This is a genomic window from Pacificispira spongiicola (assembly GCF_012926505.1).
In the GTDB taxonomy this organism is placed as follows: domain Bacteria; phylum Pseudomonadota; class Alphaproteobacteria; order UBA8366; family Aestuariispiraceae; genus Pacificispira; species Pacificispira spongiicola.
Genome location: NZ_JABBNT010000003.1, coordinates 172,301 through 401,129 on the forward strand (window position 1 = coordinate 172,301; position 228,829 = coordinate 401,129).

Consider the following 228,829-nt stretch of genomic DNA (forward strand, 5'->3'; position numbering starts at 1 on the left):
AGCGGCTACACGGCCCGCGTCGCCGGAACGGAACGCGGCGTCACCGAACCACAGGCGACCTTCTCCACCTGCTTCGGCGCGCCCTTCATGCCGCGTCACCCGACCGTTTACGCCAAGATGCTGGGCGAAAAGATGGCCAAGACCGGCGCGCGCTGCTGGCTGGTCAATACCGGCTGGTCCGGCGGTCAATACGGCGTCGGCAAGCGCATGTCGATCCAGTATACCCGCGCCATGCTGCGCGCCGCGATCGAAGGCAAGCTGGCCTCCATCGGCCGGGTCCAGGACCCGAATTTCGGCCTGCTGATCCCGGAAAACTGCCCGGATGTCCCGAGCGACGTGCTGCAGCCGAAAACCACCTGGAGCGACGGCAGCGCCTACGACGCCACCGCGCACAATCTGCGCGGCCTGTTCCAGAGCAACTTCAAACAGTTCGAATCCGAGGTGTCGGACGACATCAAACAGGCCGGCATCTACGCCGCCTGATCCGTCGTCATCGGAATCAGATCAGCCCCGTCGGTCGCAGGATCGGCGGGGTTTTTCTTTGGCTATATTGTGCCTCCCATACCCATTAGTATGATTGTGTGCTAGTTTAAGTAGTTAAAAAATGTTCGTTTTTTATACGTTGAGGTTCGTGCTCAAAATCGGACGAGGGTGATATGCATTTTAGACTGACCTATGCGGGCCAATTGTTGGCCAGCAGAAACGACAAAACACAATCAAAACGGTCATTGCATAAGCACGACATTAGGAAGTCATTTCATAAGCAACTAAAGTGTTTATGGAGCGAACATCCGGTTCTTTCGCGCGGACATACTTCCGCTCCTGTTATCGGTTCCACCTCTATGAAGAGCGAAATTGATTCTCTGGGGTTTAGGTGGAAGCCGATCGTGACAGAGAAAAACGGTTTGATATGTGCGCTCGATATACTGCTGCTTCGGCACGGAGCACCCGGTCGAACAATTCAAGACATTGATAATCGCGTGAAAACGATTTTTGACGCGCTTTGCATGCCACGTTCTCCAGAAGCACTTGGAGCGGCGTTGCCGGAAGGCCCCCGCACTCCAGACGCCGACGAATCTCCATTCTACGTGTTGTTGGAAGACGACAGTTTAATTACGCATCTATCCGTTACTTCAGATATTCTTCTAGAACCTGTTGAAGGAGTTCCAGCGGATCAATCCGCTCGGTTGGTAATTAGCGTAACCGTTCGCCCGTACAATGTAACACAGGATAACCTCGACTTTTCGTAGGCGAAACGCGCTTCCCCCTATTCCTTGACGTCCAGCTTTTCCAGATTGCGACGGGCGAGTTCGGCGGCGGGGCGGCCGTCATGCATTTCGATCAGGTGCAGCCAATCCTTGCGGGCCCCGGCGAGATCGCCCTTCAAGCGCAGCAAAATGCCGCGTTCCAACAGGGCCTCCGGTTGGTCCGGGTCGATGGACAAGGCCCTATTCGCGTCTTCCAGCGCCAGGCCTTCCGCCTCCACGAAGCGATAGGCGCTGGCCCGCAGGGCGAAGGCCGCCGGGTCCGTTGGGTCCAGCTCGATCGACCGGTTCAGATCGTCGATGGCTTCCCAGAAATGCGATTGCTGCGACAGGACCATGGCCCTGTCGACCAGGATCGCCGGAGAATCCGGATAGATGTCCAGGGCCGCCGTCTGCGCCGCCCGCGCCCGGTCCAAATCGCCCGCATCCATCCAGGCTATCCCGGCATGGGCCATGACGTCGGCGACAATTTCAGCGGGGGTCGTATCGGGCATGGCCTTGGCCAATTCCTCGAATCGCGCAGCAGCCTCCGCCGGTTGGCCCAGCATCATGAGCGCCACGGCCTCGCAATGCCGCGCGGGAACACCGCCGCCCAAATCCTGCCAGCTCAACGCCCGTTCGAAGGCCGCGCCGGGATCGATGCGGGCCAGACGCATGCAATCGTGATATTCCGTTTCCTGCGCCGACTCCACGGTTTGCGCCCGGACGGAAGTCCCGGTCGCCATCAGCAGCGGCAGACACAACAGGAAGGCTAACGGTTGAAGACGGCTGTTCATGGCCCTAAGGTCTTCCGCGCACGCCCCCGGCGCAAGTTTAATTTTCAAGGCTTTTTCATGGCGTTCACGGCCCCGCATGTACCGCATATCTTCGTGTTCGGACTGGGTTACAGCGCGCATGCGCTGGCGCGCCATTTGCGCCAATCGGGAACCCTGATTTCCGCCACCTGCCGTACGCGGGAAAAGCAGCGCCGGTTGCGCGATGCGGGGATCGACGCGCATATCTTCGACCGCAGTAATGCGCTGGACACGGACGGGCGCCGCGCGCTGGAACAGGCAACGCATTTACTGAGTTCCGTCCCGCCGGACGAAGACGGCGACCCTGTGATCGACCTCCATGGCGGCGATATTCGGAACGCCGCGCCGTTCGACTGGATCGGCTATCTGTCGACCACGGGCGTCTATGGCAATCGCGACGGGGCGACGGTGGACGAAACCGCCGACCTGACACCCAGCGGATCGCGTGGACGCCGCCGGTTGCTGGCGGAACAGGCCTGGTTCTCGCTGGGGGAGGCCGGGCCGGTCCAAACCTTCCGCCTTGCCGGAATTTACGGGCCCGGCCGCAACGCGCTGGAAACCGTCCGGTCGGGCCGCGCCAAGCGCGTGGTGAAGCCGGGACAGGTCTTCAGTCGCATTCATGTCGACGATATTCGACAGATCCTGCTGGCCTCCATGGCGAAACCGGAGAATGGGGCGGCCTATAATTGTTGCGACGACGACCCGGCCCCGCCGCAGGAGGTCATCGCCTATGCCTGTGAATTGATGGGCGTGGAACCACCGCCGGAAATCCCCTTCGAAGAGGCGGAATTGTCGCCGATGGCGCGCAGTTTCTACGCCGACAACAAACGTGTCAGCAACGACCGAATCAAGCGGGAGCTTGGCGTGGATTTGCTGTGGCCCAGCTATCGTTCGGCGCTAAAGACCCTGCACGATCTCAGCGATCGCGCGTCCTAACCGCGCCAGATCGGCATCCGTCGACAGGCGATGGTCGCCGCCGTCTACAATCTCCAAATCGACCGACGACGCATCGATATGGGCCGCAACGCGTTCCGCATGGGCCATCGGCACGACCTCGTCCGCCGTGCCGTGCAGAATACGCACGGGCCCGGCGACGGAAAGTTTCGGCCCGTCCAGTATCGCATGTGTGGCGCTTTCCTCTATCAGGCGGCGAGTGATCGGATAGGCATCGTCGTCGAATTCCGACGGGCGGTACCAGACCCCGTCGCGGTCCAGCGCCGCCCGTGCCTCTGGCGGCAGGGCGGGCAGCATCAGCGTCTGCGTGAAATCCGGGGCCGGTGCGATCAGGACCAGCCCCTTGACCCGTGCGGCGCGGTCGCGGGCCAGCATCATCGCCATCCACGCGCCCATGGACGACCCGACGACAATTTGCGACCCCTCGCAGACACGGTCGAAGACAAGTTTCGCATCCTCGTACCAATCGCCGATCGTGCCGTTTGCGAAATCACCGTCGCTCAACCCATGTCCGCGATAGTCGAATCGGGTAAAGGCCATACCGTGGTCGGGGCAGAAGCGAGACAGGAATTCCGCCTTGCCGCCGTCCATATTGGAATGGAACCCGCCGCAGAACAGGATGCCCGGCGGCTCGGCCCTTGCCGAAACGCCGGACATGCTTGTATTCGCGGAACAATGCCGGTATGCGACCCTTCCGGGACCGGAATCGCCCGGCAAGGTCTGTTCCAAGTAGCGGATCGGCTGTGACATGGCGTATCGTCCGGATATCGGTAAACAGGGTTGGTGACTAGCATGAGCGCGACGGAGGATCAAAGCACGGGCGGAGGGCCGGAAGGCCTGGGCACCGTGCTACAGGTTCTGCCCGCCCTTGAAACCGGTGGCGTCGAGCGGACCGCAGTCGATATCGCCATCGCGCTCAAGGATGCCGGATATCATCCGCTGGTCGCATCGTCCGGCGGCCGCATGGTGCGCGAACTGGCGCGCGCCGATATCGAACATATCGACCTGCCCCTGGCCAGCAAGAACTGGCTGACCATGCGTCGCAATGCCGACCGGTTGGAAGCGATCATCCGTGATCGAAACGTCGATATCGTCCATGCCCGCAGCCGTGCCCCGGCCTGGAGCGCCTATTGGGCGGCGCAGCGCACGGGCACACGGTTCGTCACCACGTTCCACGGCACCTACAACTTCACCAACCCGCTGAAGAAGTTTTACAATTCGGTCATGGTCCGGGCCGACCGCGTGATCGCGAACAGCGAATTCATCCGCCGTCACATTCAGGCCAACTATCGCGTGGACGGCACGAAGCTGCGCGTGATCCATCGCGGCATCGATATCGACCTTTATTCGGGGGAGGCCGTGTCGGCGGAACGCCTGATCCGCCTGTCCGAACGCTGGCGTCTGCCGGACGGCGTGCCCGTTGTCATGCTGCCGGGCCGACTGACCCGTTGGAAGGGTCAATTGCTGTTGGTGAAGGCGCTTGCCGAAATGCAGACGCGGCCCGTCCGATGCCTGTTGGTCGGCGATGCGCAGGGCCGTACGGCGTTCGAACAGGAAGTCCTGGCGCTTGCCCGGAAACTGAAGGTCGATCACGCGGTGCATGTCGTGGGTGCCTGCGACGACATGCCGGCGGCGCTGAAATTGTCCGACGTCGTGGTGTCCGCGTCGACCGATCCGGAAGCCTTCGGACGGGTCGCGGTGGAAGGCCAGGCCATGGGGCGGCTGGTCGTCGCCCCGGCCCATGGCGGGGCACCGGAACAGATCATGGACCGGGAAACCGGCTTCCTGTTCCGGCCCGGCGACGCTTACGACCTCGCCAACAAGCTGGACATCGCGCTGAACCTGAGCCCCGAGCAGCGCCAGCGTATCGGCGCCGCGGCGGTCGCCAACGCGCAGGCGCATTTCACCAAGACCGGCATGGCCAAGGCGACGCTGGACGTTTACGAGGAACTGCTGCGCGCGCCTGCCCGCGCCCCGGCGGCCAGCGCGGCCTGATCCGGTATGACCACGGCGGAAGAACAGGACCGGCTACTGGTCATCAAGCTGGGTGCGCTGGGCGATTTCGTTCAGGCGATGGGCCCGTTTCAGGCCATCCGCAAGGCCCATCCGACCGCCGATATCACCCTGCTGACGACCAAGCCCTTGGCGGAACTGGCGGAGCGATCCGGCTGGTTCGACCATGTCTGGATCGACGAGCGTCCGCGCAGCCTGTCCGGCTATTGGGCCTTGCGGCGGCGGTTGCTGTCCGGCCGGTTCCGCATGATCTTCGACCTTCAGACATCCGACCGATCCAGCAATTACTGGCGCATGTTGTGGCCCCACCGACCGCTTCTGTCCGGCATCGCGGCGGGCGCGTCCCATCCGCACGACAATCCGGACCGCGACACGATGCACACGCGGGACCGGCAGCGAGACCAGTTGTTCCGTGCAGGCATTCCGTCAGTTCCGCCGCCGGACGTCTCCTGGATGACGGCCGACCTGTCGCATCTGTCCCTGCCGGACCGATTCGGCCTGATCGTACCCGGCGGTGCGCCGCATCGGCCGGAAAAAAGATGGCCGGCCGACCGCTTTGGCGCGCTTGCGCGTCACTGGGTGGCGAACGGCCTGACGCCGGTGCTGATCGGAACGACGGCGGATGTGGATTGGACCGCCGCCATCGCCGAATCCTGCCCCCAGGCCCTGAACCTGACCGGACGGACAAGCCTGTTTGAACTGGCCGGTCTTGCCCGGCAGGCGGAAATCGCGGTCGGCAACGATACCGGCCCGATGCATCTGGCCGCCGTCACCGGATGCCGATGTCTGGTCCTGTATTCCCACGCGTCCGACCCGGCGCTGTGCGCGCAGAAGGGGCCGCGGGTCGATATCCTGCGCGTCCCGGTCCTGTCGGACCTGTCCGTCGATACTGTGACCGAACGGCTAGAAACCGGCGCGTAATTCCTTTGCCCCCCTTGTCAGTGCGGAAAAGCAGGCGTAGAACGCCCGCACGAGCGAAACGAGCGGTATCGACTGGCCGCCCTTGGTAAGGGCGAGGCGATATCGGACCCTCGCAGACAGGTTGTGGAGGCGGTCTTTCAAAACGACCGAGATATCCGCGATCCGGAAGCGGTGCCCCGTTTGGTAGACGGGACCTGGAAGGAGAAACGAGCCATGGTGGCAATTACACTTCCCGACGGAACGGTTAAATCTTACGACGGCCCGGTCACGGCGCTGCAGGTCGCCGAGGAAATCGGCCCCGGCCTTGCGAAAGCGGCTGTCCTGGCGCGCGTCGACGGCGCGGAATGGGATCTGACCCGTCCGATCGAGCAGGACGCGCAACTGGCGCTGATCCGTCGTCAGGACGAAGAGGCCCTGGAACTGATCCGCCATGACGCGGCGCATGTTCTGGCGATGGCCGTGCAGGAACTGTTCCCCGGTACGCAGATTACCTTCGGCCCGGCGACGGAAGACGGCTTCTATTACGATTTCCATCGCGAGATTCCGTTTTCGACGGAAGATTTCGAAGCGATCGAACAGCGCATGCGCGACATTGTCGACCGCGACATTCCCATCGTTCGCGAGGTCTGGGAACGCGCCGACGTGGCCGAGCTGTTCGCGGAGAAGGGCGAGAATTTCAAGGCCGAATGGGTCTGGGAACTGCCCGAAGGCGACGAGATCACGATGTACCGTCAGGGTGACTGGATCGACCTGTGCCGTGGCCCGCATCTGCCGTCCACGGGCCGTCTGGGCAAGGCGTTCAAGCTGATGCGGCTGGCGGGCGCCTATTGGCGCGGCGATGCCAACAACCCGCAGCTTCAGCGCATTTACGGCACGGCATGGCGTGACGAAAAGGAGCTGAAGGCGCATCTGACGCGGATTGAGGAAGCGGAAAAGCGCGACCACCGCAAGCTGGGCCGGGAACTGGACCTGTTCCATCTGCAAGAGGAAGCGCGCGGCTCCATCTTCTGGCACCCGAAAGGCTGGGCCGTTTATCGGGCCTGCGAACGCTATATGCGCGACCGGCTGGAAAAGGCCGGTTATGTCGAGGTGAAAACGCCGCAACTGGTCGACCGCACCCTGTGGGAAAAGTCCGGTCACTGGGACAAGTTCCGGGAGCACATGTTCATCGCCGAGGTCGACGAAGTCGATACGGGCGCGGACGGGCAGTCCCAGAACCGGCGCATGCTGGCGCTGAAGCCGATGAACTGTCCGGGGCATGTGCAAATCTTCAAGCAGGGCATCAAATCCTATCGCGACCTGCCGATCCGCATGGGCGAGTTCGGGTCCTGCCATCGCTATGAACCGTCGGGCGCCCTGCACGGGATCATGCGCGTGCGCGCCTTCACCCAGGACGATGCGCATATCTTCTGCACCGAAGACCAGATCGAATCCGAGACGAAGGAATTCATCGACCTCTTGTCGTCGATCTATCGTGATTTCGGGTTCGAGGAATTCACCATCAAATTCTCCGACCGGCCGGACCTGCGCGCCGGGACGGACGAAACCTGGGATAAAGCGGAAGACGCCCTGAAGCGCGCGACGGAAGCGGCGGGCGCAACCTTCACCCTGAATCCCGGCGAGGGCGCTTTCTATGGCCCGAAGCTGGAATTCGTGCTGCGCGACGCCATCGGCCGCGATTGGCAATGCGGGACGTTGCAGGTTGATTTCGTCCTGCCGGAACGCCTGGACGCGACCTATATGGCGGAAGACGGCAACCGCTACCGTCCGGTCATGCTGCATCGGGCGATCCTGGGGTCTTTCGAACGCTTCATCGGGATTCTGATCGAACAATATTCGGGCAAGTTCCCGATGTGGCTGGCCCCGGTTCAGGCGACGGTCGCGACGATCACGAACGATGCCGACGGGTATGCCGGCGAGGTTCTGGCGAAGCTGAAGGCGGCTGGACTTCGGGCGGAATCCGACACGCGGAACGAAAAGATCAACCTGAAGGTTCGCGAATTGTCGTTGCAGAAGGTTCCGACGGTCTTGGTCGTCGGCAAGCGCGAACAGGAAGAAGGAACGGTGGCCCTGCGTCGTTTGGGCGGTAAGGATCAGGAAATTCTTGCGCTTGACGATGCTATTGCTATCCTAAAGGAAGAGGCGCGCATGCCAGCCGGTACGCCCTGACGCTTCGATCCCCGGTCTTTCCGATGGGATTGGAGCCGAGGTCGTGTTCAGGGCTTGCGTGCCTTGTTGTGGATGCGCGACCCGTCTGAATATTTTGGGCTGAATTTTTCAGACCGAATATCGGGTCGGATCGCACATCGTCTTCCAGCGGATTTATATGCGTGATGCCTGGACGGGCATCGCGATTTGTCGAAACGATTACGACCGAAAGAGGTCGAGGAGGCTCCTATACGCAGACCCCATTACGCTCCCCCCCCGTCGAAGGAGGGACCCCGCGTCAACGAAGAGATCACCGCGCGGGAAGTGCGCTGCATCGGTGCAGAAGGCGAAAACATCGGCGTCATCACGACCGCCGAGGGACTGAGACTCGCGGCGGAAGTCGGCCTGGATCTCGTCGAGATTTCGCCGAACGCCGAACCGCCCGTCTGCAAGATTCTGGATTTCGGCAAGTTCAAGTACGAGGCTCAAAAACGCAAAAACGAGGCTCGGAAAAAGCAGAAGACCATTGAGGTCAAGGAAATCAAATTCCGCCCGAATATCGAGCAGCACGATTATGAAGTCAAAATGCGCTCGCTGAACAAGTTCATCGACGAAGGCGACAAGGTGAAAGTCACCCTGCGCTTCCGGGGCCGCGAAATGGCGCACCAGGAACTCGGCCTTGAAGTGTTGAAACGGGTTCAGGAAGAAATGGACGAGAAAGCGAAGGTCGAACAGCGCCCGAACATGGAAGGCCGACAAATGGTCATGGTTCTGGCGCCACGCTGATCCGTCTGTTGCGGTTATCGAACAAGCGGTCGCGAAGAAATTCGCGGCCGTTTTTCTTATCAACTTAGCGCTCTACAATCCGTCGGGGTGCAGTGTATTCTCGCCGCATCGGTTTCAAATGCAGGACTGCCCGTGCTTCTCAATTCTCCGCAAATCCCTTCCAATCAGGCCTATGCGTTCGCGGAGGACAGCCGCCTGCGGCTTTTGTTCGACCAATGGCAGGCGGTTCGCGGCAATCGGCAAATTCCGGATCGTCGGGATTTCGATCCTCTGGACATGGTGCCGATCCTTCCGATGCTCTGGCTGTGCGACTATCACGCAAAGGAGGATGTGTTCCGTTTCAGACTGGCAGGCGACCGTGTTCGGGAAATGCATGGGCGACCCGTCAATGGGGTGCCGATTACCGATCTTGTGGATGATGAAGCGCATAAGCGAACCTTGCACGCTATCCTAATGCGGGTGATTGACGGCCCCCTGATTCTGTTCACCGACGGGTACCTGTATCATTGTCAGAACCGCTACGTTCGCGGGCGCCGGTTGATCCTGCCGATGACGAGCGGCGACGGTATGGGACTGATCGGGGTGACATCGGTCGACGACAGCCCGGCGGAGATCGACCCGCACCTGATGAACGCCCCTATAATCAGGGAATTGCCGTTGCCATGAAGGATGCTAGGCCACCATTTGTCGGCGCGGGGTTCGACGATCCCCGGTTTATCCTGTTGTATTCCCATTGGAACAACATACGACCGCCGGGGAGCGTCCCGTCCCGGCGTGCCATTGATCCCATTGAGATTTTTCGACTGTTACCGATAATCTGGCTTTGTGATTATTGTGAGTCAAAAGACACATTTCGATTTCGTCTCGCCGGAGAGGAAATCTGTGCGCCATATCAAAGAAACATTAAAGGAATGACGCTGGACCAAATGTTCGACGGTGATCGTTTCGTCTACGCCAATACACAATTGAAAAAAACCGCCTTGGATCCGTGCATCAACCTGGTTTCCGGGTTCAAGGTGTGGAATGTCGATCGGTATAATGACGGCATGCGTTTGATTCTACCGCTTCTTACCGACGGAATCCCGGGTATCGTGGCTATTACGATCGCGATTCCATCGGTAACGCCGGAGGAGACGGATTTCGACGAAACCATGCTGACCGCCCACGCTTTTCCGATCCCGGCTTGATTTGTCTCCGTCAGGCCGACCGGCACTTGGTTCCGCCGTACCCGGTCAGCTCCATTTCGGGTTGAACGACACCGGACGGGGATAGCGCGACGCGATGTCGTGCTTCGTCAGGTCCATATGGCTGCGTGAATATTCTTCCGTCGCGTCGCGTTTGATCTGCCAGTCCCAGCCGGTATGCGCCCCGATCTTCAAGGCACCGGACAGGATTCGACGGCGGTTCTGACTGTCCAGCACCTTCGCGTAGATGTCGTCCGTGTTCCAATGAGCCTGCGCGGTGGCGCGGAAATCCGCCATCCGGTCGGCCTGTACCGCGTCGCCCGCCAGATTGTGCAATTCGTCCGGGTCGGCGGCCAGGTCGAACAATTGTTCCGGGTCGTTCGGGCAGCAGGTGTATTTCCAGCTTCCCTTGCGCAGCATCAGCATCGGCTGACCGGTACCTTCGGCGGTGTATTCGACGCGGGTTTCGTTCCGATCGCCCAGTGACAACAGGCTGGTTCCGTCCAACGGATCGACCGGTTCCGGCACCGGACGGCCGGTCGCCGCCGCAGCGATTTCCAGCAGGGTCGGGGTCACGTCGACCTGACTGACCGGGCGCGATTCGACCGTTCCGGCGTTTTCCATACCCGGCACGGAGACGATCAGCGGCACCCGGCAGGACCATTCGAAAAAGCTCATTTTGTACCAAAGGCCGCGTTCGCCCAGCATGTCGCCGTGATCGGACACGAAGACGATCGCGGTTTCGTCGGCGATACCGCATTCCTCCAGCGTCTGCTGCAACCGACCCAGCCAATCGTCGACATAGGTCACATTGGCCATATAGGCCCGGCGGGCCCGCGCGATGTCTTCGTCGTCGATATCGACCGCATCCAGCGCAATGACCTTTTCCAGGCGCAGGCTGTGCGGGTCGTTGTCCTCCCGGGCCGGGCGCGGCACGCGCGGCATTGGGATATCCACGCCGTCATACATGTCCCAATAGGATTTCCGCGCGGCGTAGGGGTCGTGCGGGTGAATGAAGCTGGACACGATGCAGAAGGGACGGTCGTCTTCCGCCCGGACCGCGTCATAGATTGCGCGGATCGACGCGGCGCCGACTTCGTCGTCATAGGCCAATTGGTTCGTGATCGCGGCCGGGCCAGCCTGCACCACGGACGACATGTTATGGTACCACAGGTCGATGCGGTCGTCCGGCGCCCGCCATTCCGGAACCCAGCCGAAATCCGCCGGATAGACGTCGGTCGTGTAACGCTCTTCGAAACCGTGCAATTGGTCCGGTCCGACGAAATGCATCTTCCCGGCCAGACCGGTGCGATACCCCATCAGGCGCAGATAATGGGCGAAAGTCGGCACTGTCGACGGCAGGTAGGCCGCGTTGTCCCATCCACCGATCCGCGAAATGTACTGGCCGGTCATAAAAGCATAGCGGCCGGGCGTGCAGAGAGGTGAGTTACAATAGGCGGCGTCGAACCGAATGCCGTTCCGCGCCAGCCTGTCCAGGTTCGGCGTCTTGACCGCGTGGTTTCCGTAACAGCCGACCATGAACGGTGTCAGTTGGTCCGCCATAACGATCAGAATGTTTTTTACGGCCATGGTGCGTCCCCTCCCAGTGAATTGCGCCCTATACTGTGCATCAGTCGTAAGGTCCCTCGCGTCGGCACGATATCGAAATCGCGACTGCGAATTGCGAAAAGTCGCATGTCAATTTCCCTTGCATCTGTATTGCGAATGATTATCATTATCGTATGTCGATGCAAACTTACGGACGCCCTTCATGGTAAATCGTTTCGCCGGGCCCTGTCCGATGGACGGCCTTCCCCACATTGTCGATGTTGATGCCCTGCGTTTTTCGGAACGGATGGTTCTTTGGACGCTCAGACTGTGGCAGCAGAGCCTATTTACCGGCGGGGAAGCCAGAACGATCCTGGTAGAGGCCTATGCCCGGCTGGGTGTGGACGGGGCTGTCGCGGCCATCGACGGGAGCCTGTGGCCGCACCGGGTCGGCGCCGTGCGCGATATCCGTTTCGAAGCACCGAACCGCGGACGTCTGAATGCGGACGAAATCCGCATGCTCCATCTTCTGGCCCTGTATCAGAAGGGCATGCTGGCCGCCGCGCGACCGATCCATGATGCAACCCTGACGCCGACGGCGGCGCGATCGGTGCAGTCGCCGCTGACCGCTTGGAGCACCTTGCTGGAAGAGGCAGGCCTTATCTTGCCGTTGCGCGATTGGGTCCTGCCGGAACTGACCCCGGCGCCGACGCGCGATGCCGCGCCTCTTAGGGCCGCGACCCTGCACTGACCCGATCCTCGTCCCGACCGGGCGCGTATCTGGCTGGCAGGCGCAGCGTGAATGTGGCTCCCGTTCCAGGCGCGCCCGCCACCGTAATCGTGCCGCCCATCGCTTCCGTCAGGCGCTTCACGATGGTCAGGCCCAAACCGGCGCCCCCGAAAGCCCGCCTCGCGGATTGGTCTGCCTGACGGAACGGCTCGAACAAGGTATCGATCTGATTCGGGTCGAGCCCCAACCCGGTATCGGCGACGGTACAGACAAGCCAATCCGGCCCATCGGAAACGATTCTGAGGTCCGCGGTCCCGTTTTCCGTGAATTTGACGGCATTCCCGACCAGATGGGACAGGATTTGCTCCAACCGTTTTGGATCGAACAGAACGGGACGGGCGCATTCGGGATCGACGGACATGCTCAACCTGACATTCCGGTTTTCGGCCGCCGCCGCATGGCGCTTCAGGACGGCATCCGCCAATTCCGTCAACGATACCGGCACCGGGGTCAGTCGCATCCGGCCCGTATCCAGGGCGCTGAAATCCAAAATATCGTCAACGATGCCTTTCAACTGATCGCAGGACGTCTTGATCACGTCGACGAAGCCGCGACGCCGATCGTCCAACTCGCTGCGGGACAGAAGCTCCGCCATCCCTGCAATGCCATGAATGGGCGTGCGGAGTTCGTGACTCATGGTGGACAGGAATTGGGATTTCGCCACATTTGCCGCCTCGGCTTCCGTCCGGCTTTCCTCCAAGCGGGATAGTGCGTCTCGCACCATTGTCACGACAGGAAATAGAATTCTTAGCGCGATGGCGATCACCGCGACGACGGTCCCGGACCATATGATCAACTGCATATGCTGAAGCGAGGCAACGGCGGTTTCCGCCTTTTTCTGATAAAGCCGAACCGCGACATCCAGGTCATAAAGCAGCGGCTGCCGGGCGGCGGCGATGACCCGATCGATATCCGGGCTGTTTGTGTTCTCGCCTTCCTGCAGGATCGACAGGCGCGCGGCATTTCGTTCCGCCGCCGCCAGAAAGGTCCAGACACGGTGATCCAGATCGACCGTGCCGAAATAGTGTTCGCGCAGCGGTCCGGTCGGCGGATCAATCCCCAGATCCGGATTGCCTATCGTCAGGTCCGTATGCGATTGCCGCATCAGATCGATGGCCGACCGCAGAACCGCAAGGACGGGTTCCGCCTTCCGACCGCCGCTTTCCGACACGATCTTGACGGCTTCCTGCGTCAGCCCCGCGATGCGCTGGCTCAACATTCGCTGTCGGCCGCTCATATTGATTTCCAGGGCCGCGCCGTTCTGGGCATGCGTCACGATATGGCCGACGGCGTAGTCGATACTGATCAGGGCGACAATAATGATCAGGGCGAGAATGATCCGACGTTTCAGACCGGATGCTACGGTGTCCGGAGCAGGCGCGGACTCAATGGAGGCCGCGGCGGGATCGTCCGTCGTGACTTCCCCACCCTCTCGGGCGGTCCGCGGCTTTAGATCGTCTTCCCCCGTCATGGATCCTTACAGCGAGCTGCCCCCTGCTCGTTTCGGACCGGTTCTTCAGGATCCTCCCCGCTCGCACCGACAGCCGTTCGGATACGCGCCGCCCCACCTGCCCGGCGACCCGTCGTGGATCGCAGCAATCTTGCAAAGCGTCATTTCGGCGACTAGAACCGCCCCATAGAACCTTGGGGCGTATCATGCCGCCCAATTCCAGCGAGCGCGAGGGAATCATGTCGAAGTCCGTCAAAAAAGTCGTTCTGGCCTATTCCGGGGGCCTGGATACCTCCGTCATCCTGCGCTGGCTTCAGGATCAGTATGGCTGCGAAGTCGTAACCTTCACCGCCGATCTGGGTCAGGGCGAAGAGCTGGAGCCCGCCCGCAAGAAGGCGGAAATGATGGGCATCAAGCAGATCTATATCGACGATCTGCGGGAAGAATTCGTGCGCGACTACGTCTTCCCGATGTTCCGGGCCAATGCGCTGTACGAAGGAACCTATCTGCTCGGCACCTCGATCGCCCGGCCGCTGATCGCCAAGCGCCAGATCGAAATCGCACTGGAAACCGGCGCGGACGCCGTCGCCCACGGCGCGACCGGCAAGGGCAACGACCAGGTTCGTTTCGAACTCAGCTACTACGCGCTGAAGCCCGACATCAAGATCATCGCCCCATGGCGCGAGTGGGATCTGACGTCGCGCACGAAGCTGATCGAATACGCCGAAAAGCACCAGATTCCGGTGCCGAAGGACAAGCGCGGCGAAGCGCCCTTCTCTCAGGACGCCAATCTGCTGCATATCTCGTCGGAAGGGAAAATTCTGGAAGACCCGGCGGTTCCGGCCGATCTGGACCTGATCCTCAGCCGCATGGTCACGCCGGAAAGCGCGCCGGACAAGGCGGAGGAAATCGCCATTGATTTCGAACGCGGCAACCCGGTCGCCGTCAACGGCGAGAAATTGTCCCCGGCGGCGCTGCTGACCAAGCTGAACGAGTTGGGCGGCAAGCACGGCGTCGGCTGCATCGACATTGTGGAAAACCGCTTCATCGGCATGAAGTCGCGCGGCGTCTACGAAACGCCCGGCGGCACGATCCTGTTCGCCATGCGCCGCGCGGTGGAAAGCCTGACGCTCGACCGGGGCGCCATGCACCTGAAGGACGAGTTGATGCCACGCTATGCGGAGCTGATCTACAACGGCTTCTGGTTCTCGCCGGAACGCGAAATGCTGCAGGCCGCCATCGACCATGCCAGCGAAGCCGTTACCGGCCGCGTCACCGCGAAACTGTATAAGGGCAATGTCATCGTCACGGGCCGCAGCGCGCCGAAGAGCCTCTACGACGCCGATATCGTGACCTTCGAGGAAGACAGCGTCTACGACCAGCGCGACGCCGAAGGCTTCATCAAGCTGAACGCCCTGCGCCTGCGTCTGCGGGGCCGCCTGTTGGGTCGGTAAGCCCGCCGTTAGTTGATGTAGGGAAGAGCCTCGGATCGTATCGGTCCGGGGCTTTTTCTTAGATCATGAAGTCGAATTGATTTTGGTTGTGGCTTTCGATGCCGGCGCGCTGGGCGGCGACACAGAGGTCCTCGATGGTCGTCTGGTCGAGGCGCTGCATCGCGTATTCCTCGATTTCCTGCCAGATCGGGCGCAGCACGGTGTGACCCAATTCGGACCCGGCGGGGTCGGTCAATGGATCGCGCCCGCCTTCCATTTCCGCGACGACATTGGCGATTTCCGCAATGGTGATGCGGCGGCGTTCCTTTGCCAGCCGGTAACCGCCGCGCGGGCCGCGCACACCGCGCAGGATATTGGCATGGACCAGTTGCTGCAGCACCTGTTCCAGATAGCGGCGCGGAATCCCTTGGCGGTCGGCGATTTCCTTCGACTGAACCGGCAGGTCGGCCGCGTGATAGGCGATGTCCAGCACCGCCTCGATCGCGAACATCAGTTTCTTGGTAAGCCGCATAGGTCCCCCAGTTTCTATTTCGTGCCGGTCGATCCGAAGCCGCCTTCCCCCCGGGCGGTATCGTCCAGATCGGCCGTTTCGTGCCACGCGACATGCAGGACCGGCGCGACCACCATCTGTGCGATGCGCATGCCGCGTTCCACCGTGAAATCCCGGTCGCCGTGATTGATCAGAATAACGCCCACCTCGCCGCGATAGTCGCTGTCGACCGTGCCCGGGCTGTTCAGCACCGTCACCCCGTTCTTGGCCGCCAGACCGGATCGCGGGCGGACCTGCGCCTCATATCCCGGCGGCAGGGCGATCTTCAGGCCCGTCGGGACAATCGCCCGCCCGCCCGGCGCCAAGACCACATCTTCCGTCACCGCCGCCAGCAGATCGCACCCCGCCGCCTGCTCGCTCCCATATGTAGGCAGCGACAAGCCTTCCGCATGGGGTAGGCGGGTCACTCGTACGGGGATCGTATCGATCATCGGCGTTTTCTTCCCTTCGGGCAGGTCAATCGGATTCGGATTCGAAATACGTTGCGATGCGCTGCGCGAGCATGCGCGCGACATCCTGCTTGGTCGACCGGGGCCATGCGTCGGCCCCGGCATCGGTGATCAGATGAACCGCATTTTCGTCCCCGCCGAAGGTCCCGGTACCGTCCGAGACATCGTTGGCAACGATCCAGTCGCATCCCTTGCGCTTGCGTTTCGCGACAGCTTTTTCGACCGCGTCGCCTGTTTCGGCGGCGAAACCGACGACCAGCGCGGGTCGGTCTGTCGCCAGGCCGGAAACGGTTTTCAGGATGTCGGGATTTTCTGCCAGTTCCAGGGCCGGGGGCGGGGCGCCATCCTGCTTCTTGATCTTCGCCGCCGGTGTCGAAATCACCCGCCAATCGGCCACGGCGGCGGCAAAGACGGCCACATCCACCGGTAGCGAGTCGCGACAGGCCTGCATCATTTCTTCCGCCCGTTCGACATGGATCGTTTCGACACCGTCCGGGTCCGGCAGACGGGTTGGACCGGAGACCAGCGTCACCCGCGCCCCCAAGGCTGCCAAAGCCATTGCGATAGCGTGTCCTTGCTTCCCTGACGACCGGTTTGCGATGTATCGGACGGGGTCGATCGGTTCATGCGTCGGGCCGGAAGTCACCAGCGCGGACCGCCCGGCCAGCGGGCCTTGTTTCGGAACCGTACCGGAATTCAACTGGTCCAGAATGGCCGTTGCGATATCCATCGGTTCCGCCAAACGGCCTTCCCCGAATTCGCCGCAGGCCATGGGGCCTTCAGCCGGGCCAATCACGGCGACACCGCGTTGTTTCAGAAGCGTCAGATTGGCCTGGGTCGCCGGGTGATCCCACATCCGGACGTTCATGGCCGGTGCGACCATAACGGGTTTGTCGGTCGCCAGCAGAACGGTCGTTGCAAGGTCGTCGGCATGGCCGTTCGCCATCTTCGCCAGGATGTCCGCACTGGCCGGTGCGACGACGATCAGGTCGGCCTGACGAGACAATTGGATATGTCCCATTTCGGATTCGTCCGTCAGCGAAAAGATGTCCTGATAGACCTTGTCTTCGGTCAAGGCGGACAGCGACAGGGGCGTGACGAATTGCGATCCGCCCTTGGTCAGGACACAGCGCACCGCAACCCCTCGTTCGCGCAGGCGGCGGATCAGCTCCAGCGATTTATACGCGGCGATGCCCCCTGAAACGATCAGGACGATCCGGCGTTCCCCTGACATGGTCGATCCTTTGCCGACACAATAAAACAGAACGCCTATGTAGATTATATCTTCGATCAGGACAAGCGCGGACGGGATTTCCGTGCGGGATCGAAATGGTTAAGGGAAGGTTAATGCAAAACTGGCTGCAACCGTAGTTTTTCGCCGCCGGATTTACGAATTGCCCATGAAGACGACGATGGCGGCGAGCACACCCAGCACCGCCATGGGGGCCCAAAGCCCCAGATTTCCGCGCCATCCCGCCGGTTCGCGCAGGCTGCCGTCCGGGTTCATGCCATTTTTCGCCAGGCGTTCAAGGGTCTCTTCCGCCCGACGCAGGGTGCGAGGCAAGCGTTCGAGGGTTTCCATGGTCTCGCGCACGGTATCCACGATCCGCGCTTCCGGCCCGCGATTGGCGATCATCCATTCTTCGATCAAGGGACGGGCCAGCAGCCACATATTGACGCCGGGGTTCAGCTTCCGCCCGACGCCTTCGGCCACCAGCATGGTTTTTTGCAACAGCAGCAGGTCCGGCTGGGTCGGCATGTCGAAGCGTTCGGTCGTCCGGAACATCTGTTCCAGCAGGCGGCCGACGGAAATTTCGTTCAACGGCTTGTCCAGAACCGGTTCGCCGATCGCACGCAGCGCCTGGGTGAACAGATCGCGCGATTGGTTCGGCGGGACATAGCCGATTTCGAAATGCGCTTCGGCCACCCGCCGGTAATCGCGGCTGAGGAAACCGACCAGCGTATCGGCCATGAACAGACGCTGACGCCGCGTCACCCGGCCCATGATCCCGAAATCGACGGGGCAAAGCCGCCCATCCGCATCGATGAACATATTGCCCGGATGCATATCCGCGTGGAAGTAGCCGTCGCGGAAGACCTGCAGGAAGAAGATGCGGGCGGACCGTTCCAGGATTTTGTCGGGGTCGTGTCCCAATTCCCGCATGCCCTGGACATCGTCGATATTGATGCCGCGGATGCGTTCCGTGGTCAGGACGCGCTGACCGGTCCGCTCCCAATCGACGGAAACGACGTGGAAATCCTCGTCGCCTTCGCAGTTTTCCTTGAGCTCGGCCGCCGCCGCCCCTTCCAAGCGCAGATCCAGTTCGACCCGAATCCATTCTTCGAAGGTTTCCACCACCGCGACGGGGCGCAGGCGGCGGATTTTCGGCTGTATGCGTTCCGCCAGACGAGCCAGCGCCCGGAACAGGCCGATATCGCGTTCCAGGATTTCCTCGATTCCGGGCCGCAGAACCTTCACCGCGACATCGCGGCCGTCGGTCGTGGTCGCGAAATGCACCTGGGCGATGGAGGCGGCGGCGACCGGTTCCCGGTCGAACTGCGCGAACATCGCGTCCAGGGGCTGGGCCAGCGTTTCTTCGATCGTGCGGATCGCCGCGTCGGTCGGGAAGGGATCCAGCCCGTCTTGGAGTTTTTCAAGGTCGGTCGCGACCTCGTCCCCGACCAGATCGGCGCGCACGGACAGGGCCTGCCCCAATTTGACGAAGCTCGGCCCCATCGCGGCCAGGGCGGCGGCCAGCCGTTCGCCCGGACGGCCCGGACGGCGGCGGCGGAAAAGAAGGCGCAGGAAACCGACGGCAATCCGGAACGGCAGGATGCGGCGGCTGACCATTTCCAGCGGCCACAACGCGTCGTGGCGCGCCAGACTGCGCGCGATCCCGATCAACCGGGCGAGATGGAGAAGCCCGCGCAACACGGTCAGACGCGCCAGCCTTGATGGATGGCGGCAATGCCGCCCGACAGATTACGGTAGCTCACCCGCGAGAGACCGGCCTCGCGCATCTTGGCGCACAAAACCTCCTGCGCCGGGAAGCGGCGGATGGATTCGGCCAGATAGCGGTAACTTTCCTCATCCTTCGCGACCCAACGGCCCAATGCGGGCAACACACGGAAGGAATAGGTGTCGTAAAGGCGGTCCAGAACCGGCAGGGCCACAGTGCTGAACTCCAGGCACAGGAAGGTTCCGCCGGGACGCAGCACCCGCCGCGCCTCGCTAAGGGCGGAGGCGATGTCGGTTACATTGCGCAGCCCGAAGGCGATCGTATAGGCATCGACCGAGTTGTCCGGCATGGGCAGACGTTGCGCATCACCGACGGTCCAATCGATCCCGGACAGGATGCCTTGATCGATGGCCCGGTCGCGCCCGACGCGGACCATGCCTTCGGTCAAGTCGCAGACGGTGACATGACCGCCGCCCGCTTCCAAAAAGCGGAAGGCGATATCGCCGGTCCCGCCCGCGACGTCCAACAGGGTTCGGCCCGGACGGGGGCGTAACTGATCGATCAGCGTCGACTTCCACAGCCGGTGCACACCGCCCGACATCAGGTCGTTCATCAGGTCGTAGCGCGTGGCCACGGATTCGAACACGCCGCGCACTAGGCTGGGCTTGTCCGTAGCCTCCACGTCGCGGTAGCCGAAGCTGGCGTTGTCGCCGTACAGATTGTCGCTGGAACGTTGCGTCATAATGGGCGTGACAATAGCGTCGTCTGGCCGCTAATCAACGTCAATCGTACCACCGCTTCAGGATGCCGCGATGCCCGAATTGCCCGAAGTCGAAACCGTTTGCCGGGGCCTGCGCCCGGCGATGGAGGGCCGCACCGTCCGATGGGTGGACCAGCGGCGGCCCGATCTGCGCTATCCCTTTCCCGATGCCTTCGCCAAAAGGCTGGAAGGGCGGCGCATCCTGGCGGTCGACCGGCGCGCCAAATATATCCTGATCCGATTGGACGACGGCTGGACCTGGATGGTGCATCTGGGCATGTCGGGCCGGTTCACGGTGTCCCCCGGCGCAACGCCGGTGCAGGGAACCAGCGGGCAGGCATCCAGCGGGCAGGCGGGACACAATTCCGGTTGGGCCCTGGTGGAAAAGCACGATCATGTCCTGGTCGATCTGGACGATGGGGGCCGCGTCGTTTTCAACGATACGCGCCGTTTCGGCTTCATGGATTTGATCCCGCCGGACGGGGAGGCCGCCAACGCCCATCTGGCCCATCTCGGACCGGAACCTTTGTCCGACAGTTTTTCCGCCACCTATCTGACCGAAACGCTGGTCGGACGCCGGACACCGATCAAGGCCGCGCTGTTGGATCAACGCATCGTGGCTGGTCTCGGCAATATATATGTGTGCGAGGCCCTGTGGCGGTCGGGTATTTCACCCCGGCGGATGGCCGCCAGCGTCGGGCCGAAACGGGCCGCCGTCCTGGTGCCGGAAATCAAGCAGGTCCTGTCCGACGCCATCGCCGCCGGGGGATCGTCCTTGCGCGACTATGTGCAGGCGACGGGGGAATTGGGGTATTTTCAACATTCCTGGGATGTCTACGACCGGGAAGGGGCGCCGTGCCGGAAACCCGGTTGTTCGGGCACGATTCAACGGTTGGTCCAATCCGGACGGTCGACCTATTTCTGCCCCGCGCATCAGCGCTGATTCCACCCCGCGCCTCAGCGCTGACGATTTCGGCATGAGACAAATATTGTACCCGGACCGTTTTCGGGCTAGCAAATCGCCATGACGAAACGCGCGGCGACGGCAGGCTCGATTTTGCTTCTGGGGGCGATGCTGACGGGAACTATATTCCCGTCGGGGATCGCGATGCTGCCGTCCGGCACGGCGGCGGCCCAGACCTTTATCGAGGGAACGGAAGATCTGCCGCTCGCCCCGGACCTGATCCAGGCGGCGGAGGCGGGCATGGTTTTCGATTCCCCGTCCGGTCGAATTCTGGAGACCTTCGCGACCGGCGCGACGGATCGCGACAGCGTACTTTCCTTTTATGCGGAGACATTGCCGTCCTTGGGCTGGAAGCAACTGTCCCCGTCCCTGTTTCAGCGCGAGGGCGAACGCCTCGCCCTGGATTTCTTCGGTGCCGACGGGGCGCTGAGCGTGCGATTCACGCTGGCGCCGGAATAAGCGGCCCGAACCGACCACGGAACACGATGGAAGAGAGGGGTTTTCCCATGGGCTACGAGTATATTCTGGTGGAGAAGAAGGAATCGGTCGGCCTGATCACGTTGAACCGGCCGAAGGCGCTGAACGCGCTGTGCGCCGGATTGATCGACGATCTGGGCCGGGCCTTGGACGATATGGAAGCCGACGACGATATCGGCGCCGTCGTCCTGACCGGTTCTGAAAAGGCCTTCGCCGCCGGGGCGGATATCAAGGAAATGTCCGAAAAGGACTTCATGGATGTCTACCTGCAGGATTTCATCACCAAGGGCTGGGAACGCATCACCACCTGCCGCAAGCCGATCATCGCGGCGGTCGCAGGCTACGCGCTGGGCGGCGGGTGCGAGGTCGCGATGATGTGCGATTTCATCATCGCCGGCGAAAACGCGAAATTCGGACAGCCGGAAATCACCATCGGCACCATCCCCGGTTCCGGCGGCACCCAGCGCCTGACGCGCTTCGTCGGTAAATCGAAGGCCATGGAAATGTGCCTGACCGGCCGCCTGATGGATGCGGAAGAAGCCGAACGCTCCGGCCTTGTCAGCCGCATCGTGCCGAATGACGAACTTCTGTCCGACGCGCTGAAAACGGCGCAGCAGATCGCGGGCCTGTCCCGACCGATCGTGCTGATGGCGAAGGAATGCGTGAACCGGTCTTACGAAACGACGTTGAGCGAGGGCGTGCGCTACGAACGCCGGGTCTTTCATTCGACCTTCGCGACGGAAGATCAGAAGGAAGGCATGGCGGCCTTCGCCGAAAAGCGGCAGCCGAAATGGAAGAATCGCTGACTCGAACCAGGGGTTTAGGCAACACGGTTCAAAGGCGGGGCTTGACGGGCGCGGTTAGGGTCCGTATAAGCCGCGCCGATCTAGTGACACCAGTCCGGTCCGCCGGGCGTATCAGATAAGAGACAGAAAAATGGCGAACCATCAATCCGCGCTGAAGCGCATCCGCCAGACGAAGAAGCGCACCGACCGCAACATGGCGCGCCGCAATCGCATTCGCACCTTCATCCGCAAGGTCGAAGAAGCGATCGCGTCCGGCGACCAGACGGCGGCCGACGCGGCGATGAAGGCGGCCATGCCGGAACTGCAGCGTGGCGCGACGAAAGGCATCCTGCCCAAGAAGACGGCATCCCGTAAGATCAGCCGTCTGACGCAGCGCGTGAAGGCCGTCAGCGCCTAACAATCAGTCGCAGGCAAACAGCGTTTCGGATCGCCGTCCATTCGGGCGGCGATTCTTTTTGCTGTCGCAGATACGTCACATTCGGAATCCGCGTCGAACACGTCTCGGTTTTGTTTTTTCGCGCGTTTCTGTCGAGGCGCCGCCATCCGGCACATCGCTTCAACGCCTTACCGCAGTGCATTACACAATTTTGGATTTTTGGTTCCGGCGAGTGAAACACGCCATCTTGAGTCAACAACTTTATTTTCCGAATCGCATTGGATGACGCCTTGATCGGAAAAACTGTTTGAGTAGAATTGAGTCGGTCGGGTTGGTCAAACCCCTTCGAAATCAGAAGAACAGCGTTCCTTTAAATAATAAAAGGATAAGCGCTGAGAAGAGTTAATAATAATTCGGTCGTTTGGAGTATCCACACCCCGGTTTAACTCTTCAACAGCGCATCTATGCTGCCTCTTTCGGATTTTTCGAGGGGTTCCGACGGATTTCGCCAAGAATTCCGGTTGTGGAATACTGTTTTGACGAAATCATTGATCCTGAATGCGAGAACGCTTTCCTTTGGCGTCTCCTGAAAGGGTCAACAGCGCGGTCGGCATGTCCGAAACAATATCGGTCATGTCCTACGTAACAGGATGCGGCTTCGGTCGGTGGGTGGTGCAAGGTCTCGACGCGTTTGTTAGGGGGCGTGTTTGGGATACACCGCAACATCGGTCGGCGACAGGGTCAACGAACCCGGTCGGGTGCCGTGCCGGGATGACGGGTAGGGTCGAAAGAATTCGCCGGCAACGACCGGCGGGTCCGAAGTGGGGCTGACAACCCTTGTCATGATGGTGATGCCGCATTGGGCGGAACACCGGACGGGAACTGGATGGGACGCCGTTTCGGCGTCTGGGGCGCGTTTTGTTTCGGGTGGGCGGCGATCCGGATGGGTTCCGCTCTTGGATGTCGAGAGAGGATCGTTGTGAGCGTGGGACGGTACGGATCTGCCGAAGAGGAATTTGCCGGTATGGGCGCGAAGGCGCCGATCGGCGAGAAGACGGTGGAAACGGTCCCGGCCGCGAAACGATTCAATCCGGACGCGCGATATTCGGTTGGGGGTAGACATCGGTCTATGGACGGAAACGCAATGGAGCAGTGGGCGCGGGTACGCGCTGCACTGCGTGAAGAATTCGGTGAAAACGCCTATCGTAGCTGGTTGAAGCCGCTGACCCTGGAAGGGGTCGACGGCGACACGGTGCAATTGTCCGTGCCGACGCGATTTATGCGAAACTGGATCGAAAGCCAGTATGGCGACCGCCTCGCCTCCCTCTGGGCCGGTGAAAATCAATCGATCCGCAACGTCATGGTGCGCCAGGCGAAACAGCGCCCGGCCCAGCAGACGGAGTCCGCGGAATCCACGGGAGAGCGCGCGGGGCGGGGCGGAACCACGGACCGCGAAGCCTCACCGGAAGATCTGGCGCTCGCCAACCTGTCCGCGCCGATCGATCCGCGCTTCACTTTCGACAGCTTCATCGTCGGCAAGCCGAACGAACTGGCCTTCGCCGCCGCCCGCCGCGTGGCGGAAGCGCCGAATGTACCGTTCAATCCGCTGTTCCTGTTCGGCGGCGTGGGCCTGGGCAAGACCCACCTGATGCATGCCATCGCCGGGCATATCCGTACCAGCGCCCCGAACAAGCGCGTGCTGTACCTGTCCGCCGAAAAGTTCATGTATCAGTTTATTCGGGCGCTGCGCTACAAGGATACAATGGCGTTCAAGGAGCAGTTCCGGTCCGTCGATGTGCTGATGATCGACGACGTGCAGTTCATCGCCGGCAAGGAAAACACGCAGGAAGAATTCTTCCACACCTTCAATGCCTTGGTCGATCAGAACCGTCAGGTCGTAATTTCCGCCGACAAGTCGCCCGCCGAACTGGACGGGATCGAGGAACGGATGAAATCGCGCCTGGGCTGGGGACTGGTCGCGGAAATCCATTCGACGACCTACGAATTGCGCCTGGGCATCCTTCAGTCGAAGGCGGAGCGCATGCAGGTCGACGTGCCGATCAAGGTGATGGAATTCCTCGCCCACCGCATTACGTCGAATGTGCGTGAGCTGGAAGGCGCGCTGAACCGTCTTGTCGCCTATGCCAATCTGGTCGGCCGTCCGATCACGCTGGAAAGCGCCCAGGAAGTTCTGCACGATCTGCTGCGTGCCAACGACCGCAAGGCGACGATCGAGGAAATCCAGAAACGCGTCGCCGAACACTACAACATTAAGGTGTCCGAAATGCATTCGGCGCGCCGCAGCCGCGCCGTCGCGCGCCCGCGCCAGGTTGCCATGTATCTGGCCAAACAGCTGACCGCGCGGTCCCTGCCTGAGATCGGTCGCAAGTTCGGTGGCCGCGATCATACGACGGTTATGCATGCCGTCAAAAAGGTCGACGAGCTGCGCCAGACGGATCACGGATTCAACGAGGATGTCGAACTCCTCCGTCGCATGCTGGAGGGGTGATTCGCAAAAACGGGCGGCATCGATTCGATTAAGCCGCCCATCGGCAATCCGCCTCGCCATGCGAACCACCACAACATCTTGCGAAACGATCTGAATAGCCGTTTGTTTTCAATGTCTTGCAAAATGCCCTCCGAAACATCTTTTCGGATCGACGGGAAGCCGCGACTCGCCTAAAAAAAACACGGAATTCTCGGGCGCGCGTGCTATAGTCCGAGCGCGTTCGGACACCCTCGGCGACCGGCCTTCCGGCCCCGTCGAATCCCCGTCCGGCGGGCGGAATCCGGCCTCGCGACTCGGCCCGGATATTCCGGAATTCACCATGGCCGACCAAGTGTTCGGACCCCCGACGCGCCCGCCCGATCCGGTGGAGGCGCATTGCCAGGGAGACGGACCGGGACGAGAGAGCGAGGCGGGAGTTTGAGAGAGCGGTGTGCCGGACCCTATAGCCCAGCGGGGCGACGGGAGCGGACCCGCTCCGAGAGCGGACAACAACCACGGATACGATTTTCAAAGCCATGAAACTCACCATCGAACGGGCCGCGCTGCTTCGCGCACTGAACCACGTCCAAAGTGTCGTCGAACGCCGCAACACGATTCCGATCCTCGCCAATGTCCTGGTCGAGGCCCGTGACGGCATGTTGAGCCTCAACGCCACGGACATGGACATTTCCATTGTCGAGCGGACCCCGGCGGAGGTCGGCCAACCCGGCAGCATCACCGCGCCGGCGCACACGCTGTACGATATCGTCCGCAAGCTGCCGGACGGCGCGCAGGTCGACCTGGACGCGACGGGTGGCGGCGACCGCCTGATCCTGTCGTCCGGCCGGTCGCGCTTCACGCTGCAGACCCTGCCGACCGAGGATTTCCCGGTCATGGCCGGGGGCGATATGCCGCATACGTTCGATCTGGACGCGGGCGCGTTGCGCACGCTGATCGACCGCACGCGCTTCGCCATTTCGACGGAAGAAACCCGCTATTACCTGAACGGCATCTATGTGCATGCGGTGACCGAAGGCACCCCGGCGCTGCGCGCCGTCGCCACGGACGGGCACCGGCTGGCGCGGGTCGAAATCGAGCTGCCGGAAGGCGCCGCGGGCATTCCCGGCGTCATCGTGCCGCGCAAGACCGTCGCCGAACTGCGGAAGCTGATCGAGGAAACCGACGGCACGGTCACCGTGACCCTGTCCGAAACCAAGATTCGCTTCGCCTTCGACGAGGCCGTGCTGATTTCCAAGCTAATCGACGGCACTTTCCCGGATTACGAACGGGTCATCCCGACCGGCAACGACAAGGTCCTGTCCGTTGACCGCGTCAGCTTCGCCCAGGCCGTGGATCGCGTCGCGACCATCGCGACGGAAAAACTGCGTGCCGTGAAGCTCAGCATCGATGCCGGGCAGTTGACCCTGTCGGCGTCCAGCCAGGAAAACGGCACCGCCGTGGAAGAACTGCCCGTCAGCTATGACCGGGATTCGATCGAAATCGGGTTCAACGCCCGGTATCTGCTCGACATTGCCGATCAGATCGAAAGCAGCCAAGCCGAATTCATTCTGGCCGATTCCGCCTCGCCGACCATCGTGCGGGACGCGGAAGATCCGGGGGCGCTGTACGTTCTGATGCCGATGCGGGTGTAAGGCGGGGCCCGTGACCGCCCACCCGGCCGACCTGGAGACCCGTTTGGCCGCCGCTAGGATAACCAGCGCTCCTCCCGCATCCGCCACCGGCCTCACCGCCGAAACCGGCGGTCGGGTTCCGGCGCTCAGCGTCCGACGGCTGCGTCTCAACGCGTTTCGCAATTATTCGCAGGCATCCCTGGACCCGGATCGCCGCCCGGTCGTCCTGACCGGCGCGAACGGCGCCGGCAAGACGAACCTGCTGGAGGCGGTATCCCTGTTGACGCCGGGCCGCGGGCTGCGCCGGGCGAAAACGAGCGAGGTCGACCGGATCGTGCCGGGGGCAGCCCCGACGCCCTGGGCCGTGGCCGCCACGATCGATACGGATACCGGCCCGGTAGAAATCGGCACCGGCCGCGACCCGGAAGGGGAACGCCGGATGGTCCGCATCGACGGCAATCCGGAAAAAAGTCAGGCCGTGCTGGGCGAATATTTTTCGGTGGTTTGGCTGACCCCGCAAATGGACCGCCTGTTCCAGGATTCCGCCGGCGAACGTCGCCGCTTCCTGGACCGGTTGATCTACGGCTTCGACCCGGCCCATGCCGGGCGGCTGACCGGATACGACAAGGCGCTGCGGCAGCGGGCGCGCCTGTTGAAGGACGGCAGCCGCGACGCGGCCTGGCTGGGCGCGTTGGAAGCGCAGATGATCGAACGCGGCATCGCCATCGCGGCGGCGCGGCGGGTTATGGCCGACAGGCTGGCGCGGGCTTGCGCGCGCGAGGACGGGCCGTTTCCCGGTGCCGGGATCGCGGTCGAAGGCGATGTCGAAACCTGGCTGGGTGAAGGGGCGGCGCTGGACACGGAAGACCGGTTCGGCGCGGCGCTTCAGGCGAACCGGGCGCGCGACGCGGAAACAGGCGGGGCCGCCGTCGGACCGCATCGCGCGGATCTGGTGGTGACCCATCTGGCGAAGGAATTGCCGGCGGGCCAATGTTCGACGGGGGAGCAGAAAGCCCTCCTGATCGCCATCGTGCTGGCCCATGCCCGCCTGCAAGCGGCGGAGCGCGGGGCCGGGCCGGTCCTGCTGCTGGACGAGGTCGCGGCCCATCTGGACGAGGCGCGGCGCGACGCCCTGTTCGAAACGGTGCTGGGATTGGGGCTTCAGGCCTGGATCACCGGCACGGATCGCGTAACCTTCGGCGCCTTCGGCGACCGGGCGCAATATTTCGAGGTCGAGGCGGCACAGGTCCGCCCGGCCGCATAACGACAACAAGACCTGTTCATGTAAGGGTATCGGTATGAGCGACACGGATATGACGGTTCAGAGCGACAGCGACTACGGCGCGGGATCGATCAAGGTCCTCAAGGGCCTGGAAGCGGTACGCAAAAGGCCCGGCATGTATATCGGCGACACCGATGACGGGACCGGCCTGCACCACATGGTCTATGAGGTCGTGGACAACGCGATCGACGAGGCGCTGGCCGGGCATTGCGACATCGTGACGGTGAAGCTGAACGGCGACGGGTCCGTCACCGTTTCCGACAACGGACGCGGCATCCCGACCGACATGCATCCAACCGAAGGCATTTCGGCGGCGGAAGTCATCATGACCCAGCTGCATGCCGGCGGTAAGTTCGACCAGAATTCCTACAAGGTCTCCGGCGGTCTGCACGGCGTCGGCGTGTCGGTGGTGAATGCGTTGTCCACCTGGCTGGAACTGCGCATCCGCCGGAACGGCAAGCTGCACGGCATGCGCTTCGAGCATGGCGAGGCGGTCAAGCCGCTGGAAGTCATCGGCGACTGCGGCACCGAAAAAGGCACGGAAGTCACCTTCTTCCCGTCGCCGGACACGTTTACCATGACGGAATTCAGCTTCAATACGCTGGAACACCGTCTACGTGAACTCGCCTTCCTGAATTCCGGCGTGCATATCCAATTGGCCGATGAGCGATCCGCGGAAAAGCGGGTCGTCGATCTGGTCTATGAAGGTGGGGTTCAAGCCTTCGTCAAGTGGCTGGACCGGTCGAAGCAGAGCCTGCACGGCGATCCAATCATGATCACCGGGGAAAAGGACGGCCTGACCGTCGAATGCGCTCTGCAGTGGAACGAAACCTTCCACGAGAACATGCTGTGTTTCACCAACAACATCCCGCAGCGCGACGGCGGTACGCATCTGGCCGGGTTCCGGGGCGCCCTGACCCGTCAGATCAACGCCTATGCCAACGATTCCGGCGTGGCGAAGAAGGAAAAAGTCACCCTGACCGGCGACGACGCGCGCGAGGGCCTGACCTGCGTTCTGTCGGTGAAGGTGCCGGATCCGAAATTTTCCAGCCAGACCAAGGACAAGCTGGTTTCGTCCGAAGTCCGCCCGGTGGTCGAAGCCGTGGTGAACGAAAAACTGGCCGAATGGTTCGAGGAGCACCCGACCGAAGCCCGGCAGATTATCCAGAAGGCCGTGACCGCCGCCGCCGCCCGTGAGGCCGCGCGCAAGGCCCGCGAAATCACCCAGCGCAAGGGCGTGTTGGACATCGCCTCCCTGCCCGGCAAGCTGGCCGATTGTCAGGAACGCGATCCGGCGAAATCCGAACTGTTCATCGTCGAGGGCGACAGCGCGGGCGGCTCCGCCAAACAGGGCCGCAACCGGAAATTCCAGGCCATCCTGCCGTTGAAGGGCAAGATTCTGAACGTCGAACGCGCGCGCATGGACAAGATGCTGTCCAGCCAGGAAATCGGCACGCTGATCACCGCGCTGGGCACCGGCATCGGCAAGGACGGGTTCAACGCGCAAAAGGCCCGGTACCACAAGATCATCATCATGACCGACGCCGATGTCGACGGCAGCCATATCCGGACCCTGCTATTGACCTTCTTCTATCGGCAGATGCGCGAATTGGTGGATGCCGGATACCTTTATATCGCCCAGCCGCCGCTATTCCTGATCAAGCGCGGCGAAAAGAAGGTGCGGTATATCAAGAACGAACGCGACTTGGAGAAATTCCTGGTCGGCAACGGCATCACCGACGCTGTCCTGACCGACGGGAACGGCGCTCAGCGCGGCGGCGCGGATCTGACGAGCATCGTCGAACGTGCCCGGGACGCGAAACATCTGGTGGAACCGCTGGCCCGCAGCTGCGGCAATGCCCGCGTGATCGAACAATTGGCGATCTACGGCGCGTTGAGCGCGACCTTGCAGCAGGACCTGGAAAAGGCCCAGGCCGCGGCGGAATTCGTCGCCAAGATTCTGGACCGCCTGTCGGAAGAACACGCCCGCGGCTGGACCGGGACCGCGTCCGAAGACGACGGCTATGTCTTCACCCGGATCAATCGCGGCGTGACGGAACGAATCGCGGTCGACCCGGAACTTCTGCGCAGCGGCGAGTCCCGGAAGCTCGATTCCATGGCCGCCCATCTGCAGGAAATCTATGCCGGGAACGGCGCGATGCTGAAGATCAAGGACGAGACCTTCAAGATCACCGGCCCGATCGACCTGATCGACCGGATCGTGGCGACCGGCCGCAAGGGCCTGTCGGTCCAGCGCTATAAAGGGTTGGGGGAGATGAACCCGGATCAACTGTGGGAAACCACGCTGGACCCGGAAGTCCGCACTCTGTTGCAGGTGAAGGTCGCCCATGGCGACGACGCAGATACCGTGTTCTCCACCCTGATGGGCGACGTCGTCGAACCGCGCCGCGAATTCATCCAGGAAAACGCCCTGAAGGTCGCCAACCTCGACGTCTAGGATGTCGTTTCCGCGGTGTTCGGATGTTCACCGCGGACGCCTGCGTCGATATAATTTGCAGATACAGGCTTGAAGGAGAGCGGCCATGGCCTCGTTCACCGGCGGGTGCCAATGCGGCAAGGTCCGAATTGTAGCCAGGGGAGAGCCCTATCGCGTGGGGCTGTGCCATTGTCTGGATTGCCGCAAGCATCATGGCGCGCTGTTTCACGCCTCCGCCATATTCCCGAGGGAGACCGTGACCGTCGACGGCGAAACCCGCGATTATGAAGGGCGGCATTTCTGCCCCATTTGCGGTTCCTCCGTGTTTTCGTGCAGCGGGGACGAAATCGAAGTGCATCTGGGATCGCTGGATGCACCGGACCAGCTGACCCCGACTTACGAATTATGGACCGTCCGCCGCGAATCCTGGCTACCGCCCTTTCCGCTTACAAAGCGGTATGAGCGCGACCGGACATCGACGGATCGCGCGGAGGAATAGCGCGATCAATCGCGGTATTCGTCGATGATCGTCTTAGCGATGCGGTCGCGATGGATGACGCCGGTGATGCGGTCGGGCCGGATGACGCCGCGGCCCTTTCGGACCACCGCGATGGCCGCGTCGCGGCGCGCTAAACGGGTCATGAGGGCTTGCACGAAATCGCCTTCGCCGATCACCGTGAAGTTCCGGATCGGCATCGCGCCGGACAGGGGCTTCCCGTCCTTGTCCGCCGGAATGACGCCCACGAACCGTCCTGTTTCATCCGCCAGGGTCGCATAGAAGTCCCCGACCTGATGGAAATCCGCCGTCGCATCCGCCTGGATCGCATGGATGTGCAGATCGGGCAGGCGGATCGCGCCGGTAATCGGGGTCATGATGTCCCTCACCTTGCGGATGGAGAACATATGGGTGTGGCGTTCCTTGGGAATATGCTGGCCCCGGCGGGTCAGCTTCATCGTGTAGATATTGTCTTCCATGATCAGACGCCGGGTCCCGATCGCCCCCGCCACGGCAATCGTCACCGGGACGATCAACGAGTACTGGCCCGTCATTTCATAGATCATCAGGATCGCGGTCATCGCCGCGCCGGTCGCGCCGCCGACGATCGCGGCCATGCCCAGAATGGCGAATTCGATGGGACCGAAGCCCAGATTCGGCCAAAGGATGGACAGGATGGTCCCGAAACACCCGCCCAGCGTCGCGCCCAGGAACAGGGACGGCGAGAACACGCCGCCCGACGCGCCCGAGGCCAGGCTGACGCTGGTCGCAACCATTTTCGCGAAGAACAGGATCGCCATCAGATAGGCGAAGGTCATTTCGCCGTTCAGGATACCCTGGATCGTGTCATACCCGACGCCGTCGGTGAAATACCGCCCATAGATCAGGAAGAACACATACATCATGACGCCCAGACACGTCATGCCCGCCATGTTTTTCAGATAGGGGTTGATATCCCATTCGTCGAACAGGTCTTCCATCCAGTGCAGGAATTTGACGAAAAACGCCGCGGCGGCGCCGCAGACGATGCCGAACAGCAGATAGACCGGCAGGAATTGAACCGCGCTCGGGAACAGCAACTGCGGCAGGACCGAATTCGGCACGACGAAGGCCGGTTCGATGCCGAAAAAAATCTGGCCGACATAGGTCGCGGTACCGGTCGCCAGGACCACGGGCAGGAAGGTGCGCGCGCTGACTTCCGGCAGCATCAATTCGATGGCGAACATCACGGCGCCCAGCGGCGTGTTGAACGTCGCGGCGATACCGGCCCCCGCGCCCGCGGCGACCAATGTGATGGTCTGCCATTTGGGCAGGCGGAACACCTGTCCCAGGGTCGATCCGATGCCGCTGCCGATCTGGATGATCGGGCCTTCGCGCCCGACCGACGCGCCGCTGCCGATCGACAGGGCGGAGGCCAGCGATTTCACAAGCACGACGACCGGACGGATGCGGCCATTGTTGTAGAAGATCGCGGCCATGACCTCCGGCACGCCGTGGCCTTTCGCTTCCGGGGCGAAACGACGTACCAGGAACAGAACAACTAAACCGCCGATGACCGGCGCGAGGATGACGAAGGGCCCCCAATTACTGGGCGGCGTCGGGTCGTTCGCTTGATACGACCAGGCGAATTCCCCCAGAAACAGGGCGTTATGGACGACGGCGATCAGCACGCGAAGCGCAGCGGACCCCAATCCGGTAATCGCGCCGACGATCACGGCCATCACGCTGAGGAAGACCAATCCCGACGGGACGCGCAACCGTTTGTTACCTACCGCTGACATGCCGCAATCTCATTCATTCGAGCGTTCGCAGGGGCGATCACGTCCCGAATCTGTCGGAAGCGACCCGCACCTGTCGGAAATGGAGGGTCTACCGGGAACGGAGGCTGACCCCCCACCGGCAGGCGATCCGACAATCCTAGATTTGATTTCGCCCCGGACTTTTGACATAACGTCCATGGCTATTCAAATCCAATCCCGTGATTTGCCCTCATGGCACGTGTGACGGACGGTTAACGATCCGACCACGGCCTGCCGCCTCGTATTCGATGCAGGCGCCGTCGGACAAGTCACCCAATGAAGTGTCGCCGGTCGATTTGGGCCGAGGCGGCCGAAACGATCGTTAGACTGACATGCAAAACGTGCTTCCGCGACTGTTCCGAAACCCTCGCTCCAGTGGAGTATTCATCCTATTGGGTGTTGTTCTTCTGGTCGGCTATGTGTTCCTGCTGGAACATGAAGAACGCACCATGGACGCCTATTACAGCGACCTGCGGGACAGCAATCCCGCGCGCTACCTGACGGAAATACGCCAAGCGCACGGGTTTCAGGTCTATCTGGACGAATATCTGACCTTGAACGACTACAAGACACCGACCACGGATGTGCCGCCGTTCCTGATCGGCCGCTGGTCGCTGTTCGAGGAAGAAAAACGCGTCGGCGACGACTTCATTCCGAGTTCCTGCCTGTTGAGCCTGGAAATCGAAGACGAACGCCTGAAGCTGTTGGGTGAAGACAAGGCGGTGTTTCCGGTCGAATATACGATGAATGGCGACATCGCCACCGCGCATCGACCCGACGGCGCCCCGGTCCTGATCCAGGTCATCGCCTATGGCAGCCACGTCCATCATATCGAGGTCCAAAACCTGCCCGGCGTGCCCGCATCGTCGGACGGGCCGGTATACGGGTATCTGTGCCGGTAAAGGCTAGGCGTCAGCGCAACCCGTAGAACATCGCGACAAAGGCGACAACGCCGAAAACCAGAGCCACGATCAGGCCCATGGTCTTGCTGTAGCCTGCGCTCGGACTGCTTTTCTTTTCCAGACCCGCGATTTCCGCTTCGATTTGGCCGCGGCGTTTGACGATTTTTTGCGCGGCATCGTCCCGTTGATCGGGCATGGCGCGCAACATCATTCCCAAACGATCGTATTCCTGCCGCGCTTCCGCGATGGACCGTGCCATTTTTTCCCCTTCACCGCTGCTGACATGCCGTCAGAGTACTGTTCAACCGGCGGCACGATCCCCAATGGGCCGACGATCCTGTGTGTAAGTGACCGTAATGTATCCGGATTCTTGAAGATTACAAAACCGGCACGCCGGTAAACCAGACATGGCCGTGCATCAGCGCCACATAGAGCACGATCCCCGCGATCACGCGCCATATGCCGATCCCTCGCCAGTCGATCTTGCCGCGCCCCTGGATCGCCGCCAGGAACGGAATAACGGAGGTTGTCAGCGCGATCGGCCCCCAGTCGGACCCCAGCGTGACCCGGCGGCGATAGTCGATATGCAGGATGCCGCCGACCGCCAGGATCAGCATCCCGACGCAGAGCATCAGCGTCGCCGTATCACCGTTCGGCACCATATGCGAGACGGCCCACAGGATGACCGCGACCATCATCGGATGGCGCGTTACCGTGACGATGCCGACGGCGGGCACGGGATCGCCCGCCAATTTCTCACCGCCGACCGATGTCGGGCTGCGCGTCGACCAGGCGCAGACCAGCAGGATGCAGACGATGGGCATGACGGCGACCGGCACCATGGAATGGACCGGCATAGGGTCCCACAGATAGGTCGCGTCGGCCCGCGCCGCGCCATAGGCCCAGATGGTCCATACCAGACCAACAGCCGAGACGATGGAGAAAAAACCGCGAAAGGCGTTAGTGCCGAAACGGCCCGCAATCCCTTGCCGCACGGGCAATGAGGCCATCAGGAAGTGGCCGACGACAAAGAAGACGAGGGCGCATAAAAGCTGGAAGAGCGTTTCGGTCATGGCCCGTAATATGGACAAGCTTCATACCCGCGTCCATAGTCGCGTGCCGCAGTTGCGGAAGGGACTTTCGGGGATGAACCTATCCGACCTTATACGCAGGCTGTTCGTCGGCTCGTACCTGCCCAGTACGGAGGCGGTTCAACGCCAGATCCTGACCCTGATCGAAGGGAATGGACCTCTGGCGGCAACTATGCTCTATGCGCGCATCCAGCCCATTGGGGAAACCGGTTCCGGCCGCAGCCATATCGATCAGGCCGCCCAGATCCTGGTCAATATGCAGCGCGCAATAGCGACCGATGCGACGACGGGGCGGACGGTGGACCCGGTAAACGCGCCGGGTGCCTATCGACTGGCGGTCCTGCGTAAGGAGATAACGAAACGTGACTGACGATATGAAAAAAGAAACCGCCCCTAAAGATCCGACGCCTCTGGATCCGGTGGCGATTATGATCCTGGATCAACTGGCGGCCCTGCCGGACGACAAAAGCGCCGCGCCGGACGACATCGCCCGCGCCTATGCGGAAGCGCGACGGAAGCCCAGCGACGGCCGGGACCTTTACAAACGCTATCGCCGCGCGGTGAAGGAACAGGCGATCCATCTGGCCCGCGTCGGGCGGATCGAAATTCTACGGCGGGGCGAACCCGTCGATCCGGACGACTTCAAAGGCGTCTGGCGGATGCGACTGAAAAAATAAAAATTCGATGGAGTGGGATGGATGCGTTTCGGGTGGCAGGTTTTCGCGCTGGGTTTGGCGTTTTGCACGCTTTGGAGTTCCGCCTTCACGGTCGGTAAATTCGCGGTTCAAGTCGCGCCGCCCCTGACCTTTCTGGCGATCCGGTTCGGCATCGCCTTCCTGGTCATGTGGGCGGTCCTGACCGTTATGAAGCGCGGCTTGCCGAAGGACCGAAAGGATCTGTGGACCGCAATCTGGCTGGGCATTCTGAACAATGCCGCCTATCTGGGCCTGTGCTTCATCGCCTTCCGCACCACGTCGTCCAGCATGGTCGCGCTGATCGCCAGCTTGATGCCGTTGGTCACCGCCGCCCTGGCCTGGCCGGTGCTGGGCGAGGGTCTGACGCTACGCAAGATCGCTGGTTTGGTTCTGGGCACCGCAGGCGCGTGGTACATCCTGTGGAACCGTCTGGGCGGCGATCTTCAGGTCGATGATCCATTCGGTTTCGGTATCGCAACGATCGGTATGATCTGCCTTGCCTGCGGGACGGTCCTGTACAAGAAGCGCGGGGCCCATGCGGATCCGCTGGCCATGAACGCGGTCCAGGCATTGTCCGCCTCCGTCGTGCTGATTCCAACGGCCTTCCTGTTGGAGGATGTGACCGCCATCACCTTCGGCTGGACCTTCATCTGGACCCAGGCCTATACGGCGATCATCATGACCTTCGGCGCGCTGCTTCTGTGGTTCGCCCTGATCCGGCAGGCGGGCGCGGCGGCGGCCAGCACCTTCCATTTCCTCAATCCGGGGATCGCGATGTTGATCGCATGGCTGGCCTTGAACGAAACCATCACGGTGCCGGACGTCACGGGCCTGATCCCGGTGGCCGTCGGTATCCTGATGGTCAATTGGCCCAGCGGAAAGAAAAAGGCCCAGGCAATCGCCTGAGCCTTCTTCCGTTCCACCCTTGGGACGCTTTAGTTCCCGGCGATAACCGCAGCCTTGGCGACCAGGTTTTCCGCCTGCTTGATCGACGCAATGTCGATCAGTCGACCATCGAGGGACACCGCGCCCTTGCCTTCCTTCTGGGCCTGTTCCATGGCTTCCAGAATTCGTTTCGCCTTCGTAACGTCTGCATCCGACGGCGAGAACAGCTCATTCGCCAAAGCGACCTGGCTGGGATGAATCGCCCATTTCCCCTCGCAACCCAAGACACCGGCGCGGTTCGCCTGGGCGCGATAGCCGTCGGGATCGGAAAAATCGCCGAACGGACCGTCGACCGGGCGCAGCCCGTTGGCGCGGGCAGCGACGACCATGCGGCTGATCGCGTAATGCCACATATCGCCCCAGTGATAGTCGCGCGGCGCATCGCCGTCACGGTCGGTCAGGACGCCGTAATCCGGGTGCGGTCCGCCGATGACGGTCGTCCGGGCCTTGGTTGACGCGGCGTAATCCGCGACACCGAAATGCAGGCTTTCATTGCGTTTGGACGCACCGGCGATCTCGTCGACATTCGCCATGCCCAGCGCCGTTTCGATGATCAGCTCGAAGCCGATTGCCTTTTTCCGTTTCACGGCGGCTTCCACCTGCGTCACCAACATATCGACGGCATAGACATCGGCGGCGGTGCCGACCTTCGGGATCATGATCATGTCCAGACGCTCGCCGCCCTGTTCCAGGATATCGACGACGTCGCGATACATGTAATGCGTATCCAGCCCGTTGATGCGCACGGACATGGTCTTCTTGCCCCAATCGATATCGTTCAGGGCCTCGATGATGTTCTTGCGCGCCTGTTCCTTTTCATCCGGCGCGACGGCATCTTCGCAATCCAGGAAGATCACGTCGACATCCGACTGGGCGGCCTTTTCGAAAAGTTCGGTACGGCTGCCGGGGACGGCGAGTTCGCTGCGGTTCAGGCGCGGCGTGGCCTGTTCGACGAGGGTAAAGCTCATGACGGGTCTCCTGGATCGATTTGCGTTTGACGTTAAAAATGGAAATAATTCCATATAACGGAAAGCGCAAGTCTAATCGGACCGTTTGCCCATCCCTCGCGCCTGCCCCAACCGCCGTTTGGCGAGCGGGTGTTTTTCCGCCACCAGTTTCGCCATGCGTTCGTTCAGGACATGCGTATAGATTTGCGTCGTCGCGATGTCGGCATGGCCCAGCATCTGCTGCACCGTGCGCAAATCCGCGCCATGGGCCACCAGATGCGCGGCGAAGGCATGGCGCAGGACATGCGGGCTGACCTTCGCCGGGTCCAGACCGGATTCCAGCGCCAGGGCCTTCAATTGCTGGCCGAAACGCTGACGGGTCAGATGGCCTTCTTCCGATCGGCTGGGGAACAGGAAGGGGCTGTCATCCACTCCTGCGGACAGAAAGCTATGCCGTGCGGGGAAATAGTCGCGCATCGCCGTCTGGGAGGCCGGAGACAACGGGACCAGCCGTTCCTTGCCGCCCTTGCCGCGCACGGTCAGGAAGGGTTCTTCCCGCCGCGCGGCAGAGGCGGGCAAGGTAACGAGTTCGCTGACCCGCAGCCCGGTGGCGTAAAGCAATTCCAGAAGACAGGTCAGACGCAGACCTTCCGCGCCCTCGACATCGCGGGCGGCGGCGAGCAGGCGGTCGACCTCTTCCTCGCTGAGATATTTCGGCAGGGGACGCCCCGTCCGCGGAGAATCGACGCTGGCCGTCGCATCCGACCCCGTGATTCCTTCTGCAAACAGGAAGCGGTGAAACTGGCGCAAGGCGGACAGCCGCCGCGCCGCCGTCGTCGACTTCACGCCCTCCGCCTCCAGCCCCGCCAGATAGTCGGAAATGTCGGCACCGTCGGCACGGTCCACCGAAACGCCGCGATGCGTCAGAAAGGCTTCGTAGTGTTCCAAGTCGCGGCGATAGGCATCGATCGTGTTCTTCGACGCGCCGCGTTCCGCGACCATCATTTCCAGAAAGGCGTCGCGGAAGCGGGACATCGCCGTCGCCGTCCCGATCCGGGTCTAACGCTGCGCCGGGATCGGCGCCGGGGCGAGAAGGACCGCCATTTCCAGCGCCAGACGATGCGATTCCCGCATCAGCCCCACATCCGACAAGGCCCCGACGATGGTAACCAGACTGGCCGGATCCGGATTTTCCGTGCCCGCCGCGTCCAGCGCGGCCGCGGCCAGCAAGGCCGTTTCGCCGACGCGCTTTTGCCCGGCGGCGAGGGACAGCAACCGGGCTTGAAGCGGTCCCATCGCATGACGGTCGGCAATCGCCCCTTCCGCCATCCCCCCCTCTGCCATGGCCCCTTCCGCCATAGCCAGGGCACGCAGTCCACTGTCGCTTTCCAGCGGCGTGCGGCCGGTCGCGGCATCGACCACGGCGCGCAGGAAATCCGCATGGGCCGCGCCCGCATCCTTGTCTTCGGCGCCCGCGATCACGGCATCGCGCCAGCCCGACGCCGCCCGGGCCAGTGCCGGTCCGGCCTCCCCGGACAGGACCGCCAGATGCCATAGTCGGGAATCGGACTCGCTCGCTTCCGTCGAAATCGACAGGGCGTTGCGCAACAATCCATGCCAGCGCCGCGCCCGGTCCAGATCGCCGGTGACATAGAACATGCGCGCCGCCGTTTCCGCGAACCACAGCAGATCGGCGCTCGGCTCGATATCCGCCGCCGCCATGGCGAAGACCGGCGCGACCGCCAACAAAACGCCGTCGCCGCGCGCCCGGTCCAACGCAACCGCGACCGCTTCCGCCCGCAAGGCGGGAATATCCCAGCGGTCCAGAACCTGAAGCAGCAGGGCGCGGGCCGCCGGCGGGCTGATCTTGTCCAGAACCTCGAACGGCGCGTCCAGGGCAGACGCCTTGAACGCTTCCGCCCGATAGGCTTCCGCCAGACGGTCTGGTGAAACCTGACCCGATACCGCCGCCGCTTCCATCGCGTCCAGCCCAGCGCCTTGTTGCAGGGCCAATTGGCGGATCAACGGATCGTCGGTGCCGTCCGGGACCGGGGCGGCGGTCTGGCGCAGCAGGGCGTAATGCAGTGGGCCTTTGGCCGTCATGCCCGATGTCTGCGCGCTCAATCCCAGGGTCAACGTTTCCATCAACGAGAAATAGAGCGGGTCTTCGACGCCGGTATCGGCCAGGGTCTGCGCGGACAGTGACGCTTGATCCGTCTGCCCGGCAACCGCCTGACAGAAGGCCAGCAGTTTCGCCCAGAACGCGTCCGGCGAGGCCGACCCGCTGTTCCCCGCCGCCGTGCCGCAGGCCGCGGGCAGGTCGAAAGCCGCCAATTGGGCTTCCGCTTCGGCCTCCGCGCCATTGGCCCCGCCGGAGGCCGAGCCGTCCGCGCCGGACAGGGACGTCGCCCCGACCCGCGCCAAAGCGGCGGCATCCGTGGTGAAGCCAAGGCGAGTCAGCGCGGAAACCCGCGCATCCAAAATTTTGCCAGAGGCGTCGGAACCGCTTTTCGGCGGCAGGCTGGCGGCGGACAGCAACAGGCGTCGCACCAGATCGCGCGCCGCCGGATACCCTCCCGCACCCGTCACCCCATCGATCAGCGCCAGGATACTGTCGCGCGACAGGCCGGACCACAGGGTCACCGGCAAGGCCGTATCATCGGGATGCAGGGCGCCCACGGCCTCCACATCCACACCGCCCAGATCCTCGACCGCGATTCCGGCGGGGGCGGACAGGGACGGCATTTCCGGCATGGCCGGGACGGGAACCGCGCCCGCATCCGGGGAATTCGGCGCATCGACCGTTGGGGACTCCACCGACGGGGATTCGGACGGGAACAGCTGCACCTGCGCGACGGCCGCCCTCGGCCCGAACAGGGTGACAGGCCCCAGCAGAACCGCCGAAATCAGTACGGATTTAGTTGTTCGTGAAACGGGCATTGTCCAACTCGCGCTCGACCGATGTGGTCGGGGCCGGGATGTCATAGGCGATCAAATAGGCGCTGCCGCCGATCAGAGCGGCGAAAATAAGACCGATGACAAATAAAAGTACTTTTCCCAACTATCCTCTCCCGATCGGGTGATGTCGCGGACGGATGCCGCGCATGACTTTCGGCTGTGACTGTATGCTGCGTCGCCCGCTTAGGACAGCGCAGGCTTTACCCTATTCGCTGACTATGGCAATTCTGCGGCTCCTATTAAAGTTCGGTACGGCAAATTTTTCGGCAATCCAGGTGGATCCTTCCTTGAATCAGCGCGTGACCAGCCAGGATGCGGACCGCCGCAACGATAGCCGGAAAGCCGGGCCAGGTGACACCGCGCCCGATTCGATCCCGGCGCTGAATCGCTGCCTTGTGTTGGTCGGTATGATGGGGGCCGGGAAATCCGCGGTCGGACGGCAGTTGGCACAGCGGCTGGGTCTACCCTTCCTGGACGCCGATACGGAAATCGAAAAGGCCGCGGGCTGTTCCATCGCGGAAATCTTCGAACAATATGGAGAAGCGCATTTCCGCGACGGCGAACGGCGCGTGATCGCGCGGCTGGTCGATGACGGGCCGATCGTCCTGGCGACCGGCGGCGGCGCGTTCATGGATGCCGACACGCGGGCCCTATTGAAGGAAAAGGCCCTGACCGTCTGGCTGAACGCGGATTTCGACATACTTTGGGACCGGGTGTCGCGGCGTACTCACCGACCGCTGCTGCAAACGGCCGATCCCAAGGGAACCCTGAAACGGCTGATGACGGAACGCTATCCCGTCTATACCGAAGCCGACATCACGGTCGTCTCCGACGAGGCGCCGAAGGATGAGACGGTCAACCGGGTGCTGGCGGCCGTATCCGATTATATCGAAGGCGAAACGAAATGACGCGTGCAACGGTACCGGTCGCCCTGGGCGATCGCAGCTACGACATTCATATCGGCCCGACGGCGCTTGCCGAAAGCGGCGGGCTGATCAAACCGTTGCTGAAGCGAAACAAAATTGTGGTGATCAGCGACGAGACCGTGGCGGGCCTGCATCTGGAAACATTGCAAGGCTCTCTGGACCGCGCCGGAATCGCCCATGACGCGATCGTCCTGCCGCCGGGGGAAGGGACCAAGAGCTTCGACCAATTGTCGGCGCTGCTGGACCGGCTGTTCGAGATCGGCATCGAGCGGTCGACCACCCTGATCGCGCTGGGCGGCGGGGTGATCGGCGATCTGGTCGGCTTCACCGCCGCCATCGCGTTGCGCGGCATCGACTTCATCCAGATTCCGACGACGCTGCTGGCGCAGGTGGACAGTTCCGTCGGCGGTAAGACAGGGATCAATGTCCCGGCGGGCAAGAATCTGGTCGGCGCCTTTCATCAACCGCGCCTCGTTCTGGCCGATACAGGCGTGCTGGACACGCTGTCTCCCCGGGAATTGCGCGCCGGATATGCGGAAATCGTAAAATACGGCGCCATCGACGATTTCCCCTTCTTCCAATGGCTGGAAACCCATGGCGCGGATCTATTGGCGGGCGATCTTGCCGCCCGGATCGAGGCCGTGCAGGTCAGTTGCGCCGCCAAGGCCCGCATCGTCGCGGAAGACGAACGCGAGGCCGACCGCCGCGCCCTGTTGAATTTCGGCCATACCTTCGGCCATGCGCTGGAATCCGCCACCGGCTATTCCAGCCGCCTGCTGCATGGGGAATCGGTCGCCATCGGCATGGCCATGGCCTTCGATCTGTCGGCGCGGCTGGGCCTGTGCGACGGACAGGACGCGGCGCGCTTCGCCCGGCATCTGGCGGAACTGGGCCTGCCGACGGGTCCGACCTCCGTCCCCGGCATGACCTGGAACGCGCAGGATCTTGTGGCCCGCATGGCGACCGACAAGAAGGTGAAGGACGGCCGTCTGACCTTCATCCTCAGCCACGGCATCGGGAAGGCCTTCGTCACCCAGGATGTCCGGGTCGAGGACCTGACCGCCTGCATCGAAGAGGCCATCGCCGCATGACGATGACGGAAAACGACTTCTACCTGTTGGCGGCGATCCTGCTGCTGTTGGTTTTGTCCTTTTTCTTTTCCGGGTCGGAAACGGCCCTGACCGCGACCTCGCGGTCGCGCATGCATCAGCAGGCGAAAAACGGCGAGGAACGGGCGACCACGGTCCTGAAACTGCTGGAACGCAAGGACCGGCTGATCGGCGCGATCCTGCTGGGGAACAATCTGGTCAACATCCTGGCATCCGCCCTGGCGACGACGCTGCTGATCCGCCTGTTCGGGGAAGCGGGCGTGGTCTACGCCACCCTGGTGATGACGGCATTGGTGCTGATTTTCGCGGAAGTCCTGCCCAAGACCTATTCCTTGAGCCATGCCGATACCGTGGCGCTGCGCGTCGCGGGTCTGATGCGTTGGATCGTTTTCATTTTCGCGCCGATCACGGCGGCGGTGCAAAGCATCGTGCGCGCCACGCTGAAACCCTTCGGGGTCGAAATTTCGCACGCCATCAGCGTCGAACAGCATGAGGAAGAACTGCGCGGGGCTATCGACCTGCATTCGGGCGAAGACCCGGATATCGCGCATGAACGGGCCATGCTGCGGTCGATCCTGGACCTGGACGATGTGGAAGTGTCCGACATCATGACCCACCGCCGTCAGGTCGTGATGCTGGACCTGGACGAGCCGGTCGCGGACTGTGTCGAACAGGTGCTGGGCAGCCCCTATACCCGTATCCCGGTCTATCGCGGCAATTCCGACGACATTTCCGGGGTTATCCACGCCAAGGCGCTGCTGCGCGAAATCCATCAGCGCAAGGGCAGTATCGAAGACCTGGATCTTGGAGCCATTGCCTCCCAACCCTGGTTTATTCCGGATTCCACAACCCTGCTGGACCAGTTGCAGGCCTTCCGCGAGCGGCGGGAACATTTCGCCATCGTGGTCGACGAATACGGTGCCTTCATGGGAATCGTGACACTGGAGGATATTCTGGAACAGATCGTCGGCGAGATCGACGACGAAACCGACATCACCACCGTGCCCGGCGTTCGCCCGCAGCCGGACGGGACCTATATCGTGGAAGGCGGCGTCACCTTGCGCACCCTGGCCCGCGACCTGGATTGGAGCCTGCCGGATGACGATGCGGCGACCCTGGCCGGTTTGGTCCTGCATGAGGCGCGGCTGATCCCCGATCCGGGGCAGGTCTTCCTGTTCCACGGATTCCGGTTCGAGGTTCTGCGCCGCCAGCGCAACCAGATCACCCTTCTGCGGGTCACGCCGCCGCGCGACGACACCGTCGAAGATCAGGATTGAAGGTAGAAATTTATGCCGTTGAGCGACCCCGGCGTCCGCCGCCAGCATTACCACACCCGCGCTATCGAGGTTAAAGGCTTCTTCCGGGAAGACGGCCTGTGGGACATCGAAGGCCATATGCGCGACACAAAGACCTATACCTTCAACAATCACGACCGCGGCGACATCCATGCGGGCGAGCCGATCCACGACATGCTGCTGCGGATCACGATCGACGACACGATGCTGATCGTCGGCGCGGAGGCCTCGACGGAATCCAGCCCCTATTCCATCTGTGGGGAAATCGCGCCTGCCTATGAAAAGCTGATCGGCCTTCGCATCGGCGCCGGGTTCCACCGGGAGGTCAAAAAGCGCCTGGGCCGCGATGCCGGCTGTACGCATCTGACGGAACTGCTCTATCCCATGGCGACGGTCTGTTATCAGACCGCCTATGCCTCGCGTCGGAAAGCGCGGGAAGATTTCGGCCTGCCGCCGGACCCGCCGCAGGACAAGACGGACCGCAAGCCAGGCCATCTGGATTCCTGCCACGCCATGCGCCTGGACGGCCCGGTGGTACAAAAAGCCTGGCCGCAATTCTACACCGGCGAGTGATATCGGCGCGTTCGGGAAGGCCTTGACTTGGAGTGACTCCAGCCGATTACAAACGGGGTCACGACACGACGAGGGTAAACGCCGATGCGTATTTCCGAGGCCGCCGATGCCTGTGGGCTGAGCGCCGACACGATCCGCTATTACGAGAAATCCGGCATGATTCCGCCGATCCGACGGGATGCGTCCGGGCGGCGTCGCTTCAGCGCGGCCGATATCGATTGGCTGACCCTGATCTATTGGCTTCGCGAAACCGGCATGCCGCTGCGTCAGATGCGGCGATTTTTCACCCTGGCACAGGGCGGCCCGGAAACCATTCCCGAACGCCGACAGATTCTGACCGACCATGCCTCGGAATTGCAGCGGCGGCGCGAAAATCTGGATAAATGCGATGCCGTCCTCGCCATCAAGATCGCGAGCTACGACCAGCCGAAACCGAAAGTCACCCCATGAAATTCGCCTATCTGATCGAACCGCCCTTCAACGACCGAACCGAAAGCGGCGATATCGTCGGGTGCGACGTTGATTTGGCGCGGCATGTCTTCGCCGAATTGGGGATCGCGGCCGCGGAATTTGTCGAAACGTCTTTCGGCGAGTTGTTGCCCGGCCTGAACGACGGGCGATGGCGCATGACGACGGGGTTGTTCGCGACCGATTTGCGGCGCGAAGCCGCCGATTTCAGCCGCCCGATCTGGGCGCTGCCGGACGGGCTGTTGGTTCGGGACGGCAATCCCTTGGGCCTGACGGGGTATCGGTCGCTGGCAGCGTCGGAGACGGGCATCCTGGCCGTTATCCGCGATCAGTTCCAGCATCATTCCGCCCGAAAATTCGGTGTGCCGGATGATCGGATTGCCGTTTTCGAAACCTATAGCGATGCCGCGACCGCCGTTCGGGACGGACATGCCGATGCCTATGCCAGCGTGGCACGCGCCCATGCCGGATACCTTGATCGGCATTCCGGCTTGGTTCTGGACGTTATAGAGGTTCCCGCGGACGAGAAACCGCCCGCTTTCGGCTGTTTCGCCTTCGCAAAGGGAGACGACCGATTCCGCGAAGAGGTCGACCGGGTGCTGGCGGCTTATCTGGGCAGCCCCGACCATCGCCGCATGATGCATCGCTACGGTTTCAGCGACCGGGAAGTCGATCTGGTCGTTGCGGCCCGTTAGTTACTCGCCTGGCGCCTTGAGCCGCAGGGCGAGGGCGTGGACCGGGCCCGCCAATTCCTCCGCCAGAACGGCATAGACGCGGCGTTGGCGATCGACACGCGACAGGCCGTCAAAGGCGGCGGCGGTCATGGCCACATTGAAATGCGACGAGCCGGTGCCGGGCGACCCGGCGTGACCGGCATGGCGGTGGGAATCGTTTTCGACCACCAGGTCTTCCGGCGAAAACGCGGCGCGCAATTTGGTTTCGATGGCCTGTTCGACCGGGTTCATCGATATCTCCCTTCAAATCATGGTCCGATGTCTTGAACAGGACACCGTCGGGTTCCATAGTTTGGTCTCTCTTAAGCTTTCGGCAAGCGGACGGCAAAATCTTCATGCATGCGCGTTTTTCCAAAGGTCCCCGGAATAAAGACCCCAGGGACAGATCGCAGCGGGCACGTCTGTGCGATCATCCGGACTGCCTGGAAGACGGGCCGCATCCCGCGCCGAAATCGCGGGACCGGCTGCGCGACTATTTCTGGTTCTGCAAGACGCATGCGCGCGAATACAACGCCGCATGGGATTATTGCCGCGGCATGGGGCAGGCGGAAATCGACCGGATTATCCGTCAGGACGTGACCTGGGGCCGCCCGACATGGCCGCTGGGCCTGCAAAAGGCGGCGGCGGGCGGCGCGAGAAGCAGCTCCGGGCGCGGGGAGTTCTCCTTCGACGACGGCACGACGATCTTCGACGATCTGTCCGGCGGGCCGGGGCGTGCGGACGGGGCGGAACCGGATATGCCGGACGGCGCGATGGGCGGGGAGATTTGGGCCTTCCGCGTCCTAGGACTTTCTCCGCCGCTTACCTTGACCGGCCTAAAGGCGCGCTATAAGGATTTGGCGAAGCGTCTGCATCCCGATCTCAATGGAGGCGACAAGGAAGCGGAGGAAAGACTGAAGCGGATCAATTTGGCCTATGCCACATTGCGCGCCAATCTGACCGCATCGGTATCGAGATCGTGAGCCGCCGAACCCCGATTCAGGGGCGTTCGGCACGGGTGATGTTCTGATTTTTAGAAAGCGTGCTTGGATATGACGAAAGATTCCCTTCCCGGCGTGGATGTCCTGAACGAGCCGGATATCGAACTGTCCGTCCGTCAGACCTTCGGGATCGATACCGACATGGTCGTGCCGGCCTATTCCGTGCGCACGGAACATGTGCCGGATGTCGACGATACCTATGTTTTCGACCGGGAAACCACGATGGCGATCCTGGCGGGTTTCGCCTATAACCGCCGCGTCATGATCCAGGGCTATCACGGCACCGGGAAATCGACCCATATCGAACAGGTCGCCGCCCGCCTGAACTGGCCTTGCGTGCGCGTCAACCTGGACAGCCATATCAGCCGTATCGATCTGGTCGGCAAGGACGCAATCGTCCTGAAGGACGGCATGCAGGTCACCGAATTCCGCGAAGGCATCCTGCCCTGGGCGCTGCAGAACCCGGTCGCCATCTGCTTCGACGAATACGATGCGGGCCGCCCGGACGTGATGTTCGTGATCCAGCGCGTGCTGGAAATCGAAGGCAAGCTGACCCTGCTGGACCAGTCCAAGGTCATCCGCCCGCACAAATATTTCCGTCTCTTCGCCACGGCCAATACGGTCGGCCTCGGCGACACGTCGGGCCTGTATCACGGCACGCAGCAGATCAACCAGGGCCAGATGGACCGCTGGTCGATCGTCACCACGCTGAACTACCTGCCGCATGACGAGGAAGTGAAGATCGTCCTGGCGAAATCGCCGGAATTCGACACCGACGAGAAGCGCGACGTGATTTCCGCCATGGTGCATTGCGCCGACATGACGCGGTCCGGCTTCATCGGCGGCGACATTTCGACGGTGATGAGCCCCCGCACGGTGCTGACCTGGGCGGAAAACGCGCGCATCTTCAACGATGTCGCCTTCGCCTTCCGGGTCACGTTCCTGAACAAGTGCGACGAGACGGAACGCGCCACGATCGCGGAATATTATCAGCGTTGCTTCGGCGAGGAATTGCCAGAATCCAGCGCCGCGGTCCAGATTCACTAAGTCCCGACTAGGAGTCCTACGCATGGCCGCGGGCGATCGCGAAGCGCCGTTGGAAGCCTTCAAGCAGGCAAATGCCGCCTGCTTCCGGGCGGTCGCCGACCGTCCGGAGATTGAGGTCGCCTATGGCAGCGAACCCGCGCATATGACGGGGGAACGGGCGCGCCTGCCCGCGCCCGCCCGCCATCTGCCGGCGGAGGAAGTGGCCCAGGTGCGCGGCGAGGGCGATCAACTGGCCTGCCGCCTGCGCTATCACGACGCCAAGACGCATAATCAGCACCGCCCGGTCGGCGATGTCGCGCCGGTCGTCTACGACGCACTGGAAACCGCGCGGATCGAGGCCCTGGGCGGTCGTGATCGTGCCGGGCTGCGATCCAACCTGTCCGCCGCGCTGGAACAGAAATACCGGCGCATGGGCCTGCACCGGATCGAGGAAAAAACCGAAAGCGTTCTGCCGGAAGTCGTGCGCCTGCTGGCCCGCGAACGCCTGACCGGGGAGGCCCCGCCCCCCGCCGCGCGCCGCGCCGTCGATCTGTGGCGCAGCCAGATCGCGCCGAAGATCGAAAGCGCGCTGGACCGCCTGTCGCACCTGATCGACGATCAGGATGCCTATGCGGAGGAAGTCCGGCACCTGATCCGGTCCATGGATATCGACCTGGGCAACGAGGATGCGCCCGAAGGCGCGGATGACAGCGAGGGCGAACAGGACCAGGAGCAGTCCGACAATCAGGTCCAGGGCCAGAACGAGGAACAGGGCGGCGAGCAGGATTCCTCCCAGGCCGAAGGCACGTCGGAATCGGCGATGGGCGAGGCCGAGGAAGACGAGAACGGCGAGTATGCCGACGACGAAATGATGGGCGAGATGATGGAAGCGCCGGGGGCGGAACAGCCCGGCGATTCCGGCAAACGCTGGCGCCCGGAAAACGACCTGTCCAACGTCCCGAAGGAAAAATTCTACAAGGCCTTCACCGAGGCTTTCGATGAGGTCGTGGGCGCGGAAGACCTGTGCGATTCCGAGGAACTGACCCGCCTGCGCACCATGCTGGACCAGCAGTTGACGCATCTGCAGGGCATTATCGGCAAGCTGGCCAACCGGTTGCAGCGCCGCCTGATGGCGCAGCAACAGCGGTCCTGGGATTTCGACCTGGAGGAAGGCATCCTGGACACCGCGCGCATCGACCGCGTGGTGACGGCGCCGTCGCACCCGCTGTCCTTCAAGATGGAAAAGGACACGACCTTCCGCGATACCGTCGTCACCCTGTTGATCGACAATTCCGGGTCCATGCGCGGGCGGCCGATTTCCATCGCCGCCATGTCCGCCGACATTCTGGCGCGGACGCTGGAACGCTGCGGCGTACGGGTGGAAATCCTGGGCTTCACGACCCGCGCCTGGAAGGGCGGCCAATCCCGCGAACGCTGGCTCAGCGACGGCAAGCCCGCCAATCCGGGCCGCCTGAACGACCTGCGCCACATCGTCTATAAGCCGGCGGATCTGCCCTATCGCAGGGCGCGCCGGAATCTGGGCCTGATGCTGCGCGAGGGGCTGCTGAAGGAAAATATCGACGGCGAGGCCCTGATGTGGGCGCATCAGCGCCTGTTGGGCCGGCCGGAGGAACGCCGCATCCTGATGGTGATTTCCGACGGCGCGCCGGTCGACGATTCCACCCTGTCGGTCAATCCGGGCAACTATCTGGAACGCCATCTGCGCGACGTCATCGACTATATCGAAACCAAGTCGCCGGTCGAACTCGTCGCCATCGGCATCGGCCACGACGTCACCCGCTATTACCGGCGGGCCGTCACTATTGTCGATGTCGACCAGTTGGGCGGCACGATGATGGAACAATTGGCCGACCTGTTCGAAGACGAATCCGCGAAACCCAGAGGCCGCCGCAACGCCGCCAAGCTGGAACCGATCCGCGCCCGGCGCTGATTTCGCCACCCAAGAGAGTCCGCGCAACAGCCGGGGCCGCCCCGGACCGGATATCCGACCGAACACCCGACCGAACACCCGACCGCAGGGGGGACCTTGCCCCTATGCGGGCCACTCGCTTTCCCGCCATAAACACCATTTGTTCTCTTTAGGGGGCGAAAATTCTTGTAATAAGAACATATATCGCATATGTAGATTTTAGACATCAGGACCACACCCCCGTTCCTGATACGGACCCGCTTCCCGCCCGCCTCCATCCGGGCGGCTTTTTTTTGAAAGGATCGACATCCATGGGTAGCCTCAACAGCGATATCTCTAATGTCCGGCCCCCGGCATCGGATGCGGCATCGGCGTCTATACAAGGCCACGACGGCGCGCCCGGTCGCGGCGCGACATCCCGGACCCGGCCCTCCCTCCTTCCCGCCGCCCGTCCCGCCCCCTGGCGGTCGGCGCAAGACCCTGTCGACGGAAACGTCGCGACAGGGGGCCGGTTCGGCAGCAATGCATTCGCGGTAGAGCGGCGCGCGCCGAACGACACGCCGCCCATTGCCCCCGTTCCAGAGGAATCGGAAGTGGCAAAGGCGATACACGCCCGCCGCAAACCCGCCGTGATGCGGGACGCGATGGGGCGCGCAATAGGGAGCGCGAAACCTGACAACAAATCGCGGGGACCCGTCAGGCCGTCCCCCGCACAGACCCGCGCACCGGCCCCTGCGCCTGCACCCGTCCCGGACGAAACGGCGCAGGCCCATGACCGGCTGGCACGGGCGATGGCGCGGACCAGCGACCCATCCGGCCTGCTGCGCACCCTGGCGGGCATGAAGGATGTCGCCCCCGACACATGGCACCGCGACTACGAGGATCTGTTCGCCCGCTATGCCGGGGAACTGGGCGGCGACGCCCACCCCGAATACCGCGCCTTCCGCGCCCAGGCCGACAAGGCCGTGGGCCTCACCCCCAACGCCGTCCTGGGCGGCGCGGGTGAGGATAGTCTATTCTCAAAACAAGCCACCGAGGACGGTGATGCACCGAAACAGTCCCCGCGACCGGGCCGGAAAAGACCGGGAGAGGCCCAAACCGATTTGGGTCGCCGGCGGCGCGCCGTTGGGCATTGGGTCGATGAAGCCGTTACCGAAGGCGCGTCGGACATGGTCATCGACGACAGCCCGCCCCTGACGTTTGACGAACTGCGGGAACGCTATCCCAACCTGCCGGAAAACCTGACGCCGGAAGCGTCCCGAAAGGTCTTCGGACAATTGAAGCCCGGCAAGACCGTCCTGGAAAATCACCGGACGTATGAGACCATCGACGCCTTGCTGCAATCGACACCGGGTGCGATCAAGTCGCAGTTCTTCAAAGCCGCCCAAGAGGTCACCAGTTGGAATGGTCTGGGGGGCCTGGACGGAAATTCGCTATTGAAGGACGAAACAGAAGCTTATCTCCATCATGTTCATCATGGTTTGGTACCCTATAATCTCGAAGCCGCGAGATCATTGCTGGCCGGCAAAGAATTAGAGGGCATGGAGGGGCTTCGCGGCAAAGACCTCGACTATGCGCTTGTTAAACGGGAACAGTTGCTCGTTCAAAAACTGACGGACGCGTTTTTCAAAAATCACCCCGCCTTAGATCGGAACGAAATCCTTAAGGATGCGGGCGATGCGTCAGCCCACAATCCGGCAGGTTTTCTTGGACTACCTGATACGTGGCTCGATCCCAGGAACGACTACGTCGAAAAATCATTCGACATAGGGTTCTCGGAAAGGGAGTATGATATGAGAATCCCCGACCATCGGATGAAAGTCGGGCGCGGAATAATCGACGAGATTTATGACCTGAGACAGATACCGTGGGACGCGCAATAAGGCTTTATCTTCTGGAACTGATAACGGACATCTTCGTTTCCATATCGGGGATGTTCGTTGTCTTTCTGGTAATGGCCGCACTGAGACTCGATGGCATTCCATTCCGCAATCCACCGCTGGCGGCAGCAATTATAGCGACTACGTTGTTTATGCTGAGGACTATCAGCCAAATACCCTTAAATCTTCTAGTCCGTTTCCTACTTTGCAAGCGCTTTGGATTCTCGGTTCGGCGAAGTCTGCTATCGGGTCTTTTTATTGGGCTTATTTTATTGCTGCTGTCAGGAACGGTGTGGTTCTTCGACATTCGTAGCCACGAATTGCCAACCGTAGGGATGCTGTTCGGAATAGTGATTCTTGTTTTCTCCGTAGTAAGCACCCCTTTAGCAACATGGATTATCTATTCTTGGCGCGGCGAGGTTTTCGAAAGCCGCTTCGACAAGAGCTTCGTAAACCCCAAGGCGGACCTGATCGCACAGGGGCTTTGATCATGGAATGCAGAAGCGGGCAATTTCCATTCACCGATATTGACCGAAGGCGAATATCCGCCGACACCGGGCCGGGAAAGACCGGGAGAGGCCCAAACCGATTTAGGTCGCCGGTGGCGCGCCGCTGGGCATTGGGTCGATGAAGCCGTTACCGAAGGCGCGTCGGACATGGTCGTTGACGACAGCGCCCCTCTGACGCTCGACGAGCTGCGGGAACAGTTGCTCGTCCAAAACTTGACGGACGCGTTTTTCAAAAATCACCCCGCCCTGAATCGGGACGCAATCCTTAAGGATGCGGGCGATGCGTCCGCCCACAATCCGGCAGGTTTTCTTGGACTGCCAGATACGTGGCTCGATCCCAGAAACGACTACGTCGAAAAATCATTCGACACAGGGTTCTCGGAAAGGGAGTATGATATGAGAATCCCCGACCATCGGATGAAAGTCGGGCGCGGAATAATCGACGAGATTTATGACCTAAGACAAATACCGTGGGACGCGCAATAAGGCTTTATCTTCTGGAATACAGCGTGGACTACCTGACATGTGTCATGTGGGGGGGGCGCGCTGTATTTCGTTTTTCTAACGGTCGGGGTCGAAATGAAACTTGCAAAATTTCCCGAAGAGGCGCTTTTCTGGTCTATATTTATTAGCACAGCTGGGTTTATAATACGCGCATTTACTCAATCAATATTCAACTTCTTTTTACGGATTTTTCTGTGTAAATCAATTGGGTTTAATATTTTATTTTCTTCTATATTCTCTACGCTATCTGGAATTCTATTCTTTTTCTTATATTTTCCCTTTTTCGGTCCCTTTTTCATAACCGACTTGCAGCCCACTCTTCAAAGCGCCCTTTTGGATTTTCTTGCAGTTACTAGCCCTTGCATTCTTGCAGGTCCGACGGCGGCACTGATCGTATATGCTTGGCGCGGAGAGGTCTTCGAAAGCCGATTTGATCCCAATTTCGTAAACCCCAAGGCAGAGCGGCTCGCGCAGGGGCTTTGATCCTGTCGGCCGTCGGACAGGCTGAAAGTCTCCCCGCGTGAAAAGCAAAGGCCGCGCCTTCCAGGATTTGCTTTCCCCCACGCATGTGCTAGTCAACCGCGATACGCATCACTGATAGGGTTGGTCTTTCCCCGCCATGCGGAATTATCTGGATTTCGAACAGCCGATCGCCGAACTCGAAGGCAAGATCGAGGAACTGCGCCATCTTTCCGACGATGGCGAGGTCAATATCGCGGATGAGGTCTCGCGGCTTCAGACCAAGGCGGACAAGCTGCTGCGGCAGACCTATACCAAGCTGTCGCCCTGGCAGAAGGTTCAGGTCGCGCGCCATCCGAACCGGCCGCATTTCTGCGATTATGTCGAAGCCTTGATCGACGACTACATGCCGCTGGCGGGCGACCGCGCCTTTGCCGACGACAAGGCGATCCAGGGTGGCCTGGGCCGATTCCGGGGCCGTCCCGTCGTCGTCATGGGCCATGAGAAGGGTGCCGACACGACCAGCCGGGTGAAGCACAATTTCGGCATGGCCCGACCCGAAGGCTATCGCAAGGCGATTCGCCTGATGGAACTGGCGGAGCGGTTCAAGCTGCCGGTCCTGACCTTCGTCGACACGTCGGGCGCCTATCCGGGCGTCGGGGCGGAGGAACGCGGTCAGGCGGAGGCCATCGCCCGGTCCATCGAAACCTGCCTGAAACTGAACACGCCCATCGTGTCCACGGTGATCGGGGAAGGCGGGTCCGGCGGAGCCATCGCCATCGCCGCGGCGGATTCCGTGCTGATGCTGGAACACGCCGTCTATTCCGTGATTTCGCCGGAAGGCTGCGCCGCCATTCTATGGGGCACCGCCGATCAGGCGAGCGCGGTCGCCGAAGCCCTGAAGATCACGGCGCAGGACCTGACGCAATTGGGCTGCGTGGATGCGATCATCCCGGAACCGGTCGGCGGCGCGCATCGCGATATCGATGCGACCATGAAGGCCGCGGGCGACGCGATCGAAGCGGCCCTGTCCAAGCTGACCGGCCTGGACGCGGCGGCGCTGATCAAGGCACGGCGAGCGAAATATGTGGCGATCGGCCGCGAAGGTCTTAACGGCTAAATCCCAGATATTGGCGTCGGTCCTGATGGTGCCGACCCTGGTGGTGGCGACCCTGCTGCTGGCGGCCTGCCAGACGGCGTCCGACACACCGACGGATTGCGTGCGCGGCACCCTGACCGACGAAGGGGCGACCTGTCAGGCGCTGCGAGACCGGTCGGGGCGGCTCTATACCTTCTATGCCGATATGACGGGCTACAAGATCGGGCAGGCGGTTTGCGTCTGCGGGCCGGTGGCGCAAATGTCCTTCTGCAATCAGGGCACGGTGCTGGAAACCCGGTATCTGGGTGCTTCCTGCCCGGCGGTCGATCCCGAATAGAGGGGGTGCAAGATCGGCCCTATGCTTCCGCACGGAATCGGCATAGGCTTCTTGCAACCTGTCCTGTCGGACATATGTTTTCGGCTGTAACTTAAGGGCTGAATACGGCACGTGACGCAACGCGATTTCGGAATGACCTCCCTCGGACGCGCCCGATATACGGCGCAGATTGGGGTTTCATGAGCCGGGATCGGACAGCGCCCAGCCTGCCGCCGGTTTCATCCGAACCGACCTTCCATTCCATGCTTCCGACCCTGCCCAATAACGCGGCTTCCTTGACGGAAGGCGGGGTTGTGGCCTATCAGGCCCGCTCCATGCGGAGAATTCCGCGGATCGCGACGCAGGACAGACCATGACCCACACACCCGACCAGACCAAAGACACCCGTCCGAACACCCGCAAGGTCCATATCAAGACCTATGGCTGTCAGATGAACGTCTATGATTCGGAACGGATGATGGAGAGCCTGACCGGCCTGGGCTTCGAAGTTTCGGCGGAAGCCGAAGGCGCCGATCTGGTGATCCTGAATACCTGCCATATCCGCGAAAAGGCGTCCGACAAGGTCTATTCCGAACTGGGCCGCCTGCGCGAGGCCCAGACCCGCAAGGCGGAAACCGGCGGGCGCATGATGCTGGCCGTCGCGGGCTGCGTCGCCCAGGCGGAAGGCGACGAAATCCTCAACCGCGCGCCGCAGGTCGATTTGGTCTTCGGGCCGCAGACCTACCACCGCCTGCCGGAAATGCTGGCCAAGGCGGAACGGGAAGCGGGCGCGCAGCAGGTCGAAACCGACTTCCCCGCCGAAGACAAATTCGATCACCTGCCGCAGGACCGCGCGGTAGACGGGGTAACCGCCTTCCTGACCATTCAGGAAGGCTGCGACAAGTTCTGCACCTTCTGCGTCGTGCCCTATACGCGCGGATCGGAACAATCCCGTCCGGTCGCCGCGATCCTGAACGAGGCGCGCAACCTGACCGCCAAGGGCGTGCGCGAAGTCACCCTGCTGGGCCAGAACGTCAACGCCTATCACGGGATCGGGCCGGATGGGCGGGAATGGGGCCTGGGCCGTTTGGTGCGGGCGCTGGCCGATATCGACGGTCTGGCGCGTATCCGCTACACGACCAGCCATCCGCGCGACATGGACGATGATCTGATCCGCGCCCATGCCGAGGTGCCGGCCCTGATGCCCTATCTGCATCTGCCGGTGCAGAGCGGATCGGACCGCATTTTGGCCGCCATGAACCGCAAACACACGGCGGACGACTTCCGCCGCATCGTCGACAAGTTGCGCGACGGCCGCCCCGATCTGGCGCTGAGTTCGGATTTCATCACCGGCTTCCCCGGCGAAACGGATCAGGATTTCGCGGACACGCTGAAACTGGTGCGGGAAGTCGGTTTCGCCGCCTCCTTCTCCTTCAAATATTCCGCGCGGCCGGGCACCCCGGCATCGGGCATGGTGGACGCCGTGCCGGACGCGGTGAAATCGGACCGCCTGCAGGCGCTGCAACAGCTCCTCGACGCGCAGCAGGAGGCGTTCAACCTATCCTGCATCGGCAAGCGTTTGCCGATCCTGATCGAAAAACCGGGCCGCCATCCGGGTCAGATGGTCGGCCGGTCCCCCTATCTGCAACCGGTCCATGTGGACGGGTCCGCGGATCTTGTCGGTCACGTTCACGAAGCCGACATCGAATCGCTTCAGTCTTACAGTTTGTTCGGTACTCTCGTTTCTAACAGGGACTCAACTGAAAGGGCTTGCGCTTGACCTCCATCCAGCAAGGTGACATCGCCACTCAATCCGCCGTCGCACCGAGAGTCATCGAATTCGACGACAACAAACTCCTGCCGGAGCTGTTCGGGGAACACGACAAAAACCTGGTGCGGATCGAGACACAGCTTGGAATATCATTGATCAACCGCGGCAATCAGATTGCGCTTACCGGACCCAAGGAATCGATCGAACTGGCCGAAGCGGGCCTACGTCGGCTCTATGCCCGCCTGAAAGGCGGCGAGGGCATCGAAGACGCCGATGTCGACGCGGCGCTGCGCATGGCGAACCAGCCGACGGACCTGTTCGGGCAACAAGAGCCGGTGATCCGCACGCGGCGTCGGCATATCTCGCCCCGGACACCGTTGCAGGCCGAATATATCGACGCCATCCGGCGCAACGATCTGGTCTTCGGCCTGGGTCCCGCCGGGACGGGGAAAACCTATCTGGCCGTCTGCATGGCGGTTTCCATGTATGTCTCCGGTCAGGTGGAACGCATCATCCTGTCCCGTCCGGCGGTCGAGGCCGGGGAACGCCTGGGCTTCCTGCCCGGCGACATGAAGGAAAAGGTCGATCCCTATCTGCGGCCGATCTATGACGCGCTGTATGACACGCTGCCCGCCGATCAAGTGACGCGGAAGCTGGAAAACGGCGATATCGAGGTCGCACCCCTGGCCTTCATGCGCGGCCGGACGTTGAAGAACGCCTTCGTGCTGTTGGACGAGGCGCAGAACACGACGACCATGCAGATGAAAATGTTCCTGACCCGACTGGGCGAGAACAGCCGCATGGTCATCACCGGGGATTTGAGTCAGGTCGACCTGCCGACCGGACAAAAATCCGGTCTGGCCGACGCGGTGGAAACCCTGGGCGGCGTGCGCGGCATCGAAATGATCCGCTTCACCGCCGCCGATGTCGTGCGTCACCCGCTGGTCGCCCGGATCGTCGAGGCCTATGACGCGCGGCAGGGCGCGGCCAGCCTGTAAGGACGCCCATGGCCTGCGACATCGACTGTACCGTCCTGGCCGGGGATTGGACCGAGGCGGATCAGGAAACCGCCCGGATTGCCGCCCTGGCCGCCTTGAAGGCCGGATTGGACCCGGCGGAGGCCGACGACGCGTTCGAAATCTCGCTGGCCTTCGCCGACGACGCGACGGTGCGGGACCTGAACCGCGACTATCGCGGACAGGACAAGCCGACCAATGTCCTGTCCTTCGAAACCGGGGAAGAGGCAATGCCGGGGGCGCCGGTGATCCTGGGCGACGTGGTGCTGGCGCGCGAAACCTGCGCCCGCGAAGCGGCGGAAATGGACAAGCGTTTCAGCGACCATCTGACCCACCTCACCGTACATGGCGTCTTGCATCTTCTGGGCTATGATCACATAGACGACGCGGATGCCGAGGAAATGGAGTCGCTGGAAGTTGAAATTTTAGCGGCAATGGGGATCGATAATCCCTATCTTGACTTGGACGGGCCGGTCGACGGCCCCTAGACGTAAGGATTTGGCGGAACGCGGCTGCCGGTTCCGATCAAGAAAAGGACGATGACGGATACAGTTTCCCCTTCGGATACCCGAAGACCCGGATCCCCGGCGAATGCCGATTCCGGGAGTGCGACAAGTGCTTCGGCGGAACCGAGTTCTAGGAAGCCGGGCGGCCTGCGCGGGTTGATGCGCACGCTGTTCGGCCGAAACGGAGACTCCCAGCTCCGCGACAGTTTCGAAGAACTGCTGGAGCAGCACGACGACCGTGCGACGCCGATCGATCCCGATGAACGGGCGCTGATCGACAATATTCTGAATCTCGACGAAGAAACGGCCTATGACGCGATGGTGCCGCGCGCCGATATCGCGTCCGTCCCGGTGGATACCGGCCTGGACGAGTTGGTGGAGATCATGACCCGCCAGCCGCATTCCCGCTATCCGGTGCATGGCGACGGCCTGGACGACGTCCTGGGCATGGTTCACATCAAGGACGTGTTGAAGGCGACGACCGAACCCAAGGAAAATTTCAACATCCGCAAGGTGATGCGGAAGGTCCTGTTCGTGGCGCCCTCCATGCGGGTTCTCGACCTGTTGCTGCAGATGCGGATGACGCGCATGCATATGGCGCTGGTCGTCGACGAATATGGCGGCATCGACGGTCTGGTAACGATCGAGGATCTGGTCGAGGAAATTGTGGGCGAGATCGAAGACGAACACGATATCGACCAGGGGCCGAAACTGGAACCCAAGACGGACGGCACCTGGATCGCCGACGCGCGCTACGATATCGAGGATCTGGAAGAGGAATTGGGCCCGATCCTGACGGAGGAAGAGCGCGAGGAAGACATCGACACGCTGGGCGGTCTGGTCTTCACGCTGGCGGGCCGTGTGCCCGTGCGCGGCGAATTGATCATGCATGAGGAATCCGGCCTGGAATTCGAGGTTCTGGAGGCCGATCCCCGCCGCATCAAACGCATTCGTCTGCGCTATCGCAAACCGCAGGATGCGGATACGCGACCGGCCAAAGCAGCGGAATAATCGACCGTGATCGCAACCGCCGCCCGGTTCTGTTCGGCGCTGTCCGGTTGGCGGCGGCGCGGCGTCCTGACGCTGCTGGGTGCGGTAACGGTGCTGGGCCTGCCGCCCTTCGACATCTGGCCTATCGCCTTCCTGACCCTGCCGCTCTTCCTGTGGGTTTTCGAAGGCGGGCGGACGAAGAAGGCCGCCTTCGGCGCCGGCTGGTGGTTCGCCTTCGGCTATTTCCTGGCGGGCTTTTACTGGATTTCCAACGCGCTTGTGGTGTTTTCGCCGGACTTCTGGTGGATGGTGCCCTTCGCGCTGGTCGGCCTGCCGGTGGTGATGGCCGTTTATTACGGGCTGGCGACAGTGCTGGTCGACCGTGTCATCCCCGCGTCGGAACTGCCGGAGGGCACTGCTCGGCGACTCGCTCGTATCCTGTTGTTGACAGCCGCCTTCGTCGGTGCGGACCTGTTGCGCGGAACCCTGTTCACCGGTTTCCCGTGGAACGTCTTCGGCTATCTGTGGTCCGGGTCCGGGGGGTTGAGCCAGGGGGCCGCATGGCTGGGCGCTTACGGTTTGGGTGTGCCGGTCCTATTGTCCGGCTTCTTGCCCGCCCTATTGCCGAACGGACGGCCCGGACGGTTCGCGCTGGCGACGGCGTTCGCAATCCCGTTGGCTTTCCTGATCGCCGGAACGCTGCGCCTGTCCGACGCGCCGGACATGGCGGCCCAACAAGCCGATGCAAATCGGCCCGGTCTGCGGCTGGTTCAACCCAATATTCCGCAGCAGGAAAAATGGAAACGGGACCTGCGCGTCCGCAATTTCGAACAGCATCTGAATGCCAGCCGCGTCAATCGGCCAGACTGGGTCAAAACCGTGATCTGGCCGGAGACCGCTGCCGCCTTCGCCATCGATCAGGCGGAAGACTACCGCGTTTCCGCCGGGGCTTGGGCCGTGCCGGACGGCGGGTTGCTGATCACCGGCGCGCCGCGGCTGCTGGACGATCCGAAACGCCTGTACAATGCCGCCGTCGCGCTGAACGGGGCGGGCACCATGGTTGCCACATACGAAAAATCGCATCTGGTCCCCTTTGGCGAATACGTACCCCTCAGCCAGTATTTACCCTTCGGCAAGGTCGCGGCGGGGGCAATCGACTATTCACCGGGGCCGGGACCACAGACGCTGTCCCTGCCCGGCCTACCGCCTGTCGGTCCGATGATCTGCTATGAAGTGATCTTCCCTGGGGCCGTCGTTGATCCCGACAATCGCCCCGATTGGATGCTGAATCTGACCAACGACGCCTGGTACGGTCACACGACGGGGCCGTATCAGCACCTGCAACACAGCCGATTGCGCGCGATCGAGGAAGGCCTGCCCCTCATCCGCGCCGCCAGCACGGGCATTTCCGCCGCCTTCGATGCCTATGGGCGGGAGGTCGGACGGATCGGGCTGGGAGAAAACGGCATTTTGGATTTGCGTCTGCCGCCCGCCATTGCGCCCACCCTCTTTGCCCGTCTCGGCAACCTGTTCGCCATCGGGCTGATTATCCTTCTCGCAGGGGTCGGTTTCGCCTTACGAAAACGATAGGTGATCCGGCGCAGAATTCGCCTTTGTGTTGCGAAAGCCTTGACCATTTCCATCCCCGGAACTAGTTATAATTCTTGTATAATGTGTTTTTGCGTCCCCTTTTTGGGTACTCCTATCGACACATTGATCGCCCCCGAGAAGCGGCGCGGCGTCAAAGGATGGACATCATCGCATGGCGAAAAAGGCAGCAGGCAGAAAACCGGCATCCCAAAAGGCGACATACGGTACGGACGGCGACTATATCCCGGCGGGTCGTCCCGGTGTTCCCAATCCGGTCGATATTCATGTCGGCAGCCGCGTTCGTCTGCGGCGCACATTGCTCGGCCTCAGCCAGGAACGCCTGGGGGAGATGATCGGACTGACCTTTCAGCAGGTGCAGAAATACGAACGCGGCACCAACCGGATCGGGGCCAGCCGCCTGTATGATCTGTCGCGGGTCTTGGATGTACCGATCCAGTTCTTTTACGAGGATATGCCCGCCGAAACCGCCGGGCAGTCGCCCCGCCTGCGCGCCGGCCTTTCCGAATCCCGCGTCGATTCCTATACCGAGATCGATCCGATGAACCGGCGTGAGACGCTGGAATTGATCCGTGCCTATTACCGGATCAAGGACCCGACCGTGCGCGACCGCGTCCTGGACCTTTGCAAGGCGATGGCCAGCACCGCGGAAACGACCTGACGTCTTGACGGCCATTCGGTCGCTAAGCCCACCTATTGACGCATCCCGGATTCCTTCGTACTAACGCCCGCTTTCTGTCTGCGCGAAGCGATTCGCCGGATGGTTTCCGATTCGATCCAAACGACCTGCCGACCCGTCGGACGCAGCATGATCCTGAGGGGATCTCAAAGGGGGGTATTCATGTCCAACTCGTACCTGTTCACCAGCGAATCCGTTTCCGAAGGCCATCCGGACAAGGTCTGCGACCGCATTTCCGACGAAGTGGTTGACCTGTTCCTCGCTGCCGATCCCGGCGCGCGGGTGGCGTGCGAGACCCTGGCGACGACCAATCGCGTCGTCATCGCCGGTGAGGTCCGCGGCCCGGAAAGCCTGGTGGCCAACGACGTGGTGGATCGGGAAAAGATCGAAGCGCTGGCCCGCAAGGCGATCGCCGAAATCGGGTATGAGCAAGACGGCTTCCACCATGCCCGTTGCGAAATCGACGTCTATCTGCACGGCCAGTCCAAGGACATCGCCGTCGGTGTCGATGCGTCCGGCAACAAGGACGAAGGTGCGGGCGACCAGGGGCTGATGTTCGGTCACGCCCGCCGCGAAACGGATGTCCTGATGCCCGCCGCGATCCAGTATTCGCACGATATCCTGAAAAGCCTGGCCGAATACCGCCACAGCATGCCGAAAAGCGGCCTGGGCCCGGATTCGAAGAGCCAGGTGACGCTAAAATATGAAGACGGCAAGCCGGTCGGCGTGACCTCCGTTGTCGTGTCCACGCAGCATGATGCGGACATGACCCAGAAACAGGTCCGCGAGCTTGTCCGAGACCATGTCGAAAAGGTCCTGCCGAAAGGCTGGTTCCCGCCGGAAGACGAATTCTATACCAACCCGACGGGCATTTTCGTCATCGGCGGTCCCGATGGGGATGCCGGCCTGACCGGCCGCAAGATCATCGTCGATACCTATGGCGGCGCTGCGCCGCATGGGGGCGGGGCGTTTTCCGGCAAGGACCCGACGAAGGTCGACCGGTCCGCAGCCTATGCCGCGCGGTATGTCGCGAAAAACATCGTCGCCGCCGATCTGGCCGACAAATGCACGATCCAGGTCGCCTATGCCATCGGCGTGTCGCATCCGCTGTCCCTGCTGGTCGATACGCATGGCACGGGCCGGGTCGCGGAAGACAAGCTGGTCAAGGCGGTGCGGGAGGTCATGGACCTGTCGCCGCGCGGTATCCGCGAACATCTGAATCTCGCCAAGCCGATCTACGCGCCCAGCGCCGCCTATGGTCACTTCGGTCGCCAGCCGACCGCCGAGGGCCATTTCAGCTGGGAACGCACCGATCTGGTCGAGGCGTTGAAATCCGCCCTCACCTGATCGCCTTCAGCCCCAACGCTTAGTCGAGAGACCATGACCGGCGAAAAGCACGACCCCAATCGGCCGAAATTCTATGGCCGCCGCAAGGGCCGGGCGTTGAATCGGTCGATGGTCGCCGTGGTGGAAGACGATCTGCCGCGCTATGCGGTCGATCCGGCGGCCTTGCCCGCCGAACCGACGGATATGTTCGACCGCCCGGTCCGCGATCTGTGGCTGGAAATCGGCTTCGGGTCCGGCGAACATCTGCTGGGACAGGCGAAGGCCAACCCCGATATCGGCATGATCGGCTGCGAGCCGTTCATCAACGGCGTGGCGAAGCTGGTCCGCGATGTGACGGCGAGCGGGACCGACACGATCCGGATTCTGCCCGACGACGCGCGGCTGTTGCTCGACGCCTTGCCGGACGCCTGTATCGGGCGGGCCTTCGTGTTGTTTCCCGATCCCTGGCCGAAGAAGCGGCACAATTTCCGCCGCTTCATCGGACCGGAGAACCTGCCGCGCCTTGCCCGCGTGCTGCGGCCCGGCGGGACGCTGCGCTGCGCAACCGATCATCCCGATTATCTGGCCTGGATGCTGTTTTATATCCGCGCCAATCCCGCCTTCCGCTGGCTGGCGAAAGGTCCGTCCGACTGGGCGGTGCCGCCCGCCGATCACGTCCGCACGCGATACGAGACGAAAGCCCTCGCGGGCGTGCCGCATTACCTGGACTTCCTGCGCGTCTGATCCGGACCTTGCGTCCGGCCGCGACCGGCGGCGGGCGGGCGCAGGCGGGGCTTGATTGCGCCGCCTCATCGGCGTATAAGGCGGCAGTTAGCTTTCATTGTATCGCCCCGTAATACGGGAGTGATGGATGGGGGTGGGCCGCGGCCCGCCCTTTTTTGTTGGTTTCGCCGGATTTGACAGGCTTTTTCGAAACACGGCGCATCAACGGAGACCCTTTACCGAATGACGATTGAAGACCGCATCGCGCAGATGATCCAGCCGGCCCTGGAAGACATGGGCTATGGCTTGGTGCGCGTCCGTCTTCAGGGCAAGGAGCGGATGACGCTTCAGATCATGGCGGACCGGTTGGACGAAACCGCGATTACCGTCGACGATTGCGCCGATATCAGTCATGCGGTTTCCGCGATCCTGGATGTCGAGGACCCGATCACCGAGGCCTATGCCTTGGAGGTCAGCTCCCCCGGGATCGACCGGCCGTTAACGCGCCTGCGCGATTTCGAACGCTTCGCCGGGCATGAAGCCAAGGTTGAGCTGGAAAACCTGATGAACGGCCGCCGCCGTTTTCGCGGCACCCTGACCGGGATCGCCGGGGAAGCCGGGGGCGAGATCGTTAAGATCGAGACCGATACCGGTCCGTTTGAAATTCCGTTCGCCGAAATCCGCGACGCAAAGCTTGTGCTGACCGACGCGCTGATCGAGGCGAGCCGCGCCGCAGCGGCGCAAAGCGATGGTACGGCGGAGGGATCGGCGCTCTAAGGGCGTCCGGACTTTCACCGCGAACTGAACATAGTAAGCCAGAGGATCGAAGAGAGATGGAAGGCGTTACGATCACCCGCACCGACATGCTGGCCGTTGCCGACGCAGTGGCGCGGGAAAAAAGCATCGACCGCGAACTGGTCCTGGAAGCCATGGAACAGGCGATCCAGAAGGCCGGCCGCTCGAAATACGGCATGGAACACGACATTCGTGCCTCGATCGACCGCAAGACCGGCGAAATCGTCCTGGCCCGCTATATCGAGGTCGTGGAGCCCGACAATCTGGAAGACGAGGTGAAGCAGACCACCGTCGACCGCGCGCGCCGCAAGAAGGCCGACGCCGTCGTCGGCGACTTCATCGTCGACCGCCTGCCGCCGATCGATTTCGGCCGCATCGCCGCGCAGACCGCGAAACAGGTCATCGTGCAGAAGGTCCGCGAGGCCGAGCGCGAGCGTCAGTTCGAGGAATACAAGGACCGCAAGGGCGAAATCGTCAATGGCCTGGTCAAGCGCGTCGAATACGGCAATGTCACCGTCGATCTGGGCCGCGCCGAAGCCGTGCTGCGCCGTGACGAAATCATTCCGCGCGAACATTTCAAGCGCGGCGACCGTGTGCGCGCCTTCATCTTCGACGTGCGCCGCGAACAGAAGGGCCCGCAGATCTTCCTGTCCCGCACTCGGCCCGAATTCATGGCCATGCTGTTCGCGCAGGAAGTGCCGGAAATCTATGACGGCATCATCGAAATCCGCCGCGTCGCCCGTGACCCGGGCAGCCGCGCAAAGATCGCCGTTCTGTCCAACGATCATTCCATCGATCCGGTCGGCGCCTGCGTCGGTATGCGCGGCAGCCGCGTTCAGGCCGTCGTCGCCGAATTGCAGGGCGAAAAGATCGACATCATTCCGTGGAACGATGAAGACCCGACCTTCGTGGTGAACGCATTGGCGCCGGCGGAAGTGACAAAGGTCGTCATGGACCCCGACACCAACACGATCGAAGTCGTCGTGCCGGACGAACAGCTGTCGCTGGCCATCGGCCGCCGCGGTCAGAATGTGCGCCTCGCGTCCATGCTGACCGGCTGGAACATCGACATCATGACCGAAGAGCAGGAATCCGAGAAGCGTCAGCGCGAATTCGCCGAACGCTCGGACCTGTTCATGGAAGCCCTGGACGTCGACGACATGATCGCCCAGCTTCTGGTGACGGAAGGCTTCACCTCCGTCGAGGAAGTGGCCTATGTCCCGGTCGACGAACTGGCGACCATCGAAGGCTTTGACGAGGACGTGGCCGAAGCCCTGTCCGACCGCGCGAACTCCTTCCTGACGGAACAGAACCGCAAGCTGGAAGAACGCCGCCGCGAACTGGGTGTCGACGATGCCCTGGCGAGCTTCACAGGCTTCACGAACAAACAGCTGATCAAGCTGGGTGAGGAAAAAATCCGCACGGTCGAGGACTTCGCCGGTCTGGCCGCCGACGAATTGACCGATCCGACGGACGGTATCCTGAAGGGCGACGACCTGACGGAAGCCGACGCCAACCTGCTGGTCATGAATGCGCGCGTCGCCGCGGGCTGGATCACGCAGGAAGAATTGGACCAGATGCTGGCCGATCAGGCGGCGGCAGAAGCCGAAGAGGGCGAGGGCGAAGACGCCTGAGCGTCAAAGCCTGAAGGAGTGGGACCGTGACGGAAGGCAAGCCTAACGTAGACGGGCCTAATGTAGACGGACCCGAAATAGAAGGCGAAACCGTCGATGACGGGAGCGCCCCGTCGAAGCGCGAACCGATCCGCCGTTGTCTGGCGACGGGCGCGCGACGGCCCCGGGAAGAGCTGATCCGCTTCGTCCTGGGTCCGGATGCAACGCCGGTCCCGGATTTGGCGGCGAAGCTGCCGGGTCGTGGAATGTGGTTGAGCGCCGATGCCGGAAGCATTAAGACGGCGCTGGATCGCAAACTGTTCGCGAAAGCCGCCCGCAAGGCGGTGACGCCGGTCCCGGACCTGGCGGCGCGGGTGGAACATCTGCTGGTTCGGCGCTGTGTCGAACTGCTGTCGCTGGCCCGGCGGGCGGGAGAGGCGGTTTGCGGGTTTGAAAAGGTCCGCGCGGCCCTATCTTCCGGCTCGGTTAACGGCGACGGCGGGGTCCTGATACAGGCCAGCGACGGCGCGGCGGACGGTCGCGGGAAATTAAGCGCGCTGACCAGGGGCGATATTCCGGTCGTGGCGCTGCTGACCGCGGACGAGATCGGCGAGGCCTTCGGGCGCGATGCGTCGGTCCATGCGGTGGTGATGCCGGGCGGCCTGGGCCGCGCATTCCTGCTGGAAGCGGGCCGGCTGAAAGGGTTCAGAGGGACGGATCCGATGTGATCCGCCCTTGAAACGAAAGGCCTGTAGGTTTAGGGCCACAGGTAACGGGGGCCGACAGGGGTCGGTCGCACGGAAAGGACGATTGATGAGTGACGGGACTTCGAAATCCGGTGGTGGTGGCAAGCTTTCCCTGGGAAAACCGGGCAAGCTGAGCCTGTCCAAGACGGTTGAGAGCGGCCAGGTGCGCCAGAGCTTCAGCCACGGGCGCTCCAAGACCGTGATTGTCGAGACCAAGAGCCGGCGCTCCTTCGAGCGGTCGGACAGCGGCGACATGAAGGCCGTGAAATCTGCGCCGGGCCGCAAGCCCGACCAGCAGCCCAACAAGCTCGTCGCGGAAAACCCTCTGGAAGGGTTGAGCGAGACCGAGCGCCAGCAGCGTCTGAAGGCGCTGGAAGGGGCTGCCAGAGACGAGGAACGCCGCCGCCAGGAAGCCGAGGAAGCCGAGCGCCGCGCCGAAGAAGCGAAGAAGCGCCGCGAGGAAGAAGAAGCCGCGCGCAAGGCCGCCGAAGAGGAAGCCGCGCGCAAGGCTGCCGAAGAAGCCTCCGCTGCGACCGATGCGCCCAAGGGCGATGCCGCCGCCGCAAAGCCTGCCGGAAAGGCCGCCGCGCCCGCCGCGAAGGATGAGCCGGTCGCACCGACACCCGCCGACGTCGCCGCCGCGCAGGCCGCGGAAGCGAAAACCGATGCCGCCCGCGCCAAACAACGCGGCCCGGCGGGCGAAGCCGCCGCGCCGACGAAAACTGCCGCCGAGGTCGAGGCCGAGCGCAAAAAAGGCACGATGCGTCTGCGCGGCGAACCGCGTCGTCGTCAGGGCAAGCTGACCATCACGCAGGCCCTGGAGAATGACGACGGGGAAAGCCGTGGCCGGTCCATGGCCGCTCTGCGCCGGGCGCGCGAGCGTGAAAAACAACAGAACCGCGAACGTCTGTCGCGGGGAGAAAAAGTCGTGCGCGAAGTTACTGTTCCGGAAGCGATCACCGTCGGCGACTTGGCCAACCGTATGGCCGAACGCGCCACGGACGTCATCAAATCGCTGATGAAAATGGGCGTGATGGCGACGGTGAACCAAGCCATCGATGCCGACACGGCGGAACTGGTCGTCGAAGAATTCGGTCACCGCATCAAACGCGTTTCCGACGCCGACGTCGAAGACGCGCTGCTGAAACCGGTGGAAGTGGACGGCGACGCCGTGACCCGCGCCCCGGTTGTCACCGTCATGGGTCACGTCGATCACGGCAAGACCTCGCTGCTGGACGCATTGCGCGCCACCGATATCGCCGCGGGCGAAGCCGGCGGGATTACCCAGCATATCGGGGCCTATCAGGTCACGATGTCGTCCGGCGACAAGATCACCTTCCTCGACACACCCGGCCACGCCGCCTTCACGGCGATGCGTCAGCGCGGGGCGGAAGTCACGGACATCGTCGTCCTGGTGGTCGCCGCCGATGACGGCATCCAGCCGCAGACGGTGGAGGCCATCAACCACGCCAAGGCGGCGGAAGTGCCGATCATCGTCGCGATCAACAAGATCGACAAGGAAGGCGCCGATCCGTCCAAGGCGAAAACCCAGTTGCTGGAACATTCGCTGGTGCCGGAAGACATGGGCGGCGACGTGATCTGCGTCGAAGTCTCGGCACTGAAGCGCATCGGGCTGGAAGCGCTGGAAGAAACCATTCTGCTGCAGGCCGAAATGCTGGAGCTGAAAGCGGTGCCGGACGCCCCGGCACGCGGCGCCGTGGTCGAAGCCAAGCTGGAAGTCGGTCGCGGTTCCGTCGCGACCGTTCTGGTCCAGTCCGGCACGCTGAAGGTCGGCGATATCTTCGTCGCCGGTCAGGAATGGGGCCGCGTCCGCGCGCTGCTCGACGATCGCGGCCGGCAGATTCAAGAAGCCGGTCCGTCCGTCCCGGTCGAGGTTCTGGGCCTTCAGGGCACGCCGTCGGCGGGCGATGAGTTCATCGTGCTTCAGGATGAATCCCGCGCTCGTGAGATTGCCGATTACCGTCAGCGCAAGAACCGCGAACAACAGTTCACCATTGCCGCGCGCGGCACGCTGGAACAGATGTTCGAAAAGGTGAAGGCGGGCGAGGCCGAACAACTGCCCGTGGTCATCAAGACCGACGTGCAGGGGTCCCTTGAAGCCATCACTGCCGCGCTGGACAAGCTGGCGACCGACGAGGTCAAGGTGCGGATCCTGCACGGCGCGGTCGGCGGGATCACCGAATCCGACGTGACGCTGGCCTCCTCCACCGGCGGGATCATCCTGGGCTTCAACGTCCGCGCCAACCCGCAGGCCCGCGACCATGCGCGCCGCGACGGGGTGGATATCCGCTACTATTCGATCATCTACGATCTGATCGACGACATGAAGTCGGTCCTGTCCGGCATGTTGGCCCCGGAAGAACGCGAGGAATTCCTCGGCTATGCCGAAATCCGCGACGTCTTCCAGATCACCAAGGTCGGCAAGGTCGCGGGCTGCATGATCACCGACGGCGAAGTGCGGCGCGGCGCGAAGGTGCGTCTGCTGCGCGACGATACCGTGATTTACGAAGGCGCGCTGAAACAGCTCAAGCGCTTCAAGGACGACGTCCGCGAAGTAAAGCAGGGCTACGAATGCGGTATGGCCCTTGAAAATTACGATGACATTCGCGTCGGCGACATCATCGAATGCTTCGAAATTCAGTCGATCAAACGCGAACTCTAAGCGTCTAGGACAGGGGAATGAGCGACCGGGAACCGTCTCAACGGCAATTGCGTGTCGGCGAACAAATTCGCCACGCGCTTTCCCGGATTCTCTCGCGCGGCGAATTGCGTGACCCGATCCTGTCGGGCACGCCGATCACCGTATCGGAGGTTCGCTGCTCCCCCGATCTGAAGCTCGCCACCGCCTATATCATGCCGCTCGGCGGGCAGAATGTGGACGATGTCGTCGCGGCCCTGAAACGGGCGGGCGCGTTTCTGCGCGGTCAGGTGGCAAAGGAAATCCGGCTGAAATACACGCCGGGATTGCGTTTTCTGCCGGACGAAAGCTTCGAGGAAGCGGACCGGATCGAACGTCTGCTGAAGACGCCGGAAGTGCAGCGTGATCTGCTGACCGTCAAAGAGGCCGAAGATGAGGAAGAGGACGACTGATCGACCCCTCTTCCCCGTTCCTTCTTTCCGAATTCAATCCCCGATTTCTGCGGCACGGCGGCGCAGGAAATCGCGCAAATCGACCTCCCGTTTCCGTTCCAGCGACACATAGACGAAATTGAAATTCGTACGCTCCGCGATACGGTCGCCGGGAAAGGGCAGATAGCTCAATTCCCGCGACCCGAAGGCTGGGGAGGCCGTGCCGACCTGCCATTGCGTGGTCAGGCCGACATCCACCAGTTTCAGGGACGGACCGCCGTCCGGGTCGTCGATAGACAGCGGCACGCCCGCCAGCCGCAGATAGGCCATCTTGTCGATCGCCTTCTGAAAGCCGTCGACGAACTGCGTCGCCAGGACCTGGATATCCGCGCCCGGATCGCCGTCTTCCATATGGCTGTGCAGGTGATGGGAATCGCCCGGCGCGTGATTGTGGCCTACGCCATGATCGTGGTGATGATGATCGTGGCCATGGTCGTGCCCGTCCGCGTGGTGATGATGAAAATGTCCGTCATGCGGCGCCATTGGACCACCTCTTGCCGTCGAAGTCGCCCATCGGGACCGTCACGGGCTTGTCGATATGGGCCTTATGTTTGCCCAGGACACCGTGCGAAACCATGGTGCCCAGCACGTCCACAATGACGCGCGTGCCCATCAGGGCCGTGATTTCCGACTGGTCATACGGCGGGGAAACTTCTACCAGTTCCAGCCCGCACAGCCCTTCCGCCGCGATCTTGGAGACGAGGCTCAAGGCCTCGCGCGGCAGGAACCCACCCGGTTCCGGCCAACCCGTCCCCGGGACGAAGCCGCAGTCGATACAGTCGATATCGAAGGACAGATAGACCATATCCGCGTCCTTCCAGGCCATCTCCAGCGCCATTTCGGCGACCTTGTCGATGCCCAGCCTTTCCACATCGCCGATGGTGATGATGTTGGTTTCGCGTTCGCGGGCGACTTTCACCGCCTCGCGCGGGACCTGCCAGCCGCCGATGCCGACCTGAACCAGATTCGACGGCGGTACGTTGGGCAGATTCGTCGCATGGAACCACGGCGTGGTATGCATGCGTTCGTCCAGGTCCTTTTCCTGGATATCGGCATGGCGGTCGAAATGCACGATACCGATGCGTTTGGACGTGCATTCCGCGATCCCGCGCACCGTCGGATAACCGATGGAATGGTCGCCGCCGATGATGATCGGCATGGATCCCGACGAAAAGACATGGGCGCAGGCGCGGCTGATCTGATCGAAGGATTTTTCGATGTTGCCCGGAATGGTGAACACATCGCCCGCATCGCACAGGGTCATCTGTTCGCGGAGATCGACCGCCATTTCATAGTTATAAGGCGTATATAGCGCGGAAATCTTGCGCAGACCCTGCGGCCCGAAACGGGTCCCCGGACGATAGGTCGTTCCCCCGTCGAAGGGCACGCCCAATACGGTCGCGTCGTATTGCCCAACCTCCTGCACGTCTTCGGCATAGGGCGCCTTCAAGAAGGTGTTGATTCCCGCATAATGCGGTAGTTCCCCGCGCGCGAAGGTCGGGATCGACTTGTCCTCCAGCGAATTCGACCCGGTCAGCCCCATGCGCAGGGCCCAGGCCTTCTCCTTGTCCCATTCGCCTTCGGGCAGTTTCGCCTCGTCCATCATGGCGGACCAGCCGCGCAGTTTGGACAGGTCGGGGTGGTGCTGGCGCGCCGTCGTCGGATTGAAGTCCGCCGGATGGTGCGACCGGCTGCGTCTTCCGTTCGTCGGGATCATACCGTTATTTCCTCCACGGTTTCTATCGATAGGGATTGAAAGGGAATGCCGCCGTTGCGTGCGTCGAAGTCATAGGTGACCGTCGCGCCATAGGCGTGGGGTTCGTGCGGGTCCCAGCGAACCTTGTCGAAGACGAGAACCCGGTCGCCCAGCTTGAACCCTTCGGACAGATCGTGGGTAACCATGAATACGGTCATGTCCCATTCCGCCTTTATTTCCAAAAGGAAGTCGTGCATCGACGCCCGCGTGCCGGGGTCCAGCGCGCCGAAAGGTTCGTCGAGCAGCAGGATTCGCGGTTTCGCGATCAGCGACTGGGCGATGGCCAGGCGCTGCTGCATCCCGCCGGACAGGGACGCCGGATAGGCCTTGCCCATATGCGCCAAACCGATGCGTTCCAACGCGGCGTCGGCGACGTCCTCCGCCGCCTTGCGCCGCGCGCGGCTGGGCAGAACCCCCCAGACCGTCGCGCCCAGGGCCTCTGCCGCGATCAAGTTTTCGCGCACCGTCATATGGCCAAAGACGGAATAGCGCTGAAAGACGATGCCACGATCCCGGTTGGGTTCCAGCGCGGGCGGTTGTCCGTCGATGGTGATTTCGCCCCGCGTCGGTCGTTCCTGCGCCAGCAACAGCCGCAGGAAAGTGGACTTGCCGCAGCCGGACGCCCCGACGATGGACACGAAAGTCCCTTTCTCTACGGACAGATTCACCCGTTCCAGGATCGGAAACCCGGCATAGGTTTTATGCAGGTCGGTGACGGTGACATAGCTCATAATCCCGACCCTCCCGCCGGTTCGGACCAGGGAAACAACCGCCGCCCCGCGCTGCGCAGCAACAGGTCGATAATGAAGGCCAGGAAGGTGATCCAGGCGACATAGGTCAGGATGATGTCCATCGCCAGATAGCGGCGCACCAGGAAGATGCGGTAGCCCAACCCCGCCTCCGCCGCGATGGCTTCCGCCGCGATCAGGAACAGCCAGGCCGGACCCAGCGCCAACCGAACGCCCTGGATCAGGCGTGGCAATAGCTGCGGCAGCACGACCCGCAGCGCGATCGCCAGGGAACTGGCCCCCAGGGTCTGCGCCTTGACGATTTGTTCGGACGGGATTTCCACGGTCCGCTGCGACAGATCGCGGATCAGGAAGGGTGTGATTCCGATCGCGATCAACGCGACCTTGGAGACCTCTCCCAGGCCGAAAGCGATGAACAGAATGGGCAGGACCGCCAGAGGCGGCACCATGGACAGAACCGCGACGAAGCCCGAAAAGGTGGATCGCATATAGGGGAACAGACCGATCAACAGACCCGCGACCAGACCCGTCAGCGCCGCGATCCCGACGCCGAGGGCGAGCCGGACGAGGCTGATCCCCGTATCGTTCCAGAACAAGATTTCACCGCTGCGCTTATCCGGTTCGCCGACCAGCCGTTCGGCGGTGGCGACGATGGTCGACGGCGCGGGCAGGATCTTGTCGCTGGGATTTTCCGCCAGCCTGATATCCGACGCACCCATGTAGACGAACAACACCAGGACGAACGGCAACAGCGTCAGGGCATAACCCACCGCAAGGCTCGGCCTTTTATTGAGGAACCGCATCGACACCCCCATCCACCAGGAATACGACCCGAACAGATCAAAGACGCGGAAAGGAGGAGAGCCCCACCCGATGCGGGACCCTCCGCCGTCCCGATTACAGCGACCCGTCGGCCGCCATCTTCATGTAGCTGCTGTCGAACCGCAGTTTCACATTGTTCGGATCGCCGGTGACGCTGCCGTCCGGGTAGCTAACGCCGACGAAATCCGGGCTAGGGGCGCCTTCGCCCAGGATGCCCTTGTCGAACAGGAACTGCGCGACATGCACCATGGTTTTCGGTAGGTCGGCGCTTTCGGTGAAGGCCACCGCCGCCGCCGGGTCGTAGAACATCTCCGTCGAGGCAAGCTGCGCGTCGTATCCGGCAAGGTCCGTGCCGGACGCTTCGGCCATGGCGGTGCGGACGGCTTTGCCCTCGTCCGTATCGGACGACATGATGCCCATCAATTCGTACCACGCCCCGACCAGCGCCTTCCCGAAGGCTGGATTGTCGGCCAGCGTTTCGGTGTTCACCATCATGATGTCGATGATTTCGCCGGGGACGTTGGAACTGTCGAACACCTTGGTCGCGCCCGGCTGCTGCATGATTTCGGAGACCAGCGGGTTCCAGGTCACGACGGCCTTCACCTCATCGGTGGCATAGGCCGCGATCATGTCGGCATCCGACGTGTTGATGACCCCGCCCAGATCTTTCTCGCTGAGACCGACCGAATCGAGGCCGCGCGCCAGCAAATAGTGGGACACAGACAATTCGACCAGATTGACCGGCATGCCCTTCAGGCTGGACAGATCGCCCGCGCCTTTCAGGATCACCGCGTCGTTGCCGTCGGAATAATCGCCGACGATCAGTGCCGTCGTATCGACGCCGCCTGCCGACGGGATGGACAGTGTATCCATATTCGTCGCGGAAACGCCGTCGAACCCCCCGGCGGTATAGAGGTTGATGGATTCGATATAGTCATTGACCTGAACGATCTCGACATCGATGCCGTATTTTTCGGCCCATTTGTCCATGATGCCGCTGGAGTCCAGATATCCCCAAGGCATCCAGCCGACATAGATCGACCAGGCGACTTTAAAACTAGTCTTCTCCTCCGCCTGGGCGCTGGACACGCCGAGGGCGGAACAAAGGGCAATAGAGCCCGCGGTAACGATGGAAAGGATGGATTTTTTCATGTGAACGACTCCCAGTTCGGTTGCCTTAACGGTCCTTAAAGCCACGGCACATTTTGGAAGTCGGTCCGACGACGGGTATGCAGGAAAAGCGTGCGGTACGGACCGACACAGTGCTCTCCCGGGCTTTTACCCCGCCGTGTACCAGGGCGGATTTCTCCCACCCCGGCGGCACCTCTCGGACCAGACCGCTGTTCCCTGTAAAGACAGCGCGGAACCCTAGGCACCCTGCACCGCAATAAGAACATGCATCTTTTGTTCTGTCAAATGACGCTAAAAACTGTATTTTTCCAATATCTTAGGTGCGATGCAGCATGAATTCCGGAGATTTGGGCACAAAAAACCCCGGACGAAGCCGGGGTCTTTCGCAAAATTCTAAAAAAGCGTCTTATTCGACGTGCTGATTCAGCCAGTCCTGCAGGGCGCTTTTCGGGGCGGCGCCGACCTTCGTCGTCACCACCTGACCGTCCTTGAACAGCATCAGGGTCGGGATACCGCGAACGCCGTATTTCGACGGGGTCAGCGGGTTTTCGTCGATATTCAGCTTCGCGACGGTCAGCTTGCCGTCCAGGGAAGCGGAGATTTCTTCCAGCGCGGGGGCGATGGATTTGCACGGACCGCACCATTCGGCCCAGTAGTCCACCAGAACAGGCCCGTCCGCCTGAAGAACTTTCGTTTCGAATTCGTCGTCGGAAATGGCGACCGTACTGCTCATGTCATTCTCCTTGTTCCGTCATGGCGCCGTCGTACCCGTCTACCCCTTTGGTAGCCAAAACCGGGGCGGCATGATGCGGAGGGTTTGGGCCCGCCTGCGCGGCACCCGTCTCGTTAACCGAAACTTAAGAAGATGCTCTAACCGATTCAAGCATACCCGTCGAGAAGCCCATCGGGAAGCGAAACAAGACTGGGCGTTTCGGTAAAGATGACGGCGCAGCGAACGGGCCGTTCTGGAAAGATTTCCCGTAAAATAGCCCGGTATCCCGCCATTTGTGCCAGATAGGCCTTGGGCACCCGCGCCGGATCCTGGGGGGCGGGGCGCAGCGTCTTGTAATCCACGACAAGGATTTCATGATCGGAAATCAAAAGCCGATCGACCTGTCCGGACAGGGATTGCACCGATCCGTCCGGCCGGCCGACCAAACCGCCCAGAGGAACTTCCGCGCGGCTGCCCGGCCCGAACAGGGGCGCGAAATCGGGATGTCGCAACAGGCGCAGTGTCTCTTCCGCCAGGGCCGTTTGTTGATCCGGCTCCAATCCATGCGCCGGGCGTGCCAGGAATCGCGCCGCCGCCCCGTCCCATTCCCCGACAGTCAGGTCCGGCAGGGTCTGCAACAGCCGGTGGATCAAATTGCCGCGCCGGAAACGCAACGGATCGCTGCTGTCGAGGGGAGAACGTACCGCCGGTTCCGGCAGGTCCGGGCGGCTGGGCACCAAGGGTCGCGGCGGCGACGGTTCCGGCCCCGGCACGGTGGTCAGCCAGGAGGGGAAGTCCGGTTCCGGCGACACGACGGATTCCGACGCGTTCTCCTGTTTCGCTTCGGCTTCCGGGCCCGGAGTGCCGGTTTCGAAGATTTTTGCCGTCCCGCTCCACCCCTCCACAGGCTCGAAGGGTTCCTCCCGCATATCGGGCAGGCGGTCGAATCCCCGGTCGACCAGATCGTACCAAGTCCCCTCCGGCGGTTTCTGACGGCGCAGGCGCCCGGTAACGACCAACCGTTCCTCCGCCCGCGTCAGCGCGACATAAAGCAGCCGACGATATTCCCGCTCCTCCGCCGCGCGCGCCGCTTCCTTCAACTCGGCGGCAACCGGTTCCTCATAGCGGGCGGACGGGGTCCAGACCGGCAGGCCCGCCGCCGCGCCCTCCTCGATCCACCGCAGCGGCAGGGATTGCGCGCCGGATTTGCTCAACGCATCGGGCAAGATGACGATCGGCGCCTGCAAGCCCTTCGCGCCATGCGCCGTCATGATGCGGATTTCGTCGCGCGCCTCCGTCTCCAAATCGCGCTTCAACTGGGTATTCCCACCCGCGAACCAGGCGAGGAACCCTTCCAGCGACGGGACATGGCGACGGTCATAATCCAGGGACAGCGACAGGAATTCTTCCAGCGGGTCTTCGATTTCGCGGCCCAGACGCGCGACCAGCGCCTGCCGCCCAGTCAGCCGCCCAGCCTCCGCCGCCGTCTTCAACGGCCCCGGACAGCGCCGAATCAGAGCGCGCTGGAACAACTCGTAGGGCGGCAATCGATCCGTTTCGGCCAGCAGTGTCCCGAACCATGCGGCGGCAGCCTCGAACAAGGGATTCGTGCCGCGCATCTTTTCCAACCGTTGCCACAGGCTTTCGCCCTTCCGGTCATGGGCCAGCGTGAACAGGTCGTCGTCGTCCATGCCGACAAAGGGCGATTTCAGCACACAGGCGAAGGTCAGATCGTCCTGTGGCAGCAACAGGGCGCGCGCCAGGGCCAGCATATCCATGACCGCGATCTGTTCGGTCAGGGTCAGACGGTCGACGCCCGCCACCGGGATATGCCGCGCCGTCAATTCCCGCACCAGCGCGTCGATCAGCGGTGTGCGGCGCTGCACCAGGAACAGGATATCCCCCGCCCGGATCGGGCGGTTGCTGGCGGGCAGCCTCTCCTCGCGAATCCATTTCGCAACCGTAACGGCCAACCCTTCGGCAAGGCGTTGGGTCGCATCGGCTTCGGCAATCTCATCGGCTTCTCCCGGCGGGGCGAACAGGTCCGCTTCCACCCGATCCGGCGGAACGGTGGGCGACCACAATTCGACCCGGCCTTTCAAACCCGCCTTTTTCGGCGCGGCGAAATGCTTGATCGCCGGGGCATCCGGGTCGGTCACGCCAACACTGGCGGGCGGTTCGGCAAAGGTCGCATCGACGGCGTCCAGAACGGCCTGCACCGACCGGAAGGACACCTGCATATCGACGGGTCGGATGCCGTCCACCACGCCGCCCGCATTCGCGCGGTCGTCCAGATGCCGCCGCCAGTCGCGATACCCTTCCGGGTCCGCGCCCTGGAAGCTGTAGATCGATTGTTTCGCATCCCCAACGACGAACAGCGTGCGTCGGTCGGCATGACTGCCGCTGCCCGCGAAAAATTCCGCGATCAGGGCATCGACGATGGCGCGCTGGTCGGGGCTGGTATCCTGCGCCTCGTCGATCAACAGATGTTCCAGCCCGCCGTCCAGCTTGAACAGGACCCAGGGCACCCGGTCGGCGGTCAACAGTTCCGCCGTCTTGTGGATCAGGTCGTCGTAATCCAACTGCGCCGTCGCCCGCTTGCGTTGTTCATAGGCGCGCAGCACCGCTTCCCCCAGCCGCAGCAGGGCCTCGCTGGCCAGCGCCGTCCCTTGCCGCCGCAGGCGCGAATCCACCAGCAACAGACGATCCTGTTCCGCCGCGATGATATCCGGCGTGGCGGCGCTGTTTTCCGCCACCTTGTTCACGAACATTTTTGTATTCGGTGTGCCCTTGGCCGTGATGAAGGCGCTGAAATACTGGCCGAAGGTCGCCGCCCGCGTGCCGGGCCCGCCGTTCAGCCAGGCCTCGATGATCTTCGCCTTGTCCTTGTTCGGCTGGCTGCCGAAGCCATGCATCGCCTCCACGGCGTGACGCAGCCCCGCCTCATCGGCCGCGCCGGCGCGACACGCCTGGGCGATCACCGCCTCCTCCGTCAGGCCGGGTTCGGCGGATAAAGCCGCATAGAGCCGCGCCACCGCCGCATCCAAACCGCCCGGCTGCTGCAAGGCCTCGCCCAGCCCCTTGCGGTTCGACGACAGGGCCGCCATCAGGCGGGCGAATTGATCTTCCTGCACCCGCACGGTGACGGCTGTCAGGGCCTCCGCCAGGGCGGAACCTCCCGATTGCGCGGCGGTCAGCACCGTGTCGCGGGCCAGTCCCATCGCTTCCGCCGCCTCGCGTTCGTCCATGGCCTGGAAATTCGGGGATATCCGCGCCTCCAGGGGGAATCGGCCCAGAACGGATTGGCAGAAACTGTGAATCGTGCGGATGCGCAGCCCCCCCGGCAGATCCAGGATCGTCGCGAACAGGGTGCGCGCATGGGCCAGTTTCTCATCGCCGACGCTGCCGCCATAGAGGTGGCGGATTTCGTCCCGCAGCTTATGGTCCGGCAACTGCGTCCAATCGGACAGGCGTTTATGGATGCGGTTGGCCATTTCCGCCGCCGCCGCCTTGGTATAGGTGACGCAGAGCAGCCCGTCCGGCCGCGCCCCCTCGACCAGCAGGGCCAGCACGCGGTCGGTCAGAACCTTGGTCTTGCCGCTGCCCGCGCTGGCCGCGACCCAGACGCTGGCGCGCGGATCGGCGGCAAGGCGTTGGACGAAATCGGGGTCGGGACGTTTTTGGGTCACGCGCCGCCCCCCTCGCCATTCCCGCCACCGTCGCTATCGCCCAGCGACCATTCCTTGATCCGCGCCAGATGTTCGTAATCGTTGAATTTCGGCGCCTTGTCGGGCCGGGGGATCGGCGGATAGGCCGTCGCCGGATCGTCATAGGCGGCGATCAGGGCCTTCAGCTTTTCCAACACCGTATCGGCCAGCGTATCCGCGTCGATCTTGTCGATCACCGTCACCGCCCCCGCCGGATCGCCCCCCGACAATTTCCAATAGGCAAGCTCGCTGACAGGCCCCGGCGCGACACCGGGAAAGCCGCTTTGCTTCAGGATCGCGGCTTCCAGAACCAGCTGCGGGGCGCTCAGGCTTTCCACATCCTTCTTGGACGGGACGGCGCCGGTCTTGTAATCCAGGATCGCATAGCCGCCGTCGCGGTACAGGTCGATGCGGTCCGCCTCCGCCGACAGGGTGAAGGGGCCGCCGGGGCTGTCGAAGGTATATTCACCACGAATTTCGGTATGGCTTTCGGCCAGTCCGGCGCGGCGGTCGGCCTCTCTCGCCGCGAACCAGCGCGCGATGCGTTCGAAACGCGGCCACCAGAAGGCCCGGACGGCGGGCCGGGCATGACTTTCCGCGCCGAAGGCCTTTTCGCCCAGCGCGATCAGGATATCCGCCGCGTCCTCCGGCAAGTCGCCGGGATAGGTCTTCACGAAATCGTCCAGGGCGGCATGGATCATCGTCCCCTTTTCCGCCGCGCCCAGATCGGCCTCCAGGTCTTCCAAGGCGCGCAGGCGCAGGATGCGTTCGGCGAAAATCTGGTAGGGATCGCGCATCAAGGTTTCGATGCGCGTCGCCGACAGACCGCGCGGCCGGGCGGTAACCGGCGGGCGCGGCGCGGGGCGCGGCAGGATCGGCAGGCGTTCCGGCACCCCGTTCAATCGATCCTGCCAGGACAGAAGACGGGCGGAGTCCCGGTTTTCTTCCGGCAGGGCCTGCGACAGGCCCAGACGTTTCAAAACGCTGCCCAAGCGTTCCAGCCAACGGGCCGCGACCATCGGCTGACCGCCCAGCTTTTCGGCGCGCAGCAGGATGACATCCGGCGCGCCGCAAGCCTGCGTGAAGTCATGGGCGGCAAGGCCGATCCGCCGTTCATGGGCGGGCAGGCCGAATTTCCGGCGCATATCGCGCGACAGCCAGGGGTCCTCCGGCGGTTCCGGCGGCCAGGTCCCCTCGTTCAGCCCGGCCAGGATCAGCCGGTCCGCATGCTGAAGCCGCGCTTCCAAGGGCCCCAGAATGGCGAGGCGCGGATGGGTGCCGAAGCGCGGGCGCACGGTCTTGCCCATGATCAGGGTCGTCAGGACCGGTGCGTAGTCGTTCGGTCGGACATCGCCGATCAGGGCGGCCACCGGCTGCAATTCGCCGATGAAATCAGCCAGGACTTCCCCATCTTCCCCGCACCACAGACGCTCCGCGCCGGATTCCGTTTCCGTGGTGGCCAGGGCTTCCAGCGCCGTCAGATGCGCCGTCAGCACGGTTTCGAACGACACTTCCCCATCGGACAGCGCGGTTTCCAACGGGGTCAGGATGCGGTCGATTCGATCCACGGTTTCCAGCACTTGGTCTAGAATCGCGTCGCCCGGACTTCCTCTACTGTCTCGACGGGCGGCGATAACGGCGCGCAATCCCGCCGCACCGGGGCCTGGTTTGGGTCCGCGCAGACAGGCGGTTTCCAGCCGCCGCACGGCACGACGCACCGCCGCCGGGGCGTCGCCCAGACCGGATAGCGGGTGTTTCAACACGGCCAGCAGCGCGACCGGCGACAGGTGAGCCGCCGCCGCTTCCGCCGTCAGCAGGAAGAACCGCCCGGCCTGGGTCTGGGCCAGCGGCAGGCCGGCGGAATCGTCGATTTCGATGCCCCAGCGGTCCATCAGCGCCGCCACCCGTCGGGCCAGGGTCCGGTCCGGCGTCACCAGCGCGGCGGTGCGGCCCGGCACTTCCAGCGCCTCCCGCAGATAGAGGGCCGCCAGTTCCGCTTCCGCCGCAGCGGACGGCGCGTTCAGCCAGCGCAGCCCATCCAGCGCCGACGCGTCGATTGCATCGTCCCCGCCCAATCCATGCCACTGACCCGTTGTCTTGGCGGGTCGCAGGGATTCCGAAAACAGCCGGATCCGGGCCTGTCGTTTCGGATTCGCAACGGACTTCCATTCCGCGACATCGGCGCGGCTTGCCCCCAGTTTCGACAGCAACAGCGCCAGACCGAATTGCGGATGGGTCGGGTCGCCCGGTTCCAAAGTCAGCGTTTCCCAGGCCGCGTCATCCAGATAGCGATCCAGGCCGGGCAGGACGACCATGCCCTTTGGCAGGCCCGCAACGGCGGCGATCAGTGTCGCCGTCGCCGGGATTGACCCGGTCGATCCCGCGACGATTACCGGCGTATCGGGCGGCGCGGCACGCCAATGGGCGGCCTGCGCCTCGATCAGGCGATTGCGGCGTTCGGCGGGATCGATCTCCCCCGTCTCCGCCAGATAGGCGGGCCAGGCAGCGCGCAGGATTTCCAGGAATTCCAGGGTTTTCGCCCAATGGTCCGCATAGTCTTCCGGCACCAACCCGTCCAACCGGTCCAGGCTCAACCCTTCCGTCTGAACCTGATCCAGCAGATGCGCCAATTCACGGGCGAGCAACAACGCCTGATCCGGGCCGATCGGGTCCAGGGCGGGATCGGCCTCCGCCATCGCATTGCGCTGCGCCCGGACCAGCCGCGTCAGGTGCAGCAACCGTTCCGTTGTCGAAATGGTGGGGGGTAGGTCGATCAGGTCCAGGAAAGCCGTATCCGATCCCGGTGCGGACAGAACGAGTTCTTCCTCATCCACGTCGCCGACCGGACGCATACGCGGCAGCAACAGGGGTCGCCCGTCCGATTGCCGCAAAAACGCTTCCCGCAGAGATCGGCAGGCCCGCCGCGTCGGCAACAGGATCTGCATATCCGCCAGCGCCGCCGGATCGTCGCCCGCGCGCGCCAACAGCCCTTCGGCGAGCGCATCGACGAAGGAAAATTCGGCAGAGATGGAATAGAGCGATCCGGTCATGGGACGGTCACGCTAGTCCGATTCTAGCCGCCTATAAATGCGGGAATCGTCTTATCTGGTCTGCGCGTGGGTCCAACCGCGTTCAATGGCATGGGCGCAGTCCGACAGGGCCTGCGGCGTGCCGATATGGTACCATTCCCCATCATGGACGAGACCGAACAGGCGGCCTTCTTCCTGCGCCTTGTCGAAGATCACCAGATTGGAAAACGGGCCGTCCGGCGCATCCGCGTACACTTCCGGTTTCATGATCGACACGCCGGCATACATCAACGGCACGACGCGACCTTCGGCGCGGCGCGTGGCACGACCGTCGGCATCCAGGCTGTAATCGCCCGCCCCGTTGTAATCGCCCCAGGCCGCCGCAACCGGATGCAGCAGCAACAGAATATCCATCCGGTCCGGGTCGAAGGCGTTGCGCAACCGATTGACCGCGGGCGTCGGCCCGTCCAGCCAGACCATATCCGCATTGGCGACGAAAAACGGCTCCGCCCCCAACAGGGGCAACGCATTCTTGACCCCACCGCCGGTTTCCAGCAGATCCGCCTCCGGCGACAGGGTGACGTCGGGCATATCCTTGAAATGCTCCGCGATCTGGTCGCCCAGATAGTGGCTGTTGACGACGAAATCGGTAATCCCCCCCGCGCGCAGCCGGTCGAAGGTCCAATCGATCAAGGGACGCCCCAGCATGGGGATCAACGGCTTCGGCGTCGTGTCGGTCAGCGGGCGCATGCGGTTGCCCATCCCGGCGGCCAGCACCATGGCGGTTTTGAGCGGGGCTGCCTTGATGGCGGCGGGCATATCATTCTTGGACATTATCGAATGTTTCCTCACTTAAGATCGTTGGATAAGTGGGGCGGTTCGCGGATGCGATCAACTGTCCTAAAGGTTAAATATCCGTGTCCGATCCCGCCAGGACTTTGGAATCCGAACCGTGGCACGGCGTCCGTCGCCATTATGCGCGATATCGATGCGCAGCGCGTCGGCGGGCAGGTCCCCCCCCAATCTTTCCGGCCATTCGATCAGGCAGGCCGCCATGGCAAATGCCTCATCCAGCCCCAGCTCGAACGCATCCGCCGATGAGTCGAGGCGATACAAATCGACATGCCAGATTTCCAGGTCGTAGGTCTCGTAAGTCTGGATCAAAGTAAAGGTCGGGCTGGGTACCTCCGCCTCCAGATCGCCCAGGCGGGCGCGGATCGCGGCGCGGGACAGGGCGCTTTTGCCCGCGCCCAGATCGCCGTGGAGCGCGACCACGTCGCCCATGCGCAAGGCATGACCGATCGCCGCGCCCAGGCGGTCGGTCGCGGCCGGGTCCGGCAGGTCGATGGAAAGCTCCGTCACTGTCATCGGGTCGGACTTTTCCCGGAAAAATTCGGCGCAAGCGCTTGACGCGCGGGGTTCCCGCTTCTCATATCACCCGTCCGCGCCAAACCCAAGCAACCGTATTCGTGACTACAGGACCGATCCCCATGACCGACGCTTCCTCGACCGCCCCCATCGACACGGATGTCGTGATCGTCGGCGCCGGGCCGATCGGCCTGTTCGCCATCTTCCAGTTGGGCATGCTGAAAATCTGCTGCCACATCGTGGATTCGCTGGAAGAAGTGGGCGGCCAATGCACGGCGCTGTATCCCGAAAAGCCGATTTTCGACATTCCGGCCCATCCCCGTATCGACGGCGCCGCGCTGATCGAGAATCTGGAGACGCAGGCCGCCCCCTTCCATCCGACCTATCACCTGAATCAACAGGTCACCGGCCTGACCCCGCGCCCGGACGGTGGTTTCGATATCGAAACGTCAACCGGCACGCAAATCCGATGCAAGGCCGTGGTGATCGCCGCGGGCGGCGGGGCTTTCGGTCCGAACCGACCGCCGCTGGACGGATTGGCGGATTATGAAGGCCGTTCCGTTTTCTACATGGTGAAGCGGCGGGAGGATTTTCGGGGCAAGCGCATCGTCATTGCGGGCGGCGGCGATTCCGCCGTCGACTGGGCGGTGTCGCTGCCGGAAGTCGCGGACAAGGTCTATGTCGTGCATCGCCGCGACAAGTTCCGCGCCGCGCCGGACATGGTCGACCGCATGGCCGCCTGGGTCGCGGCGGGCAAGCTGGAGCTGGTCACGCCCTGCCAGTTGAGCGGGCTGGACGGCGCGGACGGAAAACTGACCGCCGTGCGCGTGAAGGATTTGGACGGCAACGAACGCGTCCTGGACGCCGATATCCTGCTGCCCTTCTTCGGCTTGGCGGCGAAGCTGGGGCCTATCGAAAACTGGGGCTTCCCGGTCGACAAGCACACGATCCCGGTGGACCGGGCAACCTGCGAAACGCCGTTGCCGGGCGTCTTCGCCATCGGCGATGTGGCGCAATACGAGGGCAAACTGAAGCTGATCCTGCAAGGATTCGCGGATGCCGCCGCCGCCGCCCATAAAATCCACGGCATCGTCTATCCGGACGAGGCGTTGCATTTCGAATATTCGACGACCAAGGGCGTGCCCGGCGAAAAATAGTCCGCCTATTTGCCGAGCAGCCGCTTCGCCTCCGGCACCGCATAATCGAGGACGACCTTCAGCGAGGTCAGCCAAGCGTCCGGGTCATTGTAGCGCCCGGCAAAGGACGCGACGACCAGATCGACCGTCGGCTGGACCGTCAACCGCTGGCCGCCATTCCCGACGGCGACGACGACCGGCGCGTCTTCCGGGCCGACCATGTACCAAAGATATCCGTAGCGAACTTCGTCATTGATCGCGGCACGCGATTGGAACGATTGCCGCAGCCAGTCCGACGGCACGACCTGACGCCCGTCATATTGGCCGTCCTGGGCGACCATCCGGCCGATCTTCGCAAGATCGGGCAAGGTCAGGCGCAAACCGGACGCGGCGGAGGCAATGCCGTCCGCGCCCTTGATCCAGTCGAAATCGACAATGCCCAGCGGGTCGAACAGCCGTTGCTTCGCGAAGGCCTCAAGCGGCATGCCGGTGCCGTCCGCCAACAGCTTCCCGATCAGGGCCACCGCGCCGCCGCTGTATATCCAAGATTTCCCGGGCGCTTCGCGGATCGGCTGTTCCAACACATATCGATAGCGGTCCGGCGCCATTTCCATGGCGACTTCGCTGTTTTCCGGGCCGGTATAGGGAAGGTCTTCATTCCATTCGAGGCCCATCTGCATGGACAGCGCATGAGACACGAGAATGCGGTCCCGATCCGGCCCGTCGCGAAGATCCGCATAATCCGGGAACTGCGCATAAAGCGGCGCGTCGGGCGGCGGGACCAGCCCATCGGCCAGCGCGATACCATAGAGCAGACCGACGACGGACTTCGTGACCGACCGCAGGTCGTGCAATGTATCCGGCCCGTGCTGCCGGTTCCCCAACGCGACGCCCCAGCGCTCGTCCTCGCCCGGGAAATAGACCTCTGCCAGACGCTGGTCGCCGAGATCGACGATCGTGCCATGCAGACCCGGCACCTTACCGGTATCGAAGGCGTCCTGCAGGGCGGCATTCAGGGTGTCTGCCTCGGATTTCATCGCGGGTGTCATCACCGTCAACGCTGCAAGAATCACAAGGGTTGCACTGCCGAAAGGCCAGCGCCGTTTCAGTGTTATCATAGCTTAAACATCCGCCTTCGCGAAGGTGCAGATCAGGCTGTCCGGTTCGTTCCCCGGACGGACATCGACATCCTGTACGGCCAGCAGGGACCGCGCAAGCGTGATGCCGACATCGGTGGAATTGGCGAGGCCGGAATCAATGTCGGGGATACTTTGATTGCCTAGCAAACGGTCGCTCCATGGCGGATCGTCGGGGCGCCGTTTCGGTACCGTAATCTTCAGTGTGACCCGACCGTCCGTATCCGCCCCACTAAGCTCTACGTCGATTTCGGACCCGTTCGGCGCGTAGTGCATGCCGTCGACCAGCATGTTGCGCAGGGCCTGGATCAGGCGGCGCGGATCCGCAGAAACGCCGACCTTCCCATCCGGGCGGCCCAGGCGAATGCTGCTGGGCAGCGGTTTGCGGCGGCCCATCGCCTCAACGGCCTCCAAGAGCGATTCGGCGATATCGACCGGTTGGTTGTCGATTTCCATGAATCCCGCCTGTACCGCCGCAAGGTCGAGAATGTCGCCGATCAATTCCGACAGGGATTGCGCGGCGGAAAAGATATCGGCGACACAAGACGCCTGACTGTCCGACAACGGTCCGAACCGGCCGATCTGCATCAGTTCGGTGAAGCCCAGGATCGCGTTCAAGGGCGTGCGCAATTCGTAGGACACGTTGGCGACGAACCGGCTTTTCAACAGGTCCGCGTTTTCCAGTGCCCGATTTCGTTCGCGCAAGGCCGCTTCGACCCGGGTGGAATCGGTCACGTCGAAATAGAGCACCAGACACTGACTGTCCGGCAACGGCACATAAGCGTAGTCGATAACCCGGTCATTCGCCAAATTCATCCGCCCATGCCGGATTTTCGGTTCGGAAACGGAATGAACCAAACGACGCTTCAAGGTCGGCCAATCGTCGGTTTCCGGCAGGACGGGCCGTGCGGCCTCCGTCACCTCCGACACATGCGGTTCCGTCGCCAACCAGGACGGGTTCAGATTGAACAGATCGGCATAGACATTGTTGAACAGCTTCAGCCGCCCGTCCCGGCCGAAAACGCAGACCCCTTCGAATAGGGAGTTCAGCGTCGACCGCTGCACCGCCGACAGCGTGTTATGGGAACTTTCCAGCGCCAGCCGGTCGGTCACGTCCTCATACTGAAAGATCAGCCCGCCCAGCGGATGCGGCGAGCAGATCGCCTGTAACGTCCGGCCATCCGGCAGATGCAGCAGGTCGTCCTTCGCCTCGATCAAATCCGTGAAGCGGCGTTCCATGCCGCGCTTGAAGGCCGGAAAGTCCGACGTTTCAGGCAGCAGACGCAATTCACGCTGATATTCCAACAAGGTCCCGATCGCCGGTTGGTCCTCAAGGAAATCGGGCGGCATACGCCATAGATCCGCATAGGCGCGGTTGAAGAACATCAAACGCTTGTCCGGGCCGAAGATGACGATGGCCGAATTCAGCCGTTCCAGCACCTGATCCTGGATCGAGATATGCTCCGCCAATGTCATCTGCAGGGTTTCCAGCGGCGTCATGTCCCGTGCATGGCCGACCAGCAGCCCCGGATATTTTTCCAACGGGGATTCGGTGATATCCAGCGCCAGCCGGTTCCCCTCGATCACCGCGTGGCGGCTTTCGGTCTGGGCCATGCCGGTGCGGGCGACCAGGCGCGCCAAATCCTTGCTGCGGTCGGTCATCGTCCGTTTGGCCGATGTCAGACCCTCATCGCCGCCTTCCGACGACCCGATCATCAGACGATAGGCGGAATTGTTCCCTTTCAACGCCAGCGTTTTGGCGTCCCGCCACCAGACGGGCAGCGGCAGGGCGTCAACCACGGCGCGCAATTCGCCCAATTCCGTTTCGCGTTCGGAATATTGTTCGGCGAGCCACGCCGACGCGCTTTCATCGCGCAGCCACAGGACCGCCCGTCCGGCAATCGTGCGTCCCGACACCGCGATCACCCGGACATCCGAATACGTATCGACCGTCAGGTCGAAATCCCGCCCCTCCCCGGTCAGGGCCGACAGGGACTCCCGGAAGGCGTCGCGCAGGCTGGGCGCGACGATGCCGATCAGGTCAGCGTCCGTCACGATGTCGATCGGGCGAGAGAATAGCAGGCGTTGGGCAAGGGTATTCGCCTCCCAACCGGTTTCCGTCTGCCGGATCATGCCGATCGGCCCTTCCAGCATCAGGGCCTTGGCCGCGTCGGTCCGGGCTTCCTCCCGCTTCAGCCGGTGGCGGAAATACAGGATGATTGGCATCGCCCCGGCAAAGGCCGCCAAAACACCGATCAGTAGGATACCCTCGAATTCCATCCTCGTCCCCCACACCCCCGTGCCCGACGGAATGCGTCGGACTGGACGGAGTAGCGGCAGGATACGTCCATTCGGGCAAAAACGAAAAGGGCGGCCCCGCAAGAAGATGCGAGGCCGCCCCAATTCTTCGAACCGTCAAACGAGACGGTTCGGCAGGATCAGTAGCGATAGGTTTCCGGCTTGAACGGACCTTCCACCGCGACGCCGATATAGTCGGCCTGCTCCTTGGACAGTTTGGTCAGCATGGCGCCGACCTTCGCAAGATGCAGGGCCGCAACCTTTTCATCCAAATGCTTCGGCAGGACATAGACCTGATTGTCGTAGTTTTCGGCGTGATTCCAAAGCTCGATCTGCGCCAGAACCTGGTTGGAGAAGGACGCGCTCATCACGAAGCTGGGGTGGCCGGTGGCGCAACCCAGGTTCACGAGACGGCCTTCGGCCAGCACGATCAGCTTCTTGCCGTCCGGGAATTCGACCAGATCGACCTGCGGCTTCACATTGTCCCACTTGTAATTGCGCAGGGCACCGATCTGAATTTCGCTGTCGAAGTGACCGATGTTGCAGACGATGGCGCGGTCTTTCATCGCACGCATATGGTCCAGCGTGATGACGTCGACATTGCCGGTGCAGGTGACGAAAATGTCGCCGCGCGGCGCGGCGTCTTCCATCGTGACGACTTCATAACCTTCCATCGCGGCCTGCAGCGCGCAGATCGGGTCGGCTTCCGTCACCATGACGCGGCAACCGGAATTGCGCAGGCTTTCCGCCGACCCCTTGCCGACATCGCCGAACCCGGCGACGACTGCGACCTTACCGGCCATCATGACGTCGGTGGCGCGGCGGATGGCGTCGACCAGGCTTTCGCGGCAGCCATACTTGTTGTCGAATTTCGACTTGGTGACGCTGTCGTTCACGTTGATCGCCGGAACTTTCAGCGTGCCCTTCTTCGCCATTTCATACAGGCGGTGCACGCCGGTCGTGGTTTCTTCCGACAGGCCACGCACGGCATCCAGCAGTTCCGGACGGTTTTCGTGCATGCGCACCGTCAGATCGCCGCCGTCGTCCAGGATCATGTTCGGGACCCAGCCGTTCGGACCTTCGATCGTCTGGTCGATCGCCCACCAGAATTCTTCTTCCGACATGCCCTTCCAGGCGAATACCGGCACGCCCGTCGCCGCGATGGCGGCAGCGGCCTGATCCTGGGTGGAGAAGATGTTGCAGGACGACCAGCGAACTTCCGCGCCCAGTGCCGTCAGCGTTTCGATCAGCACCGCCGTCTGAATCGTCATGTGCAGGCAGCCCGCGATGCGCGCGCCCTTCAGGGGCTGGCTGGCGCCGTATTCGTCGCGCAGGGCCATCAGGCCGGGCATTTCGATTTCGGCGAGTTCGATTTCCTTGCGGCCCCAATCCGCCAAAGAGATGTCTTTGACTTTGAAGTCTTCGGCCATTGTCGTTCCTTTTCGGTGCTGTTCCGTACGGTTTTGCGCCTGCTTCGGGCGCCGGCGGCCGTCAGGCGGCCATGATCGCGATATCGTGCGGGCATATAGCAGGCACGACCGCAGGCGACAAGGTCCCGGCTGATGTCAAAACAGGAAAAGCCGCCCTCTTTTCGGATGATTTTCCTACAAGAACTTGCGTATACCATCGAATTTACTATCGACATAAAGCGCAAATCACCACAAATAGTATGGAGATTGGGTTCGAGGCGACTCAACGCCGTATGTTGTGTGCCTCGCGAATTAACAAATTTTTGAGGGGCGGATATGAAACGCCTTCTAACGACCAGCGTATCGATTTTAGGACTTGCCGGTATGGCCGGCATGGGCCTTGCCGTCGGCGGCGGTATCTTCGGCGCGACCAGCGAAACGGCCCAGGCGCGGGAGCCGGCCTATTACATCGGCGTCGGCGCGGGCTACAACTTGTCGCACGATCAGGACCTGGACGTTCCGCATACCAACCAGACGATCGAAACCGATCCCGGACCCGGCGCGCTGGTTACCGGCGGTTACAAGTTTAAGGGCGGTTGGCGCACCGAACTGGAAGGCGGCTATCGCAATACGGAAGTCGGCGGATTGAGCGGCGGCGCGGGTAACGGCGAAGTTGATACCTGGACGCTCATCGTCAACGGCCTGTACGATTTCGACACCGGAACCAACGCAACCCCGTATCTTGGGGTCGGTGCCGGTGTCGCAATGCTGGATTTCGACGGTGTCTCACCGATCACATCCGGCGCGGGCGCCACGTCGTTGAACAGCACCGCCGATCCGAATTTGGCCGTCCAGGCGATCGCGGGCGTTTCCTTTGAGCTGTCGCGCGGCGTCGAATTGACCGGCCAGTACAACTTCCTGGCCGTGCCGGAAGTCGAGGCCGATACCGCAAACGGCGTCCGGACACGCTCGGAATTATACGATCACTTGGTGACGGTAGGCCTGCGCTATTCCTTCCCGACGCGCAATCCGCGGATGGAAGAAGAGCCGGAACCCATGCCCGCGCAGTCCGTCGTCGAACCGGAACCGGCACCGATGGTCGCGGCCGAACCGGAACAGGTTGCCGAAACGCCGCCGCCACCTCCGCCTCCGCCGCCCCCTCCGCCGCCGCCCGCGGAACCGGAGATCACGCGGAACTTCATCGTCTATTTCGACTGGGACAAGTCGGACCTGACGCCCGCGACGGAAGCCATCCTGCGGCAGGCCGCCGGTTACGCCGAACAGGGTAAGGTCGCGCGCATCATTCTGACGGGGCATACCGACACGTCGGGGCCTGACGGTTACAATATGACGCTGTCGCAGAAACGCGCGGACCGGGTTCAGGAAATGCTGATCCAACTGGGTCAGCCCGTGTCGGGGATCGTGACCTTCGCGCGCGGCGAAAGCGAGCCGCTGGTTGATACCCAGGACGGGGTGCGCGAACCCAAGAACCGTCGCGTGGAAATCGTTCTCGAATAAGCCTCGCGCGCCCCGGTCGGGGGTGCGGGCTTGACGGACGAGACCGTTCCGCGCAGGACTTTCCTCATGACACGACTGGCGGCGTCCCATCTGACCTGTCTGCGCGGGGCGCGGCTGGTATTCGAAGATCTCGGTTTCGACTTGGCCGGGGGCGGCGCCCTGTTGCTGACCGGCCCGAACGGCAGCGGCAAATCCAGTCTGATGCGTGTCTTGGCGGGCTTGCTGGAACCTTTCGACGGGTCCGTCGATCTGGACGGAACAGCCGCCTATATCGGCCATCACGATCCGGTCAAGCCAACGCTGACCGTCCGGGAAAGTCTCGACTTCTGGGCCGCCCTCTATGGCGCGGACGCGTCGGACGTCGATGCGGCCCTGGACCAATTGGCCCTGACCGATCTGGCCCCGATCCAGGGACGTTTGCTGTCGTCCGGACAGCGGCGGCGTCTGACCCTGGGGCGTTTGCTGGTCCAGGGCGCGGAAATCTGGCTGATGGACGAACCGACGGTCGGTCTGGACACCGCCGCCGTGAAACGGGTCGAATCCCTGGTCGCCGCTCATCGCGCCGCGGGCGGTATCGTCGTCCTGTCCACCCATATCGAATTCGCGCTGCCGGGCGCGCAGACCCTGGATCTGGGCGATTTCGCGCCCGGTCGCGCCGTTGACCGGGCGGGAGAGGCGGCATGACCGCCTTCCTAGCCGTCCTGACACGCGATTTGCGGCTCGCCCTGCGCCAAAGCGCCGATCTGGCCCTGGTGCTGGGTTTCTTCGTCATCGCCGCGTCGCTGTTTCCCTTCGGTGTCGGCCCATCGCCGGAAATCCTGGCCCGCATCGCGCCCGGCGTGATTTGGGTCCTGGCGCTGCTGGCCGTGATGCTGTCCCTCGATCGGCTGTTTCAACAGGATCTCGCCGACGGCAGCCTGGAACAGCTCGCGCTCGCGCCGGTCCCGCTCAGCATCACCATATTGGCGAAGGTCGCCGCCCATTGGCTGACCACCGGCCTGCCGTTGATCGCCGTCGCGCCTGTCATCGGCATCCTGTTGAACCTGCCGCCCGACGGCTATGTCACGCTGTTGGTCGGCTTGGCGCTGGGCACGCCGACCTTGAGCCTGATCGGCGCTGTGGGGGCTGGATTGACACTGGGGGCGCGGCGCGCGGGCCTTTTGATCGCGCTGCTGGTACTGCCGCTGTATATCCCGATCCTGATTTTCGGCGTGACGGCGGTCGACGCCGTCTTGACCGGATTCGACGCGCGGGCGCATTTCCTGTATTTGGCGGCGATCCTGGCGGCGGCGATACCGTTGGCCCCGCTGGCCGCCGCCGCGGCGGTGCGACATGGTGTCGAGGGTTAGAGGGATTCCAATTTTTCGGGATGCGATAACCGCCCTGAACGTGTAACACAGTCCCGCAATAGATAGCAGGAACACGATACGTATGCATCGTTTCGCCAATCCAAGCCGGTTCATGCGCGTGGCGGACGCGCTGCTGCCCTGGATGATCGCGCTCTGTCTGCCGCTCTTCGCCGCCGGTCTCTATTACGGTCTGTACCAGTCCCCGGCGGATTTTCAGCAGTCGGAGACGGTTCGGGTCATGTATATCCACGTCCCGACGGCCTTTCTGGCGCAGGCGGCCTATGTCGTCATGGCGCTGGGCAGCGCCAGCTTTCTGATCTGGAAACATCCCTTGGGCGACCTGATCGCCCGGTCCGCGGCCCCGGTCGGTGCGGTGTTCTGTTTCGTCTGTCTGGTGACCGGGTCGCTGTGGGGCAAGCCGACCTGGGGCACCTATTGGGTCTGGGACGCGCGCCTGACCTCCATGCTGATCCTGCAATTCCTGTTTTTCGGCTATTTGGCGCTGGCCAACGCCTTCGACGATCCGGCGCGCGGCGACAAGCCCGCCGCGATCCTGGCCGTGGTCGGAATCGTCAATATTCCGATCATCAAATTCTCCGTCTATTTCTTCAACACGCTGCATCAGCAGTCGACCTTGTTCGGCGATTTGATGGGTGGATCGGGGGATGCGGCAAAAAGTGTCAACCAGCCGGATATCGCCGCCGCCGCCGCCGAGCAGGGGTCCGCGCTTGCCCCGGAAATGCTGTTGCCGTTGATGCTGATGTTCGGCGCTTTTTCGCTGTTTTTCCTGATTTTGCTGGTGCTGCGCCTGCGCGGGGAATGGGCGTCCGTTCGCTTGCGGGCCTTGCGCGCCGGTTTCCGGCCCGCGCCGGAGGAGGTTTAGGCGATGTTCGATAGTTTCGACGCCTTCCTTTCAATGGGCGGCTACGCTTCCTATGTCTGGCCTTCCTACGGGATTTGCTTCGGGCTGCTGGCCCTGTTGACGGTTCAGTCGATCCTGGTTTGGAAACGGCGGCAGCGCGAATTGTCCCTGTTGCAGGGCGGCCGGGCTCGTCGTCGTGACAAAGAACCCCGTCGGCACGATAAAGAACAAGGTTCGGGAAAAAGCCGGACACCCAGCGGGGAGGAGGAAAACGCATGACAGCACTGGGCGACAACCGTTCGTCAGGACGCCGCCGTTCTCCCGCCGCGCGGCGCAAACGCACGCGTCTGTTCCTGGTCCTGGGCGGTCTGGTCTTCCTGGGCGCGGCGGTCGTGCTGTCGCTGTTCGCCCTGCGCGAAAATGTGAACTATTTCTTCGGCCCGACGGAAGTCGCCGACGGCAAGGTGCCGGACGGCGCGAAATTCCGCATCGGCGGGCTGGTCGAAATCGGTAGCTGCCGGATTCTGGGCGACGGCGTGACGCGTGAATTCACCGTGACCGACGGCGCGGCATCCGTGCGCGTGACCTATGAAGGATTGCTGCCCAGCCTGTTCCGCGACGGGCAGGGCGTCGTCGCGCTGGGCCGGTTGGATATGCAGAATGTCTTCATCGCCGAGGAAGTCCTGGCGAAGCATGACGAAACCTATATGCCAACGGAAGCGGTGGAGGCGATGAAACGCGCCGGCACCTGGCAGGAAGGCGAGCCCGACGGCGGGGCCAAAACGGTCACGGGTGCGGGCACGACCGACCCCTGCAAGGCACTGTAAAACAGCCTTACTTAAGGAAGATAGCCGGTCATGATGGCGGAACTCGGACATTACGCACTTGCCCTCGCGCTTGGCGTCGCGCTGATCCAGGCGATCGTGCCGATGGTCGGGGCCGCGCGCGGCGACCGGCGTTGGATGGCCGTCGCACCGTCGGCAGCGTTGACGCAGTTCGGCCTGCTGCTGTTCGCCTTCCTGGCGCTGATGCAGGCCTATGTCACCTCCGACTTTTCCGTCCTGAACGTCGCCGCCAATTCGCATTCGCTGAAGCCGATGCTCTACAAGATTTCCGGCGTCTGGGGAAACCACGAAGGATCCCTTCTACTGTGGGTCAGCGTCATGGCGCTGTTCGGCAGTCTGGTCGCCGTCTTCGGGCGAAACCTGCCGCCGGGTCTGAAGGCCCGCACGCTGGCAATTCAGGGGCTGATCGCGTCGGGCTTCCTGCTGTTCATGCTGTTCACGTCGAATCCGTTTGACCGCCTGTTCCCGGCGCCGCTGGAAGGCAACGATCTGAACCCGCTGCTGCAGGACCCCGGCTTGGCCTTCCACCCGCCGATGCTTTATGTCGGCTATGTCGGGCTATCCATCGTCTTTTCCTTCGCCTGCGCCGCGCTGATCGAAGGCAAGGTGGATGCCGCCTGGGCACGCTGGGTGCGGCCCTGGACCCTGCTGGCCTGGGCCTTCCTGACGGCGGGGATCGCGCTGGGTAGTTGGTGGGCCTATTACGAATTGGGCTGGGGCGGCTTCTGGTATTGGGACCCGGTGGAAAACGCCAGTTTCATGCCCTGGCTGGTCGCCACGGCCCTGCTGCATTCCGCCATCGTCGTGGAAAAACGCGATACGCTGAAAAGCTGGACCATCCTGTTGGCGATCATCGGTTTCTCGCTCAGCCTCATCGGCACCTTCCTGGTGCGATCGGGGGTTCTCACCTCCGTCCACGCCTTCGCCAGCGACCCGGAACGCGGTGTCTTCATCCTGCTGCTGCTCTGCGTATCGATCGGCGGGTCCTTCGCGCTCTATGCCTGGCGCGCACCGTCCCTGGCGGGCGGCGGCTTGTTTCGGCCGATCAGCCGGGAAGGCGCGTTGGTGCTGAACAATCTACTGCTGACCACGGCGTCTGCGACGGTGCTGCTGGGCACACTGTATCCGCTGCTGCTGGAAATCGTGACGGGCGACAAGATTTCCGTCGGCCCGCCCTTCTTCAACGCGACCTTCGTGCCGATCATGGTGCCGCTGTTCGTGGCGCTGGGCGTCGGGCCCTTCCTGCCGTGGAAGCGGGCCGACCTCTCGCCGGTGCTGCGCCTTCTGACCGTCGCCTTCGTCTTCGCCGTGGCCGTAACGGCGGCGGCGGCACTGGTCGTCTGGGGCAAGGCGGCCTATGCCCTGATCGGAATCGCGGTCGCGGCGTGGCTGGCGGCGGCGACGGTCACCGAAATCATCCGCAAGGCGAAGCCGACCGCCTCCGTCACCTGGGGGCAGGCCGTCCGACGCTTGGGCAATCTGCCACGCGCCGCCTGGGGCATGAGCGCGGCGCATCTGGGTGTCGCGGTCGTCGTCGCGGGTGCGACCGGCGCATCGCTGCTGACCGAAGAACGGATCGAGGCGGTGCGCATCGGCGAGACCGTGCCGGTCGCCGGGTTCGAATTCGTCCTGACCGATGTCCATACCGCGCCGGGCCCGAATTACGAGGCGACCCAGGGCGTGTTCCATGTCGCGCCGACCGGGCTGACCCTGGTCGCGGAAAACCGCAAATTCTTCTCCAACGGTCAGGTCACGACCGAGGCCGCGATCGAATCGACCCTGTGGTACGATCTCTATGCCGTGCTGGGCGATCCGGCGGGGGACGGGCGCTATACCGTCCGGCTGTATTTCAAACCGCTGGTGCCGTGGCTGTGGATCGGGTCCACGCTGATGGTACTGGGCGGATTCCTGTCGCTGAGCGACCGGCGCCTGCGCGTCGGCGCGCCACGCCGCAGTGCCGCCCCGGCGCAAGCGCAGCCCGCGGAATAGGGGTTAGAGCATGACCGACACCGCCTCCCCGAAACCGACATCCGGCCGCCGCTGGCTGTTCGCCGCCCTGCCGCTGGTGCTGTTCGCCGCTCTGGCGGGTGCGTTTTTCTATCAATTGCGGTACGGCACGGACCCGAAACTGATCCCGTCGGCCCTGATCGGCGACCCGGTGCCGCAGACGGTGCTGGAACCGCTGAAAAGCGACAAGCCGGGCTTCGGTCCGGATGATTTCGGCCCCGGTAGCGCAAACGGACAGCCGATCCTGGTCAATGTCTTTGCCAGCTGGTGCGTTCCCTGCCGGGTGGAACACCCGATCATTTCCGCCCTGGCGCGCGAACGCGGGATTCCCGTCTATGGCCTGAACAGCAAGGACAAGCGGGAAGACGCGATTCGTTGGCTAAACGAGTTGGGCGATCCCTATACCCGGATCGGCTATGACCCGCTGGGCCGCGCCGGGATCGACTGGGGCGTTTACGGTTATCCCGAAACCTTCCTGGTCAGCCCGAAGGGCGAGGTCGTCTATAAATATGTCGGCCCGATCACGCCGCAGGTCCTGGAACGCGAATTCCTGCCGCGCCTGGATGCCTTTGCCGAGGGCGCGCAATGATCCGGTTCACTGCTGCTGTAACGGGTCTGATCCTCCTGGCCTTGACCGGCCCCGCCCAGGCCGTACTGCCGGACGAAAAACTGTCCGACCCGGCGCTGGAGGCACGGGCCCGCGTCATTTCCCAAGATATCCGCTGTCTGGTCTGTCAAAATCAATCGATCGACGATTCCAACGCCGATCTGGCCCGCGACCTGCGCATCATCGTGCGCGAACGCCTGCTGGCCGGGGACACGAACCAGGAAGTGAAGGACTATCTGACCGCGCGGTATGGCGATTATGTCCTGTTGTCGCCGCCAATGAATTTGGAAACCGTGTTGTTATGGTCCGGTCCCTTCGTGCTGGTGGCCATCGGTCTGATATCCATCGGCCTGTGGTATCGCGGCCGCCGCGCCCAAATGGCGGAAGCGGGCGGTACGCTGACCGACGACGAACGCCGCCGGATCGAAACCCTGCTGTCGCAAGCGGGTGGTGACGACGACGGAAACAACCGGACTTCCGGCGACGAGGGCCGCGCATCATGATGTTTTGGGTGTTTTCCGCCGCCGTGACGGTTCTGGTGGCAGCCGTCCTGCTGCGCCCGTTGCTGCGCGCCGACAAAACCGACAACGCCCCGCCCAGCGCCGCGGATTACGACGTGTCGGTCTTCTCCTCGCAATTGCGGGAGGTCGAGTCCGACCTGGAACGCGGCCGCATCACACCGGAAGAGGCGGAGGCGAGCCGGGTCGAGATCGGACGGCGCCTACTCGCCGCCGACAAACGCGCCGCGGCCGCTTCCCGCCGCAGCGGATTCGGCGCGACGGGCCGGGCGATTGCCGGGGTCAGCGTTATCGGCGGGTTGGCCCTTGCCGTCGCGATCTATCTGGATGTCGGGTCGCCGTCGCGCCCGGACATGCCGCTGGCCCTGCGCGGTGCGGAACTGGAACGCGCCGCCGCAGGCGATGCCGCCGCCCAACAGGCAACGGGCGATCTGGACGGCATGGCGGACCGCCTGCGCGCGCGTCTGGAGGCCGGGCAGGGCACGGCGGAGGACTGGACCCTTCTGGCCCGCACCGAAATGATGCGCGGACGCTACAATGACGCCGCCGCCGCCTATGTCGAGGCATTGAAGGAAATCCCCGACGATCCCGGTCTGAACGCCGCCTATGGCGAAGCGCTGGTCTTCGCGGCGGACGGCGCGGTGGACGACGGGGCGGCGAATGTCTTCCGTCATGTCCTGGACCTCGCGCCCGACGATCCGCGCGCACGTTTCTATCTGGGTGAATACGCCTTGCAGAACGGCCGGGATGCGGAAGCCCTGGACGCCTGGATCGCGATGATCGACACGGCGGACCCCGGCGCGTCCTGGATCCCGGCGGTACGTCAGCGGATCGAAGCGGTCGCGGGCGAATTGGGCATCGATGTTTCCGACCGCCTGCCCGATATCGCCGCCTCGCCCGGACCATCGACGGCGGATATCGCTGCCGCGCAGGACATGTCGCCGGAGGACCGGCAGGCCATGGTCAGGGGCATGGTCGACGGATTGGCCGCCCGTCTGGCGGACGATCCGTCCGATTTCGACGGCTGGATGCGCCTGATCCGCGCACGCATAGTGCTTAACGAGCCGGAAGCCGCGCAACAGGCGCTGGATCAAGCCGCCGCGCAGTTTTCGAATGCGCCGTTCCCGTTGCGGCAACTGGCGTCGCTGGCCGACGAATTGGGCCTAACCGTCCCGGCGGCAGCCGCCGATGTGCCGCGCGGACCGTCCTCCGCCGATGTCGAGGCCGCGCAGAACCTGACCGACGACGAACGCCGGGATATGATCGCCGGGATGGTCGGCACCCTGGCCGCGCGCCTGGAAGAGAATCCGAACGACCTGCAAGGCTGGACCATGTTGGGGCGGTCCTATGTCGTGCTCGGCCGCCTGGACGAGGCGGCGCAGGCCTATGCGACGGCAAGCGATCTTGCCCCGGACGATGTCGGGCTGCTGATAGACCGGGCGCGCCTGTTGCGCCAGATCGCCGGGGATAGGCAGACGGATGAGACCGTGGCCTTGATGCGCCGGGTCCTGGAACACGATCCGGAGAATGTGGAGGCGCTGTGGTTCCTGGGGCTCGACACCTACCGCGCCGGGGAGCGGGAGGCTGCTCGCACCCTGTTCGACCGCGCGATCGGGGCCTTGCCGGAGGGCTCCGCCGAGCGGGCGGCCTTGACGGATGAGATTAACCGTCTCTTTACGGAATAACGTGTAATCTGGCCGTTCGTGTCCATAGGGCCTAAAGTCCTGTGACGTAGTTTGCGGTAATAAGAGGAACGCCATGTCCAGTTTCCGATCTTCCCGGCCCTTTCGAATCGAACGGCTTTCCGGCGCTCCCGAACCGTCAAATCCGCGCCCCGCGACGAGAAAAGCGCCCGTCGCGCCTTCCCCGAGCGCCGACCTGGCGGAATTGCGAAGCGCGATCGAGGCGATGCATGCCGATATTCGCGCCTTGAAGGGCGGCGACGGGTCTGCGGCGGCTCCACCGCCGGTATCCGGGGTCGATCCCGAAGTGTTCCGTCAGCAGATCGTCGAAGCCGAACGCCTGAAAGCGGACCTACAGGAACTGTCCGACGCGATCGAGCGCACGAAACAGGAAATTGCATCCCTGCGCAGCGCGGATCGGGGGTCGGATAAGCTGGCCTCCGCGTCGGAAGCCCTGCGCGCCGTGGTCGGCGATACGGAAACCGCGACCGACGGCATCATCAACGCCGCAGAGGCGATCGAGGAAGTCGCCGGCCGCCTAAGGGCGCAGGTTTCCGGGGATGAGGCCCTTGGCATGATCGACGACCTGTTCGAACATTCCACGGGCATTTTCGAACACTGCAACTTCCAGGACATCACCGGTCAGCGCATCACCAAGGTGGTGAATACGATGGAATTCATCGATGAACGCGTCCGGAAGATGATGGAAATCTGGGGCGGCGACAATGCCTTCGCCGGTGTCGTCGGGACGGAACAAGCCCTTCCGGCCCATGGCGAAGAGCTGCACGGCCCGGCGATGGACGGCGACGCGTCCATCGGTCAGGACGAAATCGACGCCCTGTTCGATTAAAGCCTGTTCGATTAAGACCTTTTCGACGGATTCGGCTTCGTTGATTTCCGGCTTATTGCGGCGGCACGTAATATTGCATACCGAACCAGCGCCAGCGGCCGTTGCGCGTCGGCATGGTGCAGTTGATCCGCGTTCGACCGGGGGCAAAGGCGGAATCGAAACGCACCTCCACCCGGTTGCCCAGCTTTTCCATCTGCGTGATCGAACTGGCATCCGAATGATAGCAGTTCAACCCGTCCAACCCTTCCGTGACGCCGTCGACGGTGAAGCCGAAGGCGGGCGGATTGCCGGTTCCCTGAACCGGTAGCAGCGGATCGCGCGGCGTCAGGCCCGATACCGGCAGGGCCATGGTATTCACCAGACGTTTGAACCGGTCCACGCCGCCGTAATGCACATTGATCGGGAAGCGTGGCAGATAGAATAGGGCCGATGTCGTATTGGCCGTGCCCGAATGCTGTCCGAACCCCGCGACATAACCCGCTTCCTTCGCCAAACCCATGACGTCGAGGCTGGCCTCCCCATAGGGATAGGCGAACAGGGTCGGCCGCGCGCCAAGGTGTTCCTGCAGGATATCGGCGGACCGGGTCAGTTCGGTGCGGTTCCGTTCGCTGCTCATCCGCGGCATATGCGGATGGGTCACGGCCTGGCTGCCTATGGTCACGCCCGCATCGGACAGTTCGCGGATATTGTCCCAGGTCATATAGCCTTCGATACCCCGATCCACCGGATCGGTCGCCACAAACAGGGTGAAGGGCAGCCCCTTTTCCTTCAGCACCGGCCACGCTTTTTCGTAAACGGAGGCATAGGCATCATCGACCGTGATCGCCACCGCCCGGTCCGGCAACGGGGTTCCGGTATTCAACGCCGCCACGATTTCCGGCAGCGGCAGAACCTCGTACCCACCGTTGGTCAGTTCTTCGACATGGGCCAGGAACTGATCCATATCGACACTGGTGCTGGGATATTCCGTTTCACCGAAGCGATGGTACATCAGAACCACCGCCGAGGTCGGTTCGGCCCGGGCATGCGCCGCCATTCCAAACCCAGACGCGGTCAGGAGGAACACGGCGATCATTCGATAAAGGCTGCGACGGGTCATGGTGTCCTCTATCCGTAATGAACCGACATACGGTTTGATGTGCAGTGCAGCGTACCTGCCGTTGGTGCCCTGTAACAATCCGAAATTCGCCCGAGCCGGGCTGCAGGCGCTTGCAAAGCCCCGTTCGCGAGGCCAGTTTGCCGAAGAATCAACGGGAACACAGTATCATGATCGTTCTGGGACTCGATTGCGCGGGCGCCGCCTGTTCCGCCGCCATTATCGATGGCGACACGATCCGCGCCCGTTATCAGGAAGAAATGCAACGCGGTCAGGCGGAGCGTATCGTTCCGATGATCGCGGATTGCCTGCACGACGCCGGGCTGAATGTCGCCGCCCTGGACGGCATCGCCGTGACGGTCGGCCCCGGCGCGTTTACCGGCGTGCGTATCGGTATTGCCGCTGCCCAGGGTCTGTCCCGCGCGGCGGATATTCCCCTGATCGGTGTGACCGTGACCGAATGCCTCGCCGCGGCGATCCCGGCGGATACCGACCGCCCCCTTGCCGTCGTCATCGATAGCCGCCGGGCCGATCCGTTTATCGAAATCTTTCAGGCGCGCGACATGACCTGGATTGGCGACGGGGCGCGGGCCGTCGCCGCAACGGTTGACGCGCTGAGTGCCGAAATCCCGGAAAATGCGGTGCTGATCGGGGATTATGCAGACAGACTGCGGGACCTGATCGGACGGGGGACAGTGCTGTCCGCCCTTCCCTATCCGGACCCGGCTGCGGTCGCCCGGCTGGGCCGCGACCGGCTGCGCGTCGGAACCGGCAAGCCCGCGGTACCGCTTTATTTGCGCGCACCGGACGTCTCCGCCCCGTCCCGCGACAAGGCGCGTCGCCCGATGGGACCCACCCCGCCATGACCGACGACATCGTTGTCCATCCGATCGGGGTGGAGGCCTTCGCCCTCATCGCGGCGCTCTATGCGCGCAGTTTCGACGATCCCTGGCCGGAACCGTCGGTGCGGGAATTGATGTCGACGCCCGGAACCTGGGGCCTGATCGCCGAGCGGGGCGGGCAGCCGGTCGGGTTCTTGCTGGGCCGTGTGATCGTCGACGAAGGGGAAATCCTGTCCGTCGGTGTCGATCCAACGGCACGGCGGGCAGGCGTTGGACGCGCCCTGGTCTCCGCCTGCATGCAGGTTGCCCAAAGCCAGGAGGCGGCAACCCTTTTCCTGGAAGTCGGTGAAGACAATCCGGCGGCCCAAGAATTGTACCGCGCGCTTGGTTTCAAAACCGTGGGGATGCGGCGTGAGTATTATCGTAGGGCAGATGGAACTTTGGTCGATGCTTCGATCATGAAAGTGAAACTTCAAACGCCTTAAAAATCCGACCAATAGTCGCAAGACAAGGCTGTTTTTTGAATCAGTTTGATTTCACCCTATTATTTTGTTGCAATATTTACCCGCGATTTGCTAGGTCACGGTTTGTATCGTGAAGTTTCCGGCCAATATAAAGGAAATCGTTCACGATGCCCTCTAGATGCGATTACCGATGTCGGAAAACGGAAACCGTCCGAACGCAATATTCCCGATCGGTCGTCAGGAAAAAGAAAGGTCACCCTAATGGTGGATACGCCAGAAACCGAAATTTCGTCGTCGGAACTGCTGCAACTCACGTCCGAAATCGTTGCGGCGCATGTTTCGAACAATTCGGTGCCGTCCCAGGAACTGTCCAGCCTGATTGAACAGGTCTACCGGACGCTGGAACAAGTCGGTAAAGGCGCGGAACCCGCCGAGGACAAGCCGATCCCGGCTGTCCCGGTGAAAAAATCGATCCACCCGGATTATCTGGTGTGCCTGGAAGACGGCAAGAAGCTGAAAATGCTGAAGCGCCACCTGAAAACGGCCTATGATCTGACCCCGGAAGAATACCGCGACCGCTGGGGCCTGCCGTCGGACTATCCGATGGTCGCGCCGAATTACGCAAAGCAGCGTTCCGAACTGGCGAAGGATATCGGCCTGGGCCGCCGCGCCGGAAAACGCAAGTAACCGACCGCATCCGACTCTATTCGGTGCGACGGGCGAAATATTCGGAAGTCGCGAAAGGGGGGCCTGAAAACGGCTCCCTTTTTTCATGGCGGCGTGGGGCATGGTCCCGACGATACTTGTTTGATCCCATCGCCGGTGAAGGGTAATCTTGCCGCAGCGATCGGGGGCTAGCGAAAATCGCCGACGCCGAAACAGTTGGCGCGGTTACTTTGGATGGACGGAGGGCGATAGGGGTATGACGGACGAAACCGATCCGCAGCGCATCGAAAAGCAGTGCACCGAAAAGGGACTGAAGATGACCGAACAACGGCGGGTCATCGCCCGGGTTCTGTCCGAAAGCACCGACCATCCCGATGTCGAACAGCTGCATCAGCGCGCGACGGAGGTCGACCCTAAAATCAGCATCGCCACGGTCTACCGGACCGTCCGGCTGCTGGAAGAGGCCGACATCCTGACCCGTCACGATTTCGGCGACGGCCGCGCGCGGTATGAGGAGGTATCGGAAACTCATCACGACCACCTGATCGATATCGATTCCGGTGAAGTCGTCGAATTCCGCAACGAAGCGATCGAAAAATTGCAGGACGAGGTTGCCGCCGCATTGGGCTACCGTCTGGTGGATCATCGCCTCGAACTGTTTGGCGTACGCTTGGACAAGAAGGGCAAGAAGGCCGTATCGTGAGCGACAAGGACCGGTTGAACGCAGCGCTGGCGCAGCTGACCAGCAATAATCTCGGCATTCGGCTGGCGGACGGCGACCCGGCCCTGATTGAGGCCTCCCAGGCCCTTCGATATCGCGTTTTCTATGAAGAAATGACCGCCAAACCGTCGGCGGAAATGGCCGCGACCAAGCGCGATTTCGACGATTTCGACGCGGTCGCGGATCACCTGCTGGTGGTCGATCGCGATCGCGGCGACGGACCGGAATCCGTGGTCGGTACCTATCGTCTGGTCCGCCGGGAAGCGGCCGCGAAGCACGGACGCTTCTACAGCGTCGACGAATACGACATTTCCGCCATCGAAGGACGCCCCGGCGAGGTCTTGGAGCTGGGTCGGTCCTGTGTCGACGAAGCCTATCGCACGCGCCATGTCATGGAACTTCTGTGGCGAGGCATCGCGGCTTACGTTTTTCATTACGATATCGAACTGATGTTCGGTTGCGCCAGTTTCCCGGGCACCGACCCGGAGGCTTTGGCCCTGCCGCTGAGCTATCTCTACCATTTCCATCTGGCGCCGGAGGAAAAGCGGCCCGTGGCCCTGCCCGAACGCTATATCGATATGAACCGGATGGAAAAGGACACGATCGAACCCCGTAAGGGGCTCGCCGCCGTCCCGCCGCTGATCAAGGGCTATCTGCGCCTCGGCGGCTATATCGGCGACGGTGCCGTGGTCGACCCGCAATTCGATACGACCGACGTCTGTATCGTGGTCGAAACCGGTATGGTGACGGACCGCTATTACAAACATTATTCCCGAAAGGCCGGCGAAGGGTCGGGCGAGGATTGATCCCGGTATTCCGGATCGGATCGCCGAAAGCCTGCTCGCCGTTGAGGGTATGGGGCCGATGATGGACTCGGGACAAGACGCTAAAACCGGGCGGGCGGTGCTCCCTGGGCCGGTCGCCGGCCCGGTTTCCGGCGATGTACCGACGGGAACGTCGTTGCAACGTCCGGGTCATCCGCCGCTCAGCGAGGACGGCCGCGCGGAAGTCCGTCCATCGCGGATGCTCGGCTGGTGGCGCGTGCTCACGATCACCGTTTGGACGTTTTACATGATCCTGCGGTATCTGCCCAAGATCTTCCCGACACGGGGCCTGCCGCCCCATATCACCATGCGCTGGCATCGCCGAGTCCTGAAACTCGCCGGGATCGATGTGGAACTGACGGGCCTGCCCGTGCTGGACCGGCCGGTCCTGATGGTCGCCAACCATGCCTCCTATATCGACATCATCGCGCTGGGCGCCCATCTGCCCTGTTCCTTCGTCGCCAAGACGGAGGTGAAATCCTGGCCCGTCTTCGGTTGGATGGCGGTGCAGCAGCGCACCGTCTTTGTCGACCGCGACCCGCGCAAGGCCGCTCCGCAACTGGAAAACATGAAACAACGCCTGGCGGAAGGCGGCTGCCTTGTCCTGTTCCCGGAAGGGACCAGCACGGAAGGCGGGCGTGTCCTGCCCTTCAAAAGTTCGCTGTTTCAGGCGGCGTCCATCGATTTTCCCGGCAGCGGCCAGATCGAGGTACAGCCCGTTTCCATCAGCTATTCACGCATGGACGGCATGCCGCTGGGCCGCGCTTTCCGACCGTTTTTTACCTGGTTCGGGGATATGGAACTGGCCCCGCATCTGATCGACTGGCTGGGGCTGGGCAAGCTGGGCATCGATATCGTCTTTCACGAACCGATCCGGTTGGAGGAGGCGGGCGGACGCAAGGCCCTGGCCCGTCTGACCCATCAGGCGACCGCCGACGGCCTGCAATCCGCCCTGAAAGGGGAACCACGGGCGCAAAGCATCTCGCCACGCCTGCTGGAAGGCGCGAAGGAAGGTTAAGCCTCTCCGCCTTCCAATCGCCGGAAACAGCGCAGAATCCAGTCCGACGCCGCGCGAATGGCTGTATTCCGGGCGAGATTCGGATGAATGCTGACCCAATAGTCCGCCTGTAACGCTTCAATCGGCGCCGTCAGTCGAATTAACGACGCATACCGATCCCCCAAAAAACAGGGCAGGACCGTGATACCCGCGCCCGTCGCGGCGGCGGCGGCCAGCAGATCGCTGGTCATCAGACGCGCGGCGGGCGCGCGATCGCGCATCTGGGTCCGCAGCCAGCGCATGGTGATGTAATGCTCCTGCTCCTCCACGAATCCCAGCCAGGGCAAAGCGACGAGGTCCGACGGGTCGAAGGGCAGGCTGCGCCCCTCGGCGGTATCGGGTGTTCCGTAGACCGCGCTGCGCACCGACCCGACACGGCGGATCACGCCCTCGCCCTCCGTCGGCATTGCGTGTTGAACGATGATTTCCGGTGTACGCACGGTGGACGGCGTCAGCGCCCCGCTAACCAGCAGTTCGATCCTGGGCCCGTCCGGCATCAGGTCCATCCCGCGGGCCAATACGGCGGCGGCGGTTTCGCCCGCGCCGATCCGCACCGTTTCGGAAAGATGCGAGACGAGACCCAACGACCGTTGTTCCACGCGCAAGGCGGCGGTTTCCACCATGCGCGCCTCCGGCAGCAATTCCGCCCCCGCCGGGGTCAGGCGATGCCCTTCCCGGCTACGGTCGAACAGGGGGATGCCCAAATCGGCTTCCAGGTTCTGGATGTGGCGCGACACCGTCGGTTGCGCAATGCCCAATGCGTCGGCGGCCTGTCGCAGGCTACCGGTCTGGGCGACGGCAAGGAAGGCGCGTAGATCGGACCAGTTCATGATACATTTTTGTATCATATGATAGATATTCCTGGAATTTTTTTGTGCTTTACACCGTGCCATCCTGCCTGCGCATCACGGAAAGGGCGGCATAGATGAAAAAGGGCATTCTGGTAACGGCGGGGGCGATCGCATCCTGGGCTTTGTTGAGCGTGGTCGGCCGCATCCTGCTGCTGCGCCTTCCCATCGATCCTTGGGCATTCAGTTTCATCCAGCTCTGCACCGGGGGCGCGGCGCTTGTGGTCGCCTCCATGCTCTTCGCCGCACCGCGCGCATCGTTCCGCTTTCAGCGTTTCGCCCGCCCAACGACCTGGATTCTCGGGGTGTTGCGGGTCGCGTCCGCCGCGATCTACACAACCGTGCTTGGCTGGTTGAGCGTATTGGAGACCGGAACCATCGGGGCGGTCAGTGTGCCCCTGGCCGCACTTGGCGTCTGGATCGTCTTCCGCCGCCGACCATCACGGGGCGAAGGATGGGGACATCTCGTCATCCTGGGCGCCTCCGGTTTTCTATTGACCGGACTCGAAGATCCGCTGCAGCCCATCGTCGCGGGATTGATGGGGCTGAATGCCCTCGCCACCGTCGGTATTGCGCTTCTGGTGGAACGGCATCCGGACAATCTGTCGGACGAACCGGGCGCGCGATTGCAATTCACCGGCACCGTCTTGATGGTAACCGCAGCATTTTTCCTGGCCCTGCGGGCGGTTCAGGCCCCGGCTTCGGAAACCGCCGATTGGGATTGGCAGTTGATCGCCGTCAGCGCGGTATTCGGCATCGTCTTGCGCGCGCCATCCACAGTTCTGGCCTTCTGGTCGATCCGGCTGGCCGGGACGCAGAACTACGCCGCCGCGATCGCTTTCCTACCGCTGATCGGCATGGGGTTCGAGGAATCCGCCGTCGCCATAGGCTTGATCGATGTCTCCCGGTTCGACCCCGGCACGCTGTTGATCGCGCTGATCGTCCTTGCCGGGACCGGCGCCGTCATCGCCACGCGTTTGCACACCAAGCGAGGAGCCGCTGAATAAACAAAACCCCCCGGACCGGGGTCCGAGGGGTTTGTTTCGGCGTCGATACAGACCCTAACAGGCCTAATCGGCAGACCTGATCGTTAGTCGCGGCGCGGACGACGCGGGCGGCGTTCGCCCCCACGGTCGCCACCCTCACGCTCTTCACGCGGGGCGCGTTCCGGCTTTTCCAGCGTATGCTCGATATCTTCGCCGGATTCCTGATCGACGCAGCGCATCGACAGGCGGACCTTGCCGCGTTCATCCATGCCCAGGCACTTCACCCAGACTTCATCGCCTTCATTGGCAACGTCGGTGACCTGCGCGGTGCGGCCGACCTGAAGTTCGGAGATATGCACCAGACCGTCGCGGCCCGGCATGAAGTTCACGAAGGCGCCGAAGTCCATGACCTTCACGACCTTGCCGCGATAGACCTTGCCCGGCTCCGGCTCGGCGACGATGCCTTTGATCCAATCGATGGCCCTCTGACCGGCTTCGCCGTCGACGGACGCAACCTTGATCGTGCCGTCGTCTTCGATGTCGATCTTCGCACCGGTCGTTTCGCAGATTTCGCGGATGACCTTGCCGCCCGTCCCGATCACTTCACGGATTTTATCCTTGTTGATCTGGAAGGTGACGATGCGCGGGGCGTTCTGGGACACGCCGTCGCGGCCCGCCGTGATCGCCTTGGCCATTTCGCCCAGAATGTGCAGGCGGCCGGCCTTCGCCTGGCCCAGCGCGGTCTTCATGATATCCTCGGTGATCGAGGTGATCTTGATATCCATCTGCAGCGAGGTGATGCCGTCTTCCGTCCCGGCGACCTTGAAGTCCATGTCGCCCAGGTGATCTTCGTCACCCAGGATGTCGGACAGGACCGCAACACCGTCGTCTTCCTTGATCAGGCCCATGGCGATACCGGCGCAGGGCTTCGGCAGCGGAACGCCCGCATCCATCAGAGACATGGAGGTGCCGCAAACCGTGGCCATGGACGACGACCCGTTCGATTCCGTGATCTCGGAGACCACGCGCATCGTGTAGGGGAAGTCTTCCTTGGACGGCAGAAGCGGGTTGATCGCCCGCCAGGCCAGCTTGCCGTGGCCGATTTCGCGGCGGCCCGGCGCACCCATGCGGCCCGCTTCACCGACCGAATAGGGCGGGAAGTTGTAGTGCAGCATGAAGTTCTGACGGTATTCGCCTTCCAGCGCGTCGATGATCTGTTCGTCCTGGCCGGTGCCCAGCGTGGTGACGACCAGCGCCTGGGTTTCGCCGCGGGTGAACAGGGCGGAGCCATGGGCGCGGGGCAGGATTCCGACTTCGCAGACGATCGGGCGGACCTGATCGGTCTTGCGGCCGTCGATGCGTTCGCCGGTTTTCAGGATGTTGCCGCGAACGACGTCCTTTTCCAGGTCCTTGAACAGCTTGGCGGCCAGATCGACATCCAGCTCTTCTTCCGCGATCTTGGCCAGGGCGTCGGCCTTGGCGGCGGATACGGCTTCGACACGGTCCTGCTTCTTCACGATGGCATAGGCCGCGCGCAGCGGTTCCATCGCGATTTCGCGCAGGCGGGCGTCGACGACGGCCTTGTTCGGATCCGGCGCGGGCAGTTCGAACGGCTCTTTCGCGGCGTCTTCGGCCAGATCGATGATCAGGTCGATCACCGGCTGGATGCTGCGATGGGCCAGCATGACGGCGTCGAGCATGGTTTCCTCACCCAGTTCCTGGGCTTCGGATTCAACCATCAGCACGCCTTCCTGCGTCCCGGCGACGACGAGATCCAGGACGCTGTCTTCCTTGATCTGGGTCATGGTCGGGTTGGCGACCAGTTCACCGTCGATATAGCCGATGCGGATACCGCCGATCGGGCCCATGAAGGGCGCGCCGGAAATCGTCAGCGCGGCGGAGGCGCCGACCATGGCGACCATGTCCGGATCGTTTTCCAGATCGTGGCTGAGCACGGTGCAAACGACCTGCACTTCGTTCTTGAAGCCCGGCACGAACAGCGGACGGATCGGACGGTCGATCAGGCGCGAAGTCAGCGTTTCCTTCTCGGACGGACGCGCTTCACGCTTGAAGAAGCCGCCCGGGATCTTACCGGCGGCATAGGTCTTTTCCTGATAGTGGACCGACAGCGGGAAGAAGTCCTGACCGGGCTTTTCCGATTTGGCGTAGGTCACGCAGCACAGGACGGAGGTCTCGCCATAGGTGGCGAGCACCGCGCCGTCGGCCTGACGGGCGATCTTGCCGGTCTCCAGCGTCAGGGTGCGGCCGCACCATTCCATCGATTTCTTGGTGATGTTGAACATGTGGAAATTCGTTCCTTCTTTTCCATTCATACGCGGATGCGGACCCTTGTCCGTATCCGTGAGCGAGAGAGCCTCGCCAGGAACGACGGTTCGGCGGAACCCGGGCACCTACGACATCCAGGCCCGGATCGGTCTAGCGCGGTATTTCGATTGAGAGCGCCCTTGAGGGCCGTTCCATCCCGAAACCTGATCGCTGTCCCGCCTTGTCGTTCGATCCTCTCGAACTCTCTTTTCCAACGGCGCGGGATGCGCCAGCCCCGCCTTTCGGACGGGAAGGGCCCTGTCGTGATGGACCCGAGGACCACCCGCGTCTCCGTTTTTCGGAAATCGGGATGGCAAAAACCGAAGGGCGCGGTCTCCGAAGAGAACCGCGCCCCGCGTTACTGTTAGCGGCGGATGCCGAGCCGACCGATGAGGTCCTTGTAGCGCTCTTCGTTCTTCCGCTTCACATAGTCCAGAAGACGACGGCGCTTACCGACCATGACCAGAAGGCCGCGGCGGGAGTGGAAGTCCTTCTTGTGGGTCTTCAGGTGCTCCGTCAGATTGTTGATCCGTTCGGTCAGCACCGCGATCTGCACATCGGGGGAACCCGTGTCGCCGGATTTGGCCTGGAATTCCCCAATCAGTTCGGACTTCTTTTCCTGGGTAATCGACATTTACTCTATTCCTTTCGCGGTATCCGTTTCGTCTGAAGTCCCGAAGGGTCGTTTGCGCCTATTGGTTCAGCACCCGGACCGGACGAATTTCGCCCTTGCCGTAACGTGCCAGCGCGACGGCGATACCGCCGCAATAGGCAATAAGCTCATCCCCGTCTTTCAGGTCGGCGATGCGCTCCAAATCCACCTTTCGGAGAAGCGGGACCGATTGACCGTTGCGTAGTCGAACCGCCTCCACTTCGCTCAAGGCCATCGCCGGGATACCGTCCAGCGCGGCCTCGATCGCGAGAAACCCCCGCGAACCGCCGGGCTTATGCCCCAGTTGCGCTACATCTTCAAGTGAAATCGCCTGTTCTTCGCGGAAGGCGCCGACACGCGTCCGCCGCAGGGCGGTCAGGTATCCGACCGTGCCCAGCGCCTGGGCCAGATCGCGGCCCAGAGACCGGATATAGGTACCCTTGCCGCAATCGACCTCGAACACCGCCGTGTCGGCGTCCGGGCGGTCGATCAGTTCCAGCCGGTCGATGCGCACTTGCCGCGCCTTCATTTCCGGCGCTTCGCCCGCCCGCGCCATGTCATAGGCCCGTTTTCCGTCGATTTTCAGGGCCGAATAGGCGGGCGGAACCTGGTCGATTTCCCCTATGAACTTCGGGATTGCCGCCAAAATGTCGGCGTCGTCCGGACGCGCATCCGATTGGGCGACGGGTTCGCCTTCCGGGTCCAGGGTGTCCGTCTCGATCCCGAAACGAAGGGTGAACCGATAGGTCTTTTCCCCATCCATGACATATTGGACGGTTTTCGTGGCTTCCCCCAGGGCGATCGGCAGCAGCCCCGTGGCAAACGGGTCCAACGTCCCGCCATGCCCGGCCTTTTGCGCGTTCATCGCCCGGCGCACGGCGGAAACCGCGTCGGTCGACCCCATACCCGCCGCCTTGTCGAGCACGATCCAACCGTTGACCGGCTGTCCCTTTTTCCGCTTCGCCATATCGTCGATCTCCCGATTTCCGGGGCTTCCTAGTGGTTTGGTCCGGTTTACGCAAGATCGCGCAAATTTTAACGACATTGTCGCGGCGTTTCCCGTACTCTGCGCCTTACATTGATTGTTGAGGGGGAAGAGCATGACAAATTTTAAATGGTCACGCCGGAAGTTTTTGAAGGCGGCGCTGATGGCGTCGGGCGCCTATGTCGCGACACCGCTCGGCAGGGCCCGGGCAAGCGCGCTGGAAGGAAAGACGGTCATCGTCGTCGGGGCGGGCGTATCGGGCCTGGGCGCAGCACGGTCTTTGGCCAATCAAGGCGCGACGGTCATTGTCGTTGAGGGGCGGGACCGGCTCGGCGGACGTCTTTATACCGACTGGTCGCTGGGCGCGCCGTTCGAAGACGGCGCCGGTTGGGTCCATGGCCCATCCGACGACAATCCGGCGAAAAGACTTACCGACGCCGTCGGTGCCGAATATGTCGTGACCGACAACGACAATCTGGTCGTCTTCGGCCCAGATGGATACGAATTGGATGAAGACCGTCAGTCCGAGGTCGACGATACGTGGTACGACCTGATCGAGCGCATCGACGAAAATCTGGAACTGAGCGACACCCGGAGCCTGATCGACGCGATCCGGTATTTCGATTCTTCCGCCGCCGCCGACCCGGGCGTTCTGTGGGCGTTTTCCGCCTATACGGAGTTCTCGAAGGGCGGCCCGATAGAAAATCTATCCGCGGTTTACTTCAATCGGGACGGTGTCTTCCCCGGCGATGACGTCGTTGTCACGACCGGCTATGACAAGCTGCTTGGCCCCCTTTCCGAAGGATTGGACATCCGGCTGTCGACAAAGGTAACCGGCATCACCTATGGCGGCGACGGCGTGACCGTAACGACCGACAAGGGGCCGGTCACCGGCGATTTCGTGATTTGCAGCGTCCCGCTGGGCGTCTTGAAAAAGAACGTTATCGCGTTCGACCCGCCCCTGCCGGCCAGCTATCAGAAAAGTATCGACAAGGTCGGTTTCGGCAGCGTGACCAAACTGGCGCTGAAATTCGAAGAACCGTTCTGGGATACAGACGTCCAGTATTTCGGCATGATGACCGAACCCAAGGGGCGGTGGAACTATTGGCTGAACTACCGAACCTTCTGCGACGAAAATATTCTGCTAGGCCTCAGTGTCGGGGCGCATTCGCCCGTCGTCGACCAAATGACCGACGAAGAGATGAAGGCCGACGGTCTGGCGGTCCTGCGAAACGTGTGGGAAGACGATGTGGGCGAGCCGATCGCCATGCGGGCGACCCATTGGTATGTCGATCCGCTTTCCTATGGCGCCTATGCCTTCCCGACGCCGGGCAGCTATCCCAGCGACTATGACGGCCTCGCCCAGCCGGTCGAGAACCGTCTTGTTCTCTGCGGGGAGCATACGATCTTCGAATATGCCGGGACGATCCACGGCGCCTATCTATCGGGCCTGCGCGCGGCGGAGATGGTGATTGAGGAAGCCGAATGACCCTCAAGGTCCGACCCGCCGTCGCGGCGGACCTTGAGGGCTATTACGCCGTCTCAGTCGCCACCGGCGACGCGGGCAAGGATGCGGCGGCGCTCTACGGCGACCCGCGCATGATGGGGCATGTCTATTCCGCGCCCTATCTGATGTTGAGCCCGGAGACCTGCCTGACGCTTGCCGACGGCGGCAAGGTTCTGGGCTATATTGCCGGCACCTTGGACACCCGCGCCTTCGAAGCGCGGCTGGAGCGGGAGTGGTGGCCGGCGCTGCGGGAGATCTATGCCGACCCGTCGGACATTCCGGCAACGAAACGAAACCCCGACCAGCGCCGTGCGATGATGATCCACCACCCCGGCGCGGTACCGGACGCGGTTGTGAAAGACTATCCCGCCCATCTGCATCTGAACTTGCTGCCGGAAGCGCAAGGTAAGGGCTGGGGAGCGCGCCTACTGACCGAATGGCTAACGGGCCTTGGTGCCGATGCGATTCACATCGGCACCAATCCCGGCAACGTGTCCAGTATCGCATTCTGGCGGAAGCAAGGATTCCGGCAGCTTCCCGCCAGTAATGCCAGAACGGTCTGGATGGGGTGCGGCGTTACCCGAAGGCCTTCGCCATGACGTCAGCCAGTTTCTTTGCGAAATCGGCCGGGTCGGGCAGGGTTTCGCCTTCCAGGATGCGGGCCTGATCCAGCAACAGGGCCGGGGCCGCGCCCAGATCGCCCTTGCCGTCCGGCCCGGCCTTGGCGTTCAATGCCACGATCAGCGGATGGGTCGGGTTCAGTTCCAGGATGCGCGGATTGCTCTGTTCCAGGCGGTTATGCTGTTTCAACAGCCGTTCCAGATGCATGTCCATGCCGTTTTCGTCGGCGACGAGGCAGACCGCGCTGCTGGTCAGACGGTCGGTGGCGCGGATGTCCTTCACCGCGTCGCCCAGCGCCAGTTTCAGCGCGATGACCAGACCGTCGACGACGCTTTCCGCCTCGTCCGATTCATCCTCGTCGCTGTCGGCATCGGCTTTCTTGATCTTCGACAGATCGGCCCCGGCGCGGGTCACGGATTTGAACGCCTTGCCGTCGAATTCGCCGATCATCGGCAGCCAGAATTCGTCTACCGGATCGGTCATCAGCAGGACCTCGACGCCCTTCGCGGCGAAGCCTTCCAGTTGCGGGCTTTTGCGCAGGGCGGCGGCGTCTTCTCCCGCGATGTAATAAATCGCGTCCTGACCGTCCTTCATGCCGGCGACATAATCTTCCAAGGAAATCAGGCCGTCGCGCGTGGTCGACCGGAAGCGACAGAGCTTGAGCAATGCCTCCTTGTCCGCCGTGCCTTCATACAGGCCTTCCTTCATCACCAGACCGAACTTGTCCCAGAAGGACGCGTAACCGTCGGCGTCGTTTTCCGCCTTTTTCGACAGCTCGCCCAGCACGCGCTTCGCCAGACCGGCGCGGATCTTGGACACGACCGGATTGTTCTGCAGCATTTCGCGCGAGACGTTCAGCGGCAGATCCTCGCTGTCCACCACGCCGCGCAGGAAACGCAGCCAGGACGGCAGCAGGTCTTCGCATTCTTCCGTGATGAAGACACGCTTCACATAGAGTTTCAGCTTGGTCATCCGGTCCGGATGGAACAGGTCGAAGGGCCGTTCGGTCGGAATGAAGACCAGACCGGCATATTCGATCATGCCTTCCGCCTTGAAATGCAGCGTCATCCACGGATCGTCGAAGCCGTGGGACACATGGCGGTAGAATTCGGCATATTGCTGGTCGTCGATTTCCGATTTCGGGCGGGTCCACAGGGCCGACGCCTCGTTCAGGCGGTTCGCCTCGCCGTCCGCCTTCACGAATTCGATCGGGAAGGGGATGTGATCGGAATAGGTCTTCACGACGCGGCGCAGTTCGGCCTCGTCCAGATATTCCTCGGCGTCGTCCTTCAGATGCAGGGTGATCGCGGTGCCGCGTCCGTCCTTTTCCGCAGGCTCAATGGTGAAGCCGGTGCGCCCGTCGGAGGTCCAGCGCCAGGCCTCTTCCTCTCCCGCGCGGCGGGAGGTGACGGAAATCCGGTCGGCGACCATGTATCCGGAATAGAAGCCGACGCCGAACTGACCGATCAGAGAGACGTCTTTTTTCTTATCGCCGGTCAGATTGTCGACGAAGGCCGCCGTGCCGGATCGCGCGATCGTGCCCAGATGGTCGATCAGGTCCTGACGGTTCATGCCGATGCCGTTATCGGCGAGGGTCAGCGTCTTCGCGTCCTTATCCACCGTCAGGGTGACCCGGAATTCTGGATCGCCGTCGGTCAGGGCCGGGGCCTCGATGGCCAGATAGCGCAGCTTGTCGCAGGCGTCGGCCGCGTTCGAAATCAGCTCCCGCAGGAAAATTTCGCGTTCGGAATACAGCGCGTTGGCGACGATATCGAGCAGCCGCCCGACCTCCGCCTGGAAGCCCATCGTTTCCGCGCCCGTCTCCGTCCCGCTTGCCTTGGTCGTCTTTTTTTCCGCCTTGGTTGCCATGGCTTAGGTCCTTTTCCGCTGGTAAGAATTGGAAAATCCAGATCGGATATAGTTTCCTGCCTCTGACGACACAAGACCGCCTTAAGGACAAGGACTGCTGATGACCGCCCCCGTCTTCGACCGCGCCTTCGAACCGCATTACGGCACGTCGATCCGGCTCTCCCCCGGCATTCGGCGCGTCGTGGCCCGGAATCCCAGCGCGTTTACCTTTCACGGCACGGGCACCTATATCGTCGGCGAGGGCACCGTCGCGGTGATCGATCCGGGGCCGGACGATCCGGCGCATCTGAAATCGCTGATGGCGGCGCTGGATGGGGAGACCGTGTCCGCGATCCTGATCACGCATACGCATCGGGACCATTCCCCTTTGGCGGGACCGCTGAAGGACTTGACCGACGCGCCGACCTACGGCTTCGGCCCCCATGCGGCGGGCGAGGATGTGGAGGAAGGCGGCGACCGCGATTTCGTACCCGATCAAGTCCTGACCGACGGCGACCGCGTTTCCGGCCCGGATTGGACGCTGGAGGCCGTGCATACGCCGGGTCATACCTCCAACCACCTGTGTTTCGCTTTCGCTGAAGAAGACGCCCTGTTCAGCGGCGATCATGTCATGGGTTGGTCGACCAGCATCGTGTCGCCGCCGGACGGCGATATGGCGGCCTATATCGCCTCCCTTCGCAAGCTGCTGACCCGGTCGGAAGACCTGTATTACCCGACGCACGGCAATCCCATTTCGGATGCGAAACGACATGTTGAAAGCTTTATCGCCCACCGACGGGATCGGGAAATACAAATCCTGACCTGTATCGCCCGACGGATCGATCGCGTCGCCGACATGGTGCCCGCCATGTATCGCGATGTGCCCGAACATCTGCATCCGGCCGCCGCCCGATCGGTGCTCGCCCATCTGATTCATATGACGTCGGAAGGTCGTATCCTGTGCGATACGCCGGAACCGACGCTTCGGTCGCGCTACTCCCTGCGGCCGGAACGTACTGGCCTGCAAATTTAGTGAGAGGAAACAAAGGAATGTCTGCGCCTAAAACCCTACTGGAAATGGCCGGGGCCGACACCAGCCCCGCGAAACTGTCCGATTCCGCGCTTGTCCTGATCGATTGTCAGGAGGAATACCGATCCGGCTTCCTGCCGCTGACCGGCGTCGATGCCGCGGTCGGGCAGGCGAAATCCCTGCTGGACCGCGCCCGCACGGGCGGCGTTCCGGTCATCCATGTCCGGCATATCGGACGCGCGGGCGGCGCCTTCGACCCGGACGGGCCGGGCGGCGCGATCATGGCGGAACTGGCCCCGCAGGATGGGGAAGCCGTGGTCGGCAAGGGCCTGCCGAACAGTTTCGCGGCAACGGTCTTGCAGGAAGAACTTGAAAAGACGGGCCGCAAATCGCTGATCCTCGTCGGCTTCATGACGCATATGTGCGTCAGTTCGACGGCGCGGGCGGCGCTGGACCTTGGGTACCGCACGACGGTGGTGGACGGCGCCTGTGCGACGCGGGATCTGCCGCGCCCGAACGGGACCGGCGTGGTTGCCGCCCCCGACCTGCATATCGCGGCGCTGACGGAATTGTCGGACCGGTTTTCATCGATCGCCGGATCGGCGGCGGACGTCCCGGATTAAGACCAAGGGAACGGCGTCAATCGGTTTTAGACGCCCGATGCGGGCTGTCCCGGTATTCGGTGGATTGCATTTCCATCAGCCGGGACACCGCGCGTTCGAATTCGAAGGCATGGGTGCCTTCGCGATACAGGTCATTCGGCGCGCTTTCCGCCGCCAGGATCAGATTGACGCTGTGTTCGTATAGCTCATCGATCAGCGTCATGAAGCGTTTCGCTTCGTTCCGGCGGTTTTCCGACAGGCGCGGCACGCCGTCCAGGATCAACGTGTGATACCGGCCCGCGAGCGTCAGATAATCTTCCGCCCCCAGCGGACGGGCACACAGGCTGTCGAAATCACTCATCGCGACGCCGCGCGCGGCCTTGGCGATCGGGACCTTGCGTCCCTTCACCGTGAATGTATCCGGGGCGGCCTGCGCGCCCTCCGTCAGCTCGTCGAACGCCTTGTTCAAGGCCTTTGTCGCCGCCGGACCCAGCGGCGCGTGATAGGTCTTCAACGTCTTCATCCGGATCAACCGATAATCGGTCGGCGAGGCCAGATGCAGGACATCCAGCTTCTGCTTCAGGAGCGCGATGAAGGGCAGGAACTGGTCCCGTTGCAAACCGTCCTTGTACAGGTCTTCCGGCGGCCAGTTGGAGGTCGCGACGACCACGACGCCCCGCTCGAACAGGGCGGAAAACAGGCGGGCGAGGATCATTGCATCGGCGATGTCGGTGACATGAAACTCGTCGAAGCATAACAGCCACGCCCCGTCCGCGATCTTTTCCGCAATTTTCGGAAGCGGATCGGTTTCCTTGGTCTTCCGATCCTTCTGCGCCTGTCGCCAGGCGTGGATTTCGCCATGCACCTCGATCATGAATTCATGAAAATGCACGCGGCGTTTGCGTTCGACCGGCGCATTGCCGAAGAACAGGTCCATCAACATGGACTTACCGCGCCCAACCCCACCGAAAAGATAGAGGCCCTGCGGCGGGTCTTCGCGACGGCGCGCCAGACCCAGACGCGCCTTCCATCCGCCCGCCTCGTCGGCGGGGCGATAGTTGTTCAGGGCTTTGTAGAGGCTTTGCAGTTTTTCGGCGGCGAGTTCCTGCATCGGGTCCGGGCGCAGACGATCCTCCCGAACCATCGCGCGGTATTCGAACAGGGGACCCGTATCACTACTCATCGCAAGAAATGGACTCGCCCGGGATTTTCGCCGGATCAGAAGTTGAACTGCACCGACAGCATCAAATCATGGGCTAGGAAGGGGCTGCCTTCAATCGATTCACCGTTGGCAAGCCTGCCGGTGTCGAACTCACCCAGATAAGAGAACCGATAGCCGACGCCCAGGTCGATCACTTCCGTGAGGGCATAGTCGACACCGATATCCGCCGCCACGGCAAGATTGTCCGTGCTTTCTTCCGTCGTCGTCAGGGCACCGGTCGCCACGACCGTCCGATCGACGGACGAGGTGTTGCGCGCCCAACCGGCATGGCCGCCGACAAAGGGGGTCCAGGCGGACTCGTTGCGGAATTCATAGGCCATACCCAGCATGGCCGTGGTCGAGCTGAGATTGTTTTCGTAGCCCACGCCATTCGTCGTATCGCGCAGGTCGACGTCGACGCGCACACGGTGCAGGATCTCGGCTTCCACCCGGATCGGCATCTCGTCGCCGAATTTCCAGCCGATCGCCGCGCCACCCCCAGCGGCCGGATCGGCCGTGTTGCGTTCGCTGATCGTGCCGGTACCGGTGCTGGAAATATCGCCCGGATCCGACCAGCCGCCAAAACCGCGTAAAGCGAAATAGAGGTTATCTTCCGCGGCGACGTCGCCAATGGAAAGACCACCAGCCGCGGATATCGCCAATACAGCGGATACGGTTGCCGATTTTGCCGCAGATGCGAGTTTCACCAACCGCGTCATGGATCCCCCAAAATTTCTCTGGCCCCGTTCCGGGCCACCGTTCCGTATCCGCCCCTGGATACGGTTTCTTATTACCGGAAACGAAGAAGAAGGCAAAGAAAAACAAGGTTTAGTCCGATCAACGACCACCGCTTATCGGTAATATCGAGCCTGTTACATAAGACGCTTGATCCGACAATAGCCACAGGATGCCTTCGGCGACTTCTTCAGCCGATCCGCCGCGCCCCATCGGAACAATATCCTGAAGCCGCGCGATGCGGTCCGGCGCGCCGGCTGTGGCATGAATATCGGTATCGATCAGCCCCGGCGCGACCGCGTTCACGCGGATACCCTGGCGGGCCACCTCCTTCGCAAGGCCGATGGTCAGGCTGTTCACCGCACCCTTGCTGGCCGCATAGTGAACGAATTCGTTGGGGGAGCCGATCCACGCCGCCGCCGAGGATAGAAATACGATCGACCCGCCCAGACCGTTGCGGTCCGTCGACATCCGCCTTACCCCTTCGCGGGCGGCCAGAATGGCGCCGGTGACGTTCAGGCCAATCACCGCCTCGATTTCCTCCGCGCTCATCTCCGCCACCGGCTGAATCTTGCCCGTGATCCCGGCATTCACGACCAGCCGCGACACAAGGCCGAGCTCCCGATCCACCGTTTCGAACAGGGTGGTGATGCCGATTTCCCGCGCCATATTCGCCTGCACGGCAAGCGCGCGCGCGCCGGCCCCTTGCAGCTCCGCGACCAACCCGGCCGCGGCGTCGGTATCGCTTTGATAGGAAAAGGCTACATCGTAACCCCGGCGGGCCAATAGACGACAGCAGGCCGCGCCGATTCCACGCGATCCTCCGGTAACGACGGCAACGGGGCGGGTCATGAAGCTTCCTTTCCGGTTCGACATTGACGGGCGCATTCTGTCGCCTGATGCGCGGCGGGTCCAGTCGTTCGCTTGTAATTGTCGCCGCCGCTCGCTAGATACCGGCAGTATTCCTTGACGGGAACCGCCCGTCACCTAAGCGACATTCCGACGGAGATCACTCATGTTCGGCGCCTTCGGCAAAGCCTTGGAACAACTTCCCGACCCCCGCTTTATGAAAGTGGTGATCCTGGGTATCGCCGGGGCGATCCTGACCCTGGCCGCCCTGTGGACCGCGTCGGGATGGGCGCTGCAGCAGGTGAAATGGACCCAGCTATGGCTGATCGGTGACGCCATCGCCTGGCTCGGCGACTATGCCGACGATATCGGCTGGGTCTCCTTCGCATTGGGTGCGGGCGGTTTGACATGGCTGCTGTTCCCCGTCGCCGCCGTCGCGGTGATCGGCCTGTTCCTGGATTCCGTCTGCGAAGCGGTGGAGGCGAAACACTATCCCACCTTGGGCACGCCGCGCCCGCAACCGGTCCTGGAGGCCGTGTTCGGTGCGATCCGCTTCCTGGGCGTAACGATTGCGGTCAACCTGATCGCCCTGCCGTTCTACCTGCTGCTGCTGGTCCTGTTCGGCACGGGCGCGTTTCTGTTTCTGATCGTCAACGGCTATCTGGTCGGGCGCGAATTTTTCGAACTGGTCGCGGCGCGGCGCCTGCCGCCGGGACCGGCACGCCGTCTGCGCAAGGCGCACGGCACCCGCATTCTGATTTTCGGCACCCTTGCCGTGTTCCTGATGTCCATTCCCGTCGTCAATCTGGTCGCGCCGGTGATCGCGGCGGCGGCCATGGTGCATCTGTATCAATCCCTGCCTCGGCGCGCGGAATTCGAATCCGCCCCGCACTAACCGGACAATCATGAAATCCACCCCCCTTCGCCTGCCCCTATTGGCCCTCTGCGGCCTTCTATCCGCCTGTATCAGCCTGGGTGAAACGGACGATACCGGAACATCCTCCGGCGCCGCACCGTCCGGGCGCGCAACCGGCTCGTCGACCCGGACGACGACCGCCCTCGCAACGCCCGACGCCCGTCCGGTCAACGACGATCCGATGCAGTTTCTGGGATTGCGGAGCGATGACATTGCCGCCAGCCTGGGCGCACCCGACCTGATCCGGCGGGACGGCACGGCGGAGGTCCGACAGTTTCACGGCAGTGCCTGCACACTGGACCTGTTTCTGTATCAGACGAACGGCGTGTCCACGGTCAAACATGTGGAATTGCGCGGCGCCAGTCTGGAAAGCGACGCGCGACGCGCCTGCCTTGCCGATCTGATCCGATCCCGGCAGCTTTCAAGTTAAACACAAATAAATCTGACTAAAATCCAATCTAATTCTTTAAATCAAATCTAGTCGGAACGCCACTCGAACAATAGAGTGCGCGAATTGATTGCATTAAGGTAACGTGATGCCGCGGATTCATTCCGCCTCGATACATGAAGGGCAGTAAGACTTGGCCGATACTGGCATCGAATTCCTAGCGACGGTACCGCCGGTCGTCGCAGCATGGACCGGGGCGATCGCGATCGGGTATCTGATCTTGCTGCCCGGCGCTCTGGCCGCCATCCGCTATTGGGCTGCGGGGTTCGTTCTGCTAGGCGCCGCGATGGTGCTGCGGGATGTATCGGGTTCCGGCGGTGTCGCCAATTTCCTGCATGTCCTGGCTTATAGCGGTCAGGCCGCCGCGCTGGTCGTCCTGGGGGTCGGGCTGTTCCTGCATCTGGGCTTGTCCGTGCCGCGCCGGGTGGCCCTGACCGCCGCGGCCGTCATCGTGACGCCCCCGGTTCTGGTCGTGATCTTCCCGCAATACCCGCACCTCGTCGACATACTGGCGCATTTGGCCTGTGCGGGCATTGCCTTGGCGCTCAGCGGTTTTTGCGTATACAAGCGCATCCGCCACGCCGGTCTGGGTCTTCGGTTTATGGGGGTGTCCTTCCTGATAACCGGGATCGAACCGCTATTGATCGGTCTCGGCACCCTATCCGCAGCGCGCCACAGCACTCTGCAGATCGGCATTCTGACGGCCGCCGTCGTCTCCTTGGCTGTCGGTTTCTCGATCGTCGCCCTGCGCGGACAGCAGATCCGCGTACAGGATACCGAAGAGCGATTGCGCCAGACGGAATCCCGCTATGCCCTGGCGCTGCGCGGGGCCAGCGACGGCGTCTGGGACTGGGACGTCCCGGCCAACCGGGTCCTGCTGACGCAGCGGCTGAAAGAAATCTGCAAGATGAAAGGACCCAGCCAGATCGTCCGGTCCGAGGATATCTACGACTTCGTTCATCCGGATGACCGCGACGAATATCGGCAGGCGTTTGATGCCGTTCGGGACGGTCGAACGGATATGGTGCAAATCGAATTCCGGCTGTCCGCCAGCGAAACCGACCCGGACCGGGACAGGACCTGGGTCCTGAACCGCGGCGTCGCCGTTCGCGATTCCCAGGGTGCGATGATACGCATGGCCGGTACCGTAACCGATGTTACCAGCCGGAAGCTGTTCGAACTGGAACTGATCAAGGCGAAGGAAGAAGCGGAACTCGCCAGCCGCGCGAAGACTGAATTCCTGGCCCATATGAGCCATGAATTGCGCACCCCGCTGAATGCGATCATCGGTTATTCCGACATCATCCAACAGGAAGTCTTCGGCCCCGTCGGAAACCGCCAATACGCCGACTATTCGGCGACGATCAACATGGCCGGACGCCACCTTCTGCAAATCATCGCCGACATTATCGACATGTCGAAAGTCGAATCCGGCCAAGTCCAATTGGACGAATCGATCTGTGAGATCCCCGAACTGGTCGAAAGCTGTTGGAAGATCATCAGCGGTCGGGCATCGGAAGGAGAGATTGCCCTGTCACGGTCGCTGCAGAACGACTTGCCGCGCCTGCGCGGCGACGCGATCCGCATCAAACAGATCCTGATCAATCTGTTGTCCAATTCGATCAAGTTCACGCCGGAAGGCGGGCGAGTCGACTTGACCGTCATCTGCAACAAGGCGGGAGAAGTCGTGTTCACCGTTACCGATACCGGGATCGGCATCGCAGAACACGATATCCCGAAGGTTTTGAGCCGTTTCGGCCGTGTCGGATCGCCTTATATCCGCAGCAAGGACGGCATGGGGCTGGGATTGAGTCTGGTTCAGATGTTCACCGAGCTGCATGGCGGCCGGTTCGACCTGCAAAGCCAGCCCGGCACCGGAACGACGATCAGCATCGCCTTCCCGGCGGACCGAAGCATTCGCCAAAACGATCCGCCGAGTGACGCGACATCGATCTAAATCCCACCGTCGCTCGGTAGGAGATCAGGAATTGCCTTCGGCCTTGGCGATCGACGCTTCCAGGGTTTCCACCTCGACGCAGCCCGACGGGCATAGCGTGTGCAGCTTTTCCAACTGCGCCTTGGCCGAGGCGACATCGCCCTGCATCAGGTACCATTCGCCGATATATTCGTGCGCACCCTTATGTTCAGGGTCCAGCGCCAGTGCCCGTTCATAGGCGTCCCAGGCCTCGTCCGCCTTGCCTTGATTGCGGTAGCTGTAACCCAGCATGTTCCAGGCATCGGCATTCTTGGGGTCTTCGGACACAACCGCCTGAAGGACCATGACGGCGCCGTCGAAATCGCCGTCCATCGCCTTCTGGTATCCCATGTCGTAGGTATTTTCGCCGGTATCGTTGCCAAAGCCCATGGCATGGGCCGCCATCGGCAGGAACAGTGCCAGCGCGGCGGCGGCAAATGATTTACGCATAGGATGTTTCTCCTGAACCTTGATCTGCGGGAACCCCGGAGGGAACCCGATACGCCCCAACTGCGCGGAGTATGCCGCCGTATTCCCGCCGACCCAATGGGTTTTCTTCTGGATTTCGTTAAACTTCCGGTGATCGCCCGAAAAATCCGCCCAACAGATCGGTTTCGTCCCGCGCCTCGTCCACGCTTTCATGGGAAGACGGGTCACTATCCGCCGGGTTCGTTGGCGCGGCGGCGGGGGTGTCGGCGGCGGGGGTGTCGGGGGCGGGGGTATCGGGGGCGGGGGTGTCGGCGGCGGCGGGAGTATCGTCGCCATCCGGCGACTCTTCGACATGACCCTGCCGAATGGCGGTTAGGCGGCGCGCGATTTCCGCGAACACATCGGTCCAGGTGCCGCCGGGCGGCTTACGCAGGCATTCCACCGTCGGATACCAGGCGCTGTGCGTCGGATGCCAGCCGAATCGCCAGTCGCCCCCTTCTGGCAACACGACCCAGCAGGGCCGCGCCAAGGCACCCGCCAGATGCGCGATGGCGGTATCCGCCGTCACGATCAGCGCGCAATCCTGCATCACCACCGCCGTGTCGATAAAACCCGCCGGTCCTTCATCCATGTCGTCGGTCGGGTCGTAGATCGGAAAGGGAACATGATCGACATCCTGCCGCCCGTCGCCCTTTTGCAGGCTGATCAGGCGGACCCCGTCGACCCCGGCCAGCGGCGCGAAAGCGTCCAAGGGCACGGACCGGCGGCGGTTTTCGAACAGGGGATCGCCGCCGCGCCAGGCAATGCCGATCTTGGGGCCGGGTCCCAGGCGTTCCCGCCATTCCGCCATCAGGCTGGGGTCCGGGCGCAGATAGGGTACTTCATCCGGGATCGATTCGGCATCGATATGAAGTAGGCGCGGCAAGGACAGAAGCGGGGCCCAGCAATCGGCCGGAGGCAGCGGATCGCCCTGGGCGACCACCTCCGACACGCGGTGGCTGGCGCGCAACAGCGGGACCAGCGGCGGCGGCGCCTCCACCACCACACGCCCGCCCTCGATTGTCCCGGCCAGCCGGAAGAATTGCAGGCACTCGCTCAACCCCTGTTCGCAGCGAACCAGCAAGGTCCGGCCCGCCAGCGCGTCACCCGTCCAGGGCGGCAGTTTGGGGTCGAGATTCGGCAGCAATCCGGTCTTCCAACGCGCGTCATAGGCCCGGAATCCTTCACGCAGACGGCCCATGGACAACAATGCCAGCGCGCGCTGCACGTCGGCAAAGGCCTTTTCTTTCGGATGGCGGGCGGCCACGACGGCGCGGTCCAGAACCGCCAGCGCGCCGGATGGGTCGCCCGCCTGCCGCCGCATCCGGCCCAGCTCCGTCAGCGCCGCCGCATCGGGCACCCCGGCGCAGGCGGCTTCCAACGCCGCGCGGGCAAGGGCCGTTTCGCCCCGGCGTTCGCGCAACAAGCCGATCAAGGTCAGGACGACCGGGTCTCCGCGTGCGAGGTCCCCGGCCATTTCCGCCTCTTCCAACGCTTCGTCCAGCCGGCCCCAATCGGCCAGGGTTTCGGCCAGGGCGCGGCGCAGGTCGGGTTTTGTCGGGTGGCGTTCAATGGCGGTGCGCAGCACGGCTTCCGCCTCGGCGACGCGGCCCAGCTTGCGCAGCGCTTCTCCCAGACCGCATAAGGCGGGTGCATAGTCCGGCTGCGCCAACAGAACCGCCCGAAACCCGGCAACGGCACCTTCCAGCCCGCGCGGACTATCGGTGCCGCCGCCGGAGCGCAGGGCGGTTCGGAACAGTTTCTGTAAGGCGGCGTCGGTCATCGTCCTTCGCGGAGTCCTACACGGGGCTGGTTTATATGAACCTCCCGCCATAGTTAAATCATGCAATGCCTCAGGAGAAGACCGTTGAGCCAGCCCTATACGGCCGATTTCGGCAAGACCGCTCAAGACTACGCCACGCATCGTGCCGGATTTCCGGACCGGTTCTTTGACGAGGTCCAGGCGCGCGGCGTTGCCCTGTCCGGGTCAACGCTGCTCGATCTCGGCACGGGGACGGGCACTTTGGCACGCGGCTTCGCCGCACGCGACGTCACTGTGACCGGGCTGGATATCGCCCCGGATATTTTGGCCCAAGCCCGGCGATTGGCGGCGGAAGCCGGATTGCAGAATGCCGTATTCGCGGAAGGATCGGCGGAATCGACGGGTCAGCCGTCCGGCCATTTCGATACCGTGACGGCAGGCCAATGCTGGCATTGGTTCGACGGCGAGGCAGCCCTGGCGGAGGTGAAGCGCGTCCTGAAGCCCGGCGGCGCGCTGGTGATTTCGCATTTCGATTGGCTGCCCCTGCACGGCAATCTGGTCGAGGCGACGGAGGCGATGATCCTGAAACATTCCCCGGATTGGCCCTTCGGCGGCGGGACGGGTCTCTATCCGGCCTGGACGACCGGCATGGCGAATGCCGGATTCAGCGGGATCGAAACCTTTTCCTTCGATGTGGATCAGATCTACACCCATGAAGCCTGGCGCGGGCGCATTCGGGCCTCCGCCCCCATCGGCGGTACATTGTCGCCGGACAAAGTCGCGGCATTCGATGCGGAACACGGCGCGATGATGGCCCGCGACTTCCCGCAAGACCCGCTGCCCATCCGGCACCGCGTCTGGGCCGTGCTGGGGCGGGCTCCTATCTAAGCGGTCACCCGCCGCATATCGGACAGTCGGGATCCTTCGCCGTCTTGATCTTACGGAAGGTCTGGTCCAGCGCGTCGAAAAGCAGCAGATGCCCGGCCATCGATGTGCCGAGGCCGAGAATTTCCTTCAAGACCTCCGTCGCTTGCAGGCTGCCCATCACGCCGGTGATCGCGCCGAAGATACCGACCGTGTCGCAGCGGGGCACGATATCGGCGTCCGGCGGTTCCGGGAACAGGCAGCGATAGCACGGCCCGTCCACATGCGGCTTGAAGGTCGAAAGCTGGCCTTCGAACCGGACGACAGCGGCGCTGACCAGTGGTTTTTTCAGTTTCACGCAGGTTTCGTTCGACAAATACCGGGCAGAGAAATTATCGGACCCGTCGACGATCAGGTCATAGTCCGCGAACAGGCTTTCCGCATTGTCGGGCCCCAGACGCGTGCGGTGTTCGATGACCTCGATATCCGGATTGATCAGCTCAATCCGTTCCGCCGCCGACCGGACCTTGGGCACGCCGATATCGTCGGTTGAATGAATGACCTGCCGCTGCAGGTTCGACAGATCGACCGTATCGTGATCGACGATGCCCAGCGTCCCGACCCCGGCGGCGGCCAGATACATCAGGATCGGCGCGCCCAGCCCGCCCGCGCCCACGACGAGAACCCGGGCGGAAAGCAGCTTCAACTGCCCTTCCTCCCCGACCTCGTCCAGGATCACGTGGCGGGCATAGCGTTCCAGCTGCGCATCGTCGAGTTCGTCCTGCACCGGCGCGGCCCTCCGATCGGATCAGAGGCCGTCGAACAGGCTGGTCGACAGATAGCGTTCGGCGAAGCTGGCCAGGATCACGACGATGGTCTTGCCCTTCATGTCCGGGCGTTCCGCCAGTTCCAACGCCGCCGCCAGCGCCGCGCCGGAGGAAATGCCGCAAGCCAGCCCTTCGGTCGCCGCCGCTTCCCGCGCCGTGGCAAAAGCCGTTTCGTTGGCGATACGAAGAGTCTCGTCGATGATATCCACATTCAGGTTTTCCGGGATGAAGCCCGCGCCGATGCCCTGAATCTTATGCGGGCCGGGCTTGCCGCCGGAAATGACGGGGCTGTCCTCCGGTTCCACGGCGACGATGCGGACCTGCGGATTGCGGTCCTTTAAGACCTCGCCGATGCCGGTGATCGTGCCGCCGGTACCGACGCCCGCGACCAGCGCATCGACCTTGCCGCCGGTATCCTTCCAGATTTCCTCCGCCGTCGTCTTGCGGTGGATTTCCGGGTTGGCCGGGTTGGCGAATTGCTGCGGGATGATGGCGTCCGGCAGGTCGGCGGCCAGTTCCTCCGCCCGCGCGATCGCGCCCTTCATGCCTTTTTCCGCCGGAGTCAGGTCCAGTTCCGCGCCCAGCAGCTTCAGCATCCGGCGCCGTTCGATCGACATGCTTTCCGGCATGGTCAGGATCAGGCGATAGCCCTTCGCCGCCGCCACGAAGGCCAGCGCGATGCCGGTGTTGCCCGATGTCGGTTCCACCAGCACCGTCTTGCCCGGCGTGGCCAGACCCTGATCCTCCAGGCTTTGGATCATCGCCGCGCCGATGCGGTCCTTGACGCTGGACAGCGGGTTGAAGAATTCCAGCTTCGCCAGAATTTCCGCGTGGCAGTTATGCGCCTCCGCCAGCCGCGACAACCGCACCAGCGGCGTCGCGCCGATCGTGTCGACCACGTTTTCGTAAACCCGTCCGCGAAATTCAGATGCGCTCATCGTTTCTTCCCTTTTGTCGCTGTGACTGTCTTGACGAGACTCTAGCCGTTGCAAACCAACTGGCAAGCACGACCACACAACCAAAGTGTAAAAAGACCGCTTCCGAACCGATCTCGCCGCATATCGGACAGGTTCCGCCGCCTTGGCGGCGTTTCCCCCGCTTCCATCCAGGTAGACCGTATGGACAGGGTCCCGCCGCTGGTCTAAGAACCCCTGTTATTCGTATACGAAATATCCCTATACGGTCGGCAGAGAGCAGGTCGGTTTCATGCAGCACCCCGAAAGCAAGTTGAATTCATACCGGACGGGCCCGGACGAGGGCGGCCGTTTCGGCCTGTATGGCGGGCGGTTCGTCGCCGAAACGCTGATGCCGCTGATCCTGGACGTGCAGCAGGCCTATGAAGACGCGAAGGCCGACCCGTCCTATCAGGCGGATATCGACTATTACGCGCAGCATTATGTCGGACGGCCCAGCCCGCTGTATTTCGCGAAGCGCATGACGGAAGATCTGGGCGGCGCGAAAATCTACTTCAAGCGTGAAGAGCTGAACCATACCGGCAGCCACAAGATCAACAACGTGATGGGCCAGATCCTGCTTGCCCGGCGCATGGGCAAGACGCGGATCATCGCGGAAACCGGCGCGGGCCAGCACGGCGTCGCGACGGCGACGGCCTGCGCCCTCTTCAACATGCCCTGCAAGGTCTATATGGGCGCGGTCGACGTGGCGCGGCAATCGCCCAACGTGTTCCGCATGAAGCTGCTGGGCGCGGAAGTCCAGGCCGTGGAAAGCGGGTCCAAGACCCTGAAAGACGCGCTGAACGAAGCCATGCGCGACTGGGTCGCGAATGTCGAGGATACGTTCTACATCATCGGTACGGTGGCGGGGCCGCATCCCTATCCGACCATGGTGCGCGATTTCCAATGCGTCATCGGCAACGAAACGAAGAAACAGATTCTCGAAGCCGAAGGCCGCCTGCCCGATACGCTGGTCGCCTGTGTCGGCGGCGGGTCGAACGCGATGGGCCTGTTCCATCCCTTCCTGGACGACGAGGGGGTGAACATCGTCGGCGTGGAAGCGGCGGGCCACGGTATCGAAACCGGCGAGCATGCGGCGTCTCTGACCGGCGGCAGTCCCGGCGTTCTGCACGGCAACCGCATGTATCTGCTGCAGGACGAGGACGGCCAGGTGATCGAGCCCTATTCGATTTCCGCCGGGCTGGACTATCCCGGCATCGGACCGGAGCATAGCTGGCTGAAAGACGTGAAACGGGCGGAATACGTCCCGGCCACGGATCAGGAGGCCGTTGACGCCTTCCAATATTGCAGCCGCATGGAAGGCATCCTGCCCGCGCTGGAATCGGCCCACGCTATCGCGCATGTGATGAAACTCGCGCCGACCCTGCCCAAGGACCACATCATCGTCATGAATATGAGCGGCCGCGGCGACAAGGACGTCAACACGATCGCCGACCGCATGGGGGTGTCGCTGTGAGCATGGCCGAGACGATGGAACAGACCAACACCGCCGATTCCGGCCGCATCGCGGCGCGCTTCGCCAAGTTGAAGGCGGAAGGGCGCGGCGGCTTCTCCACCTTCATTTCCGCGGGCGACCCGAATTACGACGTCGGGCTGGAAATCCTGATGGGCCTGCCCGATGCGGGCGTCGACATGATCGAACTGGGCATGCCCTTCACCGATCCGATGGCCGACGGTCCGGCGGTGGAAGCGGCGGGCCTGCGTGCGCTGAAAAACGGCCAGACGATGAAGAAGACGCTGGCCATGGCGCGTACCTTCCGCGACGCGCATCCCGATACGCCGCTGGTCCTGATGGGCTATTACAACCCGATCTATGCCTATGGCGTCGACCGGTTCTTGGCGGATGTGAAGGAAGCGGGCGTGGACGGATTGATCGTCGTCGATCTGCCGCCGGAAGAAGACGAGGAATTGTGCCTGCCCGCGCTAAAGGCCGGGATCAATTTCATCCGTCTGGCGACACCGACGACGGACGACAAGCGTCTGCCGACGGTTTTGCGGAACACGTCCGGCTTCGTCTATTACATTTCCATCCTGGGCATCACCGGGACGAAGGAAATTCAGGCCGACCCCGTGCGCGGCGCGATCGCCCGCATCCGGCGGCATACCGACCTGCCGATCATGGTCGGTTTCGGCATCCGCACCGCCGATCAGGTGCATGAGATCACACAGGTGGCGGACGCCGCCGTTGTCGGTTCCGCCATCGTGGACCGCGTGCGCACCCACTTGGATGCCGACGGCAACCCGCTTCCCGGCTGCGCCAAGGCGGTTCTGGACTATGTCGCGGAACTGGCCGCCGGCGCGCGGCGCTGACTGGACTTAATTGAGGACTGATTCATGAATTGGCTGACCAACTGGGTCCGACCCAAGATCAAGGCGCTTGTCGGGGAGGCGGACGTTCCCGACAATCTGTGGCACAAATGCCCAAGCTGCGGCCAGATGATCTTTCATCGCGACCTGGATGCCCATATCAATGTCTGTCAGCATTGCGGCCATCACCTGCGCATTCCGCTGGCGAAGCGTTTCGAACATCTGTTCGACGACGGCGTCTACACCAAGATCGAACTGCCGCGCGTCAAGATCGATCCGCTGAAATTCCGTGACAAAAAGCGCTATACCGACCGTCTGAAGGAAGCCCAGGCGAAGACCGATACCGGCGACGCCATCGTCGTCGCGCATGGCAAGATCAAGGGTAAGCCGGTTGTCATCGCCGCCTTCAACTTCCAGTTCATGGGCGGGTCCATGGGTATGGCCGTGGGCGAGGGCATGTTGGCCGCGTCCCGTCTGGCCGTGATGCAGAAAGCCCCGCTGATCGCCATTCCGTCCTCCGGCGGCGCGCGCATGCAGGAAGGCATCCTGTCCCTGATGCAGATGCCGCGCACCACCATCGCGGTGGAGGAAGTCAAGGAAGCCGGTCTTCCCTATATCGTGCTGATGACCGACCCGACGACGGGCGGCGTGTCGGCCAGTTTCGCCATGCTGGGCGATATCCATATCGCGGAACCGGGCGCGCAGATCGGCTTCGCCGGACGCCGCGTCATCGAACAGACGGTGCGCGAGACCCTGCCGGAAGGCTTCCAGACCGCCGAATATCTGCTGGAACACGGCATGATCGACCTGGTCGTGCCCCGATCCGAACAGCGCGAAACCCTGGCCAACCTGATCGGCCTGTTGATGGACGGCGTGAAGGCCATTGCCCCGCCGCCTGCCCAGAAGGCCAAGGACGCCGCCGCCGATCTGGACATTCCGACGCCGGAAAAGCCGTCGACGGACGGCGACAAAGACGCCAAGGCGGATACGAAGCCTGCCGCCAAATCCGATGAAAACTCCGGTGAAAAGTCTGGGGCAAAATCCGGGGCCGCGCCGACCGAATGACCGCCGATATCCCGGCGGTCGAACAAGGCAGCGATGCCGTTCTGACCCGCCTGATGCAGCTTCACCCGAAGGTCATCGACCTGTCGCTCGACAGGACGCTGGACCTTCTCGACCGGTTGGGTCGCCCGCAGGACCGTCTGCCGCCCGTGGTGCATGTGGCGGGTACGAATGGCAAAGGGTCGACCATCGCGACCCTGCGCGCGATTGCGGAAGCGGCGGGGCTCACGGTCCATGTCTATACCTCCCCGCATCTGGCGCAGTTTCACGAACGCATCCGCCTTGCCGGGAAATTGATCGACGAAGCCGCGCTGCTGGCCCTGTTGGAAGACTGCGAACGGGTCAACGACAATCGGCCCATTACCTTTTTCGAAATCACCACCTGCGCCGCCTTCAAAGCCTTTGCCGATACCCCCGCCGATCTGCTGTTGCTGGAAACCGGCCTGGGCGGGCGGCTGGATTCGACCAATGTGGTCGATCGGCCGGCGGCGACCGTGATCACCCCGATTTCCATCGATCACGTCCAGTTCCTGGGCGATACGCTGGCAAAGATCGCGGGGGAAAAGGCCGGTATCCTGAAATCCGGAACCCCCTGCATCGTCGGCCCGCAGGAAGCGGAAACCCTGCGCGTCCTGTCCGACAAGGCGCAGACGGTCGGCGCAAGCCTCGCCCGTCACGGGTTGGAATGGCGGATAACGGATAGCCCTGACGGCGGGTATCGTTTCGACAGTGCCGCCTGGTCCGGCACCCTGCCGAAGCCGAATCTGCCCGGCGCGCATCAGCGCATCAATACCGGCACCGCCGTGGCGACGGCGCTGATCCTGCGCGACCAGGGGATCGATATCCCGGATGCGGCCCTGGAACGGGGGCTGCGCGCAATCGAATGGCCCGCCCGGCTGCAAACCCTGAAGACCGGGCCGATCGTCGAGACACTGCCCGGCTGGCACGTCGTGCTGGACGGCGGTCACAATGCGGCGGCGGGCGGTATCCTGGCCGACGAACTGGCGGCCTGGGCCGCATCGGATCGCGCCGAATTCGGGCAACCCCGACCGGTCCACGTCGTTTGCGGCATGTTGAACAGCAAGGCGGCGGAAGATTTCCTGCGCCCGCTCGCCCCCCATGTCGCCAGCTTCCACGCCATTGCGATTCCGGGGGAGGAAAACAGCTTTTCCGCCGCGGAACTGTCCGGCATGGCCCGGAATGCCGGGATGAAAACCGTGGAAACCGCGCCGGATATCATGGCCGCCCTGGCCGATTTGGCGAGCCGGGAAGCCCCGGCGCGGCTGTTGATTTGCGGGTCGTTGTACCTCGCCGGGCAGTTGCTGCGGCAAAACGGCTGATCGTCCCGCTTCCTACACTCGGATTTTCCCGTTAGGATCGTCCCAAAGAACAACCGATACCCATAAACAAGGGTTGGGGAGTACATGTCCGAATCATCCGGGGAGCCTAGCAGCGGCGGCGGGCCGGCGCCCGACCGCCCGGCAGACCAGAGACCCGAACATCAGCGCGTGTTCCTGGTCTTGATCGACGACAGCACGGAAATGCGCGTCGCCCTCCGCTTCGCCTGCCTGCGCGCGAAGAATACCGGCGGCAAGGTCGCCCTTCTCTACGTTCAGGAACCCGCCGAATTCCATCACTGGCTGGGCGTCGGGGAGCTGATCAAACAGGAACGCCGGGAAGAGGCGGAAGCCCGCCTTCAGGAATTGTCCAGCGAGGCCCAAGAAATTTCCGGGTCCATGCCGATGCTGATCGTCCGGGAAGGCAAACGCGGCGAGGAGCTGATGGCGCTGCTAGAAGAAGATCCTTCGATTTCCATCGTCGTCCTTGCCGCCAGCACCGATTCCGAAGGTCCCGGCCCGGTTATCAGCTTTATGATGAAGCAGGGCGCGGGAAAGATGCGCGTCCCCTTCACAATCGTACCGGGAAGCCTTTCCGACGAAAACGTCGAAAAACTTGCATAATCCCGGTGGGACCGGGGCGGTCGACGCATGACCGGGATGCAACAGATGCGAGTCTCCGTCCCTTTTCGGGGTTGACGACGCGGCCTGAAAAGCCATCTATGCACCAACCGATCCACCCCCCTCGACGCCGCCCCTGGACGAGTCTCTTGGGCGACCTATCTGGAAGGGTGTCAATCGAACGGAGAAGACGGAACCGCAATGTTCATTCAGACCGAACAGACCCCAAACCCCGCGACCCTGAAGTTCCTTCCGGGGCGCAGCGTACTGGGCGGTGCGGACCCGCTGGATTTCGCCTCGCCGGATGCCGCGGCCGCGTCGCCGCTGGCTGCCGCGCTGTTCGATGTCGACGGTGTTACGTCGGTTTTCCTGGGCGCCGATTTCATTTCGGTCAGCAAGCAGGACGATCGCGAATGGTATGTGATGAAGCCCTCCATCCTGGGCGTCATCATGGAACATTTCACCGCCGGCCGGCCCGTTCTGGCGACCGGGGCCGAACATGTTGGCGAGCCGGCCGAAGAATCGGCCACTTATGACCCGGAAGACGAGGCCGTTGTCGGCCAGATCCGGGAATTGCTGGAAACCCGCGTTCGGCCCGCCGTGGCCCAGGACGGGGGCGATATTGTGTTTCATGGGTTCAAGGAAGGCGTGGTCTTTTTGACCATGCGCGGGGCCTGCGCGGGCTGTCCCAGCTCCACCGCAACCCTGAAGATGGGGATCGAAAACATGCTTCGGCATTACATCCCCGAGGTTACCGAGGTACGGGCCGCGAGCTGATCGTCGGCAGGACGGTTGCTCTCAGAAGAGGCGGCTTCCGTATCGGTTTTAACAATACCCTGGCGCCGTGCCGGGACGGGAAATCCGTCCGGGTGCGTTTTTATTGTCGTTGAACCGGGACACTAAGACCCGGATGCCGCCTGTATGTGACCAAGCCTGACCAAGGCTTTTGGGCGCAGCACGGAGACGGCGGCAGAACGGGAGCGAAAGGGTAGAAAGGGCGCGACATGACTGATGCCGCAATGAACAACGATTTCCCCGCCCGGCGCGAACCGCCGACGCGTACCCGCGGAAGCGGTAATTGGCTGGCGCTCTTCGCGATGGGATTCGCGGCGGGGATCGGCTCCGTCGTGGCGCTGACCAGCCTGAACGGGCAGGGGTCCCTGACGGACTATCTTCGATCCGACCGGGTCGAAGACCCGATCTATCCGATCGCGCGCATTCCGATCGCTATGCTGCCGTCCGATCTGGGCGTGCCGCCGGATTTGGCGGACAGACCGGACCTGCGCACCGATGCGTTCCAGAAACAGTCGACGGGGCGCGGGGCGCGGACCGGCAACGCCACCACCGTGGCCAGCCTGGAAAGCGAATTCGCCAATCTGGATTATCGCCTGGCCGATGTGCGCGCGCGGGCGGAAGACGTGCCGCGTCTGGTGCCCACCGCCGTGCCCGGCGATCTGGAAGACATCCAGGAAGTCGGCCGCCGCAAGGCCGTATTCTTCAAAATGGTTCTGCCGCTGGTCCTGATCGCCAATGAACAGTTGGAAGCCGACCGCGCGCGGATAGACCGGATTCGCAGCGAAATCCAGGCCGGAACCGACATTCGGGGCGAAGATCGGTCCTGGATCGACCGGCAGTTCAAACGCTACAAGGTCGAAGCGGGTCAGTACGACGCCCTGCTGCGTCGTGTCGACATCGTGCCGCCGTCCCTGGCGCTGGCCCAGGCCGCGATCGAAAGCGGCTGGGGCACATCGCGCTTCGCGCGGGAAGGCAACGCGCTATTCGGTCAATGGGTCTGGGGCGACGATGCCGACGGGATCGTGCCGGAGAAGCGTCAGGACGGCCTGACCCATAAGATCAAGGCGTTCGACAATCCGCTGCAGGCGGTTCAGGCCTATATCAAGAACCTGAACACGCACCGCGCCTATCGTCATTTCCGCGAAATCCGCGCCAATCTGCGGGTGCAAGGCACGGCCATGAACGGCATGACGCTGGCGGAAGGGCTGGAATCTTATTCGGAAAAAGGCCGGGCCTATATCGATCTGCTGCGCAATATCATCGCGGTGAACGACCTGCGCCCGCTGGACCGGGCGAAGCTGCGGAGCGGCGGCACCGCGTAATCCGGGCAACACCCGGCCCTCACCCCGACCCTCTCCCCAGGGAGAGGGTCGGGGTGAGGACGGCGCCTATAGCCGCGATTCGATGGCGTCCCAGATCAGACCGGCCAGGTTCGATCCGTTATAGCGGTCGATTTCCTGAATGCCGGTGGGGGAGGTGACGTTGATTTCCGTCAGCTTGTCCCCGATCACGTCAATCCCGACGAAGATCAATCCGCGTTCCTTCAGCAACGGTCCGATCGCCTCGCAGATCTTGTGTTCTGCCGGGGTGATGTCGGTTTTATCCGGGCGGCCGCCGACATGCATGTTGGATCGCGCCTCGCCTTCCGCCGGGACGCGGTTGATCGCGCCGACCGCCTTGCCGTCGACCAGGATGATCCGCTTGTCGCCCTTGCGGACCTCCGGCATGTAGCGCTGCACCATCACCGGTTCGCGGCTGGACGCCAGGAACATTTCCATCAGCGAGGCCAGATTGGAATCGTCCGGGCGCAGGTGGAACACGCCCGCCCCGCCATTGCCGAACAGCGGCTTCACGATGATGTCGCCCATTTCCTTGCGGAAGGCCTTAATTTCCGCCAGATCGTGCGTGATCATGGTTTCCGGCATCAGTTCCGGGAACAGCGTGACCAGCAGCTTTTCCGGCGCGTTGCGCACATGAAACGGGTCGTTCACGACCAGGGTTTCCGGATGCACATGTTCCAGGATATGGGTCGCGGTGATATAGGCCATGTCGAAGGGTGGGTCCTGACGCATCAGGATCACATCGATATCCGACTTCAAATCCAGCGTCAGCGGTTCCGCGAATTCGTAATGCGCGCCTTTCTCGCGGCGCAGCGCCATGGCATGGCCGCGCGCCGAAATCCGCCCGCGATCATAGGTCAGCGCATTGGGCAGATAATGATACAGGCTGTGGCCGCGGCGTTGTGCTTCAAGCCCCAGGGCGAAGCTGGAATCCGCATTGATATCGATCGGCGCGATCGGGTCCATCTGAATGGCGACGGACAGCGTCATGGTGTTGTTCCCTCTCTCCAATACGCTGTTTTCAGCGCATATCAGTTCATCTGACCCCGTAAACCGTCGATCACCGCTTGCGCCTCGCTACGCGGTCCCGGTCGGGTTTCGCGATCAATATAGGTCTCCAAGGCCGCAACGGCAGTCTTCAGTCTGCCGATATGCGCGTTCATAAGACCGGCTTCCCGCCAAAGCCAAGGTTTCTCCGGCGCCAGCATCAACATCGCATCGACGATCCCCAATGCGGCCTCAATCCTTTTAGCCTGAACCAGACGCAGTTTGATATTGTTCTGCAGGCGCAAAAGAATGTCCCGGTCGGAAACGGCGGCATAGTGGTCGGGCGTCAGTTCTGCGTCATTGCCCGACGCCGCCTTCAACAGCGCGCGCAGATCCGATGCGTCCAGCGCCGTGCCGCCGTTGAACGGATCGACGATCAGCCGTTCCCCCGGCCCGTCCAGTTGCAGCAGGAAATGGCCCGGAAAGTCCAACCCGCGCATGGTCCAGCCGCGTCCCCGCGCCAGATGCAGCATCAAAATGCCCAGCGCGACGGGCAATCCGCGCCGCCGGTCCATCACCCGGATCAGATTGGCGTTCTGTAGATCGTCATAGGATTCCGTATCACCGGAATAGCCGTAGAGCCCGAACAGGACATGATTGAGGGCGGCGAGGCGGTCTTCGGCAGGGGCGTCGTCGGCCACATCGACCTTGCCCAGCGCGCCGGCCATATCCGCCAAGTGCCGTCGATACTGATCCAACGCCTCCGCCGGGGCGTCGAAAACAGCCAACGCCAGCGCGCCTTCCATGATGTCGATATCGGCGTTACCCTGATCGGCAAGGCCTTTCAGAACATGCTCGGCCCAGGCTTCGATACCGACAGGGGCGGCCTCCGCCGTATCGGTATCGATGGGGTTGCCGCCCGCCTTGGAGCCTTCGGTTTCGGACCCTTTGGAGGATGTCTTTCGGCTCACGATCCGGCATCCTTTTTCGCTGCCAGTTCGGCAAGGCGCTTCAGCGTTTCCTGCCGTTCGGGCGAATCCTTGATCTGAACGTGGGACACGACCCGGCGCACCCGCTCGACATTGCGGGCATGGGCGATGACACGGTCCAGTTCCGCCTGATTTTGCGCGATTCCCATCAGGTACAGCGTGCCACCCGACGCATCGGGAATATAGTTCACCGCGTTGATTTCGCGATCCAGCGTCAGATCGACATCCAGCGCGGCCTCTATCTTCGCGTCATAGGCATTGTCCACCATGCCGGCATCCTCGCCGACCAGAACCTCGTTGATGACCTCGACTACATCGTCGGTCTTCCAGCAGGCCTCAACCGCTCGGATGCGGTCGTCGACCGTCGGCACGACCCCGCTCAAAAGGACGCGGCCCTCGACCACTGTCACTTCCAGCCGCCGGAAACTGGCCGGATCGGCGTCAAATACCTTCTTCTGAATGGCGACTTCCGTGGCCTTGTCGGTCACAACCTGTTGAAAGCCGCGTTCCTGCATGGCGGCGCTGCCCGCGACGGCCCCGGCGCCGACGACGACGCCGACCGGCGTGCAGCCGCTTAACAAAGTCATACCGGCAAACGCGGCGGCAAGAGTAGCGGGAATGGCGCTGGGGAAGAGGCGGCGAGTCATGTCTGGTTCCGGATGGCTCGTGTCAAAATCGATGGCGAGTGCGAACCCACTCACTCCCCGGGAATCTCCCGGGGACACCGCGGGCCCGGCCCTTTCAAGGTAAGTTGCGTCGTCCCGCCGCGCAATGGGGGCTATACCGGCGGCCGCCAAGCGTCGGGAACGTGCCGCGGCAGGCGCCCCGGCGTCAGGGCCACCAGATCGAACCGCATGGCGCAGGATTGCAGATCCGGGCGCCGCCCCATCCAGGCCAGCGCGGCGCGTTCGATGCGGCGGCATTGCCGGTCTGTCAGGGCGGACAGGGCCTGATCCAGGGTCGGGCGCGCCTTGACCTCGATGAAGCACAGGGTTCGGCCCTTGCGCATGATCACGTCGACTTCGCCCACTGTCGTGCGGGCATTGCGGGCTAGCAGCCGATACCCTTTCAGGCGCAGCCATAAGACGGCGATGCTTTCGGCGATCCGACCCCGTATTTCCGCTCTTTGACGCGCCGCGTCGGTCCGTCCATGCCGCATTCGGTGCAGTCTCCCCAAAATCGCCGCATTCCAGCCATGGCATATGCCGCAAATCGCGCTAGAAAGGGAAACGGTTCCCCCGGATGGACCCTGCGGTTTACCGGCAAGGAACGGGTCATTATTCTGACGGCGATCCGGCCCTGCGGGAACCCGAACGACTCATCGGGTCCGGATATGACGGAAACAGAGGTGCATTGGTGATTCAACCGTTTTCCCTTGCCATAAAATCGCGTCTCGCAATTCCGCGCGGCCCCGTGCTCGCCCTGACCGCGCTTGTGATGTTGAGCGCTTGTGTCGGCGGTGGTCGATCCTCCGGCGGGCCCGGCGGCGATACCGGCATGCTTCCCGGTTCCGCCCCGTCGCAAAGCGAGGCCCCGGAAGGCGCGCCGACGGGCGAGGACCTGGCCCTGACGACGGAAGGCGGATCGGCGCTCAGCCTTGGCGATACGGGCATGCTGACCCCGCCGCAGGACGCGATGCGCGCCATCGACGGCATTCCGGTCGCCATCCTGGCGCCGTTGAGCGGGCGTTTGGCCGGTCCCGGTCAGGCCCTACTGGAAGGCGCGCAAATGGCGCTGTTCGACGTCGACAATCCCGATTTCCGATTGGTCCCGATCGATACGATGGGCACCGCCTTCGGCGCGGAACAGGCCGCGCGGGAGGCCGTGCGGCGCGGCGCGAAATTGATCGTCGGCCCGTTGCTGGCGGAATCCGTCTCCGCCGTTCGCCCGATCGCGGAAGCGGCCCAGATCAAGGTCATTGCCTTTTCCAATTCCAGCCGTGTCGCGGGCGATCCGATCTATCTCGCCGGTTTCGCGCCGGAAGAACAGGTCGATTCCATCATCGCCAACGCCATGGCCGAGGGCCGGATGCGCTTCGCCGTGCTGGCGCCGTCCAACGAATACGGCAATGTCGCGGTCGAAGCCTTCCAGAAATCCGTTCTGTCGCGCGGCGCGGAAATCGCCCGTGTCGCCTTCTACGAGCCTGACAATATGGACTTCGCGGAGCAGATCCAGCGCCTGTCCGACTATCAGAACCGTGTCCGCGCCCTGAAGGAACAGCGCGCGGAACTGGAAGGGAAGGAAGATCAGGCCTCCAAACTCGCACTCAAGCGGATGGAAGTCCTGGACACCTGGGGCGACCCACCTTTCGATGCGCTGTTGCTGCCGGTCCTGGATCAACAGACCTTGCAAATCCTCTCGGCTCAGCTTGCCTTCTATGACGTCGATCAGCCTGCCGTGCGCTTGCTGGGCCTCGCGCGGTGGGACGGATTCGCCAATCTGGCCAACGAGCCGGGCTTGATCGGCAGCCGCTATCCCGCCGCCCGGTCCCAGTTCCGGGACCGGTTCGAATCCCGCTTCGCATCGCTGTTCGGGCATACCCCGTCGGCCCTGTCCGCGCTGTCCTACGACGTCACGGCAGTCGCCGCCGCGTTGGCGGGCCGGGACGGCGGCACGCCGCGCTACGACACCGTCACCCTGACCGACCCGCAGGGTTTCATCGGCGCGGAAGGCCTGTTCCGCTTCACGGAAGCGGGCACGGCCCAGCGCGGTTTCGCAATCATGGAGGTGGGGCAAGCCGGCCCCGTCATGGTCCAGGAAGCGCCGCGCAGCTTCGCCGAACCGTCCCTTCAACCTGCATTCTGACACCGATCGCTTTTCGGTCTGGAAAAGCCAGGCCGAACCGTCTATAAGGCCCGCGCAAAGCGCCCGTAGCTCAGCTGGATAGAGTGCTGCCCTCCGAAGGCAGAGGTCACAGGTTCGAATCCTGTCGGGCGCGCCATTTCCCCAAATTCGGATTTTCCGGCGCAAGACCGCAGGCTATAGCGCGTCCGCGAAGATTTCTGCGATCCAATCCAGCAGAACGTCAAGCCGTCGGGACATGTGGCGGCTGCCGGCATAGAGAACGTTGAGAGGGATCGGTTCCGGCGGGGTTTCGGCCAGAACTTCGATCATCCTGCCGTCGGCCAGCTGCGCCTCGAATCGATAGCGCGGCGCTTGGATCAGACCGAAATCGCTGAGCGCGAGCGCGCTGGCCGTGTCCGAATTGTCAGTCGTCACCCGCGCCGGGACCACACGAGTTTCCACGCTGCCGTCCCGCTGAAATTCCAGCGGCAGGACCTTGCCGGTGCGTGACGACAGAAAGCCGACCATGTGGTGGCCATCCAGATCGTCGATATCCGTCGGTGTTCCATGTGCCGCCAAATAGGCGGGGCTGGCGCAGGTAATTTCCGGCAGGGCGCCGAGCCTGCGCATCATCAACCCGCTGTCGTCCGGCTCTCCGGCGCGGATGACGCAATCCACGCCGTCACGCACCAAATCCACGAAGCGGTCCGTCTGACCGAACTCGACGGTTATATCCGGGTATCGTGTCAGGAAATCCGGCAGTCGGGGCACGAGGAAGGTCCGGGTCAGCAGACCCGACGCGCCGATGCGCAGATGACCGCTCGGCGCCCCTTGCCGCGATGCGCCGTAGGCGTCGTCCACCGCCGTGAGGATGGCGCGGGCGTGGTGGTAGAAAATGTCTCCTTCCGCCGTGGGCCGCACCTGCCTTGTGGTCCGGGCCAGCAGGCGCGTTCCCGTTTCCCGTTCCAGCACTTTCACAGCCTCGGTCGCTGTCGAGCGCGCGACACCGAGGTCGCTTGCCGCTCGGGCGAAGCTGCCACTTTCGACAATGCGCGTAAACAGCGCCATGCGGTCGATTCGATCCATGCCGATTATTAGTCTATGCCGAATTATAAAGTCAAATTTTTCCTAATTGTTTGTTTTTGTCGGATCATTAACTTCCGACGGGCACTAGCAGGAGATCACCATGACCCAGAAACACAACAAAACCGCCATCGTGACCGGCGCGTCTCGTGGCATCGGGGCGGAAATCGCCCGTCATCTCGCCGCCGACGGAATCGCCGTAGTCGTGAATTATGCGAACAGTTCCACCCAGGCAGCCGCCGTCGTTGCGGATATCGAAGCCCGGGGCGGGCAAGCCGTCGCCGTCCAGGCCAACCTGTTACAAGCCGAGGCCGCAGACAGTTTGTTCGACGCGGCCAAGGCGGCTTTCGGCCGCGTCGATATTCTTGTGAACAATGCCGGGATGATGGAGCTCGCTCCCATCGGCCAAACCAGCGACGTGAGTTTCGCGCGCCATGTCGCCCTCAACCTCACCGCGCCGTTTCAACTGATGCGCAAAGCGGCCACGCAGCTCGTCGACGGGGGGCGCATCATCAATTTGTCGTCCAGTGTTGTCGGGCTGTATCAGCCGGGCTACGCGCCCTATGCCGCGACCAAGGCCGCGCTTGAGGCGCTGACCCATATTCTGGCGAAAGAACTGGGCCCGCGCAGGATTACCGTGAATGCAGTTGCGCCGGGCCCGGTCGAAACCGAATTCTTTCTTGACGGGAAGAGCGAAGAGCTGGTCGACCACATCAGGAGCATGAACCCCTTCGGACGTCTGGGAACACCGGAAGACATCGCCCGTGTGGTCCACTTCTTGGCAAGCTCGGACGGCGGTTGGATCAGCGGCCAAGTCATCCGCACGAATGGCGGGATCATCTGATGGCCACGATCCTGATCACCGGTGCTTCCAGCGGGTTCGGCGCCATGACCGCGGAAGCCCTGGCGCGAGACGGGCACCGGGTATTCGCCTCCATGCGCGATCCCGCCGCCCACGGCGGGGCGCCAGCAGCAAGGGTGGCCTCCCTCGCTGCCGAGGATTTGGCGATCGAAACCGTGTCGCTCGACGTCACGGACGAGGCTTCGGTCACTGCGGCGGTTCAAACGGTCCTCGACTGCGCCGGCGGGATCGATGTGTTGATCCACAATGCGGGTCACATGGTTTTCGGCCCAACGGAAGCCTTCACTGCGGATCAGCTGGCGGATCTTTACAATATCAACGTGCTTGGCACCCAGCGCGTGAACCGTGCCGCTCTTCCGCATATGCGGGATGTTGGTGACGGGCTTGTCGTCTGGATAGGGTCTTCTTCGACGCGGGGCGGCACTCCCCCTTTCTTCGCACCGTATTTCGCTGCGAAGGCCGGGATGGACGCCTTAGCGCAAAGCTATGCCTTGGAACTGTCCCGCTTCGGCATCGAAACCAGCATCGTCGTGCCGGGTGCGTTTACAGGCGGAACTCAACACTTTGCCCATGCCGGTGCCCCGGCGGACACGGCCCGCGCCGACGCGTGGCGGGTGGGACCGTATGAAGGCGTCGCGGAACACGCCCTGAGTCGGCTGGCGGCGCTCGAACCGTCGGATGCCGACCCGTCCGCCGTTGCGCGGGAGATCGTGCGCATCGTCGCCTTACCCAAGGGGCACCGCCCATTCCGCAGCCACATCGACCCGTCGCAGGACGGTGCCGAAATCGTCAACGGCGTGGCCGATCGTGTCCGCGCCCAATTGCTGGAAAGGATCGGATTGGCCGATCTGCTCCGGCCTCAACCCTGAAAGAAAGGAATCCCCATGCCCTTCGTTAATATCAAAACACCTGAAGCCGCGCTTAGTGCGCAGCAGAAAGCCGAAATCGGTCATCGCGTGACGGATATGCTCGTCGAGTATTTTTCGGAAGCGGCCCGCCCCCATACGATGGTGCTGATCGAGGAGGTCAAGGACGGCGGCTACTATCGTGCCGACGAGGTTTTCGTGCTGCCCGACGAGTATCGCGTGAAATAGCGGGTACTATAGACCCGAGACTTACGAGCAGTCCTTGCGTGTCCGACCCAATGGGTCGGACACGGTTTGGACAGAATCTTTTACTCCCCCAAATCCCGCACCGCGCCCTTGGAGGCGCTGGTGACCATGCTGGCATAGGCGCGCAGGGCCGTGGAGACCGGACGGTCGCGGCCTTCAGCTTGCCAAGCCTTGCCCTGGAACTTTTCGTCCATCGCGGCGCGGCGGGCCTCGAGGGTCGGTTCGTCCACTTTCAGCATCATGGTGCGGTTGGGGATATCGATTTCAATGACGTCGCCGTCTTCGACCAAGCCGATCAGGCCGCCTTCCGCCGCTTCGGGGGAGATATGACCGATGGACAGGCCCGACGAGCCGCCGGAGAAGCGCCCGTCGGTGATCAACGCGCAGGACTGGTCGAGGCCGAAGCTTTTCAGATAGGTCGTCGGGTACAGCATTTCCTGCATGCCCGGACCGCCCTTCGGCCCTTCATAGCGCACGACGACGACGTCGCCTTCCACCACCTTGCCCGCGAACAGGGCGGCACAGACGGCGTCCTGGCTTTCAAAGACGCGCGCCGTGCCCTTGAAGACCAGCATATTGTCCGGCACGCCCGCCGATTTCACAATACAGCCGTCCGGCGCCAGATTGCCGAACAGCACCGCCAGCCCGCCATCCTGACGATAGGCATGATCCGCGTCGCGGATGCAGCCCAGCGCCCGGTCGACATCCAGCGCCGGGTAATGGGCGTCCTGAGAGAAGGCCTTCACCGTGCGGCGGCCGCCGGGACCGGCGCGGTAGAAGTCGTGAATGTCCGGATCGTTGGTGCGGCGCACGTCCCAGGTTTCGATTACATCGCCCAGATTGGTGCCCATGACGGTCGGGACGTCGGGATGGATTTTGCCCATGCGCATCAATTCGCCCAGGATCGCCATGATCCCGCCGGCGCGGTGCACGTCTTCCATATGGTATTCCGGCGTGGAGGGCGCGACCTTGCACAGATGCGGGGTCTGGCGCGACATGCGGTCGATATCCTGCATGGTGAAGTCGACGCCCGCTTCATGCGCGATGGCCAGCAGGTGCAGCACCGTGTTGGTCGACCCGCCCATGGCCAGGTCCAGCGCCATGGCATTTTCGAAGGCTTCGAAGCTGGCGATGGAACGCGGCAGGACCGAGGCATCGTCCTGTTCGTAATAGCGGCGCGTCAGATCGACGATGCGCTGACCGGCCTGTTCGAACAGCGATTGACGGCGGGCATGGGTGGCGAGCAGGGAGCCGTTGCCCGGCTGCGCAAGGCCCAGCACTTCGGCCAGACAGTTCATGGAATTCGCCGTGAACATGCCGGAGCACGACCCGCAGGTCGGGCAGGCGGACCGTTCGACCGCCTCCACATCCGAATCGGAGGAGTTCGGATTGCCGCTGACGACAATGGCATCCACCAGATCGGTGGCGCGGGTGCCGGTGGACAAATCCGTCTTTCCCGCTTCCATCGGCCCGCCGGAAATGAAGATCGCCGGGATGTTCAGGCGCATCGCGGCCATCAGCATACCGGGCGTGATCTTGTCGCAATTGGAGATACAGACCATCGCGTCCACGCAATGGGCGTTGCACATATATTCGATGGAATCCGCAATCAGGTCGCGCGACGGCAGGCTGTAGAGCATGCCGCCATGGCCCATGGCGATCCCGTCATCGACCGCGATCGTGTTGAATTCGCGCGGCACGCCGCCCGCGTCCCAGATTTCGTTCGCGACCAGATCGCCCAAATCCTTCAGATGCACATGGCCCGGCACGAATTGGGTATAGGAATTGACCACGGCGATAATCGGCTTACCGAAATCGCCGTCGCCCATGCCGGTCGCGCGCCACAGGGAACGGGCAGCGGCCATGCGGCGGCCGCCAGTGGAGGTTTTTGAACGGTAGTCAGGCATCCGGGGAATCCTCGCAGGTTCGATTTATCGTTGCCGCAGGCGATAGCATTGACCGACCCGTCACGAAAATGAATAGTTGTTAAGTCTATCATCAATGATCGTGATGTTATGATCCGACGGAACCTGGATACCGATCTCTTGCGCACTTTCGTCACGGCGGTGGACCGGGGCGGTTTTACCCAGGCGGGCAATACGTTGGGCCGGACGCAGTCGGCGATTTCCATGCAGATGAAGCGGCTGGAGGACGCGGCGGGCAATGCCCTGTTCCAGCGCGAGGGGCGCAAAATGCGACTGACCCCGGCCGGGGAATTGCTGCTTGGCTATGCCCGTCAGATGATCGCTACCCACGATCAGGCGTTGGACGCGTTGCAGGATTCCCGTCTGTCCGGGGCGGTCAGCCTTGCCGTCATGGGCGATTACGCTACCCATGTCCTCCCCGGCATCCTGGCGAGTTTCATCGCGCTATATCCCGATATCAAACTGGACGTAACAACCGGGTTTTCCGCCGATCTGCTGACCCGGCTGGGCGACCGGTTCGAATTGGTCCTGGCGACGCAGCCGCAAGGCACTAAGGATGGACAAATCCTGCGCACGGAACGCACCCGCTGGGCCTTTTCAGCACGGCACGATTTCCAGTTGGGCGATATCCTGCCGCTGGCCGTACTGCCGCCGGGGAATCTGTTCCGGGAATGGGGCCTGCGCGCCCTGGACGCGGCGGGCATCCATTGGCGCATCTGCTTTTCCAGCACCAGCATTGCGGCGGTGGAAGCGGCGGCCGCTGCCGGAATCGCCGTCGCCGTGGTCAAGGAAGGCACGGCGGAACCGGGCCTGCGTCTTTTGGGGGAGGGGGACGGCCTACCCGCCCTGCCGTCATCGGATATCGTCCTGTACCGCGCGCCCGGATCGCCCAGCAAGGCCGCCCAAGCCTTGGCGGAACATCTGGTTGCGTCGATTACGCCCTACGGCTAGCCCCGCAAGCGCTGGCGCCGGTTTACAAACACATTAATATGCAGTATGCTTTCTATTACAGTTATAGATAACAATATCTTAACAGTCCAATTTTGGAATTTGGGAGGATAGGATCGTGGCACAGCTTCCTTTCATCGTGGCCGGCGGCGGGATCGGCGGTCTTTCGGCGGCCCTGGGTCTGGCACGAGCGGGCATTCCCTGCAGGGTGCTAGAACGCGCCAAGGAACTGGGCGAGATCGGCGCGGGCATTCAGATCGGCCCGAACGCCTTTCACTGCTTCGACTATTACGGGGTCGGGGAAGAGGCGCGGTCGAAAGCCGTCTATATCGATCAGCTCCGCCTGATGGACGCGCTGTCCGGGGACGAGATTACGCATATCCCGCTGGATGAGCCGTTCCGCAAACGCTTCCGGAACCCCTATGCCGTCGTCCACCGCGCCGATCTGCACGGCGTGTTGCTGGATGCCTGCAAGGCGAACCCGCTGATCGAGCTGCGCACCGATCATTGCGTCGAAGGCTATGACCAGGACGGCAGCAGCGTCACGGTGCGCCTGACAGGCCGCGACCCGATCAAGGGCGCCGCGCTGATCGGGGCGGAAGGTCTGCGGTCCCCCATCCGACAGCAGATGGTGAAGGACGGCGAACCGCGCGTGTCCGGCCACACGACCTATCGATCCGTCATTCCGACCGAACAGATGCCGGAAGACCTGCGCTGGAACGCCGCGACCCTGTGGGCCGGGCCGAAATGCCATATCGTGCATTACCCGCTGAAGGGCTGGAAGGTCTTCAACCTGGTCGTTACCTATCACCGCGACGTCACGGAAGCCGTCGCCGGAAAGCCGGTGTCGAAGGAAGAGGTCCGCCAGGGCTTCGAACATATCTCGCCGCGGGCACAGAGCATCATCGAACACGGAAACGACTGGAAGCTCTGGGTCCTGTGCGACCGGGATCCGATCACCGAATGGATCGACGGGCGCGTTGTGCTGCTGGGCGATGCCGCGCATCCCATGATGCAGTATTTCGCGCAGGGCGCCTGCATGGCGATGGAAGACGGCGTGTGCCTCAGCCACATGATGGAAAAATTCGGCGGTGATGTGGATAAGGCCTTCGTGGCCTATCGCGACCAGCGCGTCGTCCGCACGGCGCGGGTGCAGCTCGGCTCCCGCTTGATCGGCGACTATATCTATCACGCCGATGGGGCGAAGGCCCTGGTCCGGAACGCCGCGATGAAGGCGAAATCGGCGGAAGACTGGTACGATCAACTATCCTGGCTGTATGGTGGCACCGGATTGGACGCCTAACACAGACCACCGGAGAACCCTATATGGCAGCGGACGCGCCCGGCACACAGGACGCACAGGATTTGGCCGAAATTTTCGGCATGCCGGGGCATCTGTTGCGCCGGTGTCAGCAGATCGCCGTGGCGATCTTCATGCAGGACTGCGCCGATTTCGATCTGACGCCGCTGCAATTCATCCTGTTGGTGACGCTGGAGGAAGGCGGGCCGCAGGATCAGGCGACGATCAGCGGCCGCGCTGCGCTGGACCGCACGACGACAGCGGGGGTAATCAAGAACCTGGAAGATCGGGGTCTGGCGACCCGAACCGTCTCGCCGGAAGACCGCCGCGCGAAAATCGTCGAGATCACACAGGCCGGACGAGACGTTGTGACCGCGGTGCGTCCGCGCGTCGCCCAGGTCCAGAACAGGCTTCTCGCGCCATTGACCGCGAAAGAGCAGGACCAGCTTGTCCGCCTGCTGACCAAAGTCGCGGACGGGAACAACACGCTCAGCCGCGCGCCTTTATTCGATCGCGGCGCGGCCCAGCGAAAACGCAAGACCGGTTAAAGCGTCTTCATCACGGATTCGAAACGGTCGGCGAAGAGGCGGCGTTCTTCCGCATTGCCGACGGTAACGCGGATGCAGCGGTCCATCGGGGCGACGCCCGGCATGCGCACGAAGATACCCGCCGCATCCAGGGCCTGCAGTGCCGCACGGGCATAATCGCCGTCTCTGCCCAGATCGATGGAAACGAAATTTGTCGCCGAGGGAATCGCCTTGTAGCCCAGCCGCTCGGCGAGTTCCATATAGTCGTCGCGGCCCCGCGCGACTTCCGCCACGACGGAGGCCAGGAAATCCGGATCGTTCAGGGAGGCGAGCGCCGCCGCCTGGGCCAACACGTTGACCTCAAAATGATTGCGGACCTTGTTCAACCCGGTGATCAGATCGCGATGACCGATTGTGTAGGCGATGCGCAGCCCGGCCATGCCGTGGGCCTTGGAAAAGGTGCGCATGCGCAGGACCTTGGGGTTGTCCGGGTCCAGGGCCGGGGCGGTGCCTTCCGGCGCGAATTCGATATAGGCCTCGTCCAGGACCAGCACCGTGCCGTCGGGGATACGGTCGATCAGCGACTGCACGACATCCGCCGCGTGCCATGTCCCCATCGGATTGTTGGGATTCGAGAAGTAAACGAGCGGCGCGTCGGTTTCCCGGACCTTGTCCAGCAGCGCCTCCGGATCTTCATGATCGTTTCGGAAGGGAACCGGATTGAGTGCCGCGCCAAACCCGCTGACGTGATAATTGAAAGTCGGATAGGCACCCAGCGAGGTCACGACCGGCGTGCCGGGCCCGGCCATCATGCGCACCGTGTTTCCCAGGATCGCATCAATCCCCGCGCCGACGAGAATCTGATCCGGCGCCACGCCATGGATTTTCGCCAGTTTTTCCCGCACGGGCCAGCTTTCCGCATCGCCGTACCAGCTGCCGCGCGTGGCCGCTTCCGTCAGGGCTTGCACGGCCTTGGGCGACATGCCGAAGGAACTTTCATTCGCGCCCAGCCGAGCGTCGAAGGGTTTCCCACGCCGGCGTTCCAACGTCTCCGGCCCGACGAAGGGCACCGCCGCGGGCAGGGATGCCACCAGATCGGTGAAACGAATTTCGGTCTTCTGGGTCAATATGGGTGTCCTCCGGCATTTGTCCGGTTGGGCGGATCGTTTGCGAATCGCTTTTGTCGGCGAAATCGGGGCGCACTGTAATCGCCGCATCGGATTTTGAAAACCGGCGGCACTTGTGCCGACAATTGTAGGCAGCCCGTGCCGGGATACCACAATATCTTGAGAGAAAAATGGGTTTGGTGCGGAAATGCGGATTCCCGACTCGAAAACTAGGCGAAACGCCTAATTCAAGAGTCGGGAAACCTAGTCCGACAGACCGGGAAAATAGGTCAGACCACGAAAATCGTGGAGCCGGTGGTCTTCCGCGCCTCCAGATCGCGATGCGCCTGTGCCGCATCGGCCAGGGCGTAGCGCTGGTTGACCTCGATCTTCAACCCCTTGGCCACCGCGTCGAACAGAGCGGTGGAGGAGGAGACCATATCCTCGCGGCTGGCCGTATAGGTCATCAGCGTCGGGCGGGTGAGGAAGAGCGATCCCTTCGCCGACAAGGTAACGAGATTGAAGTTTTCAATCGGACCGGAGGCATTGCCGAAGGTCACGAACAGCCCGCGCGGCTTCAAGGAGTCGAGCGACCCTTCAACCGTTGCGGCACCGACACCGTCATAGACGACGGGGACCCCGGCGCCGTCCGTAATCTCGCGCACGCGGGCGGCGACATCTTCTTCCCGATATAAGATTACGTGATCGCAACCGTGTGCTTTCGCCAGTTCCGCCTTTTCCGGCGACCCGGCGGTGCCGATCACCGTCGCGCCGATCTGTTTCAGCCATTGGCAAGCGATCAGGCCGACGCCGCCGGCGGCCGCCTGGAACAGAACCGTGTCGCCCGGCTGCACCTCATAGGTCCGTCGGATCAGATATTCGACGGTCATGCCCTGCAACATCATGCCCGCCGCCTGTTCCAGCGAAATCGAGTCGGGCAGTTTCACGACCCGATGCCTGGGGATGAGCCGTTCGCTGGCGTAAGCGCCGAGCGGCGGGGCGGCATAGGCAACACGGTCGCCGACCTTGAATTCCGACACGTCGCTGCCGACGGCACTGACGATCCCGGCGGCTTCCAGGCCGATGGCGGTCGGCAGGGGCGGCAGCGGATACAGGCCGGTGCGGTGATAGACGTCGATATAGTTCAGTCCGCAGAATTCCTGCTTGATCCGAATTTCTTCCGGTCCCGGATCGCCGACATCCACGTCTTCATAGACCAGCTTCTCCGGACCGCCCGGCTCGTGAATGCGTACCGCCTTCGCCATTTGTCGTTCCTCACTATTGTGCTGAAAGTTTGAAATTCGGTTTCGTGTCGTGTTTCGCGCGGATGCGGTCGATCTTGTCCCAGATCGCGGACAGTTCCGCATCGCCCGCCTGATGCATATCCTGACCCTGGGCGAGACATAGGGCTGCCAACGTTACCATCACACCGCCGATTTCCTGAGCCGTGTCCCCAGGCTCCCGCGAGAAAACATAGTCTACGACGGCATGCGCTTCCGCCGCCGTGCCGCCGCAGGCTTGGACCAGCTCGATCGATTCTTCCAAGAACCGATGATTGCGCTCCACCGGATCGCGGGCAATCTCATCGCCGAAACAGGCCAGCATCCAGGGACGCACACGCGCCTGAAACGAGTCGTCGCTCACGGTTTTCCCTTTTCTCCAGCCCTCAATCTCAGGCGGGAATCTAGGGCGCGGGACCACCGCCGCCAAGCGACTTCCTCATCCATTGTAAGATTCATCCTTTTTCTGGCTCATCCTTTTCTGGGTAGGGGGGTCAACATCCCGGACAGGTCACCTGCGTCTCTGACGGGCAGGGAACAGACGGGACCCCGGCATACGAAGGCGGCCGCCGTTTCCGTCTTCGCCTTCAACGCCGCTGGATGACCTTCCGGTAAATCCGTCCCCGGCGCGACATGGATAAGAACGCGATCCGTCAGCGGCGCCATCTGTGCCGCACGCAGCAGGGCAGCCGTGGTTTCATCGTCGGGCGCGCCGACCACAACGATCTGGTGCCCGTCCCGCAGGAACTGCGCCCCTTCGACAATGTTGGAATAGGGATAGAAGTTCCGCTCCAACTCGCCCGCAAAGCTCCTCACGATTTCTTGGGCCCGGTCGCCATAGGCATCCTTACCGGTCAGCCAATGCAGTTTGGCGAAGACCCAAACCAACACACCGTTGCCGGAGGGAGTCGCATTGTCGGAGGCTGATTTCGTCCGCGCGATCAGGGCGTCGGCATCATCCGCAGTCAGGAAATAGGCCCCGCCTTCGGCGTCGTAATAGTGACGATCCAGAATTTCGACCCAGCTTTCGGCCTGATCCAGATATGACGTTTGCCCCGTCACTTCTTCCCCCGCCACCTCATGCAATACGAGGGCGGCGCGCATCATCGCTGCGTAATCGTCCAACACGGCGGTATGTTTCGATACGCCGTTGCGATAGCTATGCCGCAACCGCGACCCGTCGGCCATCGGACCGGCGACGAAATCGAAGGCCTTGCGGGCCGCCGCGATCCAATCCGGACGGTCGAAAACCTGTCCCGCCTGGGCCAGCGCCGCGACGGTTAGCCCGTTCCAATCCGCCAATTGCTTGTCGTCCTTTAGGGGCGGGACTCGTTTTTCCCGTGCGGCGGCCAGGATCTCCCGGTCCGCGGCAAAGGCGGCTTCGGTTTCCTCATCCGGCGTGGTGCGCAGATGCAAGCGGTTCAGGATCGTCTTGCCTTCCCAATTCCCGCCCGGCTGGACGTCGTAAGCAACCTTGAACGCCGTGGACCGTTCGCCCAGCAAGGCGTCGATTTCCGCTTCGTCCCAGACATAGAACCGGCCTTCCTCGCCCTCGCTGTCCGCATCGCGGGCCGAGGCGAAACCGCCCTCCGGCATCTGCATGTCGCTTAACAGCCAGCCGACGGTTTCTTCGGCGCGTTGCCGGAACAAGCGATCGCCCGTCGCCCGCCAAGCGAGACTGAGAAGATCCAGTAACTGCGCATTGTCGTAGAGCATCTTTTCGAAATGCGGGACCAGCCATTCCCGATCGACGGCGTAGCGCGCGAAGCCGCCGCCCAGATGGTCGTATATCCCGCCCTCGCAGATCTGGCGCAGGGTAAACAGAACCGCGTCGATCATATCCTGGTTGGACTGTCGCTGTCCGGCATTCCACATCTGTAACAGGATCGGGGCCTGCGGGAATTTCGGGGCCTCGCCGATGCCGCCATGGTCTCGGTCGAACGCGGACAGAAGGCGTTGGGAAATCTGGTCGGCTGTTTCACGGGAAACATCGTCGCCGGATCTTGGCGCGGCAAGTGTCGCGAGTCCCTTGCGCAGGGCATCGACGTTGCTGCCGATCTTGTCCGGTGCCTCCTCAAAGGCTTTCGACAGTCCAGTCAGGATTTCCGGGAAGCCCGGCCGCCCCCATTTCGCCTCCGACGGGAAATAGGTGCCGCCCCAGAAGGGCTCCCCGTCCGGCGTCAGGAACATGGTCAACGGCCAGCCGCCCTGCTGCCCCAGCATGTGCAGCGCGGATTGATAAATTGTATCGATATCCGGGCGCTCTTCCCGGTCGACCTTGATGTTGACGAACAACTCGTTCATCAGCGCGGCGATGTCCGGGTTCTCGAAACTCTCATGCGCCATGACGTGGCACCAATGACAGGCCGCATAGCCGACGGAGAGCAGGATCGGTTTTCCCGTTGCCCGCGCTTCGGCCAGCGCCTCCGGCCCCCAGGCGCGCCAATGCACCGGATTGTCCTTGTGCTGCAGCAAATACGGGCTGGTCTCCCGAGTCAGCAGATTTTCCGCCGGCAGTGTCGCCCCTGCATTTTCGGGCGGGGATTTGGGGCGACTTTCGGAGGGCATTCCAGGGGGTGCTTCGGGGGGTGTTTCGGGGGGCGTTTCGGGCATTGTCTTCGCTTTCGTGCGGCGCTGCCGCGTCGTTGCACTCTGGCCTTGCGGATTCTCCGCACTGGACAGCCTCTCGTTCCTACATAGGATGGATCGGATATCAGCGAAAGGCCGGACAGGAAATAAGCCCATGAAAATCCATCTCGATATCGACTGCACCCCGGACGAGGCGCGCCGCTTCCTCGGTCTGCCCGATGTGGCCCCGATGCAGGAAGCGCTGATGAAGCAAGTCCAAGAGCGGATGGAAGCAAACCTGAAGGCATTGGAACCGGAAGCCTTGTTCCAAACTTGGCTCCCGGCCTCCATCCAGGGTATGGAGCAGTTGCAGAAGCTGTTCTGGTCGCAGATGGCGAGTGGCGGCTCCGGTAGCGACGGAAAGTCCGAGAAATCCTGACGCGCAAACCGTTCCGATATCCGATAGGCGTTTCATGAGCGATACCATCTTTGCCCTGGGCAGCGGCCCGGCCCCCGCGGGTGTCGCGGTGATACGGCTATCCGGGCCGCATGCGGGGACGGCCCTGTCGACCCTGACCGACGGTCGCCCATTCCCCGATCCACGCGTCGCGACCCTGCGCAATCTGATTGATCCTACGTCCAGCGGCTTGCTGGATCAGGGGATCGTCCTTTGGTTCCCAGCCCCCAACTCCTTCACTGGCGAAGATGTCGCAGAGCTTCATGTCCACGGCGGCGCGGCCAGCATTCAGGCCGTTCTTTCCGCTCTGTCCACCATCCCGGGCTGCCGCATGGCGGAGGCGGGGGAGTTCACGCGCCGCGCCTTCGCCGCAGGCCGCATGAACCTGACGGAGGTCGAGGGCCTCGCCGATCTCATCGCGGCGGAGACCGATGCGCAACGTCGTCTTGCCCTACGGCAAGCATCGGGGGAGGGGGCCGATCTGTACAAGAACTGGACGGATCGCTTGGTCCGTATCCTTGCCACACTGGAGGCGGCGGTCGATTTCCCGGAAGACGATTTACCCGAACAGATTCTAAATCGAAACGAAATCGATATCCGGACTTTGGTAGAGGAGTGGACGCAACATATAGAATTAGGCCGTGCCTCCGCTGGAATCCGTGACGGCGTACGGGTCGCAATCCTCGGCGCGCCGAATGTGGGGAAGTCGTCCTTGCTCAATCGGCTCGCCGGGCGGGATGCCGCAATCGTGTCGGAAACGGCGGGCACCACCCGTGACGTGATTGAGGTCCGCCTCGACCTCGGTGGCTATGCCGTCACCCTGTCGGACACGGCGGGCCTTCGCGAAACGGAAGATCGGATTGAAGAGGAGGGGGTTCGTCGCGCCCTCGATGCCGCCCGCGCCGCCGATCTGATCCTGTATCTGAGCGATGATGCCACGGTTCTTCGATCGGCTTTGCCGAACGCCCTCAGCGATCGGGAAGGCGACATCTTCCTCATTTTGACGAAGCAGGATACCGAGGAAGAAGCGGATCAAACCACCGGTCTTTATCCCATATCCTCCAAGACCGGGGCCGGTTTGACCCAGCTTCTAGAGCGCTTGGAGGAAGCGTGCCAAAGCCGATATGGGGCGGCTGTTGCAGCCGTCGCCGTTCGAGCCCGCCATCGCGAGGCATTGGCGGAAGCCTGCGATGCGCTGGAGCACGCCTTAATAGAGCGGGAGTTCGCACTGGCGGCGGAAGATGTGCGAATTGCCGTCACTCAGGTAGGGCGTATTACAGGACGCGTTGACGTCGAATCGATCCTTGATGTCGTGTTTTCGGAGTTCTGTATCGGTAAGTAAGGGATCGATTCGATATCGATCGGGACAGTGTTTCACGTGAAACATTCTCCGCATCCCGCGTGTGAAACCGCCCAATTCCCGGAACTCTGAGCTTCCATCCATTGACCGCGACAGCGTTTTTCTGTACACCCAGCGCCAGAAGGACGATCCCATGACACAGCAAAATGAACAAAGCCCCCAGGCCATCGCGAAGGCCCATTGGGATGTCATCATCGTTGGCGGCGGCCATGCCGGCTGCGAGGCTGCGGCCGCGGCGGCGCGCATGGGTGCCGACACGCTCCTGGTGACCCATAAGCTCGAAACGATTGGGGAAATGTCCTGCAATCCGGCGATCGGTGGATTGGGGAAGGGGCATCTCGTCAAAGAGATCGACGCGCTGGATGGGGTCATGGGCCGGGTCATCGACCGGGCCGGGATTCAATTCCGCATGCTGAACCGCAGCAAAGGTCCCGCCGTCCAAGGGCCGCGCTCTCAAGCCGACCGAAAGCTGTATCGGAACGCGATGCAGGAAGTGCTGCACGATCAGGAAAACCTGACGCTCCACGCCGGGGGTGTCGAAGATATTACCATCGGCGGTGATGGGCGTTTAAATGGCCTGGTTCTGGAAGACGGAACCGTCCTGACCTGCGGTGCCGTCGTTCTGACCACCGGGACCTTCCTGCGCGGACTGATCCATTGCGGGCAAGTTCGCACCCCCGCGGGACGCATCGGGGATGCCCCGGCAATCGGTCTTTCGGAAAGCCTGATGCGGGCCGGGTTCACGCTCGGCCGGTTGAAGACGGGAACACCGCCGCGGCTCGATGGGAACACCATCGACTGGGGCGGATTGGAACGCCAGGAAGCCGATCCCGACCCAGAGCCGTTTTCCGCTCTGACAGATCGTATCACGGTGCCGCAGATCGCCTGCCACATCACTTATACCAATGAGGCGACCCATCAGGTCTTGCGCGACAACCTTCATCTCTCCGCCCTGTATGGAGGCATGATCGAAGGGATCGGGCCGCGCTATTGTCCGTCGATTGAAGACAAGATCGTCAAATTCGCCGACAAGCCGCGCCATCAAATCTTCCTGGAACCGGAAGGGTTGGACGATCCGACAGTATATCCAAACGGAATCTCCAACTCCCTGCCCGAAGAGGTCCAAGCGGCCTTCCTGAAGACGATCCCCGGCCTGGAGCACGCGACCATTCTGCGCCCAGGCTATGCCATCGAGTACGATCATATCGACCCGCGCGAATTGTTGCCGACGCTCGAAACTCGACGGCTGCCCGGTCTCTATCTCGCCGGTCAGATCAATGGCACGACCGGATATGAAGAAGCCGCCGCCCAAGGATTGATGGCCGGGTTGAATGCCGCCATCGCGGTCGGCGCCGTAGCGTCCGATCGGGAATCCGTGCCGTTTATTCTGGACCGGGCGGATGCCTATATCGGGGTCATGATCGACGACCTGACCACGCGGGGGGCAGACGAACCCTATCGGATGTTCACGTCCCGCGCGGAATACCGGCTGCGGCTGCGCGCCGACAATGCCGACCAGCGTCTGACGCCGTATGGCCGATCCATCGGCTGCCTCGGTACCGCGCGATTGGCGCATTGGGAGAAACGCGAAGCGGCATTGATCCAAGCGCGCGCCCTGATCGATGAAATCCGGGCCACCCCCCAAGACCTGGCCACCAAGGGCATTTCGGTGCGGCAAGATGGGAAGGTGCGCAGCGCCGCCGAAATCCTGGCACTCCCCGATATGAGTCTGGCGCGGTTGGCCGAGATATGGCCGGAACTGTCCGCGATCCCCGCCAGTGTTGCACCGCAGATCGAAACCGACGCCCGTTACGCTCCGTATCTGGCGCGGCAGGAGGCGGATATTCACGCCTATCGCCGGGATGAATCGCTGCACTTCCCAGACGGTCTGGACTTCGCGACGGTCGGCGGGTTGAGCACGGAAATGGTTCAGCGGCTCGCCCGCGCCAATCCGCGCACCTTGGGTCAGGCCGCACGCCTTCCTGGCGTGACCCCGGCCGCCGTCGTCGCCTTGATGCGTCATGTCCGGCGGTCAGGATCCAAAGCCGCATAGTCCAAAGGAGCCGCCGATGGCCGCAGATCAAGGCCCGATGAGCGCGGCCGACTTCCAGAACTCTACAGGTGTTTCACGTGAAACCATGGAGCGGCTGGAGGCTTACGCCGCCTTGCTTCAGAAATGGCAACCCCGGATCAATCTGGTAGGGCCTAAAACGCTTCCCGACCTTTGGCGTCGTCATTTCCTCGATTCCGCCCAGCTCGCAGAGCATATCCCCGAGAATGCCCGTAGTCTGATCGATCTAGGCAGCGGCGCCGGGTTCCCCGGGCTGGTCTTGTGTATCCTTTCCGATCTGCAAACCCATCTGGTCGAGTCCGACGCCCGCAAATCCGCCTTCTTGCGGGAGGCGGCGCGGGAAGCGGGGGTGTCCGACCGCCTGACCGTCCATACAAAGCGGGCGGAATCTCTCGACCTGCCGCCCGCAGATGTCGTCAGCGCCCGCGCGCTCGCGCCGCTCGACACTCTATTCCCCTGGGTGGAACGCTTCTGGAAAAATAGTACTCTGGGCCTGTTTCCGAAGGGAATACGGTACAAAGAGGAATTGACTGCGATAAATTATGGATGGTATATAAATTATAGCACGGTATCGAGTCGCGTAGATCCGGATTCCGTCCTCCTCCTGGTTCGGGACCTGAAGCGTCGGTCCTAAATTCGGGGATAGGACCAGAACCTGATGATCGCGACCCAAGGTCCGCTGCTGGGCGGACCGGCTTTCAATCTGGAAAACCGAATCCGCTCAATCGGTTGATGCGACGACCTCGTCCGACACGGCAGGTGCTTCGCAAACGGGATGAGGTCTTTCAGCTGCTGCGGCAGCCTTGGGGAAGGAGAGCGGTCGAATGTTTGCTAAGCTGCCGGAGAAACTGACAAAGCCGCGGGCCGACGGATCCGCGCGGGTGGTTGCCATCGCCAACCAGAAAGGCGGCGTCGGGAAAACGACGACGGCGATCAATCTGGCCACGGCGCTTGCCGCCTGCGAGAAGCGCGTGCTGATCGTCGATATCGATGCCCAGGGCAACGCCTCCACCGGATTGGGGATCGACCGAAAGAACCGGGCGCACAGTTCCTACGATCTTCTGTTCGGGCGCGAGAAGGCGGACGTCGCGACGATCGACACGACAATCCCCAATCTTCGAATCATTCCGGCATCGATCCATCTATCGGGCGCGGAAATCGAACTGGTTGAAGAAGACCGGCGCGAATTCCGCCTGCGCGACGCGCTGCAATCGTGCCTTGGCGATTATGACTATATACTGATCGATTGCCCGCCGGCGCTGGGCCTGCTGACGCTGAATGCGCTCTGTGCGGCGGATTCGGTCCTGGTGCCGCTGCAATGCGAATTCTATGCGTTGGAAGGGCTCAGCCATCTGATGCGGACGATCGAGCGGGTGAAGCGCGCCTTCAACCCGCGTCTCGACATCCAGGGCGTCGTGCTGACCATGTACGACCGGCGCAACAACCTGTCCGACATGGTCGCCGCCGATGTGCGCGCGCATTTGGGCGACAAGGTCTATGAAACGGTTATCCCGCGGAACGTCCGTGTTTCCGAGGCGCCCAGCTTCGGCAAACCGGTGATCCTGTATGATATGGAGTGCCGCGGGTCGCAGGCCTATATCCATCTGGCCAGCGAGGTGCTGAAACGCGAACGGAGGGCAGTGGCATGACGGCAGCTGCAGCAGAAGACACCCGGAAGCGCGGGTTGGGGCGGGGCCTTTCCGCCCTATTCGGCGACGAAGACGACGCGGTCATCGGCGGCGGGAATAGCGGTAGCGCAAGCGGCACAGGCGGAACATCCGGCCAGGCCTTTTCCGGCCCATCCTCCCGCGCGTCCAAGACCGTGCCCATCGAATTCCTGCGCCCGAACCCGTCGCAGCCGCGCAAACGCTTCGACGAGGCGGCGATCGACGGTCTGGTGGAGTCCATTCGCCAGCAGGGCGTTCTGCAGCCGCTTCTCGTGCGACCGCATCCCGACGATGCCAATGCCTATGAGATCGTCGCGGGTGAACGGCGTTGGCGGGCCGCGCAACGGGCGCAGCTGCACGAAGTGCCGGTCATCATCAAGGACCTGACGGATACCGAAACCCTCGAAATCGCGCTGATCGAGAATATCCATCGCGAAGATCTGACCGCCTTGGAAGAGGCTGAGGGTTATCAACGTCTGATCGATGAATTCAACCATACCCAGGACGCGCTGGCGAAAGCCGTCGGCAAGAGCCGCAGCCATGTCGCCAACATGCTGCGCCTGCTGAACCTGCCGGAAGAGATCAAAAGCATGCTGGACGACAGCCTGCTGTCGCCCGGCCATGCGCGCGCCTTGCTGGGCGTCGCCAATGCCGAAACCCTGGCCCAGGAAGTCGTGAAGAAGGGCTTGAACGTCCGGCAGACCGAACGCCTGGTGCAGGATCACAAGCCCGACGCGACCCGCACCAAATCCGGCTTGGAAAAGCTGAAGACGAAAATCGATTCCGTCGGCGGCCCGGCGGCACCGGCGGCGGAAAAAGACGCCAATACCCGGGCCATGGAGCGCAGCCTCAGCGACCGCCTCGGTCTCAGCGTGTTCATCGATCTGAAGGGCGGCGGGGAGGCCGGCCGTCTTGTCGTTGCCTTCGACACGCTGGATCAGCTGGACGATGTGATCGAACGCCTGAGTTCCGGCGGTCCGACGGCGGACAACAACGTCGTCGAGATGTGATTGGCAGAGGGGCACTCCATACCGGCACGAGTTCCAAACGGGGGTTGGGGCTCTAGCGGGGGCGGGGGCTGCGGGCACCTTGGCGACGGGCCAGGGCGCCGACCTGATGCAGGCAGCGGTGGCAGAGCACCCAATCGGGTGCACCGCTGCGCTTACAGGCAGCTTCCGCCTCCAGCAGAAGCGACAGCGCCTCCCCTAAAGCTCGCGCGGACCAACGCTTAACACCGGCCTCGAACCGGGATTTCACCTTGAAGAAAACCGGCGGGCGTAACGTTCCCATCGCGCCCGCCATGGGCATACCGGATGCGCAGTGATCCTGAACGCGGCGCAGGCGCAGGAAATGGTTGGCCGCCGACCGAAGCAGCGCGATCGGCGATGTCCCTTCCTCCGCCGCCAAATCCAAAGCTCGATCCAGCGACCGGGAATCGCCGTCTGCCATGGCGTAAACGACGTCGTCCAATGTCGTGACGGAGCTGTCGCCGATCAATGTTGCGACGGACTCCAGGTCCAATTGCCCGTTTTCGCCGGCATAGAGCGCCAATTTCTCTATTTCCGATCGCGAGATCGACCGGTCGGAGCCCAGTTGGTCGATGAGATAGTCGCGCGCGTCGCGGTCGATCCGGACATTCAGAGGACGAAGGCCTTCATCAATCAGCCGATCGATCCCGCCCGCCTCATCGAGATAGCACGCGACGGCCGCACCGATTTTCGAATCCTCGAACGCCTTCCGAAGTTTGGATTTCGCGGCCAATTCCCCAGCCGTTATCAAGATCAGCGCATCCCCGACCGGTTGCGCAAAGAAATCCGCAAAAATGGGGAACACGACATCCGACGCGTCCCGGATCAAAACCACGCGGCGCCCCCCGGTCATGGCAATCGCCGCCGCCTCGTCCATCAAGCGCGCCGGATCGGACTTGATCGCGTCACCTGTCAATTCACAGACCAGAAAGGGATCGTCGAGCGCCGGTACCACCGTTAGCGCCAAAGCCTTCATACGTTCACGCGCCAAACCGGAATCCGGTCCATAAAATAGGGCCGCCCGAATATCCGATGGTGGCTTTTTCAAAAAACCGTCGACACCGTTTGCCGCGATCTTCACCACGACATCAGGCTCCGTGCGTCAGCCGCCGCTTTTCAAAATAAGTTACGATCTGAAGCCGCAGGTCATCCGCAATCACCCGCAATGTTCTTTCCACCGCGCCATCTTCCGCGACTTCCGTCGCGTAATCGGAAACGCTGACAGAAAAACTGGCGACCGCCTGGGATCGGAACTCTTGGTTCTCTTCACCCTTGATGCCGAGTATGACCGTCGACGACACCGTGACCTGTCCACGAACCGTTGTCGCGTCCAACTGGGTGCCCGACCGGGTTGACGAAACGGAAACGTCCCCGGACAGCACATAGTCCGGGTCGGTAGGACGGCCATACGGGTTGAACCGATCCAACAATAAATTATGCAGAATCTGACCTTCGCGATTATCGAAGGTACGAATTTTTATCCGCGCCAATTGTTCGACAGCACCGGCACTTCCCGCTTCTTTACGCGCGTAAACCGGCTGAAACCCGCAACCGCCCAACAGCAACACCGACAAGACCGGCACCGCCATAACCAAGCCACGGCGCGTTGCGTCGAAATATGCCTTACGATCACGGCTCATGTCGTCTCCATACTCAACCCGGCTTGCCCTGCAGGTACCGTAAATCACTCCCGCCCACTAGGCGACGATATTCACGATCCTGTTCGGGACAACGATAACCTTTTTCGGAGCATTTCCATCCAGCGCGCGCTGCACATTTTCTTCCGCAAGGGCCAGTTCCTCGGCCTTTGCCTTGTCGCAGTCCCGTGGCAGTTCGATTGTCGCCCGCAACTTTCCGTTAACCTGGACACCCACCGTCACCGTGTCTTCGACCAGCATCGTCGCATCCGCAACCGGCCAGGCTTCGTCGACCAACATCGTTTCATGACCCAATGTCGACCACAGTTCTTCCGAAAGATGCGGGGTCATCGGCGCCATCAGGCGCGTCAGCGTTTCGAAGCCGAAACGACGGACCCAGCGCATATCGTCGCCGTCACCCTTCAACCCGAAGAGAGCATTCGAGAATTCCCGAATGCGCGCGATTGCACGGTTGAAATGGAAACGCTCCAAATCCTGCGTGACACCGTCGATCGTCTTATGCGTCAAACGTTCCGCTTCCGCCGCGGCATCGGACAAAGAGCCGGGCCTCGCGGTGCCGATCGGGGCAAGCCCACCATCGTCTTCCGCAATGCTGCGATGCACACGGGACAGGAACCGCCATGCCCCTTCCACCCCGGATTCCGTCCATTCCAGATCCCGGTCCGGGGGGCTGTCGGACAGCATGAACAACCGCGCCGTATCCGCGCCGTAGCTGTTTACGATATCGACAGGGTCGACGACGTTCTTGCGCGATTTCGACATTTTCTCGGAACGGCCCACTGTAACCGGCGCGCCCGTATCGACATGCACCGCCGCATCACCGTCGCGACGAACCTGGGACGGGAACAACCAAGCGCCCTTTTCGTCGCGATACGTCTCGTGACAAACCATGCCCTGCGTGAACAGGCCGGCGAACGGCTCTTCCACGTCGAGATAGCCGCACTGCTTCAACGCCCTGGTGAAAAAGCGGGAATACAGCAAATGCAGGATCGCATGCTCAATGCCGCCGATATACTGATCGACCGGCAACCACCGCGCCGCGCTTTCGCGGGTAAACCCTTTCTCTGCATTGTGTGGATCGGCATAGCGCGCGAAATACCACGAACTCTCGAAGAACGTGTCGAAAGTATCCGTCTCACGCTCGGCCTTCCCGCCACAGGAAGGACACGACACATTCTTCCAGGTCGGGTGGTGGAACAATGGATTGCCCGGCTTATCGAACGTCACGTCTTCCGGCAACTTCACCGGAAGATCGCTATCCGGCACCGGAACGGCCCCACAGGAAAGGCAATGAATAATCGGGATCGGGCAACCCCAATACCGCTGACGGGACACGCCCCAATCGCGTAAGCGATACGTAACGCGTCCGGTTCCCGCTTCCAGGCTTTCCAACCGGTCGATCGCGGCACGAATACCATCCGTCACGGACATCCCATCCAGGAAATCCGAATTGAACAGTGCGCCTTCGCCGGTATAGGCCTCATCCGCAAGCGTGAAGGTCGCAGGATCTTCGCCTGGCGGCAGCACGACGGGCGTTACGCTCAACCCGTATTTCCGCGCAAAATCCATATCGCGCTGATCATGCGCCGGGCAGCCGAAAATCGCGCCCGTGCCATATTCCATCAACACGAAATTCGCCACGAATACCTTGAACTCACGGTCGGGCATAAACGGATGACGAACTGTAAGACCGGTATCGAAACCCTTCTTTTCCGCAGTTTCAATGACCTCCTCACTGGTGCCCATCCGGTTGCATTCCGCGACGAACTCCGCCAGCGCCGGGTTGTCCTTCGAAAGCTCTTCCGTCAGCGGATGATTGGGGGCAATGGCGCAGAAGCTCATGCCATACAGCGTATCCGGACGTGTGCTGAAGCATTCCAAGCGTTCGGCCCGGCCCGGTATTTCGAACCGCAACACGGCGCCCTCCGACCGGCCGATCCAGTTCCGCTGCATCAGGCGAACTTTATCGGGCCATCGATCCAGGCTATCCAGCGCGGACAACAATTCTTCGGAAAACGCGGTGATCTTCAGGAACCATTGTGACAGACGGCGCTTTTCAACCGGCGCGCCGGTCCGCCAACCCTTGCCGTCGATAACCTGCTCGTTCGCCAAAACCGTTTGATCGACCGGATCCCAGTTCACCCAGGATTCCCGACGATATGCGAGACCCTCGCGCAGGAAATCCAGGAACATTTTCTGTTCGTGCTTATAATATTCCGGTTCGCAAGTCGCGACCTCCCGGTCCCAATCGATGGACAGGCCAAGGGTCTTCAGCTGATCTCGCATGGTGGCGATATTCTCGCGCGTCCATTTCGCGGGATGAACCTTATTTTCAATCGCCGCGTTTTCCGCCGGCAGACCGAAGGCATCCCATCCCATCGGATGCAAAACGCTGAAACCCTGCGCCCGCTTAAACCGCGCAACGACATCCCCCAAGGTATAATTCCGAACGTGCCCCATATGGATGCGACCCGACGGATAGGGAAACATCTCGAGCACATAAAACGGCTTGTCGCCATCTTCGTCGGTATGAAAGCTACCGGCCGCATCCCAGGCGCCACGCCATTTCGATTCAATTTCAGAGGGATTGTACCGTGTCATTTTTCGATCTCGTCCTACCCCGCCGCCGTTACGCCGCCGGGTGTCCATGCAATTAAATTCCGGAGAACGCGCCTCTTCGGCACCCTATCACTCGAAAGCGGCTTGACTGTCGACTCGTAGCTGCCGCGCGCGCGCCAAAATCGCGTTTTCGATTTGTGCCGAGACACCGTCCGCCACAGGCGCTTCGACCCAGCCGCCCGTCGCGTCACGAACCTGCTTGAACGTGGAGACACGCACGCCGTCCGCCCGAAGTTCACGGTTAAGAATATAAATCGTCACTTTGTGACGTTCGTTTTCGACGCCCGGCAGGCTGTACCATTCCGTAACGATCACGCCACCGAACGCATCGGCCTGAGCGAGCGGAAAAAAGGAAATCGTGTCCAGAGAGGCGCGCCAGAGGTATCCGTTGACCGCCAAACCGCCGACGCCCGGAGAATTGGAACCTTCGTCACTAAACAAGGAACCGCCCAAAACGGATCCCGACCGGGTTTCCATTCCGCGTTTGATCTTATTCGGATCTTCCGGTGTTCCGGACCCCGCACAGGCCGTCAAAGCCAGAATCAACGCCAAAACACCGAACCGGAGTCGAGCCGACATAGTATACTCCAAAGGAAGCAAAACGCCTGAAACAACGAATAGAAAAAAAACAAGGGTCAGGCAACCTAGATTGCCTGACCCCGTTTTTTAGGTACTGATCGAAGGATCAGAAGCTGACGCGGAGGCCAACAATACCCTGCGTCAGGTCGCGATCCGCAGCGCCCAGGACCGGGTCAACTTCGTAGTAGTTGACACCGCCGAAGGCCTGCAGGCCGTCCGCCAGACGATAGTCGGCGTCGAACGAGTAGGCTTCGCCATCGGCACCGCCGTCTTTTTCGGCATCGATGTAGCCGATCGAGACCGCACCCGGGCCGAAGGAGTAGGCCAGACCGTACGACCAGTAGTCACCACCGTCGCAATTGGTCGAGCCGGACGCGCAACCCGTGTCGAAGTTGTCGCCGTAGCCCATGCCGAAGGAGAACCCGGCGAAGCCAATCGTCGTGCCCAGACGCATGCCCTGGGAAGACTTCTGACCCGTCGTGTCGGTCTGGCCGATGTAGCCGCCGCCCAGGCCGATGCTGACCGCGTCAAAGCTGCCGTCCCACTTCGCGGCGACTTCGTAGCCGGTCTTGCCGCCCAGAACGCCCGAGCCGGTCGTGTTCGAGGTCGAGGAAACGTCCGGAATATAGGACGCGCCGACCTGGAAGCCCGAGAACGACGGGGAGTAGTAGCTGAACTTCATCGAGTCGTCGGTTTCCGTCGCGAGCGTCGGGGCAACCGTCAGGATCGAGGAGCCAGAGGCAGCCGACTGCGGGTTCGCCGTCAGGATCGTACCGTTGCTGGAAACGAAGTAACCCGTCGTGCCCGAACCGCTGGTCGGGGCAACGTTGTGGTTGCCGTCGTAACCCCAGGCACCGGCCAGGACGCTTTCGCCACCCGGGGCGAAGGCATCGACGACACCGTCGTCACCGCCGATGTGCAGACGACCCCAGTCGCCGGCCAGGAAGACGTACAGTTCGTCCGCATCGTCGTTCTGGAAGCGGTAGTCGAGACGCGCGCCGTACTGCAGGCCGGACTCGGTGGCCCCGCCCCAATCGAAGACCAGCTGGGTGGAGCTGTTGCCCGAACCCATGCCGGCGCCGTCGGTGCCGTCGCTGTTCGCGACTTCCGAGTCGATAACGGAGTAGGCGATGTCGATCTGACCGCTAACGGACAGTTTGGCGATGTCAGCCTGAGCGGCCGAGGAGATCGCACCAACAGCGAAAAGCGCCGTCGAACCGATAAGAAGCTTTTTCATTTCTGTCTCCAGATCCTTGCTCTATCCGCTGGTCGGCGCAGAGTACCGAAACGCGGAAGACTTGGTTTCAATTACCTAACACGTGAGGCTCCCCCGACGCCTTAGGCTGCATCAGCAATATCGGCGGTCTATTTTCTGTGCAACGGTAAAAAAACCTACAGACTTTCAAGAGGGTTCCGACGTGATGCAAATGCAACACTTGGGATTTCCGAGGTCGATTCCAGGTGCCGCCGCCTTTATTCACGCCCATCGTCGGATAGACCGGGAAGGGGCAACAGGCCGTCATAGTGACGCGATTTACCCAATCCGGAACGGTTCATCGGCCGACGGACCTGCGCCATGCTGGCCGTCGCCGCCTTTTTCGACCGCTTGAAAAAGTCAAGGCAGGCCGGATCCCACGCCAGCCCCAGCCCCGCCAACACTGCGCGCGTTTCTTCTTCAGGATCGGAAACCAGCCGATCGTAAGAAATTCGGTGGAGCCGATCCCCCAGCATCGGGGCGAACAGGTCGACGAGTCGCTCGCAGGCCGAATTGTAATGCCCGATATCGGCCAAATCGCAGTCGAACCTCAGCGGCCGCAGAAAAGAAATGGAATAGATGGACAGGGCAACATCGGGCAATGCCCGCGTCATATAAATAATGCGCGCCGTCGGAAACAGCGCCAACGCGATCGGCAGATAGAGGAAGTTGAATAGATTTTTGTCCACGAACCATCGCGCGGATGCCAGATCGGAAGGGTCGATTAACCGCGCCACGGACTCCCTATAACTTTTCTCCTGCGCACCGAAATCGAAGCTGTCCTCAACGAAACGGTCGATCCATGCGGCATCTGGGGCGGAGAAATGAGGCGACCCGAGACCCGCGGCCACCGTTTGAAGCCCGTCCATCTCACCACCGATCGTCACGGTCGGATACCCGTCCAATATCTGCTCCAGCAGGGTGGAGCCGGTCCGTGGCATGCCGACGATAAATATCGGCGTCTTCGCATCGGGCCGTGACGTGTCTCCCCCATCTTCTAGACGCTGCGCGACGATGCGGGCCAATTCGTCCCGGCGCGTCGCTACCGCCGCGACATAGTCATCCATCCGCGCCCGGTCGTAGGACTGTCCGGCGGCCCGCAGTGCCTTCGAAATCGTATCGTTGCCTTTCTTGTAGGATCGCGCCGCCAGCTCATACTCGCCGACCTGTTCCATGACCCGACCGGCGGTCAGCAGGGTTATCGGTGCGTCCTGACCGGCCTCGCACAGTTTGCGGACCGCATCGACCGAACGGACGATCACCGGATCGGCCATCAGCGCCTCCCGGTCATGCCCGGATTGCAGAAGCTGGAGCAGCGCGCCGGGCCGGTTCGGCGCTAATTCCAGGGTCTTGCGCGCCAAGTCGACGGCTTCCCCGGTATGGCCTTCCGCCATTTCCAGGGACATCAGACCTTCCGTCAGTATCGCATTGTGCGGATTGGTCGCCATGGCGGCGCGTAGAATTTCGCCCGCTTCCGACGTTCGTCCCAAGCGCAGGTAATATTTGCTGATCCCCGACGCGACGTCCGGGTCCGTAAGGGCCAGGGTTTTGAGGCGTTCGAACAGTGGATCCGCCTGCTGCATATCGCCTAACGCGTCATAACTGACGGCAAGGTTCAGCATCGCCTCGATATTGTTTGGGGCTTTCTTGAGCGCCTGTCGCCATGTGTCGACCGCATCCGCCAGTCGGCCCAGATTGCGATAGCAGAGGGCGAGATTGTTCATCATGCCGGGATCGCCCGGAACAAGCTTCAGCGCCAGATTGAACTGCCGCGCCGCCTCGTCCAATCGCCCGCGTTGCAGGGCAATCATGCCCAGGCCACTGATCGACCCTGGATCGCGGGGATTGAGTTTCAACGCCTTCCGAAATGCCGCCGCAGCGTCGTCGAGCGCCCCTTTCCGATGGTGGATCACGCCCGATATATAATGCGGGCCCGGCTCTCGGGGGGCGACCTTGCGGACTTCCTCGCAGATCGCGGCGGCTTCGTCGAACCGGCCCTGCCCTTGAAGGGTAAAGGCCTGTTGAAGCCGTTGGGCGAGAAGAGGCGTCATCGCGAAGGGTCCCCGTTTACTTTCGGCCGATCCATCCGCCTTGGGTGTCGCGGCGAGACGGTGTAAAACTGCCGCACAATATCGTTCCCGCCGCCATTCGCAAACCCGGTGCGGCGCGTCTTTGAGGATATGCGTAGATGACCAGCACAATCGATCAATACCGCCACGTCATGGACCAAATCGCCGATGCCGCGCGGGACGCGGACCGCAGCCCGGACAGCGTTTCCCTGGTCGCCGTGTCCAAGACCTTCGACGGGCCCGATATCCGACCGGTATTGGATGCGGGCCATCGTCTGTTCGGCGAAAACCGCGTGCAGGAAGCGGAAGGGAAATGGCCGGAATTGCGCGAGGCCTATCCGGATACGGTGCTACATCTGATTGGACCGCTGCAATCCAACAAGACGAAACAGGCGGTCGCGCTGTTCGACGCCATCGAATCCATCGACCGGCCGAAGATCGCCAAGGCGATCGCGCGCGAATGCGACGCCCAAGACAAGAAACTGTCCGTCTTCATTCAGGTGAATATCGGCGAGGAACCGCAGAAAGCCGGAATCCTGCCGTCGGATACGGATGCCTTCGTTCGGGAGGTTCGCGACGATCTGGGACTCGATCTGAAAGGGCTGATGTGCATCCCGCCGGTCGACCGGCCCGCCGCGCCCTATTTCGCGCTGCTGGCCGATATGGCGGCGCGCAACGGCCTGTCGGGTCTGTCCATGGGGATGAGCGCGGATTTCGAAACCGCCATCCGGTTCGGCGCGACCCATGTGCGTGTCGGCAGCGCGATTTTCGGATCCCGGCCCAAACCTCAATAACTAGGCCCCAAAAAATAGGCCCCTATAACTAGGCCTCAATAATCAAACGGCTATCGACGTCGATCGCTTCCACAAGGGCGATCAGGGCGGCGCGGTCAACGGCAATGCAGCCTGCCGTCGGCTTCCCTTGCGGATGGCGGCAATGCAGGAAAATGGCGCTGCCCAAACCGGGAACCGCAGGGTCGGTATTGTGGTCGGTAGTGACCAACAGGTCGTACAGCCCGTCCTCGCGCATCAAGGTTTCATGCGATGCCGGGTAGGGCAGGGTCACGGCCCGGTTATAGTTCGGGTCGTCCGGCGCGTCACACCAGCCGTCCCGATCGGTGATCGCGGTGAGCGGCAAGGCGGTATCGGGCGGCGCGATACGGTCCGCGCGACAATAGACATGCAAAAGACGCCAGCGCCCGATGGGCGTGGCACCGTCGCCTTCCCGCTTGTCGGCGGCGGCGATCAGGCCCGACCGACCCATGCTGCAGGGCAGGACGGTGCCATCGGGCAGGCGCAATTCGCGGCCATTGGTAATCAGGTCGGTCATCCGCCCTTCAGCGCTTCATACCGGGACAGCGCCTCCATCATCGCGGCGGGCAGGTTCTCGACCGGCACCGGTTCCACGAATTCGGCGGATGCCGTCTGCACCGGGGCCGCCTTGCCGGACGCCGTCGAAGCCGGCGCAGCTACTTTGGAAGGCGCGGCGTCAGATGGGGCAGCCATCGCTGTCGGTCCGACCGGCGGGGTTATCCCGGATGGCGTTATCCCCGACGGCGTTATCCCCGACGGCGACCGGCTGGCTTGAGATTGACCAGCTTGGGATTGGCCAGCTTGGGATTGGCCAATTTGGGATTGACTGGCTTGGGCCATTCGCATCAGCACATTGGCAGCATCCGGCGACAATTTCGGGACGCCCTGGCCCGCCGCCGTCATGGGAGTCTGGGGCGTCTGGCCCGCCTGGGAAGATCGCGTCGGCTGCGACGCGGCCTGCGCCAGGACAGTCGGCGGACCGCCGGGCATGGGCGGAATCAAGGACGTCGCCGCCCCCGGATTCGACGCCAGCGGCATGCCGGTCGGTTGCGCCGCGAAGAGGGGGCTCGACGCCCGTGTCCGCGCTGTGGGCGCGGCCTGCGCCATTTGTACCGGCGCCGCTTGCTGTGTCGTACCCGACGCCGGCGCGATTTCCGCCACATCGTCGGCCATGGCTGCGGGACTGTCGGCAGAGGCCAGCGCGGTTCCGGCATCGTCCTCGGACCCGAAGAGCGCCGCCATCACACTGTCGCCGATATCCGAACCGGTTGCGTCCTCCATCACGACATTCGCAAGACCGGCGGCAAAGCCAACCGGTCCGCCAAACAGGGCGTCGCCGGCAAGACGCGCGCCCGTGCTGATCTCATCGCCCGTCAAACTGCGATAGATCGTGGAGATAACCGGCAAATGTTGCAGCGGATTCACAATATCCACGATATCCGCCAGGGAAAATCCGTCCTCCCCGAAAAAGTCGTCCGAATTCTGGGAGGCCAGCGCCGTCGTGTCCTGCCGATCTTGATACTCCCACCGATCTTCGGCCTTAATATTGGGTGGAAGCCCGGCATATTGCGCCGTGCGACCCGGTTCCGACGGGCGGGTCGTTTCCGCCTGCGCCGTCGTGCGCGGTTGGGTTCGGTCGTTTAAAACGTCCGAAAACTGCGTCACGGGCTTGTTGTTGTTCGATGCGGCTTCTGACGACGATGACGCATTTCCGCCCCGTCCGTTCGCCCCCGACGGCGCGAACAGAGACCAGGGCGGCGGCGCTGTCGTTGACCGCACGTCTGCGGCGTTTGTTGCACTCGTCATGCCTACTCTCCTTCTCCGCCCGAACAACAAGCAAACGACATGCCAAGTAACAAAAGCGCGATCAGTTCTTTTCCCGACTGGATCGGATCATGCTAAGCTGCCAAATAACGCGAACGCTTCCTTTCTTAGAGACGGATATCCATGAGCGGTAAAAAAATCCTGTTGTGCGACGATGACGACGCACTGCGCCAGTCGCTCGCCGAACAGCTGCAACTGCACGAAGAATTCGAAACCGTCCAGGCCAGCACGGCGGGAGAGGCCATCGAAGTCGCGAAGACCGACCACTTCAACGCCATCGTTCTGGATGTCGGACTGCCCGATATGGACGGGCGGGAAGCCTGTCGCGTCCTGCGCCGCCACGGCATCAAATGCCCCGTCATCATGCTGACCGCGCATGATTCCGATTCAGACACGATCCTGGGCCTGGACGCCGGGGCGAACGATTACGTGTCGAAGCCGTTCCGACTGAACGTCCTGCTGGCCCGCCTGCGCGCGCAATTGCGCCAGCATGAGCAAAGCGAAGACGCGGTCTTCACCATCGGGCCCTACAGCTTCCGCCCGGCGCAAAAGCTGCTGCTGGAAGAAGACGGGAAGAAGGTGCGCCTGACCGAAAAGGAAACCGCGATCCTGAAATACCTGTATCGAACGGGGTCCAAGGTGGTGTCGCGGGATATCCTGTTGGGGGAGGTCTGGGGCTATAACGCGGGCGTCACCACGCATACGCTGGAAACCCATGTCTACCGCCTGCGCCAGAAGATCGAAAAAGACCCGTCCAACGCGGAAATCCTGGTAACGGAACCCGGCGGCTACAAGCTGGTTCCTTAAGCTACAAATCGGTCCCTTACGGCGCGCGTCGGACTCGTTTTGCCACGAAGAGCAATACCAGCGAGGCCAGCATCGCGCAGAGGGTGGAGGCGGCGGCGCTCCACCACGCGGCTTGCCAGCCCCAGGCGCTGGCGCCGACCCAGCCGATAAAGACGGGGCCAACGAGAACGCCCAGATTGCGCCCCGTCATCAACAGGCCGAAGGCCGCCGATCCGGTGCGGTTCTCCCCCAGAAGCGCATCCGGCAGCGCGAAGATGCATGTCGGCGTGATCCCGGCGATCAGCGCATAGACGATGATGGCCAACAGCCCCGTCCAATCGGTTCCGGCGGACGGACCGATCAACAGGACCAGACCCTGACCGACCAGGACCGTCGCCAGCAGCGGCACGATAGGAACGCCCAACCGCAAGGGCACGGCGGCAAACAGGTTCGACATGGCGACGACGATCACCAGCACGCCATACAGTTCCTTCGCGGTTGAATCCGGCAGGCCCCGGTTCGACACCAGATATTCCGGAACCCAGCTTAATACCGATAAATTCTGCAAGGCCCAGAAGGCGAAACAGACCGCCACCAGTGTCAGCATGCGCCGATCCGAGGGCGACAAATCCTGCGCGCCGCCCTTCGCCGTCGGCAGGGCGATCCGCCGCCCGCCGTTGCGGTTCAGCGCAAGGGTGGTCAGCGCGACCAGCACGGCAAGACCCAGCCCCACCCACCAGACCGCCGCCCAGGTCCCGGACAGGCGCGCAACGATGGTCGCCAGCAGCCCGCCCAGCGGAATCCAGGTCGCGGCCAGAGCCATGGCGATGGGCAAGTGGCGCGGCGCGGCATTCCGGGTCATCAGGGTCGGTCCCGCGATCGCCAGGATCGCCATGGCCATGCCCTCGACCCCCCGGCCCGCCAGGACCGCCAGATCCCATTCCGGGAAAATCAGGATCGGCACCGCCCCCAAACCGACCAAGAGACAGGCCCCGACCAGCCAGGCCGCCGTCGCCTGACGCTGCATCAACCGGCCGATCTTGACCGATGCCAGCAGCCCGACCACGGCGAAAATCGACATGAAGCCGCCCGCGATTTCCGGGCGGTAGCGGAACAGCACCAGCATTTCCGGCAGGACCGGCGGCAGTTTGAACTGAACGAAGGCCGCGAAAATTGCCACCAACAGGCCGAAATACAGGCCGATCCAATCGGTATGGCGTTCCCCGGCAGGGGCTTGAGATTGGGTGTCGGTTTGCACGGGAACGGTCTCTATCCGATGTCTCTAATAATAGCGGAACTCTGGCGTTTCTTAAATTTGCCTTCCGTATGAAGCCGCTATAGCATCCAAGACAGGGCTTGTCGCCACCCCGCCGAGCGATAAGTCGGATAAAGAGCTTGGACACGAAACGAGGAAAAGACGCGCCGTTGACGACAGGCGGCGTCAAGAAGGGATAGATCGGGCAGCGGAATGGCGCGCGACGGGAACGGACAGGATTTCTTCGTCAAATTTTGGGGTACGCGCGGCAGTATTGCCTGCTCCGGTCCGGATACGATCCGGTACGGCGGCAATACGTCCTGCCTCGAGGTTATGTGCGGCAAGCGTCGGCTGGTCTTCGACGGCGGCACCGGGCTGCGCAAGCTGGGCCGCGTCATCGCGCAGGAAATTTTCCAGAATGGGCCGCAGGAAATCGATCTGTTCCTGACCCATACCCATTTGGACCATATCATCGGCCTGCCGTTTTTCGTACCGTTTCACCTGCCCGGCAACAATCCGCGCCTTTGGGCGGGCAACCTGCTGCCGGATCGGACATTGAGGGGGACCCTATCGGAAATGATGCAGGCGCCGCTGTTCCCCGTACCGCCGGAAACCTTTCGCGCAAAAGTCGAATTTCGGGATTTCGAATGCGGCGACACGCTGCATCCGGCGGACGGCATCACGCTGCGCACCGCGCCCTTGAACCACCCGAACGGGGCCTGCGGCTATCGCATCGAATTCGACGGCCGGTCGATCTGCTATATCACCGACACGGAACATTATCCGGATGGGAAGCGCGACCAGACCCTGATCGATCTGGTGCGCGATACCGACATCATGATCTACGACGCCACCTATACGGAGGAGGAATACCCCCGTTTCGTCGGCTTCGGCCATTCGACCTGGCAGGAAGCCGTGCGCGTCGCGGACGAGGCCGGGGTCAAAACTCTGGTCCTGTTCCATCACGAACCGACCCATGACGACGAATTCATGGACGATATCGCCGAACAGCTGGAAGACGCCCGTCCGGGCAGCCATGTCGCCCGCGAGGGCATGATCCTGAAACCCTGACGACGGCGAACCGATGGCGACAAATCCGTTCCTGCGCCGCCTGCAACTAGGCCTGCCGACCCTATTCGGCTGGGCGACGCGTGGTTATTTCATCCCCTATCGCTATGCCGGGTCGATCCCGAAAGCCGCCGAACGACAGGGTTTTCCCTGGATTGAAGACCTGTTCCGCGACTGCGAGCCGGGGTTTCTGGACCTTCTTTCCGATACCGAAACGATTGTGGATGTGACCAAGCGCTTCGACGGGGCCGAACCGCCCCTGCCGCGCTGGCAGCAGCAATGGTTTCCGCGGCTGGACGGGCTGGCGGCCTATTTGATGGTACGCCGCCATGCGCCGAAACGGATCGTCGAAATCGGCAGCGGCCATTCCACCCGCTTCGTCGCCGCGGCGATCCGTGACGGTGGGTTGGACACGGACGTCACCGCCGTCGACCCGGCGCCGCGCGCCGATATCTCGAAACTGCCCGGCGTTTTCGTCCTGCGGTCCGTGTTGCAGGATGCCGACCCCGCCCTGTTCGACAGCCTGGAACCCGGCGACTTCCTGATGGTGGATTCCAGTCATATCGCCATGCCGGGCAGCGATGTCGATATCCTGATGGGCCGCATCATTCCGGCCCTGCCGGCAGGCGTTTTCGTGATGATTCACGACATCTTCCTGCCCGATCCCTATCCCGAAAGCTGGACCTGGCGCGGCTATAACGAACAGCTGCCGGTGGCGGCCCTGATGGGTGGGGGCGGGTTCAAACCCGTCTGGTCCAGCCGGTGGATATCCACGCGCTGCCCGGACTTCCTGGCGGATTCCTCCGCCGGCAAAATCCCAATCGCCGACGGGATTCCGGAATCGGCGCTTTGGCTGCGGAAAGACTAAAGACTTGTTCTGACGGACCAAAGTTCGGGGAAGAGAACGGTTTCCAGCATTTTCCGAAGATAGGTGACGCCGCCCGTGCCGCCCGTGCCGGGTTTCGCGCCGATCACGCGCTCGACAGTGGTGACGTGGTTAAATCGCCAACGCCTGAAGTAATCCTCGAGATCGACAAGCTTTTCACCCATTTCGTAGAGGTCCCAATGTCGTCCGGGATCGCCGTAGACCGCTTTCCAGGCAGCTTCCACCGATGGGTCCGGGTGATATCCGCGATCCAGAGCGCGATGCGTGGTTTCCGGCGCGATGTCGAATCCCGCACCGCAAAGCATTGAAATTGCGGCATCGTAGAGGCTGGGCCGTTCGAGCTCCGTGCGGAGCCGCGCCATCACATCGGGGCGATTTTTGTGAATGTCGATCATCGCCGGGTTTCGATTGCCCAAAAGGAATTCGATTTCCCGATATTGAAAGGACTGGAATCCCGAGGATCCGCCGAGCGACGGCCTGAACCGGGTGTATTCCGACGGCGTCATTGTCCGCAAAACGTCCCACGCGCTGTTCAGCTGTTCAAAAATCCGCGCCACGCGAGCCAACATTTTAAAGCTGGGCTGGATTTCCCCGGCCAGAATCGCCGTGCGGGCGGCGTGCAGTTCATGCAACGCCAGCCGCATCCACAGCTCCGACGTCTGGTGCTGAATGATGAACAACAGCTCGTCATGGGCGTCCGATTGCGGATTCTGGCACTCGAACAACCCATCGAGTCCTAGGTAATCGGCATAGTCCATGTCGAAGTCCTTCGCGCCAGTCAGGACTCTATTCCAAACGCTATTGGTTCATGCTGTCGAAGAATTCGTTGTTGTTCTTCGAATGCTTCAGCTTGTCCAACAGGAATTCCATCGCGTCGGTGACGCCCATCGGCATCAGGATGCGGCGCAGGACCCACATCTTCGACAGCGTGCCCTTGTCGACCAGCAGTTCTTCCTTGCGGGTACCCGACTTGGTGATGTCGATGGCCGGGAAGGTGCGCTTGTCGGACAGCTTGCGGTCCAGGATGATTTCAGAGTTACCGGTGCCCTTGAATTCTTCGAAAATGACCTCGTCCATGCGGCTGCCGGTATCGATCAGCGCCGTGGAAATGATGGTCAGCGAGCCGCCTTCCTCGATATTGCGCGCGGCCCCGAAGAACCGCTTCGGGCGTTGCAGCGCGTTGGCGTCGACACCGCCGGTCAGGACCTTGCCCGACGACGGCACGACCGTGTTGTAGGCACGGGCCAGACGGGTGATGGAGTCCAGCAGGATGACCACGTCGCGCTTGTGTTCGACCAGACGCTTGGCCTTTTCGATCACCATTTCGGCGACCTGGACGTGACGCTGCGCCGGTTCGTCGAAGGTGGAGGACACGACCTCCCCCTTCACGGAACGCTGCATGTCCGTCACTTCCTCCGGCCGTTCGTCGATCAGCAGGACCAGCAGATAGACATCCGGGTGGTTCTGCGAAATCGCATGCGCCACATTCTGCATCAGCATGGTTTTACCGGTTCGCGGCGGGGCGACGATCAACGCGCGCTGACCCTTGCCCAGCGGCGCGACCAAATCGATGACGCGGGTCGACAGTTCCTTTTTCTTCTTGTCGTCCTGGCCTTCGATTTCCAGATGCAGTTTTTCGTCTGGATAGAGCGGCGTCAGGTTGTCGAAATTGATGCGGTGACGGACCTGATCCGGATCGTCGAAATTGACCTTGTTGACCTTCAACAGCGCGAAATAGCGTTCGCCGTCCTTCGGCGCGCGGATCTGGCCTTCGACCGTGTCGCCGGTGCGCAGACCGAAGCGGCGCACCTGGCTGGGCGATACGTAGATATCGTCGGGCCCGGCCAGATAGTTGGCTTCCGGCGAGCGCAGGAACCCGAAACCGTCCTGCAGGACTTCCAGGACGCCCTCGCCATAGATCGCAACGTCGTTCATCGCCAATTGCTTCAAACAGGCGAACATCAGTTCCTGTTTGCGCAGGTTGGAGGCGTTTTCGATCTCCAGCTCCTCGGCGAAGGCCAGAAGCTCGGGCGGGGTCTTTTGTTTCAGTTCTTTCAGATGCATTGAGGTATCGCGCTTGTTCGGGAATTGTGTTGAAAACACATCGTCCGGACGTTCGGTTCGAACCGATTGTATCGACTTGGGAGCGTCATGGCCGAAACGGCATAAGTCTGGCTATGGCGCGGGAAGGAATACCGGTCGTCTTGAAAAACGTGTTGTCCGGATACGATGCGTGCCGCCGGACCCAACGATCCGACTACCGATCACATAAGGTGGATCGCGTTTAAAGTCAAATGGATGTTTTGTTAAGACCGGTTGCGTCAGAACGGCTTAACGACGACCAGGATGACGATCCCGACCATCAGGACGGCGGGGACCTCGTTCATGATGCGGTAGAATTTCGCGCTGCGCGTATTGCGGTCCGCCGCGAAATCCTTGCGCCATTTCGACATCGCGCCGTGCATGCCGGACAGCAGGATGACCAAGGCCATTTTCGCGTGGAACCAGCCGTCGGTGAAGAAATTGAACTCATAGGCCGTCCACAGGCCGAAAATCCAGGTCGCGATCATGGCCGGGTTCATGATGCCGCGCAGCAGGCGGCGTTCCATGACCTTGAAATCTTCCGACTGTTTCGACCCCGGTTCCGCGTCACAGTGATAGACGAAGAGCCGCGGCAGATAGAGCATCCCGGCCATCCAGGCGATGACGGACATGACGTGAATTGCCTTGATCCAAAACTCCATGGGGTCCGTCTCCTACAGCCACCCGGACAATTCGCGCCGGGTCAGGGATTCCAGCATATCGATGGATGCGTCCGTGGCGTTCAGGCAGGGAATATAGGTGAAATGCTCCCCGCCGTTTTCCTCGAACACCTCTTTCAGGCCGATGGCCAGTTCTTCCAGCGTTTCCACGCAGTCGGACACGAAGCCGGGTGAAATCATCGCGATGGATTTCGTGCCGCCCTTGGCCAGGTCCCGCACCGTCGGTTCGGCATAGGGCTGCAGCCATTCCTTCGGCCCGAAGCGGGACTGGAAGACAACGGTGAACCGATCTTCCGGCCAGCCCAGCGCATCGCGCAGCAAGCGGCCCGTCTTTTGACAGAAACAGTGATAGGGATCGCCTTTGTCCAGCGTTTCGCGCGGCATGCCGTGGAAACTGCACAACAGGTGATCCGGCGTTTCGGCGCCTTTCAGGCTGTCGCGCACGCTGTTCGCCAGGGCCGCGATATAGGACGGTTCGTCATGGAAGCTGGGCAAGGTGCGGATCGCCGGTTGGCGACGCAGTGTCGCCAGATGGGCGAAAACCGTATCCTGAACCGATGCCGTGGTCGCGGCGGAATATTGCGGATACAGCGGCAGGATCAGAATTCGGTGACAGCCCGCGGCCAACAGCGCGTCCAGCTTGTCCGGAATGGACGGCGACCCATAGCGCATGGCCCATTCCACAGCGACATTTTCGGTTTCGAACCGCGTCGCCAGCCGGTTCGACTGTTCGCGGGTATAGAAGCGCAGCGGGCTTTCATTCGTTTCCCGCATCCAGATTTTCCGATAGGCCTGACCGGATTTTTTCGGCCGGGTCGTCAGGATGATCCCGTGCAGGATCGGGTACCACAGCCATTTCGGCGCCTCGATCACGCGCGGATCGGACAGGAATTCCGCCAGATAGCGGCGCATGCTGGGCGTGTCATACCCGTCCGGCGTACCCAGATTGACCAACAGCACACCGATCCTGGGATTCAGGACGGTCGGATGGTCGGGCGGCAGCACGGTTGTCATCGGATGCTCCAAAAATCGAGGCTCGCTGATCCGGTTTAGGACCTAGACCGCCGCACGCGCTCGACCAGTCGCGTCACATGCTCCGGCGGCGTTTCCTTGATGATGCCATGGCCCAGATTGAAAACATGCGGGCGGGACGCGAACCCATCGATGATATGATCCACCGCCCGGTCCAACTGTTCCCCGCCGGCCAGCAGCGCCATGGGATCCAAATTCCCTTGCAGCGTCACGGATTTATCCAGCGCCTGCGCGGCCCAGGCAACGGGAACGCCCTGATCCAGGGACACCGCATCCACCCCGGTTTCGGCGGCATAATCGATATAGGCCGGACCGGCACCGCGCGGGAAACCGATGATCGGCACGTCGGGATGGCGGCTTTTCACGATGTCCACGATGCGCTTTGCCGGGGCGATCGACCAGCGGCGGAACCCGTGTTCGTCCAAGGCCCCGGCCCAGCTGTCGAACAGCTGCAACGCCTGGGCCCCGGCGTCGATCTGGGCGATCAGATAGGATGCGGTCGCTTCCACAACGATATCGATGAGGCGCTGGAACCCGTCCGGGTCGCGATAGGACCATAGCTTCGTCTTGGCGAAATCGCGCGACGATCCGCCTTCGATCATATAGGTCGCGATGGTCCAGGGCGCCCCGGCAAAGCCGATCAGCGCGCATTCGATCGGCAGCGCGGCATTCAGTTTCGCGACCGTCTCGAAAACCGGCTGCAGATGGCCCAGAACCGCGTCGGGTTTCAGGATCGACAAGTCGCCCGCATCCTTCAACGGTTCCAGTTTCGGTCCTTCGCCTTCGACGAACCAAACCTTCTGCTGAAGCGCATGGGGAATGACCAGAATGTCGGAAAACAGGATCGCGGCGTCGAAACCGTAGCGCCGGATCGGCTGCAACGTTACTTCACAAGCCTTTTCGGGACTGTAACACAAGTCCAGGAACCCGTTGGCCGACGCACGAACCTCCCGATATTCCGGCAGATAGCGTCCGGCCTGACGCATCAGCCAGATGGGCGGCACGGACTGGGTCTCGCCATTCAAGGCACGCAGGAAAGGCTTCAGGGATTTCTTGGAGGTCATACCGTCTCTCGATCCGGGGAACGCGCTCCCCTTATAAATAAATATAATAATTATAAAAGGGAGTGGCTGTTGATGGAGGGGGGCGACACGGGGATTAAATTTCATCCCGATGTTATGCACATGCCCCTGAAACCTAGGCCTCTTCCTGTGGGAAAGCCATGGGAAAAGCGTCAGTATGCCGCGGATATCCCGGTTTTCGAATTGTGCCGGAGTCGAGGATAGATATCGGCGATCCGATCGGACACCCACAGGGCAAAATCCATGTTTCGGATTCTATCCATATGGGTAAAACCCATTGTCGGACTCCGGTCCGATTTGGGGATGGTTGCGGCATTGCCATATCGGGGTCGGTTGTCCCATAAACGATCCACAGGGTTTACACAGACTTTGCCGGAAGAACGGATTTAGTGCCCATGAGCGAACAGCCGCGCGCCATACAGCTCTATCTCGTCTCGGATTCGACCGGCGAGACGGTTCAGGCCATTGCGCGGGCCTGTATCGTCCAGTTCGAAGGGATCGAGGGAATCGAGCATCACTGGAACCTGATCCGCAACACCGCGCGCATCGATCATATCTTGGAAAAGGTCGCCGCCGATCCGGGGATCGTCCTGTTCACCTTCGTCAATCAGGACCTGCGCCGCCATTTGTTGGAAGGCTGCCGCGATCTGCGCGTGCCTTGTATTTCCGTTCTGGACCCGTTCATTACCGCCTTCGAAAACTATATCGGGACATCTGCGCGGCAGCAGCCGGGGCGGCAGCATGCGCTGGACGCCGATTATTTCAGCCGCATCGACGCCATGCATTACGCCATGGCCCATGACGACGGGCAGGGGCTTTGGAATCTGCACAATGCGGATGTCGTCCTGACCGGCGTGTCCCGCACGTCGAAGACACCGACCTGCATCTATCTGGCGAACCGCGGCATCAAGGCGGCGAATGTGCCCTTCGTCCCGGGGATCGGCCTGCCGCAGGAATTGTTGACCATGACAGGACCCAACGCGCCGCTGGTCATCGGCCTGACCAAGGATCCCGCGCGGCTGGTCCAAATCCGCAAAAACCGTTTGAAGATGATCGCCGAAGGAGACGAAACGGACTATGTCGATCTGGAAACCGTGCGCAAGGAAGTCATGACCTGCCGCCGCATTTGTCATGAACGGAACTGGCCGGTCATTGACGTGTCGCGCCGATCGATCGAGGAAACGGCCGCCGCGATCATTGAACACTACGACCGCCGCCTGGAACTGCGCGAGGCCGGTTTGAAGGGGAACGACAAGCGGTGAGCGCGCTCAATCTCGGACAATCCGTCGATATCGTTCTGGCATCGGGCAGCAAGACCCGCGCCGATCTTCTGCGCGGGGCGGGGCTGGCGGTCCATATCGACCCGGCCAATGTCGACGAGGATTCGGTGAAGGACAGCCTGCGCGCCGAAGGGGCCAGCGCCGCCCAGGTCGCGGAGGCGCTGTCGGACCTGAAGGCGTTGAAAGTCAGCCGTCGTCATCCCGGCGCGCTGGTCATCGGGGCGGATCAGACCCTGGACTGCAACGGCGTCTGGTTCGACAAGCCGGCGGATATCGACCATCTGCGCGGCCATATCGAGGCCTTGAGCGGCAAGCGGCACAGCCTGTTCGCGGGCGTATCCGTCATGCGCAACGGGGAGCGGATCTGGGGTCTGGTGGAACCGGCGCATCTGACCATGCGCTCCCTGACCCCGGATTTCATCGCCCGCTATGTCGATGCGGTGGGGGAGGACGGCCTCGGCTCCGTCGGCGGGTACCGGCTGGAAGGGCTGGGCGCGCAACTGTTCAGCCGGGTCGAGGGTGATTACTTCACCATTCTGGGCCTGCCCCTTCTGCCGCTTCTGGGATTCCTGCGTCAACATGGGGCCATCCTGTCATGATACCGCCCAGCCTCGGCGATATTCCCGCCACGATCCCCAGCCTGGGTCCGGTCGGCGAGCCGGTCGCCGGTGTCGTCGGCCATCCGATCGGCCAATCCCTGTCGCCGGTCCTGCACGGCACCTGGCTAAAACGCTACGGCATCAAGGGCCGCTACGAAATACGCGACCTGCCGCCGGACAATTTCGCGCTGGCGGCGACGAAGCTTCTGGACAGTGAAGGCTGGGTCGGCATGAACGTGACCGTGCCTTTCAAGGAAGCGGCCCATGCCTATTGCGATATTCTCGATTCGGCTGCGAAACGATTGGGCGCGGTGAATACGATCGTGAAACGCAAGGACGGCGGTATCGAAGGCCGCAATACGGACCTCTACGGCTTCCGCGCCAATTTGGAAGCGGCGGACGGCTGGGCGGATACGGGACGGGGCGTGGCGGTGGTTCTGGGTGCGGGCGGCGCGGCGCGGGCCGTGATCGGGGCGTTGCAGGATCTTGGCTTCGCGGAAATTCGTATCGTGAACCGGAACCAGGACCGCGCGAAAAGCGTGGCGTCGGACCTGCAACAATTCGCGGCCAGCAAGCTGTCCGTCGGCACTTACAAGAAGCTGCCGAAATGGTTGGCCGATGCGGATTTTCTGGTCAACACGACCAGCCTGGGCATGACCGGCCAGCCGGAATTGGACATCGACCTGTCACCCCTGCCGAAACGGGCCTTCGTGACCGATATCGTCTACAAGCCCCTGGAAACCGGCCTTCTGGCCCAGGCGCGGGCGCGCGGCAATGCGACGGTCGACGGGCTGGGCATGTTGCTGCATCAGGCCGTGCCGGGCTTTGTCGCCTGGTTCAATCCGCCGGAGCCGCCGGTTGTCGACGACGCCCTCCGCCGCGCGGTGTTGGAGGCGATCGGTCAATGATCGTCCTCGGCCTCACCGGGTCCATCGGGATGGGGAAAAGCACGGCGTCGGCCATGCTGCGACGGTTGGGCTGCGCGATTCACGATGCCGATGCGGCGGTGCATAAGCTGACGGGGCCGGGCGGCGCGGCGGTCGCGGCGGTGGAAGACGCCTTCCCCGGATCGACGAAAAACGGCGCCGTCGACCGGGCGGCGCTGGGGCCCTTGGTTTTCGGCAATCCAGACGCGTTGAAACGGCTGGAAAAAATCCTGCATCCGCTGGTCGCGGCGGACCGGGACCGGTTCTTGAACCATTGCCGCCTGCAAAACCGGCCGATTGCCGTGCTGGACGTGCCCCTATTGTTCGAAACCGGCGGCGACCGGCATTGCGATTTGACCCTGGTCGTCACCGCGCCGAGACTGATCCAGACCCAGCGCGTGCTTGCCAGACCGGGCATGACCCCGCAAAAATTGGCGGATATCCGCGCCCGTCAAATGGCGGAGGCGGAGAAGCGCCGGCGCGCGGATGTCCTGGTCTGGACGTCCCTGGGCCGCGCGCCGGTATTCCGGCAGTTGCGGCAACTGGTCCACGATTTGGGAGGTTGATTGATGCGCGAGATTTGTTTCGATACGGAAACGACCGGCCTGGATCCGAATACCGGGCACCGGCTGGTCGAAATCGGCTGCGTCGAATTGATCAACCGCGTCCCCACCGGGGAAACCTTCCACATCTATCTGAACCCCGAACGCGATATGCCGGTGGAGGCGTTTCAGGTCCACGGCCTGTCGGAGGCCTTCCTGGCGGATAAGCCGCTGTTCGTCGATGTGGTGGAGGATTTCCTGGAATTCGTCGGCGACGGCATTCTGGTCATCCACAATGCCGCCTTCGATATGAAATTCATCAATGCGGAGCTGACCGCCTGCGGACGGCCCACGATCCCGATGTCGCAAACGGTCGATACCGTGGCCATGGCGAGGGCGAAATTCCCGGGCTCCCCGGCCAGCCTGGATGCGCTGTGTAAGCGGTTCCAGATCGACAATTCGGCGCGGACCAAGCATGGGGCGTTGCTGGATGCGGAGCTTCTGGCCGAAGTTTATATCGAGCTGACCGGCGGGCGTCAGACGGGCCTGTCCTTCGGGGACAGCGAGGATGCGGGGAGCGGGGAAGCGCGACCTTCCCAGGAAACGTTGGCCGGACCTGTCGCGGGCCGCCCCGTCCGACCGGCTCGCCCCCATGCGGCCAGCGAAGAAGAAAAGGCGGCACATGCCGCCTTTCTGGAAGCGAAAATCAGCAATCCGATCTGGAACGCCTGACCCTCGTTTTTGACGAAGGTTTACGCCTGAGCCGTGTCGGCTGCTTCGGGCTGGGCAACCGCTGCGTCGCCGCCGGCTTTCTGCGCCTGTTCCATATGGCGGCGGTATAGCTGCACAAAGTCGAACGGGGCCAGCAACAGCGAGGAATAGCCGCCGTTGCGCGTCGTGGAGGACACGATTTCCCGTGCGAAGGGGAACAGCATGCGCGGCACTTCCACCAGGACCAGCGCGTTCAGCGCCTCCTTCGGCACGTTGCCGACCCGCACCACGGCCGAGTAGGCCAGTTCCAGGATATAGACTGCCTTCCCGTCGACAGCAGCCTGCGCATCGATCTTCAGCGTGACCTCGATATCGCGGCCGCCCAGCGGCTGGCTGGTGACGTCCAGATTGATCGCGGTCTGCGGCGCGGCCCCGCTGGTAAAGATTCCCGGTGCGCCCGGATTTTCGAAGGAGAAATCCTTCACATACTGCATGATGATCTGATAGGGCGGCTCCGCCGGGGTCTGGGGCGGAGTCTGGGGCGCAGCGCCGCCTTCATTATTTTCAGATTGGGCGTTCTGATCGTCGGCCATGATGTGTCTCGCGGAAGGGAATAAAGAAAGGGTTGAGGCTCGCTATCATACATCCGGGATGGAGACAACCTCACCCCCCTCGGGATGCGGCGCGGTCGGGTCGAGGCGCAGGACGGCGGCGTTCGGCACGCGATGCCCGGTCAGGGCGCGGATAAATCCCCAATGACTGACGACCAGCGTCGCGGCCCAGTCTTCGTGCCCGGCCATACGCGTGCGAAAGGTGCGGGCACGGTCCTCGACATGATGATCTTCCTCGCTGTCCGGCCACCAGACATCCGCCAAGGCGGTGAAATTCAAGGCTGGATAGCGGCTTTCCAGATCGGCGCGCGGTGTCCCGATATCGCAGGAGAAAAAGGCGTGTTCGCGGACATCCGGATCGATTTCCACCGGCAGGCCCAGCTTCTCCGACAGGATCGCCGCCGATTGCAGCGTGCGCGTATAGGGGGATGTTACGATGCGGCGCAGGTCTCGTCCGTGATTCTGTGCGATATAGTCCGCGCCCGCCGCGATTTGCCGCCGACCCAAATCGGTCAGTTTCGGATCGCGGATGCCGGGATCCTGACGGGTTTCGGCGAAATGGACGTTGAATTCGGACTGACCGTGACGGATCAGGATCATGTCAGGCGGTCGCCATTTCTTGGGGGGCCGTTCGGATTTCCCCCATCGCGCCCACCCTGGGGCCCATCGTCGGGAGAGACTTCCTCGAACTCGCCTTCAATAACGCCATCCCGGGAATTAGCGCGGGACTGGCCCGTCGCGCCGGTCGTATAGACGGTGAAGCGGCCGCTTTTGCGCATCTGATGGACGATGCCGTGTCCGATCGCCGACCGCAGTGGCGGGATCAGCAGCATGAAACCCAGGAAATCCGTCAGAAAACCGGGGGTCAGCAGCAATACGCCGGCGACCAGGATGCATAATCCCGTCAGCATCGCGTCGACCGGCAGGACGTTGCGTTCCATGTCGCTGCGCACCTTCATCAGGGTTTGCAGCCCCTGCTGGCGCACCAGGGCGGTGCCGATCAGGGCGGTTGCGACGATGGTGAATAGGGTCCAGCCCAGACCGATCCGGTCGCCCACTTCGATGAAAATGGCGATTTCCGCAATCGGAACAAGGATGAAAACGAGCAGGATTAGGAACGGCATCTTGCCCTTTCCACAGTGAAGCCTTACATCAGAGGCGGTGCAGCGCAGCCCAAGAGGTAAGCGTTTGCGCCGCAAATGACAATGGTGGAAGCCTCAATACACCCGGCTCGAGGGAGCGGAATGCCCATAGACCTGATCATATTTGCCGCTATTGCCGTCCTGCTGATCTTCAAGCTGGGCAGTGTCCTGGGTAAACGAACCGGGCATCAGAAGCCCATCGAATTCCCGGATACCAACGACAAAAAGCGCGGTCAGGCCCCGGCCAATGCGGACGACAATGTCGTGCGCATGCCGAAATCCTTCGAAGAACCGAAGCCGGAAAGCAAGCAGCTGGAAGGCCCGGCGGGCGCGGGTCTGCGCCAGATTATGGAAGCCGACGAGAATTTCGAACCGGACAATTTCCTGGAAGGCGCGCAACAGGCGTTCGAAATGATCGTCGCCGCCTATACCGAAGGCGACCGCAAGACCCTGAAAATGCTGCTGGACAAGGCGACCTATGACGGGTTCGCAGGCGCCATCGACGCGCGCGAAAAGGCCGGTCAGCGCATGGAAGACACGCTGGTCGGGATCGACAGCGCGAATATCGTGGAAGCCGCGCTGGACGGCGAACAATCCCGCGTGACGGTGCGGTTCGTCAGCGATCAGGTCAACGTTACCTACGATTCCGAAGGCCGCGTTCTGGACGGCGACCCGTCGAAGGTGGAAACCGTGGTCGACATCTGGACCTTCGCGCGCAAGGTTTCGGCCCGCGATCCGAACTGGCAGCTCATCGAAACCCGCAGCGCAGAATAAGGGCCTCGCCTCATGCGTTCCGGCGCCCGCCTGATCCCGCTTCTTCTTGCTTGTGCGGTCCTGTGGGGCTGCGAGGCGGAAAAGGAACCCGAAAAACCGGAAGAAAAGGCCCCGACGGAAGAAGCGGCCCCCGCGCTGGCCCTGTCGCCGGTCGCCTTCGCCGATCTACCCGGCTGGACGGATGACGGGTTGGACGGCGCGCAGCAGGCCTTGCTGCGGTCCTGCGGACGGATCACGGCGCAGCCCGCGGATAAGGAAATCGGCACGCCCGCGCTGGAAACCACGCCTGCCGATTGGCAGGCCGCCTGCGATGCTCTGGCCGCGGCAACGGATGCCGCAAGCCTGAAGGCGGCGCTGGAATCCGGGTTCACGCCCTTTGCCGTCGCCGACCCGTCCAAGGGCGATGCGGGCGATCAGGGTCTCTTCACCGGCTATTTCGAAGCGGAACTGACCGGATCGCGGACGCAATCCGACACGTTCGCGACCCCGCTTTACGCCCGTCCCGGTGATCTGGTGACGGTCGATCTGGGCCTGTTCGACCCGGATTTGAAGGGCAAGGGCGTCGTCGGGAAGGTTCAGGACGGCAAGCTGATCCCCTATCCCATGCGCGGCGATATCGAATCCGGCGCGCTGGCCGGGCAGGATCTGGAATTGCTGTGGATCGACGATCCGGTCGATGTCTTCCTGTTGCAGGTTCAAGGATCAGGCCGCGTCGTTCTGCCGGACGGAGAGGTCGTGCGCGTCGGTTTCGCCGCCCATAACGGCCACGGCTACAAATCCATCGGGCGCAAGCTGATCGACGAGGGCGAGCTGCAAGCGCATGAGGCCAGCTGGTCCGGCATCCGCAAATGGATCGAAAAGAACCCGGATAAGGCCCATGACCTGTTCGCCTTCAATCCGCGTTTCATCTTTTTCCGCTTGTTGCAGGGCGATGGACCGATCGGCGCGGAAGGTGTCGCTTTGACTCCGGAGCGCAGCATGGCCGTCGATACCGGCTTCATCCCGCTGGGCATGCCGTTGTGGCTGGACACGACCCGCCCCGGCGTCACCGAAGACCCGCTGCGCCGCCTGATGGTCGCCCAGGACAAGGGCGGCGCGATCAAGGGCGTCGTGCGCGGCGATTTCTTCTGGGGCTATGGCGATGAGGCGCTGGCCGAGGCAGGGCGCATGAAGTCCAAGGGCCGCTATTTCCTGCTGCTGCCCAACCCGTTGGCGGAACGGGTGGCGGCGTCCAGTTAACGGCTGTACATTCCGAGAGATGTCATCCTGGTGTAGGCCAGGGTGACAAGGGTTTCCTCCGCGACCTTCCTTGATTTACAAGGCGCTGCATTTCATTGTACCGGGGCGGTCGATGAAGCGAGGGGTCCATGTCCGATAATCCCAACAGTCCGAAAAAACAGGTTACGGTCGGTTTGTTCGTGACCTGTCTGGTGGATTCCTTCCGCCCGCAGGTCGGTTTCGCGGCGGTGACGCTGCTGGAACGCGCGGGCTGTTCCGTCGCGGTGCCGTCGTCGCAGACCTGTTGCGGCCAGCCCGCCTTCAATTCCGGGGACCGGGACCATGCGCGATCGGTGGCGCGGCCCCTGATCGAGGCCTTTGCCGATTTCGATTACGTCGTCGCGCCGTCCGGGTCCTGCGCGGGCATGATCCGCGAACATATGGCCGACCTGTTCAAGGACGATCCGCATTTGGCCGACCCGGCGCGGGCGCTGGCGGCGAAGACCTATGAACTGACGTCTTTCCTGGTCGATGTCATGGGCATGCCGACGGCCATCGCGGATTACAAAGGCACCGTCACCTATCACGACAGCTGTTCGGGCCTGCGCGAATTGGGCGTGAAGGACCAGCCGCGCCGCCTGTTGAAAGGCGTGGAGGGGCTGACCCTGACGGAATTGCCCTCGGCGGAGGTCTGTTGCGGCTTCGGCGGGACGTTCTGCGTCAAATATCCGGACATCTCCAACAAGATGGTGTCCGACAAGACGGAGGACATCGCCGCGACCGGTGCGGACACGCTGCTGGCCGGGGATTTGGGCTGTCTATTGAACATGGCGGGCAAGCTGTCGCGCGAAGGCCGCCCGGTGAAGGCCTATCACGTCGCCGAAATCCTGGCCGGGATGGGGGATGGACCGGCCATCGGAGAACCCGCCATTGGCGAGCCGGAGTCCTAATCAATGCAGATCAAGACTCCCCAATTCAAGGAAAACAGCCGCGAGGCCCTCGCCGACGCCAATTTGCAGGTCGCGCTGGGCAAGATGAAGGAAGGCTTCATCGGCCGCCGGGCAAAGGCCCGCGCCGCCCTGCCGGAATTCGACGCCCTGCGCGATCAGGCGCGGGACATCAAGAACCACACGCTGGACAACATCGATTTCTATCTGGAAACCTATGAAGCGGCGGTGACCCGATCCGGCGGCCATGTGCATTGGGCCGAAGACGCGGCGGAGGCCCGCCAGATCGTGTTGGACCTGTGCAAGCGGGTCGACGCCAAGTCGGTGACCAAGGGCAAATCCATGATCTCCGAGGAGATCGCCCTGAACGGCGCGCTGGAGGAAGCGGGATACGAGGTCGTCGAAACCGATCTGGGCGAATATATCATCCAGCTTCGCAAGGAAGCGCCCAGCCATATCATCGCGCCCGCCGTGCATGTGTTGAAGGAACAGGTTGCCGACGATTTCCGCAAACACCATACCGGTCTGGACCCGAACCGCCCGCTGGTCGAACGCAAGACCCTGATCAGCGAGGCGCGATCCGTCCTGCGCCAGAAGTATTTCGATGCGGATATCGGCATTACCGGGGCCAACTTCCTGATCGCGGAAACGGGCAGCAGCGTCATCGTCACCAATGAAGGCAACGGCGACATGACCCAGACGCTGCCCCGCGTCCATGTGGTGATCGCCAGCCTGGAAAAGATCGTGCCGACGCTGGATGACGCGTCGGCCATCCTGCGCGTGCTGGCCCGGTCGGCGACGGGACAGGATTTTTCGTCCTACACCACCTTTTCGACCGGCCCGCGCCGGGCGGAAGACCCCGACGGGCCGGAGGAATACCATGTCATCCTGCTCGACAACGGGCGGACGAAGATGCTGGGCACCGAATTTCAGGACATGCTGCGCTGTATCCGCTGCGGCGCGTGCATGAACCATTGCCCGGTCTACGGGTCCGTCGGCGGGCACGCCTATGGCTGGGTCTATCCGGGCCCGATGGGCGCGGTGCTGACGCCCAGTTTCATCGGCGTCGACCAGGGCGGGCAATTGCCCAATGCATCGACCTTCTGCGGCCGTTGCGCCGATGTCTGTCCGATGCGCATCCCGCTGCCGAAGATGATGCGGGCCTATCGCGAAATGGAATTCGAAAACGGTTTGGCCCCGCCCGCCGTGCGTTTCGGCCTGGATGTCTGGGGCTTTTTCGCCAGCCGGCCCAAACTGTATCGCATGGTGTCCCGCATCGGTCTGGGGCTTCTGGGCAGGTTCGGACGCAAGCGCGGGCGGTTCAGCCGTCTGCCCCTGGCGTCGGGCTGGACCGATCACCGCGACATGGCCGCCCCGCCGGGCAAGAGCTTTCAGGATCAGTGGTCGTCCCGGGGCGGCGCGCGAACCGTTTCGGATCTGAAACGAAAGGGAGAGACGGCATGAGCGACTCCCGATCCGCCATTTTAGGCCGTATTCGCGCGGCGAAGGGCCGTCAGGGTCCGCTGGACGAGGCAAAACAGGCGGAGCTGCGCGCCCGATTGACGGGCCGCCCGCGCGGCATCATCCCGACCCGCGCGCAAGGCGATGCATCGGAGTTGGTCGCGGCCTTTTCTGAACGTGCCCGCGCCGTCGAAAGCAGCGTTGCCGCGCTGGCCGGCCTGGACGATCTGCCCGACGCGATCGCCGACTATCTGGCGCAGCACAATCTACCCGCGACCCTGCGCGTCGCGCCGCATGACGACCTCAATCCGGTCGACTGGGCGAAACGCCCGACCCTGTCGGTCAGCGCGGGCCCCAGCGACGGCAAGGATGCGGTCGGCGTCACCCGCGCCTTCGCCGGGATCGCGGAAACCGGGACCCTGATGCTCGAAGCCGGGCCACAGGCGCCGACGACCCTGAATTTCCTGCCCGAAACCCATATCGTTGTGTTGAAACGGTCGGAAATTGTCGGCGCCTATGAAGATGCGTGGGACAGGCTGCGCGACAAGATCGGACCGGACGGGATGTTGAGCCGCGTCGTCAACATGATTACCGGCCCGTCGCGGACCGGCGATATCGAACAGACGATCGAACTCGGCGCGCATGGGCCGTTGCGCCTGCATATCCTGATCCTAGAGAACGGATGAGTCGGCGACGCAAGGACACACCTGCCGGAAAGGACGATGCCGCCCTGTGGGATGCGGTGAAGTCATCCGCCAAGCCGGTAAAGCGGGACACGGTGTTCCGCGATATGCTGACAGCCACGACCGTCCCGCCGTCCGATGCCCCGAAGCGGAAGAAGGAAAAGCCGCGCCGGGTGGAGGTGCTGCCGCTCGCCGATCTGCCCGATCCCGTGAAAGCCCCGAAGCATCGCGAATTGCGCCATGGCTGTGCGCCCGGCGTCGACCGACGGACGGCGGAACGGCTGCACCGGGGTAAGATGGCCATTCAAGGCCGCCTGGACCTGCATGGGATGAGCCGCGATGCCGCCCATATCGCGACGCTGGGCTTCGTTACCAGCGCGCGGCTGTCGGGCAAGCGCTGTGTTCTGATCGTGACCGGCAAGGGCAAGGGCATCCTGCAAACCGAATTGCCGCGTTGGCTGAACATGCCGCCGCTGCGCGATCTGATATTGAGCTTTTCGCATGCCCGGCCCCAGGACGGCGGCTCGGGCGCGGTTTATGTCCTCCTGAAACGCGACCGGAGCCTGCCATGACCACGCCGTTCGGTGCCCGTCTGCGCAGCCTGCGCAAGGAGCGGGGCGTCACGCTGAAGAACCTGTCGGACGCGCTGGGCGTCAGCCAGGCCTATTTGTCCGCGCTGGAAACCGGGCGTCGCCCGAAACCGACCCCGGCGCGCGTCGATCAGATCTGCGCCTATTTCGGCATTATTTGGGATGAGGCGGAGGCGCTGAAAGACCTCGCGCGCCTGTCGCAGCCGCGCGTGACCATCGATACGACCGGCCTGTCGCCGGAAGCGACGCAACTGGCCAACCGGCTGGCCCAACGCCTTAGGCGACTGGATGCCAGAAAGGTTCGCCAATTGCTCGATATCGTTGGATAGACGCCGCATTTTTAGGCGGATAACGTCAAATAAATTTACCAATGATAAAGACTTGTACGGTTAGGATAACATCGTGGGGAACTAATGCCGACAGTTCGCGGCGAGAGGGGGAGCGAAGTTACGTCCGTTTGGAGACCCAATGAACGCGAACGTGGATCGGATTCCACCAAACCACACCCCGAACACCATGACGCTGCGGCGGCAGCTGTTCCCGACTTTCATATTGATCGTCGGGTTCTTGTTGTTCATGTCCGCCCTATTGGTGCACAGCGCGCGACGACAGAACGATTTCGCCATGGAGGCCTCCCGGCATATCGCGGGGACTGCCTTGATGGTGGTTCAGGACGAAACCCGGAAATTCGCCATGGACTATTCCATTTGGGACGCCACGGTGGAAAACGTCGTTGTCGCCTATGACGCGGATTGGGCGGATGACAATATCGGTACTTGGGCGGTGGAAGGCCTGGGCATGCACGGTGCGATCGCCGTCGGCTGGGGGCCGGACGGGCAAGATCGCGTCATCAATCACGCGGATGCGGATGGCGGGGAGCATTTCGGGGACCCGGATACCTTGCCCGACGGATTGAAAGCCCTGATTGAGGAAGCGCGACGGGAACCGCTTCCCTCGCCGGAAGACGCCGATGCGGTGATCGGGTATTTTCAGGATTCCATGGGCATTTATCTGGGCGCCGCCGCGCCAATTCGATGGGAAGACGACACCGCACCGCCCCTGGACAACGGGAAGCTTGCCGTTCTGGTTTTCTACAAGATGCTGGACGAGACCCTGTTGGGGGAGTTGGAGCATCGGTTCCTTTTACAGGACCTGCATATCGAAAATTTGGTGGCGCATTCCGGTCATGACGATACGGCGAATATCGGCATGGTACTGGAATCCGCGGACGGCGTGCCGATCGGCAATTTGACCTGGAAGCGCGACCGGCCCGGTACGGATATGCTGCATCACCTCGCGGTCCCGATGGTGATCGGCCTGTTCGTGCTGCTGTCGATTTTTGCGGTGATCGTCCACCGTGCGAACCGGTCCCTGAAGCTTGTTCACGACTATCAGAACGGGTTGGAAGCCCGCACCATGGATTTGGTCGACGCGCGCAATGCGGCAGAGGCCGCCAACCGCGCGAAATCCCGGTTTCTGGCGATGATGAGCCATGAACTGCGCACGCCCCTGAACGCCATTATCGGATTTTCCGACATGTTGCGTCAGGAAGGCGGCGTCTCGTCGAATCCGGAGCGAGTGCGCGAGTATTCGAACGACATCTTCAATAGCGGCGGTTACCTGCTGGCCCTGATCAACGACATCCTGGATATGTCGAAGATCGAAGCCGCGCGGTATGAGCTGTATGAAGAGAGAATCCACTTGCTCGATCTCGTCGATCAATGCGTGACACTCATCGGCGGTCTGGCCAAGGAGAAGACGATCGCGATCCGCACCGCCGCCGAAAACACCCTGATCGTGGTTGACGCGCGTGCCCTGAAACAAATCCTGGTGAACCTGCTGTCCAATTCCATCAAATATTCGGAGCCGAAAACAACGATCCGTATCGATACCTGTCGCTATGGGAACGGCGATCTGGGCATTCGGGTGCACGATCAGGGCGCTGGGATGAGCCCGGAAGAAATCACCACCGCCCTGCAGCCCTTCGGTCAGTCGAAGGATGCCCATGTCCGCAACACACAAGGCACGGGCCTGGGATTGAACATCAGCAAGGCGCTGATCGAGCTGCACCAGGGGACGATGTCGCTGTCATCCGCACCCGGCAAGGGGACGACGGTCACGATCCGACTGCCGGCGGTCCGGGTGATCGCGGAAGATGTCGTGGACGAAAGCGGGGCGGCGAAATAGAGGGTCGGCGAAATAGAGGGAAGGCCGGACCTTACGGTCTGCGTAGATCCCCGCGCCCTTCCAGATATTCGGCGAATTTCAAATCGGCCCGGACGATATCCATGATGACGTTGTTGAACAGGTCGGCGATATCGCCCGCCGTGATCTGTTCATTCGCCCGGCAGGTATCGAACACCTTCTGGGTCACGCGCAATGCGTCGGCATGATGCTCTCGATGCCAGTCCAGACCGGGATATCCCATTCTTTCCATCATCGCCTCCTCCTTGTGGAAATGATCCTCAAGCAGGTGGATGAATTTCTTCAGGGGCGGGCAGGCATCCTTTTCCTGCCCCGCCTCGATCAGATCGGCGCAGACATTGGTAAGATCGACCAGCGCATGATGCTGATCGTCGACCTCTTGGATGCCGAGCTGAAACGCCGTCGGCAAGAAATATCCCATCCGCATCCTCGCGGTTTTTCTTAACGCCCACATCCGCCCATTCGACTCTAGGACAGAGAAACCGTCTGTCAATCACCCGGAATGGGAGAACCATTCGATGTCGCACGAACGTTCAAGACCGGTGTCGACGGATGCGCCATTGTGCGGGTGTTGCGGTTTGGGAAAGTAGGCGACATGCAAACGACTGCTATTGGCGACGGATTGGCCTTATTGGCCGCGGCATTGCCTCTGATGGGCAGCCCCGGCCCGGCGGTGTTGAGCTGCGCCGCGACGGCATCGGCCTTCGGCATCCGGGCGGCCCTGCCGTATTATTTCGGGATCGTTGCGGGCACGGCGACGGTCCTGCTTATGATCGCGACCGGGGTGACCGGGCTGGTCCTCGCGCTGCCCCTGGCGGCGCCGGTCCTCGCCGGACTGGGCCTGTGCTACATGCTCTATCTCGCCTACCGGATCGCGACGGCCCCGGTTCTGGGCGAAAAACCGGCGCAGGATGCCCAACGCCCGGGTTGGAAAGGCGGATACCTGCTCGCCGTTGCCAATCCGAAGGCGTTTACCGTGTTCGGCGCCCTGTTCGCGGGCGCGCATATCGCCGGTTTCGCCCCGGTCCCGGAAGCCGGCATCAAGATCGCCCTGCTGACCGGCATGATCTTCGCCGTGAACCTGATCTGGCTGCTTGCCGGGGCGGCCCTAGCTCGCTTCCTGCGCCACCCCCGCCTGGGCCGCGCGATCAATATCGGCTTCGCGCTTCTATTGCTGCTATCCGTCGGCTCGGCGGTTTGGGATATGGTCTGGGCGGCGGTTACAAAATGAACTTCGACAGGTCCGCGTCCTTGGCCAGTTCGCCGACCTGGGACGTGACGTAGCCCGCGTCGATTTCGACCGTTTCGCCGGGCCTGTCCGATGCGGTGAAGCTGATCTCTTCCAGCAGCTTTTCCAGCACGGTATGCAAACGGCGCGCGCCGATATTTTCCACCGACTCATTGATCTGCGCGGCCAATTTGGCCAGGGCGTCGATCGATTCCTCGGTAAAGTTCAGCGTCAGGTTTTCCGTACCCATCAGCGCGACATATTGCTTGATCAGGCTGTTATCCGGCTCCGTCAGGATGCGGCGGAAATCGCTTTCGGTCAGGGCGTTCAGGCTAACCCGGATCGGCAGGCGGCCCTGCAATTCCGGCAGCAGGTCGCTGGGCTTCGCCAGATGGAACGCGCCCGACGCGATGAACAGGATATGGTCGGTCTTCACCGCGCCGTGCTTGGTGGAAACCGTCGTGCCCTCAATCAGCGGCAGCAGGTCGCGCTGCACCCCTTCGCGGCTGACATCCCCGCCGGACCGTTCGGAGCGCACGGTGATTTTATCGATCTCGTCGATGAAGGCGATGCCGTTCTGCTCCACATTCGAAATCGCGGCCAGTTTGATCGCCTCGTGATCGACCAGCTTGTCGGCTTCTTCCGACACCAGGACCTCATAGCTTTCGCGCACATTCATCTTGCGCGCCTTGGTCCGGCCGCCGCCGAGCGCCTTGCCGAACAGGTCGTTGAGGTTGAGCATCCCCATCTGCGCGCCCGGCATGCCGGGAATATCCATGGTGGGCAGGCCCATCGGGTTCGCGTCGGCGACCTGGATTTCGATTTCCTTGTCGTCCAGGGAGCCTTCGCGCAGCTTCTTGCGGAAGGACTGACGCGTCGACTCGCCCGCATTGGTGCCGACCAGCGCGTCCAGGACGCGGTCCTCGGCGGCCAGCTCGGCCTTCGCATGGACCTCGCGACGCTGGGTTTCGGTTTCCATCTGGATCGCGGCTTCGACCAGGTCGCGGACGATCTGTTCCACATCGCGGCCGACATAGCCGACCTCGGTGAATTTCGTCGCCTCGACCTTGATGAAGGGCGCGCGGGCCAATTTCGCCAAGCGCCGCGCGATTTCCGTCTTGCCGCAGCCGGTCGGCCCGATCATCAGGATATTCTTCGGCAATACCTCGTCGCGCAGATCGGGGTCCAACTGCTGACGGCGCCAGCGGTTGCGCAGGGCGATGGCGACGGCGCGTTTCGCGTCCTGCTGGCCGATGATGAAGCGGTCCAGTTCGGACACGATCTCGCGGGGGGAAAACTCGGTCATGTATCCAGGCTTTCGAGCGTGACGTTCTCGTTCGTGTAGATGCAGATATCGGCGGCGACCTTCATGGCGCGGCGGGCGATATCCTCCGCCGACATATCGTCGCGATCGGCTAGAGCCCGCGCGGCGGCCAGGGCATAGGCCCCGCCGGACCCGATGCCGATCAATCCGTCTTCGGGTTCCAGCACGTCGCCGGTGCCGCTGAGGATCAGGGACACGTCCTTGTCGACCACGGCCATCATCGCCTCCAACCGGCGCAGATAGCGGTCGGTGCGCCAATCCTTCGCCAGTTCGACGCAGGCACGGGTCAGTTGTTTCGGATATTGTTCCAGCTTGGCCTCAAGCCGTTCGAACAGCGTGAAGGCATCCGCGGTCGCCCCGGCGAAGCCGACGATAACGCCGCCATCCTCGCCCAGCGGACGCACCTTGCGCGCATTGGATTTGAAGACGGTGTGACCCAGAGTCACCTGCCCGTCGCCCGCGATCACCACCTTTCCGCCCTTGCGGACGGACAGGATGGTCGTACCGTGAAACACCGCCGCGTTTCCGGCACCTTGGTCGTTCGTCTGTGCCATGCCGCCGATATGGGGGAGGCGACGGGCGGCGTCAACAGTCCAGGAGCCGCCCGATGCCAATCACGAATTCGGAAGCGGCTTTCCGGTCGGGCTGATTTGAAGAAATTCCAAGGCGGAGGCGATCGGTATGAAGCCGTTCAGCGTGTTGGTTGGGGAGCCATCGCTATCAAGGATCGTGTACATCGTAATGCCAATCACATTGCCGTTTTCATCCAACAGGGGACCCCCGCTGTTGCCGCCGTGAATGGCCGCGTCGGCTTGAATTACAGGCAGAGTGGCATCGTTTGAAATTTTATCATTCCGAAGCGCGCTGACCGCCCCTTTGGTGATCGTGGATTGAAGATCTGTCATGACCGGCGCGCCGATCGCATAGACCGTGTCGGTCGGCAAAGGGTATTCGAGCCGTAAAGGCATCGGCGCCAAACCGGAAATCGGCACCTTGACCAAAGCCACGTCACGGCGTTGGTGGCGCCGAATAACCTGACCGTCAATGGTCAACCCGTTTCGGAAGCGAACCTTTACCGAATCACGTTCTCCGACGACATGCCGGTTGGTCAGGATATACCCGTCTTCCGAAATCAGGAATCCGCTGCCATGGCCGTTGCCCAAGTCGATCACGACGGCGGACTCCAATCGTTGGGGCATGACATCGCGGAACGGTTTGGTAGACAGATCGACACGGTTAATGACCAGAACATCGTCGGAAAGCGGTTTTGCGGCGGCTTCCTGCACGGCGGCGGACTGTTTTCGAATGGACTCGAGGAAGGCGGGATTGGACGCTAGGGCTTCCGTCGCGCTGCCGAAGGAATCGAGAAAAACATCGAAAATTCCCGTCGATTCCGGGTCCGCGTGAATGGCGTAACCTTCGGTTTCGATGCTGGCCACCTCGCGGCGCGCCAGGACGTCATAAACGGCCCAGCGAACGCGCATATACATTTCGCCCGAAAAACTGTCGAGCGGATGCGCATCGTACCAGTGGTGTTCCTGACAGAAGTTGCCGCGGATTTCCTCGATACGGGCGCCGATCTGAAAATCCGCCCGCCCGAGAGCGTCATCGACATTGAACAATTGGTCCGGATTTCCGGCCAGATCGAAACCGCGACCGGACATAACATCGTAGAACACGGTGCCGACATTGCCCGACCAGCCGCTTAATTCGCGGGACGTTGCGCTCCATGTGATTTTGGATTCGCCGGAATGACTTTGGTTGCATCGTATGCCGTTCGCCCCATCGACGCCGCCTGCCGGGAAGTAGATGATCGGCGTTCCGTAGCGGATGCCCGAAATGGCCTTGGCGAAGGAAAAGGGGCGGGTTTCCGCCATGGAAACGGACAAGTCGGGCGATTCAGGGGCCTGGACCGTCGGAATGGAAACCGCTTTCGTGGTGTTGCAGGCGGAAACCAAGGTGGCGGTCCCGCACAGAGCCAGCACGAAGGCACCGCGCCGTAAACCGCTAACACGTAAAAATTGCATGAAACGCCCCCATCCCGGAAAAACCAATGGAGGATAAAAAACCGAGCTAAAACTCTCAAGTGTAAAACAACCATTGAAAAAGGCTGAGCGTTACAATCAGTTGCTGCCGGATTGATTCCAACGCTGAGATCAGCGCATACCGGACCTACAGTGGTTCTTCGACGTCATACGTGTCCGGCGACATCCTCCTTACTGTGAACGATGCTCCGATCCACACGATAGAGGACCTGCCGAAATAAGGTTCGCTCGAAGTGAACTTCGAGGTTTACCGGAGCGGCAATAACGTCCAGATCAAATTCGTAACCGGACCTTGCACATAGAGCCGAAACTGCACGCCGTTAGTAAATCGGCGCGCTTCAAGCCGAAGTATCGACCTTTTCCGGGTCTTCCGGCGGGGCGGCCGGGTCGGCTTTGGCGACCAGGACCATGGCCGGGCGCAGCAGGCGGTCGTGCAGCTTGTAACCGGATTGCAGGACCTGGACCACGGTGCCGCCGGGCTTGCCGGTGCCGGGCACTTCCTGGATCGCCTGATGTTCCGCGTAATTGAACTTCTCGTCCAGCGGGTCGATTTTCAGGATGCCCGACTTGCCGAAGGCGTCCAGCAGCATCTTTTCGGTCATTTCGACGCCGACCAGCAGGTTCTTCAGAACATCGTTGGCCTCGCGGTCGGCTTCGGGCACGGAATCCACCGCGCGGCGCAGGTTGTCGACGACCGGCAGCAATTCCTTGGCCAGACCGGCCGAGGCATATTTCAGCGTATCGGCGCGTTCCTTATCGGCCCGGCGGCGGACGTTCTCCGCCTCCGCGACGGCGCGCAGGGCCTTGTCCTTCATGGCGGCGAGTTCGGCCTTCAGGGCCTCGATCGGGTCGGCGGGGGCCTCGGCCTCGGCGCGTTGCGTGTCGGCACCTTCGGTTTCGGCACCGGCTTCCGGCGTTTCGGTTTCGTTGGCGGGGTTCTTGTTTTCGTCGCTCATCGATTTCTATCCATCCGGCTCTCGGCCATTTCACTTCCAATTCGGGGGCGGGCGTAGCCCATCGGACCCCCACTCACAAGTCTATATGGTCTTATATGGTGATTGTCGTCAGGTTCCGCCGCCGCTGACGCCGCCACCCCCGCCGACCAAACGTCCCACGACTTTCGCCGTATAGTCGACCATCGGGATGATGCGGGCGTAATTCATGCGTGTCGGACCCAGAACGCCGATGGCGCCGACGATCTTCTCGCCGCCGCCGTCCTTGCGGCCATTCGAATAGGGCGCGACGATCAGGGAACATCCGGCCATGGAAAACAGATCGTTTTCCGCGCCGATGAAGATTTGCACGCCCTGCGCCCCTTCCGCCGCGTCCAGCAGCTTCCACAGGTTCTGTTTCGCTTCCAGCGCTGAAAACAGCGCCCGGATGCGTTCCAGGTCCCCGACCGCCGTGACGTCTTCCAAAAGATTGGACTGTCCGGACACGATCAGCACGCCTTCGCCCGACGCGATGTCGGACCAGGTGCCCAGACCGGCCTCCACGATTTTCGCGGTCAGATCGTCAATCTGGACCTTATGGGCGTCGATCTCGTCGGCGATGCGGTCGCGGGCGTCTGCGACGCTGTGCCCGACCAGGCGCGCGGTCAGATAATTCGTCGCTTCGATCAGGGCGGATGAGGGCAGGCCAAGCGGCAGGTCGATGACCCGGTTTTCCACCATGCCGGTTTCCGTGACCATGACGACCAGCGCCCGGCCCGGCCCCAGCGGCACGAATTCGATATGTTTCAGGATGCCTTCGGTCTTCGGCGCCATGACCAGACTGGCGCAGCGGCTCAACCCCGACATCAGGGTGGAGGCCTCCTCCAGCATCTGGGTGACCGACCGGCCCGCCGTGGCGCATTGCCGTTCGATGGCCTCGCGGTCGTCCTGGCTCAACTGCCCCGACTGAAGCAGCCCATCGACGAACAGCCGCACCCCGCGATCCGTCGGCAAACGCCCGGCGGAGGTATGCGGCGCATAGAGCAGGCCCGCATCTTCCAAATCCGCCATGACGTTGCGGACCGTCGCCGGGGACAGACCCGTCTGCAGCATACGCGACAGGGTCCGGGACCCGATGGGTTCTCCGGTTTCGACAAAAGCCTCGACGACGAGGCGCAGGATATCTCTGGATCGATCGTTCAACTCTGTGATCATGGTCCCGAAAATGTAGGTAGACCTCCGGCAAGCGTCAATCGGCACGGCGAGACAAGTGCCCAGGCTGGACGGCCAGTGCTAGACGGGCCAGTGCTGGACGAATTGCCGCCGAACCTTTAAACCCTCCGCAGAACCGCCTCTATTGCTTTCCATGAATGATCAGGAGTTTCCATGCGCCCGTCCGGCAGAAATCTCGACCAGTTGCGCGACATCGCGCTCGAACCCGATGTATCGCGCTATGCGGAAGGGTCGTGCCTGGCGAAATTCGGCAATACGCATGTCCTGTGCACCGCGTCGGTGGAAGACGGCGTGCCGTCCTTCCTGCGCAATACGGGCAAGGGCTGGGTAACGGCGGAATACGGCATGTTGCCGCGCTCCACGCACAGCCGCATGGACCGCAAGCGTACCGCCAGCGGCGGCCGTACCCAGGAAATCAGCCGCCTGATCGGCCGGTCCCTGCGCGCGATCACCGATATGAAATTGCTGGGCGAACGCCAGATCCGTATCGACTGCGACGTCATCCAGGCCGACGGCGGCACGCGCACGGCGGCAATTACCGGCGGTTATGTCGCGCTGGCCCTGGCGTTGAAGCATATGCAAAAGCTGGGCGCGGTCGAAAAATCGCCGCTGACCGGTTCCGTGGCGGCCATTTCCTGCGGCCTTTATAACGGCAATGCGGTGCTCGACCTCGACTATGACGAGGATTCGACGGCCCAGGCCGACGCCAATTTCGTGCTGACCGGCACCGGCGGCATTGTCGAGATTCAAGGCACGGCGGAAGGCGAGCCGTTCGCTGAAACCGAATTCCTTTCTCTTTTGCAGCTTGCGAAAAAAGGTTGTGCTAGTCTCACGGAAGCGCAAAAAAATGTAATCGAGGCGGCAGGTTAACGCGGCGGGTTAACACCGCTTTCGGGGAAACAGGGGACGCATGGCGCGACAGGTCGATGGCGGCAAGCTGGTAATCGCCAGTCACAATCAGGGCAAGGTGCGGGAAATCGGCGATCTTCTGCGGCCGTTCGGTATCGAGGTCGTGTCCGCCGGGGACCTGGGCCTGCCGGAACCGGATGAAACCGGTTACACGTTTACCGCCAACGCCCTGTTGAAAGCGAAGGCGGCGGCGGAGGCGGCGCAACTGCCCGCGCTGGCCGACGACAGCGGCCTTGCCGTCGCGGCCCTGGACGGGGCGCCCGGTATCTATTCCGCGCGCTGGGGCGGCAAGAACAAGAATTTCGATCTGGCGATGAACCGCGTGCACCGGGCACTGAAGGGCCAGACGGACAAATCCGCAACCTTCGTCTGCGCCTTGGCGTTGGCCTGGCCCGACGGCCATAGCGAGGTCTTCGAAGGCACGGTTTCCGGCGAGATCGTGGAACCGGGCCGGGGCGACCAAGGCTTCGGCTACGATCCGATCTTCGTGCCGACCGGCGATACACGGACCTTCGGCGAGATGGACCCCGACGAAAAGCATGCGATCAGTCATCGCGCGGTTGCTTTCAAAAAGCTCGTCGAGGCCTGCTTTACCAAATGAGCGTGCCCCCAATGGCGTCCTCTTCGGCGTCCCCTTTGGCGCTTTATGTGCATTGGCCCTTCTGTAAGGCCAAATGCCCCTATTGCGATTTCAACAGCCATGTCCGTGACGGTATCGATCAGGCCCGGTGGCGCACCGCCTTGCTGGCGGAACTGGATGCGGCACTGGTGGGGTTCGAAGATCGCACGCTGACCTCCATTTTTTTCGGCGGCGGCACACCGTCACTGATGGACCCGGAAACCACGGCGGCGCTGATCGATCGCGCAACCGCCCGCGTCGCGCCCGCCCAGGATATCGAAATCACGCTGGAAGCCAATCCGACTTCCGTCGAGGCGGGCCGGTTCCGGGACTATCGCGATGCCGGGGTGAACCGTGTCTCGCTGGGAATCCAGGCACTGGACGACGAGTCCCTGCGCTTCCTGGGCCGCGAACATTCGGCGGCGGAGGCGATGACGGCCATCGATCTGGCGCGGGAGAATTTTCCGCGGATGTCCTTCGATCTGATCTATGCCCGGAAGGGCCAGACGCCGGAGGCTTGGGCCGCGGAACTGGAACAGGCGATCGGGCTGGCGGCGGATCACCTGTCGCTCTATCAGCTGACCATCGAATCCGGCACGCGTTTCTATACCCGCAGTCAGTTGGGCGAGACCCTGACGGCGGATGAGGAGGTCGGCGCCGCGCTGTACGATGCGACGCAGGAACGGTTGGAAGCGCTGGGCCTGCCTGCCTATGAAGTGTCCAACCATGCCCGCCCCGGCGCGGAAAGCCGCCACAACCTCGCCTATTGGCGCTATTGGGATTATGTCGGTATCGGCCCCGGCGCGCATGGAAGGGAAACGCGGGACGGGGCGAAGCGCGCCACCACCCGCCAGCGCCTGCCCGAGCGCTGGATCGAGGCGGTGGAGCGCGACGGCCATGGCCTGAACGAGGTTGAGGCAGTAGACGCCGACCGCCAGTACCGTGAAATCCTGTTGATGGGCCTGCGCCTGTCCGACGGCGTGCCGGAAGACCGCTTGATCCGGGCGACGGGACGGGGTTTCGAGGCGCTGGACGCAGACCGCCTGCAAAACCTGATCGACGAAGACTATGCCGTCTTGGCCGATGGTGCTCTGGCCATGACCCCGGCGGGCCGCCTACGGCTCAACGCGGTTCTAGGCTACCTGCTGGCCTGATTCCACCGGTCTCGGCGCGATAACGACCTGGTTTCTTCCCGCTTCCTTTGCGCTGTAAAGGGCGCGGTCCGCCCGGCGCATCAGGCCGGACAGGTCGTCCTGCCCCCCGTCCAAGGCGGCCATGCCGATGCTGATCGTCACGGAAAAGGCGACGCCTTCGCCTTCGAAAGTCTTGCTTTCCAGGCTTTGCCGAATGCGTTCGGCCACGGTTTTGGCGGAATCCAGGCTTGTGCGCGGCAGCAGGACGGCGAATTCTTCCCCGCCGAAGCGGGCGGACAAGTCCGTGTCGCGGATGCAGGCGGTTATCGTTTCCGCCAGGCCGACGATCACGCGGTCCCCGGCCAGATGCCCGAAGCGGTCGTTGACCGATTTGAACCTGTCCAGATCGAGGAACAGCAGGAAGGTCGGATCGTGATGCCGCCGTGCCGTCTGCACGTCGCGTTGCGCCAGCCGGTCGAAGGCGCGGCGATTGAACAGTCCGGTCAGCGGGTCGGTTTCCGCCTGCTGGCGCAGATCGGCCTGAAGGTGTTCCGTCACCATGGTGATATAGGTCGAGGCGATCAGGACCGAGGCGGCCGTCCCTTCCAGCATCACCAGCACGATATCGGTCGTCGGGTCGATCAGCGGATGCCCGGCCAACGCCGAGAATTGATAGCCTGCCCGTCCGACATACAGCAATCCGGTGAAGGCGTAGATTCCGGCCATCACGCGCGGCGAGACCCGCACCACGCTGTCCCGGTCGGGCCACAGGGACCAGACGTTCAGGAAGGATACCCCGGCCAGCGCCACGGATACGACGATATGACGGATCGCGGAGTCCGGATGGACCGACGCGAAATAACCCAGTACGGGCAGATAGACGGCGAAGAACAGGACGATCCACCGCAGGGGCAGCTGCGGGCGTTCCATGAAGCGCCGCGATCCGGCGATTGCCAGGAAGTGGCCGAGCAGGACCAGAGAGGTGCTGATCAGGGCGGAGGCCGCGAGCGGAATTTCGATCCGCAGCAGGAACAGCAGCAGCCCCAAACCCAAAACCGCCCGCGCCAGGACCCAGCATCCGATACCCGGCACCTGCCGGTTGATGAACCAGACGGCGGTCAGGGCGACGGTGCCGGCGCATTGCGCGGTGAAGAAGGTGAAGACCAACGTCGCCGGATCAAACATTTACCAAACTCTGCCCCCAACGGACCGTCGTTTCGACGGGCCCCAAAAACTCGGCGGGAACTATGCCGTGCTGCGCGGGCGCTGTTCAACAGCGATATTGGTCACGATATCGGGACGGGGACGTCACAAGAGAAAACGCCCGCCGGATTTCTCCGACGGGCGTTCTCCCAACAGGGGGTACCAACCTCTCCCTAAACTTGGGCGCTTTTCGCGCTTCGCATTAGTGGAACTGCGCCGTTTCCGTCGATTCCGACATGGCGGTCGTGGCACTGTCCCGGGCGGTCGTGGTGTTGACCGCGTCGAAGTAGCTGACGCCGACTTCGTGCTGGTGGCGGGTGGCGGAGAAACCGTTGGCTTCCGCCGCGAATTCCGCCTGCTGCAGTTCGGAGTAACCCGCCATGCCGCGATCCTTGTAAGCCCGCGCCAGTTCGAACGTGGCGTAGTTCAGGCTGTGGAACCCGGCCAGGGTGATGAACTGGAACTTGTAGCCCATCTTGCCCAGCTCGCGCTGGAAGGCTTCGCATTCCTGCGGGCCCAGATGCTTCGCCCAGTTGAAGGACGGGGAGCAGTTATAGGCCAGCATCTGGTTCGGGAATTCGGCGTGGATCGCGTCGGCGAACTGCTTCGCCTGTTCCAGGCTGGGGGTGGAGGTTTCCATCCACAGCAGATCGGCATAGGGCGCGAAGGCCAGGCCGCGGGCGATGCACATATCCATGCCGCCGGTGATGCGGTAGAAGCCTTCGGACGTCCGCTCGCCGGTCAGGAAGGGCTTGTCCGCCGGATCATGATCGGAGGTGATCAGACGCGCGGCTTCCGCATCGGTGCGGGCCATGATGATCGTCGGGACGCCCATGACGTCGGCGGCCAGACGGGCCGAAGACAGGTTGCGCACGGCCTGTTGCGTCGGCAGCAGAACCTTGCCGCCCAGATGGCCGCATTTCTTTTCCGACGACAGCTGGTCTTCGAAATGGACGCCCGCCGCACCGGCCTTGATCATCGCCTTCATCAGTTCGAAGACGTTCAGCGGCCCGCCGAAACCGGCTTCGGCATCGGCCACGATCGGCGCGAACCAGTCGATATCGGTCGTGTCTTCGCCGTTCAGGCGTTCCATCGTCTGGATCTGGTCCTGACGGATGAAAGCATTGTTGATCCGCTCCACCACCTGCGGGACGGAGGACACCGGATACAGCGACTGGTCCGGATACATCTGACCGGCGTTGTTGGCGTCCGCCGCGACCTGCCAACCGGACAGGTAGATGGCGTTCAGACCGGCGCGGACATGCTGCGTCGCCTGACAGCCGGTGAAAGCCCCCAGCGTGTTCACATAGGGCGTTTCGGTGATCAACTTCCACAGTTTCTTCGCACCCAGTTCGGCCAGCGTGTGGCGGATCTGGATGGAGCCGCGCAGCTTCGCCACGTCGGCCTTCGTGTAATCGCGGCGCGTGGTGGCCCAGCGTTCCGGCGCGTAGTCCGGGGCATCCCAGCTATCGTTCGCGCCGTCGTTCCATTCCCAGTTGCCGTTCGGTCCCAAGCTATCCATCGTCTCAATCCTTCCGTCGTGTTCCAATGTGTTGAAGAGGGTTTCGTAACCGTGCCTCCCTCCGCCGGACGATGATCTAGTCAATGCCTTTACAAACGGCTGTCGATCTCGTCCGGTCGATCTCTATGCACTGGAATACGGGCGATTGATGCGGCGCACAACGCTAACCGACATGACATATTGTAAAGATTTCCAGAAAATGCTTTTCTATTCGTAAAGCTAGTAAATCAGGATCGCCGCAATGGCCAGAAAACCCAGCAAGGACGCGCCCAAGATCGGCCCCAAGATCCGACGTCTGCGCCGTGAGAAGCGGTTGAGTCAGGCAGCCCTCGCCGATCTTCTGCAAGTCAGCGCCAGCTATCTGAACCTGATCGAACACAATCGGCGTAAGCTGACCGTGCCGCTTTTGCTGAAACTGTCGGAGATTTTCGAGGTCCCTGTCGACCAATTGGCGGAGGAAGAGGAAAGCCGCCTCTATTCCGATGTGATGGAGGCGCTGGCCAATCCGGTCTTCGAGGATTTCGACCTGCACAATACGGATATCCGCGATCTGGTGGAGGTCAGCCCGGAAACGGCGCGGGCGCTTTTGCATATTTGCGATGCCTATCAGACGACGCTGACCGATGCGCGCAGCCTCGCGGCCTCCGCCGTCGATGGTGGTGGGGCGGGTGACGGCGGTCTCGGCGGATTATTGGGGGGGCTGGGCGCCTCGGCGCAGTCGGCGGCGGATGTCGTGTCGGACATGATCCAGGCCAAGACCAATTTCTTTGCGGACCTGGAAGACGAGGCCGATCGCGTGCGGCGGGAGGTCGGCACGGTCGGCGGGCAGGCACGCTCCGCCGAGGCGCTGATCGATTATCTGACCCAGGCGCATGAGGTCCGCGTGAATATCGTGGAGGCCCGCCATGCCGCCGAGGAGGCCGGGGGTACCGTGGTGTCCCGGCGCTATCATCCGCAGCAACGGGTGCTGGAAATCTCGCAAAGCCTGTCCTCGGCCAGCCAGACCTTCCATCTGGCCTATCAGATCGCGCTGCTCTCCGCCGGATCGGTCATCGACATGCTGTTGCTGGAAAACGGGCTGCGCGACGGGCAGGCAAAGGCGCTGGGCCGGGTTGCCCTGGCCAATTATTTCGCCGCCGCGCTGCTGCTGCCCTATGACGAATTCCTGAAAAGTGCACGGGAAGTGCGCTACGACATCGATCTGCTGCAGCACCGCTGGCGCGCGGGGTTTGAGACGATCTGCCACCGCCTGACGACCCTGAACAAGCCGGAAAACCGGGGCGTGCCGCTGCATATGCTGCGCGTCGATCTGGCCGGGAATATCTCCAAACGCTTCACCCTGTCCGGCCTGCCGATCCCGCGCCATGGCGGCGCGTGCAGCCGCTGGAACGTCTATTCCGCCTTTCTGAACCCCGGCGAAATTCAGGCCCAGGTCTCCAAACTGCCGGACGGCACCGCCTATTTCTGCATCGCGCGCACGGTGGTGAAGGGTGGCGTCGGCTATGGGTCGCAGCGCAACGTCCTGTCCATCGGCCTGGGCTGCGACATCCGCCACGCCCGCGAGATGGTCTATGCCGACGGTCTGGATCTGCAGAATTCCGACCGGTTTTCGGAAATCGGCGTCGCCTGCCGGATCTGCGAACGCATGGACTGCACCCAACGCGCCTTCCCGCCGGTCCATCTGCGCTTCCGCATCGAAGAAAACCTGCGCGGCCCCAGCCCCTACATCGCCCCCGGCTGGCCCCACCACCACGAACGGCCCGGCGGGACACGCTGACACCGTCGCCGTCGGTATCATTTCGCGCCCCACAGTTTTTCCATTTTGGACATTATCCCGGCGTTGATTGCGGCGGGCCATGTTTGTATCACCGCCCTGCGATTTGGGATCGAAGAGTCAATCACCGGGATTTGCGGATTCAACCGGAAACCCGCGCCGACATTTTTAAGCGTCCGCCGACCTTTCGGCGGGCATGGAAGCTATGCGTCGGCAAGGTGGGGACCTCATGCGTCATCTCAGTTTTTCCAAGAAATTCCTTCTGTTCGTCGGATTCGTAACGCTCTTGAACGCGGTTCTGGGCGCATGGGCGTATTCCGAACAAGTGGATGTCCTGCTGCAGGATCAAACCAAGGAACTGTCGGCGGTGGTGGATTCCGCGGTTTCGATCGTCGACGACATATATCGGGCGGATGACGGGCTCTCTGAGCAAGAGAAGAGGGAGAAAGCGATGTCCGTCGTGCGGAGCATCCGCTTCCGGACGGATAATTACATCTGGATCAACGATTTGGATCACATTGTGGTAATGCACCCGGCCAAGCCGGAACTCGACGGAACGGATGCGTCCGATATCCAGGATCCGGACGGCACCTTTCTCTTCCAGGAATTTGTGAAAACCGCGAAATCTCAGGGCGCGGGCACGGTGCTTTATAAATGGCCGAAGGCCGGGTCGGACGTGCCCGTCGACAAGCTGTCCTATGTTTCCTTGTTCAAACCGTGGGGCTGGGTCGTCGGTGCGGGCATCTATATCGACCAGATCGAGGCCGCCAAATCCTGGATCATCCTGCGCACGATCGTGTCGGTGTTGGCGGTGACGGCGATCATGTTGAGCGTGTCTGCCCTGTTCGCGCGCGCCATGGCGAAACCGTTGACGCGGTCAGTGCAGGCAATCGCCAGTCTGGGACAGGATAATCTGGATATCGATGTCGGCGATACGGCACGGCGCGACGAGATCGGGTCCCTCAACCGCGCTGTGGTGGAATTGCGGGCACAATTGGTGGAACGCCGCGCGATGATCGAACAGGAACGCGCGGAAACCGAACGCCGGGAACGCCGACAGAAGGCGATGGAGGAACTCCTCAACAATTTCTCCAAATCCTTCCGGGCGTCGTTGAGCCGCTTTTCCGACGTTTCCAGCGACATGTCCAAATCGGCGGATACCGTTCTGCACAGCGCGGACGAGACGACGGAACAGGCAATCGCCGTCAGCGCCGCGGCGGAAGAAGCCAGTTCCGGCGCGCAGACTGTGTCGGCCGCCGCGCAGGAGCTTTCGGCATCGATCGCGGAGGTAACCCGGCAGGTCGAACATGCGAACGACCTGACCACCGGCGCCATCGGGAAATCGGACCGGGCGAAGCAGACGGTGACCGAACTGCACGATGCCGCGCAACGGATCAACGAAATCGTCGACCTGATCGGCTCGATCGCCCAGCAGACGAACCTGCTCGCGCTCAACGCGACGATCGAAGCGTCCCGCGCGGGCGAGGCCGGAAAGGGCTTTGCCGTCGTGGCGAACGAGGTGAAGAGCCTCGCCAATCAAACGGCGGCGGCGATCGAAGACATCAACAAGAACGTCTCCGAAATGCAGGCGGTCGCCCAGTCGACGGATACCGCCATTCGCGACGTGACGGATAGCATCGACGGCATGTCCGCGATTTCGGAATCCATTGCCGCCGCGATGGAACAGCAAAATGCCGCAACGTCGGAAATCGTGCGTTCGGTCAGCGAAGTATCGACCAGCACGGCGGATGTCGCCCAGGCAATCGATACCGTGCGCGGGGCGGCTGAAAACTCGGGTCAGGCCGCATCCGGCGTTGCCGCGACGGCGAAACACCTGTCCGACGAGACGACGATGCTGTCCGACGAGGTCGGGCATTTCCTTCAGGAAATCGAACGGGTCAGCGACCGCCGCGATTTCCAACGGGTGGAAACCACCGCGCCGATAACGGTCACTTGCAAGGGCGCGCGGTATGACGGCGCACTGGCCGATTTTGGCGGCGGCGGCTGCTCCATGGTGGTGCAGGGGCTGACCCCGGCGACCGGCCAAACCGTGGAAATCGAAATCAACGGCATTTCTCTGCGCGGAACGATCGTGGAGATCGGCGACTGCCTGCATGTGCAATTCAGCCTAAACCCGGAAAATGCGGAGCGGGCGGACCGGATCCTGGCGACCCTGAAGGCATGATGCGGGAAGGGGCCTACCCCTTCCCCGGCTTGATGCCGCTGGCCATGGTGCGTTGGATGCGGTCCATCATTTCTTCCGGGGTGTAGTCGCCGGCGGTGGCCTTGCCCTGGATGGAGATGCCGGCCTGATGGACGGATTCCGGGTTGCCGGAGACCAGCGGGTGCCAGTCTTCCAGGTCCTTGCCGTCGGCGATCAGGCGATAGGCACAGGTTTCGGGCAGCCAATCCAGGTCATAGACCTTCTTCGGCGTCAACTGCACGCAGTCCGGCACGTATTTGAACCGGTCTTCGTAACTTTTGCAGCGCGCGGTGAAACAGTCCAACAGCTTGCAGGCGCAGTTGGTGACGTAATAGTCGCCGGTATCCCAATCCTGAAGCTTGTGCAGGCAGCATTGACCGCAGCCGTCGCAAAGGCTTTCCCATTCGGACTGGCTCATCTCCTCCAGGCGTTTCGTCTTCCAGAAGGGCTGCGTTTCGTCGCTCATCATACCTCCCGGTCGATGATATGGAGGTAGGAGCCGCCGACCCGGCCCCGAACCATGCCGAGCGACCCCAGATCGATACCCATCGCGTCGCGGGCGGAAAACAGCGGTGCGTCGGTGTCTTCCTTCGGCGCGGTGGAATAGTGGAATTCATGCGCGACCAGCCGCATGCCCTTGGCCCAGGGGCCCAGATCGGCGCGCAAAACGGCGCGGCGATATCCCAGATGCAGCCGCCGTTCCGCGAAACTGGTTTCCAGCGGCAACAGCCCCGCCATGACGTGCCGGGTACCGTCCGCGTCGGTCAGGCCCTCACCCAATACCATGTAACCGCCGCATTCGCCGAAGATCACCGCCTCCGCCGCCGCCCGGTCGCGCAGGCCGGTCAGGAAGGTCGCGTTCGCCGCCAGGACCGGCCCGTGCAGTTCGGGATAGCCGCCGGGCAGATAGACCGCGTCCGCCGTGTCGTCCGGCGCCTGATCGGCCAGCGGGCTGAAGGGCATAATTTCCGCGCCTGCGTCCCGCCACGCATCCAGGATATGCGGATAGGAGAAGTCGAAGGCCGTATCCACCGCGACGGCGATGCGCTGGCCGAGAGGGGGAGGACCGGGGGGAAAAGAGCCGGGGGGAAAAGAGCCGGAAGGCGAACCCGGCTCAACGATCGTGTCGATTAAGCGGCCGGGTCGCGCGATGCCGCGAATGGCGTCCAGATCCGCATGGCCCTCGATCCAATCCGCCGCGCGTTCCAGGAACCCGTCCAAGTCGCCGCGTTCCCGTGCCTGGACGAGACCCAGATGCCGGGAGTCGAGCGCCAGATCGGCCTGACGCGGCAGGCAGCCCAGGATCGGGATATCCAGGCCCATATCCATAACCGTGTCCATAATGGCGGAGGCGAGCATATCCGCATGCCGGATACCGCCGACCCGGTTCAACAGCACGCCGCCGATGGTGATATCCGGGCGATGCGTGGCGAATCCGCGCAAGACGGCGGCGGCGCTGCCGCTTTGCCCCTTCACGTCCAGGATCAGCAGCACGGGCCAGCCGGTTTCCGCCGCCAGATCGGCACAGGATCCGCGCCCGTCGGCGGCGCCGTCGAACAGGCCCATCGCGCCTTCCGCGACGATCAGGTCGCTGTCCGCCGCCAGCTGCCCGGTCAAAGCGCCGCGCGTTTCGGCGCGCATGGCCCAGGGGTCCAGCGTGATCGACGGACGCCCGCAGGCGGCGGTATGGAAGCCGGGATCGATATAGTCCGGTCCGACCTTCGCCGGTCCGATGCGCAGCCCGTGCCGCGCCAAGGCCCGCATCAGGGCGAGCGCGACCGTCGTCTTGCCGCTGCCGGAGGCCGGCGCGGACAGGATCAGGCCGGGCGCGGGGGCGGTGTCGGTGCTAAGGCGGGGCGCAGGGTTTCCGGGGGTCACGATGGCGCTATTCGGCGGCGTCTTGCGCTGTATCGGGTGAGACGAGCACCCGGCCGTCGTTCATCCGCCCCATCCAGTCCAGGGAGGCGCGCAGGCCGACCACCGGGCCGATGGCGATGACCGCCGGCGCCTCTACGTCTTTCGCGGTTTCCCCCGCGTCCGACAGGCGGCATTCGACGACGCGCATCTTCGCGGTGGCGGCGTTGGAAACGAAGGCGACCAGATCGTCCGGGTTGCGCCCGCCGTCGATCAGCTTTGCCGCAATCCGTCCCATATGCTTGACGGCCATATAGAGGACGATGACCGGCGCGCCGGTGGCCAGCGCCTGCCAGTTCAGATTGTCCGGCACCTCGCCCGTTACCGAATGGCCGGTGATGAAGGTGACGGAGGAATTGGTGTCGCGATGGGTCGCCGGAATCCCGGCATAGGCCAGACCGCCGATCCCCGCCGTAATCCCCGGCACGATGCGGAAGGGAATCCCGGCCTCCGTCAGGGCCAGGGCTTCTTCGCCGCCGCGCCCGAAGACGAAGGGATCGCCGCCCTTCAGCCGCAGCACGCGCTTGCCGGCCTGCGCCAGTTCGATCAGGCGCAGGGTGATCGACCGCTGGGTCGGGCTGGGCCGCCCGCCGCGCTTCCCGGCATAAATCATTTCCGCCGATTTCGGCGCATGCTCCAGGATGCGGCTGTCGACCAGCGCGTCATAAACCACGACATCCGCCTGCCGCAGGGCGTTGACGCCATGCAGGGTCAGCAGGCCCGGATCGCCCGGCCCGGCGCCGACAAGCCAGACCCAGCCGGGGTCGAAGCCCGGCAGGCCGGCCAACAATGTGTCGGTCATGTCACGATCGCTGCTCATAGGCGTTACTCTATACACGATGTGTCTGTTTATGCATCCATCAGGAACGGTCATTAGAAGGATGCATGACGAATTCCGGGAACCCCTATATTGTCCCGGACCGATGACAGGCAAGCCCGACGATATCCGCCTGCGCCGGGGATGGACCACCGGCGCCTGCGCCGCCGCCGCCGCACGGGCGGCGTTTTGCGCCTTGCGGGACCGCGCCTTTCCCGATCCGGTGACGATTCGCCTGCCGCGCGGGCAGACGCCCAGCTTCAAACTGACGGAGCAGGAGATAGGCGACGGCTTTGCCGCGGCCGCCGTCATCAAGGATGCGGGTGACGATCCCGACATTACCCATGGCGCGACGGTTCGGGCGCGGGTCGCGGCGCTGCCCGCCGGATCCGGTCTTGTGTTTCAGGCCGGGGAAGGCGTGGGCATGGTGACCAAGCCCGGTCTTCCGATCCCGCCCGGCGAACCGGCGATCAACCCGAAACCGCGCGAGATCATCGAAGCCAATTTGCGCGATGTGCTGGACGCCCCCGGCGCGCCGCTGGACCTGGCGGTGGAAATATCCGTGCCCGGCGGCGCGGCGCTGGCGGAAAAGACCTGGAATCCGCGCCTGGGCATCGTCGGCGGGCTGTCGATCCTGGGCACGACGGGGATCGTCATCCCCTATTCCTGCAGCGCCTGGATTCATTCGATCCATCGCGGCATCGACGTGGCGCGGGCGACCGGTCTGACCCATGTTGCGGGCGCGACGGGCAAGACGTCCGAAGTGGCGGTGCGGCGGCTCTACGACCTGCCGCTGGAGGCGATGCTGGATATGGGCGATTTCGCGGGCGGCTTGTTGAAATATCTGCGTCGTCACCCGGTCGATCGGCTGACGATCGCGGGCGGCTTCGCGAAGCTGGGAAAGCTTGCGCAAGGCCATCTGGACCTGCATTCCTCGCGCAGTCAGCTGGACTTGGAAAAGCTGGCCGACCTGGCCGCAAGTTTGGGCGGGGACGATAGTCTGCACGCGGCGGTGGCCGGGTCGAATACGGGGGCGGAGGCCCTGTCCCATTGCTCGGCGGCGGGCATCCCGATAGCACAGGCTGTGGCACGTCAGGCGCGGGAGGTTGCGCTGGCCGCTTGCCCCGGTGTCGATATCGACATCCTGATCGTCGATCGGGACGGCACGATCCTGGCAGGCGGCGGATGACGAAGGCGAAACCGCGCATCCTGATCCTGGGCGGCACGGGGGAGGCCCGGCGGCTCGCCACCTTGTTGGCCGATGATTACGATATCAAAACGTCCTTGGCCGGACGGACGACGGCACCGAAGACGCTGCCCGGTCGGATGCGGATCGGCGGCTTCGGCGGGGCGGGAGGTCTGGCGGAGTATTTGGTACAGGAAGGGGTGCAGTATCTGGTCGACGCCACCCATCCCTATGCCGCGCGGATGGGCGCGAATGCGGCGCTCGCGGCGGCGCGTTGTGCCGTACCGTTGTTGCGATTGGAACGCCCGGCCTGGGTGAAGCAACAGGGCGACCGCTGGGTGGAGTTCGAAAATCTCGACACGCTGGTTGCCGCCTTGCCCGGTCTTGGAAAGCACGCTTTTGTCAGCCTGGGCGGCGCGGGGTTGGAGGCATTTTCCGGCCTGACCGGGATGCAATTGACCGTCCGGGCGATCGATCCGCCACCGGCCCTGACCGACCGGTCCGACATTACCCTGATTTTGGATCAGGGACCGTTTGACTTGGCCGGGGAGCGCGAACTACTGTCCGAGCGCGGCGCGGATGTGCTGGTGTCCCGCAACGCGGGCGGCGCGGCAACCTATGCCAAGATTGCCGCCGCGCGCGAATTGGGGATCACGGTGGCCCTGCTGGACCGGCCCGAACGGCCCCGGGGTGTCGAAACCGCGGGCGATCCGGAAACGGCCGCCCGACGGATTACCGAGTGTCTTGCGTCCTTGACCTGAAAGCTGATGAAAAGTGACCGATCCGACATGACCTTCGTAAATCCCGTCAAAACCCTGCTTCTTGCGACCTGCCTGTCCTTCTTCACGGTCGCCCTGATCGGTGTGCCGGATGCGCGTGCGCAGTTGTTTGTCAGCGGCGAGCCGGATTTGATCCAGGCCGTACGCAAGGGAGACACGGCAGAGGTGCGGGCCCTGATCCTGAAGGGCGAAAACCCGCAATCGACCGATTTCGAAGGCTTGAACGGCATCGCCATTGCCGCGCGCGCGGCGGATTTCACCATGCTGGACGTTTTGATACAGCAACAGGTGAATGTGAACATGCCCGACAAGATCGGCAATACGCCGCTTCTGTGGGTGGCGGATAGCGGCGATTATTACGTTGCGGAATATCTTCTGCAAAATGGTGCCGATCCGAATATCCGCAACAAACGGGGTCTGACGCCGATCATGGTCGCGGCGCGCGGCGGTTATGCCGATGTCGTCCAACTATTGGTCGATAACGGGGCGGATCTGACCCAGCGCGATTATACGGGACGCAGCGCCCTGGACTGGGCCCGCGAAAGCCGCACGCCGGGAATCGATCAGATTCTGGAACGCGCCGGCGCCCAATAAGCCGAATTCTTTATACTGGCAGATTAGACCGGCAGCGCGGCGGCATCGGCCACGGCAAGGACCCGCAACGGGCGCTGACGGCCGCGAATGGCGGCCTCATGCTCGGTGATCGCCTCGCTCATGAAATCCTGCTGCCCGGCGGTTTCCAGAACGGCGCGCGACACGACAAGCTGCGCCGAAAATTCCTTGGTCATGGATTCCAGACGGCTGGCCGTGTTCACCGTATCGCCGATGGCGGTGATCTGCGTCGCGCGGCCATAGCCCATTTCACCGACAATCGTGGGGCCGACATGGATGCCGATGCCGATGCGCAGCGGCTGGTCCAGATCCTGGCGCAGACCGGAATTCAGCGCGGCCAGACGTTCCGCCATGCGCTTGGCGGCGCGCAGGGCGTTCCGGCACCCCGCTTCCGCACCGTCTTCCAATCCGAACAGGGCCATGACCCCGTCGCCGATGAACTTGTCCAGATGACCGCCGGATTCCTCGATCGCCCGTCCCATCGCATCGAAATAGCGGTTCAGCAGGAAAACCGTGTCATAGGGCAGCCGGTCCTCGCTGACCCGCGTGAATCCGCGCAGGTCACAGAACATCACCGCAATCGTCGCCTCCCGCCCATGGGCCAGACGGCTCGCGGCGGCATGACCGTGCCGCGCCGTCGCCGTATGGGGCAGCAGCGGCGTGATTTCGATGGACCCGGCCGCCGGGATGGACTGACAGGCCAGACGCACATCCGGCCCGGCGCGCACGCGCTCCAGCACCGCGACTTCCGCCGGGCTGGGCGGCGGCAGCAATTCCGCCCCCTTGCGCACCCGCACGCGGCAGGTGGAACAGCGGCCCCGTCCGCCGCAGACCCCGGCATGGGGGTGGTTGCAATCGCGGCTTGCCTCCAACAGGGAAAGACCCTGGTTGAAGGTGAATTCCCGTCCGTCGTCATAGCGCAGCCGAACCATGCCGCGGCGCTTTTCCAATTGAATCCGGACCGACCGCGCGATCAGCGTGGCAATCAGCAATCCCGCCAGGATCAGGATCACGACATTTTCGACGGTCAACAGCATGGACTGCGCGTCATTGTTCAACACGCCGACATCGGCCAGGACGGCGCGCACCCAGGCGGGGTCGGCGGCATTTGCCACAGCCTCGTTCCCGGCCTTCCAGAACCCGGTCAGCGACAGGGTCGGCCACAGCAACGCGCCTGCGAACAGGACGAAACGCCAGCGCGGCCAGAACGGTTTCAGCCGCAGCCAGAAATACAGACCAAGACAGCCATGCAGCCACACGGTCAACAGCGTGATCGCCTGCCGCACCCCGGCGACCGTGTCGTATTTCAGGTAGATCGCCATGATCCACGGATAGGTGGGTTCCAGATCGTACAGGACCTCCGCCATGCGGGTGCTGACGAAATGCAGCGCCAGCAGGACCGGCACAGACAGGCCGGTGATCAGCTGCAAGGCCTCGCTGCGGGCCATGCCGCGCCAGCGCCGCCGCCGATAGATCGCGTATAGCCCCAGCGACAGATGGGTCAGGAAGGCGCCATAGAGCAGGAAAAGCCCCAGCCAGGTTTCCCAGGCTTCCGATACGCTATGGCGCAGGCCTTCCATCGCGGCCAGGGAATAGTTCCCGGCCACCAGCGCGATGGCATGGGTGGCGACATAGGTAAAAAGCGTCAGGCCGGTGAGAAGGCGAAGGCGTCGGATCATCCAGGCTTCATATCCCGGACGCGGTGTGGCGTCTACGCTTGATCCGTCGCCTGTCCGGAATCGAGCGGATGGGTTGCGTCGCTGTCGTCCGCCCCGTTTTCGCGCCGGGCGAGGACCCGCTTGCGGGCCGTGCCGCTTTCGACGTCCGTCAGGCCCAGCATGCCGGAAATGCGGCGGATCAGGTTCGCCTCGTAATCGTCCAGAACGCCGTCGGCATAAACCACGTCCCACAGCATTTCGATCAACATGATCCGTTCGTCATGGTCGAAATGATCGTTGACCACCCGCAGGAAGGAGAAAATGTCGACGGCCGCTTCGGCGCGGCTTTCGCTTTCGCGCAGGATTTCCTGAACTTCCGCGTTCGGAATACCGAAATGGCGTTCGACCAGAACCGCGATCCGTTCCCGTTCGACCGGGTCGACCTGTCCATCGGACATGGCCGCCTGAACGAGCATGGCCGCCGCGGCGACGTGCAATTCATGGCTTTCGTGATTCCCTTGGCGGGAGGATGCGGCTTCGGCGGCGAAAAAGGCCTTCAGTCTGGCAAGCATGGGTAAATATCGTTCCGGGTTGTTTTGGCGCGTCTCTCAAGAAAGAGTAGCACCATGATGGACGGCTTCAAATTGCATCGCGCCTATCTGGATCGTGCGGCCCAGGCGGCGATGGTAAAGGATATAAGGGAATGTCTGACGTCCGCCCCGCTTTTTCAACCCGTCATGCCCCGGACCGGCAAATCCTTCAGCGTGCGGATGAGCAATGCCGGGCCCTTCGGCTGGGTCTCGGACAAGGCGGGCGGCTACCGCTATCAGGCACGCCATCCTGTCACCGACACCCCTTGGCCGCCGATCCCGGACAGCATCCTGTCCGTCTGGCGGGCGCTGGCGGACTATGACGCGGAACCGGAGGCCTGCCTGATCAACTGGTATGCGCCGGATGCGAAAATGGGCCTGCATCGCGATACGGACGAGGACGACCGGGATGCCCCGGTCCTATCGATCTCTCTGGGCGATAGCGCCGTCTTCCGCATCGGCCCGCCGGAAAAGGGCGCGAAGACGGCGAGTGTGAAGCTGGAGTCCGGCGATGTCTGCCTGCTGACCGGCCCGGCCCGCGAAAGCCGCCACGGCATCGACCGCGTGCTGGGCGGCAGTTCGACCCTGCTGAACGCGCCGGGGCGGATCAACGTGACGCTGCGGCGGGTGAGCGTCCCTTAGCGGCGCGGGGTGACGTCACCATTGTCGCAAGGCGCAGGGGTAACAGAAAAACGGTTGCCAGGGCCTGCCGAACGGCCCGGCCGCGCAGGATATGGGCCTGCGCCACACCCTCGGCGACCTGACGGTGGAACGGAACGGCCTCCGCTGATCCGACGGGCGCGGTATGCGCCGGGGGGTCGTCGCGGTCGAAATACCCAAGTGTATCGGGGGTCATCGTCTTTGCTCCTTAATGACTTGTTTTTTGCAAGTAGATAACTCATATCGGATAATGCTTGCGAAAGACAAGTGAATAATTTAGGAAAGGCTTATGACCGGATCGATCAAGAAACACGCATCGCAATGCCTTGTGGCGCATGGGCTGGATATTTTCGGCGACCGATGGACGCTGTTGGTCCTGCGCGACATGATCCTGTACGGCAAGCGGCGCTACGGCGAATTCCTGGAGGCGGAGGAAGCGATTGCGACCAATGTCCTGGCGGATCGCCTGAAACGGTTGGCGGCGGAAGGGCTGGTGACCGTGTCGAAGGACCCGGACAATCGCCGTTCCAATATCTACACGCTGACCGATAAGGGCCTGTCCCTGATGCCCGTCATCTTCGAGATCATGAAATGGAGCGCCCAATACTGCGACCTGAATGAGCGCCGCCGCAAACTGATCGCGCGCCTGACGGCCGAACCCGACACAGTCATGGCGGAAATCCGCGCACGGGAGGCCGCGAATGAAAATCCAGCGGAAACGGCGGCCCGATTGCATCTTCTCCCGCGCTGACCGCAAACCCTCCCACGCGCGAAGTTAACCGCTGACAACCCTTTCGGGTTGCGGCATAAATCCATCATGGTCGCGCATGTCCCCACCGTTGCCTTTCAGGGTATCGACACGCTTGAAATCGACGCCCAGGTCCAGCTGACCTCGGGCTTGCCTGCCTTTTCCGTCGTCGGTCTGCCGGATAAGGCGGTGGCGGAAAGCCGGGAGCGGGTGCGCGGTGCGCTGGCCGCCATCGGCCTCGCCCTGCCGCCGAAGCGCATCACCGTCAATCTTTCCCCCGCCGATGTGTTGAAGGAAGGCAGCCATTTCGACCTGCCCATCGCGCTGGGCCTGCTATTGGCGATGGAGGCGATCCCCAGCGGCGCGGTCGACGGCTATCTGGCTTTGGGCGAGTTGGGTCTCGACGGACGATTGGCGCCGGTGGCGGGGATTTTGCCCGCGGCGATGGCGGCGGTGGGCAGCGACCGCGCCCTGATCTGTCCCGCCGCCCAGGGGGGAGAGGCCGCCTGGGCGGGCGATCTGGACATCGTCGCCGCGCCGGACCTGATCGCGCTGATCAACCATCTGAACGGCAGCCAGGTCATGGGTGTGCCGGAACCGAAACAGGCGGACCCGCCGGGCGTCCTGCCCGATCTTGCCGATATCAAGGGGCAGGACTCCGCCAAACGCGCCTTGGAGATCGCGGCGGCGGGCGCGCATAACCTATTGATGATCGGCCCGCCCGGCGCGGGGAAGAGCATGTTGGCCGCCCGCCTGCCCGGCATCCTGCCGCCCCTGTCGGCGGCGGAGGCGCTGGAAGTCTCCATGATTCATTCGGTGGCGGGCCTGATGATCGGTCAGGGCCTGTCCCACCGCCGCCCCTTCCGGGACCCGCATCATTCCAGCTCCACCCCCGCGCTGGTCGGCGGCGGACAGCGGGCAAAACCGGGGGAGGTCTCCCTGGCCCATAACGGAGTCTTGTTTTTAGATGAATTGCCGGAATTCCAGCGCGGTGCCCTAGAAAGCCTGCGCCAGCCCCTGGAATCGGGCCGCGCCGTCGTCGCGCGGGTCAACGCCCATGTCGCCTATCCGGCGCGGGTGCAACTGGTCGCGGCGATGAATCCCTGCCGCTGCGGCCATCTGGACGACCCGGACCTTGCCTGTACCCGCGCGCCGCGCTGCGCCCTGGATTATCAGGCGAAGATTTCGGGGCCTCTGCTGGACCGTATCGACCTGTCCATTGACGTGCCCGCCGTCCGCGCGACCGATCTGGACCGTCCGCCGCCCAGCGAAGGCTCCGCCCAGGTCGCCGCCCGCGTCGCCGCCGCCCGCGCGATCCAGACCGACCGCTATGCCGCCTATCCCGCCGACGGCCGCCCGCGTACCAATGCCGAAGCCGACGGCCAGATCTTGCAGGCGGTCGCCGCCCCCGACGCGGAAGGCCGACACCTCCTCACCGAAGCCGCCGAGCGCTTGAAACTCTCCGCCCGCGGCTACCACCGCGTCCTCCGCGTCGCCCGCACCCTCGCCGATCTGGACGGGTCGGACGGCGTCCGCCGCGTGCATATCGCGGAGGCATTGAGCTACCGCCGGGTGCCGGTGCGATCATAAGGCCTAATGCACGATCAGCCCATGACGGGGCAACAGATCGCGCAAGACATAAAGTCTATGAATGGAGGCTGCCTGATAAAATTTCCATATGGGCGACTGTCCAGCATCGCTGAGAAAATGCTTACCATCTCCAAGGCGCGCCCACTGATTGTTCCAACCTTCATCTGACGAGTCGTCCTGATAGGGTGGAATCTCGCCGATGCCCAGCTCTTCGGCGGCGACTTGCCACGCCACAATTCGCTTCCCGCATTCGCCTTGAAATAGAATGGCCTTCTTTATGATGCCGTGTATCACCTCAAAGTCTCTCCGTGTTCCGTCATCGAAGTCCCGACGTAACAAACGAAAACGGTCAAACATCTGATGCAGGGCACGGGCTGCAGCCATAAAAGTCGCCGGGTTGTTGCGATAACTGATGTTTCCGGCGACAGCATCCGGTCGCTCATACCGGAATGCCCAAACGAGATAAGGGCGATCGGGGAATGTCGACACAGACCCGTGGCCAAGAGCACCGGACGCAATCTCCGCACCGTAACTGGTAACCGCATTGCGAATATTTTTGATAGAAATACCGCTCCAACTGCTGCCTTTTTCAAAATGCTTCCGCATTTTTTCTTGGATGTAATCTCTCACGCTTTGGTCGAGAGGGTCGTAATTGACTGAGTCCGAATGCCCATCGATGTCTTCATGGAATTGGAAACTGCTGTTATCGACCGCATTGCCTCGGGAACTGACGCCTGAAAATCCGTAATGACTGAAAGTATCGGCATAGACATGCGCCGTAACGCCGATCAAAGCGGGTGAAAAATCGCGGTCGGCGAGGCCGAGGTGATGATCAACCATTTCGCGGGCAATGGCGCTGTCCATCCGACACTTCAACCGTTCCGTATAACTTTCGCCCATGTTGCCTGGAAGGAAGTGAAACGGAATCCACACCTGGCGTTGGTCGTCTTCTTCCAAATTTGCCTTATCTAACACGTGATGGGCCGTTGCAACGGTCGCAATCCGCGCTGCACCGTCTTCAAACACGTTGCCCGAATTCGCATCAAGTGTGAGACCGACATTGGCAGCGTTGTCGTCAACAAATTGCGCCGCAGTTGCGATGATTTTTGCCGTTTCTGCATTTAGCCCCGCCGCTCGTGCAAGAGCGTATGTACCATAGTAGTGCATATCGATTTGCATAGTTTCCCCCAACAACTTTTCATTAGTAATGGAGAAACTATACCATTACATGGATGCATAATCTTGAATTTTTGCGGCGGTTTGGTTTGGTGCGCTGACTATCATCACCCCATCGAGACCGAAGTGACGCACCGATAGATTTCTATATGGTAGGCGAGCATTCATTCACCACGACCCCGCTTCAGCGTATGGTCTGGCGAAAATCGTTAGTCTGGAAAGGAAACCCCATGGCCGATCTTACCCTGGATGTCTGGCAATTCGTGCGTCTGATGGTCAGCATGGAGGACACGTTGAAATCCCATGGCGGCGGGCGCGGGTCGGCGGTGAAGGCGTTGTACGACAAATGGGAGGATTTGTGGGTCGACCTGGACGCGCAATTGGTGGATCTGGGCAAGCACGATATGGACGCCTTCGCCGATCTGATGATGGAACAGGAAGTGGTGCTGGAGGAGGTGACGAAGGCCGACCGGCGGGTCGTCGCGGAACAGTTGGAAAAGGTGTTGCGGCAGATCAAGGCGCGCTTGCTGAAACTGGACGATCCTCAAGAGGTCGAGGATTTGAGTTTCGAGCGCGATGAGCTGACGCTGACCATCAAGTCCTTGAAACGCGATTGATTTCGCGTGTCCCAAAATCGGCGGTGCGGCGGAAAAACCGTCGCATCGCGCACGGCATTGTGCCACTCTGGCGATTAACGGACTTGTGCGGGACCCTTTAACCGATCCGAGACACCGATCCGAACCTGGGAGGATAGGACATGAGTAGAGTTGCCCTTGTAACCGGCGGAACGCGCGGCATTGGCGCAGCGATCGCCGTCGCCCTGAAAAACGCCGGCTATACCGTCGCCGCGAATTACGCCGGCAACGATCAGGCCGCGGAGGCCTTCAAGAAAGAGACGGGCATCGCCGTCTACAAATTCGACGTGTCCGACTTCAACGCCGTCGATACGGCCGTCAAACAGATCGAAACCGATCTGGGCCCGGTCGACGTGGTCGTGAACAATGCGGGCATCACTCGCGACGGCACGATGCACCGCATGACGCCGGAACAATGGCAGGCGGTGATCGACACCAATCTGGGCTCCTGCTTCAACTGCTGCCGCGCCGTGATCGACGGCATGCGGGCGCGGAAATTTGGGCGCATCGTCAATATCGGGTCGATCAACGGTCAGGCCGGTCAGTACGGTCAGGTCAACTATGCCGCCGCGAAATCCGGCATCCACGGCTTCACCAAGGCGCTGGCACAGGAAGGCGCGAAGATCGGCATCACCGTCAACGCGATCGCGCCGGGCTATATCGACACGGACATGGTCCGCGCCGTGCCGCAGGAGGTCCTGGACAAGATCATCGCGAAAATCCCCGTCGGCCGCCTGGGCCATGCCGAGGAAATCGCGCGCGGCGTTCTGTTCCTGGTCGCGGACGACGCCGGGTTCATCACCGGATCGACCCTGTCGATCAACGGCGGTCAGCATATGTATTGATCGGCGTTCCGGCCGAAACGACGAAAGGCCCCTGCCGCATGGCGGGGGCCTTTTGCTTTTGCCGTGTCCGGACGGCTCAATCTGGCCGGATCAGGGTGCCGGTGCCGTGTTCGGTGAACAGTTCCAGCAGGATCTGATGCTGATGGCGGCCGTCCAGGATGACCGCGCCTTCCGCGCCGTCATTGATGGCATCGACGCAGGTCTGGATTTTCGGGATCATGCCGCCGGAAATCACGCCCTGTTCCTGAAGCTTCGCGGCCTCCGAAACGGTCAGGTCGGTGATCAGGTCCCCGTTCTTGTCCAGGACGCCCGCGACGTCGGTCAGCAGCAGCAGGCGTTTCGCCCCCGCCGCGCCCGCAATCGCGCCCGCCGCCGTGTCGGCGTTGATATTGTAGGTCTCGCCGTCGTCGCCCAGGCCGATCGGCGCGATGACCGGGATGAAATCGCTGCGCCGCAGGACGTCCAGGATCGTCGTGTCGCATTCATAGGGTTCGCCGACGAAGCCGAGATCGAGAACCTTTTCGATATTGCTTTCCGGGTCCTTGGTCGTGCGGGTCAGCTTGCGCGCCTTGATCAGCCCGCCGTCCTTGCCGCACAGGCCGATGGCCCGGCCGCCTTCGGCTTGAAGGGAGCCGACGATCTGCTTGTTGATGCTGCCGGCCAGGACCATTTCGACGATATCGACGGTTTCCTGATCGGTGACGCGCAACCCGTCGACGAAGACGCTTTCCTTCTCGATGCGCTTCAGCATTTCACCGATCTGCGGTCCGCCGCCATGCACGACGATCGGGTCCACGCCGACTTGCTTCAACAGCACGATATCGCGGGCGAACAGGCGGGCCAGCCGGGAATCGCCCATGGCATGGCCGCCGTATTTCACGACCAGGGTTTGGTCGTTGTATCGGCGCATATAGGGCAGGGCTTCCGTCAGAATTCCCGCCTGGGCCAGCCATTCGACCCGCCGCCGTGCCTTATCCGATTCCGCCGTCATACCCTCGTCCCCACTCATTCCGTCGTGCTTTCTTTTAGGCCGGTTCGGCAAAACCTGCCAATTCCGCGCGCAATTCCTGGATACCCAACCCTTTTTCCGAACTGGTGACAAGGGGTTGGGGAACCGCCGCCGGATGTTTCTTCAACGCCTCGATCGTCGCGGCGACGATCTTCTGCACCTCCCCGGATTTCGGCTTGTCCGCCTTGGTCAGGACGACGCGGAAGTTCACCGCCGCCTTGTCCAGAAGATCCATGATCTGTTCGTCGCTGGATTTGACGCCGTGGCGGCTGTCGATCAGCAGGCACAGGCGCCGCAACACCGCGCGGCCGCGCAGATAGTCGTGGATCAGTTGCGTCCAGCCGTCCACCATGGGCTTCGGCACCTTGGCATAGCCGTAGCCGGGCATGTCGATCAGCCGCAGGCGGCCTTCGAATTCGAAGAAGTTGATTTCGCGCGTCCGACCCGGCGTGTTGGACGTCCGGGCCAGGGTTTTGCGTCCCGTCAGCGCGTTGATCAGGCTGGATTTGCCGACATTGGACCGGCCCGCAAAGGCGACTTCCGGCAGGATCGGCTCCGGCAGCTGCTTCATCGCGACGCAGCCCAGCATGAAAGTGCATTCCCGCGCGAACAGCAGGCGCCCGCGCTCAATCGCGTCGGCGTCCGGTCCGGTTTCGTCGAATGCGTCCATGGCGGAACCCTCCTTCAGGCACGCGCGGGCGGTCGGGGCGCTGTTCGGTCGGGGGCGGAAAACAGCGGGGAGAGCGGCGGAAACCGCGAAAGATTACTCTTCCGCGTCCTTCGCCTTGCCGCCGCCGATCGCGACGCCCATCCGGCGCATGATGACATATTGCTGCAGGATGGACAGCGAGTTGTTCCAGGCCCAGTAGATCACGAGACCTGCCGGGAAACCGCCCAAAATGAAGGTGAAGAAGATCGGCATCAGACCGAAAATTTTCGCCTGGATTGGGTCGGCGGGCGGCGGGTTCAGGCGTTGCTGGAACCACATGGTGAAGCCCATGATCAGCGGCCAGATGCCGATATTCACGATATGCAGAATCTGCGGCACGTCCCACGGTACAAGACCGAAAACCGTCAGCAGGCCCAGCGGGTCCGGCGCGGACAGGTCGTGAATCCAGCCGAAGAACGGCGCATGCCGCATTTCGATGGTCACGAACAGAACCTTGTACAGCGAGAAGAAGACCGGAATCTGGATCAGAACCGGCAGGCACCCCGCCAGCGGGTTCACCTTTTCCTTCTTGTACAGCTCCATCATTTCGGACTGAAGCTTCTGCTTGTCATCGCCCAGACGCTCGCGCAGCTCGACGATCTTCGGCTGCAGCAGCTTCATCTTGCTCATCGACTTGTAGGACTTGTTCGCCAGCGGGAAGAAACAGATCTTCACGCACAGCGTCAGGGCCATGATCGCGAGACCGAAATTGCCCAGCACACTGTGGAACCAATGGATGGCAAAGAAGAACGGCTTGGTCAGGAAATAGAACCAACCGAAATCAACCGCTAGATCGAAATTCGTGATGCCCAGGCTTTCGCTATAGGCGTCCAGGCGCAGGGTTTCCTTCGCTCCGGCGAAGAAATGGTCGGTCATTTCGACGCGGGCTCCCGGCGCGACGCTGGTCGGATCGGCGACGAAGTTCACGTGGAACTGGCCGTCGGTCGTGCCGGTACGCAGGAAGGTGGAATTCACCGAGGCGGTTTGATTCGGGACCAGGGCGACCAGCCAATATTTGTCGGTGATGCCCATCCAGCCGCCGGTCGTGGCAAAGCTTTCCTTGCCCTGCGGCTTGTCTTCCAGATCGTCGTATTTGATTTCTTCAAGCTTGCCGTCGAAGACGCCGATCAGGCCTTCATGCAGAATGTAGAAATTCTGCGTCTTCGGCTTCGCGCCCCGGAAGATGCGGCCATAGGGCACGGCGGAAATCGTCTGGTCGCTGCCGTTCACGATGCGTTGCGTCACCGTGAACATGAAATTCTCGTCGACCGCGATGGACTGTTCGAAAGTGACGCCCGCCGCGTTGGTCCAAGTCAACGTGACCGGGCTGGACGGGGTCAGCGTATCGCCGTTCGCGGCCCAGACCGTGTCGCCGTCCGGCGTTTCCAGACCGTCCATCGGGGACCAGCCGAATTGCACTAGATAGGGCTGCGCGCCGCCCGCCGGTTGCAGCAGGTCGATGGCGGGGGAGCCGTCTTCCAGCGTTTCGTGATAGTCGCTGAGCGTCAGGTCGTCGATCCGCGCGCCGCGCAGGTTGATCGACCCGGACAGGCGCGGCGTTTCGACCGCGATGCGCGGCGCATTGGCCAGGGCGTCTTCGCGGGTAATCGGCGCGGCGGCGGTGCCCGGTGCGTTGGGCATGCCCGGTATGGTCGGGACACCGGCGCTGTCGACAGCACCGGTCTGGCCGGTTTGCGTTTGCGTGGTCTGCGCCTGCTGCGGTGGCGCGGGCGGGGCCGGGAAGAAGAAGCCTTGGATATAGGGCCAGCCGAACAAAATCAGCGCCGACAGCGCGATGGCCATGACCAGGTTCTTATTCTCTTTCATCCGCTTCGCCTCTTGTTGCGGCTTCATTCGGGTCGGCGGTCGGCACTGGCGGGGAGTCCCGCCAAAGCTTCAGCCGTTTGAGCGCCCGCTCCAAATCGCCGCGCAAGGCGGCATAGGGCCGGGTCGGTGTGGACTGCCGGGCGATCAGGACATAGTCCTGTCCGGGACAGGCGTGACGCGCCAGAACCTCGGTTGCGAGTGCCCGAAGGCGTCGCTTGGCCCTGTTGCGCGCAACGGCATTACCGACTTTTCGGCTTGCTGTAAAGCCGATGCGGGCGCCGTTTCCGTCGCCCGCATCGCTGTTCTCGGGACCGGAGGTCCGAAGACTATTCTGTCGCTGATCTGCCCGAAAGTGATCTGCCGTTTGGTGATCCGCCGGATGCGGCAGGGGGCAGGCCTGAAGCACAAGGCCCGGCATGCCCGCCGACCGCTTGGCCCGCGTCACCCTCAGGAAATCCTGCCGCCGTTTCAGACGCTCCAGGACCAACATGTCCGAAGCCCGCAAATCAGAAGATTCGGTCTTCGAAGAAGATGTTTGCCCGGTCATCGTCACGGCCCGCAAGATATCGCCTTTGAGAGGTCGGGTGCGGTCCGGCTGATCGTTCCGGCTTAGGCGCTCAGCTTCGCGCGGCCCTTGGCACGGCGCGCGGACAGGACGGCACGGCCGCTTTTGGTGGCCATGCGGGCGCGGAAACCATGCCGGCGTTTGCGGACCAGGCGGCTCGGTTGGAAAGTGCGTTTCACGGTTCATACTCCGACTAAAAAGGGCGGCCCTAGGGTGCATCCTTGGCACGGCCCCAATAATTACTGCCGATTTCGACGCCGCTGTATAGTGGTGTGAACCGCGCAAGTCAACGCGCTCATACCGTAAAACCGCCATATCGGCGGGGTTCGGGCAAAGAAATCGACGTATCGGCATGTTGGCATCAATTGCCTGGATGGCGCCGACCGCGATATAGAGTGTCTATGAAAAGCCTGTCGGCCCGACTTCTTGTATTGACCGTCCTCTTCGTCATGCTGGCGGAGGTGCTGATCTTTTTGCCGTCGGTGGCCCGCTTCCGCGAAACCTGGATCGCCGACCGGATGACCAGCGCGCATCTGGCTCTACTGGTCCTGGAAAGCAGCCCGCACGGCATGATTTCCGACGAAACGGCGCAGGAAATCCTGGATTTCATCGGTGCGCGGGGTGTTGCCGCGCGGCATGACGACATGGCGGTGTCGCTGATGACCTCCATGCCGCCCGCGGTGGAGGAAACCGTGGACCTGGCCGCGGAAGGCCCCGTCACGATGATTTCGGAAGCCTTGGCGGCCTTGTTCCGTGAAGGGGAACGTATCGTCCGCATCGTCGGTCCGTCGCCGCGCGATCCGGAAATGCAACTGGAATTGGTCATGGACGAAGCGCCGCTGAATGCCGCGATTCTGGCATTCGGCTACCGCATTCTGCTGTTGAGCCTGACGATTTCCGTCCTGACGGCCTTTATGGTGTTCCTGGTGCTGCGCCGCCAATTGGTGCGGCCGTTGAAACGTCTGACCTGGAACATGATCCACTTCCGCGAACGCCCGGAGGATCAAAGCCGCGCCATCCGGCCCAGCAAGCGATCCGACGAATTGGGGGTTGCCGAACGCGAATTGTCGGCGATGCAGACGACGATCCGCGAGGCCCTGACCCAACGGCGGCATCTGGCGGCGCTGGGCACGGCGGTCGCCAAGATCAACCACGATCTGCGCGGTATTCTGTCCAGTGCGTTGGTCGTGTCGGACCGGTTGGAAAATTCAGAGGATCCGGAGGTGCGTCGGATCGCTCCCGGTCTTCTCGACGCCATCGACCGGGCCGTCGCACTGTGCACGAGGACGCTGAACTATGTCGGCCGGAACGAGACAGGGCTGGACCTGAAGGCGGTGCCGCTGGCGCCCGCCGTGGAAAGCGCCGGGTTCGGCCTGCCGAACGGGGCGCGCCTGACCAATCGTGTCGCGTCCCAGATCAGCGTTTTCGCCGACCGCGACCAATTGGCGCGCATGGTCGGCAACCTGCTGCGCAACGCGGCGGAGGCCGGGGCGTCCCGGATCGAGGTGTCGGCGGAAGCGCGGGACGGCAATATCGTCATAGAAATCGCCGATGACGGGCCGGGACTGCCGCCCCGGGCGCTGGACAATCTGTTCAAACCGTTTGAAGGGTCGGCCCGGGCGGGCGGGTCCGGACTGGGCCTGTCGATCGCCCGCGAATTGGCGCGCGACCACGGCGGCGATTTGAGCCTGGAACGAACCGCCGCCGACGGGACCGTCTTTATTATAACCCTGCCCGCGATGGAGCAGCGCCAAGCCTAAACCCTGTTCGCGCAATCACCCTAATTGCCGTTGGCGGGCTGAGAGATGCCTTTGCACAGGCGCAGCCCGTCGGCGCGATAGCCGCTTTCCAGAATACGGGTGAAACTGGTGCCGCAGCGGCGCGGGAAGCGGCCGTCCACCCCTTCCAGAGAGACATGCACGGCGCCGCATGCCCGATCGGTCGCCAAGCTTTCGATATGCTCCAACAGCATTTCGCAGGCCCGGTCGCGGCCATAGACATCCATGGCGATGAACGGATCGACATCCAGGACCCGGCCATGGCGGATATCCGTGCGAATTTGATAGGCGGCGAGGCCTAAAAGATAGCCGTCGCCGTCGGTAACGATATCCATGCCGGCATCGCTGTCGGAATGATGCAAACGCTGTCCACAGAAGGCCTCCCACTCCGTCAGCGTCAGATCGGATCGCAGCGTCTGAGCGAGAGGCAAGGCCTGCGCAATTCGGTTGGCCGTCATCGGCCGAACTTCCCAGAAAGGTTCCACGGGCTGCATCCGGCAATCTGTTGAACTGTATGGCGTCATCTTGGTGTCTACAGCTTTCACGGCGCGATATCGGCGATAGAAGCGCGGTTGATTGAGCAATCGTGCGACGCAGAATGCCCGCTATTCCGGCAGGCAAACCATGATATAGGTCAATCTGTCACAGCCCGCTGCAATGCAACCGGTTGCAATTTCAAGGCGGTTTGGCATGATCGCGGAAAATGATGGGATAAGCTTGATGAGCCGGTGCGCACCGAAGAACGCCTTGAACGATTTCGACGTTTTGGGGTCGCCCTTGAAATACGAGGGGCCGTTGGATAACCCGTGCGCGGCGTGCGAAGTGCGGGAAATGTCGATTTGCGGCGTTCTGGATAAGGACGAAATCGAAGAATTCGTCAAAATCCTGACGCGGCAGACCTGCACCGCCCACGATCCCATCATCGACGAGGGCGAACCGGCGGATTTCGTTTTCAACGTCACCGGCGGCGCGGTGAAGCTGTTCAAGCTGCTGCCCGACGGTCGCCGCCAGATCACGGGATTCCTGTTCGAAGGCGATTTTCTGGGTATCGCGATGAACGATACCTATTCCTATTCGGCGGAAGCCGTCGGCGACGCGCATATGTGCCGTTTCAACCGCCGCAAATTCGAAGCCTTGCTGGACCGTTTCCCGAAACTGGAGCGTCGGCTTTTGGGCATGGCGTCGAACGAATTGGCCCAGGCGCAGGATCAGATGCTTCTGCTGGGCCGCAAGACGGCGCGGGAAAAGCTGTGCACCTTCCTGTTGTCCTTGTCGCGCCGGTCGGAAAAGCGGGGATACGATCCGTCGGTGATTTCCGTCCCGATGAGCCGTAACGACATCGGCGATTATCTGGGCCTGACCACGGAAACGGTCAGCCGGACCTTTACCAATCTGAAAAAAGACGGTGTTATCCGTTTGCTTGAAGGTAACAGGGTCAAAATCAACGATGCCGAGCAGTTGCAGGATCTGGCCGAAGGGGCCTGAACCGGACGCGACCTCGGCATGAAAGATAAAGCCGAGGGATAGGTCGTTACATGCGCATTCTCTGCGCGATGCTGAAGCACGAAACCAACACGTTTTCGCCCATTCCCGCCGATCTGGCCCGATTCAAGGACTGGGGTCTGCATTTCGGGGAGGATGCGGCGCGCGCCTATCGCGACACCGCCATGCCGCTCGCCGCCTATATGAAGCTGGCGGAGGCGGAAGGGGCGGAAATCGTCACCCCCGTCGCGGCTGAGGCCATGCCCTCCGGTCCGGTGACGGCGGCGGCCTATGAGACTCTGACCGGCCCGATCCTGGCGGCGGTGGAGGAAGGTTGCGACATCGCCTTGCTGGACCTGCACGGGGCGATGGTGGCGGAAGGCACCGATGACGGCGAAGGCACGCTATTGCGCCGCATCCGGGAAATCGCGCCGGACCTGCCGATTGCCGTGACCTGCGACCTGCATTGCAATCTGACGCGGGCGATGGTGGAAAACTGCACCGCGCTGATCGGCTACAAGACCTATCCCCATACCGATATGTACGAGGTCGCGGAAATCGTGGGACGGACGGTTCTGGACGCGGTGAAGGGTCTAG

223 protein-coding genes, 1 tRNA gene, 1 pseudogene and 1 riboswitch (2 of these 226 cut by a window edge) are annotated in these 228,829 nt (G+C 62.5%); of the genes and pseudogenes, 134 read left to right on the forward strand and 91 right to left on the reverse strand.

The genetic code is table 11. From position 1 onward, the window contains the following. A protein-coding gene (locus tag HH303_RS10265) for a phosphoenolpyruvate carboxykinase (protein ID WP_169625250.1) crosses the window boundary here: on the forward strand, positions 1–483 show its 3' portion. 1,137 nt of this gene lie to the left of the window's left edge; the window shows 483 of its 1,620 coding nt (coding positions 1,138–1,620); its start codon lies off the left edge, out of view; it ends in the stop codon at positions 481–483. A 173-nt stretch (positions 484–656) separates the two neighbouring features. Continuing rightward, positions 657–1,250, forward strand: coding sequence for a hypothetical protein (locus tag HH303_RS10270; protein ID WP_169625251.1), 594 nt, complete (start codon positions 657–659; stop codon positions 1,248–1,250). A gap of 17 nt (positions 1,251–1,267) precedes the next feature. On the opposite strand, the gene HH303_RS10275 is transcribed toward HH303_RS10270, so the two are convergent. After that, positions 1,268–2,041, reverse strand: a complete 774-nt coding sequence (locus HH303_RS10275) for a tetratricopeptide repeat protein (protein ID WP_169625252.1) — start codon at positions 2,039–2,041, stop codon at positions 1,268–1,270. Between the two features lie 57 nt (positions 2,042–2,098). On the opposite strand from HH303_RS10275, the gene HH303_RS10280 reads away from it, so the two are divergent. Beyond that, complete coding sequence (locus HH303_RS10280) at positions 2,099–2,995, forward strand: SDR family oxidoreductase (protein ID WP_169625253.1); 897 nt, start codon at positions 2,099–2,101, stop codon at positions 2,993–2,995. Here HH303_RS10280 and HH303_RS10285 read toward each other — a convergent pair. Further along, positions 2,957–3,670 carry an alpha/beta hydrolase gene (locus HH303_RS10285; protein WP_227421710.1) on the reverse strand — a complete coding sequence of 238 codons (714 nt, stop codon included), beginning with the start codon at positions 3,668–3,670 and terminating at the stop codon, positions 2,957–2,959. The two genes, HH303_RS10280 and HH303_RS10285, sit on opposite strands and share 39 nt — an antisense overlap. Positions 3,671–3,805: 135 nt before the next feature. On the opposite strand from HH303_RS10285, the gene HH303_RS10290 reads away from it, so the two are divergent. The 6 genes from HH303_RS10290 (at position 3,806) to HH303_RS10315 (ending at position 10,068) form a co-directional block, all read left to right on the forward strand. Then, positions 3,806–5,008 carry a glycosyltransferase family 4 protein gene (locus HH303_RS10290; RefSeq protein WP_169625255.1) on the forward strand — a complete coding sequence of 401 codons (1,203 nt, stop codon included), beginning with the start codon at positions 3,806–3,808 and terminating at the stop codon, positions 5,006–5,008. A 6-nt stretch (positions 5,009–5,014) separates the two neighbouring features. Continuing rightward, the gene (locus tag HH303_RS10295) at positions 5,015–5,947 is read left to right on the forward strand and encodes a glycosyltransferase family 9 protein (RefSeq protein WP_169625256.1); all 933 of its coding nucleotides are present in this window, start codon (positions 5,015–5,017) and stop codon (positions 5,945–5,947) included. 213 nt (positions 5,948–6,160) lie between these two features. Then, positions 6,161–8,116 carry a threonine--tRNA ligase gene (gene thrS / locus HH303_RS10300; protein ID WP_169625257.1) on the forward strand — a complete coding sequence of 652 codons (1,956 nt, stop codon included), beginning with the start codon at positions 6,161–6,163 and terminating at the stop codon, positions 8,114–8,116. A 228-nt stretch (positions 8,117–8,344) separates the two neighbouring features. Continuing rightward, positions 8,345–8,881 carry a translation initiation factor IF-3 gene (gene infC, locus HH303_RS10305; RefSeq protein ID WP_169625772.1) on the forward strand — a complete coding sequence of 179 codons (537 nt, stop codon included), beginning with the start codon at positions 8,345–8,347 and terminating at the stop codon, positions 8,879–8,881. 132 nt (positions 8,882–9,013) lie between these two features. Further along, positions 9,014–9,547 (forward strand): PAS domain-containing protein, encoded by a 534-nt coding sequence (locus HH303_RS10310; protein WP_169625258.1) that lies wholly within the window; start codon positions 9,014–9,016, stop codon positions 9,545–9,547. Beyond that, on the forward strand, positions 9,544–10,068 hold the full coding sequence (locus HH303_RS10315; protein ID WP_169625259.1) for a PAS domain-containing protein: 525 nt from the start codon (positions 9,544–9,546) through the stop codon (positions 10,066–10,068). Before HH303_RS10310 ends, HH303_RS10315 begins: the two co-directional genes overlap by 4 nt. Positions 10,069–10,113: 45 nt before the next feature. Here HH303_RS10315 and betC read toward each other — a convergent pair whose 3' ends face one another. Further along, positions 10,114–11,655 carry a choline-sulfatase gene (gene betC / locus HH303_RS10320; RefSeq protein WP_169625260.1) on the reverse strand — a complete coding sequence of 514 codons (1,542 nt, stop codon included), beginning with the start codon at positions 11,653–11,655 and terminating at the stop codon, positions 10,114–10,116. A gap of 181 nt (positions 11,656–11,836) precedes the next feature. On the opposite strand from betC, the gene HH303_RS10325 reads away from it, so the two are divergent. Next, positions 11,837–12,364, forward strand: coding sequence for a hypothetical protein (locus HH303_RS10325; RefSeq protein ID WP_169625261.1), 528 nt, complete (start codon positions 11,837–11,839; stop codon positions 12,362–12,364). Here the strand turns inward: HH303_RS10325 and HH303_RS10330 are convergent. Then, a complete protein-coding gene (locus HH303_RS10330) occupies positions 12,342–13,874 on the reverse strand; it encodes an ATP-binding protein (RefSeq protein WP_169625262.1) in 1,533 nt (510 codons plus the stop codon). The two genes, HH303_RS10325 and HH303_RS10330, sit on opposite strands and share 23 nt — an antisense overlap. Positions 13,875–14,092: 218 nt before the next feature. On the opposite strand from HH303_RS10330, the gene HH303_RS10335 reads away from it, so the two are divergent. Continuing rightward, positions 14,093–15,307, forward strand: a complete 1,215-nt coding sequence (locus HH303_RS10335) for an argininosuccinate synthase (protein WP_169625263.1) — start codon at positions 14,093–14,095, stop codon at positions 15,305–15,307. A gap of 58 nt (positions 15,308–15,365) precedes the next feature. Here HH303_RS10335 and HH303_RS10340 read toward each other — a convergent pair whose 3' ends face one another. The 5 genes from HH303_RS10340 to HH303_RS10360 form a co-directional block, all read right to left on the reverse strand. Further along, positions 15,366–15,818 carry an RrF2 family transcriptional regulator gene (locus HH303_RS10340; RefSeq protein ID WP_169625264.1) on the reverse strand — a complete coding sequence of 151 codons (453 nt, stop codon included), beginning with the start codon at positions 15,816–15,818 and terminating at the stop codon, positions 15,366–15,368. Positions 15,819–15,832: 14 nt separating this feature from the next. Continuing rightward, on the reverse strand, positions 15,833–16,288 hold the full coding sequence (gene dut / locus HH303_RS10345; RefSeq protein WP_169625265.1) for a dUTP diphosphatase: 456 nt from the start codon (positions 16,286–16,288) through the stop codon (positions 15,833–15,835). Between the two features lie 25 nt (positions 16,289–16,313). Beyond that, on the reverse strand, positions 16,314–17,540 hold the full coding sequence (coaBC, locus tag HH303_RS10350; RefSeq protein ID WP_169625266.1) for a bifunctional phosphopantothenoylcysteine decarboxylase/phosphopantothenate--cysteine ligase CoaBC: 1,227 nt from the start codon (positions 17,538–17,540) through the stop codon (positions 16,314–16,316). 153 nt (positions 17,541–17,693) lie between these two features. Continuing rightward, positions 17,694–19,241 (reverse strand): 2-polyprenylphenol 6-hydroxylase, encoded by a 1,548-nt coding sequence (gene ubiB / locus HH303_RS10355; protein WP_169625267.1) that lies wholly within the window; start codon positions 19,239–19,241, stop codon positions 17,694–17,696. A 2-nt stretch (positions 19,242–19,243) separates the two neighbouring features. After that, entirely contained in the window at positions 19,244–20,008 is a 765-nt protein-coding gene (locus HH303_RS10360) for a class I SAM-dependent methyltransferase (RefSeq protein ID WP_169625268.1), read from the reverse strand. A gap of 70 nt (positions 20,009–20,078) precedes the next feature. Between HH303_RS10360 and mutM the strand changes: the two genes are divergently transcribed. The 9 genes from mutM to HH303_RS10405 all read left to right on the forward strand — a co-directional run bounded on the left by mutM (position 20,079) and on the right by HH303_RS10405 (position 30,986). Further along, on the forward strand, positions 20,079–20,969 hold the full coding sequence (mutM, locus tag HH303_RS10365) for a bifunctional DNA-formamidopyrimidine glycosylase/DNA-(apurinic or apyrimidinic site) lyase (protein ID WP_169625269.1): 891 nt from the start codon (positions 20,079–20,081) through the stop codon (positions 20,967–20,969). Between the two features lie 81 nt (positions 20,970–21,050). After that, the gene (locus HH303_RS10370; protein WP_169625270.1) at positions 21,051–21,449 is read left to right on the forward strand and encodes a hypothetical protein; all 399 of its coding nucleotides are present in this window, start codon (positions 21,051–21,053) and stop codon (positions 21,447–21,449) included. A 47-nt stretch (positions 21,450–21,496) separates the two neighbouring features. Beyond that, positions 21,497–22,273, forward strand: coding sequence for an enoyl-CoA hydratase (locus HH303_RS10375; RefSeq protein ID WP_169625271.1), 777 nt, complete (start codon positions 21,497–21,499; stop codon positions 22,271–22,273). 130 nt (positions 22,274–22,403) lie between these two features. Beyond that, positions 22,404–22,670 (forward strand): 30S ribosomal protein S20, encoded by a 267-nt coding sequence (gene rpsT, locus HH303_RS10380; RefSeq protein WP_169625272.1) that lies wholly within the window; start codon positions 22,404–22,406, stop codon positions 22,668–22,670. A gap of 1,123 nt (positions 22,671–23,793) precedes the next feature. Next, positions 23,794–25,158 carry a chromosomal replication initiator protein DnaA gene (gene dnaA, locus HH303_RS10385; protein WP_319637375.1) on the forward strand — a complete coding sequence of 455 codons (1,365 nt, stop codon included), beginning with the start codon at positions 23,794–23,796 and terminating at the stop codon, positions 25,156–25,158. Positions 25,159–25,673: 515 nt separating this feature from the next. After that, positions 25,674–26,789 carry a DNA polymerase III subunit beta gene (gene dnaN / locus HH303_RS10390; protein WP_169625274.1) on the forward strand — a complete coding sequence of 372 codons (1,116 nt, stop codon included), beginning with the start codon at positions 25,674–25,676 and terminating at the stop codon, positions 26,787–26,789. Positions 26,790–26,799: 10 nt separating this feature from the next. After that, positions 26,800–28,032 (forward strand): DNA replication/repair protein RecF, encoded by a 1,233-nt coding sequence (recF, locus tag HH303_RS10395; RefSeq protein ID WP_319637376.1) that lies wholly within the window; start codon positions 26,800–26,802, stop codon positions 28,030–28,032. A gap of 34 nt (positions 28,033–28,066) precedes the next feature. Beyond that, on the forward strand, positions 28,067–30,508 hold the full coding sequence (gene gyrB / locus HH303_RS10400) for a DNA topoisomerase (ATP-hydrolyzing) subunit B (RefSeq protein ID WP_169625275.1): 2,442 nt from the start codon (positions 28,067–28,069) through the stop codon (positions 30,506–30,508). A gap of 85 nt (positions 30,509–30,593) precedes the next feature. Then, positions 30,594–30,986, forward strand: a complete 393-nt coding sequence (locus HH303_RS10405) for a GFA family protein (RefSeq protein ID WP_169625276.1) — start codon at positions 30,594–30,596, stop codon at positions 30,984–30,986. Positions 30,987–30,991: 5 nt separating this feature from the next. Here the strand turns inward: HH303_RS10405 and HH303_RS10410 are convergent, their stop codons facing one another. Next, complete coding sequence (locus tag HH303_RS10410) at positions 30,992–32,764, reverse strand: chloride channel protein (protein WP_169625277.1); 1,773 nt, start codon at positions 32,762–32,764, stop codon at positions 30,992–30,994. Between the two features lie 410 nt (positions 32,765–33,174). Here HH303_RS10410 and HH303_RS10415 point away from each other — a divergent pair, with 410 nt between their 5' ends. Continuing rightward, on the forward strand, positions 33,175–33,684 hold the full coding sequence (locus HH303_RS10415) for a hypothetical protein (protein WP_169625278.1): 510 nt from the start codon (positions 33,175–33,177) through the stop codon (positions 33,682–33,684). A 10-nt stretch (positions 33,685–33,694) separates the two neighbouring features. Here HH303_RS10415 and HH303_RS10420 read toward each other — a convergent pair whose 3' ends face one another. Together HH303_RS10420 and HH303_RS10425 are read right to left on the reverse strand one after the other, a co-directional pair. Beyond that, the gene (locus HH303_RS10420; RefSeq protein ID WP_169625279.1) at positions 33,695–33,943 is read right to left on the reverse strand and encodes a hypothetical protein; all 249 of its coding nucleotides are present in this window, start codon (positions 33,941–33,943) and stop codon (positions 33,695–33,697) included. Between the two features lie 118 nt (positions 33,944–34,061). Continuing rightward, positions 34,062–34,757, reverse strand: a complete 696-nt coding sequence (locus HH303_RS10425) for an NnrU family protein (RefSeq protein WP_169625280.1) — start codon at positions 34,755–34,757, stop codon at positions 34,062–34,064. Positions 34,758–34,830: 73 nt separating this feature from the next. On the opposite strand from HH303_RS10425, the gene HH303_RS10430 reads away from it, so the two are divergent. From HH303_RS10430 to HH303_RS10440, 3 genes are read left to right on the forward strand one after another with little or no spacing between them, the layout of a single operon-like run. Then, entirely contained in the window at positions 34,831–35,145 is a 315-nt protein-coding gene (locus HH303_RS10430) for a hypothetical protein (RefSeq protein ID WP_169625281.1), read from the forward strand. After that, entirely contained in the window at positions 35,138–35,452 is a 315-nt protein-coding gene (locus HH303_RS10435; RefSeq protein ID WP_169625282.1) for a DUF3253 domain-containing protein, read from the forward strand. Before HH303_RS10430 ends, HH303_RS10435 begins: the two co-directional genes overlap by 8 nt. Positions 35,453–35,473: 21 nt before the next feature. Further along, entirely contained in the window at positions 35,474–36,376 is a 903-nt protein-coding gene (locus tag HH303_RS10440; RefSeq protein ID WP_169625283.1) for a DMT family transporter, read from the forward strand. Positions 36,377–36,405: 29 nt separating this feature from the next. Here the strand turns inward: HH303_RS10440 and HH303_RS10445 are convergent, their stop codons facing one another. The 4 genes from HH303_RS10445 to HH303_RS10460 form a co-directional block, all read right to left on the reverse strand. Beyond that, positions 36,406–37,383, reverse strand: a complete 978-nt coding sequence (locus HH303_RS10445; RefSeq protein ID WP_169625284.1) for an HpcH/HpaI aldolase/citrate lyase family protein — start codon at positions 37,381–37,383, stop codon at positions 36,406–36,408. Positions 37,384–37,455: 72 nt separating this feature from the next. After that, positions 37,456–38,397, reverse strand: coding sequence for a site-specific tyrosine recombinase XerD (gene xerD, locus HH303_RS10450; RefSeq protein WP_169625285.1), 942 nt, complete (start codon positions 38,395–38,397; stop codon positions 37,456–37,458). A 24-nt stretch (positions 38,398–38,421) separates the two neighbouring features. Continuing rightward, positions 38,422–40,302 carry a hypothetical protein gene (locus tag HH303_RS10455; protein ID WP_169625286.1) on the reverse strand — a complete coding sequence of 627 codons (1,881 nt, stop codon included), beginning with the start codon at positions 40,300–40,302 and terminating at the stop codon, positions 38,422–38,424. Then, the gene (locus HH303_RS10460) at positions 40,280–40,423 is read right to left on the reverse strand and encodes a hypothetical protein (protein WP_169625287.1); all 144 of its coding nucleotides are present in this window, start codon (positions 40,421–40,423) and stop codon (positions 40,280–40,282) included. Before HH303_RS10460 ends, HH303_RS10455 begins: the two co-directional genes overlap by 23 nt. A 172-nt stretch (positions 40,424–40,595) precedes the next feature. Here HH303_RS10460 and HH303_RS10465 point away from each other — a divergent pair, with 172 nt between their 5' ends. From HH303_RS10465 to HH303_RS10490, 6 genes are all read left to right on the forward strand, one after another. Beyond that, the gene (locus HH303_RS10465; RefSeq protein ID WP_319637378.1) at positions 40,596–41,228 is read left to right on the forward strand and encodes a shikimate kinase; all 633 of its coding nucleotides are present in this window, start codon (positions 40,596–40,598) and stop codon (positions 41,226–41,228) included. After that, positions 41,225–42,337 carry a 3-dehydroquinate synthase gene (gene aroB, locus HH303_RS10470; RefSeq protein WP_169625288.1) on the forward strand — a complete coding sequence of 371 codons (1,113 nt, stop codon included), beginning with the start codon at positions 41,225–41,227 and terminating at the stop codon, positions 42,335–42,337. The genes HH303_RS10465 and aroB overlap by 4 nt, the downstream gene beginning before the upstream one ends. Further along, positions 42,334–43,632 (forward strand): HlyC/CorC family transporter, encoded by a 1,299-nt coding sequence (locus HH303_RS10475; protein WP_169625289.1) that lies wholly within the window; start codon positions 42,334–42,336, stop codon positions 43,630–43,632. The genes aroB and HH303_RS10475 overlap by 4 nt, the downstream gene beginning before the upstream one ends. A gap of 12 nt (positions 43,633–43,644) precedes the next feature. After that, on the forward strand, positions 43,645–44,223 hold the full coding sequence (locus HH303_RS10480; RefSeq protein WP_169625290.1) for a DUF2889 domain-containing protein: 579 nt from the start codon (positions 43,645–43,647) through the stop codon (positions 44,221–44,223). Between the two features lie 84 nt (positions 44,224–44,307). Further along, positions 44,308–44,673, forward strand: coding sequence for a MerR family transcriptional regulator (locus HH303_RS10485; RefSeq protein WP_169625291.1), 366 nt, complete (start codon positions 44,308–44,310; stop codon positions 44,671–44,673). Continuing rightward, positions 44,670–45,386, forward strand: coding sequence for a transporter substrate-binding domain-containing protein (locus HH303_RS10490; protein WP_169625292.1), 717 nt, complete (start codon positions 44,670–44,672; stop codon positions 45,384–45,386). Before HH303_RS10485 ends, HH303_RS10490 begins: the two co-directional genes overlap by 4 nt. Here the strand turns inward: HH303_RS10490 and HH303_RS10495 are convergent, their stop codons facing one another. Continuing rightward, a complete protein-coding gene (locus tag HH303_RS10495) occupies positions 45,387–45,656 on the reverse strand; it encodes a BolA family protein (protein WP_169625293.1) in 270 nt (89 codons plus the stop codon). A gap of 104 nt (positions 45,657–45,760) precedes the next feature. Between HH303_RS10495 and HH303_RS10500 the strand changes: the two genes are divergently transcribed. The 22 genes and pseudogenes from HH303_RS10500 (at position 45,761) to rbfA (ending at position 69,012) form a co-directional block, all read left to right on the forward strand. Continuing rightward, the gene (locus tag HH303_RS10500) at positions 45,761–46,387 is read left to right on the forward strand and encodes a J domain-containing protein (RefSeq protein ID WP_169625294.1); all 627 of its coding nucleotides are present in this window, start codon (positions 45,761–45,763) and stop codon (positions 46,385–46,387) included. A 69-nt stretch (positions 46,388–46,456) separates the two neighbouring features. Next, positions 46,457–47,452, forward strand: a complete 996-nt coding sequence (gene cobS / locus HH303_RS10505) for a cobaltochelatase subunit CobS (RefSeq protein WP_169625295.1) — start codon at positions 46,457–46,459, stop codon at positions 47,450–47,452. A 22-nt stretch (positions 47,453–47,474) separates the two neighbouring features. Further along, complete coding sequence (gene cobT / locus HH303_RS10510; RefSeq protein WP_169625296.1) at positions 47,475–49,382, forward strand: cobaltochelatase subunit CobT; 1,908 nt, start codon at positions 47,475–47,477, stop codon at positions 49,380–49,382. A gap of 290 nt (positions 49,383–49,672) precedes the next feature. Further along, positions 49,673–51,244, forward strand: a complete 1,572-nt coding sequence (locus HH303_RS10515) for a hypothetical protein (RefSeq protein WP_169625297.1) — start codon at positions 49,673–49,675, stop codon at positions 51,242–51,244. Then, entirely contained in the window at positions 51,229–51,729 is a 501-nt protein-coding gene (locus HH303_RS10520; protein WP_169625298.1) for a hypothetical protein, read from the forward strand. The genes HH303_RS10515 and HH303_RS10520 overlap by 16 nt, the downstream gene beginning before the upstream one ends. A gap of 168 nt (positions 51,730–51,897) precedes the next feature. After that, the gene (locus tag HH303_RS10525) at positions 51,898–52,236 is read left to right on the forward strand and encodes a hypothetical protein (RefSeq protein ID WP_169625299.1); all 339 of its coding nucleotides are present in this window, start codon (positions 51,898–51,900) and stop codon (positions 52,234–52,236) included. A 93-nt stretch (positions 52,237–52,329) separates the two neighbouring features. Beyond that, entirely contained in the window at positions 52,330–52,737 is a 408-nt protein-coding gene (locus tag HH303_RS10530; RefSeq protein ID WP_169625300.1) for a hypothetical protein, read from the forward strand. A 136-nt stretch (positions 52,738–52,873) separates the two neighbouring features. Further along, a complete protein-coding gene (locus HH303_RS10535) occupies positions 52,874–53,833 on the forward strand; it encodes an acetyl-CoA carboxylase carboxyltransferase subunit alpha (RefSeq protein ID WP_169625301.1) in 960 nt (319 codons plus the stop codon). Then, complete coding sequence (locus HH303_RS10540; protein ID WP_169625302.1) at positions 53,799–54,149, forward strand: hypothetical protein; 351 nt, start codon at positions 53,799–53,801, stop codon at positions 54,147–54,149. Before HH303_RS10535 ends, HH303_RS10540 begins: the two co-directional genes overlap by 35 nt. A gap of 352 nt (positions 54,150–54,501) precedes the next feature. After that, positions 54,502–55,908 (forward strand): tRNA (N6-isopentenyl adenosine(37)-C2)-methylthiotransferase MiaB, encoded by a 1,407-nt coding sequence (gene miaB, locus HH303_RS10545; protein WP_169625303.1) that lies wholly within the window; start codon positions 54,502–54,504, stop codon positions 55,906–55,908. 5 nt (positions 55,909–55,913) lie between these two features. Then, the gene (locus HH303_RS10550) at positions 55,914–56,897 is read left to right on the forward strand and encodes a PhoH family protein (RefSeq protein ID WP_319637409.1); all 984 of its coding nucleotides are present in this window, start codon (positions 55,914–55,916) and stop codon (positions 56,895–56,897) included. Positions 56,898–56,905: 8 nt separating this feature from the next. Further along, positions 56,906–57,403, forward strand: coding sequence for an rRNA maturation RNase YbeY (gene ybeY / locus HH303_RS10555; RefSeq protein WP_169625304.1), 498 nt, complete (start codon positions 56,906–56,908; stop codon positions 57,401–57,403). Positions 57,404–57,580: 177 nt separating this feature from the next. After that, positions 57,581–58,432 (forward strand): hemolysin family protein, encoded by an 852-nt coding sequence (locus HH303_RS10560; protein WP_169625305.1) that lies wholly within the window; start codon positions 57,581–57,583, stop codon positions 58,430–58,432. 6 nt (positions 58,433–58,438) lie between these two features. Further along, a complete protein-coding gene (gene lnt, locus HH303_RS10565) occupies positions 58,439–60,001 on the forward strand; it encodes an apolipoprotein N-acyltransferase (protein WP_169625306.1) in 1,563 nt (520 codons plus the stop codon). A 172-nt stretch (positions 60,002–60,173) separates the two neighbouring features. After that, on the forward strand, positions 60,174–60,680 hold the full coding sequence (locus tag HH303_RS10570) for a helix-turn-helix domain-containing protein (RefSeq protein ID WP_169625307.1): 507 nt from the start codon (positions 60,174–60,176) through the stop codon (positions 60,678–60,680). Positions 60,681–60,860: 180 nt separating this feature from the next. Continuing rightward, the gene (gene metK / locus HH303_RS10575; RefSeq protein ID WP_169625308.1) at positions 60,861–62,045 is read left to right on the forward strand and encodes a methionine adenosyltransferase; all 1,185 of its coding nucleotides are present in this window, start codon (positions 60,861–60,863) and stop codon (positions 62,043–62,045) included. Positions 62,046–62,078: 33 nt separating this feature from the next. After that, on the forward strand, positions 62,079–62,768 hold the full coding sequence (trmB, locus tag HH303_RS10580) for a tRNA (guanine(46)-N(7))-methyltransferase TrmB (protein ID WP_169625309.1): 690 nt from the start codon (positions 62,079–62,081) through the stop codon (positions 62,766–62,768). A gap of 219 nt (positions 62,769–62,987) precedes the next feature. Then, a pseudogene (rimP, locus tag HH303_RS10585) lies at positions 62,988–63,524 on the forward strand (ribosome maturation factor RimP); the annotation flags it as partial. Between the two features lie 56 nt (positions 63,525–63,580). Continuing rightward, complete coding sequence (gene nusA / locus HH303_RS10590; RefSeq protein WP_169625311.1) at positions 63,581–65,176, forward strand: transcription termination factor NusA; 1,596 nt, start codon at positions 63,581–63,583, stop codon at positions 65,174–65,176. A 26-nt stretch (positions 65,177–65,202) separates the two neighbouring features. After that, on the forward strand, positions 65,203–65,883 hold the full coding sequence (locus tag HH303_RS10595; protein ID WP_319637379.1) for an RNA-binding protein: 681 nt from the start codon (positions 65,203–65,205) through the stop codon (positions 65,881–65,883). Positions 65,884–65,968: 85 nt separating this feature from the next. Further along, on the forward strand, positions 65,969–68,584 hold the full coding sequence (infB, locus tag HH303_RS10600; RefSeq protein WP_169625312.1) for a translation initiation factor IF-2: 2,616 nt from the start codon (positions 65,969–65,971) through the stop codon (positions 68,582–68,584). 17 nt (positions 68,585–68,601) lie between these two features. Then, positions 68,602–69,012, forward strand: coding sequence for a 30S ribosome-binding factor RbfA (gene rbfA / locus HH303_RS10605; RefSeq protein WP_169625313.1), 411 nt, complete (start codon positions 68,602–68,604; stop codon positions 69,010–69,012). Between the two features lie 33 nt (positions 69,013–69,045). On the opposite strand, the gene HH303_RS10610 is transcribed toward rbfA, so the two are convergent. The 10 genes from HH303_RS10610 to tsaE all read right to left on the reverse strand — a co-directional run bounded on the left by HH303_RS10610 (position 69,046) and on the right by tsaE (position 82,325). Beyond that, on the reverse strand, positions 69,046–69,534 hold the full coding sequence (locus HH303_RS10610) for a hypothetical protein (protein ID WP_169625314.1): 489 nt from the start codon (positions 69,532–69,534) through the stop codon (positions 69,046–69,048). Then, complete coding sequence (locus HH303_RS10615) at positions 69,521–70,768, reverse strand: agmatinase family protein (RefSeq protein ID WP_169625315.1); 1,248 nt, start codon at positions 70,766–70,768, stop codon at positions 69,521–69,523. Before HH303_RS10615 ends, HH303_RS10610 begins: the two co-directional genes overlap by 14 nt. Further along, positions 70,765–71,538, reverse strand: a complete 774-nt coding sequence (locus HH303_RS10620; RefSeq protein ID WP_169625316.1) for an ABC transporter ATP-binding protein — start codon at positions 71,536–71,538, stop codon at positions 70,765–70,767. Before HH303_RS10620 ends, HH303_RS10615 begins: the two co-directional genes overlap by 4 nt. Next, entirely contained in the window at positions 71,535–72,359 is an 825-nt protein-coding gene (locus tag HH303_RS10625) for an ABC transporter permease (RefSeq protein ID WP_169625317.1), read from the reverse strand. The genes HH303_RS10620 and HH303_RS10625 overlap by 4 nt, the downstream gene beginning before the upstream one ends. Positions 72,360–72,453: 94 nt before the next feature. Next, positions 72,454–73,530 (reverse strand): putative urea ABC transporter substrate-binding protein, encoded by a 1,077-nt coding sequence (locus HH303_RS10630; RefSeq protein ID WP_169625318.1) that lies wholly within the window; start codon positions 73,528–73,530, stop codon positions 72,454–72,456. A 113-nt stretch (positions 73,531–73,643) separates the two neighbouring features. Then, positions 73,644–73,761: riboswitch (guanidine-I (ykkC/yxkD leader) on the reverse strand. A 154-nt stretch (positions 73,762–73,915) separates the two neighbouring features. After that, positions 73,916–74,242 (reverse strand): thioredoxin TrxA, encoded by a 327-nt coding sequence (gene trxA / locus HH303_RS10635; RefSeq protein WP_169625319.1) that lies wholly within the window; start codon positions 74,240–74,242, stop codon positions 73,916–73,918. 146 nt (positions 74,243–74,388) lie between these two features. Beyond that, complete coding sequence (gene addA / locus HH303_RS10640; RefSeq protein WP_169625320.1) at positions 74,389–77,910, reverse strand: double-strand break repair helicase AddA; 3,522 nt, start codon at positions 77,908–77,910, stop codon at positions 74,389–74,391. Further along, entirely contained in the window at positions 77,907–80,978 is a 3,072-nt protein-coding gene (addB, locus tag HH303_RS10645) for a double-strand break repair protein AddB (protein WP_169625321.1), read from the reverse strand. Before addB ends, addA begins: the two co-directional genes overlap by 4 nt. 51 nt (positions 80,979–81,029) lie before the next feature. Then, positions 81,030–81,791, reverse strand: coding sequence for a nucleotidyltransferase family protein (locus HH303_RS10650; protein WP_227421714.1), 762 nt, complete (start codon positions 81,789–81,791; stop codon positions 81,030–81,032). A gap of 66 nt (positions 81,792–81,857) precedes the next feature. After that, positions 81,858–82,325 carry a tRNA (adenosine(37)-N6)-threonylcarbamoyltransferase complex ATPase subunit type 1 TsaE gene (tsaE, locus tag HH303_RS10655; RefSeq protein ID WP_227421715.1) on the reverse strand — a complete coding sequence of 156 codons (468 nt, stop codon included), beginning with the start codon at positions 82,323–82,325 and terminating at the stop codon, positions 81,858–81,860. Positions 82,326–82,447: 122 nt separating this feature from the next. On the opposite strand from tsaE, the gene HH303_RS10660 reads away from it, so the two are divergent. Then, positions 82,448–83,482: an NAD(P)/FAD-dependent oxidoreductase gene (locus tag HH303_RS10660; protein WP_169625322.1), complete on the forward strand. Its 1,035-nt coding sequence runs from the start codon at positions 82,448–82,450 to the stop codon at positions 83,480–83,482. A gap of 5 nt (positions 83,483–83,487) precedes the next feature. Here the strand turns inward: HH303_RS10660 and HH303_RS10665 are convergent, their stop codons facing one another. The 3 genes from HH303_RS10665 to ahcY form a co-directional block, all read right to left on the reverse strand. After that, entirely contained in the window at positions 83,488–84,498 is a 1,011-nt protein-coding gene (locus HH303_RS10665) for a serine hydrolase domain-containing protein (RefSeq protein ID WP_169625323.1), read from the reverse strand. 84 nt (positions 84,499–84,582) lie between these two features. Next, complete coding sequence (locus HH303_RS10670) at positions 84,583–86,877, reverse strand: sensor histidine kinase (protein WP_169625324.1); 2,295 nt, start codon at positions 86,875–86,877, stop codon at positions 84,583–84,585. A 158-nt stretch (positions 86,878–87,035) separates the two neighbouring features. Beyond that, entirely contained in the window at positions 87,036–88,325 is a 1,290-nt protein-coding gene (ahcY, locus tag HH303_RS10675) for an adenosylhomocysteinase (protein ID WP_169625325.1), read from the reverse strand. Positions 88,326–88,640: 315 nt separating this feature from the next. Here ahcY and HH303_RS10680 point away from each other — a divergent pair, with 315 nt between their 5' ends. The 11 genes from HH303_RS10680 to HH303_RS10730 all read left to right on the forward strand — a co-directional run bounded on the left by HH303_RS10680 (position 88,641) and on the right by HH303_RS10730 (position 98,542). Continuing rightward, positions 88,641–89,822, forward strand: a complete 1,182-nt coding sequence (locus HH303_RS10680) for an OmpA family protein (RefSeq protein WP_169625326.1) — start codon at positions 88,641–88,643, stop codon at positions 89,820–89,822. Between the two features lie 66 nt (positions 89,823–89,888). Then, the gene (gene ccmA / locus HH303_RS10685) at positions 89,889–90,506 is read left to right on the forward strand and encodes a heme ABC exporter ATP-binding protein CcmA (protein ID WP_169625327.1); all 618 of its coding nucleotides are present in this window, start codon (positions 89,889–89,891) and stop codon (positions 90,504–90,506) included. Beyond that, positions 90,503–91,171, forward strand: a complete 669-nt coding sequence (gene ccmB, locus HH303_RS10690) for a heme exporter protein CcmB (RefSeq protein ID WP_169625328.1) — start codon at positions 90,503–90,505, stop codon at positions 91,169–91,171. The genes ccmA and ccmB overlap by 4 nt, the downstream gene beginning before the upstream one ends. A gap of 82 nt (positions 91,172–91,253) precedes the next feature. Further along, positions 91,254–92,054, forward strand: coding sequence for a heme ABC transporter permease (locus HH303_RS10695; protein ID WP_169625329.1), 801 nt, complete (start codon positions 91,254–91,256; stop codon positions 92,052–92,054). A gap of 3 nt (positions 92,055–92,057) precedes the next feature. Beyond that, entirely contained in the window at positions 92,058–92,312 is a 255-nt protein-coding gene (ccmD, locus tag HH303_RS10700) for a heme exporter protein CcmD (RefSeq protein ID WP_169625330.1), read from the forward strand. Then, complete coding sequence (gene ccmE / locus HH303_RS10705) at positions 92,309–92,860, forward strand: cytochrome c maturation protein CcmE (protein ID WP_169625331.1); 552 nt, start codon at positions 92,309–92,311, stop codon at positions 92,858–92,860. Before ccmD ends, ccmE begins: the two co-directional genes overlap by 4 nt. Positions 92,861–92,890: 30 nt before the next feature. Further along, positions 92,891–94,867 (forward strand): heme lyase CcmF/NrfE family subunit, encoded by a 1,977-nt coding sequence (locus tag HH303_RS10710; RefSeq protein WP_169625332.1) that lies wholly within the window; start codon positions 92,891–92,893, stop codon positions 94,865–94,867. A 10-nt stretch (positions 94,868–94,877) separates the two neighbouring features. Next, positions 94,878–95,474, forward strand: coding sequence for a DsbE family thiol:disulfide interchange protein (locus HH303_RS10715; RefSeq protein ID WP_169625333.1), 597 nt, complete (start codon positions 94,878–94,880; stop codon positions 95,472–95,474). After that, the gene (locus HH303_RS10720; protein ID WP_169625334.1) at positions 95,471–95,995 is read left to right on the forward strand and encodes a cytochrome c-type biogenesis protein; all 525 of its coding nucleotides are present in this window, start codon (positions 95,471–95,473) and stop codon (positions 95,993–95,995) included. Before HH303_RS10715 ends, HH303_RS10720 begins: the two co-directional genes overlap by 4 nt. Beyond that, positions 95,992–97,695: a c-type cytochrome biogenesis protein CcmI gene (gene ccmI / locus HH303_RS10725; RefSeq protein WP_169625335.1), complete on the forward strand. Its 1,704-nt coding sequence runs from the start codon at positions 95,992–95,994 to the stop codon at positions 97,693–97,695. Before HH303_RS10720 ends, ccmI begins: the two co-directional genes overlap by 4 nt. Positions 97,696–97,768: 73 nt before the next feature. Beyond that, positions 97,769–98,542, forward strand: coding sequence for a chemotaxis protein (locus HH303_RS10730; RefSeq protein WP_169625336.1), 774 nt, complete (start codon positions 97,769–97,771; stop codon positions 98,540–98,542). Positions 98,543–98,594: 52 nt separating this feature from the next. Here the strand turns inward: HH303_RS10730 and HH303_RS10735 are convergent, their stop codons facing one another. Then, complete coding sequence (locus HH303_RS10735; protein WP_169625337.1) at positions 98,595–99,641, reverse strand: polysaccharide deacetylase family protein; 1,047 nt, start codon at positions 99,639–99,641, stop codon at positions 98,595–98,597. Positions 99,642–99,808: 167 nt separating this feature from the next. Between HH303_RS10735 and tsaB the strand changes: the two genes are divergently transcribed. The 6 genes from tsaB (at position 99,809) to HH303_RS10765 (ending at position 104,173) form a co-directional block, all read left to right on the forward strand. Then, on the forward strand, positions 99,809–100,504 hold the full coding sequence (gene tsaB / locus HH303_RS10740) for a tRNA (adenosine(37)-N6)-threonylcarbamoyltransferase complex dimerization subunit type 1 TsaB (protein WP_169625338.1): 696 nt from the start codon (positions 99,809–99,811) through the stop codon (positions 100,502–100,504). Then, positions 100,501–100,965, forward strand: coding sequence for a ribosomal protein S18-alanine N-acetyltransferase (gene rimI / locus HH303_RS10745; RefSeq protein WP_169625339.1), 465 nt, complete (start codon positions 100,501–100,503; stop codon positions 100,963–100,965). The genes tsaB and rimI overlap by 4 nt, the downstream gene beginning before the upstream one ends. Positions 100,966–101,205: 240 nt before the next feature. Further along, complete coding sequence (locus HH303_RS10750; RefSeq protein ID WP_169625340.1) at positions 101,206–101,631, forward strand: MucR family transcriptional regulator; 426 nt, start codon at positions 101,206–101,208, stop codon at positions 101,629–101,631. 235 nt (positions 101,632–101,866) lie between these two features. Further along, the gene (locus HH303_RS10755; protein ID WP_169625341.1) at positions 101,867–102,313 is read left to right on the forward strand and encodes a Fur family transcriptional regulator; all 447 of its coding nucleotides are present in this window, start codon (positions 101,867–101,869) and stop codon (positions 102,311–102,313) included. Then, positions 102,310–103,137, forward strand: a complete 828-nt coding sequence (locus HH303_RS10760) for a GNAT family N-acetyltransferase (RefSeq protein ID WP_319637382.1) — start codon at positions 102,310–102,312, stop codon at positions 103,135–103,137. Before HH303_RS10755 ends, HH303_RS10760 begins: the two co-directional genes overlap by 4 nt. Positions 103,138–103,195: 58 nt before the next feature. Then, on the forward strand, positions 103,196–104,173 hold the full coding sequence (locus HH303_RS10765; protein ID WP_169625342.1) for a lysophospholipid acyltransferase family protein: 978 nt from the start codon (positions 103,196–103,198) through the stop codon (positions 104,171–104,173). Here the strand turns inward: HH303_RS10765 and HH303_RS10770 are convergent. Beyond that, positions 104,170–105,060 carry a LysR family transcriptional regulator gene (locus HH303_RS10770; protein WP_169625343.1) on the reverse strand — a complete coding sequence of 297 codons (891 nt, stop codon included), beginning with the start codon at positions 105,058–105,060 and terminating at the stop codon, positions 104,170–104,172. The two genes, HH303_RS10765 and HH303_RS10770, sit on opposite strands and share 4 nt — an antisense overlap. A 77-nt stretch (positions 105,061–105,137) precedes the next feature. Here HH303_RS10770 and HH303_RS10775 point away from each other — a divergent pair, with 77 nt between their 5' ends. Then, positions 105,138–106,067, forward strand: coding sequence for a hypothetical protein (locus HH303_RS10775; protein ID WP_169625344.1), 930 nt, complete (start codon positions 105,138–105,140; stop codon positions 106,065–106,067). 83 nt (positions 106,068–106,150) lie between these two features. Here HH303_RS10775 and pnp read toward each other — a convergent pair whose 3' ends face one another. The 3 genes from pnp to truB form a co-directional block, all read right to left on the reverse strand. After that, positions 106,151–108,379, reverse strand: a complete 2,229-nt coding sequence (gene pnp / locus HH303_RS10780) for a polyribonucleotide nucleotidyltransferase (protein ID WP_406611145.1) — start codon at positions 108,377–108,379, stop codon at positions 106,151–106,153. 356 nt (positions 108,380–108,735) lie between these two features. Beyond that, the gene (rpsO, locus tag HH303_RS10785; protein ID WP_169625346.1) at positions 108,736–109,005 is read right to left on the reverse strand and encodes a 30S ribosomal protein S15; all 270 of its coding nucleotides are present in this window, start codon (positions 109,003–109,005) and stop codon (positions 108,736–108,738) included. 58 nt (positions 109,006–109,063) lie between these two features. Then, complete coding sequence (truB, locus tag HH303_RS10790; protein ID WP_169625347.1) at positions 109,064–109,990, reverse strand: tRNA pseudouridine(55) synthase TruB; 927 nt, start codon at positions 109,988–109,990, stop codon at positions 109,064–109,066. Positions 109,991–110,123: 133 nt separating this feature from the next. Between truB and HH303_RS10795 the strand changes: the two genes are divergently transcribed. Both HH303_RS10795 and HH303_RS10800 read left to right on the forward strand, forming a co-directional pair. Next, complete coding sequence (locus HH303_RS10795) at positions 110,124–111,497, forward strand: flavin monoamine oxidase family protein (protein ID WP_227421716.1); 1,374 nt, start codon at positions 110,124–110,126, stop codon at positions 111,495–111,497. Further along, the gene (locus HH303_RS10800; RefSeq protein WP_169625348.1) at positions 111,494–112,114 is read left to right on the forward strand and encodes a GNAT family N-acetyltransferase; all 621 of its coding nucleotides are present in this window, start codon (positions 111,494–111,496) and stop codon (positions 112,112–112,114) included. The genes HH303_RS10795 and HH303_RS10800 overlap by 4 nt, the downstream gene beginning before the upstream one ends. On the opposite strand, the gene htpG is transcribed toward HH303_RS10800, so the two are convergent. After that, positions 112,092–114,005 (reverse strand): molecular chaperone HtpG, encoded by a 1,914-nt coding sequence (htpG, locus tag HH303_RS10805; RefSeq protein ID WP_169625349.1) that lies wholly within the window; start codon positions 114,003–114,005, stop codon positions 112,092–112,094. The genes HH303_RS10800 and htpG overlap by 23 nt on opposite strands. Before the next feature lie 100 nt (positions 114,006–114,105). Here htpG and HH303_RS10810 point away from each other — a divergent pair, with 100 nt between their 5' ends. Together HH303_RS10810 and HH303_RS10815 are read left to right on the forward strand one after the other, a co-directional pair. Beyond that, positions 114,106–115,017 (forward strand): MBL fold metallo-hydrolase, encoded by a 912-nt coding sequence (locus tag HH303_RS10810; protein WP_169625350.1) that lies wholly within the window; start codon positions 114,106–114,108, stop codon positions 115,015–115,017. A 17-nt stretch (positions 115,018–115,034) separates the two neighbouring features. Then, a complete protein-coding gene (locus HH303_RS10815) occupies positions 115,035–115,637 on the forward strand; it encodes a cysteine hydrolase family protein (RefSeq protein WP_169625351.1) in 603 nt (200 codons plus the stop codon). A 16-nt stretch (positions 115,638–115,653) separates the two neighbouring features. Here HH303_RS10815 and zapE read toward each other — a convergent pair whose 3' ends face one another. From zapE to HH303_RS10830, 3 genes are all read right to left on the reverse strand, one after another. Beyond that, positions 115,654–116,799 (reverse strand): cell division protein ZapE, encoded by a 1,146-nt coding sequence (zapE, locus tag HH303_RS10820; protein WP_169625352.1) that lies wholly within the window; start codon positions 116,797–116,799, stop codon positions 115,654–115,656. A gap of 35 nt (positions 116,800–116,834) precedes the next feature. Continuing rightward, positions 116,835–117,536 (reverse strand): outer membrane protein, encoded by a 702-nt coding sequence (locus tag HH303_RS10825; protein ID WP_169625353.1) that lies wholly within the window; start codon positions 117,534–117,536, stop codon positions 116,835–116,837. Positions 117,537–117,654: 118 nt separating this feature from the next. Next, positions 117,655–118,404: an SDR family oxidoreductase gene (locus tag HH303_RS10830; protein WP_169625354.1), complete on the reverse strand. Its 750-nt coding sequence runs from the start codon at positions 118,402–118,404 to the stop codon at positions 117,655–117,657. A 163-nt stretch (positions 118,405–118,567) separates the two neighbouring features. On the opposite strand from HH303_RS10830, the gene HH303_RS10835 reads away from it, so the two are divergent. The 3 genes from HH303_RS10835 to HH303_RS10845 all read left to right on the forward strand — a co-directional run bounded on the left by HH303_RS10835 (position 118,568) and on the right by HH303_RS10845 (position 121,722). Beyond that, positions 118,568–119,296, forward strand: coding sequence for an EI24 domain-containing protein (locus tag HH303_RS10835; RefSeq protein ID WP_169625355.1), 729 nt, complete (start codon positions 118,568–118,570; stop codon positions 119,294–119,296). A gap of 10 nt (positions 119,297–119,306) precedes the next feature. Beyond that, positions 119,307–119,747, forward strand: a complete 441-nt coding sequence (locus tag HH303_RS10840) for a hypothetical protein (protein WP_169625356.1) — start codon at positions 119,307–119,309, stop codon at positions 119,745–119,747. Between the two features lie 151 nt (positions 119,748–119,898). Next, positions 119,899–121,722 carry a sensor histidine kinase gene (locus tag HH303_RS10845; protein WP_169625357.1) on the forward strand — a complete coding sequence of 608 codons (1,824 nt, stop codon included), beginning with the start codon at positions 119,899–119,901 and terminating at the stop codon, positions 121,720–121,722. A gap of 24 nt (positions 121,723–121,746) precedes the next feature. On the opposite strand, the gene HH303_RS10850 is transcribed toward HH303_RS10845, so the two are convergent. Next, positions 121,747–122,190, reverse strand: coding sequence for a tetratricopeptide repeat protein (locus tag HH303_RS10850; protein ID WP_227421717.1), 444 nt, complete (start codon positions 122,188–122,190; stop codon positions 121,747–121,749). A gap of 118 nt (positions 122,191–122,308) precedes the next feature. After that, complete coding sequence (locus tag HH303_RS10855) at positions 122,309–123,991, reverse strand: tetratricopeptide repeat protein (RefSeq protein WP_169625358.1); 1,683 nt, start codon at positions 123,989–123,991, stop codon at positions 122,309–122,311. Between the two features lie 84 nt (positions 123,992–124,075). On the opposite strand from HH303_RS10855, the gene HH303_RS10860 reads away from it, so the two are divergent. Then, the gene (locus tag HH303_RS10860; protein WP_227421718.1) at positions 124,076–124,858 is read left to right on the forward strand and encodes a class I SAM-dependent methyltransferase; all 783 of its coding nucleotides are present in this window, start codon (positions 124,076–124,078) and stop codon (positions 124,856–124,858) included. 4 nt (positions 124,859–124,862) lie between these two features. On the opposite strand, the gene HH303_RS10865 is transcribed toward HH303_RS10860, so the two are convergent. Beyond that, the gene (locus HH303_RS10865; RefSeq protein ID WP_169625360.1) at positions 124,863–125,621 is read right to left on the reverse strand and encodes a HesA/MoeB/ThiF family protein; all 759 of its coding nucleotides are present in this window, start codon (positions 125,619–125,621) and stop codon (positions 124,863–124,865) included. Positions 125,622–125,642: 21 nt separating this feature from the next. Next, a complete protein-coding gene (gene cysK / locus HH303_RS10870; RefSeq protein WP_169625361.1) occupies positions 125,643–126,599 on the reverse strand; it encodes a cysteine synthase A in 957 nt (318 codons plus the stop codon). Between the two features lie 268 nt (positions 126,600–126,867). On the opposite strand from cysK, the gene trpB reads away from it, so the two are divergent. The 7 genes from trpB to HH303_RS10905 all read left to right on the forward strand — a co-directional run bounded on the left by trpB (position 126,868) and on the right by HH303_RS10905 (position 134,079). After that, positions 126,868–128,091 (forward strand): tryptophan synthase subunit beta, encoded by a 1,224-nt coding sequence (gene trpB / locus HH303_RS10875; protein ID WP_169625362.1) that lies wholly within the window; start codon positions 126,868–126,870, stop codon positions 128,089–128,091. Between the two features lie 2 nt (positions 128,092–128,093). Next, a complete protein-coding gene (trpA, locus tag HH303_RS10880) occupies positions 128,094–128,945 on the forward strand; it encodes a tryptophan synthase subunit alpha (RefSeq protein ID WP_227421719.1) in 852 nt (283 codons plus the stop codon). 24 nt (positions 128,946–128,969) lie between these two features. Next, a complete protein-coding gene (gene accD, locus HH303_RS10885) occupies positions 128,970–130,007 on the forward strand; it encodes an acetyl-CoA carboxylase, carboxyltransferase subunit beta (RefSeq protein WP_169625363.1) in 1,038 nt (345 codons plus the stop codon). Next, positions 130,004–131,344 carry a bifunctional folylpolyglutamate synthase/dihydrofolate synthase gene (locus tag HH303_RS10890; protein WP_169625364.1) on the forward strand — a complete coding sequence of 447 codons (1,341 nt, stop codon included), beginning with the start codon at positions 130,004–130,006 and terminating at the stop codon, positions 131,342–131,344. Before accD ends, HH303_RS10890 begins: the two co-directional genes overlap by 4 nt. An 84-nt stretch (positions 131,345–131,428) precedes the next feature. After that, complete coding sequence (locus HH303_RS10895; protein WP_169625365.1) at positions 131,429–131,965, forward strand: universal stress protein; 537 nt, start codon at positions 131,429–131,431, stop codon at positions 131,963–131,965. Between the two features lie 198 nt (positions 131,966–132,163). After that, on the forward strand, positions 132,164–132,739 hold the full coding sequence (locus tag HH303_RS10900; protein WP_169625366.1) for a NifU family protein: 576 nt from the start codon (positions 132,164–132,166) through the stop codon (positions 132,737–132,739). A gap of 227 nt (positions 132,740–132,966) precedes the next feature. Continuing rightward, positions 132,967–134,079, forward strand: a complete 1,113-nt coding sequence (locus HH303_RS10905; RefSeq protein WP_169625367.1) for a glucosaminidase domain-containing protein — start codon at positions 132,967–132,969, stop codon at positions 134,077–134,079. A 66-nt stretch (positions 134,080–134,145) separates the two neighbouring features. Here the strand turns inward: HH303_RS10905 and gshB are convergent, their stop codons facing one another. The 4 genes from gshB to HH303_RS10925 all read right to left on the reverse strand — a co-directional run bounded on the left by gshB (position 134,146) and on the right by HH303_RS10925 (position 137,232). Next, positions 134,146–135,087 carry a glutathione synthase gene (gshB, locus tag HH303_RS10910; protein ID WP_169625368.1) on the reverse strand — a complete coding sequence of 314 codons (942 nt, stop codon included), beginning with the start codon at positions 135,085–135,087 and terminating at the stop codon, positions 134,146–134,148. Positions 135,088–135,128: 41 nt separating this feature from the next. Further along, a complete protein-coding gene (locus HH303_RS10915; RefSeq protein WP_169625369.1) occupies positions 135,129–136,055 on the reverse strand; it encodes a SirB1 family protein in 927 nt (308 codons plus the stop codon). Further along, positions 136,052–136,720: a BON domain-containing protein gene (locus HH303_RS10920; RefSeq protein WP_169625370.1), complete on the reverse strand. Its 669-nt coding sequence runs from the start codon at positions 136,718–136,720 to the stop codon at positions 136,052–136,054. The genes HH303_RS10915 and HH303_RS10920 overlap by 4 nt, the downstream gene beginning before the upstream one ends. Positions 136,721–136,851: 131 nt before the next feature. Beyond that, positions 136,852–137,232, reverse strand: coding sequence for a YraN family protein (locus tag HH303_RS10925; protein ID WP_169625371.1), 381 nt, complete (start codon positions 137,230–137,232; stop codon positions 136,852–136,854). A gap of 197 nt (positions 137,233–137,429) precedes the next feature. Between HH303_RS10925 and HH303_RS10930 the strand changes: the two genes are divergently transcribed. Then, entirely contained in the window at positions 137,430–138,878 is a 1,449-nt protein-coding gene (locus HH303_RS10930; RefSeq protein ID WP_169625372.1) for a penicillin-binding protein activator, read from the forward strand. 59 nt (positions 138,879–138,937) lie between these two features. After that, positions 138,938–139,014: transfer RNA gene (locus HH303_RS10935), tRNA-Arg, on the forward strand. Between the two features lie 38 nt (positions 139,015–139,052). Here the strand turns inward: HH303_RS10935 and HH303_RS10940 are convergent. Continuing rightward, on the reverse strand, positions 139,053–139,943 hold the full coding sequence (locus tag HH303_RS10940) for a LysR family transcriptional regulator (protein WP_169625373.1): 891 nt from the start codon (positions 139,941–139,943) through the stop codon (positions 139,053–139,055). Positions 139,944–140,043: 100 nt separating this feature from the next. On the opposite strand from HH303_RS10940, the gene HH303_RS10945 reads away from it, so the two are divergent. Genes HH303_RS10945 through HH303_RS10955 form a run of 3 tightly spaced genes read left to right on the forward strand, consistent with a single transcriptional unit; the run spans position 140,044 to position 141,896 of the window. Next, positions 140,044–140,784: an SDR family oxidoreductase gene (locus HH303_RS10945; RefSeq protein ID WP_169625374.1), complete on the forward strand. Its 741-nt coding sequence runs from the start codon at positions 140,044–140,046 to the stop codon at positions 140,782–140,784. Then, positions 140,784–141,671, forward strand: a complete 888-nt coding sequence (locus HH303_RS10950; RefSeq protein ID WP_169625375.1) for an SDR family oxidoreductase — start codon at positions 140,784–140,786, stop codon at positions 141,669–141,671. The genes HH303_RS10945 and HH303_RS10950 overlap by 1 nt, the downstream gene beginning before the upstream one ends. A gap of 15 nt (positions 141,672–141,686) precedes the next feature. Further along, entirely contained in the window at positions 141,687–141,896 is a 210-nt protein-coding gene (locus tag HH303_RS10955) for a tautomerase family protein (RefSeq protein WP_169625376.1), read from the forward strand. Between the two features lie 80 nt (positions 141,897–141,976). On the opposite strand, the gene ilvD is transcribed toward HH303_RS10955, so the two are convergent. Then, a complete protein-coding gene (gene ilvD / locus HH303_RS10960; RefSeq protein WP_169625377.1) occupies positions 141,977–143,821 on the reverse strand; it encodes a dihydroxy-acid dehydratase in 1,845 nt (614 codons plus the stop codon). A gap of 108 nt (positions 143,822–143,929) precedes the next feature. On the opposite strand from ilvD, the gene HH303_RS10965 reads away from it, so the two are divergent. From HH303_RS10965 to HH303_RS10975, 3 genes are all read left to right on the forward strand, one after another. Next, complete coding sequence (locus HH303_RS10965; RefSeq protein ID WP_169625378.1) at positions 143,930–144,790, forward strand: LysR substrate-binding domain-containing protein; 861 nt, start codon at positions 143,930–143,932, stop codon at positions 144,788–144,790. Positions 144,791–144,905: 115 nt separating this feature from the next. Continuing rightward, positions 144,906–146,090, forward strand: coding sequence for a 3-hydroxybenzoate 6-monooxygenase (locus tag HH303_RS10970; protein WP_169625379.1), 1,185 nt, complete (start codon positions 144,906–144,908; stop codon positions 146,088–146,090). Between the two features lie 23 nt (positions 146,091–146,113). Beyond that, on the forward strand, positions 146,114–146,635 hold the full coding sequence (locus tag HH303_RS10975; protein WP_169625380.1) for a MarR family winged helix-turn-helix transcriptional regulator: 522 nt from the start codon (positions 146,114–146,116) through the stop codon (positions 146,633–146,635). Here the strand turns inward: HH303_RS10975 and HH303_RS10980 are convergent. From HH303_RS10980 to HH303_RS10995, 4 genes are all read right to left on the reverse strand, one after another. Continuing rightward, a complete protein-coding gene (locus HH303_RS10980) occupies positions 146,632–147,741 on the reverse strand; it encodes a pyridoxal phosphate-dependent aminotransferase (RefSeq protein ID WP_227421720.1) in 1,110 nt (369 codons plus the stop codon). The two genes, HH303_RS10975 and HH303_RS10980, sit on opposite strands and share 4 nt — an antisense overlap. A 269-nt stretch (positions 147,742–148,010) precedes the next feature. Next, on the reverse strand, positions 148,011–148,985 hold the full coding sequence (locus HH303_RS10985) for a quinone oxidoreductase family protein (protein WP_169625382.1): 975 nt from the start codon (positions 148,983–148,985) through the stop codon (positions 148,011–148,013). 13 nt (positions 148,986–148,998) lie between these two features. After that, positions 148,999–149,364: a hypothetical protein gene (locus HH303_RS10990; RefSeq protein ID WP_227421721.1), complete on the reverse strand. Its 366-nt coding sequence runs from the start codon at positions 149,362–149,364 to the stop codon at positions 148,999–149,001. Positions 149,365–149,471: 107 nt separating this feature from the next. Continuing rightward, positions 149,472–151,568 carry a thioredoxin domain-containing protein gene (locus HH303_RS10995; RefSeq protein WP_169625383.1) on the reverse strand — a complete coding sequence of 699 codons (2,097 nt, stop codon included), beginning with the start codon at positions 151,566–151,568 and terminating at the stop codon, positions 149,472–149,474. A 175-nt stretch (positions 151,569–151,743) separates the two neighbouring features. On the opposite strand from HH303_RS10995, the gene HH303_RS11000 reads away from it, so the two are divergent. From HH303_RS11000 to HH303_RS11025, 6 genes are all read left to right on the forward strand, one after another. Continuing rightward, positions 151,744–152,007 (forward strand): DUF6489 family protein, encoded by a 264-nt coding sequence (locus HH303_RS11000; protein WP_169625384.1) that lies wholly within the window; start codon positions 151,744–151,746, stop codon positions 152,005–152,007. A 34-nt stretch (positions 152,008–152,041) separates the two neighbouring features. Continuing rightward, positions 152,042–153,367 (forward strand): tRNA uridine-5-carboxymethylaminomethyl(34) synthesis GTPase MnmE, encoded by a 1,326-nt coding sequence (gene mnmE / locus HH303_RS11005; protein WP_169625385.1) that lies wholly within the window; start codon positions 152,042–152,044, stop codon positions 153,365–153,367. A gap of 151 nt (positions 153,368–153,518) precedes the next feature. Further along, positions 153,519–155,438: a tRNA uridine-5-carboxymethylaminomethyl(34) synthesis enzyme MnmG gene (mnmG, locus tag HH303_RS11010; RefSeq protein ID WP_169625386.1), complete on the forward strand. Its 1,920-nt coding sequence runs from the start codon at positions 153,519–153,521 to the stop codon at positions 155,436–155,438. Between the two features lie 37 nt (positions 155,439–155,475). Next, positions 155,476–156,090, forward strand: a complete 615-nt coding sequence (gene rsmG, locus HH303_RS11015; protein WP_169625784.1) for a 16S rRNA (guanine(527)-N(7))-methyltransferase RsmG — start codon at positions 155,476–155,478, stop codon at positions 156,088–156,090. Between the two features lie 190 nt (positions 156,091–156,280). After that, positions 156,281–157,105, forward strand: coding sequence for a ParA family protein (locus HH303_RS11020; protein WP_169625387.1), 825 nt, complete (start codon positions 156,281–156,283; stop codon positions 157,103–157,105). Continuing rightward, entirely contained in the window at positions 157,102–158,133 is a 1,032-nt protein-coding gene (locus tag HH303_RS11025) for a ParB/RepB/Spo0J family partition protein (RefSeq protein WP_169625388.1), read from the forward strand. The genes HH303_RS11020 and HH303_RS11025 overlap by 4 nt, the downstream gene beginning before the upstream one ends. Before the next feature lie 52 nt (positions 158,134–158,185). Here HH303_RS11025 and holA read toward each other — a convergent pair whose 3' ends face one another. From holA to HH303_RS11055, 6 genes are all read right to left on the reverse strand, one after another. Then, positions 158,186–159,235, reverse strand: coding sequence for a DNA polymerase III subunit delta (holA, locus tag HH303_RS11030; RefSeq protein ID WP_319637387.1), 1,050 nt, complete (start codon positions 159,233–159,235; stop codon positions 158,186–158,188). A gap of 4 nt (positions 159,236–159,239) precedes the next feature. Beyond that, positions 159,240–159,791, reverse strand: coding sequence for an LPS assembly lipoprotein LptE (gene lptE / locus HH303_RS11035; protein WP_169625390.1), 552 nt, complete (start codon positions 159,789–159,791; stop codon positions 159,240–159,242). Positions 159,792–159,848: 57 nt separating this feature from the next. After that, positions 159,849–162,410 carry a leucine--tRNA ligase gene (gene leuS / locus HH303_RS11040; RefSeq protein ID WP_169625391.1) on the reverse strand — a complete coding sequence of 854 codons (2,562 nt, stop codon included), beginning with the start codon at positions 162,408–162,410 and terminating at the stop codon, positions 159,849–159,851. 87 nt (positions 162,411–162,497) lie between these two features. Beyond that, on the reverse strand, positions 162,498–163,007 hold the full coding sequence (locus HH303_RS11045; RefSeq protein WP_169625392.1) for a DUF3576 domain-containing protein: 510 nt from the start codon (positions 163,005–163,007) through the stop codon (positions 162,498–162,500). 106 nt (positions 163,008–163,113) lie between these two features. Then, on the reverse strand, positions 163,114–164,244 hold the full coding sequence (locus HH303_RS11050) for a porin (RefSeq protein WP_169625393.1): 1,131 nt from the start codon (positions 164,242–164,244) through the stop codon (positions 163,114–163,116). A 236-nt stretch (positions 164,245–164,480) separates the two neighbouring features. Further along, entirely contained in the window at positions 164,481–166,313 is a 1,833-nt protein-coding gene (locus tag HH303_RS11055) for a tetratricopeptide repeat-containing sulfotransferase family protein (protein WP_169625394.1), read from the reverse strand. A gap of 137 nt (positions 166,314–166,450) precedes the next feature. On the opposite strand from HH303_RS11055, the gene HH303_RS11060 reads away from it, so the two are divergent. Next, positions 166,451–167,125, forward strand: coding sequence for a YggS family pyridoxal phosphate-dependent enzyme (locus tag HH303_RS11060; RefSeq protein ID WP_169625395.1), 675 nt, complete (start codon positions 166,451–166,453; stop codon positions 167,123–167,125). 28 nt (positions 167,126–167,153) lie between these two features. On the opposite strand, the gene HH303_RS11065 is transcribed toward HH303_RS11060, so the two are convergent. Beyond that, the gene (locus tag HH303_RS11065; RefSeq protein ID WP_169625396.1) at positions 167,154–167,660 is read right to left on the reverse strand and encodes a L,D-transpeptidase family protein; all 507 of its coding nucleotides are present in this window, start codon (positions 167,658–167,660) and stop codon (positions 167,154–167,156) included. Beyond that, positions 167,657–168,949 carry a hypothetical protein gene (locus HH303_RS11070; RefSeq protein WP_169625397.1) on the reverse strand — a complete coding sequence of 431 codons (1,293 nt, stop codon included), beginning with the start codon at positions 168,947–168,949 and terminating at the stop codon, positions 167,657–167,659. The genes HH303_RS11065 and HH303_RS11070 overlap by 4 nt, the downstream gene beginning before the upstream one ends. A gap of 141 nt (positions 168,950–169,090) precedes the next feature. Between HH303_RS11070 and HH303_RS11075 the strand changes: the two genes are divergently transcribed. After that, positions 169,091–169,774, forward strand: a complete 684-nt coding sequence (locus HH303_RS11075; RefSeq protein WP_169625398.1) for a response regulator transcription factor — start codon at positions 169,091–169,093, stop codon at positions 169,772–169,774. A gap of 16 nt (positions 169,775–169,790) precedes the next feature. On the opposite strand, the gene HH303_RS11080 is transcribed toward HH303_RS11075, so the two are convergent. Continuing rightward, positions 169,791–171,011, reverse strand: coding sequence for an MFS transporter (locus HH303_RS11080; RefSeq protein ID WP_169625399.1), 1,221 nt, complete (start codon positions 171,009–171,011; stop codon positions 169,791–169,793). Between the two features lie 210 nt (positions 171,012–171,221). Here HH303_RS11080 and HH303_RS11085 point away from each other — a divergent pair, with 210 nt between their 5' ends. Continuing rightward, positions 171,222–172,079, forward strand: a complete 858-nt coding sequence (locus HH303_RS11085; RefSeq protein ID WP_169625400.1) for an MBL fold metallo-hydrolase — start codon at positions 171,222–171,224, stop codon at positions 172,077–172,079. A gap of 13 nt (positions 172,080–172,092) precedes the next feature. Beyond that, entirely contained in the window at positions 172,093–172,944 is an 852-nt protein-coding gene (locus HH303_RS11090) for a class I SAM-dependent methyltransferase (protein WP_169625401.1), read from the forward strand. Here the strand turns inward: HH303_RS11090 and HH303_RS11095 are convergent. The 5 genes from HH303_RS11095 to hemE all read right to left on the reverse strand — a co-directional run bounded on the left by HH303_RS11095 (position 172,941) and on the right by hemE (position 177,820). Then, positions 172,941–173,720, reverse strand: a complete 780-nt coding sequence (locus HH303_RS11095; RefSeq protein ID WP_169625402.1) for a tryptophan 2,3-dioxygenase — start codon at positions 173,718–173,720, stop codon at positions 172,941–172,943. The genes HH303_RS11090 and HH303_RS11095 overlap by 4 nt on opposite strands. 40 nt (positions 173,721–173,760) lie before the next feature. Next, positions 173,761–175,026, reverse strand: a complete 1,266-nt coding sequence (gene rho, locus HH303_RS11100) for a transcription termination factor Rho (protein ID WP_169625403.1) — start codon at positions 175,024–175,026, stop codon at positions 173,761–173,763. A gap of 257 nt (positions 175,027–175,283) precedes the next feature. Beyond that, complete coding sequence (gene hemJ, locus HH303_RS11105; RefSeq protein ID WP_169625404.1) at positions 175,284–175,706, reverse strand: protoporphyrinogen oxidase HemJ; 423 nt, start codon at positions 175,704–175,706, stop codon at positions 175,284–175,286. 12 nt (positions 175,707–175,718) lie between these two features. Beyond that, a complete protein-coding gene (gene hemH / locus HH303_RS11110) occupies positions 175,719–176,738 on the reverse strand; it encodes a ferrochelatase (RefSeq protein ID WP_169625405.1) in 1,020 nt (339 codons plus the stop codon). Positions 176,739–176,773: 35 nt separating this feature from the next. After that, complete coding sequence (gene hemE / locus HH303_RS11115) at positions 176,774–177,820, reverse strand: uroporphyrinogen decarboxylase (protein WP_169625406.1); 1,047 nt, start codon at positions 177,818–177,820, stop codon at positions 176,774–176,776. A 413-nt stretch (positions 177,821–178,233) separates the two neighbouring features. Between hemE and HH303_RS11120 the strand changes: the two genes are divergently transcribed. From HH303_RS11120 to dnaQ, 5 genes are read left to right on the forward strand one after another with little or no spacing between them, the layout of a single operon-like run. Continuing rightward, complete coding sequence (locus tag HH303_RS11120; RefSeq protein ID WP_169625407.1) at positions 178,234–179,100, forward strand: pyruvate, water dikinase regulatory protein; 867 nt, start codon at positions 178,234–178,236, stop codon at positions 179,098–179,100. Beyond that, positions 179,097–179,717: a Maf family protein gene (locus HH303_RS11125; protein ID WP_169625408.1), complete on the forward strand. Its 621-nt coding sequence runs from the start codon at positions 179,097–179,099 to the stop codon at positions 179,715–179,717. Before HH303_RS11120 ends, HH303_RS11125 begins: the two co-directional genes overlap by 4 nt. After that, positions 179,714–180,625 (forward strand): shikimate dehydrogenase, encoded by a 912-nt coding sequence (locus HH303_RS11130; RefSeq protein WP_169625409.1) that lies wholly within the window; start codon positions 179,714–179,716, stop codon positions 180,623–180,625. Before HH303_RS11125 ends, HH303_RS11130 begins: the two co-directional genes overlap by 4 nt. After that, complete coding sequence (gene coaE, locus HH303_RS11135; RefSeq protein WP_169625410.1) at positions 180,622–181,209, forward strand: dephospho-CoA kinase; 588 nt, start codon at positions 180,622–180,624, stop codon at positions 181,207–181,209. Before HH303_RS11130 ends, coaE begins: the two co-directional genes overlap by 4 nt. A gap of 3 nt (positions 181,210–181,212) precedes the next feature. Further along, on the forward strand, positions 181,213–181,917 hold the full coding sequence (dnaQ, locus tag HH303_RS11140; protein WP_169625411.1) for a DNA polymerase III subunit epsilon: 705 nt from the start codon (positions 181,213–181,215) through the stop codon (positions 181,915–181,917). A 20-nt stretch (positions 181,918–181,937) separates the two neighbouring features. Here dnaQ and secB read toward each other — a convergent pair whose 3' ends face one another. From secB to HH303_RS11155, 3 genes are read right to left on the reverse strand one after another with little or no spacing between them, the layout of a single operon-like run. Beyond that, complete coding sequence (secB, locus tag HH303_RS11145; protein ID WP_169625412.1) at positions 181,938–182,489, reverse strand: protein-export chaperone SecB; 552 nt, start codon at positions 182,487–182,489, stop codon at positions 181,938–181,940. 45 nt (positions 182,490–182,534) lie between these two features. Further along, positions 182,535–183,107: a histidine phosphatase family protein gene (locus tag HH303_RS11150; RefSeq protein ID WP_169625413.1), complete on the reverse strand. Its 573-nt coding sequence runs from the start codon at positions 183,105–183,107 to the stop codon at positions 182,535–182,537. Next, positions 183,104–183,631, reverse strand: coding sequence for an FxsA family protein (locus HH303_RS11155; protein ID WP_169625414.1), 528 nt, complete (start codon positions 183,629–183,631; stop codon positions 183,104–183,106). The genes HH303_RS11150 and HH303_RS11155 overlap by 4 nt, the downstream gene beginning before the upstream one ends. Positions 183,632–183,751: 120 nt before the next feature. Between HH303_RS11155 and HH303_RS11160 the strand changes: the two genes are divergently transcribed. The 8 genes from HH303_RS11160 to HH303_RS11195 all read left to right on the forward strand — a co-directional run bounded on the left by HH303_RS11160 (position 183,752) and on the right by HH303_RS11195 (position 191,509). Then, the gene (locus tag HH303_RS11160) at positions 183,752–184,423 is read left to right on the forward strand and encodes a Tim44/TimA family putative adaptor protein (RefSeq protein ID WP_169625415.1); all 672 of its coding nucleotides are present in this window, start codon (positions 183,752–183,754) and stop codon (positions 184,421–184,423) included. 12 nt (positions 184,424–184,435) lie between these two features. Further along, entirely contained in the window at positions 184,436–185,662 is a 1,227-nt protein-coding gene (gene mltA, locus HH303_RS11165; protein WP_169625416.1) for a murein transglycosylase A, read from the forward strand. A gap of 128 nt (positions 185,663–185,790) precedes the next feature. Next, complete coding sequence (locus HH303_RS11170; RefSeq protein WP_169625417.1) at positions 185,791–186,591, forward strand: (Fe-S)-binding protein; 801 nt, start codon at positions 185,791–185,793, stop codon at positions 186,589–186,591. Between the two features lie 3 nt (positions 186,592–186,594). Then, positions 186,595–188,052, forward strand: coding sequence for a LutB/LldF family L-lactate oxidation iron-sulfur protein (locus HH303_RS11175; protein ID WP_169625418.1), 1,458 nt, complete (start codon positions 186,595–186,597; stop codon positions 188,050–188,052). After that, positions 188,049–188,735: a LutC/YkgG family protein gene (locus HH303_RS11180; RefSeq protein WP_169625419.1), complete on the forward strand. Its 687-nt coding sequence runs from the start codon at positions 188,049–188,051 to the stop codon at positions 188,733–188,735. The genes HH303_RS11175 and HH303_RS11180 overlap by 4 nt, the downstream gene beginning before the upstream one ends. Further along, complete coding sequence (locus tag HH303_RS11185; RefSeq protein WP_169625420.1) at positions 188,732–189,304, forward strand: Smr/MutS family protein; 573 nt, start codon at positions 188,732–188,734, stop codon at positions 189,302–189,304. Before HH303_RS11180 ends, HH303_RS11185 begins: the two co-directional genes overlap by 4 nt. Next, entirely contained in the window at positions 189,301–189,651 is a 351-nt protein-coding gene (locus HH303_RS11190) for a helix-turn-helix domain-containing protein (protein WP_169625421.1), read from the forward strand. Before HH303_RS11185 ends, HH303_RS11190 begins: the two co-directional genes overlap by 4 nt. Positions 189,652–189,790: 139 nt before the next feature. Next, the gene (locus HH303_RS11195) at positions 189,791–191,509 is read left to right on the forward strand and encodes a sensor histidine kinase (protein ID WP_169625422.1); all 1,719 of its coding nucleotides are present in this window, start codon (positions 189,791–189,793) and stop codon (positions 191,507–191,509) included. Between the two features lie 31 nt (positions 191,510–191,540). Here the strand turns inward: HH303_RS11195 and HH303_RS11200 are convergent, their stop codons facing one another. After that, positions 191,541–191,948 (reverse strand): bacteriohemerythrin, encoded by a 408-nt coding sequence (locus HH303_RS11200; RefSeq protein WP_169625423.1) that lies wholly within the window; start codon positions 191,946–191,948, stop codon positions 191,541–191,543. A gap of 174 nt (positions 191,949–192,122) precedes the next feature. On the opposite strand from HH303_RS11200, the gene HH303_RS11205 reads away from it, so the two are divergent. Continuing rightward, positions 192,123–192,758 carry a LysE family translocator gene (locus HH303_RS11205; RefSeq protein WP_169625424.1) on the forward strand — a complete coding sequence of 212 codons (636 nt, stop codon included), beginning with the start codon at positions 192,123–192,125 and terminating at the stop codon, positions 192,756–192,758. On the opposite strand, the gene hslU is transcribed toward HH303_RS11205, so the two are convergent. From hslU to hrcA, 5 genes are all read right to left on the reverse strand, one after another. After that, a complete protein-coding gene (hslU, locus tag HH303_RS11210; RefSeq protein WP_169625425.1) occupies positions 192,748–194,061 on the reverse strand; it encodes an ATP-dependent protease ATPase subunit HslU in 1,314 nt (437 codons plus the stop codon). The two genes, HH303_RS11205 and hslU, sit on opposite strands and share 11 nt — an antisense overlap. Continuing rightward, positions 194,058–194,633 carry an ATP-dependent protease subunit HslV gene (gene hslV, locus HH303_RS11215; protein WP_169625426.1) on the reverse strand — a complete coding sequence of 192 codons (576 nt, stop codon included), beginning with the start codon at positions 194,631–194,633 and terminating at the stop codon, positions 194,058–194,060. The genes hslU and hslV overlap by 4 nt, the downstream gene beginning before the upstream one ends. A 60-nt stretch (positions 194,634–194,693) precedes the next feature. After that, positions 194,694–196,106 carry a S1C family serine protease gene (locus tag HH303_RS11220; protein ID WP_169625427.1) on the reverse strand — a complete coding sequence of 471 codons (1,413 nt, stop codon included), beginning with the start codon at positions 196,104–196,106 and terminating at the stop codon, positions 194,694–194,696. Between the two features lie 356 nt (positions 196,107–196,462). Further along, on the reverse strand, positions 196,463–197,080 hold the full coding sequence (gene grpE / locus HH303_RS11225; protein WP_169625428.1) for a nucleotide exchange factor GrpE: 618 nt from the start codon (positions 197,078–197,080) through the stop codon (positions 196,463–196,465). Positions 197,081–197,188: 108 nt separating this feature from the next. Continuing rightward, a complete protein-coding gene (gene hrcA, locus HH303_RS11230) occupies positions 197,189–198,271 on the reverse strand; it encodes a heat-inducible transcriptional repressor HrcA (protein WP_169625429.1) in 1,083 nt (360 codons plus the stop codon). A gap of 171 nt (positions 198,272–198,442) precedes the next feature. On the opposite strand from hrcA, the gene rph reads away from it, so the two are divergent. From rph to hemW, 3 genes are read left to right on the forward strand one after another with little or no spacing between them, the layout of a single operon-like run. Then, on the forward strand, positions 198,443–199,159 hold the full coding sequence (gene rph, locus HH303_RS11235) for a ribonuclease PH (protein ID WP_169625430.1): 717 nt from the start codon (positions 198,443–198,445) through the stop codon (positions 199,157–199,159). 40 nt (positions 199,160–199,199) lie between these two features. Next, positions 199,200–199,799: an RdgB/HAM1 family non-canonical purine NTP pyrophosphatase gene (gene rdgB, locus HH303_RS11240; protein WP_169625431.1), complete on the forward strand. Its 600-nt coding sequence runs from the start codon at positions 199,200–199,202 to the stop codon at positions 199,797–199,799. An 11-nt stretch (positions 199,800–199,810) separates the two neighbouring features. After that, entirely contained in the window at positions 199,811–200,971 is a 1,161-nt protein-coding gene (gene hemW / locus HH303_RS11245; RefSeq protein ID WP_169625432.1) for a radical SAM family heme chaperone HemW, read from the forward strand. Here the strand turns inward: hemW and HH303_RS11250 are convergent. Beyond that, entirely contained in the window at positions 200,951–202,135 is a 1,185-nt protein-coding gene (locus tag HH303_RS11250) for a GGDEF domain-containing protein (protein WP_169625433.1), read from the reverse strand. The genes hemW and HH303_RS11250 overlap by 21 nt on opposite strands. Before the next feature lie 220 nt (positions 202,136–202,355). Beyond that, entirely contained in the window at positions 202,356–203,675 is a 1,320-nt protein-coding gene (aceA, locus tag HH303_RS11255; protein ID WP_169625434.1) for an isocitrate lyase, read from the reverse strand. Between the two features lie 241 nt (positions 203,676–203,916). Between aceA and HH303_RS11260 the strand changes: the two genes are divergently transcribed. Further along, positions 203,917–205,452 (forward strand): helix-turn-helix domain-containing protein, encoded by a 1,536-nt coding sequence (locus HH303_RS11260; protein WP_169625435.1) that lies wholly within the window; start codon positions 203,917–203,919, stop codon positions 205,450–205,452. Between the two features lie 226 nt (positions 205,453–205,678). Further along, positions 205,679–207,634, forward strand: a complete 1,956-nt coding sequence (locus HH303_RS11265) for a cache domain-containing protein (protein WP_169625436.1) — start codon at positions 205,679–205,681, stop codon at positions 207,632–207,634. 13 nt (positions 207,635–207,647) lie between these two features. Here the strand turns inward: HH303_RS11265 and HH303_RS11270 are convergent, their stop codons facing one another. Genes HH303_RS11270 through cobA form a run of 3 tightly spaced genes read right to left on the reverse strand, consistent with a single transcriptional unit; the run spans position 207,648 to position 210,386 of the window. Beyond that, positions 207,648–208,118 (reverse strand): YcgN family cysteine cluster protein, encoded by a 471-nt coding sequence (locus HH303_RS11270; protein WP_169625437.1) that lies wholly within the window; start codon positions 208,116–208,118, stop codon positions 207,648–207,650. Then, positions 208,118–209,530 (reverse strand): cobyrinate a,c-diamide synthase, encoded by a 1,413-nt coding sequence (locus HH303_RS11275; RefSeq protein ID WP_169625438.1) that lies wholly within the window; start codon positions 209,528–209,530, stop codon positions 208,118–208,120. The genes HH303_RS11270 and HH303_RS11275 overlap by 1 nt, the downstream gene beginning before the upstream one ends. A 7-nt stretch (positions 209,531–209,537) precedes the next feature. Beyond that, positions 209,538–210,386 carry a uroporphyrinogen-III C-methyltransferase gene (gene cobA, locus HH303_RS11280; protein ID WP_227421723.1) on the reverse strand — a complete coding sequence of 283 codons (849 nt, stop codon included), beginning with the start codon at positions 210,384–210,386 and terminating at the stop codon, positions 209,538–209,540. Positions 210,387–210,489: 103 nt separating this feature from the next. Between cobA and HH303_RS11285 the strand changes: the two genes are divergently transcribed. The 3 genes from HH303_RS11285 to HH303_RS11295 are packed head-to-tail and all read left to right on the forward strand — an operon-like array spanning position 210,490 to position 212,942. Beyond that, positions 210,490–211,572, forward strand: a complete 1,083-nt coding sequence (locus tag HH303_RS11285; RefSeq protein WP_169625439.1) for a cobalt-precorrin-5B (C(1))-methyltransferase — start codon at positions 210,490–210,492, stop codon at positions 211,570–211,572. Next, a complete protein-coding gene (locus HH303_RS11290) occupies positions 211,569–212,330 on the forward strand; it encodes a cobalt-precorrin-6A reductase (RefSeq protein WP_169625440.1) in 762 nt (253 codons plus the stop codon). The genes HH303_RS11285 and HH303_RS11290 overlap by 4 nt, the downstream gene beginning before the upstream one ends. Before the next feature lie 6 nt (positions 212,331–212,336). Continuing rightward, the gene (locus tag HH303_RS11295) at positions 212,337–212,942 is read left to right on the forward strand and encodes an ankyrin repeat domain-containing protein (protein WP_169625441.1); all 606 of its coding nucleotides are present in this window, start codon (positions 212,337–212,339) and stop codon (positions 212,940–212,942) included. Positions 212,943–212,965: 23 nt separating this feature from the next. Here the strand turns inward: HH303_RS11295 and HH303_RS11300 are convergent, their stop codons facing one another. Further along, positions 212,966–214,639 (reverse strand): adenylate/guanylate cyclase domain-containing protein, encoded by a 1,674-nt coding sequence (locus tag HH303_RS11300; protein WP_169625442.1) that lies wholly within the window; start codon positions 214,637–214,639, stop codon positions 212,966–212,968. Between the two features lie 32 nt (positions 214,640–214,671). After that, positions 214,672–215,190 (reverse strand): tellurite resistance TerB family protein, encoded by a 519-nt coding sequence (locus tag HH303_RS11305; RefSeq protein WP_169625443.1) that lies wholly within the window; start codon positions 215,188–215,190, stop codon positions 214,672–214,674. A 54-nt stretch (positions 215,191–215,244) separates the two neighbouring features. Here HH303_RS11305 and HH303_RS11310 point away from each other — a divergent pair, with 54 nt between their 5' ends. Continuing rightward, a complete protein-coding gene (locus HH303_RS11310; protein WP_169625444.1) occupies positions 215,245–215,850 on the forward strand; it encodes an alpha-ketoglutarate-dependent dioxygenase AlkB family protein in 606 nt (201 codons plus the stop codon). On the opposite strand, the gene HH303_RS11315 is transcribed toward HH303_RS11310, so the two are convergent. Continuing rightward, positions 215,816–216,064, reverse strand: coding sequence for a hypothetical protein (locus HH303_RS11315; RefSeq protein ID WP_169625445.1), 249 nt, complete (start codon positions 216,062–216,064; stop codon positions 215,816–215,818). The genes HH303_RS11310 and HH303_RS11315 overlap by 35 nt on opposite strands. A 93-nt stretch (positions 216,065–216,157) precedes the next feature. Here HH303_RS11315 and HH303_RS11320 point away from each other — a divergent pair, with 93 nt between their 5' ends. Together HH303_RS11320 and HH303_RS11325 are read left to right on the forward strand one after the other, a co-directional pair. Beyond that, on the forward strand, positions 216,158–216,619 hold the full coding sequence (locus HH303_RS11320) for a winged helix-turn-helix transcriptional regulator (protein ID WP_169625446.1): 462 nt from the start codon (positions 216,158–216,160) through the stop codon (positions 216,617–216,619). Between the two features lie 66 nt (positions 216,620–216,685). Then, positions 216,686–218,206 (forward strand): YifB family Mg chelatase-like AAA ATPase, encoded by a 1,521-nt coding sequence (locus HH303_RS11325; protein WP_169625447.1) that lies wholly within the window; start codon positions 216,686–216,688, stop codon positions 218,204–218,206. A 3-nt stretch (positions 218,207–218,209) separates the two neighbouring features. Here HH303_RS11325 and HH303_RS11330 read toward each other — a convergent pair whose 3' ends face one another. Then, entirely contained in the window at positions 218,210–219,385 is a 1,176-nt protein-coding gene (locus HH303_RS11330) for a DUF6765 family protein (RefSeq protein ID WP_169625448.1), read from the reverse strand. Between the two features lie 227 nt (positions 219,386–219,612). Between HH303_RS11330 and HH303_RS11335 the strand changes: the two genes are divergently transcribed. Then, the gene (locus HH303_RS11335; RefSeq protein WP_169625449.1) at positions 219,613–219,999 is read left to right on the forward strand and encodes a hypothetical protein; all 387 of its coding nucleotides are present in this window, start codon (positions 219,613–219,615) and stop codon (positions 219,997–219,999) included. Between the two features lie 140 nt (positions 220,000–220,139). Beyond that, entirely contained in the window at positions 220,140–220,862 is a 723-nt protein-coding gene (phbB, locus tag HH303_RS11340) for an acetoacetyl-CoA reductase (protein WP_169625450.1), read from the forward strand. Positions 220,863–220,938: 76 nt separating this feature from the next. On the opposite strand, the gene argB is transcribed toward phbB, so the two are convergent. The 5 genes from argB to rpmH form a co-directional block, all read right to left on the reverse strand. Beyond that, positions 220,939–221,871, reverse strand: coding sequence for an acetylglutamate kinase (gene argB / locus HH303_RS11345; protein ID WP_227421724.1), 933 nt, complete (start codon positions 221,869–221,871; stop codon positions 220,939–220,941). Between the two features lie 16 nt (positions 221,872–221,887). Further along, the gene (gene yihA, locus HH303_RS11350; RefSeq protein WP_169625451.1) at positions 221,888–222,541 is read right to left on the reverse strand and encodes a ribosome biogenesis GTP-binding protein YihA/YsxC; all 654 of its coding nucleotides are present in this window, start codon (positions 222,539–222,541) and stop codon (positions 221,888–221,890) included. Positions 222,542–222,634: 93 nt separating this feature from the next. Then, entirely contained in the window at positions 222,635–224,407 is a 1,773-nt protein-coding gene (gene yidC, locus HH303_RS11355) for a membrane protein insertase YidC (protein WP_169625452.1), read from the reverse strand. Then, a complete protein-coding gene (gene rnpA / locus HH303_RS11360) occupies positions 224,394–224,897 on the reverse strand; it encodes a ribonuclease P protein component (protein ID WP_169625453.1) in 504 nt (167 codons plus the stop codon). Before rnpA ends, yidC begins: the two co-directional genes overlap by 14 nt. Before the next feature lie 119 nt (positions 224,898–225,016). After that, on the reverse strand, positions 225,017–225,151 hold the full coding sequence (gene rpmH / locus HH303_RS11365; RefSeq protein WP_169625454.1) for a 50S ribosomal protein L34: 135 nt from the start codon (positions 225,149–225,151) through the stop codon (positions 225,017–225,019). Positions 225,152–225,373: 222 nt separating this feature from the next. Between rpmH and HH303_RS11370 the strand changes: the two genes are divergently transcribed. Next, a complete protein-coding gene (locus tag HH303_RS11370; RefSeq protein WP_169625455.1) occupies positions 225,374–226,732 on the forward strand; it encodes a sensor histidine kinase in 1,359 nt (452 codons plus the stop codon). A 20-nt stretch (positions 226,733–226,752) separates the two neighbouring features. On the opposite strand, the gene HH303_RS11375 is transcribed toward HH303_RS11370, so the two are convergent. Further along, on the reverse strand, positions 226,753–227,208 hold the full coding sequence (locus HH303_RS11375) for a hypothetical protein (protein ID WP_169625456.1): 456 nt from the start codon (positions 227,206–227,208) through the stop codon (positions 226,753–226,755). Positions 227,209–227,470: 262 nt separating this feature from the next. Between HH303_RS11375 and HH303_RS11380 the strand changes: the two genes are divergently transcribed. Further along, the gene (locus tag HH303_RS11380) at positions 227,471–228,235 is read left to right on the forward strand and encodes a Crp/Fnr family transcriptional regulator (protein WP_227421725.1); all 765 of its coding nucleotides are present in this window, start codon (positions 227,471–227,473) and stop codon (positions 228,233–228,235) included. A 50-nt stretch (positions 228,236–228,285) separates the two neighbouring features. Beyond that, on the forward strand, positions 228,286–228,829 hold the beginning of the coding sequence (locus tag HH303_RS11385; protein ID WP_169625457.1) for a M81 family metallopeptidase. 977 nt of this gene lie beyond the right edge of the window; only the first 544 of its 1,521 coding nucleotides appear in the window; its start codon is at positions 228,286–228,288; its stop codon lies beyond the right edge, outside the window.

Bases quoted from the DNA above. Each gene is read 5' to 3' on its own strand.
- HH303_RS10270 (WP_169625251.1), top strand. From the start codon at position 657: ATGCATTTTAGACTGACCTATGCGGGCCAATTGTTGGCCAGCAGAAAC.
- HH303_RS10275 (WP_169625252.1), bottom strand. From the start codon at position 2,041: ATGAACAGCCGTCTTCAACCGTTAGCCTTCCTGTTGTGTCTGCCGCTG.
- HH303_RS10280 (WP_169625253.1), top strand. From the start codon at position 2,099: ATGGCGTTCACGGCCCCGCATGTACCGCATATCTTCGTGTTCGGACTG.
- HH303_RS10285 (WP_227421710.1), bottom strand. From the start codon at position 3,670: ATGTCCGGCGTTTCGGCAAGGGCCGAGCCGCCGGGCATCCTGTTCTGC.
- HH303_RS10290 (WP_169625255.1), top strand. From the start codon at position 3,806: ATGAGCGCGACGGAGGATCAAAGCACGGGCGGAGGGCCGGAAGGCCTG.
- HH303_RS10295 (WP_169625256.1), top strand. From the start codon at position 5,015: ATGACCACGGCGGAAGAACAGGACCGGCTACTGGTCATCAAGCTGGGT.
- thrS (WP_169625257.1), top strand. From the start codon at position 6,161: ATGGTGGCAATTACACTTCCCGACGGAACGGTTAAATCTTACGACGGC.
- HH303_RS10315 (WP_169625259.1), top strand. From the start codon at position 9,544: ATGAAGGATGCTAGGCCACCATTTGTCGGCGCGGGGTTCGACGATCCC.
- betC (WP_169625260.1), bottom strand. From the start codon at position 11,655: ATGGCCGTAAAAAACATTCTGATCGTTATGGCGGACCAACTGACACCG.
- HH303_RS10325 (WP_169625261.1), top strand. From the start codon at position 11,837: ATGGTAAATCGTTTCGCCGGGCCCTGTCCGATGGACGGCCTTCCCCAC.
- HH303_RS10330 (WP_169625262.1), bottom strand. From the start codon at position 13,874: ATGACGGGGGAAGACGATCTAAAGCCGCGGACCGCCCGAGAGGGTGGG.
- HH303_RS10335 (WP_169625263.1), top strand. From the start codon at position 14,093: ATGTCGAAGTCCGTCAAAAAAGTCGTTCTGGCCTATTCCGGGGGCCTG.
- HH303_RS10340 (WP_169625264.1), bottom strand. From the start codon at position 15,818: ATGCGGCTTACCAAGAAACTGATGTTCGCGATCGAGGCGGTGCTGGAC.
- dut (WP_169625265.1), bottom strand. From the start codon at position 16,288: ATGATCGATACGATCCCCGTACGAGTGACCCGCCTACCCCATGCGGAA.
- coaBC (WP_169625266.1), bottom strand. From the start codon at position 17,540: ATGTCAGGGGAACGCCGGATCGTCCTGATCGTTTCAGGGGGCATCGCC.
- HH303_RS10360 (WP_169625268.1), bottom strand. From the start codon at position 20,008: ATGACGCAACGTTCCAGCGACAATCTGTACGGCGACAACGCCAGCTTC.
- mutM (WP_169625269.1), top strand. From the start codon at position 20,079: ATGCCCGAATTGCCCGAAGTCGAAACCGTTTGCCGGGGCCTGCGCCCG.
- HH303_RS10370 (WP_169625270.1), top strand. From the start codon at position 21,051: ATGACGAAACGCGCGGCGACGGCAGGCTCGATTTTGCTTCTGGGGGCG.
- HH303_RS10375 (WP_169625271.1), top strand. From the start codon at position 21,497: ATGGGCTACGAGTATATTCTGGTGGAGAAGAAGGAATCGGTCGGCCTG.
- rpsT (WP_169625272.1), top strand. From the start codon at position 22,404: ATGGCGAACCATCAATCCGCGCTGAAGCGCATCCGCCAGACGAAGAAG.
- dnaA (WP_319637375.1), top strand. From the start codon at position 23,794: ATGGAGCAGTGGGCGCGGGTACGCGCTGCACTGCGTGAAGAATTCGGT.
- dnaN (WP_169625274.1), top strand. From the start codon at position 25,674: ATGAAACTCACCATCGAACGGGCCGCGCTGCTTCGCGCACTGAACCAC.
- gyrB (WP_169625275.1), top strand. From the start codon at position 28,067: ATGAGCGACACGGATATGACGGTTCAGAGCGACAGCGACTACGGCGCG.
- HH303_RS10405 (WP_169625276.1), top strand. From the start codon at position 30,594: ATGGCCTCGTTCACCGGCGGGTGCCAATGCGGCAAGGTCCGAATTGTA.
- HH303_RS10410 (WP_169625277.1), bottom strand. From the start codon at position 32,764: ATGTCAGCGGTAGGTAACAAACGGTTGCGCGTCCCGTCGGGATTGGTC.
- HH303_RS10420 (WP_169625279.1), bottom strand. From the start codon at position 33,943: ATGGCACGGTCCATCGCGGAAGCGCGGCAGGAATACGATCGTTTGGGA.
- HH303_RS10425 (WP_169625280.1), bottom strand. From the start codon at position 34,757: ATGACCGAAACGCTCTTCCAGCTTTTATGCGCCCTCGTCTTCTTTGTC.
- HH303_RS10430 (WP_169625281.1), top strand. From the start codon at position 34,831: ATGAACCTATCCGACCTTATACGCAGGCTGTTCGTCGGCTCGTACCTG.
- HH303_RS10440 (WP_169625283.1), top strand. From the start codon at position 35,474: ATGCGTTTCGGGTGGCAGGTTTTCGCGCTGGGTTTGGCGTTTTGCACG.
- HH303_RS10445 (WP_169625284.1), bottom strand. From the start codon at position 37,383: ATGAGCTTTACCCTCGTCGAACAGGCCACGCCGCGCCTGAACCGCAGC.
- xerD (WP_169625285.1), bottom strand. From the start codon at position 38,397: ATGTCCCGCTTCCGCGACGCCTTTCTGGAAATGATGGTCGCGGAACGC.
- HH303_RS10455 (WP_169625286.1), bottom strand. From the start codon at position 40,302: ATGCCCGTTTCACGAACAACTAAATCCGTACTGATTTCGGCGGTTCTG.
- aroB (WP_169625288.1), top strand. From the start codon at position 41,225: ATGACGCGTGCAACGGTACCGGTCGCCCTGGGCGATCGCAGCTACGAC.
- HH303_RS10475 (WP_169625289.1), top strand. From the start codon at position 42,334: ATGACGATGACGGAAAACGACTTCTACCTGTTGGCGGCGATCCTGCTG.
- HH303_RS10480 (WP_169625290.1), top strand. From the start codon at position 43,645: ATGCCGTTGAGCGACCCCGGCGTCCGCCGCCAGCATTACCACACCCGC.
- HH303_RS10485 (WP_169625291.1), top strand. From the start codon at position 44,308: ATGCGTATTTCCGAGGCCGCCGATGCCTGTGGGCTGAGCGCCGACACG.
- HH303_RS10490 (WP_169625292.1), top strand. From the start codon at position 44,670: ATGAAATTCGCCTATCTGATCGAACCGCCCTTCAACGACCGAACCGAA.
- HH303_RS10495 (WP_169625293.1), bottom strand. From the start codon at position 45,656: ATGAACCCGGTCGAACAGGCCATCGAAACCAAATTGCGCGCCGCGTTT.
- HH303_RS10500 (WP_169625294.1), top strand. From the start codon at position 45,761: ATGCATGCGCGTTTTTCCAAAGGTCCCCGGAATAAAGACCCCAGGGAC.
- cobS (WP_169625295.1), top strand. From the start codon at position 46,457: ATGACGAAAGATTCCCTTCCCGGCGTGGATGTCCTGAACGAGCCGGAT.
- cobT (WP_169625296.1), top strand. From the start codon at position 47,475: ATGGCCGCGGGCGATCGCGAAGCGCCGTTGGAAGCCTTCAAGCAGGCA.
- HH303_RS10515 (WP_169625297.1), top strand. From the start codon at position 49,673: ATGGGTAGCCTCAACAGCGATATCTCTAATGTCCGGCCCCCGGCATCG.
- HH303_RS10525 (WP_169625299.1), top strand. From the start codon at position 51,898: ATGGTCGTTGACGACAGCGCCCCTCTGACGCTCGACGAGCTGCGGGAA.
- HH303_RS10530 (WP_169625300.1), top strand. From the start codon at position 52,330: ATGAAACTTGCAAAATTTCCCGAAGAGGCGCTTTTCTGGTCTATATTT.
- HH303_RS10535 (WP_169625301.1), top strand. From the start codon at position 52,874: ATGCGGAATTATCTGGATTTCGAACAGCCGATCGCCGAACTCGAAGGC.
- HH303_RS10540 (WP_169625302.1), top strand. From the start codon at position 53,799: ATGTGGCGATCGGCCGCGAAGGTCTTAACGGCTAAATCCCAGATATTG.
- miaB (WP_169625303.1), top strand. From the start codon at position 54,502: ATGACCCACACACCCGACCAGACCAAAGACACCCGTCCGAACACCCGC.
- ybeY (WP_169625304.1), top strand. From the start codon at position 56,906: ATGGCCTGCGACATCGACTGTACCGTCCTGGCCGGGGATTGGACCGAG.
- HH303_RS10560 (WP_169625305.1), top strand. From the start codon at position 57,581: ATGCGCACGCTGTTCGGCCGAAACGGAGACTCCCAGCTCCGCGACAGT.
- HH303_RS10570 (WP_169625307.1), top strand. From the start codon at position 60,174: ATGGCGAAAAAGGCAGCAGGCAGAAAACCGGCATCCCAAAAGGCGACA.
- metK (WP_169625308.1), top strand. From the start codon at position 60,861: ATGTCCAACTCGTACCTGTTCACCAGCGAATCCGTTTCCGAAGGCCAT.
- trmB (WP_169625309.1), top strand. From the start codon at position 62,079: ATGACCGGCGAAAAGCACGACCCCAATCGGCCGAAATTCTATGGCCGC.
- nusA (WP_169625311.1), top strand. From the start codon at position 63,581: ATGGAAGGCGTTACGATCACCCGCACCGACATGCTGGCCGTTGCCGAC.
- infB (WP_169625312.1), top strand. From the start codon at position 65,969: ATGAGTGACGGGACTTCGAAATCCGGTGGTGGTGGCAAGCTTTCCCTG.
- rbfA (WP_169625313.1), top strand. From the start codon at position 68,602: ATGAGCGACCGGGAACCGTCTCAACGGCAATTGCGTGTCGGCGAACAA.
- HH303_RS10610 (WP_169625314.1), bottom strand. From the start codon at position 69,534: ATGGCGCCGCATGACGGACATTTTCATCATCACCACGCGGACGGGCAC.
- HH303_RS10615 (WP_169625315.1), bottom strand. From the start codon at position 70,768: ATGATCCCGACGAACGGAAGACGCAGCCGGTCGCACCATCCGGCGGAC.
- HH303_RS10620 (WP_169625316.1), bottom strand. From the start codon at position 71,538: ATGAGCTATGTCACCGTCACCGACCTGCATAAAACCTATGCCGGGTTT.
- HH303_RS10625 (WP_169625317.1), bottom strand. From the start codon at position 72,359: ATGCGGTTCCTCAATAAAAGGCCGAGCCTTGCGGTGGGTTATGCCCTG.
- HH303_RS10630 (WP_169625318.1), bottom strand. From the start codon at position 73,530: ATGAAAAAATCCATCCTTTCCATCGTTACCGCGGGCTCTATTGCCCTT.
- trxA (WP_169625319.1), bottom strand. From the start codon at position 74,242: ATGAGCAGTACGGTCGCCATTTCCGACGACGAATTCGAAACGAAAGTT.
- addB (WP_169625321.1), bottom strand. From the start codon at position 80,978: ATGACCGGATCGCTCTATTCCATCTCTGCCGAATTTTCCTTCGTCGAT.
- HH303_RS10650 (WP_227421714.1), bottom strand. From the start codon at position 81,791: ATGTCCAAGAATGATATGCCCGCCGCCATCAAGGCAGCCCCGCTCAAA.
- tsaE (WP_227421715.1), bottom strand. From the start codon at position 82,325: ATGACAGTGACGGAGCTTTCCATCGACCTGCCGGACCCGGCCGCGACC.
- HH303_RS10660 (WP_169625322.1), top strand. From the start codon at position 82,448: ATGACCGACGCTTCCTCGACCGCCCCCATCGACACGGATGTCGTGATC.
- HH303_RS10665 (WP_169625323.1), bottom strand. From the start codon at position 84,498: ATGAAATCCGAGGCAGACACCCTGAATGCCGCCCTGCAGGACGCCTTC.
- HH303_RS10670 (WP_169625324.1), bottom strand. From the start codon at position 86,877: ATGGAATTCGAGGGTATCCTACTGATCGGTGTTTTGGCGGCCTTTGCC.
- ahcY (WP_169625325.1), bottom strand. From the start codon at position 88,325: ATGGCCGAAGACTTCAAAGTCAAAGACATCTCTTTGGCGGATTGGGGC.
- HH303_RS10680 (WP_169625326.1), top strand. From the start codon at position 88,641: ATGAAACGCCTTCTAACGACCAGCGTATCGATTTTAGGACTTGCCGGT.
- ccmA (WP_169625327.1), top strand. From the start codon at position 89,889: ATGACACGACTGGCGGCGTCCCATCTGACCTGTCTGCGCGGGGCGCGG.
- ccmB (WP_169625328.1), top strand. From the start codon at position 90,503: ATGACCGCCTTCCTAGCCGTCCTGACACGCGATTTGCGGCTCGCCCTG.
- HH303_RS10695 (WP_169625329.1), top strand. From the start codon at position 91,254: ATGCATCGTTTCGCCAATCCAAGCCGGTTCATGCGCGTGGCGGACGCG.
- ccmD (WP_169625330.1), top strand. From the start codon at position 92,058: ATGTTCGATAGTTTCGACGCCTTCCTTTCAATGGGCGGCTACGCTTCC.
- ccmE (WP_169625331.1), top strand. From the start codon at position 92,309: ATGACAGCACTGGGCGACAACCGTTCGTCAGGACGCCGCCGTTCTCCC.
- HH303_RS10710 (WP_169625332.1), top strand. From the start codon at position 92,891: ATGATGGCGGAACTCGGACATTACGCACTTGCCCTCGCGCTTGGCGTC.
- HH303_RS10715 (WP_169625333.1), top strand. From the start codon at position 94,878: ATGACCGACACCGCCTCCCCGAAACCGACATCCGGCCGCCGCTGGCTG.
- HH303_RS10720 (WP_169625334.1), top strand. From the start codon at position 95,471: ATGATCCGGTTCACTGCTGCTGTAACGGGTCTGATCCTCCTGGCCTTG.
- ccmI (WP_169625335.1), top strand. From the start codon at position 95,992: ATGATGTTTTGGGTGTTTTCCGCCGCCGTGACGGTTCTGGTGGCAGCC.
- HH303_RS10730 (WP_169625336.1), top strand. From the start codon at position 97,769: ATGTCCAGTTTCCGATCTTCCCGGCCCTTTCGAATCGAACGGCTTTCC.
- HH303_RS10735 (WP_169625337.1), bottom strand. From the start codon at position 99,641: ATGACCCGTCGCAGCCTTTATCGAATGATCGCCGTGTTCCTCCTGACC.
- tsaB (WP_169625338.1), top strand. From the start codon at position 99,809: ATGATCGTTCTGGGACTCGATTGCGCGGGCGCCGCCTGTTCCGCCGCC.
- rimI (WP_169625339.1), top strand. From the start codon at position 100,501: ATGACCGACGACATCGTTGTCCATCCGATCGGGGTGGAGGCCTTCGCC.
- HH303_RS10750 (WP_169625340.1), top strand. From the start codon at position 101,206: ATGGTGGATACGCCAGAAACCGAAATTTCGTCGTCGGAACTGCTGCAA.
- HH303_RS10755 (WP_169625341.1), top strand. From the start codon at position 101,867: ATGACGGACGAAACCGATCCGCAGCGCATCGAAAAGCAGTGCACCGAA.
- HH303_RS10765 (WP_169625342.1), top strand. From the start codon at position 103,196: ATGATGGACTCGGGACAAGACGCTAAAACCGGGCGGGCGGTGCTCCCT.
- HH303_RS10770 (WP_169625343.1), bottom strand. From the start codon at position 105,060: ATGATACAAAAATGTATCATGAACTGGTCCGATCTACGCGCCTTCCTT.
- HH303_RS10775 (WP_169625344.1), top strand. From the start codon at position 105,138: ATGAAAAAGGGCATTCTGGTAACGGCGGGGGCGATCGCATCCTGGGCT.
- pnp (WP_406611145.1), bottom strand. From the start codon at position 108,379: ATGAATGGAAAAGAAGGAACGAATTTCCACATGTTCAACATCACCAAG.
- rpsO (WP_169625346.1), bottom strand. From the start codon at position 109,005: ATGTCGATTACCCAGGAAAAGAAGTCCGAACTGATTGGGGAATTCCAG.
- truB (WP_169625347.1), bottom strand. From the start codon at position 109,990: ATGGCGAAGCGGAAAAAGGGACAGCCGGTCAACGGTTGGATCGTGCTC.
- HH303_RS10795 (WP_227421716.1), top strand. From the start codon at position 110,124: ATGACAAATTTTAAATGGTCACGCCGGAAGTTTTTGAAGGCGGCGCTG.
- HH303_RS10800 (WP_169625348.1), top strand. From the start codon at position 111,494: ATGACCCTCAAGGTCCGACCCGCCGTCGCGGCGGACCTTGAGGGCTAT.
- htpG (WP_169625349.1), bottom strand. From the start codon at position 114,005: ATGGCAACCAAGGCGGAAAAAAAGACGACCAAGGCAAGCGGGACGGAG.
- HH303_RS10810 (WP_169625350.1), top strand. From the start codon at position 114,106: ATGACCGCCCCCGTCTTCGACCGCGCCTTCGAACCGCATTACGGCACG.
- HH303_RS10815 (WP_169625351.1), top strand. From the start codon at position 115,035: ATGTCTGCGCCTAAAACCCTACTGGAAATGGCCGGGGCCGACACCAGC.
- zapE (WP_169625352.1), bottom strand. From the start codon at position 116,799: ATGAGTAGTGATACGGGTCCCCTGTTCGAATACCGCGCGATGGTTCGG.
- HH303_RS10825 (WP_169625353.1), bottom strand. From the start codon at position 117,536: ATGACGCGGTTGGTGAAACTCGCATCTGCGGCAAAATCGGCAACCGTA.
- HH303_RS10830 (WP_169625354.1), bottom strand. From the start codon at position 118,404: ATGACCCGCCCCGTTGCCGTCGTTACCGGAGGATCGCGTGGAATCGGC.
- HH303_RS10835 (WP_169625355.1), top strand. From the start codon at position 118,568: ATGTTCGGCGCCTTCGGCAAAGCCTTGGAACAACTTCCCGACCCCCGC.
- HH303_RS10840 (WP_169625356.1), top strand. From the start codon at position 119,307: ATGAAATCCACCCCCCTTCGCCTGCCCCTATTGGCCCTCTGCGGCCTT.
- HH303_RS10850 (WP_227421717.1), bottom strand. From the start codon at position 122,190: ATGCGTAAATCATTTGCCGCCGCCGCGCTGGCACTGTTCCTGCCGATG.
- HH303_RS10855 (WP_169625358.1), bottom strand. From the start codon at position 123,991: ATGACCGACGCCGCCTTACAGAAACTGTTCCGAACCGCCCTGCGCTCC.
- cysK (WP_169625361.1), bottom strand. From the start codon at position 126,599: ATGAGCGCATCTGAATTTCGCGGACGGGTTTACGAAAACGTGGTCGAC.
- trpB (WP_169625362.1), top strand. From the start codon at position 126,868: ATGCAGCACCCCGAAAGCAAGTTGAATTCATACCGGACGGGCCCGGAC.
- trpA (WP_227421719.1), top strand. From the start codon at position 128,094: ATGGCCGAGACGATGGAACAGACCAACACCGCCGATTCCGGCCGCATC.
- accD (WP_169625363.1), top strand. From the start codon at position 128,970: ATGAATTGGCTGACCAACTGGGTCCGACCCAAGATCAAGGCGCTTGTC.
- HH303_RS10890 (WP_169625364.1), top strand. From the start codon at position 130,004: ATGACCGCCGATATCCCGGCGGTCGAACAAGGCAGCGATGCCGTTCTG.
- HH303_RS10895 (WP_169625365.1), top strand. From the start codon at position 131,429: ATGTCCGAATCATCCGGGGAGCCTAGCAGCGGCGGCGGGCCGGCGCCC.
- HH303_RS10900 (WP_169625366.1), top strand. From the start codon at position 132,164: ATGTTCATTCAGACCGAACAGACCCCAAACCCCGCGACCCTGAAGTTC.
- HH303_RS10905 (WP_169625367.1), top strand. From the start codon at position 132,967: ATGACTGATGCCGCAATGAACAACGATTTCCCCGCCCGGCGCGAACCG.
- gshB (WP_169625368.1), bottom strand. From the start codon at position 135,087: ATGACGCTGTCCGTCGCCATTCAGATGGACCCGATCGCGCCGATCGAT.
- HH303_RS10920 (WP_169625370.1), bottom strand. From the start codon at position 136,720: ATGACTCGCCGCCTCTTCCCCAGCGCCATTCCCGCTACTCTTGCCGCC.
- HH303_RS10925 (WP_169625371.1), bottom strand. From the start codon at position 137,232: ATGCGGCATGGACGGACCGACGCGGCGCGTCAAAGAGCGGAAATACGG.
- HH303_RS10940 (WP_169625373.1), bottom strand. From the start codon at position 139,943: ATGGATCGAATCGACCGCATGGCGCTGTTTACGCGCATTGTCGAAAGT.
- HH303_RS10945 (WP_169625374.1), top strand. From the start codon at position 140,044: ATGACCCAGAAACACAACAAAACCGCCATCGTGACCGGCGCGTCTCGT.
- HH303_RS10950 (WP_169625375.1), top strand. From the start codon at position 140,784: ATGGCCACGATCCTGATCACCGGTGCTTCCAGCGGGTTCGGCGCCATG.
- HH303_RS10955 (WP_169625376.1), top strand. From the start codon at position 141,687: ATGCCCTTCGTTAATATCAAAACACCTGAAGCCGCGCTTAGTGCGCAG.
- ilvD (WP_169625377.1), bottom strand. From the start codon at position 143,821: ATGCCTGACTACCGTTCAAAAACCTCCACTGGCGGCCGCCGCATGGCC.
- HH303_RS10965 (WP_169625378.1), top strand. From the start codon at position 143,930: ATGATCCGACGGAACCTGGATACCGATCTCTTGCGCACTTTCGTCACG.
- HH303_RS10975 (WP_169625380.1), top strand. From the start codon at position 146,114: ATGGCAGCGGACGCGCCCGGCACACAGGACGCACAGGATTTGGCCGAA.
- HH303_RS10985 (WP_169625382.1), bottom strand. From the start codon at position 148,985: ATGGCGAAGGCGGTACGCATTCACGAGCCGGGCGGTCCGGAGAAGCTG.
- HH303_RS10995 (WP_169625383.1), bottom strand. From the start codon at position 151,568: ATGCCCTCCGAAAGTCGCCCCAAATCCCCGCCCGAAAATGCAGGGGCG.
- HH303_RS11000 (WP_169625384.1), top strand. From the start codon at position 151,744: ATGAAAATCCATCTCGATATCGACTGCACCCCGGACGAGGCGCGCCGC.
- mnmE (WP_169625385.1), top strand. From the start codon at position 152,042: ATGAGCGATACCATCTTTGCCCTGGGCAGCGGCCCGGCCCCCGCGGGT.
- mnmG (WP_169625386.1), top strand. From the start codon at position 153,519: ATGACACAGCAAAATGAACAAAGCCCCCAGGCCATCGCGAAGGCCCAT.
- rsmG (WP_169625784.1), top strand. From the start codon at position 155,476: ATGAGCGCGGCCGACTTCCAGAACTCTACAGGTGTTTCACGTGAAACC.
- HH303_RS11020 (WP_169625387.1), top strand. From the start codon at position 156,281: ATGTTTGCTAAGCTGCCGGAGAAACTGACAAAGCCGCGGGCCGACGGA.
- HH303_RS11025 (WP_169625388.1), top strand. From the start codon at position 157,102: ATGACGGCAGCTGCAGCAGAAGACACCCGGAAGCGCGGGTTGGGGCGG.
- lptE (WP_169625390.1), bottom strand. From the start codon at position 159,791: ATGAGCCGTGATCGTAAGGCATATTTCGACGCAACGCGCCGTGGCTTG.
- leuS (WP_169625391.1), bottom strand. From the start codon at position 162,410: ATGACACGGTACAATCCCTCTGAAATTGAATCGAAATGGCGTGGCGCC.
- HH303_RS11045 (WP_169625392.1), bottom strand. From the start codon at position 163,007: ATGTCGGCTCGACTCCGGTTCGGTGTTTTGGCGTTGATTCTGGCTTTG.
- HH303_RS11050 (WP_169625393.1), bottom strand. From the start codon at position 164,244: ATGAAAAAGCTTCTTATCGGTTCGACGGCGCTTTTCGCTGTTGGTGCG.
- HH303_RS11055 (WP_169625394.1), bottom strand. From the start codon at position 166,313: ATGACGCCTCTTCTCGCCCAACGGCTTCAACAGGCCTTTACCCTTCAA.
- HH303_RS11060 (WP_169625395.1), top strand. From the start codon at position 166,451: ATGACCAGCACAATCGATCAATACCGCCACGTCATGGACCAAATCGCC.
- HH303_RS11065 (WP_169625396.1), bottom strand. From the start codon at position 167,660: ATGACCGACCTGATTACCAATGGCCGCGAATTGCGCCTGCCCGATGGC.
- HH303_RS11070 (WP_169625397.1), bottom strand. From the start codon at position 168,949: ATGACGAGTGCAACAAACGCCGCAGACGTGCGGTCAACGACAGCGCCG.
- HH303_RS11075 (WP_169625398.1), top strand. From the start codon at position 169,091: ATGAGCGGTAAAAAAATCCTGTTGTGCGACGATGACGACGCACTGCGC.
- HH303_RS11085 (WP_169625400.1), top strand. From the start codon at position 171,222: ATGGCGCGCGACGGGAACGGACAGGATTTCTTCGTCAAATTTTGGGGT.
- HH303_RS11090 (WP_169625401.1), top strand. From the start codon at position 172,093: ATGGCGACAAATCCGTTCCTGCGCCGCCTGCAACTAGGCCTGCCGACC.
- HH303_RS11095 (WP_169625402.1), bottom strand. From the start codon at position 173,720: ATGGACTATGCCGATTACCTAGGACTCGATGGGTTGTTCGAGTGCCAG.
- rho (WP_169625403.1), bottom strand. From the start codon at position 175,026: ATGCATCTGAAAGAACTGAAACAAAAGACCCCGCCCGAGCTTCTGGCC.
- hemJ (WP_169625404.1), bottom strand. From the start codon at position 175,706: ATGGAGTTTTGGATCAAGGCAATTCACGTCATGTCCGTCATCGCCTGG.
- hemH (WP_169625405.1), bottom strand. From the start codon at position 176,738: ATGACAACCGTGCTGCCGCCCGACCATCCGACCGTCCTGAATCCCAGG.
- hemE (WP_169625406.1), bottom strand. From the start codon at position 177,820: ATGACCTCCAAGAAATCCCTGAAGCCTTTCCTGCGTGCCTTGAATGGC.
- HH303_RS11120 (WP_169625407.1), top strand. From the start codon at position 178,234: ATGAGCGAACAGCCGCGCGCCATACAGCTCTATCTCGTCTCGGATTCG.
- HH303_RS11130 (WP_169625409.1), top strand. From the start codon at position 179,714: ATGATACCGCCCAGCCTCGGCGATATTCCCGCCACGATCCCCAGCCTG.
- coaE (WP_169625410.1), top strand. From the start codon at position 180,622: ATGATCGTCCTCGGCCTCACCGGGTCCATCGGGATGGGGAAAAGCACG.
- dnaQ (WP_169625411.1), top strand. From the start codon at position 181,213: ATGCGCGAGATTTGTTTCGATACGGAAACGACCGGCCTGGATCCGAAT.
- secB (WP_169625412.1), bottom strand. From the start codon at position 182,489: ATGGCCGACGATCAGAACGCCCAATCTGAAAATAATGAAGGCGGCGCT.
- HH303_RS11150 (WP_169625413.1), bottom strand. From the start codon at position 183,107: ATGATCCTGATCCGTCACGGTCAGTCCGAATTCAACGTCCATTTCGCC.
- HH303_RS11155 (WP_169625414.1), bottom strand. From the start codon at position 183,631: ATGCCGTTCCTAATCCTGCTCGTTTTCATCCTTGTTCCGATTGCGGAA.
- HH303_RS11160 (WP_169625415.1), top strand. From the start codon at position 183,752: ATGCCCATAGACCTGATCATATTTGCCGCTATTGCCGTCCTGCTGATC.
- mltA (WP_169625416.1), top strand. From the start codon at position 184,436: ATGCGTTCCGGCGCCCGCCTGATCCCGCTTCTTCTTGCTTGTGCGGTC.
- HH303_RS11170 (WP_169625417.1), top strand. From the start codon at position 185,791: ATGTCCGATAATCCCAACAGTCCGAAAAAACAGGTTACGGTCGGTTTG.
- HH303_RS11175 (WP_169625418.1), top strand. From the start codon at position 186,595: ATGCAGATCAAGACTCCCCAATTCAAGGAAAACAGCCGCGAGGCCCTC.
- HH303_RS11180 (WP_169625419.1), top strand. From the start codon at position 188,049: ATGAGCGACTCCCGATCCGCCATTTTAGGCCGTATTCGCGCGGCGAAG.
- HH303_RS11185 (WP_169625420.1), top strand. From the start codon at position 188,732: ATGAGTCGGCGACGCAAGGACACACCTGCCGGAAAGGACGATGCCGCC.
- HH303_RS11190 (WP_169625421.1), top strand. From the start codon at position 189,301: ATGACCACGCCGTTCGGTGCCCGTCTGCGCAGCCTGCGCAAGGAGCGG.
- HH303_RS11195 (WP_169625422.1), top strand. From the start codon at position 189,791: ATGAACGCGAACGTGGATCGGATTCCACCAAACCACACCCCGAACACC.
- HH303_RS11200 (WP_169625423.1), bottom strand. From the start codon at position 191,948: ATGGGATATTTCTTGCCGACGGCGTTTCAGCTCGGCATCCAAGAGGTC.
- HH303_RS11205 (WP_169625424.1), top strand. From the start codon at position 192,123: ATGCAAACGACTGCTATTGGCGACGGATTGGCCTTATTGGCCGCGGCA.
- hslU (WP_169625425.1), bottom strand. From the start codon at position 194,061: ATGACCGAGTTTTCCCCCCGCGAGATCGTGTCCGAACTGGACCGCTTC.
- hslV (WP_169625426.1), bottom strand. From the start codon at position 194,633: ATGGCACAGACGAACGACCAAGGTGCCGGAAACGCGGCGGTGTTTCAC.
- HH303_RS11220 (WP_169625427.1), bottom strand. From the start codon at position 196,106: ATGCAATTTTTACGTGTTAGCGGTTTACGGCGCGGTGCCTTCGTGCTG.
- grpE (WP_169625428.1), bottom strand. From the start codon at position 197,080: ATGAGCGACGAAAACAAGAACCCCGCCAACGAAACCGAAACGCCGGAA.
- hrcA (WP_169625429.1), bottom strand. From the start codon at position 198,271: ATGATCACAGAGTTGAACGATCGATCCAGAGATATCCTGCGCCTCGTC.
- rph (WP_169625430.1), top strand. From the start codon at position 198,443: ATGCGCCCGTCCGGCAGAAATCTCGACCAGTTGCGCGACATCGCGCTC.
- rdgB (WP_169625431.1), top strand. From the start codon at position 199,200: ATGGCGCGACAGGTCGATGGCGGCAAGCTGGTAATCGCCAGTCACAAT.
- hemW (WP_169625432.1), top strand. From the start codon at position 199,811: ATGGCGTCCTCTTCGGCGTCCCCTTTGGCGCTTTATGTGCATTGGCCC.
- HH303_RS11250 (WP_169625433.1), bottom strand. From the start codon at position 202,135: ATGTTTGATCCGGCGACGTTGGTCTTCACCTTCTTCACCGCGCAATGC.
- aceA (WP_169625434.1), bottom strand. From the start codon at position 203,675: ATGGATAGCTTGGGACCGAACGGCAACTGGGAATGGAACGACGGCGCG.
- HH303_RS11260 (WP_169625435.1), top strand. From the start codon at position 203,917: ATGGCCAGAAAACCCAGCAAGGACGCGCCCAAGATCGGCCCCAAGATC.
- HH303_RS11265 (WP_169625436.1), top strand. From the start codon at position 205,679: ATGCGTCATCTCAGTTTTTCCAAGAAATTCCTTCTGTTCGTCGGATTC.
- HH303_RS11270 (WP_169625437.1), bottom strand. From the start codon at position 208,118: ATGAGCGACGAAACGCAGCCCTTCTGGAAGACGAAACGCCTGGAGGAG.
- cobA (WP_227421723.1), bottom strand. From the start codon at position 210,386: ATGAGCAGCGATCGTGACATGACCGACACATTGTTGGCCGGCCTGCCG.
- HH303_RS11285 (WP_169625439.1), top strand. From the start codon at position 210,490: ATGACAGGCAAGCCCGACGATATCCGCCTGCGCCGGGGATGGACCACC.
- HH303_RS11290 (WP_169625440.1), top strand. From the start codon at position 211,569: ATGACGAAGGCGAAACCGCGCATCCTGATCCTGGGCGGCACGGGGGAG.
- HH303_RS11295 (WP_169625441.1), top strand. From the start codon at position 212,337: ATGAAAAGTGACCGATCCGACATGACCTTCGTAAATCCCGTCAAAACC.
- HH303_RS11300 (WP_169625442.1), bottom strand. From the start codon at position 214,639: ATGATCCGACGCCTTCGCCTTCTCACCGGCCTGACGCTTTTTACCTAT.
- HH303_RS11305 (WP_169625443.1), bottom strand. From the start codon at position 215,190: ATGCTTGCCAGACTGAAGGCCTTTTTCGCCGCCGAAGCCGCATCCTCC.
- HH303_RS11310 (WP_169625444.1), top strand. From the start codon at position 215,245: ATGATGGACGGCTTCAAATTGCATCGCGCCTATCTGGATCGTGCGGCC.
- HH303_RS11315 (WP_169625445.1), bottom strand. From the start codon at position 216,064: ATGACCCCCGATACACTTGGGTATTTCGACCGCGACGACCCCCCGGCG.
- HH303_RS11320 (WP_169625446.1), top strand. From the start codon at position 216,158: ATGACCGGATCGATCAAGAAACACGCATCGCAATGCCTTGTGGCGCAT.
- HH303_RS11325 (WP_169625447.1), top strand. From the start codon at position 216,686: ATGGTCGCGCATGTCCCCACCGTTGCCTTTCAGGGTATCGACACGCTT.
- HH303_RS11330 (WP_169625448.1), bottom strand. From the start codon at position 219,385: ATGCAAATCGATATGCACTACTATGGTACATACGCTCTTGCACGAGCG.
- HH303_RS11335 (WP_169625449.1), top strand. From the start codon at position 219,613: ATGGCCGATCTTACCCTGGATGTCTGGCAATTCGTGCGTCTGATGGTC.
- phbB (WP_169625450.1), top strand. From the start codon at position 220,140: ATGAGTAGAGTTGCCCTTGTAACCGGCGGAACGCGCGGCATTGGCGCA.
- argB (WP_227421724.1), bottom strand. From the start codon at position 221,871: ATGAGTGGGGACGAGGGTATGACGGCGGAATCGGATAAGGCACGGCGG.
- yihA (WP_169625451.1), bottom strand. From the start codon at position 222,541: ATGGACGCATTCGACGAAACCGGACCGGACGCCGACGCGATTGAGCGC.
- yidC (WP_169625452.1), bottom strand. From the start codon at position 224,407: ATGAAAGAGAATAAGAACCTGGTCATGGCCATCGCGCTGTCGGCGCTG.
- rnpA (WP_169625453.1), bottom strand. From the start codon at position 224,897: ATGTTGGTCCTGGAGCGTCTGAAACGGCGGCAGGATTTCCTGAGGGTG.
- HH303_RS11370 (WP_169625455.1), top strand. From the start codon at position 225,374: ATGAAAAGCCTGTCGGCCCGACTTCTTGTATTGACCGTCCTCTTCGTC.
- HH303_RS11375 (WP_169625456.1), bottom strand. From the start codon at position 227,208: ATGACGGCCAACCGAATTGCGCAGGCCTTGCCTCTCGCTCAGACGCTG.
- HH303_RS11380 (WP_227421725.1), top strand. From the start codon at position 227,471: ATGAGCCGGTGCGCACCGAAGAACGCCTTGAACGATTTCGACGTTTTG.